The 230,686-nt window shown below is 63.3% G+C and carries 202 protein-coding genes, 2 tRNA genes and 2 pseudogenes (2 of these 206 only partly in view); 101 read left to right on the top strand and 105 right to left on the bottom strand.

Annotated elements, in window-relative coordinates; translation table 11 throughout:
- The 5 genes from IVB28_RS21770 to IVB28_RS21750 all read left to right on the top strand — a co-directional run.
- Window positions 1-485, top strand: partial view of a response regulator transcription factor gene (locus IVB28_RS21770; RefSeq protein ID WP_027535781.1) — the 3' portion only. 217 nt of this gene lie to the left of the window's left edge; the window shows 485 of its 702 coding nt (coding positions 218-702); its start codon lies beyond the left edge, outside the window; its stop codon occupies window positions 483-485.
- A 196-nt stretch (window positions 486-681) separates the two neighbouring features.
- The gene (locus tag IVB28_RS21765; RefSeq protein ID WP_247528927.1) at window positions 682-2,478 is read left to right on the top strand and encodes a sensor histidine kinase; all 1,797 of its coding nucleotides are present in this window, start codon (window positions 682-684) and stop codon (window positions 2,476-2,478) included.
- 26 nt (window positions 2,479-2,504) lie between these two features.
- Window positions 2,505-3,029: an HPr kinase/phosphatase C-terminal domain-containing protein gene (locus IVB28_RS21760; RefSeq protein WP_247529124.1), complete on the top strand. Its 525-nt coding sequence runs from the start codon at window positions 2,505-2,507 to the stop codon at window positions 3,027-3,029.
- A 133-nt stretch (window positions 3,030-3,162) separates the two neighbouring features.
- Complete coding sequence (locus IVB28_RS21755; RefSeq protein ID WP_007597752.1) at window positions 3,163-3,564, top strand: PTS sugar transporter subunit IIA; 402 nt, start codon at window positions 3,163-3,165, stop codon at window positions 3,562-3,564.
- Window positions 3,561-3,878 (top strand): HPr family phosphocarrier protein, encoded by a 318-nt coding sequence (locus IVB28_RS21750; RefSeq protein ID WP_025032552.1) that lies wholly within the window; start codon window positions 3,561-3,563, stop codon window positions 3,876-3,878. The genes IVB28_RS21755 and IVB28_RS21750 overlap by 4 nt, the downstream gene beginning before the upstream one ends.
- Before the next feature lie 144 nt (window positions 3,879-4,022).
- Here the strand turns inward: IVB28_RS21750 and IVB28_RS21745 are convergent, their stop codons facing one another.
- Window positions 4,023-5,648, bottom strand: coding sequence for a glycosyltransferase family 39 protein (locus IVB28_RS21745; RefSeq protein WP_247528925.1), 1,626 nt, complete (start codon window positions 5,646-5,648; stop codon window positions 4,023-4,025).
- Between the two features lie 114 nt (window positions 5,649-5,762).
- Here IVB28_RS21745 and lepA point away from each other — a divergent pair, with 114 nt between their 5' ends.
- The 11 genes from lepA (at window position 5,763) to modC (ending at window position 17,312) form a co-directional block, all read left to right on the top strand.
- The gene (gene lepA, locus IVB28_RS21740; protein ID WP_247528923.1) at window positions 5,763-7,574 is read left to right on the top strand and encodes a translation elongation factor 4; all 1,812 of its coding nucleotides are present in this window, start codon (window positions 5,763-5,765) and stop codon (window positions 7,572-7,574) included.
- 391 nt (window positions 7,575-7,965) lie between these two features.
- Window positions 7,966-8,208, top strand: a complete 243-nt coding sequence (locus tag IVB28_RS21735; RefSeq protein ID WP_247528921.1) for a hypothetical protein — start codon at window positions 7,966-7,968, stop codon at window positions 8,206-8,208.
- A gap of 7 nt (window positions 8,209-8,215) precedes the next feature.
- The gene (locus IVB28_RS21730) at window positions 8,216-8,686 is read left to right on the top strand and encodes a hypothetical protein (protein ID WP_247528920.1); all 471 of its coding nucleotides are present in this window, start codon (window positions 8,216-8,218) and stop codon (window positions 8,684-8,686) included.
- Between the two features lie 250 nt (window positions 8,687-8,936).
- Window positions 8,937-10,157, top strand: a complete 1,221-nt coding sequence (locus IVB28_RS21725) for an MFS transporter (protein WP_247528919.1) — start codon at window positions 8,937-8,939, stop codon at window positions 10,155-10,157.
- Window positions 10,158-10,195: 38 nt separating this feature from the next.
- Entirely contained in the window at window positions 10,196-10,651 is a 456-nt protein-coding gene (locus IVB28_RS21720) for a GNAT family N-acetyltransferase (protein ID WP_247528917.1), read from the top strand.
- Window positions 10,652-10,727: 76 nt separating this feature from the next.
- Complete coding sequence (locus IVB28_RS21715) at window positions 10,728-11,888, top strand: acyl-CoA dehydrogenase family protein (protein WP_247528915.1); 1,161 nt, start codon at window positions 10,728-10,730, stop codon at window positions 11,886-11,888.
- 92 nt (window positions 11,889-11,980) lie between these two features.
- Entirely contained in the window at window positions 11,981-13,675 is a 1,695-nt protein-coding gene (gene ggt, locus IVB28_RS21710; RefSeq protein ID WP_247529122.1) for a gamma-glutamyltransferase, read from the top strand.
- A gap of 276 nt (window positions 13,676-13,951) precedes the next feature.
- On the top strand, window positions 13,952-14,893 hold the full coding sequence (gene mepA / locus IVB28_RS21705) for a penicillin-insensitive murein endopeptidase (protein ID WP_247528913.1): 942 nt from the start codon (window positions 13,952-13,954) through the stop codon (window positions 14,891-14,893).
- Between the two features lie 259 nt (window positions 14,894-15,152).
- Window positions 15,153-15,938, top strand: a complete 786-nt coding sequence (gene modA / locus IVB28_RS21700) for a molybdate ABC transporter substrate-binding protein (protein ID WP_247528911.1) — start codon at window positions 15,153-15,155, stop codon at window positions 15,936-15,938.
- Window positions 15,939-15,951: 13 nt separating this feature from the next.
- Entirely contained in the window at window positions 15,952-16,647 is a 696-nt protein-coding gene (gene modB / locus IVB28_RS21695; RefSeq protein WP_247528909.1) for a molybdate ABC transporter permease subunit, read from the top strand.
- Window positions 16,648-16,649: 2 nt separating this feature from the next.
- A complete protein-coding gene (modC, locus tag IVB28_RS21690; protein ID WP_247528907.1) occupies window positions 16,650-17,312 on the top strand; it encodes a molybdenum ABC transporter ATP-binding protein in 663 nt (220 codons plus the stop codon).
- Window positions 17,313-17,339: 27 nt separating this feature from the next.
- On the opposite strand, the gene IVB28_RS21685 is transcribed toward modC, so the two are convergent.
- Window positions 17,340-19,133 carry a potassium/proton antiporter gene (locus IVB28_RS21685; RefSeq protein WP_247528905.1) on the bottom strand — a complete coding sequence of 598 codons (1,794 nt, stop codon included), beginning with the start codon at window positions 19,131-19,133 and terminating at the stop codon, window positions 17,340-17,342.
- Window positions 19,134-19,340: 207 nt separating this feature from the next.
- On the opposite strand from IVB28_RS21685, the gene IVB28_RS21680 reads away from it, so the two are divergent.
- The 3 genes from IVB28_RS21680 (at window position 19,341) to radC (ending at window position 22,464) form a co-directional block, all read left to right on the top strand.
- Window positions 19,341-20,657: a mechanosensitive ion channel domain-containing protein gene (locus IVB28_RS21680; protein WP_247528903.1), complete on the top strand. Its 1,317-nt coding sequence runs from the start codon at window positions 19,341-19,343 to the stop codon at window positions 20,655-20,657.
- Window positions 20,658-20,844: 187 nt separating this feature from the next.
- Window positions 20,845-21,663 carry a type I methionyl aminopeptidase gene (gene map, locus IVB28_RS21675; protein WP_247528901.1) on the top strand — a complete coding sequence of 273 codons (819 nt, stop codon included), beginning with the start codon at window positions 20,845-20,847 and terminating at the stop codon, window positions 21,661-21,663.
- An 87-nt stretch (window positions 21,664-21,750) separates the two neighbouring features.
- Window positions 21,751-22,464 carry a DNA repair protein RadC gene (gene radC / locus IVB28_RS21670; RefSeq protein ID WP_247528900.1) on the top strand — a complete coding sequence of 238 codons (714 nt, stop codon included), beginning with the start codon at window positions 21,751-21,753 and terminating at the stop codon, window positions 22,462-22,464.
- Between the two features lie 4 nt (window positions 22,465-22,468).
- On the opposite strand, the gene IVB28_RS21665 is transcribed toward radC, so the two are convergent.
- The 7 genes from IVB28_RS21665 to IVB28_RS21635 form a co-directional block, all read right to left on the bottom strand.
- Window positions 22,469-23,173, bottom strand: coding sequence for a tetratricopeptide repeat protein (locus IVB28_RS21665; RefSeq protein WP_247528898.1), 705 nt, complete (start codon window positions 23,171-23,173; stop codon window positions 22,469-22,471).
- A gap of 229 nt (window positions 23,174-23,402) precedes the next feature.
- Window positions 23,403-23,777, bottom strand: a complete 375-nt coding sequence (locus IVB28_RS21660; RefSeq protein WP_247528897.1) for a hypothetical protein — start codon at window positions 23,775-23,777, stop codon at window positions 23,403-23,405.
- Window positions 23,778-23,875: 98 nt separating this feature from the next.
- Window positions 23,876-24,598: an AprI/Inh family metalloprotease inhibitor gene (locus IVB28_RS21655; protein WP_247528896.1), complete on the bottom strand. Its 723-nt coding sequence runs from the start codon at window positions 24,596-24,598 to the stop codon at window positions 23,876-23,878.
- The gene (locus tag IVB28_RS21650; RefSeq protein WP_247528895.1) at window positions 24,598-25,587 is read right to left on the bottom strand and encodes a 2-hydroxyacid dehydrogenase; all 990 of its coding nucleotides are present in this window, start codon (window positions 25,585-25,587) and stop codon (window positions 24,598-24,600) included. Before IVB28_RS21650 ends, IVB28_RS21655 begins: the two co-directional genes overlap by 1 nt.
- Window positions 25,587-26,405 (bottom strand): ABC transporter permease, encoded by an 819-nt coding sequence (locus IVB28_RS21645; RefSeq protein ID WP_247528894.1) that lies wholly within the window; start codon window positions 26,403-26,405, stop codon window positions 25,587-25,589. Before IVB28_RS21645 ends, IVB28_RS21650 begins: the two co-directional genes overlap by 1 nt.
- The gene (locus IVB28_RS21640) at window positions 26,402-27,217 is read right to left on the bottom strand and encodes an ABC transporter ATP-binding protein (protein WP_247528893.1); all 816 of its coding nucleotides are present in this window, start codon (window positions 27,215-27,217) and stop codon (window positions 26,402-26,404) included. The genes IVB28_RS21645 and IVB28_RS21640 overlap by 4 nt, the downstream gene beginning before the upstream one ends.
- Before the next feature lie 209 nt (window positions 27,218-27,426).
- A complete protein-coding gene (locus IVB28_RS21635) occupies window positions 27,427-28,449 on the bottom strand; it encodes an ABC transporter substrate-binding protein (RefSeq protein WP_247528892.1) in 1,023 nt (340 codons plus the stop codon).
- 152 nt (window positions 28,450-28,601) lie between these two features.
- Between IVB28_RS21635 and IVB28_RS21630 the strand changes: the two genes are divergently transcribed.
- The 3 genes from IVB28_RS21630 (at window position 28,602) to IVB28_RS21620 (ending at window position 32,177) form a co-directional block, all read left to right on the top strand.
- Entirely contained in the window at window positions 28,602-29,408 is an 807-nt protein-coding gene (locus IVB28_RS21630; protein WP_247528891.1) for a creatininase family protein, read from the top strand.
- A gap of 140 nt (window positions 29,409-29,548) precedes the next feature.
- Complete coding sequence (locus tag IVB28_RS21625; protein ID WP_247528889.1) at window positions 29,549-29,812, top strand: hypothetical protein; 264 nt, start codon at window positions 29,549-29,551, stop codon at window positions 29,810-29,812.
- A 397-nt stretch (window positions 29,813-30,209) separates the two neighbouring features.
- Window positions 30,210-32,177 (top strand): carbohydrate porin, encoded by a 1,968-nt coding sequence (locus tag IVB28_RS21620; protein WP_247528887.1) that lies wholly within the window; start codon window positions 30,210-30,212, stop codon window positions 32,175-32,177.
- A gap of 7 nt (window positions 32,178-32,184) precedes the next feature.
- Here the strand turns inward: IVB28_RS21620 and IVB28_RS21615 are convergent, their stop codons facing one another.
- Both IVB28_RS21615 and IVB28_RS21610 read right to left on the bottom strand, forming a co-directional pair.
- Window positions 32,185-32,916, bottom strand: coding sequence for a sulfite exporter TauE/SafE family protein (locus IVB28_RS21615; protein ID WP_247528886.1), 732 nt, complete (start codon window positions 32,914-32,916; stop codon window positions 32,185-32,187).
- A gap of 116 nt (window positions 32,917-33,032) precedes the next feature.
- Window positions 33,033-33,461: pseudogene (locus tag IVB28_RS21610) on the bottom strand (methyl-accepting chemotaxis protein); the annotation flags it as partial.
- Window positions 33,462-33,732: 271 nt separating this feature from the next.
- Between IVB28_RS21610 and IVB28_RS21605 the strand changes: the two are divergent.
- The gene (locus IVB28_RS21605; protein ID WP_247528885.1) at window positions 33,733-35,028 is read left to right on the top strand and encodes a hemolysin family protein; all 1,296 of its coding nucleotides are present in this window, start codon (window positions 33,733-33,735) and stop codon (window positions 35,026-35,028) included.
- Between the two features lie 82 nt (window positions 35,029-35,110).
- Here the strand turns inward: IVB28_RS21605 and IVB28_RS21600 are convergent, their stop codons facing one another.
- The 3 genes from IVB28_RS21600 to IVB28_RS21590 form a co-directional block, all read right to left on the bottom strand.
- Complete coding sequence (locus tag IVB28_RS21600) at window positions 35,111-35,353, bottom strand: PilZ domain-containing protein (protein WP_247528884.1); 243 nt, start codon at window positions 35,351-35,353, stop codon at window positions 35,111-35,113.
- A 96-nt stretch (window positions 35,354-35,449) separates the two neighbouring features.
- A complete protein-coding gene (locus tag IVB28_RS21595) occupies window positions 35,450-37,153 on the bottom strand; it encodes an FMN-binding glutamate synthase family protein (protein WP_247528883.1) in 1,704 nt (567 codons plus the stop codon).
- Between the two features lie 426 nt (window positions 37,154-37,579).
- Window positions 37,580-38,353, bottom strand: a complete 774-nt coding sequence (locus IVB28_RS21590; protein WP_247528882.1) for a ferredoxin--NADP reductase — start codon at window positions 38,351-38,353, stop codon at window positions 37,580-37,582.
- A 368-nt stretch (window positions 38,354-38,721) separates the two neighbouring features.
- Between IVB28_RS21590 and IVB28_RS21585 the strand changes: the two genes are divergently transcribed.
- Window positions 38,722-39,522 (top strand): RimK-like protein, encoded by an 801-nt coding sequence (locus IVB28_RS21585; RefSeq protein WP_247528881.1) that lies wholly within the window; start codon window positions 38,722-38,724, stop codon window positions 39,520-39,522.
- Window positions 39,523-39,601: 79 nt separating this feature from the next.
- Here IVB28_RS21585 and IVB28_RS21580 read toward each other — a convergent pair whose 3' ends face one another.
- Entirely contained in the window at window positions 39,602-40,555 is a 954-nt protein-coding gene (locus IVB28_RS21580) for an amino acid ABC transporter substrate-binding protein (protein ID WP_247528880.1), read from the bottom strand.
- Between the two features lie 9 nt (window positions 40,556-40,564).
- Entirely contained in the window at window positions 40,565-41,863 is a 1,299-nt protein-coding gene (locus tag IVB28_RS21575; RefSeq protein ID WP_247528879.1) for a dicarboxylate/amino acid:cation symporter, read from the bottom strand.
- A 211-nt stretch (window positions 41,864-42,074) separates the two neighbouring features.
- Between IVB28_RS21575 and IVB28_RS21570 the strand changes: the two genes are divergently transcribed.
- The 5 genes from IVB28_RS21570 (at window position 42,075) to IVB28_RS21550 (ending at window position 47,339) form a co-directional block, all read left to right on the top strand.
- On the top strand, window positions 42,075-43,076 hold the full coding sequence (locus tag IVB28_RS21570) for an NADP-dependent oxidoreductase (protein ID WP_247528877.1): 1,002 nt from the start codon (window positions 42,075-42,077) through the stop codon (window positions 43,074-43,076).
- Window positions 43,077-43,232: 156 nt separating this feature from the next.
- Entirely contained in the window at window positions 43,233-44,063 is an 831-nt protein-coding gene (locus IVB28_RS21565) for a cysteine rich repeat-containing protein (RefSeq protein WP_247528876.1), read from the top strand.
- Between the two features lie 118 nt (window positions 44,064-44,181).
- Window positions 44,182-44,397: a hypothetical protein gene (locus IVB28_RS21560; protein ID WP_247528875.1), complete on the top strand. Its 216-nt coding sequence runs from the start codon at window positions 44,182-44,184 to the stop codon at window positions 44,395-44,397.
- A gap of 192 nt (window positions 44,398-44,589) precedes the next feature.
- Window positions 44,590-45,729 carry an FAD-dependent monooxygenase gene (locus tag IVB28_RS21555; RefSeq protein ID WP_247528874.1) on the top strand — a complete coding sequence of 380 codons (1,140 nt, stop codon included), beginning with the start codon at window positions 44,590-44,592 and terminating at the stop codon, window positions 45,727-45,729.
- The gene (locus tag IVB28_RS21550; RefSeq protein WP_247528873.1) at window positions 45,726-47,339 is read left to right on the top strand and encodes a benzoate-CoA ligase family protein; all 1,614 of its coding nucleotides are present in this window, start codon (window positions 45,726-45,728) and stop codon (window positions 47,337-47,339) included. Before IVB28_RS21555 ends, IVB28_RS21550 begins: the two co-directional genes overlap by 4 nt.
- 200 nt (window positions 47,340-47,539) lie before the next feature.
- Here IVB28_RS21550 and IVB28_RS21545 read toward each other — a convergent pair whose 3' ends face one another.
- Window positions 47,540-48,019, bottom strand: coding sequence for a MarR family transcriptional regulator (locus IVB28_RS21545; RefSeq protein ID WP_247528872.1), 480 nt, complete (start codon window positions 48,017-48,019; stop codon window positions 47,540-47,542).
- Window positions 48,009-48,641 (bottom strand): maleylacetoacetate isomerase, encoded by a 633-nt coding sequence (maiA, locus tag IVB28_RS21540; RefSeq protein ID WP_247529121.1) that lies wholly within the window; start codon window positions 48,639-48,641, stop codon window positions 48,009-48,011. The genes IVB28_RS21545 and maiA overlap by 11 nt, the downstream gene beginning before the upstream one ends.
- 178 nt (window positions 48,642-48,819) lie before the next feature.
- On the opposite strand from maiA, the gene gtdA reads away from it, so the two are divergent.
- Window positions 48,820-49,860 (top strand): gentisate 1,2-dioxygenase, encoded by a 1,041-nt coding sequence (gtdA, locus tag IVB28_RS21535; protein WP_247528871.1) that lies wholly within the window; start codon window positions 48,820-48,822, stop codon window positions 49,858-49,860.
- Between the two features lie 112 nt (window positions 49,861-49,972).
- Here gtdA and IVB28_RS21530 read toward each other — a convergent pair whose 3' ends face one another.
- The 4 genes from IVB28_RS21530 to IVB28_RS21515 all read right to left on the bottom strand — a co-directional run bounded on the left by IVB28_RS21530 (window position 49,973) and on the right by IVB28_RS21515 (window position 54,121).
- Window positions 49,973-50,797 (bottom strand): ABC transporter permease, encoded by an 825-nt coding sequence (locus IVB28_RS21530; RefSeq protein ID WP_247528870.1) that lies wholly within the window; start codon window positions 50,795-50,797, stop codon window positions 49,973-49,975.
- A complete protein-coding gene (locus tag IVB28_RS21525; RefSeq protein ID WP_247528869.1) occupies window positions 50,790-51,563 on the bottom strand; it encodes an ABC transporter ATP-binding protein in 774 nt (257 codons plus the stop codon). Before IVB28_RS21525 ends, IVB28_RS21530 begins: the two co-directional genes overlap by 8 nt.
- A gap of 146 nt (window positions 51,564-51,709) precedes the next feature.
- Entirely contained in the window at window positions 51,710-52,714 is a 1,005-nt protein-coding gene (locus IVB28_RS21520) for an ABC transporter substrate-binding protein (RefSeq protein ID WP_247528868.1), read from the bottom strand.
- A gap of 42 nt (window positions 52,715-52,756) precedes the next feature.
- A complete protein-coding gene (locus IVB28_RS21515; protein ID WP_247528867.1) occupies window positions 52,757-54,121 on the bottom strand; it encodes an FAD-dependent oxidoreductase in 1,365 nt (454 codons plus the stop codon).
- A 122-nt stretch (window positions 54,122-54,243) separates the two neighbouring features.
- Here IVB28_RS21515 and IVB28_RS21510 point away from each other — a divergent pair, with 122 nt between their 5' ends.
- Window positions 54,244-54,498, top strand: a complete 255-nt coding sequence (locus IVB28_RS21510) for a hypothetical protein (RefSeq protein ID WP_247528865.1) — start codon at window positions 54,244-54,246, stop codon at window positions 54,496-54,498.
- Between the two features lie 35 nt (window positions 54,499-54,533).
- The gene (locus IVB28_RS21505) at window positions 54,534-54,794 is read left to right on the top strand and encodes a hypothetical protein (protein WP_247528864.1); all 261 of its coding nucleotides are present in this window, start codon (window positions 54,534-54,536) and stop codon (window positions 54,792-54,794) included.
- Window positions 54,795-54,800: 6 nt separating this feature from the next.
- On the opposite strand, the gene IVB28_RS21500 is transcribed toward IVB28_RS21505, so the two are convergent.
- Window positions 54,801-55,598, bottom strand: coding sequence for an enoyl-CoA hydratase-related protein (locus IVB28_RS21500; RefSeq protein ID WP_247528862.1), 798 nt, complete (start codon window positions 55,596-55,598; stop codon window positions 54,801-54,803).
- 152 nt (window positions 55,599-55,750) lie between these two features.
- Between IVB28_RS21500 and IVB28_RS21495 the strand changes: the two genes are divergently transcribed.
- Entirely contained in the window at window positions 55,751-56,725 is a 975-nt protein-coding gene (locus IVB28_RS21495) for a ketopantoate reductase family protein (protein WP_346730758.1), read from the top strand.
- On the opposite strand, the gene IVB28_RS21490 is transcribed toward IVB28_RS21495, so the two are convergent.
- A complete protein-coding gene (locus IVB28_RS21490) occupies window positions 56,713-57,405 on the bottom strand; it encodes an alpha/beta family hydrolase (RefSeq protein WP_247528858.1) in 693 nt (230 codons plus the stop codon). The two genes, IVB28_RS21495 and IVB28_RS21490, sit on opposite strands and share 13 nt — an antisense overlap.
- Before the next feature lie 126 nt (window positions 57,406-57,531).
- Here IVB28_RS21490 and IVB28_RS21485 point away from each other — a divergent pair, with 126 nt between their 5' ends.
- The gene (locus tag IVB28_RS21485) at window positions 57,532-58,677 is read left to right on the top strand and encodes an acyl-CoA dehydrogenase family protein (protein ID WP_247528857.1); all 1,146 of its coding nucleotides are present in this window, start codon (window positions 57,532-57,534) and stop codon (window positions 58,675-58,677) included.
- A 12-nt stretch (window positions 58,678-58,689) separates the two neighbouring features.
- On the opposite strand, the gene IVB28_RS21480 is transcribed toward IVB28_RS21485, so the two are convergent.
- From IVB28_RS21480 to IVB28_RS21450, 7 genes are all read right to left on the bottom strand, one after another.
- Window positions 58,690-59,829: an amidohydrolase/deacetylase family metallohydrolase gene (locus IVB28_RS21480; protein WP_247528856.1), complete on the bottom strand. Its 1,140-nt coding sequence runs from the start codon at window positions 59,827-59,829 to the stop codon at window positions 58,690-58,692.
- Between the two features lie 121 nt (window positions 59,830-59,950).
- Window positions 59,951-60,027 (bottom strand) — tRNA-Arg (locus IVB28_RS21475).
- A 95-nt stretch (window positions 60,028-60,122) separates the two neighbouring features.
- Entirely contained in the window at window positions 60,123-61,079 is a 957-nt protein-coding gene (locus IVB28_RS21470; protein ID WP_247528855.1) for a tripartite tricarboxylate transporter substrate-binding protein, read from the bottom strand.
- A 47-nt stretch (window positions 61,080-61,126) separates the two neighbouring features.
- The gene (locus tag IVB28_RS21465; RefSeq protein ID WP_247528854.1) at window positions 61,127-61,498 is read right to left on the bottom strand and encodes a cupin domain-containing protein; all 372 of its coding nucleotides are present in this window, start codon (window positions 61,496-61,498) and stop codon (window positions 61,127-61,129) included.
- Window positions 61,499-61,518: 20 nt separating this feature from the next.
- Window positions 61,519-62,385 carry a hypothetical protein gene (locus IVB28_RS21460; RefSeq protein WP_247528853.1) on the bottom strand — a complete coding sequence of 289 codons (867 nt, stop codon included), beginning with the start codon at window positions 62,383-62,385 and terminating at the stop codon, window positions 61,519-61,521.
- 136 nt (window positions 62,386-62,521) lie between these two features.
- Window positions 62,522-63,160, bottom strand: a complete 639-nt coding sequence (locus tag IVB28_RS21455; RefSeq protein WP_247528852.1) for an RraA family protein — start codon at window positions 63,158-63,160, stop codon at window positions 62,522-62,524.
- Between the two features lie 21 nt (window positions 63,161-63,181).
- On the bottom strand, window positions 63,182-64,699 hold the full coding sequence (locus tag IVB28_RS21450) for an AMP-binding protein (protein ID WP_247528851.1): 1,518 nt from the start codon (window positions 64,697-64,699) through the stop codon (window positions 63,182-63,184).
- Between the two features lie 230 nt (window positions 64,700-64,929).
- Here IVB28_RS21450 and IVB28_RS21445 point away from each other — a divergent pair, with 230 nt between their 5' ends.
- Entirely contained in the window at window positions 64,930-65,553 is a 624-nt protein-coding gene (locus IVB28_RS21445) for a hypothetical protein (RefSeq protein ID WP_247528850.1), read from the top strand.
- Window positions 65,554-65,666: 113 nt separating this feature from the next.
- Here IVB28_RS21445 and IVB28_RS21440 read toward each other — a convergent pair whose 3' ends face one another.
- Window positions 65,667-65,882, bottom strand: coding sequence for a hypothetical protein (locus IVB28_RS21440; protein ID WP_247528848.1), 216 nt, complete (start codon window positions 65,880-65,882; stop codon window positions 65,667-65,669).
- Between the two features lie 25 nt (window positions 65,883-65,907).
- Entirely contained in the window at window positions 65,908-66,909 is a 1,002-nt protein-coding gene (locus tag IVB28_RS21435; protein WP_247528847.1) for a 2-dehydropantoate 2-reductase, read from the bottom strand.
- 162 nt (window positions 66,910-67,071) lie between these two features.
- On the opposite strand from IVB28_RS21435, the gene IVB28_RS21430 reads away from it, so the two are divergent.
- Entirely contained in the window at window positions 67,072-67,644 is a 573-nt protein-coding gene (locus IVB28_RS21430; RefSeq protein WP_247528846.1) for a YidB family protein, read from the top strand.
- 42 nt (window positions 67,645-67,686) lie between these two features.
- A complete protein-coding gene (locus IVB28_RS21425) occupies window positions 67,687-67,959 on the top strand; it encodes a GlsB/YeaQ/YmgE family stress response membrane protein (RefSeq protein WP_174221543.1) in 273 nt (90 codons plus the stop codon).
- Between the two features lie 145 nt (window positions 67,960-68,104).
- Here IVB28_RS21425 and IVB28_RS21420 read toward each other — a convergent pair whose 3' ends face one another.
- The gene (locus IVB28_RS21420; RefSeq protein ID WP_247528845.1) at window positions 68,105-68,890 is read right to left on the bottom strand and encodes an SDR family oxidoreductase; all 786 of its coding nucleotides are present in this window, start codon (window positions 68,888-68,890) and stop codon (window positions 68,105-68,107) included.
- Window positions 68,891-69,139: 249 nt separating this feature from the next.
- Between IVB28_RS21420 and IVB28_RS21415 the strand changes: the two genes are divergently transcribed.
- The 3 genes from IVB28_RS21415 (at window position 69,140) to IVB28_RS21405 (ending at window position 72,382) form a co-directional block, all read left to right on the top strand.
- Window positions 69,140-70,204: an acyl-CoA dehydrogenase family protein gene (locus IVB28_RS21415; RefSeq protein WP_247528844.1), complete on the top strand. Its 1,065-nt coding sequence runs from the start codon at window positions 69,140-69,142 to the stop codon at window positions 70,202-70,204.
- A gap of 16 nt (window positions 70,205-70,220) precedes the next feature.
- On the top strand, window positions 70,221-71,381 hold the full coding sequence (locus tag IVB28_RS21410) for an acyl-CoA dehydrogenase family protein (RefSeq protein WP_063198062.1): 1,161 nt from the start codon (window positions 70,221-70,223) through the stop codon (window positions 71,379-71,381).
- 188 nt (window positions 71,382-71,569) lie between these two features.
- Entirely contained in the window at window positions 71,570-72,382 is an 813-nt protein-coding gene (locus IVB28_RS21405) for an enoyl-CoA hydratase/isomerase family protein (RefSeq protein WP_247528843.1), read from the top strand.
- A gap of 193 nt (window positions 72,383-72,575) precedes the next feature.
- Here IVB28_RS21405 and IVB28_RS21400 read toward each other — a convergent pair whose 3' ends face one another.
- From IVB28_RS21400 to IVB28_RS21385, 4 genes are all read right to left on the bottom strand, one after another.
- The gene (locus tag IVB28_RS21400; RefSeq protein WP_247529120.1) at window positions 72,576-74,690 is read right to left on the bottom strand and encodes an acetate--CoA ligase family protein; all 2,115 of its coding nucleotides are present in this window, start codon (window positions 74,688-74,690) and stop codon (window positions 72,576-72,578) included.
- A 154-nt stretch (window positions 74,691-74,844) separates the two neighbouring features.
- On the bottom strand, window positions 74,845-75,591 hold the full coding sequence (locus IVB28_RS21395) for a hypothetical protein (RefSeq protein ID WP_247529119.1): 747 nt from the start codon (window positions 75,589-75,591) through the stop codon (window positions 74,845-74,847).
- A gap of 2 nt (window positions 75,592-75,593) precedes the next feature.
- Entirely contained in the window at window positions 75,594-76,385 is a 792-nt protein-coding gene (locus IVB28_RS21390; RefSeq protein WP_247528842.1) for an enoyl-CoA hydratase, read from the bottom strand.
- A 142-nt stretch (window positions 76,386-76,527) separates the two neighbouring features.
- Window positions 76,528-77,733, bottom strand: a complete 1,206-nt coding sequence (locus IVB28_RS21385; protein WP_247528841.1) for an ABC transporter substrate-binding protein — start codon at window positions 77,731-77,733, stop codon at window positions 76,528-76,530.
- Between the two features lie 357 nt (window positions 77,734-78,090).
- On the opposite strand from IVB28_RS21385, the gene IVB28_RS21380 reads away from it, so the two are divergent.
- Together IVB28_RS21380 and IVB28_RS21375 are read left to right on the top strand one after the other, a co-directional pair.
- A complete protein-coding gene (locus tag IVB28_RS21380) occupies window positions 78,091-78,858 on the top strand; it encodes a thermonuclease family protein (RefSeq protein WP_247528840.1) in 768 nt (255 codons plus the stop codon).
- 134 nt (window positions 78,859-78,992) lie between these two features.
- The gene (locus tag IVB28_RS21375; RefSeq protein WP_247529118.1) at window positions 78,993-80,384 is read left to right on the top strand and encodes a M48 family metalloprotease; all 1,392 of its coding nucleotides are present in this window, start codon (window positions 78,993-78,995) and stop codon (window positions 80,382-80,384) included.
- A gap of 133 nt (window positions 80,385-80,517) precedes the next feature.
- Here the strand turns inward: IVB28_RS21375 and IVB28_RS21370 are convergent, their stop codons facing one another.
- Complete coding sequence (locus IVB28_RS21370) at window positions 80,518-81,846, bottom strand: MFS transporter (protein ID WP_247528838.1); 1,329 nt, start codon at window positions 81,844-81,846, stop codon at window positions 80,518-80,520.
- A 177-nt stretch (window positions 81,847-82,023) separates the two neighbouring features.
- Here IVB28_RS21370 and cyoA point away from each other — a divergent pair, with 177 nt between their 5' ends.
- Genes cyoA through IVB28_RS21335 form a run of 7 tightly spaced genes read left to right on the top strand, consistent with a single transcriptional unit; the run spans window position 82,024 to window position 88,957 of the window.
- Window positions 82,024-83,184: a ubiquinol oxidase subunit II gene (gene cyoA / locus IVB28_RS21365; protein ID WP_247528836.1), complete on the top strand. Its 1,161-nt coding sequence runs from the start codon at window positions 82,024-82,026 to the stop codon at window positions 83,182-83,184.
- A 25-nt stretch (window positions 83,185-83,209) separates the two neighbouring features.
- Window positions 83,210-85,207, top strand: coding sequence for a cytochrome o ubiquinol oxidase subunit I (gene cyoB, locus IVB28_RS21360; protein ID WP_247528835.1), 1,998 nt, complete (start codon window positions 83,210-83,212; stop codon window positions 85,205-85,207).
- Window positions 85,208-85,837, top strand: a complete 630-nt coding sequence (gene cyoC, locus IVB28_RS21355; RefSeq protein ID WP_247528834.1) for a cytochrome o ubiquinol oxidase subunit III — start codon at window positions 85,208-85,210, stop codon at window positions 85,835-85,837.
- Window positions 85,834-86,214, top strand: a complete 381-nt coding sequence (cyoD, locus tag IVB28_RS21350) for a cytochrome o ubiquinol oxidase subunit IV (protein ID WP_247528833.1) — start codon at window positions 85,834-85,836, stop codon at window positions 86,212-86,214. The genes cyoC and cyoD overlap by 4 nt, the downstream gene beginning before the upstream one ends.
- A complete protein-coding gene (locus IVB28_RS21345; protein WP_247528832.1) occupies window positions 86,211-87,059 on the top strand; it encodes an SURF1 family protein in 849 nt (282 codons plus the stop codon). The genes cyoD and IVB28_RS21345 overlap by 4 nt, the downstream gene beginning before the upstream one ends.
- Window positions 87,031-88,434, top strand: coding sequence for an ATP-binding protein (locus tag IVB28_RS21340; protein ID WP_247528831.1), 1,404 nt, complete (start codon window positions 87,031-87,033; stop codon window positions 88,432-88,434). Before IVB28_RS21345 ends, IVB28_RS21340 begins: the two co-directional genes overlap by 29 nt.
- Window positions 88,424-88,957, top strand: coding sequence for a response regulator transcription factor (locus IVB28_RS21335; protein ID WP_247528830.1), 534 nt, complete (start codon window positions 88,424-88,426; stop codon window positions 88,955-88,957). Before IVB28_RS21340 ends, IVB28_RS21335 begins: the two co-directional genes overlap by 11 nt.
- Window positions 88,958-88,998: 41 nt before the next feature.
- On the opposite strand, the gene IVB28_RS21330 is transcribed toward IVB28_RS21335, so the two are convergent.
- Window positions 88,999-89,703 (bottom strand): glutathione S-transferase family protein, encoded by a 705-nt coding sequence (locus IVB28_RS21330; RefSeq protein WP_247529116.1) that lies wholly within the window; start codon window positions 89,701-89,703, stop codon window positions 88,999-89,001.
- Between the two features lie 108 nt (window positions 89,704-89,811).
- On the opposite strand from IVB28_RS21330, the gene IVB28_RS21325 reads away from it, so the two are divergent.
- Window positions 89,812-90,177 (top strand): helix-turn-helix domain-containing protein, encoded by a 366-nt coding sequence (locus tag IVB28_RS21325; RefSeq protein ID WP_247528829.1) that lies wholly within the window; start codon window positions 89,812-89,814, stop codon window positions 90,175-90,177.
- 92 nt (window positions 90,178-90,269) lie between these two features.
- Here the strand turns inward: IVB28_RS21325 and IVB28_RS21320 are convergent, their stop codons facing one another.
- The 5 genes and pseudogenes from IVB28_RS21320 to IVB28_RS21300 all read right to left on the bottom strand — a co-directional run bounded on the left by IVB28_RS21320 (window position 90,270) and on the right by IVB28_RS21300 (window position 97,237).
- Complete coding sequence (locus tag IVB28_RS21320) at window positions 90,270-91,151, bottom strand: CarD family transcriptional regulator (protein ID WP_247528828.1); 882 nt, start codon at window positions 91,149-91,151, stop codon at window positions 90,270-90,272.
- A 343-nt stretch (window positions 91,152-91,494) separates the two neighbouring features.
- Window positions 91,495-91,833 (bottom strand): ferredoxin FdxA, encoded by a 339-nt coding sequence (fdxA, locus tag IVB28_RS21315; RefSeq protein WP_247528827.1) that lies wholly within the window; start codon window positions 91,831-91,833, stop codon window positions 91,495-91,497.
- Window positions 91,834-91,965: 132 nt separating this feature from the next.
- Window positions 91,966-92,229, bottom strand: a pseudogene (locus IVB28_RS21310) (RNA-binding S4 domain-containing protein); the annotation flags it as partial.
- A gap of 12 nt (window positions 92,230-92,241) precedes the next feature.
- On the bottom strand, window positions 92,242-95,667 hold the full coding sequence (locus tag IVB28_RS21305) for a helicase-related protein (protein WP_247528823.1): 3,426 nt from the start codon (window positions 95,665-95,667) through the stop codon (window positions 92,242-92,244).
- A 760-nt stretch (window positions 95,668-96,427) separates the two neighbouring features.
- Window positions 96,428-97,237: a DUF3108 domain-containing protein gene (locus tag IVB28_RS21300; RefSeq protein ID WP_247529115.1), complete on the bottom strand. Its 810-nt coding sequence runs from the start codon at window positions 97,235-97,237 to the stop codon at window positions 96,428-96,430.
- A 540-nt stretch (window positions 97,238-97,777) separates the two neighbouring features.
- Here IVB28_RS21300 and rpmB point away from each other — a divergent pair.
- Complete coding sequence (gene rpmB, locus IVB28_RS21295; protein ID WP_247528821.1) at window positions 97,778-98,089, top strand: 50S ribosomal protein L28; 312 nt, start codon at window positions 97,778-97,780, stop codon at window positions 98,087-98,089.
- Between the two features lie 117 nt (window positions 98,090-98,206).
- On the opposite strand, the gene IVB28_RS21290 is transcribed toward rpmB, so the two are convergent.
- Window positions 98,207-99,904, bottom strand: a complete 1,698-nt coding sequence (locus tag IVB28_RS21290) for an AAA family ATPase (protein ID WP_247528819.1) — start codon at window positions 99,902-99,904, stop codon at window positions 98,207-98,209.
- Between the two features lie 33 nt (window positions 99,905-99,937).
- A complete protein-coding gene (locus tag IVB28_RS21285; protein WP_247528817.1) occupies window positions 99,938-101,068 on the bottom strand; it encodes a dsDNA nuclease domain-containing protein in 1,131 nt (376 codons plus the stop codon).
- A gap of 215 nt (window positions 101,069-101,283) precedes the next feature.
- Here IVB28_RS21285 and IVB28_RS21280 point away from each other — a divergent pair, with 215 nt between their 5' ends.
- Window positions 101,284-102,615 carry a DUF2235 domain-containing protein gene (locus IVB28_RS21280; RefSeq protein WP_247528815.1) on the top strand — a complete coding sequence of 444 codons (1,332 nt, stop codon included), beginning with the start codon at window positions 101,284-101,286 and terminating at the stop codon, window positions 102,613-102,615.
- Window positions 102,616-102,970: 355 nt separating this feature from the next.
- The gene (locus tag IVB28_RS21275) at window positions 102,971-103,216 is read left to right on the top strand and encodes a PilZ domain-containing protein (RefSeq protein WP_247528814.1); all 246 of its coding nucleotides are present in this window, start codon (window positions 102,971-102,973) and stop codon (window positions 103,214-103,216) included.
- Window positions 103,217-103,392: 176 nt separating this feature from the next.
- On the opposite strand, the gene IVB28_RS21270 is transcribed toward IVB28_RS21275, so the two are convergent.
- From IVB28_RS21270 to cobS, 5 genes are all read right to left on the bottom strand, one after another.
- Window positions 103,393-103,800 carry a hypothetical protein gene (locus tag IVB28_RS21270; protein ID WP_247528813.1) on the bottom strand — a complete coding sequence of 136 codons (408 nt, stop codon included), beginning with the start codon at window positions 103,798-103,800 and terminating at the stop codon, window positions 103,393-103,395.
- Between the two features lie 305 nt (window positions 103,801-104,105).
- Window positions 104,106-105,218 (bottom strand): NADH:flavin oxidoreductase/NADH oxidase, encoded by a 1,113-nt coding sequence (locus tag IVB28_RS21265; protein ID WP_247528812.1) that lies wholly within the window; start codon window positions 105,216-105,218, stop codon window positions 104,106-104,108.
- Between the two features lie 240 nt (window positions 105,219-105,458).
- The gene (locus tag IVB28_RS21260; protein ID WP_247528811.1) at window positions 105,459-106,553 is read right to left on the bottom strand and encodes an esterase-like activity of phytase family protein; all 1,095 of its coding nucleotides are present in this window, start codon (window positions 106,551-106,553) and stop codon (window positions 105,459-105,461) included.
- The gene (cobT, locus tag IVB28_RS21255) at window positions 106,550-108,451 is read right to left on the bottom strand and encodes a cobaltochelatase subunit CobT (RefSeq protein WP_247528810.1); all 1,902 of its coding nucleotides are present in this window, start codon (window positions 108,449-108,451) and stop codon (window positions 106,550-106,552) included. Before cobT ends, IVB28_RS21260 begins: the two co-directional genes overlap by 4 nt.
- A 51-nt stretch (window positions 108,452-108,502) precedes the next feature.
- On the bottom strand, window positions 108,503-109,501 hold the full coding sequence (gene cobS, locus IVB28_RS21250; protein ID WP_247528809.1) for a cobaltochelatase subunit CobS: 999 nt from the start codon (window positions 109,499-109,501) through the stop codon (window positions 108,503-108,505).
- A gap of 293 nt (window positions 109,502-109,794) precedes the next feature.
- Between cobS and IVB28_RS21245 the strand changes: the two genes are divergently transcribed.
- The gene (locus tag IVB28_RS21245) at window positions 109,795-110,451 is read left to right on the top strand and encodes a DedA family protein (RefSeq protein ID WP_247528808.1); all 657 of its coding nucleotides are present in this window, start codon (window positions 109,795-109,797) and stop codon (window positions 110,449-110,451) included.
- Between the two features lie 68 nt (window positions 110,452-110,519).
- Here the strand turns inward: IVB28_RS21245 and IVB28_RS21240 are convergent, their stop codons facing one another.
- Window positions 110,520-111,254: an SDR family oxidoreductase gene (locus IVB28_RS21240; RefSeq protein WP_247528807.1), complete on the bottom strand. Its 735-nt coding sequence runs from the start codon at window positions 111,252-111,254 to the stop codon at window positions 110,520-110,522.
- Window positions 111,255-111,361: 107 nt separating this feature from the next.
- Here IVB28_RS21240 and IVB28_RS21235 point away from each other — a divergent pair, with 107 nt between their 5' ends.
- A complete protein-coding gene (locus IVB28_RS21235) occupies window positions 111,362-112,333 on the top strand; it encodes a LysR family transcriptional regulator (protein WP_247529114.1) in 972 nt (323 codons plus the stop codon).
- Window positions 112,334-112,473: 140 nt separating this feature from the next.
- On the opposite strand, the gene IVB28_RS21230 is transcribed toward IVB28_RS21235, so the two are convergent.
- Window positions 112,474-113,700, bottom strand: coding sequence for a citrate synthase family protein (locus IVB28_RS21230; RefSeq protein ID WP_247528806.1), 1,227 nt, complete (start codon window positions 113,698-113,700; stop codon window positions 112,474-112,476).
- 77 nt (window positions 113,701-113,777) lie between these two features.
- Between IVB28_RS21230 and IVB28_RS21225 the strand changes: the two genes are divergently transcribed.
- Both IVB28_RS21225 and IVB28_RS21220 read left to right on the top strand, forming a co-directional pair.
- A complete protein-coding gene (locus tag IVB28_RS21225) occupies window positions 113,778-114,881 on the top strand; it encodes a citrate synthase/methylcitrate synthase (RefSeq protein WP_247528804.1) in 1,104 nt (367 codons plus the stop codon).
- A gap of 161 nt (window positions 114,882-115,042) precedes the next feature.
- A complete protein-coding gene (locus IVB28_RS21220) occupies window positions 115,043-116,080 on the top strand; it encodes a sensor histidine kinase (protein WP_247528802.1) in 1,038 nt (345 codons plus the stop codon).
- Window positions 116,081-116,082: 2 nt separating this feature from the next.
- Here the strand turns inward: IVB28_RS21220 and IVB28_RS21215 are convergent, their stop codons facing one another.
- Entirely contained in the window at window positions 116,083-116,718 is a 636-nt protein-coding gene (locus IVB28_RS21215; RefSeq protein WP_247528800.1) for a DnaJ domain-containing protein, read from the bottom strand.
- A 160-nt stretch (window positions 116,719-116,878) separates the two neighbouring features.
- Between IVB28_RS21215 and IVB28_RS21210 the strand changes: the two genes are divergently transcribed.
- Window positions 116,879-117,148: a BolA family protein gene (locus IVB28_RS21210; RefSeq protein WP_247528799.1), complete on the top strand. Its 270-nt coding sequence runs from the start codon at window positions 116,879-116,881 to the stop codon at window positions 117,146-117,148.
- A 101-nt stretch (window positions 117,149-117,249) separates the two neighbouring features.
- On the opposite strand, the gene IVB28_RS21205 is transcribed toward IVB28_RS21210, so the two are convergent.
- The 3 genes from IVB28_RS21205 to IVB28_RS21195 form a co-directional block, all read right to left on the bottom strand.
- Window positions 117,250-118,602 (bottom strand): hemolysin family protein, encoded by a 1,353-nt coding sequence (locus IVB28_RS21205; protein ID WP_247528798.1) that lies wholly within the window; start codon window positions 118,600-118,602, stop codon window positions 117,250-117,252.
- Window positions 118,603-118,666: 64 nt separating this feature from the next.
- Window positions 118,667-119,809, bottom strand: a complete 1,143-nt coding sequence (gene aroB, locus IVB28_RS21200) for a 3-dehydroquinate synthase (RefSeq protein WP_247528797.1) — start codon at window positions 119,807-119,809, stop codon at window positions 118,667-118,669.
- Complete coding sequence (locus tag IVB28_RS21195) at window positions 119,806-120,429, bottom strand: shikimate kinase (RefSeq protein WP_247528796.1); 624 nt, start codon at window positions 120,427-120,429, stop codon at window positions 119,806-119,808. The genes aroB and IVB28_RS21195 overlap by 4 nt, the downstream gene beginning before the upstream one ends.
- Window positions 120,430-120,613: 184 nt before the next feature.
- On the opposite strand from IVB28_RS21195, the gene IVB28_RS21190 reads away from it, so the two are divergent.
- The gene (locus tag IVB28_RS21190) at window positions 120,614-120,760 is read left to right on the top strand and encodes a hypothetical protein (protein WP_063198124.1); all 147 of its coding nucleotides are present in this window, start codon (window positions 120,614-120,616) and stop codon (window positions 120,758-120,760) included.
- A 17-nt stretch (window positions 120,761-120,777) separates the two neighbouring features.
- Here the strand turns inward: IVB28_RS21190 and IVB28_RS21185 are convergent, their stop codons facing one another.
- Window positions 120,778-121,374 carry a TetR/AcrR family transcriptional regulator gene (locus tag IVB28_RS21185; RefSeq protein WP_247528795.1) on the bottom strand — a complete coding sequence of 199 codons (597 nt, stop codon included), beginning with the start codon at window positions 121,372-121,374 and terminating at the stop codon, window positions 120,778-120,780.
- 95 nt (window positions 121,375-121,469) lie between these two features.
- On the opposite strand from IVB28_RS21185, the gene IVB28_RS21180 reads away from it, so the two are divergent.
- From IVB28_RS21180 to IVB28_RS21160, 5 genes are all read left to right on the top strand, one after another.
- Window positions 121,470-122,510: an aldehyde reductase gene (locus IVB28_RS21180; RefSeq protein WP_247528794.1), complete on the top strand. Its 1,041-nt coding sequence runs from the start codon at window positions 121,470-121,472 to the stop codon at window positions 122,508-122,510.
- 47 nt (window positions 122,511-122,557) lie between these two features.
- Window positions 122,558-122,965, top strand: coding sequence for a nuclear transport factor 2 family protein (locus tag IVB28_RS21175; RefSeq protein ID WP_247528793.1), 408 nt, complete (start codon window positions 122,558-122,560; stop codon window positions 122,963-122,965).
- An 84-nt stretch (window positions 122,966-123,049) separates the two neighbouring features.
- Window positions 123,050-124,018: a site-specific tyrosine recombinase XerD gene (xerD, locus tag IVB28_RS21170; RefSeq protein WP_247528792.1), complete on the top strand. Its 969-nt coding sequence runs from the start codon at window positions 123,050-123,052 to the stop codon at window positions 124,016-124,018.
- A gap of 312 nt (window positions 124,019-124,330) precedes the next feature.
- Window positions 124,331-125,293 carry an acetyl-CoA carboxylase carboxyltransferase subunit alpha gene (locus tag IVB28_RS21165; RefSeq protein ID WP_247528790.1) on the top strand — a complete coding sequence of 321 codons (963 nt, stop codon included), beginning with the start codon at window positions 124,331-124,333 and terminating at the stop codon, window positions 125,291-125,293.
- 526 nt (window positions 125,294-125,819) lie between these two features.
- Window positions 125,820-127,328: a murein L,D-transpeptidase family protein gene (locus IVB28_RS21160; protein ID WP_247528789.1), complete on the top strand. Its 1,509-nt coding sequence runs from the start codon at window positions 125,820-125,822 to the stop codon at window positions 127,326-127,328.
- Between the two features lie 398 nt (window positions 127,329-127,726).
- On the opposite strand, the gene IVB28_RS21155 is transcribed toward IVB28_RS21160, so the two are convergent.
- Window positions 127,727-128,131: a DUF6006 family protein gene (locus IVB28_RS21155; protein WP_247528787.1), complete on the bottom strand. Its 405-nt coding sequence runs from the start codon at window positions 128,129-128,131 to the stop codon at window positions 127,727-127,729.
- A gap of 359 nt (window positions 128,132-128,490) precedes the next feature.
- Window positions 128,491-131,331: a preprotein translocase subunit SecA gene (secA, locus tag IVB28_RS21150; protein ID WP_247528786.1), complete on the bottom strand. Its 2,841-nt coding sequence runs from the start codon at window positions 131,329-131,331 to the stop codon at window positions 128,491-128,493.
- A 353-nt stretch (window positions 131,332-131,684) separates the two neighbouring features.
- Here secA and IVB28_RS21145 point away from each other — a divergent pair, with 353 nt between their 5' ends.
- Entirely contained in the window at window positions 131,685-132,611 is a 927-nt protein-coding gene (locus IVB28_RS21145; protein ID WP_247528784.1) for a peptidylprolyl isomerase, read from the top strand.
- 119 nt (window positions 132,612-132,730) lie between these two features.
- Window positions 132,731-133,972, top strand: a complete 1,242-nt coding sequence (gene argJ, locus IVB28_RS21140) for a bifunctional glutamate N-acetyltransferase/amino-acid acetyltransferase ArgJ (protein ID WP_247528781.1) — start codon at window positions 132,731-132,733, stop codon at window positions 133,970-133,972.
- A gap of 135 nt (window positions 133,973-134,107) precedes the next feature.
- Here the strand turns inward: argJ and IVB28_RS21135 are convergent, their stop codons facing one another.
- The gene (locus IVB28_RS21135; RefSeq protein WP_247528779.1) at window positions 134,108-135,460 is read right to left on the bottom strand and encodes a TadE/TadG family type IV pilus assembly protein; all 1,353 of its coding nucleotides are present in this window, start codon (window positions 135,458-135,460) and stop codon (window positions 134,108-134,110) included.
- 143 nt (window positions 135,461-135,603) lie between these two features.
- On the opposite strand from IVB28_RS21135, the gene IVB28_RS21130 reads away from it, so the two are divergent.
- On the top strand, window positions 135,604-136,014 hold the full coding sequence (locus tag IVB28_RS21130) for a (deoxy)nucleoside triphosphate pyrophosphohydrolase (RefSeq protein WP_247528777.1): 411 nt from the start codon (window positions 135,604-135,606) through the stop codon (window positions 136,012-136,014).
- Between the two features lie 88 nt (window positions 136,015-136,102).
- Here the strand turns inward: IVB28_RS21130 and IVB28_RS21125 are convergent, their stop codons facing one another.
- Window positions 136,103-136,951: a methyltransferase domain-containing protein gene (locus tag IVB28_RS21125; RefSeq protein ID WP_247528774.1), complete on the bottom strand. Its 849-nt coding sequence runs from the start codon at window positions 136,949-136,951 to the stop codon at window positions 136,103-136,105.
- 143 nt (window positions 136,952-137,094) lie between these two features.
- On the opposite strand from IVB28_RS21125, the gene IVB28_RS21120 reads away from it, so the two are divergent.
- From IVB28_RS21120 to IVB28_RS21105, 4 genes are read left to right on the top strand one after another with little or no spacing between them, the layout of a single operon-like run.
- Window positions 137,095-137,892, top strand: coding sequence for a ComF family protein (locus IVB28_RS21120; RefSeq protein ID WP_247528773.1), 798 nt, complete (start codon window positions 137,095-137,097; stop codon window positions 137,890-137,892).
- Between the two features lie 47 nt (window positions 137,893-137,939).
- On the top strand, window positions 137,940-138,215 hold the full coding sequence (gene grxC, locus IVB28_RS21115; RefSeq protein WP_247529113.1) for a glutaredoxin 3: 276 nt from the start codon (window positions 137,940-137,942) through the stop codon (window positions 138,213-138,215).
- Window positions 138,212-139,102: a carbon-nitrogen hydrolase family protein gene (locus IVB28_RS21110; protein ID WP_247528771.1), complete on the top strand. Its 891-nt coding sequence runs from the start codon at window positions 138,212-138,214 to the stop codon at window positions 139,100-139,102. Before grxC ends, IVB28_RS21110 begins: the two co-directional genes overlap by 4 nt.
- The gene (locus IVB28_RS21105) at window positions 139,099-139,581 is read left to right on the top strand and encodes a DUF1178 family protein (RefSeq protein WP_247528770.1); all 483 of its coding nucleotides are present in this window, start codon (window positions 139,099-139,101) and stop codon (window positions 139,579-139,581) included. Before IVB28_RS21110 ends, IVB28_RS21105 begins: the two co-directional genes overlap by 4 nt.
- Window positions 139,582-139,702: 121 nt before the next feature.
- Here IVB28_RS21105 and IVB28_RS21100 read toward each other — a convergent pair whose 3' ends face one another.
- The 3 genes from IVB28_RS21100 to IVB28_RS21090 form a co-directional block, all read right to left on the bottom strand.
- A complete protein-coding gene (locus IVB28_RS21100; RefSeq protein WP_247528769.1) occupies window positions 139,703-140,602 on the bottom strand; it encodes an EamA family transporter in 900 nt (299 codons plus the stop codon).
- A 161-nt stretch (window positions 140,603-140,763) separates the two neighbouring features.
- Window positions 140,764-141,531: a bifunctional 2-polyprenyl-6-hydroxyphenol methylase/3-demethylubiquinol 3-O-methyltransferase UbiG gene (gene ubiG, locus IVB28_RS21095; RefSeq protein WP_247528768.1), complete on the bottom strand. Its 768-nt coding sequence runs from the start codon at window positions 141,529-141,531 to the stop codon at window positions 140,764-140,766.
- 15 nt (window positions 141,532-141,546) lie between these two features.
- Window positions 141,547-142,014 (bottom strand): PH domain-containing protein, encoded by a 468-nt coding sequence (locus IVB28_RS21090; protein WP_247528766.1) that lies wholly within the window; start codon window positions 142,012-142,014, stop codon window positions 141,547-141,549.
- Between the two features lie 149 nt (window positions 142,015-142,163).
- On the opposite strand from IVB28_RS21090, the gene IVB28_RS21085 reads away from it, so the two are divergent.
- The 5 genes from IVB28_RS21085 to IVB28_RS21065 all read left to right on the top strand — a co-directional run bounded on the left by IVB28_RS21085 (window position 142,164) and on the right by IVB28_RS21065 (window position 149,512).
- Window positions 142,164-143,420 carry an aspartate kinase gene (locus tag IVB28_RS21085; RefSeq protein WP_247528764.1) on the top strand — a complete coding sequence of 419 codons (1,257 nt, stop codon included), beginning with the start codon at window positions 142,164-142,166 and terminating at the stop codon, window positions 143,418-143,420.
- 373 nt (window positions 143,421-143,793) lie between these two features.
- Window positions 143,794-146,061: a phosphoenolpyruvate--protein phosphotransferase gene (gene ptsP / locus IVB28_RS21080; protein WP_247528761.1), complete on the top strand. Its 2,268-nt coding sequence runs from the start codon at window positions 143,794-143,796 to the stop codon at window positions 146,059-146,061.
- Between the two features lie 57 nt (window positions 146,062-146,118).
- Entirely contained in the window at window positions 146,119-147,204 is a 1,086-nt protein-coding gene (prfA, locus tag IVB28_RS21075; RefSeq protein ID WP_247528759.1) for a peptide chain release factor 1, read from the top strand.
- Between the two features lie 157 nt (window positions 147,205-147,361).
- Window positions 147,362-148,258 (top strand): peptide chain release factor N(5)-glutamine methyltransferase, encoded by an 897-nt coding sequence (gene prmC / locus IVB28_RS21070; protein WP_247528758.1) that lies wholly within the window; start codon window positions 147,362-147,364, stop codon window positions 148,256-148,258.
- 459 nt (window positions 148,259-148,717) lie between these two features.
- Window positions 148,718-149,512 (top strand): DUF4167 domain-containing protein, encoded by a 795-nt coding sequence (locus IVB28_RS21065; protein WP_247528757.1) that lies wholly within the window; start codon window positions 148,718-148,720, stop codon window positions 149,510-149,512.
- A gap of 55 nt (window positions 149,513-149,567) precedes the next feature.
- On the opposite strand, the gene IVB28_RS21060 is transcribed toward IVB28_RS21065, so the two are convergent.
- Entirely contained in the window at window positions 149,568-150,314 is a 747-nt protein-coding gene (locus IVB28_RS21060; protein ID WP_247528756.1) for a methyltransferase domain-containing protein, read from the bottom strand.
- Window positions 150,315-150,423: 109 nt separating this feature from the next.
- On the opposite strand from IVB28_RS21060, the gene gloB reads away from it, so the two are divergent.
- Window positions 150,424-151,191: a hydroxyacylglutathione hydrolase gene (gene gloB / locus IVB28_RS21055; RefSeq protein ID WP_247528755.1), complete on the top strand. Its 768-nt coding sequence runs from the start codon at window positions 150,424-150,426 to the stop codon at window positions 151,189-151,191.
- A gap of 22 nt (window positions 151,192-151,213) precedes the next feature.
- Window positions 151,214-151,636: a cupin domain-containing protein gene (locus IVB28_RS21050; protein WP_247528754.1), complete on the top strand. Its 423-nt coding sequence runs from the start codon at window positions 151,214-151,216 to the stop codon at window positions 151,634-151,636.
- Window positions 151,637-151,642: 6 nt separating this feature from the next.
- On the opposite strand, the gene IVB28_RS21045 is transcribed toward IVB28_RS21050, so the two are convergent.
- From IVB28_RS21045 to IVB28_RS21035, 3 genes are all read right to left on the bottom strand, one after another.
- The gene (locus IVB28_RS21045; RefSeq protein WP_247528752.1) at window positions 151,643-152,512 is read right to left on the bottom strand and encodes an EamA family transporter; all 870 of its coding nucleotides are present in this window, start codon (window positions 152,510-152,512) and stop codon (window positions 151,643-151,645) included.
- A gap of 116 nt (window positions 152,513-152,628) precedes the next feature.
- Window positions 152,629-153,354 carry an acetoacetyl-CoA reductase gene (gene phbB / locus IVB28_RS21040; RefSeq protein ID WP_247528751.1) on the bottom strand — a complete coding sequence of 242 codons (726 nt, stop codon included), beginning with the start codon at window positions 153,352-153,354 and terminating at the stop codon, window positions 152,629-152,631.
- A 251-nt stretch (window positions 153,355-153,605) separates the two neighbouring features.
- The gene (locus IVB28_RS21035; RefSeq protein WP_247528750.1) at window positions 153,606-154,784 is read right to left on the bottom strand and encodes an acetyl-CoA C-acetyltransferase; all 1,179 of its coding nucleotides are present in this window, start codon (window positions 154,782-154,784) and stop codon (window positions 153,606-153,608) included.
- Window positions 154,785-155,100: 316 nt separating this feature from the next.
- Between IVB28_RS21035 and phaR the strand changes: the two genes are divergently transcribed.
- Entirely contained in the window at window positions 155,101-155,691 is a 591-nt protein-coding gene (phaR, locus tag IVB28_RS21030) for a polyhydroxyalkanoate synthesis repressor PhaR (protein WP_247528748.1), read from the top strand.
- A gap of 217 nt (window positions 155,692-155,908) precedes the next feature.
- Here phaR and IVB28_RS21025 read toward each other — a convergent pair whose 3' ends face one another.
- Window positions 155,909-156,796, bottom strand: coding sequence for a branched-chain amino acid aminotransferase (locus IVB28_RS21025; RefSeq protein ID WP_247528746.1), 888 nt, complete (start codon window positions 156,794-156,796; stop codon window positions 155,909-155,911).
- A 119-nt stretch (window positions 156,797-156,915) separates the two neighbouring features.
- Between IVB28_RS21025 and IVB28_RS21020 the strand changes: the two genes are divergently transcribed.
- Window positions 156,916-157,851 (top strand): alpha/beta hydrolase, encoded by a 936-nt coding sequence (locus tag IVB28_RS21020; RefSeq protein ID WP_247528745.1) that lies wholly within the window; start codon window positions 156,916-156,918, stop codon window positions 157,849-157,851.
- 6 nt (window positions 157,852-157,857) lie between these two features.
- On the opposite strand, the gene IVB28_RS21015 is transcribed toward IVB28_RS21020, so the two are convergent.
- Window positions 157,858-158,109 (bottom strand): hypothetical protein, encoded by a 252-nt coding sequence (locus IVB28_RS21015; RefSeq protein WP_247528744.1) that lies wholly within the window; start codon window positions 158,107-158,109, stop codon window positions 157,858-157,860.
- A gap of 377 nt (window positions 158,110-158,486) precedes the next feature.
- On the opposite strand from IVB28_RS21015, the gene IVB28_RS21010 reads away from it, so the two are divergent.
- Window positions 158,487-160,070 (top strand): sensor domain-containing diguanylate cyclase, encoded by a 1,584-nt coding sequence (locus tag IVB28_RS21010; protein ID WP_247528742.1) that lies wholly within the window; start codon window positions 158,487-158,489, stop codon window positions 160,068-160,070.
- Between the two features lie 16 nt (window positions 160,071-160,086).
- Here the strand turns inward: IVB28_RS21010 and IVB28_RS21005 are convergent, their stop codons facing one another.
- Both IVB28_RS21005 and IVB28_RS21000 read right to left on the bottom strand, forming a co-directional pair.
- Window positions 160,087-160,647 carry a carboxymuconolactone decarboxylase family protein gene (locus IVB28_RS21005; RefSeq protein WP_247528741.1) on the bottom strand — a complete coding sequence of 187 codons (561 nt, stop codon included), beginning with the start codon at window positions 160,645-160,647 and terminating at the stop codon, window positions 160,087-160,089.
- Window positions 160,648-160,728: 81 nt separating this feature from the next.
- The gene (locus IVB28_RS21000; protein ID WP_247528740.1) at window positions 160,729-161,193 is read right to left on the bottom strand and encodes an Lrp/AsnC ligand binding domain-containing protein; all 465 of its coding nucleotides are present in this window, start codon (window positions 161,191-161,193) and stop codon (window positions 160,729-160,731) included.
- Between the two features lie 160 nt (window positions 161,194-161,353).
- Here IVB28_RS21000 and IVB28_RS20995 point away from each other — a divergent pair, with 160 nt between their 5' ends.
- The gene (locus IVB28_RS20995; protein WP_247529112.1) at window positions 161,354-162,367 is read left to right on the top strand and encodes a 1-aminocyclopropane-1-carboxylate deaminase; all 1,014 of its coding nucleotides are present in this window, start codon (window positions 161,354-161,356) and stop codon (window positions 162,365-162,367) included.
- A gap of 11 nt (window positions 162,368-162,378) precedes the next feature.
- Here the strand turns inward: IVB28_RS20995 and recQ are convergent, their stop codons facing one another.
- The 6 genes from recQ to IVB28_RS20965 form a co-directional block, all read right to left on the bottom strand.
- Entirely contained in the window at window positions 162,379-164,244 is a 1,866-nt protein-coding gene (gene recQ, locus IVB28_RS20990) for a DNA helicase RecQ (protein ID WP_247528739.1), read from the bottom strand.
- Window positions 164,245-164,480: 236 nt separating this feature from the next.
- Window positions 164,481-165,224: a polysaccharide deacetylase family protein gene (locus tag IVB28_RS20985; RefSeq protein WP_346730752.1), complete on the bottom strand. Its 744-nt coding sequence runs from the start codon at window positions 165,222-165,224 to the stop codon at window positions 164,481-164,483.
- Window positions 165,225-165,288: 64 nt separating this feature from the next.
- Window positions 165,289-166,329: a homoserine O-succinyltransferase gene (locus IVB28_RS20980; protein ID WP_247528737.1), complete on the bottom strand. Its 1,041-nt coding sequence runs from the start codon at window positions 166,327-166,329 to the stop codon at window positions 165,289-165,291.
- 12 nt (window positions 166,330-166,341) lie between these two features.
- Entirely contained in the window at window positions 166,342-167,643 is a 1,302-nt protein-coding gene (locus IVB28_RS20975) for an O-acetylhomoserine aminocarboxypropyltransferase/cysteine synthase family protein (RefSeq protein ID WP_247528736.1), read from the bottom strand.
- 249 nt (window positions 167,644-167,892) lie between these two features.
- Window positions 167,893-169,461: an amidase family protein gene (locus tag IVB28_RS20970; RefSeq protein ID WP_247528735.1), complete on the bottom strand. Its 1,569-nt coding sequence runs from the start codon at window positions 169,459-169,461 to the stop codon at window positions 167,893-167,895.
- A gap of 120 nt (window positions 169,462-169,581) precedes the next feature.
- On the bottom strand, window positions 169,582-169,758 hold the full coding sequence (locus tag IVB28_RS20965; protein WP_247528733.1) for a hypothetical protein: 177 nt from the start codon (window positions 169,756-169,758) through the stop codon (window positions 169,582-169,584).
- A 290-nt stretch (window positions 169,759-170,048) separates the two neighbouring features.
- Between IVB28_RS20965 and IVB28_RS20960 the strand changes: the two genes are divergently transcribed.
- The 4 genes from IVB28_RS20960 (at window position 170,049) to IVB28_RS20945 (ending at window position 172,982) form a co-directional block, all read left to right on the top strand.
- Window positions 170,049-170,726 (top strand): nitroreductase, encoded by a 678-nt coding sequence (locus IVB28_RS20960; protein WP_247528731.1) that lies wholly within the window; start codon window positions 170,049-170,051, stop codon window positions 170,724-170,726.
- A gap of 33 nt (window positions 170,727-170,759) precedes the next feature.
- Window positions 170,760-171,875 carry a murein L,D-transpeptidase family protein gene (locus tag IVB28_RS20955; RefSeq protein WP_247528730.1) on the top strand — a complete coding sequence of 372 codons (1,116 nt, stop codon included), beginning with the start codon at window positions 170,760-170,762 and terminating at the stop codon, window positions 171,873-171,875.
- A gap of 470 nt (window positions 171,876-172,345) precedes the next feature.
- Window positions 172,346-172,546 (top strand): hypothetical protein, encoded by a 201-nt coding sequence (locus IVB28_RS20950; protein WP_247528728.1) that lies wholly within the window; start codon window positions 172,346-172,348, stop codon window positions 172,544-172,546.
- A 16-nt stretch (window positions 172,547-172,562) separates the two neighbouring features.
- A complete protein-coding gene (locus tag IVB28_RS20945; RefSeq protein WP_247528726.1) occupies window positions 172,563-172,982 on the top strand; it encodes a hypothetical protein in 420 nt (139 codons plus the stop codon).
- Window positions 172,983-173,085: 103 nt separating this feature from the next.
- Here IVB28_RS20945 and IVB28_RS20940 read toward each other — a convergent pair whose 3' ends face one another.
- The 3 genes from IVB28_RS20940 to ligD are packed head-to-tail and all read right to left on the bottom strand — an operon-like array spanning window position 173,086 to window position 176,161.
- Complete coding sequence (locus IVB28_RS20940; protein ID WP_247528724.1) at window positions 173,086-173,835, bottom strand: PIN domain-containing protein; 750 nt, start codon at window positions 173,833-173,835, stop codon at window positions 173,086-173,088.
- 5 nt (window positions 173,836-173,840) lie between these two features.
- The gene (locus IVB28_RS20935) at window positions 173,841-174,338 is read right to left on the bottom strand and encodes a hypothetical protein (RefSeq protein ID WP_247528722.1); all 498 of its coding nucleotides are present in this window, start codon (window positions 174,336-174,338) and stop codon (window positions 173,841-173,843) included.
- A 5-nt stretch (window positions 174,339-174,343) separates the two neighbouring features.
- On the bottom strand, window positions 174,344-176,161 hold the full coding sequence (gene ligD, locus IVB28_RS20930) for a DNA ligase D (protein ID WP_247528720.1): 1,818 nt from the start codon (window positions 176,159-176,161) through the stop codon (window positions 174,344-174,346).
- Window positions 176,162-176,816: 655 nt separating this feature from the next.
- On the opposite strand from ligD, the gene IVB28_RS20925 reads away from it, so the two are divergent.
- Entirely contained in the window at window positions 176,817-177,110 is a 294-nt protein-coding gene (locus tag IVB28_RS20925; RefSeq protein ID WP_247528718.1) for a hypothetical protein, read from the top strand.
- Between the two features lie 126 nt (window positions 177,111-177,236).
- Here IVB28_RS20925 and IVB28_RS20920 read toward each other — a convergent pair whose 3' ends face one another.
- The 3 genes from IVB28_RS20920 to IVB28_RS20910 are packed head-to-tail and all read right to left on the bottom strand — an operon-like array spanning window position 177,237 to window position 178,835.
- Window positions 177,237-177,962 carry an SOS response-associated peptidase family protein gene (locus IVB28_RS20920; RefSeq protein WP_247528716.1) on the bottom strand — a complete coding sequence of 242 codons (726 nt, stop codon included), beginning with the start codon at window positions 177,960-177,962 and terminating at the stop codon, window positions 177,237-177,239.
- A 2-nt stretch (window positions 177,963-177,964) separates the two neighbouring features.
- Window positions 177,965-178,414, bottom strand: a complete 450-nt coding sequence (locus IVB28_RS20915) for a hypothetical protein (protein ID WP_247528715.1) — start codon at window positions 178,412-178,414, stop codon at window positions 177,965-177,967.
- 10 nt (window positions 178,415-178,424) lie between these two features.
- Window positions 178,425-178,835, bottom strand: coding sequence for a hypothetical protein (locus IVB28_RS20910; protein ID WP_247528714.1), 411 nt, complete (start codon window positions 178,833-178,835; stop codon window positions 178,425-178,427).
- A gap of 149 nt (window positions 178,836-178,984) precedes the next feature.
- On the opposite strand from IVB28_RS20910, the gene IVB28_RS20905 reads away from it, so the two are divergent.
- Window positions 178,985-179,911, top strand: coding sequence for a Ku protein (locus tag IVB28_RS20905; RefSeq protein ID WP_247528713.1), 927 nt, complete (start codon window positions 178,985-178,987; stop codon window positions 179,909-179,911).
- A gap of 412 nt (window positions 179,912-180,323) precedes the next feature.
- Here the strand turns inward: IVB28_RS20905 and IVB28_RS20900 are convergent, their stop codons facing one another.
- The 4 genes from IVB28_RS20900 to IVB28_RS20885 form a co-directional block, all read right to left on the bottom strand.
- Window positions 180,324-180,596, bottom strand: coding sequence for a hypothetical protein (locus IVB28_RS20900; protein ID WP_247528712.1), 273 nt, complete (start codon window positions 180,594-180,596; stop codon window positions 180,324-180,326).
- 740 nt (window positions 180,597-181,336) lie between these two features.
- Window positions 181,337-190,744, bottom strand: coding sequence for a calcium-binding protein (locus IVB28_RS20895; protein WP_247528711.1), 9,408 nt, complete (start codon window positions 190,742-190,744; stop codon window positions 181,337-181,339).
- Window positions 190,745-191,750: 1,006 nt separating this feature from the next.
- Window positions 191,751-193,190 (bottom strand): HlyD family type I secretion periplasmic adaptor subunit, encoded by a 1,440-nt coding sequence (locus IVB28_RS20890; protein WP_247528710.1) that lies wholly within the window; start codon window positions 193,188-193,190, stop codon window positions 191,751-191,753.
- Window positions 193,177-195,303: a type I secretion system permease/ATPase gene (locus tag IVB28_RS20885; RefSeq protein WP_247528709.1), complete on the bottom strand. Its 2,127-nt coding sequence runs from the start codon at window positions 195,301-195,303 to the stop codon at window positions 193,177-193,179. The genes IVB28_RS20890 and IVB28_RS20885 overlap by 14 nt, the downstream gene beginning before the upstream one ends.
- An 811-nt stretch (window positions 195,304-196,114) precedes the next feature.
- On the opposite strand from IVB28_RS20885, the gene IVB28_RS20880 reads away from it, so the two are divergent.
- The 5 genes from IVB28_RS20880 (at window position 196,115) to IVB28_RS20860 (ending at window position 201,401) form a co-directional block, all read left to right on the top strand.
- Window positions 196,115-196,840: a thermonuclease family protein gene (locus IVB28_RS20880; protein ID WP_247528708.1), complete on the top strand. Its 726-nt coding sequence runs from the start codon at window positions 196,115-196,117 to the stop codon at window positions 196,838-196,840.
- 12 nt (window positions 196,841-196,852) lie between these two features.
- Entirely contained in the window at window positions 196,853-198,307 is a 1,455-nt protein-coding gene (locus tag IVB28_RS20875; RefSeq protein WP_247528707.1) for a hypothetical protein, read from the top strand.
- 187 nt (window positions 198,308-198,494) lie between these two features.
- Window positions 198,495-199,136 carry a hypothetical protein gene (locus IVB28_RS20870; RefSeq protein WP_247528706.1) on the top strand — a complete coding sequence of 214 codons (642 nt, stop codon included), beginning with the start codon at window positions 198,495-198,497 and terminating at the stop codon, window positions 199,134-199,136.
- A gap of 3 nt (window positions 199,137-199,139) precedes the next feature.
- Window positions 199,140-200,159 carry a hypothetical protein gene (locus IVB28_RS20865; protein WP_247528705.1) on the top strand — a complete coding sequence of 340 codons (1,020 nt, stop codon included), beginning with the start codon at window positions 199,140-199,142 and terminating at the stop codon, window positions 200,157-200,159.
- A 9-nt stretch (window positions 200,160-200,168) separates the two neighbouring features.
- Window positions 200,169-201,401 carry a hypothetical protein gene (locus IVB28_RS20860; protein WP_247528703.1) on the top strand — a complete coding sequence of 411 codons (1,233 nt, stop codon included), beginning with the start codon at window positions 200,169-200,171 and terminating at the stop codon, window positions 201,399-201,401.
- 1,155 nt (window positions 201,402-202,556) lie between these two features.
- Here IVB28_RS20860 and IVB28_RS20855 read toward each other — a convergent pair.
- The 4 genes from IVB28_RS20855 to IVB28_RS29515 all read right to left on the bottom strand — a co-directional run bounded on the left by IVB28_RS20855 (window position 202,557) and on the right by IVB28_RS29515 (window position 206,818).
- Window positions 202,557-203,864 carry a site-specific DNA-methyltransferase gene (locus IVB28_RS20855; protein ID WP_247528702.1) on the bottom strand — a complete coding sequence of 436 codons (1,308 nt, stop codon included), beginning with the start codon at window positions 203,862-203,864 and terminating at the stop codon, window positions 202,557-202,559.
- Window positions 203,865-204,694: 830 nt separating this feature from the next.
- On the bottom strand, window positions 204,695-205,312 hold the full coding sequence (locus tag IVB28_RS20850; RefSeq protein WP_247528700.1) for a Panacea domain-containing protein: 618 nt from the start codon (window positions 205,310-205,312) through the stop codon (window positions 204,695-204,697).
- A 198-nt stretch (window positions 205,313-205,510) separates the two neighbouring features.
- The gene (locus tag IVB28_RS20845) at window positions 205,511-205,888 is read right to left on the bottom strand and encodes a hypothetical protein (protein WP_247528698.1); all 378 of its coding nucleotides are present in this window, start codon (window positions 205,886-205,888) and stop codon (window positions 205,511-205,513) included.
- Window positions 205,889-206,605: 717 nt separating this feature from the next.
- Window positions 206,606-206,818: a helix-turn-helix domain-containing protein gene (locus IVB28_RS29515; RefSeq protein ID WP_346730751.1), complete on the bottom strand. Its 213-nt coding sequence runs from the start codon at window positions 206,816-206,818 to the stop codon at window positions 206,606-206,608.
- Between the two features lie 221 nt (window positions 206,819-207,039).
- Here IVB28_RS29515 and IVB28_RS20840 point away from each other — a divergent pair, with 221 nt between their 5' ends.
- The 3 genes from IVB28_RS20840 to IVB28_RS20830 all read left to right on the top strand — a co-directional run bounded on the left by IVB28_RS20840 (window position 207,040) and on the right by IVB28_RS20830 (window position 209,815).
- Window positions 207,040-207,762 carry a hypothetical protein gene (locus tag IVB28_RS20840; protein WP_247528696.1) on the top strand — a complete coding sequence of 241 codons (723 nt, stop codon included), beginning with the start codon at window positions 207,040-207,042 and terminating at the stop codon, window positions 207,760-207,762.
- 299 nt (window positions 207,763-208,061) lie between these two features.
- Entirely contained in the window at window positions 208,062-208,508 is a 447-nt protein-coding gene (locus IVB28_RS20835) for a DUF2924 domain-containing protein (RefSeq protein WP_247528693.1), read from the top strand.
- Entirely contained in the window at window positions 208,505-209,815 is a 1,311-nt protein-coding gene (locus IVB28_RS20830) for a recombinase family protein (RefSeq protein ID WP_247528691.1), read from the top strand. The genes IVB28_RS20835 and IVB28_RS20830 overlap by 4 nt, the downstream gene beginning before the upstream one ends.
- A gap of 1,063 nt (window positions 209,816-210,878) precedes the next feature.
- Here the strand turns inward: IVB28_RS20830 and IVB28_RS20825 are convergent.
- The 5 genes from IVB28_RS20825 to IVB28_RS20805 form a co-directional block, all read right to left on the bottom strand.
- Entirely contained in the window at window positions 210,879-211,364 is a 486-nt protein-coding gene (locus IVB28_RS20825) for a hypothetical protein (protein WP_247528689.1), read from the bottom strand.
- 37 nt (window positions 211,365-211,401) lie between these two features.
- A complete protein-coding gene (locus IVB28_RS20820) occupies window positions 211,402-212,535 on the bottom strand; it encodes a hypothetical protein (protein WP_247528687.1) in 1,134 nt (377 codons plus the stop codon).
- A 229-nt stretch (window positions 212,536-212,764) separates the two neighbouring features.
- Window positions 212,765-213,796 carry a hypothetical protein gene (locus IVB28_RS20815; RefSeq protein WP_247528686.1) on the bottom strand — a complete coding sequence of 344 codons (1,032 nt, stop codon included), beginning with the start codon at window positions 213,794-213,796 and terminating at the stop codon, window positions 212,765-212,767.
- Window positions 213,797-213,825: 29 nt separating this feature from the next.
- Window positions 213,826-214,806, bottom strand: a complete 981-nt coding sequence (locus tag IVB28_RS20810) for a lysozyme inhibitor LprI family protein (protein WP_247529111.1) — start codon at window positions 214,804-214,806, stop codon at window positions 213,826-213,828.
- A 445-nt stretch (window positions 214,807-215,251) separates the two neighbouring features.
- Window positions 215,252-215,341, bottom strand: a tRNA-Ser gene (locus IVB28_RS20805).
- Between the two features lie 194 nt (window positions 215,342-215,535).
- On the opposite strand from IVB28_RS20805, the gene IVB28_RS20800 reads away from it, so the two are divergent.
- On the top strand, window positions 215,536-215,877 hold the full coding sequence (locus tag IVB28_RS20800; RefSeq protein ID WP_247528685.1) for a hypothetical protein: 342 nt from the start codon (window positions 215,536-215,538) through the stop codon (window positions 215,875-215,877).
- Window positions 215,878-216,005: 128 nt separating this feature from the next.
- Here IVB28_RS20800 and IVB28_RS20795 read toward each other — a convergent pair whose 3' ends face one another.
- The 5 genes from IVB28_RS20795 to IVB28_RS20775 form a co-directional block, all read right to left on the bottom strand.
- Complete coding sequence (locus IVB28_RS20795) at window positions 216,006-217,469, bottom strand: trehalose-6-phosphate synthase (RefSeq protein ID WP_247528684.1); 1,464 nt, start codon at window positions 217,467-217,469, stop codon at window positions 216,006-216,008.
- A 244-nt stretch (window positions 217,470-217,713) separates the two neighbouring features.
- The gene (otsB, locus tag IVB28_RS20790) at window positions 217,714-218,529 is read right to left on the bottom strand and encodes a trehalose-phosphatase (protein ID WP_247528683.1); all 816 of its coding nucleotides are present in this window, start codon (window positions 218,527-218,529) and stop codon (window positions 217,714-217,716) included.
- 3 nt (window positions 218,530-218,532) lie between these two features.
- Window positions 218,533-220,011: an MFS transporter gene (locus tag IVB28_RS20785; protein WP_247528682.1), complete on the bottom strand. Its 1,479-nt coding sequence runs from the start codon at window positions 220,009-220,011 to the stop codon at window positions 218,533-218,535.
- A 290-nt stretch (window positions 220,012-220,301) separates the two neighbouring features.
- Window positions 220,302-222,335 (bottom strand): HAMP domain-containing methyl-accepting chemotaxis protein, encoded by a 2,034-nt coding sequence (locus IVB28_RS20780; RefSeq protein ID WP_247528681.1) that lies wholly within the window; start codon window positions 222,333-222,335, stop codon window positions 220,302-220,304.
- A 362-nt stretch (window positions 222,336-222,697) separates the two neighbouring features.
- Window positions 222,698-224,737 carry a HAMP domain-containing methyl-accepting chemotaxis protein gene (locus IVB28_RS20775; RefSeq protein ID WP_247528680.1) on the bottom strand — a complete coding sequence of 680 codons (2,040 nt, stop codon included), beginning with the start codon at window positions 224,735-224,737 and terminating at the stop codon, window positions 222,698-222,700.
- A gap of 392 nt (window positions 224,738-225,129) precedes the next feature.
- Between IVB28_RS20775 and IVB28_RS20770 the strand changes: the two genes are divergently transcribed.
- The 4 genes from IVB28_RS20770 (at window position 225,130) to IVB28_RS20755 (ending at window position 230,169) form a co-directional block, all read left to right on the top strand.
- Window positions 225,130-225,615, top strand: a complete 486-nt coding sequence (locus tag IVB28_RS20770; protein ID WP_247528679.1) for a (2Fe-2S)-binding protein — start codon at window positions 225,130-225,132, stop codon at window positions 225,613-225,615.
- Between the two features lie 85 nt (window positions 225,616-225,700).
- Window positions 225,701-228,043, top strand: a complete 2,343-nt coding sequence (locus IVB28_RS20765; RefSeq protein WP_247528678.1) for a xanthine dehydrogenase family protein molybdopterin-binding subunit — start codon at window positions 225,701-225,703, stop codon at window positions 228,041-228,043.
- A 13-nt stretch (window positions 228,044-228,056) separates the two neighbouring features.
- Window positions 228,057-228,857, top strand: a complete 801-nt coding sequence (locus tag IVB28_RS20760) for a xanthine dehydrogenase family protein subunit M (protein WP_247528677.1) — start codon at window positions 228,057-228,059, stop codon at window positions 228,855-228,857.
- Between the two features lie 199 nt (window positions 228,858-229,056).
- Window positions 229,057-230,169, top strand: a complete 1,113-nt coding sequence (locus tag IVB28_RS20755; RefSeq protein ID WP_247528676.1) for a CaiB/BaiF CoA-transferase family protein — start codon at window positions 229,057-229,059, stop codon at window positions 230,167-230,169.
- A 148-nt stretch (window positions 230,170-230,317) separates the two neighbouring features.
- Here IVB28_RS20755 and hppD read toward each other — a convergent pair whose 3' ends face one another.
- A protein-coding gene (hppD, locus tag IVB28_RS20750) for a 4-hydroxyphenylpyruvate dioxygenase (RefSeq protein ID WP_247528675.1) crosses the window boundary here: on the bottom strand, window positions 230,318-230,686 show its end. It continues 747 nt past the right edge of the window; 369 of the gene's 1,116 nt are visible here — the last part of the coding sequence; its start codon lies off the right edge, out of view — the gene reads right to left on this strand; its stop codon occupies window positions 230,318-230,320.

Genomic DNA, 230,686 nt, shown 5'->3' with positions numbered 1-230,686 from the left:
TGCCGGTGATCTTCCTGACCTCCAAGGACGAAGAGATCGACGAGCTGTTCGGCCTCAAGATGGGCGCCGACGATTTCATCCGCAAACCGTTCTCGCAGCGCCTGCTGGTCGAACGCGTCAAGGCGGTGCTGCGCCGCTCGGCGCCGAAGGACCCGACCGTCGCGCCGAAGGAGAACGACGCCAAGGCGCTCGACCGCGGCCTTTTGCGCATGGATCCGGAACGGCATACCTGCACCTGGAAGAACGAGCCGGTGACGTTGACCGTCACCGAATTCCTGATCCTGCAGGCGCTCGCGACCCGGCCTGGCGTGGTGAAGAGCCGCAACGCGCTGATGGACGCCGCCTATGACGACCAGGTCTATGTCGACGACCGCACCATCGACAGTCACATCAAGCGGCTGCGCAAGAAGTTCAAGGTCGTCGACAACGACTTCGAGATGATCGAGACGCTCTACGGCGTCGGCTACCGCTTCAAGGAAGCCTGAGGCTCACGCAGCATCACCGGTTCTGATTCCATCGGGACCGGGATCGCTCCAAGGCGCGATGAAGATGGGAATCGTCATCGCGCTTTGGTTTATTTCTTGAGATGATCCGTTCGGAAAACCGCTGCACACTTTTTGCGGATCATGCTCTAGAATGCGGGGACCTTCGCAACGAGCCGTCCTAACGCGGGCGTAAGCATTGCTGGACCGAACGCAGCCTGATCCTAACCAGAGCGCCGCGGACGCCACGTCCGACGGCGTTCCGGAGCAATTTGCCGACGACAAGCCGCACGGCTTTCGGCCGCTGAACTGGTTGAAACGCGCCGGACAGTTCTTCTTCGCGCTGTCCTTCTCCAGCCTGACCCGCCGCATCGTCTCGCTCAACCTCGCCGGCCTCGTCGCGCTGGTCGCGAGCATCCTGTATCTGTCGCAGTTCCGCGCCGGCTTGATCGACGCGCGGGCGCAGAGCCTGCTGGTACAGGCCGAGATCATCGCCGGCGCGATCGCGGCCTCCGCCACGGTGCAGACCAACGCCATCACCATCGACCCCGACCGGCTGCTCGACCTCAAGCCGGGCGAGACCTATGGCGGCCCGGACGAATATTCGCCGCTGGACTTCCCGATCAATCCGGAGCGCGTGGCGCCGGTGCTGCGCACGCTGATCTCGCCGACCAAGACGCGCGCCCGCATCTATGATCCGAATGGCAGCCTGCTCGTCGACAGCCGCAACCTCGAAAACGTGCTGCGCTACAATTTGCCGCCGCCGGCCGAGAAACCCGGCATCGTCGAGCGCGGCATGGTCTCGGTGCGCACCTGGCTCAATCGCGGCGACCTGCCGCTCTACCGCGAGCTCGGCCCCGAGAACGGCAACGGCTATGCGGAGGTCGCCGATGCGCTCCAGGGCCAGAAGCGCTCGATGGTGCGGGTCAATGCGCGCGGCGAGGTGATCGTCTCGGTCGCGGTCCCCGTGCTGCGCTCGCGCGCCATTCGCGGCGCCTTGATGCTCTCGACGCAAGGCGACGACATCGATCAGATGGTCACCGCCGAGCGCCTCGCCATCCTGAAGGTCGGCGGCGTCGCGGCCGCGGTCATGATCATGCTGTCGCTGCTGCTCGCGAGCACGATCGCCGGGCCCGTGCGGCGGCTCGCCGACAGCGCCGAGCGCGTCCGCCGCCGCATCAAGGCCCGCATCGAGATCCCCGATTTCACCCGCCGCCGCGACGAGATCGGCCACCTCTCGGGCGCGCTGCGCGACATGACCAGCGCGCTCTACAGCCGCATCGAGGCGATCGAGATGTTCGCCGCGGACGTCGCACATGAACTGAAGAACCCGCTGACCTCGTTGCGCTCGGCTGTCGAGACGCTGCCGCTGGCGCGCAACGAGACCAGCCGCGCGCGCCTGCTCGAGGTGATCGAGCACGACGTCAAGCGGCTCGACCGCCTCATCTCGGACATCTCCGACGCCAGCCGCCTCGATGCCGAGTTGCAGCGCCAGGACGCGCTCCCGGTCGACCTGCGCCGCCTGCTGACGACGCTGGTGTCCGTCGCCAATGAAACCAAGCTCGGCCACGACGTCGCGGTCGAGACGCGCTTCGAAGGCCGCGGCGCGTCCGATACGCTCGCCGTGACCGGCCACGATTCACGGCTCGGGCAAGTGGTCTCCAACCTGCTCTCCAACGCCCAATCGTTCTCCGAACGCGGCAGCAAGGTGCGCCTTACCTGCCGGCGCGTGCGCGGAGAGATCGAGATCGTGGTCGACGACGACGGCCCCGGCATTCGCGACGACGCGCTGGAGCGCATCTTCGAGCGCTTCTACACCGATCGTCCGCATCAGGGCTTTGGCCAGAATTCCGGTCTCGGCCTGTCGATCTCCAAGCAGATCATCGACGCGCATGGCGGACGCATCTGGGCCGAGAACCGCGCAGGCCCGCCGGATGACGAGGGCGTTCCGACGGTGGCAGGCGCGCGGTTCGTCGTCAGGCTGCCGGCACTATGAACCAAGGCAGATCGAACGACGGCAGCTTGAACCAAGGCGGACCCAGCGTTCACGCCTCCGCGGTCAAGGTCGGACAGCTGGCGGTGCTGATCCGCGGGCCCTCAGGCTCGGGCAAGTCGCGCCTCGCCTTTGATTTGATCATGGCAGGCCGCAGTGGGGTGGTGGAAAGGGCCGTTCTGGTCGGGGATGACCGTGTCCATCTGGCGACAGTCGGCGATGAAATTGAGGTCCGGCCCGCGCCTCGCCTGGCTGGCCTGATCGAGGTCCCCGGCTTGGGGATCCGCCGCTGCGACTTCGTGGAGCACGCGACCGTCGGTCTCGTGGTCGATCTGGAGGCCGCCGACGCGGAGCGCATGCCTGCGGCGGAATCGCTCGAAACCAGCATCTTAGGTGTCTTAATACCGCGAATCCCGGTGGGCTGCGGCTATTCACCCCTCCCCTTGGTTGTCGCTTCCTTGACCACTACCAAGAGTTCATCTTCGGTTAACCCTTCAGGCGATTGTTTGAAGGGAAATGGTAACCATATGAACCCCACTATCGCGACCGAATAGACCGGCGCAGCTCCCCTTATCCATCCGTCTAGATTCAGGGAGATACGCAACATCCCCTCTTGCGCAGGGGCTCTGGATGGTCAAAGTGGCGCGTTCGTGCGGTGCACCAAAAGCGCCCGCGAGGAGTTTTCCGATGATTGGTCTAGTACTTGTGACCCACGGGCGCCTTGCCGACGAATTCAAGGCAGCGCTTGAACATGTCATGGGGCCACAAAAGCAAATCGAAGCGATCACGATCGGTGCCGAAGACGATTCCGATCTCTGTCGAAGCGACATTATCGAGGCGGTTAACCGCGTCGATTCCGGCGACGGCGTTGCGATCCTCACCGACATGTTCGGCGGCACACCGTCGAACCTTGCAATATCCTGCATGAGCCGGCCCAAGGTCGAGGTGCTCGCGGGCATCAACCTTCCCATGCTGGTGAAACTCGCCAAGGTGCGCGAAGAGCGTCCGCTGCCCGACGCGATCGCAATGGCCCAGGAAGCCGGCCGCAAATACGTCACCATCGCCAGCCGCGTGCTCGCCGGCAAATGAGCGAGGAGGCGCCACAAGCCGGGACAGGCGTGCCCGCAGGCGCGATCTCCAAGGATCTCCTGATCATCAACAAGCGGGGCCTGCACGCGCGCGCCTCGGCGAAATTCGTCCAGGCGGTCGAACGCTTCGACGCTCAGGTGTGGGTGACGCGCGGCGGCGAGACCGTCGGCGGCACCTCGATCATGGGCCTGATGATGCTCGCCGCCGGGCCGGGCACGACGATCACGGTGGCCGCCGCCGGCACCGACGCCGAAGCCGCGCTCGCGGCGATCACCGAGCTCGTTGAAAGCAAGTTCAACGAGGAAGGGGTTTAGGCGGCGTTCACTACGCGCGCAGTGCCCTAGGGTGGGCAAAGGCGCTCTTGCGCCGTACCCACCAATTTCCAACAATCATGAGACGTGGTGGGCACGCTTCGCTTTGCCCACCTTGTATTAGGGCGACGCACTACGGCACCTCGCTCACTTCCCCGGCGGCGCGATGTAGACGTTCCAGCTCATCGCCGGGCCGGCCTTGCCGTGGGTGAAGCGGCGCGTCGTCAGCACCATGCGCTCGGCGTTCGGCGCGACTTCCGAGACCCACTTCTCGAACGCGGGCAGCCGGCCGTCGGTCGGATCGGACACGCCGATGAAGCCGTATCTCTTGACGTCGTCGAGCGAGGTCAGCCCGGAAGCCCAGGCTTCGTTCGGCGTGTACGCGGCCGGATGATCGGGGCTGTAGAACACCATCGGCTGGATCGACTCCATGGTGCCGGCGACCACGGCCCAGCGCGAGGCAAAGCGCGCGTGCCAGGCCTCCGTCAATTCGCGCGCCAGATCCGAGCGCGCGCCATAGGTCGCGGTGTTGCCGGCATTGGCCGCCATCTCGCGCGCGGCAATCCAAGGCGAAGCGGCGAGTGTCGCGGCGCTGAGCACGAACCAGATCGCGACGATGTTGAACAGGCTGGCGCTCTGCACACGCAATGCGGGGATCGCGACCAGCGCCAAGGGCGTCAGGAAAAACAGCGAGATGCCCCAATCGGTCTTCATGTAGATGCTGAAGACGAGCGCGCCGAGCGGCGGGCCGAACGCGACGATGATCTGGATCGCCCACACGTTCAGCGCCTGAGAAAAATTGACGCCTGAATTGGCGCCGCGGGCCCAGGCGCGCGTGACGATGCAGAGCGGCGCGCGCAGCAGCAGTGTGATCCACGGCGGCACCAGCGCCATCGCGAGCCCGGCCAGCGCCACGGGCAATGCCAGCAGCCCGAGATTATGCAGCACATAGCCGGCGACGAGCTGATGCACCTGGCTCGCGTCCTGCAGGCTGTAGGTGTCGCCGGCATAGGTCAGCGGCACGAAATGCGCTTCCGCCAGCCAGACGATGTGCGGGATCATCGCCACCATCATGGTCACGATCGCCACCCATGGCGCCGGCGAGAGCAGGAAGCGCAACCGCTCCGGATGGATCAGCGCCGCAAGGCCGATGGCGCCGATCATGGTCAGCACCCAATATTTGGTCATCAGCGCCAGAGCGCCGGCAAGTCCGAGCAAGACCCCGGATTGCCAGCTCCGCTTCTCGAACGCGTTGAGATAAGCGAGCACGAGCAGCGGCAAGGTGACGAGCTGCAACAAGTCCGGGTTGTACTTGAAACCCTTGAAATTGAAGATCGGGTACAGCGCGACCATCACCACGACCAGAAACGCGCGCCGCGCATCCACCACGCGCAGCGCGACCAGCCAGCAGATCACCATGCCGGCGGCGACGGTCGCCATCGCCAGCGCATAGGTGGCCCAGTCCGCGGCCGGGAATACTGTGAACCAGAGGCCGGCGACCCAGCCCGACAGCGGCGGATGCTTGCCATAGCCCCAGAGGAATTTCTGGCCCCAGCCATAGGCTTCTGCGACATCCATGTGAACGTCCTGCGCAGCCTTCAGATTGATCAGGATGAAGGTCCAGAGCACCGCATGCAGGATGGCGAGCTGGATCACCAGCCACAATCTCGCCTCAGGGCGGACCGCGCAGGCAACCAGCCAGGCCCGGAAGCGGGCAAAGCTCAGGCGGGTCTTCGTGCGCGTTCGGGCGGAGGGGATCGCGGTGGTCGACATGGGCGCTTGCGTAGCGCGTTTCGCCCCGCCGTGGAATCAGCTTGGCGTGAACAAAGGCCCTGAAAATACAGCAATAAGGTTGCCGCACGGGGGTGTGAGTGGTATCCCGCGCCCATGACGACCGTCCCCATTTCGAACATCCGCAATTTCTCCATCGTCGCCCATATCGACCATGGCAAATCGACGCTGGCCGACCGCCTGATCCAGATGACGGGCGGTCTCACCGACCGCGAAATGGCGGGCAAGGAGCAGGTGCTCGATTCCATGGACATCGAGCGCGAGCGCGGCATCACCATCAAGGCGCAGACGGTGCGGCTCGCCTATCGCGCCAAGGACGGCAAGGACTACGTCTTCAACCTGATGGACACGCCCGGCCATGTCGACTTCGCCTACGAAGTCTCGCGGTCGCTGGCGGCCTGCGAAGGTTCCCTGTTGGTGGTCGACGCCAGCCAGGGCGTCGAAGCGCAGACGCTCGCCAACGTCTACCACGCGCTTGACGCGGGTCATGAGATCGTTCCGGTCCTGAACAAAGTCGACCTTCCCGCCGCCGAACCGGAGAAGGTGAAGCAGCAGATCGAGGACGTCATCGGCATCGACGCATCCGACGCCGTGATGATCTCAGCCAAGACCGGTCTCGGCGTGCCCGATGTGCTGGAGGCTATCGTCACTCGCCTGCCGCCGCCGAACGGCGATCGCCAAGCCACATTGAAAGCGCTGCTGGTCGACAGCTGGTACGACGTCTATCTCGGCGTCGTCGTGCTGATCCGCGTCGTCGACGGCGTCATGAAGAAGAATAGCCGCATCCGCATGATGGGCACGGGCGCGGCCTATGACGTCGAACGCGTCGGCTTCTTCACGCCGAAGATGACACAGGTCGACGAGCTCGGCCCCGGCGAGATCGGCTTCATCACCGCCGCGATCAAGGAAGTCGCCGACACCCGCGTGGGCGACACCATCACCGATGACAGGAAGCCGGTGACCGAGATGCTGCCGGGCTTCAAACCGGCCATTCCCGTGGTGTTCTGCGGCTTGTTCCCCGCCGACGCCGATGATTTCGAGACCTTGCGCGCGGCGATGGGCAAGCTGCGCCTGAACGATGCCAGCTTCTCCTACGAGATGGAGACGTCGGCCGCACTCGGCTTCGGCTTCCGCTGCGGCTTCCTCGGGCTGTTGCATCTGGAGATCATCCAGGAACGTCTGTCGCGCGAATTCGATCTCAACCTGATCGCGACCGCGCCGAGCGTGATCTACAAGATGAGCCTCACCGACGGGCAGGAAATCTCCATTCACAATCCCGTCGACATGCCCGACGTGGTCAAGATCGCCGAGATCCAGGAGCCCTGGATCGAAGCGACGATCCTCACGCCCGACGAATATCTCGGCAGCGTGCTGAAGCTGTGCCAGGACCGCCGCGGCTCGCAGAAGGAGCTGACCTATGTCGGCGCCCGCGCCATGGTGAAATACGATTTGCCGCTGAACGAAGTGGTGTTCGACTTCTACGACCGCTTGAAGTCAGTCTCAAAGGGCTACGCCTCGTTCGATTACCATCTGACCGACTACAAGCCGGCCGACCTCGTCAAGATGCAGATCCTCGTCAACAACGAGCCGGTCGACGCGCTCTCGATGCTGGTCCACCGCACCCGCGCGGAAGGCCGCGGCCGCGCCATGGTCGAGAAGATGAAGGAGCTGATCCCACCGCACATGTTCCAGATCCCGATCCAGGCGGCGATCGGGGGCAAGGTGATCGCGCGCGAGACGGTGCGCGCGCTGCGCAAGGACGTCACCGCAAAGTGCTATGGCGGCGACATCACGCGCAAACGCAAGCTTCTGGAGAAGCAGAAGGAAGGCAAGAAGAAGATGCGGCAGTTCGGCAAGGTCGACATCCCGCAGGAAGCGTTTATTGCCGCGCTGAAGGTGGATAGCTGAGGCGGGGTTTAGGGCCGCCTGACGAATACCTCAGCCGCCGTCATGCCCGGGCTGGTCTTGGGCATCTACGTTCTTGGTCCGGCAAAGTCGTGGACGGCCGGGTCAAGCCCGCGCCGTGACGACAAAAGCGTATCCTGTTTTCGAACAGGGTCGGTTTGAGCCTTTCGAGCCGGGCAGCCAAATCCCGAAAACAACCCCATGCACAGTAGCCGACGGCTTGTTTGCATTCACGTTTTTCCGATTTTGCGAATCTCCTTTGACCCGCCGGGCAAAACAGCGGCATGAGCCATCATCGCCGCGTGTCCAGCCGGTCGGCGTTACCTTCCAAATTGCGGCAAGGCGGTTTATATAAACCGGTAAGTTCAGGCCTGTTGCCCCCGGGAAACCTGCCATGGCCGATATCACGGTACATCTCGACGATGAGCTTTACGACAAGGCTTCTCGCGTTGCACGACTGGACAATGTAAGCGTGAAGGAACTCGTCGAGGACGTCATGCGGCGCCATCTCGATTACGTCGAGGTGGTGCAGGATTTTTCAAAGATGCCGCCACTCTCGCTCGACAAATACGAGCTTCATCGCGATGCCGATGAAAGCGATGAGGACTACGCATTCAGGCGATCACTTTTCCGGTGAGACCTAAATGGCTCCGCCTTTCCGACGCGGCGACATGGTCTGGAGTTACTTCCCTTTCGTTGAGATGCCCGACGTACCCGCGCGCACGCGACATGCGGCGATTATCATCGGTGCTTTTTCCGCAATCGAAGCTTCCAGGGTGATGGGACACCAGTCGCCAGCGTATGGGGCTGCTGTCGCGGTATACACCTCGTCTCAAGTCCGGAAGTTTGGCGGCAATCTGCCGATCGGAATTATCCAGGTGCCGCTGGACAGGGCGCGCCAGAACAAGAACAGCTCCGCGTTCTTCATCGACACGCGGGTCCGGGCATATCTTCCGATCCACAAAGACTATTTTCCCGATCTGGACGCGCCTGATCATGGCCTGATCACGTCCATAGATCCGGGATTGTTCAGGCGTGTCATGGAAGAGTTTGCACGCGTAAACGAGCGGGCACGAGAGCAAATCGTAACTGTGGGACCGCTTCGGCCGCGCTGACCAGGATCGTCATTCCGGGGCTCGCGAGCCGAGAACCCGGGAATTGATCAAGCAGCGACCAAGGCGGTGAGACGGATTCTCAGATGCACAATTGCGCATCATAGCCCGCGCCAAGTGACGCGCCCCGGAATGACAAGCTCCCGTACCGCTCACGAAAACGCGCTTGACCGCCAACCTTGCCCTCTCCCGCCGGATAGGCCACCATTCCCCGGCGCACCATCAACAAAACCAAAAGCGCCGAGGAAACGCCATGAGTAAGCCGTCACGCTTCGACTATGGCTGGGTCGTTGTCGCCGCGGGTGCGCTGATGACCTGCGTCGGGTTCGGCACGATGCTGTCGCTGGCGGTGTTCCTGCAGCCTATCTCGGAAGCGATGGGCTGGTCGCGCGCGGGCGTGTCGGCGGCGGCGACGCTGGATTTCCTTTGCATGGGCGTGGCCGCGTTCCTGTGGGGCACGCTGTCGGACCGGTTCGGCACCCGAATCGTGGTGCTCGCAGGAAGCCTGCTGCTGGGGCTCGGCCTCGTCGCCGCGAGCCAGGCGACCAGCCTGTGGCAATTTCAGCTCTTCTTCGGCGTGTTGATCGGCATTGCCGCCGGCAGCTTCTATGCACCGATGATGGCGCTCGCGAGCGCCTGGATCGAGACAAACCGCAGTCTTGCAGTGGCGCTGGTCTCGGCCGGCATGGGCGTGTCGCCGGTGACGATCGCGCCGGCCGCGAGCTGGCTGATCACGACCTATGACTGGCGCACCGCGATGCTGGTGATCGGCTGTGCTGCCTGGGCTCTGCTGATCCCCGCCTGCTTCCTGGTGCGTCCGGCGCCGGCAGCTGCAGGCGATGCGAATGCAGACGCCGCACCGAACGTGGAGCTGACCGCGGCGCAGGCGCTGCGCACGCCGCAATTCATCGCGCTCGCGGCAGCGCATTTTGCCTGCTGCGCCGCGCATTCCGGCCCGATCTTCCACATGGTGTCCTATGCGATGGTGTGCGGCATCGCCCCGCTCACGGCGGTGACGGTCTACGGCGTCGCCGGCGTCTCCGGCCTCGGCGGGCGCCTGCTGCTGGGCACGCTGGCCGATCGCATTGGTGCAAAGCCGGTGCTGGTCGGCGGCCTGTTCGTGCAGGCGATGTGCATCGCAACTTATCTCGCGGTGGCCCAGCTCGGCGAATTCTACGCGCTCTCGGTCGCGTTCGGTCTTGCCTATGGCGGGGTGATGCCGCTCTATGCGGTGCTGGTCCGCGAATTCTTCGGCGCGCGCATCATGGGCACCGTGTTCGGCGCGGTCTCGGCCTTTGCCAGCCTCGGCATGGCGCTCGGACCATGGGCCGGCGGGCTCGTGTTCGACACTTTCCAGCAATACACATGGCTGCACGCCGGCTCCTTCGCGATCGGGCTCGCCGCCGTCGCGGTGGCGCTGAGCTTTCCGACCAGGCGCAGGCAAACGCTCGACCTTGGTCGCGCCGCGGCCTGACGCGCGCAAGGGGCGACTTCCGAGCGCATGGAGCGACCATGGACTGCACGATCCGGCCGGCGCGCGAGGATGACGCCGCTGACATCAGCGCCGTCACCCTGCGTGCGCTGCGCGAAACGAACGCGAAGGATTATACCGAGGAGATCATCGAACGGGTCGAGCGCAGCTTCAGCCCGGACGCCGTGCTGCAACTGATCGGCAAACGCATCGTTTTCGTCGCCACCATTGGCAACCGCATCGTCGGGACGGCGAGTCTTGACGGAAGCGTAGTCCGGACGGTTTTCGTAGCGCCCGACGTTCAGGCGCGCGGCATCGGCAAGCTGCTGATGGCCGAGATCGAACGCACGGCGCGTGGGCGTAACGTCGCTTCACTGACCGTGCCCTCGTCGGTCACCGCGGAGGCTTTCTACACCCGGCTCGGATTCGTTGCGGTGCGCGACAGTTACCATGGTGACGAGCGCACGATCATCATGGAGCGATTGCTCGCTGAATAGTGATCTTGATCCTCTCCGCCAAATAGACGACCATCCCATCCTCACCGCTCACGGCAGAAGGGGCGAGGAAACGCGCATGACCGCAACTGGCGAATTTGGTCTGGTCGAACGTGCCCGCGCCATTGCGCCGTTGATCGCGCGCGAAGCCAACGAAACCGAGCGGACGCGGCGGCTGACGCCTGGCGTGGTCGCCGCGCTGATCGAGAACGGGCTCTATCGCGCGCTGCTGCCGCAGAGCCTTGGCGGCGGAGAGGCCCCGCCGGAAACCTTCATGCAGATGCTGGAGGAGATCGCGAAAGCGGATGCCTCCACGGCCTGGTGTCTCGGCCAATGCAGCGTCTGCGCGATGATTGCGGCCTCGCTCGACCGCGATACCGCCCAGGAGATCTTCAACACGCCGCCCGGCATTCTTGCCTGGGGCGCGATCGCGCATGAGGCGCGCAGTGTCGAGGGCGGCTATCGCGTCACCGCGCGCTGGGATTTTGCCTCGGGCTCGCGGCAGGCGAGCTGGCTGGGGGCGCATGTTCGAATTGTCGGTAGCGACGGCGCGCCGCGCAAGAATGCCGACGGGTCGCCGGAGGTGCGCACCATTTTGTTTCCGGCGACGAGTGCCGTGCTGCACGACGTCTGGCAGGCGATCGGGCTTGCCGGCACCGGTACGGACTCATATGAGGTGAGCAACCTGTTCATCCCCGAGCGCTTCACCGCGTTTCGTGACGTGCCGTCCGCCCTGCGCGAGAAGGGTCCGCTCTACAGGATCGGCACCGGCTCGACCTTCGGCCTCGGCTTCGCCGCTGTCTCTCTCGGCGTCGCGCGTGCCACGCTGGATGCGGCGATCGCGCTTTCGCGCGCAAAACACCAGTCGCTTGCCGCAAGCGCCATGCGCGACAACCAGGCAGTCCACGGCCTGATCGGCCGCACCGAGGGTGATCTGCGCGCCGCGCGCGCCTATCTCTATGCCACGGCGCATGCGATGTGGCGCGACCTTACCACGACCGGCGAATTCAGCGCGGCGCATCGCAGCGCGGTCCGCCTGGCTGCGACCTGGACCATCCACCAATCGGCAAAAGTGGTCGACACTGCCTATCACATGGCGGGTGCGACCGCGGTGTTCCGCAGCAATCCATTCGAGCGGAGGTTCCGCGACATGCACGCCATCGCCCAGCAGATCCAGGCGCGCGACACGCATTACGAGGATGTGGGCAAGGCAATCCTTGCGAGTGGCCCATCCGTCTGAGACAACAATGTGTGCCGGCCTCACCGGCCCAGCCCCGAGGAGTGTTTGCCGTGCCGAAAATACCAACAAACCTGCAGTCGATCATCGCCGCGATGGTATCGGTCAGCCTCGTCACATTCAGCCCCGCGCGCGCGGCATCGGTCGCGCCGGTCGCCGCTGAAAGCGGCATGGTGGTGTCCGCGCAGCATCTGGCGACCCAAGTGGGCGTGGATGTGCTCAAGCGTGGCGGAAATGCGGTCGATGCCGCAGTAGCTGTGGGCTATGCTCTGGCGGTGGTCTACCCGGCAGCCGGCAATCTCGGCGGCGGCGGCTTCATGACAATCCAGCTCGCCGACGGCCGCAAGACCTTTCTCGATTTCCGCGAGACGGCGCCCAAAGGTGCGACCGCGAACATGTATCTCGACAAGGACGGCAACGTCATCAAGGGGCTCTCGACCAAGGGGCACCTCGCGGTGGGCGTGCCAGGATCCGTCTCGGGTATGGAATATGCGCGCGAAAAATATGGCACCATGAAGCGCGCCGACCTGCTCGCTCCCGCGGTCCAGCTCGCCGAGCAGGGGTTTACGCTCGACCAGGGCGACATCGAGCTGTTGCGCACTGCCACTGCGGATTTTCAGGACGACCCGGCATCGGGCGCCATCTTCCTCAACAACGGTCAGCCGTTCCAGGTGGGTGAGAAGCTGGTGCAGCCGGAACTCGCCAAGACATTGCGCGAGATCAGCAGCAAAGGCACCGACGGCTTCTACAAGGGCTGGGTCGGCTCTGCCATCGTGGCGTCGAGCCAGGCGGGCAAGGGCCTGCTGACACAGGACGATCTCGACAGCTACAAAACGCGTGAGCTCGCCCCTGTCGAATGCGACTATCGCGGATACCACGTGATTTCCGCGCCGCCGCCGAGCTCGGGCGGCGTCGTTATCTGCGAGATCCTGAACATCCTGGAAGGCTATCCGCTCAAAGAGCTAGGCTATCACTCCGCGCAGGCCGTGCACGTGCAGATCGAAGCCATGCGCCACGCTTACGTTGACCGCAACAGCTACCTCGGCGATCCCGATTTCGTGAAAAACCCGCTCGATCGCCTGCTCGATAAGAAATACGCGAGCAATATCCGAGCCGTGATCGATCCGAACAAGGCCGGTGTCTCCAAGGACATCAAGCCGGGCGTCGCGCCGCACGAGGGCAGCAACACAACGCATTATTCCATCGCGGACAAGGACGGGAACGCGGTTTCGGTGACATACACGCTGAACGACTGGTTCGGCGCCAAGGTGACGGCGGCCAAGACTGGCGTGCTGCTCAACGACGAAATGGACGACTTCACCGCCAAGATCGGGGTGCCGAACCTTTATGGCCTGGTGCAGGGCGAGGCGAACGCCATCGCTCCCGGCAAGCGTCCACTCTCCTCGATGAGCCCGACCATCGTGACCAGGGACGGCAAGACTGTCATGGTGGTGGGCACGCCTGGCGGCAGCCGCATCATCACGGCCGTGCTGCAAACCATGATCAACGCGATCGACTACGACATGAACGCGCAGGAAGCGGTCGACATGCCGCGAATCCACCAGCAATGGCTTCCGGACCTGACCAATGTCGAAACCTATGCCCTGTCACCAGACACGCGCAAGATCCTGGAAGGCATGGGCCACAAGTTCGGTCCGCCGCAACCGGCGAATCATCTCGCGCTGATCATCGTTGGCGCGCCATCACTGAACGGCAAGCAGATCGGCATCAACCGCTACTATGGTGCGAACGATCCACGCCGCAATTCGGGATTAGCGGCAGGGTATTGATCCGCGATGTTCTCCATTCTCCGAACGCGAGCCGATATCCCGTCCTAGGCCACCAGCGCACGAATTTTGGTCATTGCAGGATACGGCTATCGCGCCGTTAAAATCCGGGCGGTCCTCGCGACAGGACTATGACTTGCGAACGGCCTCAATGGTCGTGGTTTTCATGCCGGGCGCAGCTTGACGCCGAGGCCACGGCCGTCAAGACGCCGTGAGATTGCGTCTGGACGAAAGCCTCGTTCTTAACCCCGAGGCTGCGTTGGGTTATAAGAGCTGCGCATGAGTCCCCGCCACATCCCTCTCCTGCTTGTCATGACGCTCCTGACCGCCGGCGGCGCGCTGGCCCAGGACAAGGGCAGCGTCACGCCGAAGCCGCTGCCGCCGCTGGCCAATCCCAACGATCCTGATATCGCCGCCAAGGAGCTGTTCGCGCGCAAGCTGCTGCCGTCGAAGGGATCGGCCCATGTGATCGGCTCCTACACCAAGGGCTGCATCGGCGGCGCGGATCAGATGCCGGTCAACGGCGACCATTGGCAGGTGATGCGGCTGTCGCGCAATCGCAGCTATGGCCACCCCGAGATGATCGCGCTGATCAAGCGGCTCGCGGCCAGGGCGCACAAGGACGCGGGATGGCCAGGCATCCTGGTCGGCGACATCGCTCAGCCGCGCGGCGGCCCGGCGCTGTCGGGCCATGCCAGCCACCAGATCGGCCTCGATGCCGACATCTGGCTGACGCCGATGCCGGACCGCCGCCTCTCGCGCGAGGAGCGCGAAGACATGTCGGCGGTGATGATGGTCCGCCCCGACCGGCTCGACATCGATCCAAAAGTGTTCACACCCGGGCATGTGCTGGTGCTGCGCGATGCGGCGCGGGAGCCGGCGGTGCAGCGCATCTTCGTCAATGCCGCGATCAAGAAGGCGCTGTGCCGCGAGGCCAAGGGCGACCGCGCCTGGCTGTCGAAGATCCGCCCCTGGTGGGGCCACGACTACCACTTCCACATCCGCATGCATTGCCCGGCTGGCGCCGGGGAATGCGAGGGCCAGCCGTCGCAATCCGAGGACGAAGGCTGCAAGCCCGCCGACCTCGCCTACTGGTTCTCGGACGCGGTGCTGCACCCCAAGCCGCCGCCGGAGCCGCCAAAGCCAAAGCCGCCGATGACGCTGGCGCAGATGCCAGCGGCCTGCAAGGCGGTGCTGCATGCGGCGGATGCGAAGCCGTAGTGGGCTGCCACAGACACGGCTGTCGTCCCGGACAAGCGCGCCGATCCGGGACGACAGCCGTGATTAGCGCTCTTGCCCGGGCGACCGCCCAGGTTTGACCTCGCGGCCCGGCCTGCTATCTTCGCCGGCAGCGATATCCCTGCCGGCCGTAAGCCGCAGCCGGGCCCGTGGAACAGCGCTTCCGCCCGTCGCGACCTGACCCACCAACGCCGATCTGCGCGTGCTTCCTGTACGCGCGAGCTCGCGGGGAGCGCTCCTCATGATTCGTATTGCCGGACTTGTCACCGCCTTCGTCGTCCTCGCAAGCGTGAGCCCTTCGCCTGCGGGTGCCGAAGACAAGACCATCACCGTGTTTGCCGCCGCGTCGATGAAGAACGCGCTCGACGAGGTCGACGCGGCCTACACCGCCAGGACGGGCGTCAAGTTCTCGGTCAGCTATGCCGCAAGCTCGCTTCTGGCGAGGCAAATCGAGCAGGGCGCACCAGCCGACGTGTTCGTGTCGGCCGACACCGACTGGATGGACTACGCGATCTCCAAGCAGACCATCAACGCGCCTTCCAGAATCAATCTGCTCGGCAACAGCATCGTGCTGATCGCGCCGAAGGATTCCAAGATCGACAACGTCACCATCGCCAAAGGCTTCGACCTCGCAAAGCTCGCCGGCGACGGCAGGATCGCGACCGGCGACGTCAGGTCGGTGCCGGCAGGCAAATATGCCAAGGCGGCACTCGAAAAGCTCGGGGTCTGGCAGGCCACTGAAGCGAAATTCGCCATGGCCGAGAGCGTGCGCGCGGCTTTGGCGCTGGTGGCGCGCGGCGAAGCCAATCTCGGCATCGTCTATGCCACCGACGCCAAGGTCGAGCCCGGCGTCAAGATCGTCGGCACTTTCCCGGCGGATTCGCATCCCCCGATCGTCTATCCCGTCGCCGCGACCACGACCGCGAGAGGCGAGGCCAACGACTATCTCGCCTTCCTGCGCTCCTCGGCCGCCAAGTCCATTCTGGAAAAATACGGCTTCAGGTTCCTGATCAGCCCCACGACGTGATATCTCCGCGCCGATGTCCGAGATTTCTCCCGCCGAATGGACCGCGATCCTGCTCTCGCTCAGGGTTGCGATCATCGCAACGCTAGTGGCGACGCCATTCGGCATCGCGCTGGCGTGGCTGCTGGCGCGGCGCGATTTCTGGGGCAAGCCGCTGCTCGATGCGCTCGTGCATCTGCCGCTGGTGCTGCCGCCTGTCGTCACCGGCTATCTGCTGTTGTTGACGTTCGGCCGGCGCGGCCTCGTCGGCGGCTTCCTCGCCGACCATCTCGGCATCGTGTTCTCGTTCCGCTGGACCGGCGCGGCGCTGGCCTGCGGGGTGATGTCGTTTCCGCTCTTGGTGCGGCCGATGCGGCTGTCGATCGAGGCGATCGACCGGCGGCTCGAGCAGGCCGCCGAGACGCTCGGCGCCGCGCCCTGGAAGGTGTTCTTCACGGTGACGCTGCCGCTGGCGCTGCCCGGCGTGCTCGCCGGCATGGTGCTCGGCTTTGCCAAGGCGATCGGCGAGTTCGGCGCCACCATCACCTTCGTCTCCAACATTCCCGGCGAGACCCAGACGATCTCGTCGGCGATCTACTCGCTGATCCAGACGCCGGACGGCGACGCCGCCGCGGGCCGGCTGGTGATCGTCTCGATCGTGCTGGCGCTGGGCGCGCTGATCGCGGCCGAATGGTTCGCCCGCCGCGCCACCGCGCGATTGCACGGGAACTGATCATGCTGCGGGTCGACATCGAAAAGCAGCTCGGCGAGTTCTCGCTGTCCGCGACCTTCACCAGCGAAGGCCGCGTCATCGGCCTGTTCGGCGCCTCCGGCGCCGGCAAGACGTCGCTGGTCAACATGATCGCAGGGCTGCTGCGGCCCGACCGCGGCAGCATCGTGATCGACGGCGAAACCGTCGACGACACCGCGGCCGGCCTCCATGTCCCGGCCTGGCGCCGCCGCATCGGTTATGTGTTTCAGGACGCGCGGTTGTTCCCGCATCTCGACGTCGCGCAGAATCTCGACTACGGCCGGCGCATGAACGGCCTCGCGCCCGATCCTGCCCAGCACAAGCGCGTCATCGACCTGCTCGATATCGGCGCCCTGCAGGGCCGCCGCCCCGGAAAGCTCTCCGGCGGCGAGCGGCAGCGCGTCGCGCTCGGCCGTGCGCTGCTGTCGAAACCGCGCCTGTTGCTGCTCGACGAGCCGCTCGGGGCGCTTGATGAAGGCCGCAAGCTCGAGATCCTGCCCTATCTGGTGCGGCTGCGCGACGAGGCCAATGTGCCGATGGTTTATGTCAGCCACGACGCCGCCGAGCTGCGCCAGCTGGCGACGCAGATCGTGATGCTGAAGCAGGGCCGCGTGACGAGCTTTGGCGGAGTGAAGGTGCTGGCGTGAGCGAGACGTAGCCCGGACAAGCCCAGATCAAACCCCCGCCACAGAGGCCCACACATCCGCGACCTTCTTCCGCAGCACCTGCGCGCGGGTCAGCGGGGCCGGGGTTTCGTCCTCTTCGGGCAGGCGGAGACCGACGACGCTGACACGGCCGCCGGAGATGCTGCGCGCAACCAGCACGATCTCGTCCAGCGGCAGCTCGGCGCCTTCCTTCGGCGCGCGGTCGAGATGGACGTCGAAATAATCGGCAAGCGTGAGCTTGCTCTCATCTTCGCCGACCTTCATGCCGTAGATCTCGGCGAGCTCGGCAAGCGTGTGCTCGGCGGAGACCATGAAGTCACCCAGCAGATGCGGATCCGGCGCCAAGCTCGGCTGCATGTCGACGAAGAAGCGGTCGAGCGACTCGGCCTTTTCCGGCGGCGCCAGCAGATAGATGTAGTCGCCGGGCGCGATCGGGTCGGCTTCCGCGGGCGTCAGGATGTTCTCGTTGCGGATCACCAGCGTCGGCTTGGACCAGGACGGAATCAGGCCGCGGCGGAAATACAGGCTCTTGGGCCGCACCGGATAACCAACCAATTGCTGCTCGAGCTGGCCGGGCAGATCCAGTTCGACGCGCCGCGGGCCGCGCTCGGCGCGCGGCAGCGCCACGTGCAGCTTGCGCGCGGCCGGCGCCAGGGTCCAGCCCTGCAGCAGCAGCGAGATGATGACGACGACGAAGGCGACGTCGAAATAGAGATAGGCCTGGGACAAGCCGACCAGCATGGGGATCGAGGCCAGGAAGATTGCGACGGCGCCGCGCAAGCCTGTCCAGGCGATGAAGATCTTCTCGCGCCAGTTGAAGCGGAATGGCGCCAGGCACACGAAGACCGCGATCGGCCGTGCGACCAGCATCAGCACGAAGGCGACCTCGACCGCCGGCAGCACGCTGGTGCCGAGCCGGCTCGGCGAGACCAGCAGGCCGAGCAGCACGAACATCACGATTTGCGCCAGCCAGGTCGCGGCATCGAGGAAGGCCACGACCGAGTTATGCGCGCGCGTCGGCCGGTTGCCGATGATGATGCCGGCGAGATAGACCGCGAGGAAGCCGGAGGCGTGCATCATCTGCGAGCCACCGAAGATCACCAGCGCGGCTGTGGTCACGAAGGGCGCATGCAAGCCCTGCGGCAGCGCCACCTTGTTGAGCGCGATGACGACGAGGCGTCCGCCGATGACGCCGACGATGGCGCCCAGCACGGCCTCCTGGATGAACTCCATCAGGACATGCGCGGCCGTGCCCGTTCCCAGCGAGATGTATTCGACCAGCATCAGGGTCAGAAAGATCGCGAAGGGATCGTTGGTGCCGGATTCCACCTCCAGCGTCGCGCCGACGCGCGGGCGCAGGCGCAGGCCCTGGGTGTGCACCAGCAGGAACACGGCGGCCGCATCGGTCGAGGCCACCACGGCGCCGACCAGCAGCGACTCCGTCCAGTTGAGATCGAGCGCATATTTGGCGAACGGCGCCGTGATCAGCGCGGTCAGGAGCACGCCGACGGTCGCCAGCACCACGGAAGGCGCCAGCACGGTACGGATGCTGGCAAAGCGCGTCCTGAGGCCGCCGTCGAACAGGATCAGGGCCAGCGCCACCGAGCCGACCAGATAGGTGGTGCGGACGTCGTCGAATTGGAGCTGGCCGGGACCGGAATCGCCGGCGAGCATGCCGACCGCAAGGAAGACCAGCAGCAAGGGCGCGCCGAAGCGCAGCGCAAGCAGGCTCGACAGGATGCCGGCCATCACGAGGACGGCGCCGAGCAATATGGCGAGGCTGACGGAGTCGAGAGAGGCCATCCACCTTCCGGGTCAAAACAGCTGGAATGGCATCCTTATCGTCGGGGGACTCGCGCGCCAACCCATTTTAGGTCCTCGCGGCAATCTGCCCGTATTTTACGGCCTTAACGTCCATCACATGCCGGTGTATCGATGGTCCGGCCGCGCCCTTTGTGGGATTCTGCGGCTCCCTTCGAATCAATTCCTCCCCGCTTGCCGACGAGACCGATGGACATGGACCTCAAGGACTTCATGGAGTTCGTGCAGACCACCGCGCGCAGCGTCGGGGCGGAAATCTCCTCGCCCTGGTTCTACCTGCAATTCGGCCTCATTCTGGCCGCGGCCGGCATCGCCTATGCCGCGGAGACTGCCGTCCGCGGCCGGATCGACATGACCTCGCTGGCGATGCGCTGGCCGCTGCCGCTCCGGCACTTCGCCCGGGTGATGGTCTCCAGCACCTCGACGGCGGTGTTCACCTTGCTCGTGATCATCTCCCGCGTGGTGATGTACCACGCGACTTGGCCGAGCCGCTCCTATCTCCTGATGGTCGCCGCCAAGCTCGGGCTGGCCTGGCTCGCGATCCGGCTCGTGACCTCGGTGCTGCGCAATGCCTTCATCGTCAAGCTGGTGTCGATCACGGCATGGTTTCTCGCAGCGCTCTCGATTCTCGGCCAGCTCGATACGACGGTCGACCTGCTCGATTCCTACGCGATCTTGCTCGGCGGCCTCCGGCTGACCCCACTGCTGGCGCTCAAGGCGGGTGCGCTCCTCCTCATCGCGCTCTGGGCCACCAACATCGCGAGCAATTTCGCCGAGAGCCGGATCAACGCGACCAGCGACCTGACGCCGTCGGTGCAGGTGCTGCTGGTCAAGATCATCCGCATCGGACTGCTTGCGGTCGCGATCGTGATCGCGCTCGGCGCGGTCGGCATCGATCTTTCGGCGCTCGCAGTGTTCTCCGGCGCGGTCGGCGTCGGCATCGGTATCGGCCTGCAGAAGATCGTCGCCAATTTCATCTCGGGCATCATCCTGCTCGCCGACAAGTCGGTGAAGCCCGGCGACCTCGTCACCATCGGCGACAATACGGGCCGCATCAGCGCGATGAAGACGCGTTATATCTCCGTCGCCGCCGGCGACGGCCGCGAGTTCCTGGTGCCGAACGAGGATCTGGTGACGCAAAAGGTCGTCAACTGGACCTATACCGACAAGAACACGCTGGTGAAGATCGCCTTTGGCACCAATTACGACGCCGATCCGCGCCTGGTCTGCACGCTCGCCGCAGACACCGCCGCCGCCCATCCGCGCGCGCAGAAGGGCAAGCCGCCGACCTGCATCCTGACCGAGTTCGCGGAAGCCGGGATGAAATTCTCGCTGACCTTCTGGATCGCCGATCCCGACGGCATGGACAAGGTCAGGAGCGACGTGATGCTGGGACTGTGGGACGCCTTTAAGCACGAGGGTATCCGGGTTCCCTACCCCGTCCGCGAAATCCGCATCCGCGGCGGCGCGCTGCCGGTGGAAACCACCGTAGAAGTCCCGAATTAAGCCCGCTTTCGGGCGCAAGAGGCCGGTAAGATTCTTGTTTTAACGCGTTTTCTTCACGCCAACCGGCAGCCACTTTGCTCGAAAACGCCCTGCCTTAGCTTGCATGAAGGCCTGCAATCATTAAATTGGGGCCGGAAATCAAGCCTTTCCGCCGACATCGAGATCACTCCGAAAAGACCTGACACGCATGAGCTACGTCGAAGCTACCGATACCTCGCTGCGCAAGACCGGACAGATCAAGTTGCATGGGCCGGCCGCCTTTGCCGGCATGCGCAAGGCGGGCGCGCTGGTGGCGAAGTGCCTCGACGAGCTCACCGACATCGTCGGGCCGGGCGTGCCGACCTCGCGCATCGACGAATTCGTCCGCGACTTCGCCTTCAGCAACAACGCCTATCCGGCGACGCTGATGTATCGCGGCTATCGCTATTCAACCTGCACCTCGCTCAACCACGTGGTCTGCCACGGCATGCCCGGCGACCGTCCGCTGAAGGAGGGCGACATCGTCAATATCGACGTCACCTTCATCCTCGACGGCTGGTACGGCGATTCCAGCCGGATGTATGCGGTCGGCCCGATCGCCCGCAAGGCCGAGCGGCTGATCGAGGTGACCTATGAAGCGATGATGCGCGGCATCGCGGCGGTGAAGCCCGGCGCCACCACCGGCGACATCGGCCACGCCATCCAGAGTTTCGTCGAGCCGCAGGCCATGAGCGTGGTGCGCGATTTCTGCGGCCATGGCCTCGGGCGCATGTTCCACGACGAGCCGAACATCATCCATATCGGCAGGCCCGGCGAAGGCGTGCAGCTCAAGCCCGGCATGTTCTTCACCATCGAGCCGATGATCAATCTCGGCAAGCCGCACGTGAAGATCCTCTCCGACGGCTGGACCGCGGTGACCCGCGACCGATCGCTGTCGGCGCAGTTCGAGCACTCCGTCGGCGTCACCGCCACCGGCGTCGAGATCTTCACGCTGTCGGAGCGGCACGGCGAGAAGCAGATCGGCTGACGGTTCGGCCTGCCCGCCCACAGCAAGCCATTTGCGACCGCAATTGACGGTTGCAAAAACGCCGGTCCGCGGCAATGCTGGCGGCCGATGCCCGCCAAGACCGACCACGACAAGAGCAAGCCCGACGACGCGCCGCACTATCTCGGCCATCGCGAGCGGCTGCGCGAGCGCTTCTACAATGCCGGCGCGGACGCGCTGAGCGATTACGAACTGCTGGAGATGGCGCTGTTTCCGGCGCTGCCGCGGCGCGACACCAAGCCGCTCGCGAAGGCGCTGATCAAAACGTTCGGCTCATTCGCCGAGGTCGTGCATGCCCCGGTGGCGCGGCTGCGCGAGGTCGAGGGCATCGGCGAATCCGCGATCAACCAACTCAAGCTGATTGCCGCCGCGGCGCATCGCGTCGCCAAAGGCGAGGTCAACAGCCGCAATGCGCTGTCGTCCTGGAACGAGGTGATCGACTATTGCCGCACCAGCATGGCGTTCGCCGACAAGGAGCAGTTTCGCTTGCTGTTCCTCGACAAGCGCAACCAGCTCATCGCCGACGAGGTGCAGCAGACCGGCACCGTGGACCACACCCCGGTCTATCCGCGCGAGGTGATCAAGCGCGCGCTGGAGTTATCGGCGACCGCGCTGATCCTGGTGCACAACCACCCCTCAGGCGATCCCTCGCCCTCGCAGGCCGACATCCAGATGACGAAAGCGATCATCGACATCGCCAAGCCGCTCGGCATCGCCGTGCACGACCACATCATCGTCGGCAGAAGCGGCCACGCCAGCCTGCGCGGGATGCGCTTGATTTAGGCAATCAGAACGCCTGGTTCTTGGCGAGTTTCAAGTGCTCTTCCGCGGCTCTGATACCGTTCAATGCCTTGAGCGTTAAGGCGGTCGGTTGCGGCTTCCACTCGGAAACCATATTTTCCGCCTTCTCGAGTTCTGGCTTGGACAACATGGAAGCCATCTCGTTCACGTTCTTTGCGGGCGCCAGTTGCGAGAGTTTGAAGTACGCATATGACAAGGGCAAATCCCTCGGCGTTCCCTTTCCTGCAGAATACGCACGCGACAGGCTGAAGAGAGCGGCAGGAAGTCCCTGGTCGCCCGCCCTCTTCCACCATTTCAGCGCTTCTTCTGAATTCCCTCGTCGGTCATACATGAGAGCGACATCGTGCTGGGCACGCGCGTAACCGGCTTCGGCGGAAACAAGCTTGTATTTCAATGCTTGATCTGAATCGGTTGCGACGACGCCTGCGCCTTGCCCATCGTAATAGCAGCCGAGCTTGTAGGCGCCCAGCGGATCGTTGGAGGCAGTCGATTTCTGAAACCACTCGAACGCTTGGCTGCGATCTTGCTGTGTGCCGATGCCGTTATTGTACATCATGCCGACATGGTACTGCGCCTCCGCATCTCCTTGGTTCGCCAATGCCACCATCGCATTGAAGGTGCCCGCTTCACTCGCATGGGCGGGCATCGCCAGGAACAGAAGGCAGGAAAAAGCCAGGGCAGCGAGTTTCATATCAGAGCCCGATTGAGTTTAATCATTCTGTCTTGGTCACTCAGAACGCAGGGAAAGTTCGAAACCTGGTGGAAATTTTCGAAACCAGCGAAATTTCGGCCCGCTGCCGTGGCATCGCTGGCACATCACCGCAGGCGGAAACGATCATGCCAGCCGGGTCGCCGGGAGCCGTCCGCGGGCGCAGATCTAAGCCGTCCAGCCCCGGCCGCATGGGCGGGCGAATCCCATCTCACGGATCGACCCAGCGCAGCACGGCCTCGGCCGTATCGGCGGGCGTGGTATTGAAGCAGATCGCGGCTTCCGGGGCGAGACGGTGGACGAGGTTGAGCACCTTCTCGAACAGCAGGAGGCGCTCCTTCGGCTCGCGCAGGCCGGCACCGATCACGATGCAGTCGAAGCTTTCGTCGCGAAAGGCGGCCGTCACGGCGGCCTCGGCCGTCGCATCGAGATCGATCAGGCAGCTCGTGACCTCAAAGCCGAGACCGCGCAGGCGCAGCAGCTGGGCCTCGATGTAGCTTCGGGCATGTTCGGGCGTGACCTGCGGGAAGGCGCTATGGCCCGCATTGCCTGGCTCGATGCCGATCGCGAGGACGCGCTTGGCCATGCCGGATCTCCAGGATCACCCTGTTCTGTCAACGGAAAACCCCGCCTGCGGGTTCCGCATTCGCGTGCCGTCGCTCGGCGCGGTTACCGGCTTGACGCTTACTGACGCAGCATGATCAGGGGATCGGCGGCGTCGGGGACGCGCCGCCACTGCGCATTGTCGTCGGCCTCGAACTGCCAGGCGTCGCCTGATTTCGACATCAGGATGATCTGGCCGCGCTCGAGCCGCCATTGCGCCGGGTTGAACTGCGCGATGGCCGCGTCGCATTTCGGCTTGAGGAAGACCTGGAAATTATCGGGCCCCGCCTCGGTGTTGGTCAGCGTCAGCCCGCAGATCGGCTGGCCGTTGCCGCGCACGATCGACCAGTCGCCGATCATCTGGTCCATCGACTTGGCCATCGAGCGGGCGGCGGCGAGATCCTGCAGGATGTAGACGCCCTCGCCCTGGCGCAGGCCTTCGAAGATGCCGGCCTCGACCTCGGTGAAGTCGATCACGGCTTCACCGGTGGCGTCCTGCAAGCGGACAATGTCGAGACCCCTGACGTTCCAGGAGACGATATCCTTGGTGAAGGGCAGCGCGGTCTTGCAGGCCGGCTCCAGCTCCAGCTTGAAGCCCTGGCCCGCGGCGTCGCCCTTGAGCGTGACGACGCAGGTCTTGCTGCGCTCGGTGGTCGAGAGCTCCCATTGCCCGGGCATCGATTTCTTCAGGCTCGTCGCATCCTGCGCATGCGCGACGCCGATCGCGGCCAAGCAGGCCGCGACGGTGCCGATCGCGGCCAAAGCGGCCGCGACGGCGGATGCAACGACCCGAAGAGCTCTCATCAGCGCCCCTTGAATGGCGTTTCGGCAACCGGCGTCAACGGCGCCTTGCCGGCGAACCAGGACTTGAGGTTGTCGACCACGAGCTGGTCCATCGCGTTGCGCGTCACCACCGAGGCCGAGCCGATATGCGGCAGCAGCACGACGTTCTGCATGGTCTTGAGCTCGTCCGGCACGTTCGGCTCGGCCGCGAACACGTCGAGGCCGGCGGCGAGGATCGTGCCTGATTTCAGCGCCTGCACCAGCGCCGGCTCATCGACCACCGAGCCGCGCGCCACGTTGATCAGCACACCGCGCGGACCGAGCGCCTTCAGCACCTCGGCATTGATCATCTTGTTGGTCGAGGCGCCGCCGGGCACGATCACCATCAGCGTATCCACCGCCTTCGCCATCTCGATCAGATCAGGGTAGTGCTTGTAGGAGACGTCCTTGGACGGGTTGCGCGAGTGATAGACCACCGGCACCAGCGAGGCATCGAGCCGGCGCGCGATGGCCTGGCCGATCCGGCCCATGCCGACGATGCCGACCTTGCGGTCGCGCAGCGAGCCGACGCTGAGCGGATAGTTCTGCGTCTGCCACAGCCCCGAGCGAACGTAACGGTCGGCCTTGACGAACTCGCGCAAGGTCGAGATCAGAAGGCCCATCGCGACGTCGGCGACTTCCTCGGTCAGCACGTCGGGCGTGTTGGTGACGATGATGTTGTGCTCGGCGGCATATTTGGCGTCGACGTGGTCGTAGCCGACGCCGAAGCTCGCCACCATCTCGATCTTGGGCAGCTGCGACAGCGACTCCCTGTCCGCACGGACGGTGTGATAGGTCACCGCGACGCCGCGGATTTTTTCGCGGATCGCCGGCGTGAGCCGCTCGAGGTCGCCGCGCGTCTCGGCCTTATGCACGGCGAAATGGTCGGAAAACCCGTTCTCGAGGATCGGCCGCACCGGCCCATAGATCAGAAGGTCGATCTTTTCGGACGAAATCGAACCGGTGGACATCAGTTTTCCTTTCCAAGCGCGCTCTCATGCCAGCGCCGTAAAACGAGGTGCGAAACTAGCGCCAGCACCCCATAGATGACAATCCCGGCCAGCGACAACAGCAGCAGCGCGGCGAACATGCGGGGTATGTTCAATCGATAGCCCGACTCGGCGATCCGGTAGGCAAGCCCGGAGCCGGCGCCCGCTGTTCCCGCCGCGATCTCGGCCACGACCGCGCCGATCAGCGACAGGCCGCCGGCGATGCGCAAGCCCCCGAGAATGTAGGGCAACGCCGCCGGCAGCTTGAGGAAACGCAGCGCTTGCCGTGGCGAGGCGCCATAGAGCTGGAACAGGCCGGCGAGGTTGCGATCGACCGAATTGAGGCCGAGCGTGGTGTTGGACAGCACCGGGAAGAAGGCGACGATGAAGGCACAGACCACGACCGCGGTCTGCTGTTCCAGGTAGATCAGAAGCAGCGGCGCGATCGCGATCACCGGCGTCACCTGCAGCACGATCGCATAGGGGAACAGCGAGTATTCGACCCATTTCGACTGGTTGAACAACAGCGCCAGCGCGATGCCGCCGATGCTGGCCGCGACGAAACCTTCGAGCGTGGTCAACAGCGTCGCCGCGAGCGATTCTGACAGCACCGCCCAGTCCTTGATCAGCGTCTGGATGATGATCGAGGGCGCCGGCAGCACATAGGGCGGGACGTCCTTGATGCGGACCACCAGTTCCCACGCGAGGAGGCCCGCAGCAAACACAATGACGGGCAACACGAAGCGCAGCGCCCCTTGTGCGCCGGACGGTCTCGCGGTGATGATCGCTTGCCCGGTCATAGCGTCGACTGCTCCGCGTAGGACGGCGCCAGCGCCGCCGACACTTTCCGGCAATAATCGGAATAGGCCGTCGAGGTGCGAAACGCCTCGCCGCGCGGCTCGACCGTCTCGATGCGGATATCGGCCTGGATGCGGCCAGGCCGCGCCGTCATCACCACCACGCGCTGCGACAGGTAGACGGATTCGAACACCGAATGGGTAACGAAGATCACGGTCTTGCCAAGGCTGCGCCACAGCGCGAGCAGGTCGTTGTTGAGACGGAAGCGCGTGATCTCGTCGAGCGCGGCGAACGGCTCGTCCATCAGCAGGATATCGGGTTCGGTGACGAGCGCGCGCGCCAGCGACACCCGCATCTTCATGCCGCCGGAAAGCTCGCGCGGAAACGCATCGGCGAAATCGGCGAGCCCGACGCTGGCCAGCGCCGCGTCGGCACGTGCGTACGCCTCTGCCTTCGGAACGCGCCCAAGCCGCAACGGCAGCCGCACGTTCTCGCGCACGCTGGTCCAGGGCATCAGGGTCGGCTCCTGAAATACGAAGCCGATGCCATGACCCGGCTGCGGGACGGCCTCGCGGCGCGCCACCCGCACGCTGCCCGATGAAGGTGCGCTGAGCTCTGCGATGATGCGCAGCACCGTCGACTTGCCGCAACCGGAGGGGCCCAGCAGCGAGATGAACTCGCCCTTGCGCACAGCCAGGTCGAACGGACCGAGCGCCATGACGCCATTGTCATAGGTCTTCGTCACGCCGCGCAGGCTGACGGCCAAAGCCGTCAGGCTGGCCTCGACGGCGGGCGAGGTTTTGCTCTCTGTCATCGCGCGCCAGCAGTGGTCAGACTCGGTCGAGCGGCGTCCCCGACCTCTCCCCAATGGGGAGAGGTCGCGCCGAAGGCGCGGGTGAGGGGGAGCAGGTCCCACGAGAGAGCGTAACCCCTCACCCGCATCGCATCTGTCGATGCGATGCGACCTCTCCCTTCGGGAGAGGTGGGCCCCAGCCGCGCCGCCGTGCCGGATCTTCGCATCAGCTACGGCTTGCTCGGGCGCAGCTCGGCGCCGACGCCCTTGTTGACGAAGCGCAGCGTGTAGGATTTGCGGAAGTCGAGATCCGACTTCACGACGCCGGCCTTGACCATCTTGTTGAAGAAGGAGGCGTAGCGCTCGTCGCTCATCGCCCCGATGCCGTTCTTCAAGCTGTCGCCGGAATCGACGATGCCGTGCTCCTTCATCTTGGCGACGGAATAGGCGAGCAGATCGTCGGTCATCTCCGGATTGAGCTTCTTGATCATGGCATTGCCGGCGGAATTGTCGCGATAGATGTAATTGTACCAGCCGACCATGGAGGCATCGACGAAACGCTGGACGAGATCCGGCTTCTTCTCGATGACGTCGCGGCGCGTCTCGATCAGGGTCGAATAGGTGTTGAAACCGTAATCGGCGAGCAGCAGCACGTTCGGCTTGAAGCCGGCGGCCTTCTCCACCGCGAAGGGCTCGGAGGTGACGTAGCCCTGCATGGCGCTCTTGGGATTGGCGATGAAAGGCTGCGGATTGAAATTATAGGGGCGGACGTTCTTCTCGTTGAAGCCATATTCGGACTTCAGCCACTGGAAATAGCTGCCCATGCCCTCCTTGGAGACGAACAGCGTCAGCGGCTTCAAGTCCTCGATCTTGCCGACCTTGGCATCCGGCTGCGTCAGCATCACCTGCGGATCCTTCTGGAAGATCGCGGCGATGGTCACGACGGGGACGTTGTTGGCGACCGCATCGAACGACATCAGCGTGTTCGCGGCCATGAAGAAATCGATCTTGCCGGCGATCAGCAGCATCCGGTTGTTCTCATTGGGCCCGCCGGGGACGATGGTGACGTCGAGGCCGTATTTTTTGTAGGTGCCGTCGGCGACGGCCTGGAAGAAGCCGCCATGCTCGGCCTCGGCGACCCAGTTGGTGCCGAAGGTGACCTTGTCCAGCGTCTCGGCGCGCGCCGGGACGCTGCAGACGAAAGCGGCCATCAGGCCCGCCGTAAGCGCTCGCCGCAGATGAAAGGGGGACATAATAGCACTCCGTCGATCGCTTCCGGCCAATCGCGTCTGGCTCATGTGAACACAACGCGATAAAATAGCATGACATCAGGGGACGCGAGCCGGCCGGACCCGCATCCCCTGATTACCCAAATTACGTGACAAATTCGGGCAAAGAAACCTTGATGACGCCGTCCCGCGACTGGACCGAGATCCGCTGGGCTGATGCGCCCCCCGCGGAGATGTCGCGCTGGATCGCGGTGCTGCCGCTGGCGGCGACCGAGCAGCACGGCCCGCATTTGCCTGTGACAACCGACGTGCTGATCGCGGACGCCTATCTGGCGCGGGTGCGCGAGCTGTTGCCGGAGAACGTTCCAGCGACGTTCCTGCCCGTCGAGCCGATCGGGATTTCCACCGAGCATATCGATTATCCCAACACGCAGACGCTGCCGACCGACGTCGCGCTGAAGCGATGGACCGGGATCGGCGAGGACATCGCGCGGCGCGGCCTGAAGAAGCTCGTCATCATCACCAGCCATGGCGGCAACAGCGCGGCAATGATGTTGATTGCGCAGGATTTGCGCGCGCATCAAAAAATGCTCGTGGTGACGACGTCCTGGTCGCGGCTGTCGGGCGCCGACAAATTGTTCCCGGCCGACGAAGTGCGACACGGTATTCATGGCGGCGCCATCGAGACCTCGATCATGTTGGCGCGCTATCCCGATCAGGTGCGCAAGCATGAAATCGCGGATTTTCCCGCGAGCAGCATCGCGATGGACAAGCAGTATCGCTGGCTGTCGACGCAGCGGCCTGCAGCATTCGCCTGGCAGGCGCAGGATCTGAACGCCAGCGGCGCAGTCGGCAACGCGACGCTGGCCGTCGCAGAGAAGGGCGAGCAACTCATCGATCAAGGTGCCCGTGCTTTTTGCGAGCTTCTGAGCGAGGTCGATAACTTCGACGTGAACAGGCTCGCCAAAGGGCCTCTCGGCTAGCCGACATCCATTTGGAATTGTTCGAGAAACTGCGTCAGCGCGGGAGCGGATTTGCCGCATTCGAACCGGACGGGAGGAGCCTCCGTCAAACTGGGTACGCGGGCCACAACGGACCGCCTCAACCCCGGATGGAGTTTCACATGTCGATCAAGACCAAGATTGCCGCCATCGCTCTCGCCGCCCTCGCCGTCACCGGCAGCATCGTGTCCACCACGTCTTCGGCCGAAGCCAAGCAGCCCGGTTGGGTCTGGGGTGTCGGCGCCGGCATCGCCACCGCCGCCGTCGTCGGCTCCGCGATCGCCGCCAGCAACGACCCTTATTACAACGGCTATCACCGCTGCGGCTGGGCCGCCCAGTACAACGCCTTCGGCCAGTACGTCGGCCGCGTTCGTACTTGCTTCTGATTTGTAGCTGAGGCCGATCTCACGTGGATCCTGCGTCCGACACGGGCGCCTCATCCACCCCGTGTCGTGCCCCGACCCCGCCCGGCTGTCCCCCCGGGCGGGGTCATTCATTTTGGCCCTGTAAATTTGTTGCAGCCGCGTCACACAGCGCTGCGAACCATCCTCTGCGGCAATCCGCATCAGTTGCTATTGCGAATTAATCGCAATAAGGTTCGCAACAGGTTCAGGAACCTGGGACCACGTCGCACCGAGCCGAGATCATCTTACCCGGTCGCGGCGGCACCCAAGACGTGATGACAGGGTCGCCGCGAATCGGCAGGGATAGCGCGGCGAACGGGGACACATTCGTGTTTTGGGGGCGTGCGATTTGACGTTGAGAGGTCACAGACACCGGTGCTTGCGAACGGCCGCGGCGATTGCCACGGGCGTGCTGGCTCTTCCTGTCACAGGCAGCGCGGCAGACCTGCCGCTGAAGGCCCCCGCGCTGCGAGCGGTCTATGACTGGACCGGCCTCTATATCGGCGCGCATGCCGGCTATGGCCGCGGCTCGTCGCACTTCGCGCTGAACGACGGCACCGTCATGAGCGACAGTGGCATCTTCAGCGGCATGATCGGCGGCGTCCAGGCCGGCTACAATTACCGGCTCAACTCCGGCTGGCTGGTCGGTGTCGAAGGCGATTTCTCGTTTCCCAATTACATCACCTCCAACTCGATCGTGTCCTTCCTGGCGACGCCTGCCAACACCTTCACGCAGCAATGGGACTACACAGCGAGCGTGCGCGGCCGCGTCGGCTACACTAGCGGTCCGTGGCTGGTCTACGCCACCGGCGGCTTTGCCTGGATGGGCGAGCGCTATTTCAACACGCCAGCCTCCGGCGCCGAAATCCCGAAGATCCTGAACACGCGGCCCGGCTGGGTCGCGGGCGCCGGCATCGAATACGGCTTCGCGCCGCATTGGAGCGCACGGCTCGAATATCTCTACAGCCGCTTCGACGGCGCCAATGTCGCCTTCTCCACGGGCGCCCAATACACCTCCTCGTCGCTCGACTTCCAGCAGGTCAGGCTCGGCCTCAACCGCAAGGTGGATTGGCCGGGCATGCCGAGCTACGACCCGAAGAGCTCTTTGATCGACACGGAATCGGATCGCTGGGAGATCCACGGCCAGAGCACCTATCTGCCGCAGGGCTACCCGTCGTTCCCCGCGCTCTATACCGGCCCGAACTCGCTCTCGCCGTCGCGGCAAGCCAAGGCGACCTGGAGCAACAGCCTGTTCCTGAACGCGCGGCTGTGGGACGGCGGCGAGGTCTATTACAATCCCGAACTGCTGCAAGGATTCGGATTGAACGACACTGTCGGCGCTGCCGGCTTCCCGAACGGCGAAGCGCAGAAGTCGAACTTCCCCTATCCGCATTACAACACCTCGCGCCTGTTCGTGCGCCAGACGTTTGGATTTGGCGGCGAGCAGGAAGAGCTCGCGAGCGGGCAGCTGCAGCTGGGACAGAAGGTCGACGTGTCCCGCCTCACCGTGCAGGCCGGCAAGTTCGCGGTGGTCGACGTGTTCGACGGCAATGCCTACGCCAAGGACACCCGCAAGGATTTCATGAACTGGTCGCTGTGGGCGCCGGGTGCTTTCGACTATTCCGCCGACAAAGTCGGCCTCACCTACGGTGTCACCGCCGAATTCAACCAGAAGCAATGGGCGCTGCGCGGCGGCTATTTCCTGATGGTCGCGGAGCCCAATTCGAATCATTTCGACACCAGGGTCGGGGAGCGCGGCCAGTACGTGCTGGAGCTCGAGACGCGCTTCTCGTTGTTCGGCCAACCCGGCAAGCTCAGGACCATGGGCTGGCTCGACAGCGCCAACATGGGCAGCTTCCGTGAGACGCTGAACAATCCCGCGCTCAATCTCGACATCGCGCAGACCCGGCGCGGCCGCATCAAGGTCGGCTATGTCGTCAATCTCGAACAGGCGATCACCGAGGATGTCGGACTGTTCGGACGCTGGAGCTGGAACGACGGCAAGAACGAGACACTCGCCTTCACCGACATCAACCGCAGCCTGTCGGGCGGCCTCTCGGTCAAGGGCACGAAATGGGGCCGGCCCGACGACGTGGTCGGCGTCGGCGGCGCGATCAACGCGATTTCGGACTACCGCGACTTCCTTGCTGCCGGCGGCCTCGGCGTGCTGGTCGGCGACGGTGCGCTCAACTACCGCAAGGAGCGCATCCTCGAAACCTATTACGCCTATGCGCTGAACAAGAATCTCACGATCACCGCCGACTACCAGCTGATCGTCAACCCCGCCTACAACGCCGACCGCGGTCCGGTGTCGGTGTTCTCAGGACGGCTGCACGGCGAGTTCTGATTGCAGGTCAGAACAGCAGCGCGAGGCCGGAGACGAACAGCAGAGCAAGGACGATCCGGCGGAACGCGGTCTCGTCGATCCGGCCGAACAGTTTCAGCCCCAGCCACGTCCCGGCAAACAGGAACGGCAGACCAAGCGCGAAGAGCTTTGCAGTTTCGAGCGTGAGCGCTCCCTTGGCACCCAGCAAGAGCGCCGCCATGGCGAACACCACGACTGCGACCGGCTGGAAGGTCGCACGTTGGACGTCCTTTGGCAGGCCGCGCAGATTGCACCAGATGGTGATGACGATGCCGGCAAGGCCGGTCAGCCCGCCGAGCAGGCCGTTGAGGAAACCTACAGTCCCGTCAACGGCGGGCAACGCGGCGGTCGTCACCTTGAGCGGCGGCCGGAACCAGGCATAGAGGCTGTAGCCGATCAGGACCATTCCAACCGCGATGCGGACGCTCTTCGGGTGCGCCCATGTCAGAAGCGATACGCCAACCGGCACCCCAAGAACGGCGCCGACGATGAACGGCCGCAGCCGGCGCCAGTCGAGCGCCGTGCGCAACTTCCAGACTGAATAGCCTTGCACCAGAAGGCCAAAGCCGATGATCAAGCTGGCGCTCTGAAGCGGCGTCAGCACATAGAGCCACAGCGATGCCGCGACCAGGCCGAAGGCAAAGCCGGAGAGACCGGCGACGAATGCGCCGGCGAAGGTGGCCACCAGAAAAAGGGCAAGTTCGATTGTGATCCCGTCCATTGCTCGCTCCATGCGACAGCGAGCAGCGCTTGCGTGGGATCACCACTTCACGGGGAGGCTGCGACACCCCCGAGCTGAAAGCCTAGGTGAAGTGGTCTCCGTCCACAATGACCTTGTTACGCCGTGCGGATCGCGTCGAGAAGTTTTCCGACCTCGCCCTTGAGACGGCTGCTCTCGCCGGACAGTGATTTGGCGGACGCGAGCACGTTGGAAGATGCCGATCCGGTCTGGGTTGCACCGCGCTGCACGTCGACGATGCTGGCGGAGACCTGCTGGGTGCCGCGCGGCGCCTGCTGCACGTTGCGGGAAATCTCGCGCGTCGCCGCGCCCTGCTCCTCGACCGCCGCCGCGATGGCGGACGCAATCTCCGACATGCGGGAGATGGTGTCGCCGATCGCCTTGATGACGCCGACGGACTCTTCCGTCGCGGTCTGGATTCCCGAGATATGCTGGCTGGTCTCGCCGGTGGCCTTGGCGGCCTGTTCGGCGAGCGCCTTGACCTCGGAAGCCACCACCGCAAAGCCGCGCCCGGCCTCGCCGGCGCGCATCGACAGCGCGAAAAGCTTCCCGATCCGCATCTTGGGTCCCCGAATACATTTCTAAAATGTCGAAAACCTAGCCACCGCTCACTAAGGGCCGTTAAACAAGGAATCCCGCAATTCCACTGGCGCTCGCGCGAGCTTGCCGGAATGGCCCTTCGGCCACGTGGTTCCCGCGGCCGTCAAGTGCAGTAAAATTGACGGCATTACCTCGCCAAATACCTATATCAAGGCACGTGCCGTCCATCCGGACACACTCACTTACCTCGGAAGGTCAATGCTCTCGGTCGAACTCGCCATCGTCGTCGTCCTGATCGTCATCAACGGCCTGCTCTCCATGTCCGAGCTGGCCGTGGTTTCGTCCCGCCCGGCCCGCCTGTCGCTGCTCGCTGCCAAGGGCATCCGCGGCGCCGAGCGGGCGCTGATTCTGGCGGCCGATCCCGGCAAATTCCTCTCGACAGTGCAGATCGGCATCACGCTGGTCGGGGTGCTCTCCGGCGCATTCTCGGGCGCGACGCTCGGACAACGGCTGACGCAGTGGCTGCTTGAGTTCGGCCTGTCCCCTGGCATTGCCGACATCGTCGGCGTCGGCATGGTCGTCACGCTCATCACCTACGCCACCCTGATCGTCGGCGAGTTGGTACCGAAACAGGTGGCGCTGCGCGACCCCGAAAGCATCGCGGTGAGGGTTGCGCCGGCCATGCACGTGCTTGCGAGGGTCTCGCTGCCGCTGGTCTTCCTGCTCGACCTCTCCGGCAGGCTGATCCTCACTTTGCTCGGCCGCGGCGGCAAGTCGGGGGAGAAGGTCTCGGAGGACGAGATCCATCACCTCGTCAGCGAGGCCGAGAGCGCCGGCGTGCTCGAGCCTGGCGAAAAGGAGATGATCGCCGGCGTGATGCGGCTCGGCGACCGGCCGGTTGGCGCGGTCATGACGCCGCGCACGGAGGTCGACGAGATCGACCTGAACGACGATCTGGCCGCCATCCAGCAGATCATCGCCAAGAGCCCGCACTCGCGCTTTCCGGTCTCCGATGGCGACCGGGACAAGCCGATCGGCGTGCTCCAGGCCAAGGACCTGCTGGTCGCCTATATGAACGAGCGCACGCCGGACCTGCGCGCGCTCGTGCGCGAGGCGCCCGGCATCCCGGCGTCGGCAGACGCGCGCGACGTGCTGACGATCCTGAAAACTGCTCCGGTTCACATCGGCTTCGTCTATGACGAATACGGTGGCTTCGAAGGCATGGTGACGTCCGCCGACATCCTCGAATCGATCGTCGGCGCCTTCCATTCGGAAGCGGGACCGCCGGAGCCGGCCTATGTCAGGCGCGCAGACGATTCGTTCCTGATCTCCGGCTGGATGCCGGTCGATGAATTCGGCGAGTTGCTCGGCGTCGAATTGCCGCCGCACCGCTACAACACGGTGGCGGGCCTCGTGCTGCAACAATTCAGCGCGCTGCCTGACACCGGCGATGCCTTCGACTTCGGCGGCTGGCATATCGAGGTGATCGATCTCGATGGACGACGCATCGACAAAATATTGGCGAGCCGGTTGAGCGAGGTCGAGACGGGGTGAGCGGCGGCGCAAACCCTGAGCTGTCGTGCCGTACAAGCGCAGCTCGATATAACGGCTGAATATGCAGTAAGGGCCACAGCCCTCACCCGAACTTCACCCCGATCCGCTTCTCCTTGCGCCAGACCACAGTACAGGACCGATGCGTTCCGTCGGCCTGGAGGAACAGGGTGAAATGATCGGGGATGCCGACCGGGCTGGTGACGTCGAGCGCGGCGCCGGTGTCGGACAGGTTGCGGACGGTGCAGTCGATCGCGCCGCCGCCGAACTCGATCGTTCCGGCCTTCAGCACGCGATGCCTTGCCTTGTCGCGTCGTTCGTCGTCCATGGGTACAATCTACACCCAAAGTTGAATGAAGCGTTGAACGCCCGCCGCGGAGAATTTACCCGCCGGGGCCAGCCGCCCTGCCGGCCGGGGCGACGGTCACAGCGCCGGGTGGAACGTGTCGGCCTGGGCCATCCGCCAGGCGTCGCGGAAGCGCGGGTCTTCGGTGCCTTCAAGCAGCTCGCCCGGGCGCAGGAGCGGATAGAGCTGCGCGAAGGATTGCACCTGGGTCGTCGACGTCCGTTGGCTGAAATGGATCGGGCGCAGCTGCTGCGGATGCTCGAGGCCGGCGGCGGCGATCAGCTCGGTCAGCGAATGCAGCGTCGCGTGGTGATAATTGTGCACGCGGTCGATCTTCAGCGGCACGTAGAGCGCACGTGCACGCGTCGGGTCCTGCGTCGCCACCCCTGTCGGACAGCGGTCGGTGTGGCAGCTCAGCGACTGGATGCAGCCGAGCGAGAACATGAAGCCGCGCGCCGAGTTGCAATAGTCAGCGCCGATCGCCATCGCCCGCGCCATGTCGAAGGCGGTTGCGATCTTGCCGGAGGCGCCGATCTTGATGCGGTCGCGCGCATTGATGCCGATCAGCGCGTTGTGGACGAAATTGACGCCCTCGCGCATCGGCATGCCCAGATGGTCCATGAACTCCAGCGGCGCCGCGCCGGTGCCGCCTTCATTGCCGTCGACGACAATGAAATCAGGATAGATGCCGGTCTGAAGCATCGCCTTGCAGATCGCCAGGAATTCCCAGGGATGGCCGATGCACAGTTTGAAGCCGGCCGGCTTGCCGCCGGAGAGGCGGCGCATCTCGGCGATGAACTGCATCATGCCGACCGGCGTCGAGAAGGCGCGGTGCGAGGCTGGCGAGATGCAGTCCTCACCCATCGCGACGCCGCGAATCTTGGAGATCTCCTCCGAGACTTTTGCGGCCGGCAACACGCCGCCATGGCCGGGCTTGGCGCCCTGGCTGACCTTGAGCTCGACCATCTTGATCTGGTCGTCGCCGGCAACGCGCGCGAACGCTTCGGGATCGAAGCTGCCGTCGAGATGACGGCAGCCGAAATAGCCGGAGCCGATTTCCCAGATGATGTCGCCGCCCATCTCGCGGTGATAGGGGCTGACGCCGCCCTCGCCGGTGTCGTGCGCGAAGCCGCCCTTCTTTGCGCCGGCATTGAGTGCCCGCACGGCGTTGGGGCTGAGCGCGCCAAAGCTCATCGCGGAGATGTTGAACACCGAGGCCGAATACGGCTTCTTGCAGTCGGGGCCGCCGATGCCGATGCGGAACTTCTCCTCCGCATGCTTCTTCGGCGAGACCGAGTGATGCATCCACTCGTAGCCCTGGCGGTAGACGTCCTCCTGGGTGCCGAACGGACGCTTGTCGAGCTCCATCTTGGCGCGCTGATAGACCACGGCGCGGATGTCGCGCGAGAACGGCATGCCATCCTTCTCGCTCTCGAAAAAATATTGCCGCATCTCGGGGCGTATCTCTTCGAGCAGGAAGCGGATATGCGCCGAAATCGGATAGTTGCGCAGCACCGCGTGGCTCTTCTGCATGAGATCGCGGGCGCCGAGCAGCGTCAGTGCGCCGAAAATCAGGATCGGGACCAGCAGGATGTCGAAGATCTTGCGGTCGACGATGCCGATGCCGATCAGGAGCGCGGTGACGACCGCGCAGATCGTCAGCACGATGAAGCGCGGCGAGAATGGCAGCAGCAGGGTTTCCATGATTCCCTCCTCGGCCAGCGGCAGCCGTTTGGGGGACGGGTGTTGGGAGGATTCCTGCGTCTTGGTGTCGTCGGCCACGATTCCGATCCTCTCGCCAGCATGAGGCGGTACGATACGCCCTCGCCTGTCATACGGATATGACGCAGCCCTTGTTTCAGGCTAGCGAATTTGGCCGAGACAAATCAATCAGTCCGATGGGCGGGGTGCGGTGCAGCAAAGGGGCGGGGGGCGGGAGGATGAGCCGATCCTGAGCGAACACCGCGATCGGTCGGCAGCGAGGTGCCCACGTGCTTCCAAGGCAGTCGTCCCGGGCAAGCCTCAGCGCAGACCCGGGATCCATAACAACAGGATTTGGGGACTGGCGAAGCTGTCACTCCGAAACGTCGCATAACCACGGCCTGTGGTTAGGGCGACGAGCGCAAGCGCTCGCGCTGGGGTCCCGGATCGGCGCGCGCTTTTACGCTTGTCCGGGACGACAGCTGAATTGACCGCTGCGAGCGGCGCTTACCGCTCGACGAAGGCCTTCTCGATCACGAAATGGCCGGGCTTGTTGCCGCTTCCCTCGATGAAGTCGCGGCCTTCGAACATCACCTTCAGCTCTTCCAGCATCGCCGGGCTGCCGCACATCATGATGCGGTCGGTGGCGATGTCGAGCGGCGACTGCCCGATGTCGTTGAAGATCTGCGCGGAGTTGATGAGGTCGGTGATGCGGCCGCGATTCCTGAACGGCTCGCGGGTCACGGTCGGGTAGTAAATCAGCTTGTCGGCGAGCAGCTCGCCGAACAGCTCATCCTCGCGCAAGGAAGCCACGAGCTTCTCGCCGTAGGCGAGCTCGGAGACCTGGCGGCAGCCGTGCACCAGCACGATGGATTCGAACTGGTCATAGACCTCCGGGTCCTTGATCAGGCTCGCGAACGGCGCAAGGCCCGTCCCGGTCGACAGCAGCATCAGCCGCTTGCCGGGAAGGAGATTGTCGGTGATCAACGTGCCGGTCGCCTTGCGGCCGACCAGGATGGTGTCGCCTTCCTTGATCTTCTGCAGGCGCGAGGTCAGCGGGCCGTCCTGCACCTTGATCGAGAAGAACTCGAGTTCTTCCTCGTGGTTGGCGCTCGCCATGCTGTAGGCGCGCAGCAGCGGACGGCCGTCGATCTCGAGGCCGATCATGGCGAACTGGCCGTTCTGAAAGCGGAAGCCGGTATCGCGCGTGGCCCGGAAGCTGAACAGCGTGTCGGTCCAGTGCTGAACGGAAAGAACCTTCTCTCGGTAAAACGCGCTCATGATTTTCGCTATTCCGAATAATTGAGGTTTTTCGGGCAACAGCATTGCCCGGCCCTGAAATCGGGGCGGACACCATTGCCATGGCGGAGGATTTCGCGTGTGTGATCTACGCCATCGGGACCAATAATCAACCTCGTTTCGGATGCAATTGATGCCGGTCAAATCGGCATTTGCGGCGCAATTGGCCGCATCATTAATGAATCTGCTGTCTGGCATGCAGCGAGGGCAATTTCTTTTCCCTGCGAGGCGCAATTGCAGCACTTAATTCCATCGCGCTCGCGAGAATTTCATGAAGAATAGCTCTGATTTTCCGCGCGATTGGAGCTATTGCCCGCGTTTTGCGGCTTTCGGCGACAGGAACAACAGAGATGGCAAGCGGCGAGCGGCTCTTCGTTCAGGCGATCAGGCGCTATTGCGCGGGCCACGGCGTCGCCGTCGATGTCCGCGCCGGCGGCTGGCTGATCGCGATGCGCCGGGGCCGAACGCGCCATTTCGCTTTCGGCTACGACATCGGCCTCAACGGCGCCATCGCGCACCGCCTCGCTAATGACAAATCGGCGACCGCCGAAGTGCTGGCGCTGGACGGCGTGCCGTGCGTTCCCCACCACCGCTTCCTCAACCCGAAGCTCGGCAAGAACGTTGTTGGCCCCAGCTGGCGCGACGCGATGCTCGAGCTGCTTGCCGACCATCCGCAAGGCGTGGTGGTGAAGCCGAATGAAGGGACATCGGGACGCTCGGTGTTCAAGGTGACGACCGAGGCGGAACTCGACCACGCGGTCAGCGACGTTTTCGCGATGAGCGCCGGACTCGTGATCTCGCCCTATCTGGCGATCGAGGACGAGGTCCGTGTCGTGCTGCTCGATGATCTGCCGCTCGTGGTCTACATCAAGCAGCGCGGCAAAGATTGGCGGCACAATCTCGACGCCGGCGCAAAGCCGGTGTTGCTAGCCGATGGCGAGGTTCGCGCGGCTTGCGTGAAGCTCGCGGCCGATGCCGCAAACGCCATCGGCATCGTCTTCGCGTCAATTGATTTGGTGCGCGTCGGTGGCAAGTGGCGCGTGCTGGAAATCAATTCCGGCGTGATGATGGAGGCGCTTGGCAAGCTGCATCCGGAACTGGTGCAGGCGACGTATGACGCGGCGCTGGATCGGGTGTTCGGGGAAGGATAGCAGCTACGGGACTGCTTCCACCCTCCCCCTCCAGGGGCCCTCCAGGGGCCCTCCAGGGGAGGGTAACAAAGACCCCCACTCAATTACTCGCCCCAGCGGAATCGTCCATCGCCTTGAACGCCTCTTCCAGCTGCGGCGAGATCGGCACGTTCAGACGTTCGCCGGTGGGGAGCCTCGCGGTGAACCATTTGTTGTAGAGCGGGACGAGGTCGCGATTGGAGCCGAGCTTGCGGAAGGCACGTTCGACCAATGCGGACAATTGCGGCTCGCCTTTCCTGAACATGATGCCGTAGGGATCGTAGGACAGGTAATCGCCGGTGACGCGAAACTTGTCCTGCGCCTTGTGGCGCGCGATCAGGCCGGAGAGCAGGATGTCGTCGGTGGCGAACGCGTCGGCCTTGCCCTCGGCGAGCATCTGGTACGACTGCTCGTGATCGCTCGCGGTGACGATGTTGAGGCCGAGCGAGAACTTCTTGTCGGCCGCATGCATCGCCTGCTCGTTGGTGGTGCCCTTGGTCACCACCACGGTCCTGCCCTTGAGATCGGTGACCGCAGCGACGTTCGACGCCTTCGGCACCATCAGCTTGGTGCCGGCGACGAACATCAGGGGCGAGAAGGCGACGCGCTTGCCGCGCTCGGCATTGGCCGTGGTCGAGCCGCATTCCAGGTCAAACTTGTTCTGGAGCACGGCATCGATCCGGTCGTCCGAGGTGACCTTGACGTAGTCGATCCTGAGGTTGGGATCGTCGACCTCGACGCCGATCTCCTCGACGATGGCCTCGCAGAGCTCAAGGCTGTAGCCGATCGGGCGGCCCGACTGGTCGAGGAAGGAGAACGGCGGCGAGCTCTCACGGTAACCGAGCCGCACGGCGTGCGCCGCCTTGATGGCCGACAGCGTCGGGCTCAGCCCTTCGCCGGTCTGGGCGAGGGCCGAGCTCGCGAACAACGAGGTCGCCAACAAAGAGGTGGCGAGCAACGAGGCCGCCAGCCACAGGCGGCTTGAGGTCAGAGACCTCGCCAATATCTGGCCCATGGTTCACTCCTACCCATGGCCGGCCATCGCGGGCACTTCGCCCGGCACCATGCCGTCAGGCACGACGTCGCTGGGGCCGAGCGCGTGCTCGGGCCCAAGCTCGCCCTCCCATTTGGCCACGACCGAGGTCGCCAGCGTGTTACCGATCACGTTGGTGGCGCTGCGGCCCATGTCGAGGAAGGTGTCGATGCCCATGATCATCAACAGGCCCGCCTCGGGGATGTTGAACTGCGCCAAGGTCGAGGCGATCACGACGAGGGAGGCTCGCGGCACGCCGGCGACGCCCTTCGAGGTGATCATCAGCGTTGCCAGCATCGCGAGCTGGGTGCCGAGCGGCATGTCTATGTGATAGCTCTGCGCGATGAAGACGGCCGCGAAGGTGCAGTACATCATCGTGCCGTCGAGATTGAAGGAATAGCCGAGCGGCAGCACGAAGCTCGAGATCCGCGACGAGGCGCCGAAGCGGTTGAGCGCCTCCAGGGTCTTCGGATAGGCCGCCTCCGAGCTCGCGGTCGAGAACGCGATCATCAGCGGTTCGCGGACCAGCTTTAGCAGATGGCTGTACCGTGGCCCGATCACGACGAAGCCGACGATGACCAGGATCGTCCACAGGATCGCCAGCGAGAGATAGAAGCCGCCCATGAAGACGACGAGCTTCCAAAGCACCAGCAGGCCGTTCTTGGCGACCGTCGCGGTGATGGCGGCCCACACCGCGAGCGGCGCGAACAGCATCACATAGCTCGTCACCTTCAGCATGATGTGGCCGATGTCGTCGATCAGCGCCAGGATCGGCTTGGAGCGCTCGGGCATTGCGCCCATTGCCACGGAGAAGAACACGGCGAAGATCACGATCTGGAGGATCTCGTTCTGCGCCATCGCATCCGCGATCGAAGTCGGGATCAGATGGGTCAGGAATTTCTCGATCGAGAAGGCCGAGACCGGCAGACCGGTCGATTGCCCCGCCTGGGGCAGCGTGCCCGGGAAGTTCGCGCCGGGCTGCAGCAGATTCACCATCACGAGGCCGAGCAGCAGCGAGATGAAGGAGGCGCTGACGAACCAGCCCATGGTCTTGGCGAAGATGCGGCCGAGCTTGGAGCCCGAGCCCATATGGGCGATGCCACCGACCAAGGTCGCGAACACCAGCGGCGCGATGATCATCTTGATCAGGCGCAGGAACATCATGGCGATCAGGTTGATGGAGGACGCCCAGTCCGCGCGCGTGTCGGGCAGGAAATTGTAGATCGCCGACCCCATGATGATGCCGAGCACCATCGCCGCCAGAATGTATTGCGTGAACCTGTTCGACATCGCTTACCCCCAAGGACACCGGCGCTTCATGATGTCGCAGATATCGCAACGACGCAACACGCTTTGCGTGTGGTCGCGTTTTCAGGATGTTCCCATTGTGAAATGGAACGCGGCGATCTAGCCTTCATGCAGTGCACAACGAATGCAGCTTGCACGTTTTATTTGCGGCGACTGCATCAACAATCGTCAAACAATCCAAGAGGGAAACGCCATGAGCGGCAACATCAATCGCCAGATTCTTCTGGTGGAGAAACCCAGCGGCAAGCTCGGCCCCGAGCATTTCAAGATGGTGGACGGTGCAGTGCCGGAGCCGAAAGACGGCGAGGCGCTGCTGCGCGTGCGATACATTTCACTCGATGCCGCCAATCGCGCCTGGATGCACGGCGCCACCTACCGCTCCGCCGTCGAGGCCAACAGCGTGATGGCCGGGGGCGCCATTGCCGAGGTCATCAGCTCCAGCGACGAGGGGCTTGCGCCCGGCGACATCGTGTTCGGCGACACCGGTTGGCAGGAATTTGCCGCGGTGGCCGCAAAGCACCTCACCAAGATGCCGAAGCTCGAGCCGATGACGCATTTGCTCAGCGTGTTCGGCATCGCCGGTCTCACCGCCTATTTCGGTCTGCTGGAGATCGGCAAGCCGAAAGAAGGCGAGACGGTCGTGGTCTCTGCGGCCGCGGGCTCGGTCGGCTCGATCGTCGGGCAGATCGCCAAGATCAAAGGATGCCGCGTGATCGGCATTGCCGGCGGCGCGGACAAATGCAACTGGCTGACCTCCGAGCTCGGCTTCGATGCCGCCGTGGACTACAAGGACGGCGCGGTGTTCAAGGCGCTCCGCGCTGCTGCGCCCAAGGGCATCGACGTCTATTTCGACAATGTCGGCGGCGACATTCTCGAAGCCTGCCTGCCGCAGATGAACAATTACGGCCGCATCGCCTGCTGCGGCGCGATCTCGCAATATGACGGCGCGCCCGCAGCACATGGACCGCGCGGCGTGCCGGGACTGATCGTGGTGAAGCGGCTCGTCGTGCAGGGCTTCATCGTGATGGATTACATGAAGGAAAGCCCGCGCGCGCTCGCCGACCTCCAGACCTGGGTGAAATCCGGCAAGCTGAAGGTGCAGGAAGACGTCATCGACGGATTGGAGAACACGCCAAAGGCACTGATTGGATTGCTCGCGGGCGAGAACCGCGGCAAGCGCATGGTCAAGCTCTGACGACGTCGGCACATCGTATCGGCGCAGACATAATCTAGTTGCGGTAGCAGTCGAAGCGGCCAATGATATCGCTCGCGAGGCATCACTCGCGACGACTGCGATTGCGCGACTTTGATTGATCGCCAAAAATTACGGATAGGGTAGGAATTCATCCAGATGTTCAACACCGTGAAACAGGTCTCAACGCGCACGGCATTGCTTGCGGCGGCGCTGTTCGCAACTGCAGCAGGCGCATTCGCGCAAGCGCCGAGCGAGGCGCAGAAGGGCGCGATCCGGTCCGCATGCCGATCGGACTTCATGGCGCACTGCGCGAGCGTCACGCCGGGCGGCGTCGAAGCGTATCAATGCCTGAAGAAGAACATGTCGAGCCTTTCGGGAGGATGCCAAACTGCGGTGCGCGCCGTCGAGCCCGCTGCGGCTCCGAAGACCGAAGCTGCTCCCGCCGCGCCGAAGACTGAAGCTGCGCCGAAGGAGGCCCCTCCCAAGGCGGAGGCGGCCCCTGCTACGTCGAATGCCGAGAGCGCCCCCGCTGCAAAGCCGGCCGCTCCCGCCAAGCAACCCAGCAGCGCGCAGGTTTCCGCCGTCAAAAGCGCATGCCGGGCCGACTATCCCAAGGTGTGCGCCAGCGTGCCGCCGGGCGGCGCCCCCGCGCTCGAATGCCTGGAGAAAAACAAGGCCAAGGTCTCGCCCGCCTGCGAGAAGGCTGTGAGCGCCGCAACCGGCGGAGGCGTTGCAGCGACGGCAGCGCCCGCGGGTGCGGCACCCATGGCGGCAGCGCCGACGGCCACACCGGCCGTGATCGTTTTGCGCCCCTTGCTGCCACGCGAAGAGCTGTTCATCGTGAGGTCGGCCTGCGGCGCCGACATCCGTTCGCTCTGCGCCGGCGTCGCGCCCGGCGGCGGCCGTATCATTCAGTGCATCTCCAACAGGGCAGCCTCGCTATCGCCCGCCTGCAAGGACGTGCTCGCCCCGTTCGCGGCGCGATGAGATCGCGCGCGTTGGCGCGTCGATGATCGGCGGCGTGCGCAAATGAATTCGCGCACGCCTGAAACGACAAATGTTTTGCTGATATCCGATTTCAATCACGACAAGCCGGGAGGACAACATGCGTTCATTGCTGCTCGCTGCTTCTGCACTCCTCGCCTTCGGAGCGACCATGACGTTCGAGGCCACCGATGCCAACGCGGTGGTGTGTGCCCGCGGGGTCCATCGCGCCGGTTGCGTCGGCCCGAACGCGGCCGTCGTTGTCCGCAAGCCGGCTCCGGTGGTCCGCTGTACCCGGGTGCTGGTCAACGGGGTGTACGTGAAGCGCTGCGTCTGAACGCGGCGGATAGCCAAGTCGGCGCGGTTTGGCTATGATTTGGACCTGACGGTTTGGGCGTGCGTAGAACGTGTGTCCGAATATGGGCTTCGGCGCGCCCGCGCTTGGCTGATAATTCCGCTGGCGCAGGACGTCGGAGCACATTAGGCTACCCCTAGATAGTAAGTATACTGTCAATTAGGGAGGCAGACGTTGCGGATCGCCGTGATTGGCGGGGGGCCCGGTGGGCTCTACTTCGCCTATCTCTGGAAGAAGCGTCACCCCGAGGATCAAGTCGACCTGTTCGAACAGAACCCGGCCGACGCGACCTGGGGCTTTGGCGTCGTGTTCTCCGACCAGGCTCTGGAATTCCTGCGCGCCGACGACCCCGAAACCGTCGACGCGATCGCGCCGCATATGGAGAGCTGGGAGAACATCACGCTGAACCTCGGCGGCGACAGCGTCGCCATCGACGGCGTTGGCTTCTCCTCGATCGGGCGGCTCGAGCTCCTGAGGTTTCTGCAGCAGCGCGCGCTCGGCGTCGGTGTCACGCCGCGCTTCGATACGCCGATCCACGCCATCGACCAGCTCAATGGGCACGATCTGATCGTCGCCGCCGACGGACTGAATTCGCTGGTGCGCCGCGCCTATGAGGGCGATTTCGGCACCTCGCAGTCCTACTCCTCCAACAAGTTCGTCTGGTACGGCACCTCGAAGCGATTCGATACGCTGTCGCAGACCTTCGTGAAGACCGACCGCGGCGCCTTCAACGCCCATCACTACCGCTACTCGCCGGCCATGAGCACCTTCCTGGTCGAATGCGACCACGCAACCTGGCAGGCCTACGGATTCGCCTACAAGGACGTCGAACAGTCCAAGGGCGTCTGCGAAGAGGTGTTCGCGGATACGCTTGGCGGCCATTGCCTGGTCTCCAATAAATCGGTCTGGCGCAACTTTCCCTGGGTCTGGAACGAGCGTTGGTCGTTCAAGAACATGGTGCTGCTCGGCGATGCCCTGCACTCCGCGCACTTCTCCATCGGTTCGGGCACGCGGCTTGCGATCGAGGACGCCATTGCATTGGTCAAGGCGCTGGAATCGGATGCGCATCTTGCCACCGCTCTCCATCGCTACCAGGCCGCGCGAAAACCGGTGGTGCAGAAGCTCGTCAATGCCGCCCGCACGTCGGCGTTCTGGTACGAGCACTTTGCCCAGCACATGCAGCTCGACCTGATGGACTTCGCCTACAGCTACATCACGCGCTCCGGCCGTATCGACGATTCCCGGCTGCGCACGATGTCGCCGGCCTTCATGGCCCGTTACGAGGCGGCCAAGAACGGCGGAGACGAGGCATGAGCAACGAAATTCGCGACCAGGTGCCCATGGGCAGCGAGGGGGCACGCGAGATCGGCTTTGCCGTTCCTGACATCTACAACGCCAGCCGCGTGCTGTTCGACAATCTCGCCAAAGGCCATGGCGACAAGCTTGCGCTCTTGGGCCCGGCAGGTACGCGGACCTATGCCGAGCTCTGCGCGGAGGCTTGCCGCTGGGGCAACGGCTTTGTATCGCTGGGCCTCAAGCGCGGCGACCGCGTGCTGTTGTTCCTCGACGACACCCCGGCCTACCCGGCCGCGTTCTTCGGCGCGGTGCGCGCCGGCTTCGTGCCGCTCCTGATCAATACGCTGACGCCGCCGGATCTCCTGCAATTCTATCTCGCCGATTCCGGCGCGGCGGTCGCGGTGGCGGATGCCGAGTTCGCGGCGCGCTTCAATGCGGAGGCTTGCAAGGAGACGGGCCTGCGCACGCTGATCGTCGTCAACGGAGCGGCGGGCGATCATGCCGCGCCTGCGGCGATCTCCGCCGCAGGGTGGCTCGCGCAATTCCCGGCCGAGCTGGCGGGAGCGGACACCCATCGCAACGAGATGGCGTTCTGGATGTATTCCTCCGGCTCCACCGGTCGGCCCAAGGGCATCGTGCATCTCCAGCACGACATGGCCTATAGCGAGGCGGCCTTTGCGCAGAACGTATTGAAGCTGACGCCTGACGACATCTGCTTTTCGGTGCCCAAGATTTTCTTCGCCTATGGCTTTGGCAACTCCGTCACCTTCCCGTTCTCAGCCGGTGCGGCAACGCTGCTGCTGCCGGGCCAGCCGAAACCCGCATCGATCTTTGCGGCAATCGAGCAGCACAGGCCCACGGTGTTCTTCGGCCTGCCGACGCTCTACACCTCGCTGACCAAGGCCGAGGGCGCGCAACTGACGGATTTCTCGTCGCTGCGCATGTCGCTCTCCGCGGCCGAGGTGCTCTCGGCCGAAGTCTTCAACGGCTGGAAGACGCTCACCGGCCTCGAGATCGTCGAAGGCCTCGGCTCGACCGAGGTGCTGCACATCTATCTGTCCAACCGGCCCGAGCAGAAGAAGCTCGGCGCCGCCGGCCTGCGCGTGCCCGGCTACGAACTCGCGCTTCGCGACAAGGACGGCCGCGACGTCGGCGACAACGAGGAAGGCATTTTGTGGGTCCGGGGCGATTCCAATACGCCGCTGTACTGGAACCGGCCGGACAAATCCGCCGAGACGATCCGCGCGGAGGGGTGGATCTACACCGGCGATCGTTTCATCCGCGATGCCGACGGCTTCCACTTCTTCCGCGGCCGCGCCGATGATCTCATCAAGATCTCGGGACAGTGGGTCTACCCGCTCGAGGTCGAGCTCTGCCTCGCCGACCATCCCGATATCCGCGAATGCGCGGTATTCGCCGCCGAGCTGCCCGATCGCCGCATGACGCTGAAGGCGGTGGTGGTGATGAACAGCCGCACGGTTAACCAGGGTGACGCGAGGCGGCGGCTGCAGGACTATGTAAAGGGCAAGCTGCTGCCCTACAAATATCCGCGCGAAGTGATCTTCATCGACGAGTTGCCGAAGACGGGCACGGGGAAGATCGACCGGCAGGCGCTACTCAGGATGTGAGGAACAGGTGCGGGTCCACGCGCGGCCGTCGTAGGGTGGGCAAAGGCGCGCAGCGCCGTGCCCACCAACTTTCAAGATCACGGGAAGTCGTGGGCACGGCGCAAGGGCGCCATTGCCAACCTACGAATACGAGCGTGAGGCGCCAACGTCGCCCCACACGCCCGCCCTCACCCCGCCTTCCCCAGATGCTCCAGCGCATCCTAGGCACGCAGCGGCACGCGTGACGCTTCGTTGTTGAGGTCGACGAGCTGCACCAGCAACCCTATCAGCGTCTTGCGCTCCGTGGGCTTCAGCGGCTCCAGCATCCGGGCCTGGGCGCGTTCGACCGCCGGGATGATCTCGCGCAAGATCGCGGCGCCGGATTTCGTCAGGTAGAGCAGCTTGATGCGCTTGTCCTCGGGCGCCGGTTTGCGGTCGATATAGTTCTTGGCCTGCAACCGCTCGATCACGCTGCCGAGCGTGGAGCGGTCGAACGCGATCACCGCGGACAGCCGCGTGGCGTCAATGCCGGGATGGGTGTGGATCGCGATCAGCGCCGCATATTGCACCGGCGTCAGGTCGAACGCCTTGCACTCCTCCATGAAGATCGAGACCGCGATCTGCTGCATGCGCCGGAACAGATAGCCGGGCGCGGCATAGACCGCGTCGATCGTGATCGGAGCGGCAGGCTTACTCGGCATCGGGCTGCTTCTCCGGTGCGGCATCTGCGAAAGCTGCAAGCGCCTTGGCGGCGGCCTCGGCCTTGAGCAGGCGCGGATAGGCCGCGACATCGACACCGAAGCGACGCGCATTGGCGAGTTGCGGCAGGAGACAGAGATCGGCCAGCGTCGGCGCATCGCCGAAGCAGAACGGGCCCGCTTCGTCCCGGATCAGCGTCTCGCAGGCCGACAGTCCCTCCCGATTGACCCATCCCGCCCAGTCCTGGACCTTCTCTTCGGGCAGGCCGAGCTCGCGCAGCCGCGCCAGCACCTTCAGGTTCTGCACGGGATGGGTGTCGCAGGCGATCGCCAGCGCAAACGCCCGCACCTTGGCGCGCCGCAGCGGATCTTTCGGCAGCAGTGGCGGATTGGGGTGCGTCTCGTCGAGCCATTCGATGATCGCCACCGATTGGGTCAGCACTGTACCCGCATCGTTCTCCAATGCGGGCACCAAGCCTTGCGGATTGATGGCGAGATAGGCCGGCGCGCATTGCTCGCCCTTGCGAAGATGATGCGGCAGATGCTCGGCGCCGAGGCCCTTAAGATTCAGCGCGATGCGCACGCGATACGCGGCGCTGGAGCGGAAATAGCCGTGCAGCTTCATCGAGACCTCCTTGTTTTGCGTCATTCCGGGGCTCGCAAGCGAGAGCCCGGATCTCGAGACTCCGGGTTCGGCTCTTCAAGCCGCCCCGGAATGACTGCCTTGTAACGCGTTCGATCGCGTTGACGCTACCTAGATCGTGAGTATACTGTCAATCAACAAAACGATCGGGAGCCGCAACATGGAAGCCGTGACCAAGACGCCGGAACGCGAGGCGTTCTACAAGAAGATAGACGGCGAAAACCTCACCGCGCTGTGGACGGTGATGAGCGATCTGATCACGCCGGAGCCGAAGAGCGCCTGCCGGCCTCACCTATGGAAATTCGAAGTCATCCGCGACTACATGATAGAGGCCGGCAAGCTCATCACCGCCAAGGAAGCCGAACGGCGCGTGCTGGTGCTGGAGAATCCCGGCCTGCGCGGCCAATCCAAGATCACGACCTCGCTCTATGCCGGCGTGCAGATGGTGGTGCCCGGCGACGTCGCGCCGGCGCATCGCCACAGCCAGTCGGCGCTGCGCTTCGTGCTCGAAGGCAAGGGCGCGCACACCGCGGTGGACGGCGAGCGCACCGCGATGGAGCCGGGCGACTTCATCATCACGCCGTCGATGACCTGGCACGATCATTCCAACGAGACCAGCGAGCCGATGTTCTGGCTCGATGGCCTCGACATCCCGTTGGTGCAGTTCTTCGACTGCTCGTTTGCGGAGGGCTCGAAGGAAGACCAGCAGAAGATCACAAGGCCTGCCGGCGACAGCTTTGCGCGCTACGGCCACAATCTCTTGCCCGTCGACGTGAAGCGTTCGTCGAAAACCTCGCCGATCTTCAGCTACCCCTATGCCTACACCCGCGAAGCGCTGGAGAAGGCGAGGACGAGCCAGGAATGGGACGCCTGCCACGGGCTGAAGCTGAAGTTCAGCAATCCCGAGACCGGCGATTTCGCGATGCCGACGATCGGCACCTTCATCCAGCTGCTGCCGAAGGGATTCAAGACCGCGCGCTATCGGTCGACCGACGCGACGGTGTTCTGCCCGATCGAAGGCCGTGGCCGCAGCCGCATCGGCGATGCCGTTTTCGAATGGGGCCCGCGCGACCTGTTCGTGGTGCCGAGCTGGCAGTGGGTGACGCACGAGGCGGAGGACGACGCCGTGCTGTTCAGCTTCTCGGATCGGCCGGTGCAGCAGAAGCTGGATTTGTTCCGGGAGGACCGCGGGAACGCGTGAAGGTCTCGGAAGGTGGGCAAAGGCGCCGTTGCGCCGTGCCCACGTCTTCGCGACTCATGGAGAGATGGTGGGCACGCTTCGCTTTGCCCACCCTAGGCAGCGGTGAATTTGGCTACCGCCAGTGCAGCAGCCTTGTCTCCAGCCAGCCGATCACCTTCCCGACCGCAAGCCCGAACACCGACAGGATCACCACGCCCGCCAGCAGCTGATCGGTCTGCATCAGATTGCCGGCCTGGAGCACGAAGGCGCCGATGCCGTATTGGGCGCCGATCATCTCGGCGCTGACGACGAGTAACAGCGCGACGGAGGCGGTGATGCGGAAGCCGGCGAGGATCGCGGGCAGTGCGCCCGGCCAGATCACCTTGCGTACGATGGTCGCAAACGGCACGTTGAAGCTCTGCGCCATGCGGATCAGATTGCGCGGCACCGCGTCGACGCCGCTATAGACCGAGATCGCGGTCGAGAAAAAGACCCCGAGCGCAATGGTTGCGATCTTCGGCTCTTCGCCGATGCCAAGCCAGAGGATCAGAAGCGGCAGCAGCGCGATCTTGGGGATCGGGAACAGCGCGGAGATGAAGGTGATGCCGACGCTGCGCGCAAGCCGCGACAGGCCGATGGCGAAGCCGACCGCGATACCGGCCGCAGTCCCCAGCAGCCAGCCGACGCCGATGCGCAGCAGCGACGCCGACAGGTGCTGCCAGAGCGCACCCGAGATCGCAAGCTGGTAGATCGCGCGCCCGATTGCAAAGGGGGTTGGCAGGAACAGCGCATTGACGAGGCCGGCGCTGCCGGCCGCCTGCCAGATCGCGATGACCAGGACGAGCGCGATCCAGCCGCCGAACCGGCTCGATGCAGGCACGAAGCCGGCGCCGCGAAAGCGGACGGGGCGGCTCGCTTCGGTCTTTGCTGTCGCTTCCGCTGCGGCACGATCAAGCATGCTGGACCTCGCGCTCGGCATCGATGGCCTCGTTGCGGATCAGCGACCAGATCTGGTTCTGCAGCGCCAGCAGCTTCTCGCGCGCTTCAGCTTCGCCGCGCGCAGCGCGCGTCATCGGCACGGTCACGACCTCGCGAATGCGGCCCGGCCGCCGCGACAGCACCACGATGCGATCGGCGAGCCGCGCCGCCTCTTCGAGATTATGCGTGACATAGACCGCGCCCATGCCGCCATCGGCGAGCAGGCGGACGAAATCCTCCATCAGCAATTCGCGGGTCTGCGAATCAAGCGCCGACAACGGCTCATCCATCAGCAGGATAGCGGGCCTCACCGCGAGTGCGCGCGAAATGCCGACGCGCTGGCGCATACCGCCGGAGAGCTGCTTTGGATAGGTTCTGCGGAAATCAGTCAGCCCCGTGCGGCGCAAGGCGTCGTCGACCAGCGCCCGGCGTTGCGCGGCCGAAAGCTGGGCGTGCAGCAGCGCGAATTCGACGTTCTCCTCGACCGTAGCCCAGGGCAGCAAGGCAAAGTCCTGGAACACGAAAGTCAGCGGATTGAGACTGTCCGCCGGCGGCGAGCCCCGCAACTCAGGCGCGCCGGAGGTCGGCTGCAGCAGGCCGCCAAGGATCGACAGCAGCGTGCTCTTCCCGCAGCCCGAAGGCCCGACGACCGCCACCACCTCGCCGGCGCCGACGGTGAAGGAGACGTCGTCGAGCACGGCAAGATCGCCGAAGCAATGGCTGATGTGGCTGGCGATCAGGTCCATTCTGTCTCGTCCTGTTCTCCGTCGTTCCGGGATGATCCGAAGGATCAGACCGCAGGTGTGCACTTGCGCACCGGCAAACCTCGAGATCCTCAGGTGCGCAACTGCGCACCGTAGTTCTCGCTTCGCGAGCCCCGGATGACGAAGGGTCAATCCGCTTTCACGTAATCCTTCGCGATGATCGCCTCGGCATCAAAGCCTTTGTCGGCAAAGCCCTGCTCCTGGAGCCATTTGATCTGGTTGTCGACGTTCTTCACGTCCAGCTTGCCGTCTGGATCGATATAGGCGCAGTTGCCGACCACCTGCTCGACCGGCAAATTGGTGTATTTCGCGATGATCTCCAGCAGCGGCTTGGTCTTGTCGTTGATCGGCGCAATGCCGTCCTTCATCGCGGCGAGGATGACGTCGTGATATTCGCGATCCGCCTTGGCCAATGCGCCCAGCAGCTTCGTCACCAGCGCCTTGTTGGTCAGCGTCTTCGGCGAGGCGAACACCGCGCCCAATTGCCAGGGCGTCTCGTCGCCGACCCACCCCAGGAATTTCGCACCGCCTTCATCCATCAGCTTTCGCGCCGTGGAGATGGGAAGCAGCGCCGCATCGACGGTCTCGCCCTTCAGCGCAGCCGCCGCATTCGACAGCGATTGCAGCGGCACGATCTTCACCTCCGCGAGCTTGAAGCCGTATTTGTCGGCGAGCAGGCCGAGCGAATAGTGGAAGCTCGAGCCGACCTGCGTCATCGCCACACGCTTGCCGGCGAGATCCTTTGGCGTCTTCAGCCCGGCCGCGTAGGCGTTGTTGCTGGCGAAATATCCGATCAGGGGATAACCGGCCTTCTCTCGGCTCATACCGCCGATCACCTTCAGCGTGCCCTTGCCGGCGAGATTGTAGAGACCGGCGGTGAAGGCGGTGATGCCGAAATCGATGTCGCCCGAGGTGGTGGCGACCGCGATCGGCTGCGCCGCGTCGAAGAATTTCAGCTCGACATCCAGGCCAGCCTCGCGGAAATAGCCCTTGTCCTGCGCGATGAAAACAGGCGCGGAGGAGGACAGGCGCAGCACGCCGATCCTGGCCTTCAGCGCGTCCTCGGCCCTGGCCGTGCTCATCGCCATGATCGCCAAAAGGCCCACTAGCGCGAGCCGCGCAATCCCGATCATCCCGTTTCCTCCAGTGCTTCTCTTGGTCGTTCTTGCAGGCCGCTACAGGCCCTCGGGGACGGGCTGGTCCCGCCCGATGAAGGCGCCCTGTTGTTTCAACGTTTCCTGCAGGTTTTCAACCAGGATGTCACGCGGGATCCCATTTCCGGAGAGCGCCAGCGCGGCGGCGGAACCGGCGGCCTCCCCCATCACGAAACAGGCACCGGAAACCCGTGCCGCCGACTGGCCCTCATGGGTCATCGAGGCGCAGCGGCCGGCGACCAGGAGATTGTCGACGCCTTCGGGCACCAGCATCCGGTAGGGCAGCTCGTTATAGCCGCGCGATTCCGGGATCGGCGGGAAGGTGAAGACGACGTCGCCGGGCACATGGGCCTCGATCGGCCAGCCATTGACACCGATGGAGTCCTCGAAAGAGGCGCAGCCGAGCACGTCCTCGCCGCTGAGTTGGTAGCCACCCTTGATGCGGCGGGTCTCGCGAATGCCGAGCTGCGGCGGCAAATCGACGATATAGGACTTCTCGAAGCCAGGCACGGTACGCAGGAATTCGAACGCGGCGAGCGCCTGCTTGCGGCCCTCGATTTCGCCGCGGGTGAGATCGTCCGGCTCGACGCCGTTGATGGCATGGCCGTCCTCGCGCGCCACTTGCGTAAAGTTCACCCGCCATTCGATGCCGGATTTTTGCGGCCGCACGATCGCGCTTTTGCGCGGGAATGTGTGGGTGCCGGCGACAATCGCCTTCTCCATCAATTGCGGAATGGTGCGCCAGGCATCGCCCGCCTTCTCGGGATCGATGCCGTTGAGGCGAAGCATCATCGAGGGATAGAGCGGATGGCCGTGCTCGTCGCCGATCTCGAACGGCGCACCGGCCCAGACGGCGAGGTCACCGTCGCCGGAACAGTCGATGAAAATCTCCGATCGCACCGCCTGCCGGCCGGCCTTGGTCTCGACCATCAGCGCGTCGATGCGGCTGTCATGACCCATCACGACACCGGCGCCGAGCGCGTGGAACAGGATGTGCACCTTGTGGCTGGTAAGAAGCTGATCAGCCGCAATCTTGTAGGCCGCGGTGTCATAGGCCTGGGCGAAGACCTTGCCGAGGATCAGATGCGGTGTGTTGAGGCCGCCCAGCCGATCGATCCGCGCGAGCAATTCCGAGGCCATGCCCTGCACCAGCCGACGATGCTCGCCGTAGACATTGCCATGCAGGCCGCAAAAATTGGTGACGCCGGCAGCTGTCCCCATGCCGCCGAGAAAGCCGTAGCGTTCGATCAGCAGGGTCTTCCGCCCGGCGCGCGCGGCTGAGGACGCCGCGACAATGCCCGCCGGACCGCCGCCGAGCACGACGACTTCGTATTCGCCATAGAGCGGCACCCGTCGCGCCGGTTCTTCGATCATTGTAGCCCGCATGGCGCGTCCGCTCCCGAAATCCTTTGAACAACACCACGAATTAGCCGGCAGGCGCCATCGTCGCAAGATCGCGGTTGCTCACCGCCGGTGAACCTGAGACAAAAGCGGCCATGGATCCGATTATGGTCAGATACTGTTTCGTCTTGCTTGCCCTTGCGATCTCCGCCGTCCCGGCCGCAGCCGTGGAGCAGAACTGCCGCTTCATCCAGGCCAAACCTGATCGCGAAGCCTGCTACAAACGGCAGGAGGACGAGCTCGCGGCGAAGCGCAAACCAGTAGCACCCGCCCATGAGGCTCGGACGCTCGAAACGCTGCGCCAGACGCGGCAGGACGACGACGTCTATCACAGCATCAACAATATCTGCCGCGGCTGCTGATCGATACCGGATCTCCCCTCATTGAGGAACTTCGAATGAAGTTAGTGAAGGCATTGGAAGCGATTGAGATCGCTTCGGGGTCAACAGGGCAGCCACAACAGCGGCGGGTCACGATACTGCAGCGCGACGACGGCTATTTCACGTTTGCGGAAGAATACTTCTACCGATCGGAACACGAAGGCGAAGTCATTGCCGAAGGCTGGCAGCGACTTCCCCCAGAAGGTATTTTTGAGAGTGCGGAGATGGCAGAGGCTGAGGGTCGGGCCGCCGCCCTGAAGAGGCATGAGCCAAGGTAAGAAGCATCAGCCACCGCCCCATCTCCCCGCCCGCTTCTCGGCGAACGAGGCAAGTCCCTCCGCGGCCTCCGCGCTCTGGCGCTTGAGCGAATGCAGCTGCACCAGCCGCGTGTAGGCGGCATCGTCCACCGCCATGCCGCCGAACGAGCTCTCCAGCGCGAGCTTCTTGGTTTCAGCCATCGCCTCCGGTCCGTTGGCGAGCAACTGCTCGACCACCTTGGCTCCGGCGGCTTCGAGTTCGGCGAGGGGCACCACCTCGTGGACGAGACCGATGCGGCGGGCGTCCTCTGCACCAAAACGTTCGCCGGTCAGCGCATAACGGCGGACCTGTCGCACGCCGATGGCGTCGCAAAGTTGCGGGATGATGATCGCCGCCGTCAGTCCCCAGCGCACCTCGGTGATGGAGAACAGGGCGTTGTCGGCGGCAATCACGACGTCGCAGGCCGCGATCACACCGGTGCCGCCACCGAAACAGCCGCCCTGCACCAGCGCAACCGTCGGGATCGGCAAGGTGTTGAGCCGCTGCACGGCCTCGAAGGTCGCGCGGGATGCGGCTTCGTTCGCCTCAGCCGATTGCGGCCGTACGCCGTTGATCCATTTCAGGTCGGCGCCGGCCTGAAAGTGCTTGCCGTTGCCCCTGAGCACGACGACGCGAAGGTTCGGCTTTTTGCCGAGCTCGTCCATGGCTGCGAGCACGCCTGCGATCAACGCGCCGTCATAGGCGTTGTTGACCTCGGGCCGGTTCAACGTGACGGTCGCAACCCCACGCTCATCAAGGGTCCACAGGACGGGGCTGGCAGTCATCGGCGATCCTCCGGTCAGTCGCTTTGCAAGCACTATGGCCGAGGCAACGTGTCCCGATCCATATCTTTCCAGCGTGGGGCGGTCGCGCCCATCGCATGGCGGCTTGTGTCATGCTGCCGCCGGACGGCACCAAGGGACAGGACGGAATCATCATGCGCATCTGCATTTTCGGCGCGGGCGCCGTCGGCAGCCACATCGCGGTTCGGCTGGCGCGCGCCGGTCACGAGGTCAGCTGCGTGATGCGGGGCGCGCATCTCGAGGCCGCGCGCGCAGGCGGCCTCAAGCTGCGCGTCGGCGATTCCGAGGTCAGCGCCAAGGTAAACGCGTCAGGCGACGCGGCCCAGCTCGGCCCACAGGACGTGGTGATCTCGACACTGAAGGCGACCGCGCTGCCGGGGCTGGTTTCCAGCGTCAAGCCACTGCTCCAGGACGACACGGCGATCATATTCGCGCAGAACGGCATTCCCTGGTGGTACGGGATCGGCCTGCCGCCGCGGCACCCGACCCCGCCGGACATTTCCTTTCTCGACCCCGGGGGGCGCTTGCGCGCCTGCATCCCTAAGGAGCGGATCATCGGCGGCGTCGTCTTCTCCTCCAACGAGGTAACCGCGCCCGGTGTGGTGCACAATCTCACCCCGGACCGTAACCGCCTCCTGATTGGCGAATGCGACGACCGCAATTGCGAGCGGATCACCAAGCTGCGCGGCGTCTTCAACGACGCCCGGCTGGAATCGCCGCCGGTCGCCGAGATCCGCGAGGCGATTTGGTCAAAGCTGCTGACCAACATGTCGCTCTCGGTGCTGTGCCTGCTCACCGGCCAGACCGCACGCGGCGTGCGCGACGACCCTGCCTTCACCGAGGTCATTCCGCGCATGCTGAATGAGGCCAACGACATCGCCCAGCACTTCATTCCAGAGGTCAAGCGCGTGACGCGCAGCGGCCCCGCCCCCAACCACAAGCCGTCGCTGCTGCAGGATTACGAGCTTGGCCGCGCCATGGAGATCGACGTGCTGGTCAGGGCGCCCGCCGCTTTCGCGCGCACGGCCGGCCTGTCGACCCCGACGCTCGACCTGATCGCCGCGCTGGCGATCCAGAAGGCGCGCGACAAGGGGCTTTATGCGGCCTGACCTTTAGGGAAGGCGATGATCCAGGCCGCGAGCGTGTCCAGCACGTTCGTCAGCGCCTCTTCATTCGTCCGGCCGGACTTCTTCAGCACCGCGAAGGAGTGATCGCCACCTTCGACCTCATGCAAGGTCGCCTTCGATCCGAGCGCTGCGATCACAGGCCTGAGATAGCCGAGGTCAGCAAGTCCATCGCGCGTTCCCTGCAGGAACAGCATGGGGATTGCGATGTCGGCCAGGTGTGCGGCACGCTCGGACGATGGCTTCTTGTCGGCATGCAAGGGAAAGCCGAGGAAGGCGAGGCCTTTGACGCCAGGCAACGGCGCCTTGGACTGCGCCTGCGAGGTCATGCGGCCGCCGAACGATTTTCCGCCCGCGATGAGCGTCACGCCGGGGCAGAGCCGCGCCGCCTCCGCGACCGCCGCGCGGATCGCGGCGTGCGCAACGGCCGGCTGGTCGGGACGCCCTTTCTTCTCTTCCATGTAAGGGAAATTGAAGCGAAACGTCGCAACGCCGCGATCAGCGAGGCCGGATGCAACCTTGTCCATGAACGCATGCCGCATGCCGGCGCCGGCGCCGTGCGCCAGGACGTAGCAGGCGCGTGCATCAACCGGCTGCGCCAGGATCGCAGAGACCGCGCCGATTTGCTCGATGTCGAGCTTGAGCTCTGTTGTTTTGCCAGCCACAATCAACCATCCCGACAGAAGCTGTTGCGGCCGCCTTGGTAGCGTCCCCGGCGCAGCCTGAAAACACAATAATTGCCGCAGCCGGCTGGCCTATCAAGCCGGAACGCCGCACCCACCGAGGTGACCATGCCCTACCGCTCCTCCTGGATGACCGAAGAGCTCGATGTCTTCCGCGACCAGTTCCGGAAGTATCTTGCCAAGGATCTGGCGCCGCATGCCGAAAAATGGCGCGAGCAGAAGATGGTCGACCGCTTCGCCTGGCGCGGCCTCGGCGAGATGGGCGCGCTGCTGGCGAGCGTGCCGGAGGAATATGGGGGCCTTGGTGCTACCTTCGCCTACGACGCCGCCGTGCTGGACGATCTCGAAAGCACGGTGCCCGAGCTGACGACCGGCGTCTCCGTGCACAGCGCCATCGTCGCCCACTACATCCTCAATTACGGCTCGGAGGAGCAGAAGAAGCGCTGGCTGCCGAAGATGGCTTCAGGCGAGATGGTCGGCGCCATCGCCATGACCGAACCCGGCACCGGCTCGGATCTGCAAGCCGTGAAGACCACGGCGAAGAAGCAGGGCAATTCCTACGTCATCAACGGCCAGAAGACGTTCATCACCAACGGCCAGGCCGCCGATCTCGTCATCGTGGTCGCGCGCACCGGCGATGCCGGCGCCAAGGGCATCTCGCTGCTCGTGGTCGAGACGTCAGGCGCGGACGGCTACAAGCGCGGGCGCAACCTCGACAAGATCGGCCTGCACGCCTCCGACACCTCGGAGCTGTTCTTCGACAACGTGACCGTGCCGCCCGAAAACCTGCTCGGCAAGGAGGAAGGCCAGGGCTTTGTCCAGCTGATGCAGCAACTGCCGCAGGAGCGCCTCGCGCTCGCGGTTGGTGCCGTCGCCGCGATGGAGCGCGCGATCAAGCTCACCACCGACTACACCAAGGAGCGGAAGGCGTTCGGCAAGCCGCTGATGGACTTCCAGAACACCGCCTTCAAGCTCGCCGAGCGCAAGACCGAGGCGATGATCGCGCGCGTCTTCGTGGACTGGTGCATCGAGCAGCTGGTCGCCGGGGATCTCGACACCGTCACGGCGTCGATGGCGAAGTACTGGTGCTCGGAGAAGCAGGTCGAGACCGCCGACGAATGCCTGCAGCTGTTCGGCGGCTACGGCTACATGCAGGAGTACCCGATCTCCCGCATCTTCATCGATTCCCGCATCCAAAAGATCTATGGCGGCACCAACGAGATCATGAAGCTGTTGATCGCACGATCGCTGTGAGCGGCTTGCCGCTCAATTCGGATGCCACCAGCGGCCGCCGATGACGACGCCCTCGGAGACGATCTTGCGGTCGCCGATCAAGTGCTCGCCGACCACGTCCTCATAGTCGAACTGGCCTTGCCTGACAGTAACAAGCGTGGCGTCGCCGACGCTGCCGGGCTTCAGAGTGCCGAGTTCGGGACGGCGCAGCGCCATCGCCGCGTTCTCCGTCGAGGCTGCGATCACATCGGACAGCTCCATGCCCATGCACAGGAATTTCGACATGGTCGTCACCTGGTCGAAGGCGGGGCCGTCGATGCAGAGCTGGTGGATGTCAGAGGAGATCGTGTCGGGATAGAAGCCGTTGGCGAGCATCGCGCGCGCGGTCTTGAATGCGAACGAGCCCTTGCCGTGGCCGATGTCGAACAGCACGCCGCGCTCGCGCGCATCCAGCACCGCCTTCTTCACCGTGCCCTGCGCCGTCGCCGGCGTGTTGGGGAACGGGCGAAACGCGTGGGTCAGCACGTCGCCGGGCCGCAGGCGCGCCAGCACCTCCTCATAGCTCGGCGGCGGATGGTCGATATGCGCCATCAAGGGCATGCCGACCTCGTCGGCAACCTCTAGCGTGATGTCGAGCGGCACCGTTCCCGACGTGCCCGACGAATGCAATCCGACGCGCACCTTGATGCCGACGATGAGGTCGCGGTTGGCATCGGCCACCTTGGCCGCCTCGATCGGATTCATCAATCGCAGCTCCTCGCTCTCGCCGACCATGATCCGGTGCGAGAAGCCGAAGATGCCGGCGTGCGAGACGTGCAGATAAGCGAGGATGCGGACCTGACTCGGCTCGATCACATGCTTGCGGAAGCCTGCGAAATTGCCGGGCCCCGCGCTGCCGGTGTCGACCGCCGTGGTGACGCCGGACAGACGGCAGAACTCCTCGGCGTCAATGCCGAGCGAAGTGCCGCCCCAATAGACATGGGTGTGCAGATCGATCAGTCCCGGCGTGACGATGTATTTCGAAACATCGCGCACATCCGTCCCGGGATCGGCCTTGAGCCCGGCGCCGATGGCGGCGACTTTGCCGCCGGCGAAGGCAACATCGGTCACGGCATCGAGCTTCTGCGAGGGGTCGATCACACGACCCCCACGGAGGATCAAGTCGAAAGGCATTGTGGTCTCCGGATGTGGCAGAGAGGCGGCTGAGCGCAGTCAGCTAAGGAAGGAAGCGCCTGCTTCTAGCAAATTTTGCGCCGGAGAGCTTGTCGCGCAATGGCGACGGCTGATGTCAGGCTGGCGATCCCGGGAAGACTCGAACTTCCGACCTACGGTTTAGGAAACCGTCGCTCTATCCGGCTGAGCTACGGGACCGCGGAACCCGCTCGGGCGGGTTGCCTTGAGGCGTTCATATCAAAGCGGCGGGGGGACCGGAAGCCCTCCGCTCTGCTGATTGCAGGGTTTGGCGGCTACGCCCTGATATTATTATCCTTCACCACCTTGCCCCAAGTGGCGACCTGCTTGTCGAAGAAGGTCTTGAAGGCGGCGCCGTCCTGGAGCAGCAGCGTCATGTGCTGCGTCTCCTTCAGCTGGGTGGCGGTCGCAGGTTCGCTCAATATGTCCTTGGATGCTGCCGCGAAGGCGGCGACGATGTCGGGCGGCGTGCCTGCGGGGGCGAAGATGCCCCACCAGGCCAGCGTCTCGAAATCGGGAAAGCCCGCCTCGATCGCGGTCTGGGTATCAGGCAGGGCCGGCAGCCGCTCGCGGCCGAGCTGCAGGATCGGACGCAGCATGTTAGTGCCGAGCTGGGCGGCGACCAGCGCGGCCGATCCCGCGATGAGATCGACATGGCCGCCGAGCACGTCGTTCATCGCCGGGCCGCCGCCGCGATAGGGCACGTGCATGATCTCGACCCCGGCCTTGCTGCCGAGCACGGTCATGGCGAGATGGCCGAGCGTGCCGATGCCGACCGAGGCATATTTCACTGCGCCCGGCGTCGCCTTGCAGGCCGCCACCACGTCGGCGAAGCTCTTGTAGGGACGGCCCGCACCTGCCGCGATCACATATGGCGCGGTGCCGACCAGCAACACCGGCATCAGCTCGCGCTCGACATCGACGGGCGGCTTGTCGAGGATGGAGGGGATCACCGCGTGGGAATCGAAGGTGACCAGGAACGTCGAGCCATCAGGCGGGCTCTTGGCGACCTGCGCCGCACCGAGCGCGCCGGCGGCGCCCGACTTGTTCTCGACGATGACGATGCGGTTGAGCTTGGTTTGCAGATGGCTCTGGAGCAGCCGCGCCATCGCATCGGTCGATCCGCCCGGCGGAAACGGCACCACCAGCGTGATTTTTGAAGCCTGCGCCAACGCCGGCGTCATCGCGAGAATAGCCGGCGCTGCGAGCAGCGTCCGTCGTGTGATCGTCATGGTATCCCTCCCCTGTTTTCTCGCGCCCGGCTTTTGCTCTTGGCGCTTTAGGTCGTTCCGAAACCGGATCCCGCTTTTCTGTATTCTGGCCGCGGCGGACTGAAAATGTCCAGCACCCGGGCCCCATCGGGGCCAGCGCGCATGGTGTGCGGCACGTTGCCCGGGGTGCGCCAGAAATCGCCCTTCTTCACGGCGATTTCCTCATCGCCCTGGACGCGGATGGCGGAGCCGTCGAGCAGCACGCCCCATTGCTCCTCGGGATGATGATGCAGCGTGCCTTGCGCATGCGGCGCCAGCGTCACCACCGACAGCATCGCCTGCTCGCCGGAAAAGATGCGCGTGGTAACGCCGGCCGCGAGCTCGCGGAACAGTCCGTCGCTGGGATCGTCGATGTTGTGAAATTCGTCCTTCTGGCTCACGCTATTCTCCCTCCTACGTTTTACTTTGCTGCAGATTGACGCACGGTCGCCAGGAGCCGCTCCTTGAACTCGCCCCTCAAGGTCACAAACAAGCTCGACCATGTGCGGCTCTTGAACTCGCAGCCGCCAAGCGGACAATACTTTTTGTCATGATGGTCTCCGAAGACCACGCCAAGCATCACCATTCGTTGGCCCCACCGGCGAAACACGGCACTGCCTGACGCTCCGAATTCGAACTCGCAGTTCGTTTCAAATGTCTGCCAGTCCCTCACGTCACGGATCTGGCACTCCTGCATCGTCTTGTTGAACGGACCGTCCTCGTCCGTCTTTCCGGTGGCCTCGATATCATAACCGACAACCGCCAGAATACGCTCCAGCTCCACCAGGGTTTCCGCCTGCTCAGAGAATTCATAGGGCGTCACGTCGGCGGGAAGTGCGAGTCTTGCGACTGCCCAATCGCCGCGGCCCTGCCTCGGCGCAGTATCGTCGCATGACCCCATCCATAGGGCCGACGACAAGGGGATGGCCCGCCTCTCCGCACCCAAATAGTACTCAAATATACATTTATCGGGTGATGTATGCGTTTTGCAAACGTCTCGAAACGCATGAGCCACGGTCGTGATCACGTCGCGCGCTCCGGTGACCTGGGCACTGCTGGCCCCGCCAGGGCATCGCAACACCCCACTCGCCGCAAAGCGCCTTCGCACCTCATCGGGGGAGAAACCGTTGGTTTTTGCGTACGCCTCTTCGGTCATTCGCCGCTCCGTGTGGGCCAAAGCGACCTTGACCACCGGACGAGGCTGGAGCCCCCACGAACCAATCTCGAAATTTCCAGAGAGCAACACAACGAGAAAGCCTGGCAGGACGATCGCGTAATTCCTCGCCACTTGAAATCCCCAGCATCAAAAAGGCATGAGACAGTTTGGCCGAAACAAGGACTGTGAAATCACGCTCGAAAATGGCAATGGCCGACGTCGGCTTGCAACCAACAGAGCCATCGCCTTGACTTAAGTCGCGCTCGGATCAGGACTTTCCATACGAGCCCTGGTAGCGGCCCTCGCGGATCGCCTTCAACGTCTCCTCCTCGCGCCCAACCTGGGCGCGGACGGCCTCGAGCAGCGCGGCGGCACCGGCGGCAGAAAACGACACCACGCCGTCCTCGTCGCCGACCACGATGTCGCCGGGCGCGATCACGCTGCCGCCGATCGTAACAGGCACGTTGATCTCGCCGGGACCGTTCTTGTAGGGGCCGCGATGGATCACCGCGCGGGCATAGCAGGGAAAGTCGTCGGCCGCGAACGCCGCGACATCGCGGATCGCGCCGTCGATGACGTAACCTTCCGCTTTGCGCCATTGCGCGATGTTCTTCATGATCTCGCCGACCAGCGCGCGCGTCTCGTCGCCGCCGCCATCGACTACGATCACGTCGCCGGGACCGACAAGGTCGAGCGCGCGGTGGATAGCGAGATTGTCGCCCGGGCGGGTGCGCACGGTAAACGCCGTGCCGACCAGCTTGCCGCCGCGATGATAGGGTTTCAGGCCCACCGCGCCCGGCAGCCGGGCGAGATTGTCCGAAATGACCGAGGTCGGCGCATTCCGAAAACCTTCGATGATCTCGGCCGGCGGCTTCGGCACGCTGTTCGCTGCGATGGTGATCGTCATGTCGGTCCTTCCCGGTTGGTCTTACTCGGCGTGCGCCCGCGCCTTCGCCGGCCAAATCCGGTAGGCGCGCCCTTCCTTCAACCACGCTGCGCGCTCGTCGCGCAACAGCGTACGGCGGACCTTGCCGGAATCATCGCGCGGCGGGGCGCTGACGATCTCGAAGCTCTCAGGATGCTTGTAGCGGCTGAGCCGGTCCTTCAGGAAGTCCGCCATGCCGTCGGCGATAACCTGGCCGTCGGCATCGCCTTCCACCTCGATGATGGCGTGCACGCGCTGGCCCAATTCCGGATCTGGCAATCCCACCACGACGCAGGACCGCACGCCCGGGCATTCGGAGACCGCGGCCTCGACCTCGGCCGGATAGATGTTGGCGCCGCCGCGCAGCACCATGTCGGCGAGGCGGTCGCCGAGATAGAGATAGCCGTCCGCATCCAGCCGACCGATGTCGCCGAGCGACTCCCAGCCATCGCTGCGGCGCTTCGGCTCGGCGCCGAGATAGTGATAGGTGGCGTCCTTGCCGTCATTGTTGAGAAAATAGATCTCGCCGGTCTCGCCCGGCGCGACCTCGTTGCCGTCCTCGCCGATGATGCGCAGGCGCGCCATGTCGCCGATCTTGCCGACCGAGCCCTTGTGCGTCAGCCATTCCGTGCCTGATATCATGCAGGCGCCCTGGCGCTCGGTGCCGCCATAGAGCTCCCAGATCCGCTCGGGCCCAAGCCAGGCGATCCAGTTCTCCTTCAGCCAGGGCGGCATCGGAGCCGCCATGTGGAAGACGGTCTGCAGGCTCGACAGATCGTAGGCATTGCGCACGCTCTCCGGCAGCGCCCAGATCCGGTGCATCATGGTCGGCACGAAATTGACCCATTGCACGCGCTCGCGCTGGATCTGCCGCAATGTTTCCTCGGCGTCGAACTTGACGAGACCGGTGAGCTGGCCGCCCGTGAACAGCGCGTAGTGCGACACGATGAACGGCGCATTGTGATAGAGCGGACCGGGATTGAGCAGCGAAACGCCGACGGGAATGTTGAGCGGCGGGGCAGCGACAGTGTCGGTCACTGCCGGATGGTGATCGAGGATCACTTTCGGGCGGCCGGTCGAGCCGCCTGAGGTCATGGCTTTCCAGTAGCGCGCAACCGGCGGGGTGAGTGGCTCGTCCGAAAATCCCTCCGGCACGAAATCAGCCGGAAGACGGTTCGGCGCGTTCCAATCGGCCTCGCCGCCGACCACCAGCGCCGGCTTGAGAATGTCGAGCACGGCGGCGGCTTCGCCGCGCGGCAGCCGCCATGACAGCGAGGTCGGCGTCGCGCCACACTTCCACACCGCAAAGGAGGTCTCGAAGAATGCGTTGCCGTTGGGCAACCCGATCGCAACGAAATCACCGGGCTTGACGCCTTTGGCCGCGAACGCTCGCGCGCGCCGGTTGGCACCGCGCTCGAGCTCGTCCCATGTCAGCGTATCCTGCCCATGGCGAATGGCGATCGTGCCTTGCGGTTTGCGCTCAGCGTACCAGCGTGGCACGTCGGACAGGGGCAGCAACATCAGACGTTTCCATTTCGCTTTCTTGGCGTCGCCTCGGATGAGGCGCTCGCGAGGCGAAGTGTAGCAGCCGGCCAGCGCGACGCTGTGACTCCCGCGCCACGTCAAGCACAAAATGTCAGCATCGTAGCCATGAATTTCCCCGGTTCCATGGGTGACAAGCCGGCGATAAAGGGGCAAAAATCTGGCTCGACTCAATTCGGGTTGAGTTTCGTAGGGAATGCTCTCGTAGAATGTGGTCCGTAATTGCATTGCGTCGTGCGGCGCCGTTTCTCGTTGCAGCAGCAGGATGTCTTCTGCTGACGTTGCCGCATGCCCAGGCGCAATGGTGGAAACGCGCGCCGGTCGATTTCGAGGAATGCGCCGACGCCGCAGAGAAGGCCGCGACCAAGGCCGAGAAGACATCCGCGCTTGCCACCTGCAACGCCAAGTTTGCCGGCCGCCGCAAGCCAGGCGGCGGTTATTCCTATTACGACTTCCTGCAGGATCGCACCTTCGACATCGCTGGACCCAATCCGACGCCGGAGGAGCAGAAGAAAATCGACGAAGCCTATACCGCCTATCTCGCCAAAGAGCGCCGCAACAACGAAGCCGCCCAAGTATTCGCGCGCCAACAGCGCGAGCAGCAGGAGCAAGAGGCGCGGCAACTGCAGCAGGTCGCGTTGCGAACCGAGGTCGCGCGCGTGCCGGTGCCGGTCGAGCGGCCGAAGCTGCAGCAGACCGTAGGCCAGCGGCCGAAGGGCACATCGTGCACCAAGGGCTCGTTCTCCTGCGAATGGCCGCGGCTCTCGGAAAGCTTGAACGATCTGAAAAAGCTGTTCAACCCGGCGCCGAGCAAGCCGGCGAAGAAGACCTGAGTTGTCTCGCACTGACTCTAGGCTGGGCAAAGGCGCGCGCTTGGCGCGCCGCCCACCACTGCGTCAAGACAAGGTAGGATGGTGGGCACGCTTCGCCTTGCCCACCTACAAACTCAGTTCGCGTGCTTCTTCTTGCTGCGCTTCGGTTTGACCACCGGCGCCGTCACTGGCGCGGTTATTGCCGGCGAACTGCCCAACTGCGACCGGCTCTCCTGCAATCGCCTGTCATAGCCGGGCGAGTTCACGACCGTCGGCGGCCTCGCAGTGGCTGGCGTCGAGGCGCAGCAGAGCGCGGCCAGCGCGAGCCCGATCACAAAACCACGGTTCATCGCGCTCCTCCATCGTGCTCAACCACTACCCCCGGATCTGCTGAGGCGTCAGACGCGGCGGTCCGTTGCCGGCCGCCTCGGCTTGCTTGATCAGCGCAACAATGCGGCGCATCAGCGGCACGTCGATATGGTTCTGCTCGGCGAGCGCGATGACTGCGCCCTGGAGATAGTCGATCTCGGTCCTGCGGCCGTGTTTCAGGTCCTGCCACATCGAGGAGCGCGCCTCGGGATCGATCTTCATGGTTCGTCCCAGGATCGCGTTGAAGATCATGTCCGGCAGCCGTAGCAAGGCCGGCGTCCAGTTCATCGGGATCGGCGTCGCCGAGACCGGTGCGATGCCCGCGGCCCTCAACGCGGCGAGCCCCTCGGCCATCTGGTCCGCGAACAGCCGGCGCCAGTCGCGATTGCCGAGTTGCGCCGCGAGGGGCATGTCGGACAGTGCGCTCAGGGCGTTGTTCAGATTGATGATCAGCTTGCCCCATTGCACGGCCGTGATGTCACCGCTTGCGCGCATGGCAAGGCCGGGCACCGAGAGCGCCGCGGCCGTGTTCTCGGCATCCTCGCCGATATGGATGTCGCCGGAGGTCGAGCGATGGAAGCGCCCCTCGCCCATCGCGATCACGTTGAACGGCACCATGCCGGCAAGCACGCGGCGGCCGCCGAGCCGCTCGCGCAGCACCGCGACATTGCCGATGCCGTTCTGAAGCGAGACGATGACGGCATCCTCGGGCGCATGCTGCGCGATCTGATCCGCGATAGCGGCGGTGTCGGCGCTCTTGACGGTGACCAGCACGATGCCGGCGCTGTGGAAGATCGAAGGATCCTCCGACAGCGCCAGCTCGCCCGCACCGAGCTTCTTCTCGGAGCCGTCGAAACCGGTCAGCCGCAGGCCGAACCGCTCGATCTCGGTCTTCATCCGCGGCCGCACCAGCAGCGCGACGCGGCGGTCCGCGGCCGCCAGCATGCCGCCGACGAAGCAGCCGATGGCACCCGCGCCGGCCAGCACGATCGGTAGATCCGTCATCACCTCGCCTTGCTCTCTGAACGACCCGCCCTCGATAGCAGAGGCGAGGCCGGCAACCAATCGCGGCGCGTCCGCCTTGTAACCGTCATGGGAGCCCCATATGTTTTCGCCCCGGGGGCGGTCATCGGCGAACGGTTGCCGGACGAGACGCCAAAGGAGAGCACCATGGGTCTACTCGACGTCCTCAACGGCATGCAGAACGGCCCCCGCGGCCCCTCTGCGCCGAGCTCCGAAAAATCCTCCGGCGGCATGTCGCCGATGACCATGGCGCTGCTCGGCCTGCTCGCCTGGAAGGCGTTCAAGCACATGACTACAAATCAGTCCGGCACGGCACCGCAACCGTCGCCAACGCCCGCCCCTCCGCCGGTGAACGCGGACAGCGGCGGTCTTGGCGGTCTCGGAGGCCTGCTCAAAGGCGGGCTCGGCGGCTTGCTCGCCGGCGGCGCGGCCGGAACGGTGCTCAGCGGCGGCCTCGGCGATCTCCTCAACCAGCTTCAGCAGGGCGGCCACGGCGAGACCGCGAATTCCTGGGTCGGCAAGGGTGAGAACAAGCCGATCGCGCCGGGCGATCTCGCCAGCGCACTCGGCGCCGATCAGATCGAGAGCCTGTCAGCTCAGAGCGGCCTTTCGCGTGATGAATTGCTCAACGGGCTCAGCCAGTATTTGCCGCAGGCGATCGACCATTTGACGCCGGACGGACGGCTGCCGACCGAGAACGAGATCTCAGGCAGACTTTAATCGAATTTCGATCGACGCGTTTTCGGGAAGGGGAGCACACTCATGAGCATGGGCGGCCTGTTGTGGATCATCGTCGTCGGCTTCGTCGCCGGCCTCATCGCACGCTGGCTGGCGCCGGGACCGAACAACCCGAGCGGCTTCATCCTCACCACCATCCTCGGCATCGCCGGCGCGTTTCTGGCGACCTTCGTCGGCCAGGCGATTGGTCACTACAGTCCCGACCAGGGTGCAGGCTTCATCACGGCCACGATTGGCGCAGTGGTGGTGCTGTTCATCTGGCACCGGCTGGTGGCGAGCGGCGTGATCAAGGGGTGACGGCGTAGGCGTCCGAGGAAGGCGCACTGCCTCCCAATTGTCATGCCCGGGCTTGTCCCGGGCATCCAAGTTCTTCTATCCGCGAGGTAACACGTGGATGGCCGGGTCAGGCCCGGCCATGACGTGGAGAGAGTGTGCCGCGCGATCACGTAATCAAATGCATCCCCGCATCCATGCGCACGACTTCGCCGGTCATGTTGCTGGAGGCCGGCAGCGCCAGGAAGCAGACGAGCTGCGCGATGTCCTCGGCTGATGAGGCGACCTTCAGCGGCACCTTCGCCACAACGCTGTCGCGCACCTGTTTGGCGCCGGCTTCGCCGCGGCCCTTGGTAAACCAGGGCGTGTCGATATAGCCGGGGCAGACGGTGTTGACGCGGATCAGCGGCGCCAGCGCACGCGACAGCGACAACGTCATGGTGTTGAGCGCGCCCTTGCTCGCGGCGTAGGCGATCGACGAGCCGACGCCGCTGATGCCGGCGACCGAGGACACGTTGACCACCGCCGAGGGCCGCCCAGAAGCCTTCGCGCCGGCTTCGAGCAGGCTGCGCGCCGCGCGCACCATCTGGAACGGACCGATGGTGTTGACGCCATAGACCCGCTGGAAATCTTCCGCCGACAGCCCATCGAGATCGGCATGAGCCACATGTTTTGTGGTGCCGGCATTGTTGACGAGGATATCGAGCCGCCCCCAGCCGCTGGCTGCCGCGACGATCTTGCGGCAATCATCGTCCTTGGAAACGTCGCCCTGCGCGACCAGCACCTCCGCAGCGCCGGCCTTGCGGCAGACTTCCGCAGTGGCCTCGGCCTCGGTCTTACTCGACGAATAGTTGATGACGAGCCGCGCCCCGCTGCGCGCGAGAATTTCCGCTGTCGCTGCGCCCAGGCCGGAAGCCGACCCCGTCACGATTGCGCACAGATTGTCCTTGGCCATCTTGATTTCCTTCCCCGTGGCTCTGATCTTTCGCGCCTTGTTTAGCGAGTTTGTCGCGCCCTGCAAATCGAGCAAAGTCCGCTAAGCGGAATTTGCCCCTGTCGGCTCTTGCGCCCATGCCGGCGCCGCAGGTTGGCCTGCGATCAACGCTTGTCACGGCCATGGCTTTTTCGGATCATCGGGCGCAAGAAGACCTGCGCGCCCGCTCAGCGAGGCGGGACGCGCCAACGGCAAAACACGGGGAACGCTGTGGCGGAGAGTGACAACATCGTCGTCGAGACCGCGGAGAAGATCTTCGCCGATCTCGCCGATCCGCAAACCATCAACAACGACAAGAAGAATTCCTGGCAGGCGCCGCTGTGGCAGGCGCTGAGCGAAGCCGGCCTGCCCTTGTCCTGGGTGCCCGATGATCTCGGCGGCTCCGGGGCGAGCCTTGCCGACGGCTTTGCGCTGCTCAACGCCGCCGGCCGTTTCGCCGTCTCGGTTCCCCTGGCCGAGACCATGCTGGCGGGCTGGCTGCTGGCGCAAGCGAAGATCGCATCCCCTGAAGGCGAGATGACGGTACTGCCGGCATCGCCGAAGGATCGCATCACCCTCGATGCCGACGGTTCGCTCTCCGGCCGCTCCCGCGGCGTGCCCTTTGCGAAGGCGGCCAAGCATTTTGCGGTGCTCGCACATGGCAAGGATGGCGTCTCGATCGCGCTGCTCGACGCGGCCAAGGCGCGGATCGAGACCGGGCTCAATGTCGGCTACGACCACAGCGACACCGTGACACTCGACAAGGTCCAGCCGGTCACGCTCAAGGCCGCGCCGAAGGGCTTTGACCAGACCACTATGCTGCTGATGGGCGGCGTTGCGCGCAGCCTGCAGATCGCAGGCGCGCTGGAATCGATGCTCGACATCTCAGTGCGCTATTCCAACGAGCGCGTTGCCTTCGAGAAAAAGATCTCGAAATTCCAGGCGGTGCAGCACAATCTGGCGCGCCTCGCCGGTGAATCCGCCGCGGCCCTTGCGGCTGCGACCTCGGCCGCCGACGCCATCGCGAACGCCAAGGCCTTTGACGACGAGGTCTATCTCGAAGCGGCCTCCGCAAAGATCCGCTGCGCGGAAGCCGCGGAAAAGGGCGGCGCAATTGCGCATCAGGTGCACGGCGCGATCGGCTTCACCCTTGAGCACATCCTGCACCGCTATTCGCTGCGGGCGCTGGCCTGGCGCGACGATTTCGGTTCGGAGAGCTACTGGGCCGTCGAGCTCGGCAAGCTGGTCGCCAATCGCGGCGCCGACGAATTGTGGCCGCTCGTGGCGTCGCGCTGATCAGGGAGAGAAACACATGACCGCTGCGCTCCGTTTCGATCCGATCCGCCTGCCCGAAAAGTGCGAGCAATTGCGCAAGGAAGTGCGCGCCTTCCTCGCCGAAGAAATCGCCGCCGGCACTTTCGATCCGCACAAGCCCAACCGCGAAGACACCGACGCGCCGGAATTCTCCCGCCGGGTCGGCGCCAAGGGCTGGCTGGGGATGACCTGGCCGAAGAAATATGGCGGCCAGGAGCGCTCCTTCCTCGAACGCTACGTGGTGACCGAGGAGATGCGCGTCGCCAACGCGCCGACGCGGCGCTTCTTCGTCGCCGACCGCCAGAGCGGGCCGGTGCTGATCAAATACGCGCCGGAGCACATCAAGATGGAGATCCTGCCGCGGATCTGCCGCGGCGAGATCTGTTTTGCGATCGGCATGAGCGAGCCGAACTCCGGCTCGGATCTGTTCGCCGCGAAGACGCGCGCGACCAAGACCGACGGCGGCTATCTCATCAACGGCACCAAGATCTGGACCTCGTCGGCCCACATCGCCGACTACATGATCGCGATCTTCAGGACCTCACAGCCGACCAAGGAAAACCGCCGGCACGGCCTGACCCAGTTTCTGGTCAAGATGAAGCAGCCGGGCATCCAGGTGAACCCGATCGGCCAGATCACCGGCCAGTACGAGTTCAACGAGGTCGTCTTCACCGACTTCTTCGTGCCCGACGATCACGTTCTCGGCGAGGTCGACGGCGCCTGGAAGCAGGCGACAAGCGAGCTCGCCTATGAGCGCTCGGGCCCCGAGCGTTTCCTCGAGACCTATTACGTGCTGACCGAGCTCGTGCGCGCGGTCGGTCCCAACCCGGATACGCGTAGCGCCGAAGGCATCGGGCGCCTCGTCGCGCAGCTCCACACCATGCGCCGCATGTCGGTCTCGGTCGCGGGCATGCTCGAGGCCGGCAAGGAGCCGGTGGTCGAGGCGTCCATTGTCAAGGACATCGGCACAGTCTGGGAGCAGCAGCTTCCGCACCGCGTGCGCGATCTCGCCGCCTTCGTCGAGGAGACCGCGACCAACCGCGAGACGCTGGAGCGGCAACTCGATTTCGCCATCAAGACCGCGCCGAAACTCACCATCCAGGGCGGCACCACCGAGGTGCTGCGCGGCATCATCGCCCGCGGACTTGGTTTGCGGTAAGCTGATGGGATCGGACCTATCTCCTCGCGCTCCGTCCACCTCTCCCATCGGGAGAGGTCGGCGCGTAGCGCCGGGTGAGGGGTTGGGGTCCCCCAAAAGAGCTGATCCCCTCACCCGATTTGCTGGCGCAAATCGACCTCGCCCAATGGGAGAGGTGGTTCTTCGCTACTGAGATACTGGAGACTAAAATGAGCACCTATAAAGATATCGGCGTCGAGAAGGTCGGGCATGTCGGCTCCATCGAGATCCGCCGCCCGCCGCTGAACTTCTTCGACATTTCGCTGATCAACCAGATCGCGGACGCGCTCGACGAATTCGATGGCGACATCGAGATCCGCGCCTCAGTGCTGTCGGCACAGGGCAAGGCCTTCTGCGCCGGCGCCAATTTCCAGGATCCGGCACGGCAGGCGCAAGAGGTGCGTGAGGCCGACAAGAAGGGCGACCCCGCCGACAGCCTCGGAGCGATCAACCATCTCTACATCCAAGCCGTTCGCATCTTCCGCGCCAAGAAGCCGATCGTCGCCGCGGTGCAGGGCGCCGCCATCGGTGGCGGATTGGGCCTCGCAGTCTCCGCCGATTTCCGCGTCACGTGCCCTGAGGCGCGCTTCTCCGCGAATTTCACCAAGCTCGGCTTCCATCCCGGCTTCGGCCTGACGACGACGCTGCCGGAGCTGATTGGCAAGAACAACGCCGAGCTGATGTTCTACACCAGCCGCCGCGTCACGGGCGAGGAGGCTTACAAATGGGGCCTCGCCAACGAGCTGGTGCCGCAGGACCAGGTCAAGGCGGCCGCCATGAAGCTCGCCGGCGAGATCGCCGAATGCTCGCCGCTCGGCCTGCTCTCCACCCGCGCCACGATGCGCAACGGCCTCGCCGACCGCGTCATGGCCGCCACCAATCACGAGCTCGCCGAGCAGACCCGCCTGCGCGCGACGGAAGATTTCAAGGAAGGCGTGAAGGCGACGGAAGAGCGGCGCGCCGCGAATTTCAGGGGAAGGTGACCGCGGCAGCGTTTCGCCGTGTCACTCTGGCCTCGCCACACTCTCCGCTGTCGTCCCCGCGAAAGCGGGGGGACCCATCACCTCAGGGAGGAGTTAGGCGCGCAGATCGTCACCACGAATCTTCGACAAACCGCGCCCTGAAGTTATCGTCCCGGCTTCGCTTTGCGCCCCGGGACGACAGTTGGGTTTGTGGCTATCTCCGTCCCACCACCAGCGCGTCGACAATCGTCAGGCCCTGCCCCTCCGAGTGCACCAGCACCGGATTGAGCTCGATCTCCGTGATCTCGTTCGCGTGCCGCGCGGCGAGCAGTGAGATATCCGCGATCAGCTGCGATAGAGCCATCACGTCCGCCTTTGCCGCTCCACGGAATCCCTTTAGGAGCGGCGCTGCTTTCAAGCCCGCCAGCATCGCGCTGGCCTCCTGCACGCCAACCGGCGCCGGGCGATAGACGACGTCGCGGAACAGTTCTGTGGTGATGCCGCCGAGACCCACCATCACCATGGGACCGAAGGTCTCGTCGGTCATGGTGCCGACGATGATTTCGATACCGCGCTTCGCCATCGGGCCGACCAGCACGCCTTGAATGATCGCGTCGGGCCGGTGCTTGCGCGCATTGTCCAGCAGCGCCTCAAATGCCAGAAACGCTTCGCCCTTGGTGGTGATGTCGACGCGCACGCCGCCGACTTCGCTCTTGTGAGCGATCTCAGGCGACTGGATCTTCATCGCCAGCGGGAAGCCGACGCGAGCGACCGCCTCGTCGAGCTCGCCCTTGTCCCTCACCAGCACCTCATCCGGCAGCGCAATGCCGGCGGTGCGGAGCAACGACTTGCTGTCGGCCTCGGACAGGACCGGCGACTTCAGATGCGGGGAAAGATCGCGCGCCGACAGCCGCGCCGCGTCCGCGGGAAACGGCAGCTTGAAGCTGGCGTAATCGACGAGGTGCCGCATCGCTACGCCGACATGGGCGAGGCCCGTGAGCACCACGGCGCCGGATTTCGCGAGCTCACGGCGCGCGAAGTCGGACGGCACCGTGTAGGAATAGAACACCACCGGCTTGTGCTGCGTTAACAGCACCGGCGTCAATTCCTCTTCCTTGAATGGCTTGCGCACCTCGCTCGACAGCGACAGCACGACAAGGATTCCATCGACCTCGTCCGAGGCGGTGAGCACGTCGACGCTCTTCTGCAGGCCGCCAGAGGTGACGCCCTGCGCGGTCACGTCGATCGGGTTGCGCGCCGTGCCGTAGGACGGCATCAACTGCCTGATCACCGCCTGGATCGGCTCGGAAAGCTCCGGCACCTGCAAGCCTTGCAGAGCCACGGCATCGGCGCCCCAGATGCCGGCACCGCCGGAGACGGTGACGACGGCAACGCGCTCGCCCTTCGGCAGCGGATTGCTGGCAAGCAGCGCCGCAATCGTCAGCGCCTCGTCGAGATCGTTGGAGACAATGAAGCCGTATCTTGCGAACACCGCATCATAGGCCGCCGACCAGCCCGCCATGCTCGCGGTATGCGAGGCCGCCGCGCGCCGGCCTGCCCCGGAGCGGCCGACTTTTGTCACGATGACCGGCTTCTTCACCTCCGCAGCGCGCTCGGCAGCGGCCAGGAATTTGTCGACGTCGCGGATGCCTTCGATGAACAGCAGGATCACGTCGGTCGAGGAATCCTGCACCAGATAATCCAGGAACTCGCCGGCGCCGAGATCGGATTCATTGCCGGCGCTGACGACATAGCTGACGGCGACGCCGAGCGCCCGTGCGCGATGATAATAGGCAAAGCCGATGCCGCCGCTCTGCGCGACGATGCCGATCCGACGCGTCGTCGCGACCAGCGGCACCACACCCGGCTTGACGTCCACCGCGGGACTGAACGTCGCGGCCACGCGCGGCACCTGGCTGAAGAAACCCTCGGCGTTCGGACCCGAAATCCGCATGCCGGTGCGCCTTGCCAGCGCCGCGATCGCATCCTGCATCGCCGCACTGTCGCCGCCCTCCTCGGCAAAGCCGGAGGAGATGATGACGGCGTTCTTGACGCCGGCGGCGGCGCATTGCTCGAGCGCGGGAAGCACCGCGCGGGCCGGAATGATGATGACAGCGAGGTCGATCGGCGCGCCGATGTCAGCGATCGATTTGTAGCAGGCGAGCCCGTCGATGTCGGTGTAGTTCGGGTTCACCGGGTAGATCTTGCCCGGATATTCGTTCTTGCGCAGCATCGACAAGAGCCGGCCCGGGATCTTCTCATGATCGCGCGAGGCCCCGATCAGCGCGATGCTGGCGGGAGCGAAGAAGCTGTCGAGCGGATGCGGCATGACGAGCCCTTGCTCTTTTTCGATCACTCTATCCGTATTGGCCGGGCTTGTCCCGGCCATCCACGCCTCTTCTCACACCGTCACTCCAGCCCTAGAACGTGGATGCCCGGGACAAGCCCGGGCACGACGATGCGGTGAGACATGTGCCGACAACTCAACTGACGCGGAACGTTACCCCGCCCAGCAGGAACTCGTTGCCGGCAACCGCGAGCCCTTTGGCCTTGGCCGCATGCAGCACGCGCGCGACATCGACAACCCGGAATTCCAGCGCGCTCATGATTTCGCTGGCGCCCTTCACGAAGCGGAAGGTCGCATTCGGCAGCTTCAATTCGGCGCCGCTCGGCACAACACCGGTGATCTTGCCCCAATGCTCCGCAAGCCCCACCGGATCCGGGCTCTGCATCTCCACGCCAGCAAGCGCCTGCGTCACGTCCTTGCGGATGTATCGCTGCCAATCCGGCCCCGCCGGCGGATACGGCCCCAAGATGTCGTCGCTGCCTTCGGTATGGTTGAACTCGATGAAGGCAGCGCGGCAGTCGCGGGGGTGAAGCTGGACGCCGTGATAGGGCGCGTGGTCGATGATATTGGCGGTGCGGACACCAAGCGCATTGGCGTTGCGCCCGCGCTCGTCGGGATCGTTGCAGCAGAAGATCGCCATATAGCCGCCGCGGCCGCCGGTCTTCTCGATGAAGCGACCGGCCGTGGTGCCGTCCTTGAAAGGTGCGACCACCTCTAGCAAGATCGTGTCGACCGGGAGCAGTGCATTCTCCAGGCCATATTTCGAGACATTGCCGTCGCGGTAGCACACAGCAAGACCCATGATCTCCGCGATGTCGGAGACGACAGGCGCGAGCTGCGGTGCGATCAGGCAGATCTGTCGCAGCCGCATATAGGGCGTCATCGTCATGCGCCCCTGAAGGTCGGCTTGCGCTTCTCCACGAAGGCCTTTGCGGCCTCCTTGTGGTCTTCGGTGTCGCCGCAGCGGGTGTGATGGATCGCCTCGCCGTCGAAGCAATCTTCCAGCGCCAGATGCTCGGCATTGTTGATGTTGCGCTTGATGAAGCCGAGCGCGATGGAGGGCCCTTGCGCCAGCGACAGCGCGAGCTCGTGGGCGGCGGCATCGATCTCGGCATCGGGAACGACCTTGGTCACCATTCCGATTGCATGTGCTTCCCTGGCGGTGAGCACCGGCGACATCAGATAGAGCTCGCGCGCCCGCGCGCTGCCAAGCAGCTGGGTCAGGAAATAAGTCCCGCCGTAATCGCCGGAGAAGCCGACCTTGGCGAACGCCGTCGTGATCTTGCAGGATTCGCTGGCGATGCGCAGATCGCAGGACAGCGCCATCGACAGGCCGGCGCCGGCGGCGGCACCGTCGAGCTGCGCCACGACGGGTTTGGGCATCTGGTGCAGGATACGCGAGACCTCCATGCCGCGGCGGAGGTTCGCCATCTTCACCTCGAACGGCAGCGGCGCACGGCCCGCCGCCATCGACTTGACGTCGCCGCCGACGCAGAACGATCCGCCGGCGCCCTTGAACAACACAGCCCGCACCTCGGGATCGTCAGCCGCGCGCCGCGCCGCCTCGACCAATCCTGCGACCATCTCGGGGTTGAGCGCGTTCTTTCGCTCCGGCCGGTTCATCGTGATGGTGAGCAGCCCGCCTTCGAGCTCTTGCAGGACCATGTCGTTGCTCATTGGGCGTCTCCTTGTTGTTGTTTGTTGTTGAGTATCTCGTCGTTCCGGGGCTCGCGAAGCGAGAACCGGAACCTCGAGATCCCGAGTGCACCGTTGCGCACCAGAGTTCGCGCTTACCCGCGCCTTGGGATGACGCTTGGCGTCACTTCTTCACCAGCGGGCAGCGCGACTGCTCCAGCGGCTGGAAAGCCTCGCTGCCGGGCACGGTGGCGAGCAGCTTGTAATCGTCCCAGCGGCCCTTGGACTCCGACGGCTTCTTCACCTCGAACAGATACATGTCGTGGATCATGCGGCCGTCCTCGCGGATCTTGCCGTTCTTGGCAAAAAAGTCGTTGATCGGCGTTTCCTTCATCACCTTCATCACGGCAGCCGCATCGGTCGTGCCTGCCGCCTTTACGGCCTTTAGGTAGTGCGTGACCGAGGAATAGACGCCGGCCTGCGCAGAGGTCGGCGGGCGCTTCATGCGCTCCTGGAAGCGCTTCGAGAAAGCGCGGGTGTCGTCGTTCAGGTCCCAGTAGAATGCTTCCGCCAGCAGCAGGCCCTGCGCGGTTTCGAGCCCGATCGAATCGATGTCGGTGACGAAGACGAGCAGTGGCGAAACCTTCTGCCCGCCCTTCATGATGCCGAACTCCGCCCCTTGCTTGATGGCGTTGACGGTGTCGCCGCCGGCATTGGCAAGACCAATCACCTTGGCTTTCGATGCCTGGGCCTGAAGCAGGAACGACGAGAAATCCGACGTGTTGAGCGGATGGCGCACGCTGCCGAGCACTTTGCCGCCGGTCTTGGTCACGACGTTGCTAGTGTCCTTCTCCAGATCCTGGCCGAAGGCGTAATCCGCGGTGAGGAAGTACCAGCTGTCGAGGCCCGACTTCACGGCGGCAAGGCCGGTGACGTTGGCTTGGCCGAACGTGTCGAACACGTAGTGCACGGTATAGGGACCGCAGGCCTCGTTGCTGAGACGGATCGAGCCCGGACCGTTGAAGATGACGATCTTGTTGCGCGCCTTGGCGATCTCACCGGCGGCAAGTGCGGTCGCGGAGGCAGCGACGTCGTAGATCATCTCGACGCCCTGGTTGTCGAGCATGTCGCGGGCGATGTTGGCGGAGAGATCGGCCTTGTTTTGATGGTCGGCCGCGAGCACCTGGATCTTGCGTCCGAGCACCTCGCCGCCAAAATCCTCGACAGCCATCTTGGCTGCGGTCTCGCTGCCGGGGCCGGTGATGTCCGCATAGAGGCTCGACATGTCCAGGATGCCACCGATTTTCAGCGGGGGTTTGTCCTCGGCCTGCACGGCGCTGGCGCTGAGAGCAAACGCGGCGGCAAAAATGCCCGACAAAACATGCTTCATGAAAAACGATCTCCCTTATCGCGCCGTACTCTGATGGCGGCTTGGTTATTGGTGTTGCCGCAATCATGCCGCATGCGCGACAGCGCAGCAAGCGCGAGGTGGGCCGCGAGCGCGCGATTGCCGCGCAGGTTTTCCGCAAAGCGGAATGGCGCGGAGAATGTTTCCACGTCATCGCGAGCGCAGCGACTTGTCTGCCGGATTTCAGCGAAGGCGGAAGCAATCCAGAATCCGTTCCGCGGACGCAGTCTGGAGTGCTTGGTCGCTTCGCTCGTCGCAACGACGGAGTGTGTGGAAGCCTCTTCGCGACCCGCCACGCTTGAGTTATGGTTCACGTGCAACGCAATCTGTCCGGGTCACGTGACGCGCCTGCTTCAGCTCATCGTCTCGTTCTTGACCACCGCTAGCGCCGCCCTCGCGAGCCCATGCCAGTTCGAGTCCCAAGGCGAGGGCCGCGTCGCGGCCATCGTCGATGCGCGCAGTGTGCGCCTCGATGACGGGCGCGAGATCCGTCTCGCCGGAATCGAACCGACGACGGCCACGAAGCAGGCGCTGGCATCGCTGCTCGCCGGCCGCGACGTGACACTCCGCGGCACCGACGACACGCCCGACCGTTACGGCCGCCAGGGCGCGCTGGTCTTCATCCGCGACAGCGATACCTCAGTGCAGGCCATGCTGCTCGCCCAGGGCGAGGCCATGGTTTCCGCCGAGATCGTGGACAAGGACTGCGCGGCCACCCTGATGGCGTCGGAAGCCGCAGCACGGCGCCAAAAAAAGGGCAGCTGGGCTGACCGGTCGGCCATAAAAAACGCGGAAAGTCCGGACGATATTTTGGCCGGGATCGGGCGTTTTATGGTGGTCGAGGGCAAAGTCCTGTCGGTCCGGCAAGCTGGGGCAATGACCTACCTCAACTTCGGACGCAACTGGACACGGGGCTTTACCGCGACTATTTCAAAGCGCACGCTACCGGCGTTTGAAAGCGCTGGAATCACCCTTAAGTCTTTGGAAAGTAAACGTATTCGGGTCCGGGGCTGGGTCGAGGGGAATACGGGGCCGCGGATCGATGTGCGGCTCATAGGGCAGGTCGAGTTGCTGGGCGCAAGCGAGCCGACAGGGGAAAGGCCCTAACGAGGGCCAGGCACGGGTTAAGCGACGTGAATGGGGTGCTAGAACGGCACGTACGCAACGAACGCCGCCGCCTGCGGGCGGCGCCGGCCGCGCTATGCCTCATGCTGGGCACGGCGCTTGCGGGCTGCGGCGATATGGGCCGGTTCCAGACCGCGGCGGTCCCGGCGACGGCCGCGATGCCGAAGCCGAAGCCGGCCGTCGCCCAGACCCCCGCCACCGAGAAGGAGCACGAGCGCATTCTGGCGAGCTATGGCGGCACCTACGACGACCCCAGGCTCGAATCACTCGTCAGCAAGACCGTCGACCGGCTTGTCGCCGCCTCCGATCGTCCCGACCAGGGCTACAAGGTCACCATCCTCAATTCCGGCGCGGTAAACGCCTTCGCGCTGCCGAACGGCCAGCTCTATGTCACGCGCGGACTTCTTGCGCTTGCGAGCGACACGTCGGAATTGTCCTCCGTGCTCAGCCACGAGATGGCGCATGTGCTGTCCAAGCACGCCGCGATGCGCGAGGACCAGGCCCGCCAGGCCGCGATCGTCACCCGCGTCGTCACCGACATGAGCAACGATCCCGATCTCACTGCGCTCGCGCTCGCCAAGACCAAGCTCACCATGGCGAGCTTTTCGCGCAAGCAGGAGTTCGAGGCCGACGGCATCGGCGTCGGCCTTTCCGCCAAGGCGCATTTCGACCCTTACGGTGCGGCACGGTTCCTCTCGGCGATGGAGCGCAATGGCGAGCTGAAGGCCGGCAAGAGCTCGCTCGATCCGCGCGCGCAGGATTTCACCTCGTCGCATCCGGCGACGCCGGAGCGCGTGCAGAACGCGCAGACCATTGCGCGGCAGTATACGGCCCCGGAGGGCGCAGAGCGCGACCGCGAGACCTATCTGGCTGCGATCGACAACCTCGTCTACGGCGAAGACCCCAGTGAAGGTTTCGTGCGCGGCCGCAGATTCCTGCATCCGAAGCTCGGCTTCACCTTCCAGTCGCCGGACAATTTCACGCTCGACAACACCGCCCAGGCCGTGATCGGCGTGCGCGAGGGCGGCGCACAGGCGATGCGTTTTGACGTGGTGCGCGTGCCGGCCGAGCAGTCGCTCGGCGACTACCTCAATTCCGGCTGGATGGAGGGCGTCGAGAAGGCCTCGACGGAGGACCTCACCATCAATGGCTTCCCGGCCGCGTCCGCCACCGCCAAGGGCGACCAGTGGCAGTTCAAGGTCTATGCGCTGCGCTTCGGCAGCGACGTCTATCGCTTCATCTTTGCGACACGGCAGAAATCGACCGAGAGCGAGCGCAACGCGCGCGAGACCGTCAATTCATTCCGCCGCCTGACGCTCGACGAGATCCAGGCCGCCCGCCCGCTGCGCATCAAAGTCATCACCGTGCAACCCGGCGACACCGTGGAATCGCTGTCCCATCGCATGGCCGGCGTCGATCACCCCGCCGAGCGTTTTCGCATACTGAACGGGCTCGATCGCAACGCGCAGGTGAAGGTGCGAGATCGCGTGAAGGTCGTGGCGGATTGACGTGCGCCCGACTGCCGTAGGGTGGCAAAGCGAAGCGTGCGCACCACTTCTCAATCATCGACAGATGGTGGGCACGGCGCTTGCGCGCCTTTGCCTACCCTATGAGACCTGTGATGCGGTGGCGCCGTGAACCCTAACCGCCAGCGTCCATGTCGCCCTTCTCGCGCTGGCCGCTGAGCCAGAGCGCGAGCAGGGTCCAGAACGCGCCGGACAAGAGATACGCGCCCGAAGCGATGACGCCGAGATTTGTGGCGAGCAGCAGCGCGACCAGCGGCGCGAAGCCGGCGCCGAACAGCCAGGCCATGTCCGAAGTCAGTGCCGAGGCGGTGTAGCGGTATGCCTGCTTGAAATTGGAGGCGATCGCACCTGAGGACTGGCCGAAGGACAGGCCGAGCAGGATGAAGCCGATCACCATGTAGATGGTCTCGCCGAACGCGCCGGCGTCGAGCAGCTGCGGGGCAAAGCCGCTATAGATCGCGATCGCAATCGCCGATCCCATTAGCAGCGATTTGCGCCCCACGCGGTCGGCGATGATGCCGGAGATCACGATCGCGGCCACACCGAACACAGCGGCGACGATCTCGATGATCAGGAAGCGCACCGGGCTTTCGCGGGTGAACAGGAACACCCAGGACAGCGGAAAGACCGTGACCATGTGGAAAAGCGCAAAGCTCGCAAGCGGCGCAAACGCTCCTAACATGATGTTCTGGCCTTCGCGCGCGACCGTGTCGGAGATGCGCGCCGGCTGGAGCTCGCGACTCTGGAACAACGAGGCATATTCCTCGGTCGTCACCATGCGCAGACGCGCGAACAGCGCCACGACGTTGATGGCAAAGGCAACGAAGAACGGATAGCGCCAGCCCCAGTCGAAGAAATCGTCGGCCGAGAGGTTACCCGCGAAATAGGCGAACAGCGCGCTCGCCACGATCAGCCCGAGCGGTGCGCCGAGCTGCGGCACCATCGCGTACCAGCCGCGCTTGGAAGGCGGCGCGTTCAGCGCCAGCAGCGAAGCCATGCCGTCCCAGGCGCCGCCCCAGGCCAGACCCTGCGCAATGCGCGCGAGCGCAAGCAACCAGATCGCGGCAACGCCGATGTCGTGATAGCCGGGCAGGAACGCCAGCGCGACGGTGGCGGTGCCGAGCAGGAACAGCGCCGAGATCAGCTTGGCCGTCTTGCCGTAGGCCCGGTCGACCGTCATGAAAATGACGGTGCCGATGGGGCGGGCCATGAAGGCCAGCGCGAAGATCATGAAGGAATAGAGCGTGCCGGTCAGCTCGCTCGCGAACGGGAACACCAGGCGCGGGAACACGATCACCGAGGCGATCGCGAACACGAAGAAGTCGAAGAATTCCGAGGTACGGCCGATGATGACGCCGATGGCGATCTCGCCGGGACTGGCCTGGTCGTGGCCGTGCTCGCCCGTGTGGAGGTCTGCCATTGCGGGGGTCTGTGCCGTCGCCATTCGTGCGCCCTTAGCGTCCTGAAATCCAAAGCCGACCGCCCGGCGGGCGCCAGCATCCAGCCCTCTGTGAGCCAACATTCTGCAGTGCAACATTGGACAAATTGTCCAATGTCCGGATTGCTGCGCCGCAGCTACCCCTTGGTCCGACAAAGGAAACTCATTTTCAAAGGTCGGCCCGTGTCTCGTCTCAAGATCCTGGCGCTACTACCTCTGGCTGCTGCACTCAGCGGCTGCGACTACGTCGTGCTGGCGCCAGCCGGCGATATCGCTGCCCAGCAGCGCGACCTCGTCATCATCTCCACCGTCCTGATGCTCCTGATCGTCGTCCCCGTGATGGCGCTGACGGTGCTGTTCGCCTGGCGCTACCGCCAGTCCAACACCGAGGCCCGCTACGAGCCGGAATGGGATCACTCGACCAAGCTCGAGCTGGTGATCTGGTCGGCGCCGCTTCTGATCATCGTCTGCCTGGGCGCGCTGACCTGGATGGGCACGCATCTGCTCGACCCCTATCGCACGCTCGGCCGCATCCATGCAGATCGCGCCGTGGACCAGTCGAAGGCTCCGCTCGAGGTCGATGTCGTCGCGCTCGACTGGAAGTGGCTCTTTATCTATCCGGATTACGGCATCGCCACCGTCAACGAGCTCGCAGCTCCGGTCGATCGTCCGATCAAATTCCGCATCACGGCTTCCTCGGTGATGAACTCGTTCTACATCCCCGCGCTCGCCGGCCAGATCTACGCGATGCCGGGCATGGAGACCAAGCTCCATGCCGTCGTCAATCACGCCGGCACTTATAAGGGCTTTTCGGCGAACTATAGCGGCGCCGGCTTCTCCGGCATGCACTTCAACTTCCAGGGCCTCGACGACAAGGCCTTTGACGCCTGGATCGCCAGCGCCAAGTCGGCCGGCGGTTCGCTCGGCCGCGCCGAATATCTCCAGCTCGAAAAGCCCAGCCAGAACGAGCCGGTGCGTCGCTGGGGCACCGTCGATGCCGATCTCTACCGCCTGATCCTCAACATGTGCGTCGAGACCGGCAAGATGTGCCAGAGCGAGATGATGGCGATCGACGCCAAGGGCGGCGCCGGCCACCAGGGCCTGAACAACACGCTGCCGCTGGCCTACGACAAATACGCCCGCCGCGGCACCGCATTCGGCCCGGAGCCGAGCTTCGTCGCCGGCACCTGCACGCCGGATGCGCCGCAAGGAAAGACCACCGCCGCCATCACGGCCCCCACCGACACCGCGCCGCTGCTCGGCGCCGGCCTGAAGCGGCCGTCGTTTGCGCCGCTGAAGTCCTCGTCCTTCTTGCTCGGACAACGTCCCAAGTCTGACTCCTGAAGTCAGACTCCTAAAGAGAGTTCGCATGTCTCCTGATCTTCTCAAGCTCATCTTCGGCCGGCTCGGCTTCGAATCGCTACCGCTGCACGAGCCGATCGTCGTCGGCACCTTCGCGGTGGTCGCGCTCGGCGGCGCCGCGCTGCTCGGCGGTCTCACCTATTTCCGCCTCTGGGGCTATCTCTGGCGCGAGTGGTTCACCACCGTCGATCACAAGCGCATCGGCATCATGTACATGATCCTCGGCATCGTGATGCTGCTGCGGGGTTTTGCCGATGCGCTGATGATGCGCGGCCAGCAGATGCTGGCCTTCGGCGGCTCCGAAGGCTATCTCAACGCCCATCATTACGACCAGGTTTTCACCGCCCACGGCGTGATCATGATTTTCTTCGTGGCGATGCCGCTGGTCACGGGCCTGATGAACTATGTCGTGCCGATGCAGATCGGCGCGCGCGACGTCTCGTTCCCGTTCCTGAACAATTTCAGCTTCTGGATGACGGTCGGCGGCGCGGTGCTGGTGATGGCCTCGCTGTTCATCGGCGAATTCGCCCGCACCGGATGGCTGGCTTATCCGCCGCTGTCGAATATCGGGTACAGTCCCGATGTCGGCGTCGATTATTACATCTGGGCGCTGCAGGTCGCAGGCGTCGGCACGACATTATCCGGCATCAACCTGATCTGCACCATCGTCAAGCTGCGCTGCCCCGGCATGACCATGATGAAGATGCCGGTCTTCACCTGGACCTCGCTCTGCACCAACGTCCTGATCGTCGCCTCCTTCCCCGTCCTGACCGTCGTGCTCGCGCTGCTGTCGCTCGACCGCTATGTCGGCACCAATTTCTTCACGAACGATTTCGGCGGCAGCCCGATGATGTACGTGAACCTGATCTGGATCTGGGGCCATCCCGAGGTCTACATCCTCGTTCTCCCCGCCTTCGGCATCTTCTCCGAGGTGACCTCGACCTTCTCCGGCAAGCGGCTGTTCGGCTACACCTCGATGGTCTACGCCACGGTCGTCATCACCATCCTGTCGTACCTGGTCTGGCTGCATCATTTCTTCACGATGGGCTCTGGCGCCAGCGTCAACTCGTTCTTCGGCATCACCACGATGATCATCTCGATCCCGACGGGCGCGAAGATGTTCAACTGGCTGTTCACGATGTATCGCGGACGCATCCGCTACGAGCTGCCGATGATGTGGACGATCGCCTTCATGCTGACCTTCGTGATCGGCGGCATGACCGGCGTGCTGCTGGCGGTGCCGCCAGCCGACTTCGTGCTGCACAACAGCCTGTTCCTGATCGCGCACTTCCACAACGTCATCATCGGCGGCGTGGTGTTCGGCGCCTTTGCCGGCATCACCTACTGGTTCCCGAAAGCGTTCGGCTTCAAGCTCGATCCGTTCTGGGGCAAGCTGTCGTTCTGGTTCTGGGTCACCGGCTTCTATCTCGCCTTCATGCCGCTCTACGTGCTCGGCCTGATGGGAGTCACCCGCCGCCTGCGTGTGTTCGACGATCCGTCTTTGCAGATCTGGTTCGTCATTGCCGCGATCGGAGCCGGTCTCGTGCTCCTGGGCATCATGTGCATGCTGATGCAGTTCGCGGTCAGCTTCCTCAAGCGCGAGCAGCTCAAGGACGTCACGGGCGATCCCTGGGATGCGCGCACGCTGGAATGGGCGACCTCTTCGCCGCCGCCGGACTATAACTTCGCCTTCACCCCCGTCGTTCACGACAATGACGCGTGGTGGGACATGAAGCGCCGGGGCTATCAGCGTCCGCTCACCGGATTCAGGCCGATCCACATGCCCAGCAGCACCGGCACGGGCATCATCCTTGCCGGCCTCGCCACCGCGATGGGATTCGGCCTGATCTGGTACATCTGGTGGCTGGCTGCCGTGAGCTTCATCGCGATGCTCGCTGTCGGGATCGGTCACACCTTCAACTATCACCGCGACTTCGACATTCCGGCTGAAGACGTCATCCGGGCCGAGGACGCGCGCACCAAACTGCTCGCCGGAGCCAAGTAAATGACGATCGCTATCAATCCCTCTCAAACCGGCGGACCGGTCTTCTACGTCGCCGACGAACACCCGCATCCGGAAGGCTGGAGCACCTCGCTCGGCTTCTGGATCTACCTGATGAGCGACTGCCTCATCTTCGCGATCCTGTTCGCCACCTTCGGCGTGCTCGGCGGCAATTACGCCGCCGGCCCGGCGCCGAAGGACCTGTTCGACCTCAACCTGGTCGCGGTGAACACCTCGATGCTGCTGCTGTCGTCGATCACCTACGGCTTCGCCATGCTGACGATGCAGCAGAACAAGGTCGCGCAGACGCAGATCTGGCTGGCGGTCACCGGCCTGTTCGGCCTCGCCTTCATCGGCATCGAGCTCACCGAGTTCGCCCACATGATCCACGAGGGTGCGACGCCCCAGCGTAGCGCCTTCCTCTCCGCGTTCTTCACCCTGGTCGGCACCCATGGCCTGCACGTCTCCTGCGGCCTGATCTGGCTGCTGACGCTGATGGTACAGGTCCAAAAGTTCGGTCTGATCGAAGCCAACCGCCGCCGTCTGATGTGCCTGTCGATGTTCTGGCACTTCCTCGACGTGGTCTGGATCGGCGTCTTCACTTTCGTCTATCTCCTGGGAGTTCTGCGGTGAACACCGATACTCATGCAGCTGGCGTGGATCATCATCACAACGGCGACAGCCACGCTCATGGCTCGTTCTCGACCTATATGCTCGGCTTTGTGCTCTCGGTCGTGCTGACCGCGATCCCGTTCTGGCTGGTGATGAGCGGCGCGCTGCCGAATAAGCAGATCACCGCGCTCGTCATCATGGCCTTTGCGGTCGTGCAGATCGTCGTGCACATGATCTACTTCCTGCACATGAACACGACGTCCGAGAACGGCTGGAGCATGATGGCGCTGATCTTCACCGTCGTCATGGTGGTGATCGCGCTGTCGGGTTCGCTGTGGGTGATGAGCCACCTCAACAGCAACATGATGCCGATGCACCAGATGAGCGGAATGAAGTGAGCGAGATCAGGACCGTGCCGAGCAAGGGAAGAGGGACGCGTGGCCATGCTGCGCGACCCTCGCTGTGGCTCACGGTCCTCTCGCTCACGGTGTTCATGACCCTGATCGCGCTCGGCGTCTGGCAGATTGAACGGCGCGCCTGGAAGCTGGCGCTGATCGACCGTGTCGAGCGACGGGTTCATGCCCCCGCGGTGCCGATCCCCTCGCCCGCTTCGTGGTCCGCGGTCTCCGCCGCAAACGACGAATACAGGCATGTCAGCGTCGCCGGCCGCTTCCTGCATGATCGCGAGACGCTGGTGCAGGCCGTCACCGAGGAGGGCCCGGGCTATTGGGTGCTGACGCCGCTTCTGCGCGACGACGGCACGCAGGTCCTGGTCAACCGCGGCTTCGTACCGGCGGAGCGGCGCGAGGCGTCGACCCGCCAAAGCGGCAATCCGAATGGCCAGGTCGAGCTCAGCGGCCTGCTCCGCATGACGGAGTCCAAGGGCGGGTTCCTGCGAAACAACGTGCCCCAGCACAACCGCTGGTACTCGCGGGACGTCGCCGCGATCGCGGCGGCCCGCGGTCTCCACGATGTCGCGCCGTTCTTCGTGGATGCCGGCGCCGGATCACAAATTGCCGGCGGTCCGATCGGCGGATTGACCGTCATCCGGTTTCCCAATAACCACCTGATCTACGCGCTGACGTGGTTGGCCCTGGCCTTCATGCTGGCCGGTAAACTCTTCGTCACATTCGGCGGCGGGCTGGTCCGGCGCAAGCGCTTCGTCCACGAACCGGTCGGTGGCCCAGATGCCGCCGCGCGCAGGACGGGATCAGATGCTGGAACGATCGTCGAACAGGCCTGACGACGGGAAGCCGCTTTCCCAAACACTTCCTCATGGCGGGCTGGCCGTCACGCTGCAATCGCAGGCGGATGCGCGCGGCGAGTTGCTCGGCGCTGCCCCGACTGACGACGAGACCAATCGCAAGAACATGGCGCTGCTGATCCAGCTGCGCTGGACCGCGGTCGTCGGCCAGATCGTGACCATCGGCGGCGTGCATTTTGGGCTCGGCATCCCCTTGCCTTTGGAGCGGATGGGCGCGGTGATTGGCGCGCTTGTGCTGCTCAACGTCTCGAGCCTCATCTGGGTACGCCATCGCGCCGCGATCACCAACAACGAACTGCTGGTCGCCTTGATGCTGGATGTCGCCGCGCTGACCGCGCAGCTTTACCTCTCTGGCGGCGCCACCAACCCTTTCACCTCGCTGTTCCTGCTTCAGGTGACGCTCGGCGCTGTGCTGCTCGATGCCCGCTCGACGTGGTCGCTGGTCGCACTGACCTGCGCGAGTTTTGTCTGGCTGACGCTGGCTTACCGCCCGCTGGATCTGCCGCCCAACCCGTTGAGCGAGACTTACACGCTCACTGTCGCCGGCATGCTGGTGGGCTTCGTGCTCAATGCCGTGTTGCTGGTCGTGTTCGTCACCCGCATCAATCGAAACCTGCGCGAGCGCGATGCGCACCTGGCGGCGTTCCGCCAGCATGCGGCCGAGCAGGACCACATCGTGCGCATGGGCCTGCTCGCCTCCGGCGCGGCGCACGAACTCGGCACGCCGCTGGCCTCGCTCTCGGTGATCCTCAGCGATTGGCGCCGCATGCCGGATCTTGCCGCCGATCAGGAGCTTGCCGAGGACCTCGCGGAAATGGAAACCTCGCTGCAGCGCTGCAAGTCGATCGTGACGGGCATCCTGGTGTCGGCGGGCGAAGCGCGCGGCGAAGGCTCCTCGCCGACGACGGTGACAGCGTTCGTGACCGCATTGGTCGACGAGTGGCGTGACGCGCGCTCGGCACGGACGCTCTACTTCGTCAATACGTTCGGCACGGACGTTGCGATCGTCTCCGACATTGCGTTGAAGCAGGTCATCTTCAACGTGCTCGACAACGCCTATGAGGTCTCGCGCGAATGGGTCGAGCTTGTGGCCGAGCGCGAGGCCGACAACCTCGTGCTGTCGATCAGCGATCGCGGCCCGGGCTTTGCGCCGGAGATGCTGGCGCAGCTCGGAAAGCCCTATCAGTCGAGCAAGGGCCGCGCCGGCGGCGGGCTCGGCCTGTTCCTGGTGGTGAACGTGGTGCGCAAGTTGGGGGGCACCGTGACCGCCGAGAACCACAGGAAGCGGGGCGCCACCGTGCGCCTGACGCTGCCGCTCGCAACGCTTGCGATCGGAGGCAATTTTGACGCCTGACCGTTCGCTCATCGTCGTCGAGGACGACGCAGGCTTTGCGCGCACCCTGAAACGCTCATTCGAGCGCCGGGGCTATGATGTCGTGCTGGCCGCTTCCATCGAAGAGGTGCGGCAGGCGCTGGACGAGCGCTCCTTCGGCCATGCCGTGGTCGACCTCAAGCTCGGCGGTGCCTCGGGCCTTGCCTGCGTCGAGCTCCTGCACACGCATGATCCGGACATGCTGATCGTCGTGCTCACCGGCTTTGCCAGCATCTCCACCGCCGTCGAGGCGATCAAGCTGGGCGCCTGCCATTATCTGGCAAAGCCCTCGAATACCGACGACATCGAAGCCGCCTTCACCAAGGCCGCGGGAAACACCGAAGTCGCGCTGGATGCGCGGCCGACCTCGATCAAGACGCTGGAATGGGAGCGCATCCACCAGACCCTGATCGAAACGGATTTCAACATTTCGGAGGCGGCGCGCCGCCTCGGCATGCACCGGCGCACCCTGGCAAGGAAGCTCGAGAAGCGGCCGGTGAAGTAGGGAGGAGCGGATCGAGCTCCCTCCTCCTCCCCTCGTGGCGGCTATTTGCCGAACCGCGCGATGACGTCGGCGAGCGCAGCATGGCCTGTGCAGAATCCCGCGCCCGGATTGGCATCCCCGTTCTCCAGAGCAGTGGCGTAGACGACGGCAGAATCAGCTTCGAGGCGCTCTCGCAGCGCCTCCAGCTTCGGCCAGCGGCGCCGCTCCGCCACGGCGTGGAAGTCGAGCCAGCGTGCCACGCCTATGAGCAACGCGTCAGCCAGCGTCGGCCTGTCGCCGAGCAGGAAGCGCGTCCCTTCGATTAATTGTTCGAGCTTGTCGTGGCGCTCGATCACCTTCGCTGTACCAAAATCCCGCAGAGCCGCCTTTGTGGCCGGCTCCATCGCTTTGCCTTCCAGTGCGGCCCAAAGCGGCGAGAAGGCAGCCGTAAAGCCGGTATTCACGAACGCCATGAGCTGATGCATGCGGTCGGCTTGCGGCGACAGCGGATCGAAGCTGATGCGCCGTTCGACGTCCCTGGATTCGAGCCAGCTCGCGATCGCCATCGTTTCCGTCAGCACCGCACCTTGTTCCGTGATGAACGCGGGCGTCTCGTGTCGCGGATTGATTCGGGCGTATGACGGGCTCTGCATCTCGCCCAGCATATCGACACGGCACAGCCGATATGGCCTCCCCAGCCATTCGAGAGCCGCAACGAGTCCCATGGAGCTTCCCATCGGGAAGCCGTAGATTAAGATCGGATCCATGATCCATTCTCCGTGATTTCTGATGATCACGCTGCGCAGCGTTGCGCGGACCCTAGTCGCTCGCCGCACCAAGTAAATTACGAACTTTTTTGTAACCTGGAGTCGCCGATGAAAGATCTCGTCTCGAGATGCCCCATCGAGGAAGTAATGCAGATCCTGAGCGGGCGCTGGCCCACGCTTCTGATCTACTATTTGAAGCAGGGCACCAAACGGTTCAGCGACTTGCGCCGGGACAATCCGACCATCTCGCACAGAATGCTGACGCTCGAGCTGCGCAAGCTGGAGGACGCCGGTATCGTCACCCGCACCGAGTTCGACGGATATCCGCTGCGGGTCGAGTATGACCTGACCTCCGCAGGTCACACGCTCGTGCCGTTGATCGACGCATTGGGCGATTGGTGGTCGACCGTTGCGGCCGCAGCCGGCGAACAAGGCCGCGAGACCGGGATCGGCGCGTCACGTAACGCGATCTGACACGCCGCCGAAGAGGACAGCCATCCGTCCAAACGAAAAGCCCGGCCGAACGGCCGGGCTTTGATCTGTTGCGATCGACGCGACGAAGCTGCTTACGCGGCCTCGTCGGCGACGGCGGTGCCGTCGCCATCGGTTTCGTCGCTATCGCCCTCGGCATCCGTGTCGGCTTCGCCTTCGGCGGCTTCCGCCTTGGCGTTGCGGCGCGGGCTCTTGGCGAGCTGGGCTTCGATTTCCTTGACCGCTTCGGTCTCGGTCGAGTGCTGCACCACCGCGATCTCGCGGGAGAGACGGTCGAGCGCCGCTTCGTAAAGCTGACGTTCGCTGTAGGACTGCTCCGGCTGCGACTCCGAGCGATAGAGGTCGCGCACGACTTCCGCGATCGCGACGATATCGCCCGAATTGATCTTCGCTTCATATTCCTGCGCGCGGCGCGACCACATGGTGCGCTTGACGCGGGCGCGGCCCTTGAGAGTCTCCAGCGCCTTCTTCACCAGCGTCGGATCGGACAGCTTGCGCATGCCGACATTGGCGACCTTGGCGGTCGGCACCCGCAGCGTCATCTTGTCCTTGATGAAGTTGATGACGAACAGCTCGAGCTTGGCACCGGCGATCTCCTGCTCCTCGATGGCCAGGATCTGGCCGACGCCGTGGGCGGGATAGACGACGAATTCGTTGGCTTTGAAGCCCTGGCGCTGGGTCACGACCTTCTTTTCCTCGATCTTCGGAGCAGCAGCGGGCTTGGCGGCCGGCTTGGCAGCGGCGACAGGAGCCTTGGCAGGAGCAGCAGCAACGGGAGCCTTCGGCGCGGCGGGCTTGGCAGCGGGAGCCTTGACCGCAGGAGCCTTGGCAGTCACAGGTTTGGCGGCAGGTTTGGCAGTCACAGGCTTCGCAGTCACAGGCTTCGCAGTCACAGGCTTGGCAGCAGGCTTAGCAGCGGTCGCTTTCGCGGCCGGTTTGGCAGTCTTGTGAGGCATTGCGCTTCTTTTGTTCTTCGAGGACTTTGCAGCCGGCGCCTTCGTCGCGGTCCGACCCTTGGATGCGCTACGGCTGGCCGCGGCGACTTTTTTGGCCTCCTTGTGGGAAGCCCTCGCTGAAGTACTCTTTTTACGCGTTTTCTGTGACACAGCCTGCGCGCGGAAACTGCCACGCCCCTGTTCGACATTTGATTCACGGGAACCCAGAGGGGCCAACGCGGCTGACGGGGTTCGGCTCAATGTGCCCAATATAGCACATTTCCCGCAAAAATCAATGATTTAGGGGTCTTCAGGGCTGGTTTTCGGCCGCAACGCCGCTATTAGGGTTAAGTTTGGGCCCGATTTAGTCGCCGGAGCCGGGGTTCGCAGAAAAATATTTCTCGAACTTGCCTTCCTTGCCGTCGAAATCCTTGGCGTCGGCAGGTGATTCTTTCTTCTGGGTGATGTTCGGCCAGCTCTTGGCGTAGTCGGCGTTGACCTGGAGCCACTTTTCCAGGCCCGGTTCCGTGTCCGGCTTGATGGCGTCGGCAGGGCATTCCGGCTCGCACACGCCGCAATCGATGCACTCGTCGGGGTGGATGACGAGCATGTTGTCACCCTCGTAGAAGCAGTCGACCGGGCAGACCTCGACGCAGTCGGTGTACTTGCACTTGATGCAGTTTTCAGTGACGACGTAAGTCATCCAACGCTCCGAAAAGCTCTTTTAAAAGTCGCGGCTTGCGTAGCGCGGATGGCCGGGCGCCGCAAGGTCGTGAAGGCCCGATCATGACACTTGTGTGCGCTTGATCGACCAAGAAATGAATGCGATGCGCAATTAATTGCGCGCGCCGAGCTCTTCATAGAGCACCCGCGCCGAGGCAGCATCGCCGCGGCGTTCGTTGAAGGCCATCACCTTCAAGACGCGCACCGTGCGGTCGAGCGCGATGGTGAGCACATCGCCAATCTTGACCGCGTGACCCGGCGAGGTCTCGCGGGCGCCGTTGATGCGGACGTGGCCTTTTTCGACGAGCTCAGCGGCCGAGGTGCGCGCCTTCACCACCCGCGCGTGCCACAGCCATTTGTCGAGGCGCTGCCGCTCGGTCGTCGTGGGTCACTCCTTGCGGCCGGCCAGCTGCTCTTTCAGCGCGGCGAGTTTTGCGAAAGGCGAGTTCGGATCGGCTGGACGATCGCGCTCGCGCGGGTTCGCGCTCGAGGCGTAGGGGCGCAGCGACGGACCGCCCTGGCGATCGCGGCCCTTGTCACGGTCGCGGCCACGGTTGTCACGGCCCTTGTCGCGATCTCCGCCGAATTTGCCCTTGTCGCGATCGCGTCCCTTGTTGTCGCGGTCCTTGCCCTCGAAGCGGCGGTTCTTGTCGTCGCGCCCCTCGGGACGCGGCGCGGCTTCGCCGCCACCTTCGCGCGGCTTGCGGAAGTCTCGGCCACCGTCCCTGCGAGGGCCGCCATGACGATGGCGCTCGTTGCGCTTCTCGCCATCGGCGGCTTGCGCGGCCCCGCCTTCGGCGGGCGCGGCACCTGCCTCGGCGCCGGCCTGCGGACGCGGCTGGTGGTGACGCTGGTTGCGATGGCGCTCGTGGCGCGGCTTGCGGTCGTCGTGACGGCCGCCGGGACGCCAGACCTCGATCAGTTCGGGCTCGGCAGGGGCTGCCGCAGCTTCGGGCGCGGCGGCATCGGCCGATGCAGCGGCTTCCGTTGCCGCGGTCTCGGCGGCAGCGGCTTCGAGGTCGGCAGCCTCGGGGGACGCAGCGGTCTCTTCCGCCGGCGGCGCAATGCCGGGAGCGTCTTCGGGTGTGACGGGCGCCTCAGGGGAAGCTTCCAGCGCCGGCTCGGCCTCGGGAGCTTGCCCGTCCTGCTGCTCCATGCCGGGAGCGTCTTCGACGGTGACGGCTTCAGCGGCGGCTTCGGTGGATGCCTCCTCGGGCAGGCCGGCGACGGCCTCCGCTGCGGTCTCGGTCGAGACCTCGGTCGACGTCTCGGCGCTGCCTTCAACGGGCGGCGTCTCTGCCGCGACCGTTTCAGGCACGACCTGCTCGGCCACGACAGGCTTCTGCGGCAGCGGCGGGCGCTTCTCCATGCGATAGCCGAGGGCACGCAGGACCGACGCAAAATCCTCGCCTGCGGAGCCCGTCAGCGAGGTCATCGCCTGCGTCACCACGAAGCTGCGGCCATCGAAGGCGCCGGCCGGCTTTTCGCCGGACGCGTTCGCGCGCCAGGCCAGCGCGGGGCGGATCAGATCTGCAAGGCGCTCCAGAATGTCGACGCGCACGGCGCGCTCGCCAGCCTGCTTGTAGCCGAGCACGCGATAGGCATCGCGCGGCAGCGCCTTGTCGACCGGGAACGAGGTGCGGCCCGAAGATGCCAGATGCTGCGCGCCCGACAGGGAGGAAAGATCGACATTGTCCTGCTTCAGCGCCCACAGCAGCGCGGCCAGCGCACGCGCGGCGGGCTTGAGCAGGCCGGGGAAATAAATGTGATAGGCGCCGAAACGGACGCCGTATTTGCGCAAGACCGCGCGCGAGGGCTGGTCGAGATCCTTCAGCTCGTTGGCGATCTTCGGACGCTCGAGCACGCCGAGCGCCTCGACGAGCTGATAGGCGATGCCGCGGGCGATGCCGGTGACGTCCTCGGCCCTGGACAGCTCGAACATCGGCCCGAGCAGCTTCTCGATATGCGTCTTGAGCCAGAGCTCGAGCCGGGCCTGCACCTTCTCGCGGGGGCCGCCGGTCAGGCGCTCGTCGGAGATGATGCGAATGCGCGGATGCAGCGCGTCCTCTGCGGCAGACAGCCGCGCCACGGCATCGCCGGTCCAGCGGATGATGCCTTCCGAAGTCAGCACGAACTGATCGTCCGGCGCATTGCCGAGCCGTTCGGCGCGCGTGTTGATCTCGCCGGCGAGCACCGCTTGCGCTGCAGCCTGCAAGGCTTTCGCATCGGAGCCGGCTTCCGCCGCATCCGGTGCAAAGGTGAAGCCATCGAGACGGCCGATGACATGGCCTTCGACGATGACTTCGCCGGTCTTGCCGATTTCAGTATTCAAGCTCGTGTTCTCCCGCAGGCGGCGCATCAATACACTGGTCCGGCGATCAACGAAACGCTCAGTCAAGCGTTCATGGAGCGCATCCGATAATTTATTTTCGACCTCCCGCGTCACCCCCTGCCAGCGTTCGGGGTCTTTCAGCCAGTCCGGGCGGTTGGCGACGAAGGTCCAGGTGCGGATCTGCGCGATCCGGGCCGACAGCGTGTCGATGTCGCCGTCGGTGCGGTCGGCCTGGGTGACCTGGGCTTCGAACCAGGCGTCGGGGATGCAGCTCTTGCGCATCAGGAAGCCGTAAAGGGTCGTCACCAGCTCGGCATGGGCGGCTGGCGACAGTTTTCGGTAGTCCGGGACCTGGCAGGCCTCCCACAACCGCTCCACCGCCTCTTTGCCATGTGCGATATCGCGCACCTCGGCGTCGCGGGCGGCATGATCGAGCACGCGCATGTCCTCGGCGATCGGCGCGCGCGTCAGCGCCTCGTGGCCGGGGGCGAGGTTCAGCGCGACCTGGAGCGCGCCGAGCGAGGAGAAATCCAGCTTCGCGTTGCGCCATTGCAGCATCTTCACGGGTTCGAAGGTGTGGTTCTGCAGCGCGTTGACGAGCTCGGGCTCGAACGGCGCGCAGCGGCCCGTGCTGCCGAAGGTGCCGTTGCGTGTGGCGCGGCCGGCGCGCCCCGCAATCTGCGCGAATTCGGACGGCGTCAGGCGGCGGAACTGATAGCCGTCGAACTTGCGGTCGGAGGCAAAGGCGACGTGGTCGACGTCGAGATTGAGGCCCATGCCGACGGCGTCGGTGGCGACGAGATAATCGACGTCGCCGTTCTGGAACATCTCGACCTGCGCGTTGCGGGTACGCGGCGAGAGCGAGCCCAGCACCACGGCGGCGCCGCCATGCTGGCGGCGGATCAGCTCGGCGATGGCGTAAACCTCATCCGCCGAGAACGCGACGATGGCGGTGCGGCGCGGCTGGCGCGTGATCTTGCGGTCGCCGGCGAATTCGAGCTGCGACAGCCGCGGCCGCGTGATCATGGAGACGCCCGGCAACAGGCGTTCGATGATCGGGCGCATGGTGGCCGCGCCCAGCAGCAACGTCTCGTCGCGGCCGCGGCGGTTGAGGATGCGATCGGTGAAGACGTGGCCGCGTTCGAGATCGCTAGCGATCTGGACCTCGTCGACGGCGAGGAAGGAGAGATCGAGGTCGCGCGGCATCGCCTCGACGGTCGAGACCCAATAGCGCGGGTTCTTCGGCTTGATCTTCTCCTCGCCGGTGACGAGCGCAACCGCCTCGCTGCCGACCCGGCCCGCGATCTTGTTGTAGACCTCGCGCGCCAACAGCCGCAGCGGCAGCCCGATCATGCCCGAGGGATGCGCAAGCATCCGCTCGATGGCGAGATGGGTCTTGCCGGTATTGGTCGGCCCGAGCACCGCAGTGACGCCCGCACCGGGTGCGCGCTCGGAGGCGAAGGGGGAGGAAGAAAAAGCCATGTCTGGGGATTAGGTAATGGCGATTTGGGCGAATGTCAGTGCCCTTTTGGGGCGGCGGCGGGACTGGCTGTTGCTCCTCATCGCGGGGAGCGCGTCAGCGCGTCTCAAGGATGAAGGCCCGGCTGGCGCCATCGAGCGAGCCAAGCCCCCTCGCCCTTCGAGACGGCCGCTTGCGCGGCCTCCTCAGGGTGAGGGGCACACCGACGGGTTGGAAGCATCGTCCCCAAACCTCTCGCAACTGTCTCACTTTGCGACGCTTTTCCCGTTGGTCTTAAGCTTCGGAACGGCTCTAGAACGAATCGCGGCCGAATCGCTGACTCCAGATTGAGTCCCGTTCCGTTCACGCCAGATGTCGCGGCAGTCTTGTCGGGCGCAACTAGATGGAGTTTCGGGCCGCCGTACAAGTGACGTTTCGATGGCGGTCAGCGTTAAGTTGGGGACGGCACGGAGTCGAATCAGAATCGGCGTGGAGTCAATGGATTCCCCGGCAGGTGGGGCCCCCTAACTCACTTTCGCGAAAACAACCCCATGCACAGTAGGTATGTGGTTGAAATAGCTGGATTTCCTAGCCGCTCTTTGGAGGCGGTCCGGGACCAGCTGAGGTCGCCCGTGGGCCGGCGCGCAATCGAGGAAAGCGAAACGCACGGGGTGGGGTGATCTCGCCGCACGAGCAGTCTTGGTGTGGAGAGATCACCCCACCCCGCTCGCGCTGCGCGCGATCGACCCTCCCACAGGAGAGGGTAAGCAGACCACCACCGCCCTACTGCGTCTTCGCCACCTTTGGCGGCTGGGCTGTGGTGATGAAGCTGGTGGCTTCCAGCATGGCCGGGCCGAGCGGCGTCGGCACTTTCAGCCAGAACGGGACCAGGATGCGGGTGCCGGCGACCGGGGCGAAGGCGATCTCGATATTGCGCTGGGCGGCGAGGTATTTGATCACGGGGCGGTCGGGGATGTAGCCGGCGACGGGGACGAAATAGAGCGAGCAGACCACGACCGGGCCCTTATAGCCCTTCTCCGCCTTCACGGTCTCCATGCGCTTGAAATCGAGCTTGAGATCGTAGCGCATGCGGCCGTCGAACACGGGGGCCGAGCTGTGACAGGCCTCGGGCGTAACGGGATCGCCGGTGCCGGGCACGCGCAGCAGCGAGGCCGTCATGGGGTCCCAGACGCCGCGGCGATGCGCCTCGGTAACGACGATGCGGTCCGGATCGACCGGCGGCTCCGGCAGGATCGCAAAATCCTTCACATTGCCCTTGTCGAGCGTGATGCGGATCTCTTCGGTCTTCTTCTGGGTGGTGGTGGAGGCCTGGTAGCCGGTCGCAACCAGCGCGCCGCCAACGACGCGGCCTTGGCTAGCGCCGGTGCCGGACCCGCCCGTGAACGATTTCAAAAGCCCGCTGGTGCCGCCCGCGGCGGCCGCCGAATACACGTCGTCCTGGATGTCGATATTCCAGCCGCCCTTGCCCACGGGTATGCCTGACAACGAGGCCTCATATTGCGCCTCGAGCTTGCCCTGCGCCGCCGCCGGCGCCGCGCCCCAGGCCAACGCGAGGCCGCAAAACGCCGTCAGCCAGCCCGCAAGGCGCAGGCGGACTGAGCGCGTTTCTGGCGCAAGAGCGGACGTTGTGGGCACGAAACAATCCAATTGGGGCGCGATGGCTGTTACTTAAGCCAAAAACCGCGGCAAGCAATGTGGCGCTAGCGGGACGAGCCGGGAACTCCACCGGACTCTTCGGCGGCGAATGCGCCCTTTATGTGATGGTAAGGCGCGACAAACACTGCCGTTTTGGTGATCGGTAACCGCGGGTGCTGTAACCTCTCCCGCGTGCGGGAGAGGTCGCGCGAAGCGCGGGTGAGGGCTTTCTCCTCTGGGGGGCACCATCCGTAGTGGCGTCTCGCCCCGAGGAGAGAGCCCTCTCCCCAACCCTCCCCCGCGCTCCGGGGAGGGAGCGCACCACTCGTGCGGCCCCGAATCCCCGCCCAAAACCTTGACGGCCCGCCCCTTCCCCCCTATACGTCCGCCGCTCCCTGCAAGGACAAAAGAATTTGCCCCCGTGGCGCCCAGAATGGCGGCCGCACCCGTTGGGGGTTCAGGATAAGGATTTTTGCCATGTCTCGCCGCTGCGAACTGACGGCCAAGGGCCCCCTCGTCGGCCACAAGGTCAGCCACTCCAACATCAAGACCAAGCGCCGCTTCCTGCCGAACCTCGTCAACGTGACGTTCATCTCGGAAGCCCTGGAGCGCAACGTGCGCCTGCGCGTCTCCACCAACGCGGTCAAGAGCGTCGACCACAATGGCGGCCTCGATGCCTTCCTGCTCAAGGCCAAGGCCGACGTCCTGTCGCCGCGCGCCCTCGATCTGAAGCGCGCCATCCAGAAGAAGGTCGGCCCGACCGCCGCGCCGGCGAAGAAGGCCAGCTAAGAGTTTTACCGTTAGGCCGGGGGCTAGGTTGCGTCGCGTGGCGTAGGCTTAGCCAGTTGAGAGTTTTGCGTTGCGGCCGGATCGGAAGATCCGGCCGTTTTTGTTGGTGCGGCAAAGTCAGGGCCGAGTGGCGATTAGAGCCGAGTACATACGATCCACATAAGGCTGCACCAACATGTTCACATCGCCGAATTCTCTCGGCGTCAAAAAATGGTATGGCTCCTCAAGCCTCACAATCTGATCAAACTTCTCCTGCGTATCCGTCTCGATCGCCAAGATGACTTGAGCAGCCTCCGGCATCTCGTTCGCTACGTATTTGATCATTCGAGGCAGATTTTCTTCGTCTTGTCCAAGCTGCTGGGGTGAATCAATGACCAACGGCATGGAGTACGAACCGTTGGAAGCAAAGCATGCACGCCAGAGGGCCGAATAATACGCCAGCACCGCGCGCGGCCCTCCACTACCAGACACATTTGGCCGGGCAGAAATCCTGATGCGACTAGTATCGATTAGGGGAACTTTCAAATCTAGCATTGCAGCCGAGTAAGAGGTTCTAAATATCGATAGAATTCCTTTTGTCCTGATCGGATCGGTCAACTCAGCCAACTTGCCCGATAAGGTGTCCAGCGCACTGAGCGCAGCATCAATTTGCCCCTTGAGCTTCGCTAGCTCTCCTTCGAAAGTCTGGAATGCTGACTCAGCTCCCATGCTTCGAACTACGTCACTAAACTCCAAGTCGCCTCGACGAGTACTGAGTATTTCTGACACAGTTTGGTAGCGTTGCTCCAACTTCGAAAGTTGGCTCTTTGTCGCCTCATGCGCCGTAGACGCCGCTTTAGCATCGCCTCTAACACGCACAACGAGCTCTCGTAGAACTCGAGCGTCTTCGGCATAGGTTAGCATCTCCAGGAACGACTTCTCATGTTCGACCCCACAAGTCGGACAGACAAGGTGCTCGTGAGGATCAGCCCTGAGAAAGGATGCATCACCCTCATATGTTGCCAGAGCTTCCATCGCGAGCTTAATCTGCAGGGACGCCATATCGATGGCTTCCTGCTCTCTGACCAGCTTATCGCGAAGCCGTTCTTGCTCCGCATTTAGTGCGGTTACCTCAGCTGTCAGGCGAGCGACGTCATGCTCGAATGCAATGGAAACAAGCTTCGGCTCCACGGGCGACAGAGCCTTTTCGAACCGTTCGCGAAAATTGGAAACGAGTTCTTGTTCTCGCTTGAGCTCGTCAAGATGACGCTGCTCAGACGTCTTCTCAGAATTCAGCTCGTACCACTCAGGAGGCTTCACTCCAGTGAAGTACTCCAAAATTGGTTGTATTGGAGCCTTATACTGCTGCATCCCAACAAATGTGTCCCATACTGACAACCAACTACCATCTTGATTTATATAGAAGGGCAGGAAGAGACACCTAGCATCAGCATCAACTCGCTTCCCCTTCTTATCAGAAAGAACGAGATTGAAGCCCGTCGCGGACTTCAAACTTTCTGTCCATTCTGAATGACTCGCGGCTGCCCCAACGAGATGACCTTCAGCACTGAACAGAGCGCGATATCCGTTTTGATGCAAAATGCGAAACCTCTTGCCATCAATACTAAACTCAAGAAGGCAAATTGCGTCCTTGTCCCATCTAGCTAGCGAGCCCTTCGGAGTCGCTCCAAGAGCAATGAAGATAGACTTAATCAGGGTCGACTTCCCGGTGTGGTTCAGTCCCACGATCAGATTGGTCTTCTTGAACTCGATCGATCTCGCGCCCTGTTCTTGCTTGGACAGAAGCCAAATATTTTCGAATCGGAAGCTTCTCATATGACTTTGTCCTAAGGCTCCGGATGAGCTTTCTCAGGCTTCGACCGCCCATTTAATCGCCCTTAATGCAAATTGAGCCTGGAGAAATGCGACAGGCCTTAGAGGAAAGATCGTTCGCAAGTGGTCTTCTCCTTCCCGGAAAAAGGGGAGTAGGGCTACCGGATCGACTTTGCCGCAAAGCCAATCGTCGCACGCACCAGCTATCTCGTCATCTTCGTGCGCATGGGAGCCCAGGACATTCCTTCGATAGATTGAAGCTGCGGACGAACGGATCCGCGTAATCTCGATATGCCCCATACCTTCCGATGAAAGCTGTATAAGCCAAAGATTCAAGTGTTCAAGAAGGTCAGGAATATCTTGAAGATCGGTGAGCGCACCGAGAAAATCAGAGCGCGAATACCCCCGTTGCGCCCTCAACTCCTCAAAGGTGGCGCAGGTATCTGTCTTTGCACCTAGCGGTCCAATCTTGGCCAATAGTGTATCAACCAAAGCCTTGGCTTGACCGGCGTGCGACGGGCTTCGCTTTGCAAGGAATGCATGGGCCACGCCCACGGTATAAGTTGCGCAATCGTCTACCGGAATAGCCACCCTTTCGACGTAGATCTTAGATAGATCTGGACTCGGCTCGCCTTTCGCCTGAAGTGTCGCAAGACCTTCAACTAGCAGCGCAGATAACTGCGGCGTCAGCTTTTCGAGTGGAACTGGCAATGAAGTTGCCGCGTTCGCTCCGCCCATTAACGCAAGATCACAGCCAACGTTCGAAATGAAATGCGCAGTCGCTGATAGCTTCTTGATTGCGTGCAAAGCAACATATATTCGTCCGAGGGGACTACCGGCGATCATCTCCAGAGGCTTTTTCTTCCGTGCTTTCGGCGCATGTAGCTTTGTTAAGCTGGACCATGTCCACTCGTTGCGGTCCTTCTTTTTCACTTGGAATATTTTGACGTTGGTGGGCGCTTGATCAGAATCAAAAAGAGCAATGTCCTGAATTGCCTCAAACAAGAAAAGAAAATCAGATGGCTCGACTGCCTCGAGCTCGAACATGCGTACGAGCGCCCAGTTGCGCTGAAATTCGACGCCCTTCTGATTGTGCGCCCCTCCCGTTTCAGAAAATGATTTGTTGTTAGCTAGCTCTAGAACTTCTCCAAAGGAGTCGACCGACATAATATGACACGTCCAGGTTGATCTAGGAACGATAGCTGTACAAATTCTAAGCAGTCAAGCACGCCCTTCGGCTACACTTTCATAGGCCGCTCGGGATGTGGTGGCGGCATGGCTCCAAATTCTCGCCCAGGCCGTTACGATCGTCGCGAAGACATCAACCGCGCTCCCATTTTCCGCTATACTCGCCCCGGTAGCATCACCCGGAGGCGCATCCCATGGAGCACGCAGCCACCCTCGATCGCAAGCCTGAGCCCAAGAACCTCGTCATCTGCTGTGACGGCACCGGCAACGAGATCTCGGAGAACATCTCCAACGTCCTGAAGCTGTATCGCTGCCTGCGCAAGACCGAGAAGACGCAGCCGCGGCAGATGGTGTTCTACGATCCCGGGGTCGGCACGGTGACGGAGCCGACGACGTGGCACCGGTTGAAAGCCAATATCAATCTGGTGCTGGGGCTCGCCACCGGCTATGGGCTCGATGACAATGTGCTCTCGGCCTATTGCTTCCTGGTTCAGCATTACGCGCCCGGCGACAGGATCTATCTGTTCGGGTTTTCGCGCGGGGCTTACACGGTTCGCGTGCTGGCGGGGCTGATCCACAAGGTGGGCCTGATCAGGCCGGAGCAGGCGAACCTCGCAGGCAGTGGCCTTGTCGCCTACAAGCAATATTCGGGCACCGGGCGCGGCAACGACATCGAGGACCTCAGCGGCGTCGCCTTCGACGAGCAGGGGCCGCTCCCCAAGGACGAATTCGATCTCGCCGCGCAGTTCGCGCGCATCACCTCGACGCGGTGGCCGACCATCCATTTTGTCGGCGTGTGGGACAGCGTGGCGAGCGTGATCGTGCCGCGCGCCGACCGGCTGTTCTGGCCGAGCCTGGAGGATCTCGCCTTCACGCTGCTCAACCCCAGCGTCGAGATATTCCGGCAGGCGATCGCGATCGACGAGCGGCGCTGCATGTTCCGCCTGACGCAATACAGGGAGCCGCAGGAGTTCTGGAGCAACCGCTACGTGCCGGATGAAAAGAAGGTGCCGCAGGACATTCTGCAGGTGTGGTTCGCCGGCGTGCACAGCGATGTCGGCGGCGGCTATCCCGAAGCCGAAAGCGGGGATTCGAAATATCCGCTGATCTGGATGCTGGAGGAGGCGGAGAAGGCCGGGCTGAACTTCAACCCGGCGACCATCAAGCAGCTCGCCTACGGCATCCAGCGCAAGAGCTCGCCGTTCCAATATGTCGCGCCGGCCTACACCGGCAAGACGGGCGTGCTGCACGATTCGATGACGGCGGGCTGGCGGCTGCTGGAATTCATTCCGAAGAGCGCAAAGTACCGGGAGTGGCCGGAGCGGAAGGTGCATTTCGGCTTCTACATCCCCAATTGCGAGCCGCGCCTGATCCCCGACGGCGCGCATGTGCATGAGAGCGTGTTGAAGCGGATGGCCGTGGAGCCGGAGTATCGGCCGGTGAATTTGCCGAAGGAGTATGTGACGGTGCCGATGCCGGTGGGGCCGGGGGTGGAGCTGGCGGCGGAGGAGATCGTGACGGGGTGATGGCGGGGGCATGCTCGTCGTCGCGATGGCGGGAATGAGACACGGGCTCGCGCCACCTCTTCCCTTCTCCCCTTGTGGGAGAAGGTGGCGCGCGAATGCGCGCCGGATGAGGGGTCTCTATCCGCAGGCGTACTCGCGGACACAGACCCCTCACCCGTCTCGCCGCTGATGCGGCGAGCCACCCTCTCCCACAGGGGGAGAGGGAAGCGCCCCACCCCGCTACCGCCGCTCTGTTCTTTCGCCGCTACTTTTCATTAAAATTCTCCGGCGCGCTTTAGCCGGATCGCATCATCTGCTGCCCATCATTGGGACAGATCATCCGCCGCGATCCCTGCGGCATTGGAGGAGAGTGCCAATGTATCCGCGCAAATATGCCCGCGTGAAACCGGCGGGGCTGGTGTCCCGCCAGGCCAAGATCATCACCGACGCGCGCGCGCCGGCCATCATTTGCACGTTGATCGACTATTCGCCCGGCGGGGCCTGCGTCGATCTCGGCGGCCAGGTGAAGATCCCCGATCGCTTCGAGCTGCTGCACGTCAACACCAAGAAGCGCTGCCGCATCGCGTGGAAGCGCGGCACGCGGGTGGGCGTGGTGTTCTGAAGGGAGAAGAGCGAGCTCGTTTCCCTCTCCCCTTGTGGGAGAGGGTGGCTCGCCGCAAAGCGGCGAGACGGGTGAGGGGTTCTCTCCGCGAGTCCAATGTTGACTTGAACTTGCCGAGCGAACCCCTCATCCGGCGCTTCGCGCCACCTTCTCCCACAAGGGGAGAAGGAAGAAGCCTACTTCCGCATCCTGGCTTTCGCGCCGGCGACGATCTGCATGGCGACGCCTGCGATCCAGCCGAACAGGACAAGCCAGGTCCAGCCCATGTGCGGATCGAGCCGGAGCACGATGACGAGGACGGAGACGAAGGCGGTGAGCGTGGCGCAGAGCGTGCCGGCGGAGCTCATCAGTTCGGCGGCGTCGATCTGGCCGTGCGCCTCGTCGAACGGCAGTTGCGGCGTGTCGATGCCGAGATAGAAGCCGACGAAGCCGAGCAGCATCATCAGCAGCAGGAAGCCCTGCGTGGTGAGCTGCGGGATCGCCGATCCGACATACGCGCCGACGAACAGCCCGCACGTCGCGCCCGCCATCGCAAGGCCGACGCGCTCGAAGATGTGAGCCGTTTTGCGAACACGAAAATGCATGGCGGGCCTCCGTGAGGCGTTGAGCGACGGAGGTTAGGCCAGTTTTGCGGGAGGTGGAAGCTGGCGAGAGTTACGGATGCGTGAGAGGGTGAGGCGAAAGCGCACGCCACAAATTCCGCTGTCGTCCCTGCGAACGCAGGGACCCATAACCACAGGAAGCAGTGTGGCCAAGATTCGAAGTTAAGTTGTCAACGCGCACTGCGGATCATCGAGAGATCACGCGGTATAGGTCCCTGCGTTCGCAGGGACGACGGTGGTGATTGCGGCGCGGGCACCGCGCCACATCTGTCGCGCGCGCTTGGTCTCTACCGCGCGCCAAACGTGGTCTTGCCGAACAGCGCCTTTTGCGTCGAGGGCTGCGAGCGCCAATATTGCGGTGGGGCCTCGACCTCGCCGCCGAGCTCGGCGGCGGCGTGCCAGGCCCAGCGCGGGTCGTAGAGCACGCCGCGGGCGAGCGCAACCATGTCGGCCTTGCCGCTTGCGACGATCTCTTCCGCCTGCTTCGGCTCGGTGATCAGGCCGACGGCGATGGTGGCAAGCCCGGTCTCGCGCTTGATGGCGTCGGCGAACTGCACCTGATAGCCGGGGCCGAGCGGGATCTTTTGCAACGGCGAGACGCCGCCGGAAGAGGCATCGATCCAGTCGACGCCGCGCGCCTTCAAGGCCCTTGCGAATTCCAGCGTTTGCGCCAGATCCCAGCCGCCCTCGATCCAGTCGGTCGACGACACCCGCATGCCCACCGGCTTGTCGTCCGGAAAGGCTGCGCGCACGGCATCGAACACTTCAAGCGGAAAGCGCATGCGGTTCTCGAGGCTGCCGCCATATTCGTCGGTGCGCCGGTTGGAGATCGGCGACAGGAATTGATGCAGGAGATAACCGTGCGCGCCGTGGACCTCGATGGCGTCGATGCCGAGCCGCGCGGCGCGCTTCGCAGAGTCGACGAAGGCCTCGCGGATGCGCTTGAGGCCCGCGCTATCCAGCGCCAGCGGGGCGGCCTCGCCCTCCTTGTGCGGCAGCGCCGACGGCGCCACCGTCTGCCAGCCGCCCTGCTCGACCGGAATCAGCTGGCCGCCGTCCCAGGGCCGCGCGCTGGAGGCTTTGCGCCCGGCATGGGCAAGCTGCATCGCGATCGCGGTGGAGGAATGCTTGCGCACCGAGGTGAGGATCTGCTTCAGCGCGGCCTCGCAGGCATCGCTGTAGAGCCCGAGACAGCCCGGCGTGATGCGGCCGATCGCCTCGACATGGGTCGCCTCGATGCAGAACATCGCCGCGCCCGACAGGCTGAGATTGTTGATGTGGGTGAAGTGCCAGTCGGTGGCGACGCCGTCGTCGGCCGAATACTGGCACATCGGCGACACCACGATGCGGTTCGAAAGCGTCAGGCCACGCAGCTTGATCGGGGAAAACAGGACGGACATGCGGGGGAGTTCCGGGCGATGAGAGGGATGAAAGCAATTGCATGAAGTGTAATGGGAGACACGCGGAATGCCAGTTGCGCGGACGGCATGGCCCCCTGCAGCGCCATGCATTGCGGGCGGGGTTTGGCGCCCAAAGCGCGATGCGATTAGGATGAATCGCACGCGCTTCAGGTTGTTGTTCAAGCACGATCTTTCCGGAAACCGCTGCGCACGTTTCCGGATCATGCTTTAGAGGCGTCCTCACTCGGTCAGCGTGAACTGCAGCAACAAGGTCCGCTGCAGCATCGAGAAATTGTCGTCGGAGATCAGCGTCAGCACGGTCTCGCCATCAGGCGTGACGTGGGCGTCGATGCCTTCCATGTTGTCGATCTCCTGGCCGAGATCGGCGACGAACAGCGCGGGGCCGTCGACCAGCGCGCCCGGCGCGATCGACTTCAGGGGGATCGCGCGGATGCGGATGTTGACGCCGGTGAACCAGGAAAACTTGCGCTCGAGGATCAGAAGCTCGCCGGAGGGCAGCAGCACGGCATCGCTGATGTCGTATTTCTCGATGCGGCGCACGCTGAACTGGCCGGGCGTGGGCCCACCGATCAGGAAGGCCGTGAGGTTGCCGTCGGCATCAAGCCCGCGCTCGGAGAAGGCGATCAGGCTGCCCGCGAGCGGCATGTTCTGGTCTTTGCCCTTATCCCCGTCCTTGGGCACGACGACCAGCGCCTCCAGCCCCTTGTTGGAGGGCAGCTTGCGCACGCCCGCCGGCACCGCGATCGCCTCGCCGCGCGCAGCCATGCCGCCTTTGGAAAAATCGTAGCGCAGGATCTGGTTGACGCGCTCGAGCCCGACATAGACGACATTGCCGTCGCGCGCGATCGCTTCCGAATCCCACCACAGGCGTTTTTCCGTGATCGGCCGCCCTTCCGCGCCGAGCAGCGGCGCGGCCGTGACGTCATCGAGCCCGGCCATGTTGCGGCCGGAATAGCGGATGCGGCCGGTGAACCAGCCGCCCTGGTCGGAGACCGCGAGGAAGCGCTCGCCCCTGGCATCCAGCCGGATGCCGGACAATCCGCCAAAGCCGCGATAGGGCGAGGTCAGCACCAGGCCGCTGCGATAGTCCAGCGAGCCAAACCGCGTGCGCGCGCGGTCACGCGGCTCGAAATTGGGAATGGCGCGCGCGTTGACCTCGATGCCGACGGGCTCGGAGACGGCGCGCTCGTTCTGCAGCGCGCGCGGCGGCGGCTCGGCCGTGGCTTGCGCCCTCGCGAGGCGAGAGCTTGCGAGAGTGGAAAATCCCGCCGCCGCATGCTTGAGAAAGCTGCGGCGGGATGAGTGCGTGCTCACGAATGCAATTTGCGTCGCGGGCGACCGGCCGGCTGGGTTGGCGCGGTGTTGGTCTCGCTGAAGAGTTCGGCGAGCTTCTCGGTGATGGCGCCGCCGAGCTCTTCGGCGTCCACGATCGTCACCGCGCGGCGATAATAGCGCGTCACGTCATGGCCGATGCCGATCGCGATCAGCTCGACCGGCGAGCGGGTCTCGATCTCCTCGATGATGTGGCGCAGATGCCGCTCGAGATAGTTGCCGGGATTGACCGACAGCGTGGAATCGTCGACCGGCGCACCGTCCGAGATCATCATCAGGATCTTGCGTTGCTCGGCCCTCGCCAGCAGGCGCTTGTGCGCCCAGTCCAGCGCCTCGCCGTCGATGTTCTCCTTCAGCAGCCCCTCGCGCATCATCAGCCCGAGATTTTTTCGCGCACGGCGCCAGGGCGCGTCGGCCGACTTGTAGATGATGTGGCGGAGATCGTTGAGGCGGCCGGGATTGGCCGGCTTGCCGGCGGCAAGCCACGCCTCGCGCGATTGCCCGCCCTTCCAGGCGCGCGTGGTGAAGCCCAGAATCTCGACCTTGACGCCGCACCGCTCCAGCGTGCGGGCGAGAATGTCGGCGCAGGTGGCGGCGACCGTGATCGGGCGTCCGCGCATCGAGCCGGAATTGTCGAGCAGCAGCGTCACCACGGTGTCGCGGAACGTCGCCTCCTTCTCGTGCATGAAGGACAGCGGGTGATAGGGATCGGTGACGACGCGCGACAGGCGCGCGGGATCGAGGATGCCCTCTTCGAGGTCGAACTCCCAGGCGCGATTCTGCTGCGCCATCAGGCGGCGCTGCAGGCGATTGGCGAGGCGCGCGACGATGCCTTGCAGATGCGCCAGCTGCTTGTCGAGATAGGCGCGCAGGCGCTCCAGCTCGTCATGGTCGCAGAGGTCTTCGGCGGCGATGACCTCGTCGAATTTCGGCGCGAAGGCGTGGTATTCCGGCCCGCGCGGCTCGTTCTTGCCGTGCGAGTTCGGACGCGTCGCCTCGCCCGGCGTCTCGTCGTCGCCGAGCTCGCCGTCGTCGAAGCTGTCGGAGGTCGAGGCCTGCGCGCTTTCCATCGCGCTCTCGCTCATCTCCTCTGATGATGCCTGCGCCTGGTCGGCGCTCATCTCCTGGGCGGCGTCGGAATCGGGCGAGCCTTCGGCGCCGGACTGGTCGTTGTCGCCGTCCTGGTTCTCGTCGTTGTCGTCATCGTCTTCGCTGTCGGCGCTGCGCTCGTCGCCGATCTCGAGGGCGGTCAACAGATCATGTACGGCATCGCCGAACCGGGTCTGGTCCTCGACCACGGTGTCGAGCCGGTCGAGCCGCTTGCCGATCTTGTCTTCGAGAATGGGACGCCAGAGATCGACCATTTTCTTCGCGGCGGTCGGCGGCGCCATGCCAGTGAGGCGCTCGCGCACCAGCATCGCCAGCGCGTCCGCGAGCGGAGCGTCGGCGCGGTCGGTGATCTCGTCGAACTTGCCGCGATGGAAATGGTCGTCGAGCATCGCGGTGAGGTTTTTCGCAACGCCCGCCATGCGGCGCGCGCCGATCGCCTCGACCCGGGCCTGCTCCACCGCCTCGAACACGCCGCGCGCCTGCGGATTGCCCGGCATCAGCTTGCGATGCAGCTTGGCATCGTGACAGGCGATCTTGAGCGCGATGGAATCGGCATGGCCGCGCACGATCGCGGCGTCACGCTTGGTCATCTTGCGCGCGGGTTCAGGCAGCCGCGCCTTGCCCGGCGCAAGGCCGGGCCGCTCGGCAGCGAAGGAGACCTCGAGCTCCGGCGTCTTGGCGATCGCCTTGAGGCAGGAGGCGACCGAGCGCTTGAACGGCTCGGTCGGCGCTTCCTTGGTATTGCGGAATTTGGAGTTGGAGGTGGTCATGTCACCTTGATCCGTCGTCCCGGCGAAGCGGGACGACACACCGGGAGAAATTCAGCTGAGCGCCACGTTGACTGCCGATTCCGGCAGCTCCGCGTTGAAGCAGCGCTGGTAGAACTCGGCCACCAGCGGACGCTCGAGCTCGTCGCATTTGTTGAGGAAGGTGACCCGGAATGCAAATCCGATATCGCCGAAGATGTCTGCGTTCTCGGCCCAGGTGATCACCGTGCGCGGGCTCATCACCGTCGACAGATCGCCGTTGGCGAAGGCGTTGCGGGTGAGATCGGCAAGGCGCACCATCTTGTTGACGATGTCGCGACCCTCAGTGGTGCGATAGTGCTTGGCCTTGGCCAGCACGATCTCCACTTCCTCGTCATGGCTGAGATAGTTCAGCGTGGTGACGATCGACCAGCGGTCCATCTGACCCTGGTTGATCTGCTGGGTGCCGTGATAGAGGCCCGAAGTGTCGCCGAGGCCGACGGTGTTGGCGGTCGAGAACATGCGAAACGCCGGATGCGGCTTGATCACCTTGTTCTGGTCGAGCAGCGTCAGGCGTCCCGAGACTTCCAGCACGCGCTGGATCACGAACATCACGTCGGGGCGGCCGGCGTCGTATTCGTCGAACACCAGCGCGACGTTGTGCTGCAGCGCCCAGGGCAGGATGCCGTCGCGGAATTCGGTGACCTGCTTGCCGTCGCGGACCACGATGGAATCCTTGCCGACGAGATCGATACGGCTGATATGGCTGTCGAGGTTGACGCGCACGCAGGGCCAGTTCAGGCGCGCCGCGACCTGCTCGATATGCGTGGATTTGCCGGTACCGTGATAGCCGGTCACCATCACGCGGCGGTTGCGGGCAAAGCCGGCGAGAATGGCAAGCGTGGTGGCGCGGTCGAAGCGGTAGTCGGAATCGACTTCGGGCACGTGAGGATCGACTTCGGAATAGGCGGGCACCTCGAGATCGCTGTCGATCCCGAACACCTGCCGCACCGACACCTTCATGTCGGGCAGACCGGAAACTTCCTCAACTTTGGACATGGCGGCGGTCGTCATCAATCCTCCGAGGTCCCGGGCGGTCCCGAAACCAGTTATTTGCACGTTGGCTGCGGCTGGGTGCTGAAAATCAACCTATCAGAGACAAGTGGCCGGCAGAAGCCCGCCCAACAATCAAAGTTCCCTCGTCTTTTCATTTAGATAGGTGAGGAACGCAGTTTTTGGAGGGCTGCCTTGCGAATCACGCCCGAATTTCGGGCGGGGACGGCGCTTGCCCACGCAAATGGCCCTTTCACCGCCCGTCCTTAACTAGGTAGGGTCCTCCCCAGGTCCAACGCGATACGAAAGACGACGTGACATCCTTCCTCGATCCCCTCATCTCGTTCGTCTCGGCCCATCCGTGGCTGGCCTATCTGACCCTGTTCCTGGCGGCGCTGCTCGAAGCCGTGCCGGTGGTGGGCTCGGTGATCCCCGGCTCCACCATCATCCTGGCGTTGAGCGCTCTGGTTCCGGGCGGCGAGCTGGCGCTGCCATGGGTGCTGCTTGCCGCTGGCCTTGGCGCCGTGCTCGGGGACGGCACGGCCTATTGGATCGGGTACCGGCAGCAGCGCGAGATCCTCACCACCTGGCCTCTGACCAACTATCCGCGCGTGGTCGAGCAGAGCGAAAGCTTCTTCCACCGCTTCGGCACCTGGGCCGTGTTCTTCGCCCGCTTCGTACCCCCGATCCGCGCCTTCGTGCCTGTCACCGCCGGCGCGCTGGGGATGCCGCCGGCAAAGTTCTACGCAGTGAACATCCCGGCGATCCTGGTCTGGGCGCCGGCCCATGTGCTGCCCGGCGTGCTGGCCGTGTCGGCGCTGCACGAATATGCCGGGCTGCATCATCACGTGCATGTCGGCAAGCACATCTGGATGCTGACGGTGGTTGGTTTCGCGATCGCCTTGGGACTGGCGATCTGGACCGTTCGCCGTCGTCACGGTAGCGGCGTTGCCGCGAAGCCGCGGGCTTGAAGGCACCCCGGCTAGACCTCCGCTGGGCGTCAATGTGAAGCCGCCACTCACGGCGCGATCGAAGGACGTCAGACGAGACGCGCACCGCCGTCAACATGAAGTGTCTCGCCGTTCATGAATCCGTTGCTCATTAGGAAAACCACGGCATTTCCGGCTTCCTGTGCGGTGCCAAGGCGGTGCAGCGGAAGCTTTTCTTCCAGGGACGTCACGTAAGCGTCACGGCCTTCGCCAAGCGTACGTGCCAGGAGCGGCGTGTCGATCGTACCGGGCGACAAGGTATTCACGCGGCGTGGAGCTAACTCAAGGACAAGGCCGCGGGCGAAGGCCTCCATCGCAGCGGAGGCCGCAGCGAGCACGGAAGTGCCATATGCGTTGGGTCGATCGGCCAAGGCTCCGGAAATGAATGTGACGGACCCGTCGAGAGCGAGTCGGTCCCCAAGGCTTCGCAAAACATGCACGGCCGCCCAGATTCGCTCATCGAAGGCGCGGCGCAGGTAGGCGACATCTGCTTCCAACACTTTCCCTGCGACGAAGCTGCCCGCAAGCAGAACAAGATCGTCGACTTGCGGGATGTCGGCAAGCGCTGAGGCAATGGTCTCAGGTTTGGTCACATCCGCAGCCCGCCAGCCGGCGAATCCATTCTCGGCGGCAACTCGTTCGGCTCCTGCTGGGTCGAAACCAACAACGATAACCTTGGCGCCCGCGGCTGTGGCCTGTTGGGCGGCAGCCAGGCCGATGCCGGATGTGCCGCCAAAGATAACGACGTTGCGATCCTTGAGACTTTTGGAAGCAGAGTCGGTCACGGGAGTCGGTCCTTTCAAGAGCGGGCGCGCAACGCGCCAGTGGATTGAGGCTAGGCCAATGGCCTCTACTTGAAAATCAGGCCAAAATTCGCTTCTATTATTCCATGGTGGCACAAATCGGCCTCGATCGACTTACCGGCCTGATCGCGTTTGCCCGTTCCGGATCGCTTGGCAGCTATTCAGCCGCGGCTCGTGCACTTGGTGTTTCGCCGTCTGCGATAAGCAAGAGCGTACAACGGCTGGAGCAGCATCTCGGCCTGACCCTGTTCAGCCGTACGACGCGCTCGCTCACGCTGACCCCGGAAGGGCGGGACCTGCACGAGCGGGCGCTGCGGCTTTTGCGCGAGGCTGACGCGATCGAACAAGCGGCGATGGCCGCCCGTTCCGAACCTGCAGGCGCTCTGAAGATCGTCGCGCCGCTACCCATAGGCGTGAATATTCTCGCGCCCGCCCTACCACGCTTTCGGGAGCGCTATCCAAAGCTCGCGATCGACTTGCGGATCGGCGACCAGTTCGTTGATCTCATCGAAGAGGGCATCGATGTCGCGATCCGCGTCGGCGATCTCGCGGACTCCCGACTGATCTCGCGTCAGCTCGTGCCACACCGCATCTGCGCTTTCGCCTCCCCAGACTATCTGGCCCGGCGCGGCGTGCCTTGCCATCCAGACGAACTGGTCAACCATGACTGTGTGAACTTCCGCTTCCAGAGTTCGGGCCAGACATTTCGCTGGCCCTTCCTGATCGGCGGCCGTTTGACCGAGATCATTCCCGACGCGGCTATCATCACAGATGTCAGTGACGCTGTTGCCAATGTCATTGCCTCAGGTGGCGGCATCGGTGTTACCCCCACTTACGTCGCGGCTGCTTATGTAAGACGGGGAGAACTGATCCCCGTACTTCAGGATTTCGCCGTTCCAAGAACCACCATCACCGCGTTATGGCCGGAAAGCCGTCGAAGCAGTCCGAACGTGAAGGCTTTCGTCACGTTCCTGAGCGAGGTTTTCCCCCCGAATCCGCCGTGGGACGATGTATTTGCCAAGGCTCATAGGTCGGGTGTCCAAGGCCGGCCGAAGCCTTGAGCTTCGCGATTGCGTGAGCTCATGTATGGCGTGTGTGTCTTGGGCACGAGGCGGCCGTACCAGAGGCCACCGCGGGCATCCGCTTGAAAGGAACAACAAAACACGACAAGCGGTGTGGGGGGATCTATCGATACACTCTCTCAGTCGTTCGAGGGCGTAGCCGCCGTCCTCCGTCCCGGCGCCGGCCCAACATACCTCGCCCGCGGCCTGATCAGCTTGCCGAACTGCAATTGCTCGCTCGCATGCGCGATCCAGCCGACGCTGCGGGCCATTGCGAACAGAGCAAGTTCGCTGCCGGCTGGCAGGCGCAGCGCGTGCACGAGCACGGCGAGCGCATAGTCGATGTTGACGAACTCGCCGGTCGCTTCCGCGATCCGCTCCGGCACCTCGCGGGTGAATTTGCGCGGCGCGCCGGCGCGCGAGAGCGCATTGAGCAGCGATTGCGCGCGGGGATCGCCGCGCTTGTAGACGCCATGGCCGAAGCCGGCAAAACGTTCGCCGAGCGCGACGCGCTCGCGCACCATCGGGGCGACATCGCGATCGACCAGCGTCTTGACGAGCTGCGAGGCCAGCACGCCGGCACCGCCATGCTGCGGCCCTTTCAACGCGGCGAGACCGGCGATCACGGCGTCATAGAGGTTAAGGCCGGTCGAGGCCGCGCAGCGCGCGGTGAAGGTCGAGGCGTTCAGCTCGTGATCTGCGAGCAGAACCAGCGCGCGGCGGATCAGATCAGGCGCGTGCTTGTTGTCCGCCGCCCAGCCCTTCGCGATCTCCTCGTGCAGCGGCGCGGCCGAGGGCTCGGCATTGAGCATGGTCGCCACCAGCAGGCGAACGATGCGCGCGCCGACCATGGCGCGGCCATCGGGCGCGCGGGTGAAGGCGCGGGGATCGGCGCTCGTGGCCAGCGCCAGCACGGCGATGGCGCGGTCGATCGGCGCCGCCCGACGTGCGGCTTGCCCGATCGCGCGCATCTCCTCGGAGATTTCAGGTTGATTGTCCAGATCGAACGGATCGACCCCGGAGACGTCCCACAGCAATGTCGCGGCGTGCTCCAGCGTGCCGTTCTCGGAGAGGTCGACGCAGTTGACGCCGCGATAGATCGCGCCCTCCTCGGTGATGGTCGAGATCTCCGTGTCCATGACAGGCAGATCGGCATCGAAGCTGCGCAAGCCCCGCGGCTCCGGGGACGGCACGCGGCGCTCCTTGAGCGCGCGGACGTCCTCGGCGCGATAGCGGTTTTTCCGCGAGTCCGGCGTCGGCTCGGAGCGGATCAGGCCCCGGCTGACATAGGCGTAGAGGGTGGCCGGCGAGATCGCTAGCTCGGCCGCGGCCTCTTGGGCCGACAGATAAAGCGCGGAATCTTTCATATTGATTGATGTAATCAAGATTGATCAATGTGTCGAGTGGCCTGACCTTGTGTCCTCCGTGAACAGGAGATTGGGCCATGAATATCCACCTCACCAAAAGCCAGATCGGGCTGGACGGCATTGCCGCGGCCGAGACCGTGTTGAGCCATGTCGACGGCGAGCGCGGCGAGCTGATCATTGCCGGGGAGCATGTCGGCCGGCTGGCGAGCCAGTCGAGCTTCGAGGGCGCCACCGCCCGACTCTGGAACGGCGCCGGCAAGGCCGGCTTGAGCGAAGCCAACGTGCGGGCAAGCCTGGGGGCGGCGCGCGAGCGCGCCTTCGCGCGCCTGCCGGACCTGCTGCCGGCGACGCGCGGCATGAGCATCGTCGACGGGTTTCGCGCGGCGGTCGCAGGGCTTCGCGCGGAGAACGGGCTGGAGCATGAGGCGACGATCGTGGGCGCGTTTCCGGTGATCGCAGGCGCGCTGGTCCGGCGCGCCAAGGGGCTGGAGCCGGTCGCGCCCGATCCGAATGCAAGCCATGCCGCCGACACGTTGCGGATGTTGCGTGGCGCCTCCCCGGAGCCGCGCGAGGTCGCGGCGCTCGATGCCTATTTCGTCACGGTCTGCGATCACGGCATGAATGCCTCGACCTTCACCACGCGCGTGGTGGCCTCGACGCAAGCCGATCTGTTTGCCGCCGTCACCGCCGGCTATTGCGCACTGACCGGCCCCCTGCATGGCGGTGCGCCGGAGCCGGTGCTGGAGATGTTGGACGCGATCGGCTCGCGCGAGCGGATCAAGCCATGGGTGGACGCGGCGCTGGCGCGCGGCGAGCGGCTGATGGGCTTTGGCCATCGCGTCTATCGCGTGCGCGATCCGCGCGCAGACGTGCTCAAGGCCGCAATCGAGCGGCTGTCGGCCGACGGTGCCGACCTGCCCTTTGCCGGCGAGGTCGAAGCCTATATCCGCAGCGCGCTGCGTAAGAAGAATCCGGAACGGCCGCTGGAGACGAATGTCGAGTTCTTCACGGCGATCCTGCTCGACGCGCTGGCGATCCCGCGCCAGGCGTTCACGCCGGTCTTCGCGATGGCACGCGCCGCGGGATGGACCGCGCATGCACGCGAGCAGCAGCGCACGGGGCGGCTGATCCGGCCGAGTTCGTCCTATGTCGGGGCGATGCCGCAGGCGTCATGCGACTAACGGATTAAGAGAAAGACGACAGCGGAGCTCCACTCCGCTGTCGTGCGGGCGAAGCCCTGATCTACCGACAGGTGGTGGAAGCTCTGCACGTGTCCGACCAGCATCGTGGAACATATGTGCGGCCGGCGAATTAGCTGAACTGGCCCCGCCCGAGGAACGCAATGCTGGACTTGCTTGGACCATCTGACGAGGCCAGGATCGGGGAGATCGCCAGGCAAGCAACGAGCAGGAGCGTTGCCGAGGCGGATTCCGAGAGGCGATTCCAGGACTTGCTCCAGGCGCTTCCGGCCGCGATCTACACCACCGACGCAGAGGGCCGCATCACCTTCTTCAATCAAGCCTGCATCGATTTTGCCGGACGCACGCCGAAGGTCGGCGAGATGTGGTGCGTGACATGGAAGCTCTATCTGCCCGACGGCACGCCGCTCCCCCACGACGAGTGCCCCATGGCCATCGCGCTGAAGCAGAACCGCCCGATACGCGATGTCGAGGCGGTGGCCGAACGGCCGGACGGCACCCGGATCTGCTTCATGCCGTATCCGACGCCGCTGCGCGACGAACGCGGTGGACTGGTTGGCGCGGTGAACATGCTGGTCGACATCACCGCCCGCAAGCAGGCCGAGCAGCGGATGATGCTCCTCGCCTATGAGGTCGATCATCGTTCCAACAATCTGCTCGCGGTGACCCAGGCGATACTGCGGCTGACGAAGGCCGAGACCGGCGCAGAATTCCAGGCCGCGTTTCAAGGCCGGCTCAGCGCCCTCGCCAATGTGCAGAGGCTGTTCTCGGAGTCGCGCTGGACCGGTGCGAGTCTGAAGACGATCGTCGAAGAGGAACTCCGGCCGTACGCAGGCGGAGACGGCGAACGCATCCGCATCGTGGGTGAGGATATCCGTCTGCCGGCCACGCTTGCCCAATCAATCGCGGTCGCCGTGCATGAGCTGGCGACCAACGCTGCCAAATACGGGGCGCTGTCAACCCGGTCGGGCAGGCTGAACATCCACTGGGAGACCACTGAGGCCGAGCCTCTCGTGCTGCGATGGTCGGAGCACGGCGGTCCTCGGGTCAACGAGCCGCCGACACGCACGGGCTTCGGGGTCGGCGCCGTCGACGGCATCATCCGGACCCTGCGGGGACGAGTTAGCCGGCAGTGGAGGCCGGAAGGACTGGTCTGCGAACTGTCCTTCCCGGAGGCGTAGCCTTACGCCTCGCGTACCACCGTCTTCAGATAATTGTACGCCTTGATGATCTCGATCAGGCGATCCTCGGTGGAGCGATCGCCGCCGTTGGCGTCGGGGTGGTGCTGCTTCACCAGCGCCTTGTACTTGGACTTGACGTCCGCGAGCGTGGAGTCGGGGCCGAGGCCCATCACCTGGAGCGCCTTGCGCTCGGCGTTCATGATCTTGCGCGTCTCGGCCTTGGGCGCGGCCTGCGGCCCGGCACGCCAGCCGGTGCGGCCGTTGAGCTCCTGGAACATGCTGAACGGATCGAATGCGCTGTCGATCTCGGCCTCCGCGCCCTTCTTAACGCCGCCATTGGCGCCCATCTTCCAGGTCGGACGATGGCCGGTCAGCGCGTCCTTCTGATAGCGCGCGACAGCGTCGGCATTCATGCCGGAGAAGAAATTGTAGTTCTGGTTGTACTCGCGCACGTGGTTCAGGCAGAAGTGCCAGTACTCACGCTGATTGTCGCGACCCTTGGGCGCACGATGGGCGCCTTTGTTCTGGCACCCGGTCCACTCGCAGTTGACCACGGCGTCGCGCGGCTTCACTTCCGGTTGCTTGCCTTTCGGCTTGACCCGGATGGAGTCGAAGAACTTTGATGAATCGATCGGCATGGCTGACTTTGACTACGCAATGCGAAAACCTTCAAGTCTTGACATTGCAATTAGCTGCAAACACGTAGCCGAAGCTTCGCTTCGGCGTTTTTAGGAAACGGCCGCCACAGGCGACCTACGCAATTGACAGAGCGGCAACGCGCACCTTGATGGCACACACATGGCTATGAGAGACACTATCAGCAACAAGTTGCAGGAAGCTTTCACGCCCGAAAGCCTGCAAGTCGTCGACGAGTCACATCTGCATGAGGGCCACGCCGGCCATCGGCCGAGCGGTGAGACGCACTTCCGTGTGTATATCGTGTCTGCCGCCTTCAAAGGGAAGAGCCGGGTCGACTGCCATCGCATGATAAATGCGGCGCTGGCCGCGGAACTTGCCGGCAGCGTGCACGCACTGGCGATCCAGGCGCAGGCGCCGGGGGAAAATTGACTCAGTCATTCCGGGGCGGCTCGAAGAGCCAAATCCGGAATCTCGAGATTCGGAGGTTCGATGCTTCGCATCGCCCCGGAATGACGGTGAGGACAGCGAGCTTAAAACGACGTCCCGGCCCGCCTCGGCTTGGCGTCTTCCAGCTCCGCATCGCGCGGCACCGGTGAAATACGGAGCGCGGTGATGCGGTTGCGTTCGCGGCGGAGAACGCGAAAACGGAAGCCGTGGAACGTAAAACTCTGGCCGCGGTCGGGGATCGAGCGCGCCTCGTGGATGACGAGGCCGGCGACCGTCGTTGCCTCCTCATCGGGCAGATGCCAATCCATGGCGCGGTTGAGGTCGCGGATCGGCACCGAGCCGTCGACCACGACCGAACCGTCCGGCTGGCGACGCACGCCGGCGACGACGTCGTCATGCTCGTCGGAGATATCGCCGACGATCTCCTCCAGAATGTCTTCCAGCGTCACGAGGCCTTCAACTTCACCATACTCGTCGACAACAAGCGCGAAATGGGTCTTGCGGCGCCGGAACGCCTTCAGCTGCTGGGATATCGGCCGCATTTCCGGCACGAACCAGGGCGGCAGCATGATGGTGGTGACGTCGATGCGCGAGGTATCGCCGTCCGACGCGCGGATGGCCCGCAACAGATCCTTGGCGTGCAGAATGCCGATGATGTTCTCCGACTTGTCGCGCCACAGCGGAATGCGGGTGTATTCGGTAGCCAGCACCTCCCGCACCAGCTCCTCGGGCGGCAGATCGGCATTGATCATCACCATAGAGGTACGGTGAACCATCACGTCAGACACCGTCAGTTCGCCAAGGCGGAAGACATTGTGAATATACTCGGCCTCACCGCTCTCGATCTTGCCATGCACGGCCGATTCCTCGACCAGGCCTTCGATCTCGGAATCCGTCAGGATTTCGTGCTGCGAAAACTCCTGGACCCCGATCATACGCAGGATCGCGCTCGAAGCCGCGTTCAGAGACCAGCTCAGCGGATAGAACACGAGGTAGGAGACGTGCAGCGGATACGCGATCCATTGCGACACCGGCATCGGCTCCCGAATTGCAAGCGTCTTCGGCACCTGTTCGCCGATGATGATGTGCAGCGAGGAGAAAATCAAAAAGCCGGCCACGAACGAGGTGAAGTGCAGCGTGGCCTCTGACAATCCGAGCGGACGGAGGACCGGGCTCAGCAGCGCGGAAACGGTCGGCTCTCCGATCCAGCCGAGACCCAGAGATGCCATGGTGATGCCGAGTTGGCAGCAGGCGAGATAGGATTCGATGTTTCCCATCATGGTCTGCAGCAGGCGCGCGCCGAAGCGGTTCTGCTCGACCATGGCCTTGACGCGAAAGCCGCGGCTCTTCACCAGCGCAAATTCCGCCGCCACGTAAAACGCGTTGGCGGCGAGCAAGAGCGCCGCAAGCAGCAGATTGACCGAGATTGAGCTCATGTTTGCCTCGCGGCCGCCTTGACGTTGCGCACCTCTTTGGCGGCCGAACCGAACGGTCCCACCATCACTGCGATAGTTTCGACTGCAGGAAATCGCGCACCGGGGCCGGCTCGACATCCTTGGCGATCACCGCGCGCCCGACGGCTTCCAGCAAAATGAAGGTGAGCTTGCCGCGCTTGACCTTCTTGTCCTGCGCCATCAGCGCCATTAGCGCGTCGGCATCGGCAAGCCCTTCCTGCGCAAAGCCCGCGATGTCCTGCAAGCGTGTCGGCAGGCCGGCTTCGATCAGATGCCGCTCAATGCGCGCGGCACCGGCCTCGCCGATCAGGCCGAGCTTTGCCGAGAACTGCGCCGCGAGCGTCATGCCGATCGCGACGCCCTCGCCATGGAACAGGCGGTCGGAGAACCCGGTCGCCGCTTCCAGCGCGTGACCGAAGGTGTGGCCTAGATTGAGCAGCGCGCGCTCGCCGGTCTCGCGCTCGTCGCGCGAGACGACGCCGGCCTTGGCGCGGCAGGAGGTCGCGATCGCGTGCTCGCGCGCGGCGCCGCCCTTGAAGATGTCGGCATGGTTCTTTTCAAGCCAGGTGAAGAAGGCCTCGTCGCCGAGCACGCCGTATTTGGCGACCTCGGCATAGCCGGCGCGGAACTGGCGCGGCGATAGCGTGTCGAGCACGGCGGTGTCGGCGATGACCAGCACCGGCTGGTGAAAGGCCCCTAGCAGGTTCTTGCCCTGTGGCGAGTTGATGCCGGTCTTGCCGCCGACGGATGAATCGACCTGCGCCAGCAGCGAGGTCGGCACCTGCACGAAATCGACGCCGCGGCGCAGGATTGCGGCGGCAAACCCGGCGAGATCGCCGACCACGCCGCCGCCGAGCGCGATGACGAGATCGTTGCGCTCGATCTTCGCGGCGATCAGGGCTTCGCTGACCTTTTCCAGGCCGGCATAGGTCTTGGAGATCTCGCCTTCCTCGACGACGATGCGCGAGGTCGGGATGCCGCTCGCCGCGAGCGAGGCCTCGGCCGGCTCGAGCCAGTGCTTGGCCACCGTGCGATCGGTCACAACAGCGGTGCGCACGCCCGGACGCAAGGCCGCGACACGTTCGCCGAGCGAGGCCAGCACACCGCGGCCGATGACGATGTCATAGGCGCGATTCTCCAGCGCGACCTCGACATTGACGGGGTCGGAATGTTTCAACGGCGCAGTCATCGTATGGCACTCGCAACGTCGGCAGGTGGCTGAGCGGCCTGGTCGCCGCAAAGACGGGCGCGCAGCGCCTCGATGCATTCCTCGACGATTCTGTCGTGCGGCACCTCGCGCGAGGCGATGGTGATCTCAGCATGGCTGTAGACCGGCTCGCGCTCGGTGAGGAGGCGGGTCACCGTCCCTTCCGGATCGGCGGTCTGGAGCAGCGGACGATCGGCACGGCGGCGCACGCGGCGCATGATGACGTCATGGTCCGCCCTGAGCCAGATCGACACTGCCTTTGCCGCGATCCGCGCGCGCGTTTCCTCGCGCATGAAGGCACCGCCGCCGGTCGCCAGCACCACCGGCCCGCCGTCGAGCAGCCGCGCGATCACCCGCGCCTCGCCGTCACGGAAATACAATTCGCCGTGGCGCTCGAAGATCTCCGGGATGCTCATCTGGGCCGACGTCTCGATCTCGGTGTCGGCATCGACGAAGGGCAGCTTGAGCCTGAGAGCCATGCGACGGCCGATGGTGGATTTGCCCACCCCCATCATACCGACGAGCACGATCGAGCGCGCGCCCAGCGCCGACAGGATGTCGGCGTCGGACGAAGCTGGTATCGGCAACGCGGCGTCGGACATTGTCACGCTCGAATGGATCTCGCTCGATCTGTCGGCAAAGGCGGCACGCTTTGGCCACCTATACGACCCCAACGGGGCCCTCGCCAGAGGACTCTTGCCACGAAACGGCGAACATGTTGGATGATTTCATTGATTAATTTGCCCGCCGGCCCCCTATACAAGACCCCTCTAGAGACCCCAGACGATGCCCAGCCTGTTCCGCTTCCTGACGGCCGTCGCCGTGATCGCCGGCATCGTCTATGGCGTGGTCTTCGCGCTGGCGAACTTCGTCAATCCGAAGCCGCGGGAAATGACAGTGACGATCCCGCCGGATAAGTTTCTCAAGAAATAGGCCGCAGTTGCGAGCCGTCAGCCGACCCGCCTGTTCGGCGTCAAGGCCTGACGCATCAGGCGCAAGAACAGCTGCGTATGCTCGAGAAGATTCTGGCCAGCGGCCTGCGCCTCCTTGAGGCCTTCCATCGCCGCCACGATGATGCCGGCGATGTCAGTCGGCGATGCGCTTAGATCGTCCAAGCTGATCTCATGGCTTGCTTGCGCATCGGCCAGCGCGCGAGCCAGCATAGCCACCAGCTGGGCACGCGCGGCCAGGGTGATGTCCTTGGCCAGCGTCATATTGGCGTCGAATAGTTCCGCCGCGTCCGCACTGCCTGCGAACGGCGCGATCAAATCGCGCTGAAACGCCGCAATCGCCAGTGCGATCCGGCTGAAAACGTCGCCGTCGCGGGCGAGCGCAGCTTCTACGCTGCGCATCGTCCTGGCATGCGCGCGCTCCGACCCCGCTCGAAACAATTCTTCCTTGCTGCCGAAGCTCAAATAGAGCGCCGCGCGCGAGATGCCGGCGGCGCGTGCGATGTCGGCCATCGACGTCTTGCGGAAACCGTGGCGGACGAACACCGGCAGCGCGGCATCGAGAATAACCCCAGCCTTGTCACCGCTATCTTTCATTCAGACATCTTGACAGTCCGGGTCCAAATCGTCAAAAGACAGTTAGACATCAAACGTCTAATTGTCTAATCAACTCGACCAGAGGCTTGAAATCAATGGATCCTCAACTCCCTCAACCGGCTGCCACGGTCCTCGTAACCGGGATTGGCGGATTTCTCGGCGGCCATGTCGCCCGTCAATTGCTGGCGAAAGGCTATCGCGTGCGGGGGACCGTCCGCAGCCAGGACGCTTGCGAGGGGATCCGGAGCCGGCTTTGCGCGAGTGTGCCCGCCGCGACCGAGCGGCTCAGTTTTGCGCGGGCGGACCTTGGCGCCGACGACGGGTGGGAGGAGGCGCTGAGGGGCTGTCGCTACGTCATTCACACGGCTTCGCCATTTCCGGCGGGATTGCCTGACGACGCAGACGACCTGATCCGGACCGCGCGAGACGGTGCGCTGCGGGTACTACGTGCGGCCGACGACGTTGGTGCGGCGCGGGTCGTGCTGACATCCTCGATTGCAGCCACCAATCACGGCAGCGGCCGGCCTCCCTTCACCGAGAAAGATTGGACTGATCCGGCCAACGCGCGGGCGACGCCCTATTACAAATCGAAAACGCTGGCCGAGCAGGCCGCGTGGAGCTTTGCGCGGAATAGCGGCCTCGATCTGTGCGTGATCAATCCCGGCATGATCTTCGGCCCGCTGCTCGGTCCGCATTACGGCACGTCGGTCGGGCTGATCCAGCAGATGATGAGCGGCAAGTTGAAGCGTGTCCCGCGCTTCGGCTTTGCGGTCGTCGACGTGCGCGACGTCGCCGACGCCCATATCCGCGCGATGACCTGTCCTGAAGCCGCCGGCGAACGCTTCATCGTCGGCGGAGGCTTTTTCTGGCTGCGGGACCTGGCCGCGGTGCTGACGAAGGCGTTCCCGGAATATGCGGCGCGTTTGCCGCGCGGCGACGTGCCGAACTGGATGGTGAGAGCGCTGGCCCCATTCAGCGGTCGCTCGCGGATGATCGTGCACGAGCTCGACCGCGACCTCAGCGTCAGCGCCGCCAAGGCGCGCCGCGTGCTGAACTGGAGTCCACGGCCCGACGAGGACTGCATCCGTTCCAGCGCCCAGAGCCTGATCGACCATCGCTTGATCGCCACGCCGTAGCACGGCTGGCCCCCTCGCCCACTCTTGCAGATCCGGAGAACCACACAATGACGACGCATGCGACTGACATGGACTCGCCGCAAGCCGAGCACATCCGCAACACCGAACAGGCGCGGCTGCGTGCGCTGGTCGATGGGGACATGGACGCTGCTGGACCGCTCCACGCACCGGAGTTTCAATTGATCACGCCGATCGGCATGCCGCTGTCCAAAGACGAATATCTTGGCGGCATCCGGAGCGGGCAGATCAAGTATCTGATGTGGGAACCCGGCGCGATCGCCGTCCGACAGCAGGGTGATCACGCCGTGATCCGATATCGCGCCAGGCTGGAGATCGTTTTCGCTGGCAATCGCGTTGCCCCAGCGGATTATTGGCACACCGACACTTACGAGCGCCGCGACGGGCGCTGGATGGTGGTCTGGTCGCAGGCGACGGCGATCAGTGCCAGGCAGTAGGAACGTCGACGAGGCGTCGGGTGCGTACCGACAGCGCGACATTGCTGGTGAGTTTCTCAAGATATAGGCGCTAGGCTCCAGGGCATGCCCACCTCGCCCTCCGACACCAAGCTCACCGGCCTTTTCCTCGACATGCTCGCGGCGGAACAGGGCGCCGGGCCCAATACGCTCGATGCCTATCGCCGCGACCTCACCGATTTCTCGGAATTCCTGGGCCGCGTCGGCCACAGCTTTGCGGATGCCGAAACGCAGACCTTGCGCGACTATCTCGCCGATCTCGACACCCGCGGCTTCAAATCCACCAGTGTCGCCCGCCGGCTATCGGCGATGCGGCATCTCTATCGCTTTCTTCTCAACGAACGCATCCGCAGCGAAGACCCCGCCGCGATCCTGTCCGGCCCCAAGCGCGGCCGCGGCCTGCCAAAGGTGCTGTCGATCGCCGATGTCGACCGCATGCTCCGCCGCGCCAAGGAATTAAGCGAGGCGGGGGATGCCTCGCCTGCAAAGCGGCTACGGAGCTTGCGGCTCTATTGCCTGCTCGAGGTGCTCTACGCCACCGGCCTGCGCGTCTCCGAGCTGGTGGCGCTGCCGCGCTCGGCGGCCAAGCGCGACGCCCGCATGATCGTCGTGCGCGGCAAGGGCAACAAGGAGCGCCTGGTGCCGCTCAACGAGGCCTCGCGGCAGGCGATGGCGGATTATCTCGCGGCGACGGAGGCTGCCAAGACCGACAACAAGAGCGATAAGAAGAACGGCCTCGTCGCCTCGAAATGGCTGTTCCCCTCGTTCGGGGAGAGCGGACATCTGACGCGGCAGCATTTTGCCCGCGACCTCAAAGAGCTCGCGGTCGCCTCGGGCCTGCAGGCCCGGCTGGTATCCCCGCACGTGCTGCGCCATGCCTTCGCCAGCCACCTCCTGCACAATGGTGCGGACCTACGCATCGTGCAGACCCTGCTCGGCCACACCGATATTTCCACGACCCAGATCTACACCCATGTGGTCGAGGAACGGCTGAAGAGCCTGGTGCGCGACCTGCATCCGCTGGCGGAGAAGTAGGGCTCGTGCCCCGGACGCATCGCAGCGTGAAACGATGTGCTGCAGAGCCGGGGCCCATGCCGCTCGCTGGGTCCCGGCTCTGCGCAGCAGCGCTATAGAAGCGCTGCAGCGCGTCCGGGACACCAGAGCCAGCCGAGATCGCCCGAAACCGCCTTGACTTCGGCCACATCTCCGCAGAAAGAGCCGGGGCCTTTCGCATGATTTGGCGGGCCCGCTCGCAGTACACAAGCCAACCCATTGAAGAAGCTAAGCTTCTCTCCGCAGATTGAAATCCGCTTCGCCGCCTCGCCCCGTCCTCCCTATATTGAGTTGATGCAAGACCAGATGCGCAGCTATCTCGACTTCGAAAAGCCCGTCGCCGAGCTCGATTCCAAGCTCGATGAGCTCAGGGTCATGGCGGCCTCCGGCACCGACATCGCCGAGGAGGTCTCGCGCATCGAGGACAAGGCGGCGCAGGCGCTGGCCGACCTCTATCAGAACCTGACGCCGTGGCAGAAGACGCTGGTCGCGCGGCATCCGCAGCGGCCGCATTTCAACGACTTCATCAAGGGCCTGATCACCGAATTCACCCCGCTCGCCGGCGACCGCAAGTTCGGCGAGGACGAGGCGCTGGTCGCCGGCTTCGGCCGCTTCCGCGGCGAGGCGATCTGCGTGATGGGCCAGGAAAAGGGCGATTCCACCGAGAGCCGCATCCGGCATAATTTCGGCATGGCGCGGCCCGAAGGCTATCGCAAATGCGTGCGGCTGATGGAGATGGCCGAGCGGTTCGGCCTCCCCGTGCTGTCGCTCGCCGATTCCGCCGGCGCCTATCCCGGCATCGGCGCCGAGGAGCGGGGCCAGGCCGAGGCGATCGCGCGCTCGACCGACGCGTGCCTGGCGCTGACCGTGCCGAATGTCGCGATCATCACCGGCGAGGGCATGTCGGGCGGCGCCATCGCCATCACCACCGCCAACAAGGTGTTGATGCTGGAGCACGCGATCTACAGCGTGATCTCGCCCGAGGCCGCGTCCTCGATCCTCTGGCGCGACGGCACCAAGGCGCAGGAAGCCGCCAACAACATGAAGATCACGGCCCAGGACATGCTCCGCTTCGGCGTGATCGACAGCATTTTGAAGGAGCCGGTCGGGGGCGCCCACCGCGACCCCGCCGCCATGATCGCCACCACGGGCGATGCCATCGCCAAGGCCTTTGACGAGATGCGCGGCCTCGACGGCGACGCCGTCCGCAAGCAGCGCCGGCAGAAATTCCTCGATATCGGCCGGAAACTGGGCTGATTCGGCCGGGTTTGCGTGTCCCGGACGCAGTGCGGCGTGAAACGCTGCGGCGCACAGCCGGGACGCGGAAGGCTCCACAGTTCGCCTTCAGCATGGGCCCCGGCTCTGCAGCGCACCGCTGAAGGAGCGCTGCGCCGCGTCCGGGGCACGAGAGACTGCCCCCCGGTAACCCCGCGTTAACCCTTTTTTTGCCCAAATCAGCGATCTCAGTCGGGGTTGGGCCCAAAAGCCCAAGTAAAGCCCAAAGTCGCGTCCATTTAGTCTTCGTTGACCATGCCGATGGGCCAACGGGCTCGTGATCCCCGCTCGGGTTGCGACCAGATGACCCAGAGGTTAGAATTTTAATTAATGGCTTCAGGGCACAAGCGCTGGAGCATGAGCTGAAAAGCCCGTCACGATGGGTCCGGTTGTCCGGTCGGATCATGCTCCAAACGAATTGGGGTTCGCGCTCTCTGCCCGGCACGGTGTGGGGTCCATCTTGATTTCTCGTTCGCTTGCTCGCGCGCTTTTGACTTCGGTTGCGCTGATGACGGCTGGCGTTCTGCTGGCCGGCTGCGACACCGACCAGGTCTCGCTCGCGACCAACGCCAAGGCCAACCAGCCGGTGCCGCCGAAGCTTCTCGCCGCGATGGCCGAGAAGGACATGGATCTGCAATCGCCGATCCTGGTCCGCCTCTTCAAGCAGGAGGCCGAGCTCGAGGTCTGGAAGCAGACCCGCAGCGGCCAGTTTGCGCTGCTCAAGACCTATCCGATCTGCCGCTGGTCGGGCGACCTCGGCCCCAAGGTGCGCGAAGGCGACCGTCAGGCGCCGGAAGGTTTCTACTCGATCAACCCGAGTCAGATGAATCCGCAATCGGCCTATTACCTCTCCTTCAACACCGGCTATCCGAACGCGTTCGACAAGGCGCTTGGACGCACCGGCTCGCAGCTGATGGTGCATGGCGACTGCTCCTCGCGCGGCTGTTACGCGATGACGGACGAGCAGATCGCGGAGATCTATTCGCTCGGGCGCGAATCCTTCTTCGGCGGCCAGAAGGCGTTCCAGCTGCAGGCCTATCCGTTCAAGATGACACCGGTGAACATGGCCAAGCACCGGAACAATCCGAACATGCCGTTCTGGAAGATGATCAAGGAAGGCTATGATCATTTCGAGGTGACGCGGCAGGAGCCGAAGGTCGATTTCTGCGAGAAGAAGTACGTCTTCGACGCGACGAAGCCGCCCGACGCGAAGCGCGATCCGGTGTTCGACGCCTCGGCAAAGTGCCCGGCCTATGTGATCCCCGAGGACATCGTCGCCGCCGTGCGGGGCAAGCAAGCCAAGGACGAGGCGGACTACGCCAGGCTCATCGCCAAGGGCACGCCGGTGGCGCGCATGAACACCGGCATCGACGGCGGCATGCACAAGATCTTCGCCGCGAAGATTCCGGAAGGCTCGACTGGCCTGTCCGAGGGTGCCGAGGGCAACACGCTGCAGATGCTGGCAATGGCGAAGGCGCCGGGCACGATCCCCAGCCACGTCAATCCGCCCAAGCCGAATCTCGACAGCGCGGCGTCCGCGCCCGCGCCGCAGGAAGAGCCGGTGGTCGCCGTCAGCGCGCCCGCGGCCAACACCCGCGTCGCCACGGCTCAGCCTGCCGAGAAACCCCAAGGCGGGTTCTTCTCGAATCTCGGCCGCAAGATGGGCATGGGCTCATCCGACACCACGGCCGCCACCCCGCCGCCGCAAGCCACGGCGTCCGTGGCGCCGGCCACCACGACACCGACGCCGACCACCGCAGCGTCGCGGCTCAAGGCCGCCGTAACCCGGTTCGTGCCGGGGCATGACAAGTCCAAGGATTCGGCGAAGGAAGCTCCGAAGGCTGCCGTGGCCGCCAAGCCTGCCGAGCCGGCAAAGCCCGACACGCGCCTTGCCCAGACGCGCGCGGCGCTGAAGCCGTCAGTGAGCGATGGTGCGGGTGAAGCGACGCAGATCATGGGCGCCGCGCCCGTGGTGCAGTCGAACTCGTTCGACAGCCGGTTTGGGGCGATGAAGTAGACGCGGCGTTAGCCAAGCCGATTGCCCGTACGCTATTCGCTTAGTCCATCATCGTCCGTTGCCACCACATACGTTCGCTTCAGCGGCAACAGCATTCTATACCTTGGCTCAAACTCTTCGTAATGATCGAAGATCAGCTTGATCAACTCGTCCCCGGACATGAGCCGAATATTTTGGTTGGCGCGCTGCAACTCAAGAGCCGGGGCTGAATAGCTCCCCAGGGTTACTAAAGAGACCGTTCTCGTTATCTTGTATGTGCCCGTACAGTTGCGCGACTTGCGGCTGGCCGATCGTGTTCAGGGTTTTTCTTGCATTGGACTTTGATTGGCGCGCCTCGACCTTCTGCTGCGCCTTCCCTCGAGTCCGGGCGGACAATGAGCAGGCGCCGCATGATTGCATCATCGCCAGCACGAGAGGCGATAGCGTTGGCCGTTCCATGTCGTCCAGCCCGCGGCCTTGTTGCTGACCGGTTTGGCCAAATACCATTTATTGCCGTCGGCATGGTTGAAGTAGACGCCGCCCTGCGCTCCGCTGCGCGGATCGGTCAACTTCACCCATCGCGAGCCATTGTCCGAGAAGCTGCCTGCCCAGCGTGCTCCCGAACTGGTGGTGCAAGTGTCGCCGTCGCAGCTTGTCTGACTGTCATCAACGGCGGCCCATTTCATTCGGGCCGGCCGGCCGTCTATGTTGCACGACCATGTTCCGCCCCACCATCCGCCCACTTGGCTCGCAGGGGCAGGACCGCAAGCGTAGAAACTCAGGGCAAGAACACAAAAGGTGGTTGGCAGCGCGCGTCTGGACATTGTCTGGCTCCCAATTTTCGGCCCCCGTGCGATTCAATCAAAACATGGATTGATCTCAGTAGAGGTGATCCAGATCACAATGAGCAGTAGCAAAAGTTTGAATGATCTACCCGCAGGCGTTCTCCGAGACGCGATGCCGCGCTTTGACCATCGGCTTTCCGGGCTGCAGCTGCGCAGCCGGAGCAGGCTTCTCACGGGGCTGATGAACGGGTGAGGCAGCCATCCTCAATGGCGTGCGTCTACCATTCGGGATGCACCTGAAGATCAGCAGGCACCACATGGATCGGACGCATTTCAACCCCTCGCGAACGCGCAGGCCGATACGGCACCGCGAGTTCGCCAGGTATTGAGATCATCGATCAGGCATACCGCCCGTGGCAGTGCTTGTACTTCTTGCCAGAGCCGCACGGACAGTCCTCGTTGCGGCCGACCTTGCCCCAGCTGGCGGGGTTCTTGGGATCGCGCAGCGCGGCGTCGGAGGCCTGAGCGCCGAGCGTGACGCTGGCGAGCGCCATCTCGTCCTCGCCGGTGTTCGGGTCGAACTTATGCGCCTCCATCGGCGGCAGGACCGGGGCTTCCTGCTCCGGCGGGACGATCTCGACGCGCATCAGCTGCGCCGTGACGGCCTCGCGCAGATGAGCGCTCATCTCCTGGAAGAGATTGAAAGCCTCGGTCTTGTACTCCTGCAACGGATCGCGCTGGCCGTAACCGCGCAGGCCGATGACCTGGCGCAGATGGTCGAGCATGATCAGATGCTCGCGCCAGAGATGGTCGAGGGTCTGGAGCAAAATGGTCTTCTCGACGTAACGCATCACGTCGGGGCCCCATTGCGCCACCTTGGCGGCCATGTGCTCGTCGGCCCTGGTCTCGATGCGGCTCAGCAACTCCTCGTCGGCGATGCCTTCTTCCTTGGCCCAGTCGTCGACCGGCAGGTCGAGATCGAGCACGCGCTTCAGCTCTTCCTTAAGGCCCGCGACGTCCCACTGCTCGGCATAGGCATGCTCGGGCACGTGCTTGGCGACGAGGTCGTCGATGAAGGCATGGCGCATGTCGGTGACGGTCTCGGCGACGCTCTCGTCCTTCATCAGTTCGACGCGCTGGTCGAAGATCACCTTGCGCTGGTCGTTCTGGACGTTGTCGAACTTGAGCAGGTTCTTGCGGATGTCGAAGTTGCGCGCCTCGACCTTCTGCTGCGCCTTCTCCAGGGCCTTGTTGATCCAGGGATGGATGATGGCCTCGCCCTCTTGCAGGCCGAGACGCTGCAGCATGCTGTCGAGGCGATCCGAGCCGAAGATGCGCATCAGATCGTCTTCCAGCGACAGGAAGAACTTCGAGCGGCCAGGGTCGCCCTGACGGCCGGAACGGCCGCGCAGCTGGTTGTCGATGCGGCGGGATTCGTGCCGCTCGGAGCCCATGATGTAGAGGCCGCCGGGCTTCGTCACGGTCTTGGCGGGCTTGTTGCCCTTCGCCGGCTCGATCTCGACGATCTCTTCGGCCTTCAGCACGATCTCGCGGAAGCGCTCGACGTCGGCCTTGATCTGCTCGATCTTCCTGGCCTTCTCGGCCTCGTCTTCGATGCCCGCGGTCTCCTTCGGGATGCGCATCTCAAGCGAGCCGCCGAGCTTGATGTCGGTACCGCGGCCGGCCATGTTGGTCGCGATCGTGATCGCGCCGGGCACGCCGGCTTCCGCGACGATATAGGCTTCCTGCTCGTGGAAGCGCGCATTCAGCACCGCGAACAGTTTGGCCGGTTTGCCGGCGCGGGCGGCCGCGTAAAGCTTGTCGAGCGCGTTCTCCTTGCCGAAATCGATCTGCTTGTAGCCGTTCTGCTTCAGAAACTCGGCCAACACTTCCGACTTCTCGATCGACGCGGTGCCGACCAGCACCGGCTGCAGCCGCGAATTGGCGCGCTCGATCTCGGCGAGAATGGCCGAGTATTTTTCCTTGTGGGTGCGATAAACCTCGTCGTCCTCGTCGAGGCGGCCGATCGGCACGTTGGTCGGGATTTCCACGACCTCGAGCTTGTAGATGTCGAAGAGCTCGTCGGCTTCGGTCAACGCCGTACCGGTCATGCCGGCGAGCTTTTCGTACATCCGGAAATAGTTCTGGAAGGTGATCGAGGCCAGGGTCTGGTTCTCCGGCTGAACCTGCACATGCTCCTTGGCTTCCAGCGCCTGATGCAGACCTTCGGAATAGCGGCGGCCCTGCATCATGCGTCCGGTGAACTCGTCGATGATGATGACCTCGTCGTCGCGAACGATGTAGTCCTTGTCGCGCGTGAAAAGCGTGTGGGCGCGCAGCGCCTGGTTGATGTGGTGCACGACGGAGACGTTCTCGACGTCGTAGAGCGACTCGCCCTTGAGCTGGCCGGCATCGCGCAGCAGGGTCTCGATTTTTTCCATGCCGGCTTCGGTCAGCGTCACCGTGCGCTGCTTCTCGTCGACATCGTAGTCGGTCTTGTCGAGCTTGGGCAGGAAGCCGTCGATGGTGTTGTAGAAGTCGGAGCGGTCGTCGAGCGGACCGGAGATGATCAGCGGCGTGCGCGCCTCGTCGATCAGGATGGAGTCGACCTCGTCGACGATGGCGAAGAAGTGCGGCCGCTGGACCATGTCCTCGAGCCGGTACTTCATGTTGTCGCGCAGATAGTCGAAGCCGTATTCGTTGTTGGTGCCGTAGGTGATGTCGCAGGCATAGGCGGCCTTGCGCTCGGCATCATCGAGACCGTGCACGATCACGCCGGTGGTCATGCCGAGGAAGCCGTAGATCTGGCCCATCCAGCTGGAGTCGCGGCGGGCGAGGTAGTCGTTGACGGTGACGACGTGGACGCCCTTGCCGGCGAGCGCGTTGAGATAGACCGCGAGGGTCGCGACCAGCGTCTTGCCTTCGCCGGTCTTCATCTCGGCGATGTCGCCCTCATGCAGCACCATGCCGCCGATCAGCTGGACGTCGAAATGGCGCTGCCCGAGCGTGCGCTTGGCGGCCTCGCGCACGGTCGCGAAGGCGGGGACAAGCAGGTCGTCGAGCGTCTTGCCCTCGGCGAGCTGCTTCTTGAAATCGTCGGTGCGGGCCTTGAGCGCCTCGTCGGAGAGTTTGGAAACCTCTCCCTCCAGCGCGTTGATCGCGTTGACGCGGGACTGATATCCCTTCACCCGCCGGTCGTTGGCGGAGCCGAAAAACTTGCGGGCGAGCGCGCCGATCATGCCTAGTTCCTGTGTTCGCGATTCAACCGCGTTGGGCCTAAGAAGTTGTCACCCGCCTGCCCATCAACTCACCGTGACGCCTCGCGGCGTCAGAGCCCGGACTGCGGGGGTCATCCGCCATATGGGTGGGAATTGGGCAAGTCTGGGTTCAACGGCCAAAAACGCAGCAAAATAAACGCCATCGCCATGGTCGCGACCGGGCAGAGATATGGCCCGGTCAGGGCCTTGTCAACGGCGGGCGCATCGCGGCTAATTCATCATTTTGACAGACTTTTCGCGTTGCCAAGGCCCCCTGAATTGGGCGAGTGTCCGCCCCGCTCGAGCAGCCCCCTGCTTCAACATAAGGATTTTCCATGACCACCTCGTTCCCGGTAACCACCGGCCAGCGTTTTCGCCGTGCGTCCGCCCTGGCTGGCAGCCTCGCTCTGGCGCTGTCCCTGGCGTTCGCGGGCCCGCTCCGGGCCGCCGACGATCCGGTGCTGGCGAAGGTCAATGGCGCGGAAATCAAGAAGAGTGACGTCGCCATGGCCGAGGAGGAACTCGGGGCGAGCCTCGCCCAGATGGATCCGGCGACCAAGGACGAGAACGTCCTGTCGTTCCTGATCGACATGAAAATCGTCAGCAAGGCTGCCGAGGACAAGAAGGTCGCCGACAACGAGGAGTTCAAGAAGCGCCTGGCGTTCGCCCGCAACCGGCTTCTGATGGACAGCCTGCTCGCGGGCGAGGGCAAGGCGGCCACCACCCCCGACGCCATGAAGAAGGTCTATGAGGAGGCCTCAAAGCAGATCACCGGCGAGCAGGAGGTGCACGCCCGCCACATCCTGGTCGAGACCGAGGACGAGGCCAAGGCGGTGAAGGCCGAGCTCGACAAGGGCGCCGATTTCGCCGAGCTGGCCAAGAAGAAGTCCAAGGATCCGGGCTCGGCCGACGGCGGCGACCTCGGCTTCTTCACCAAGGAGCAGATGGTGCCGGAATTCTCGACCGTCGCCTTCGCGCTGGAGCCCGGCAAGATCTCGGACCCCGTGAAGTCGCAATTCGGCTGGCACATCATCAAGGTTGAGGAAAAGCGCAGCCGCAAGGCGCCGGACTTCGAGCAGGTCAAGACCCAGATCGAGAGCTACGTCACCCGCAAGGCGCAGGCCGAGTATGTGGCCAAGCTGCGCGCGGAGGCCAAGGTCGAGCGGCTGGACCAGCCGGCGGCGGACGCGTCGAAGGATGCGAAGCCGGCCGACGCAGCCAAGCCGTCCGACAGCAAGATGGCTCCGCCTGCCAAGAAGTAAGACCACGAAGAAGCAAGAATTCGCTGTCACTTCGCTGACGCCAAGAGTATCTAACCTATCGTGATGCCCGGCCCCCGTGCCGGGCATCTGCATATCCAGACCCCACCAAGGCTCCCGCGATGTCCTCCTCCGTCTCTCCGCTCGCCCCGAAGAACGTTCCCGACATGCCCGTGATCGCGGGCGTCCGTCTTGCGACGGCCGAGGCCGGCATCCGCTACAAGAACCGCACCGACGTCCTGCTCGCCGTGATGGACAAGGGCACCGCGGTCGCCGGCGTCTTCACCAAATCGAAGTGCCCCTCCGCCCCCGTGGAATGGTGCCGCGCCAAGCTGAAGGGCGGCAAGGCACGCGCCCTCGTCGTCAATTCCGGCAACGCCAATGCCTTCACCGGCAAGACCGGCCGCGCCTCCAGCGCGCTGACCGCCAAGATCGCGGCCAAGGCCGTCGGATGCAGCGAGGGCGAGATCTTCCTGGCCTCGACCGGTGTGATCGGCGAGCCGCTGGACGCGACCAAGTTCGACGGCGTACTGGGCCGGCTGGCTGAAGCTGCCGAACCCGGCGACTATCTCGCCGCGGCCAAGGCGATCATGACCACCGACACGTTCCCGAAGGTTGCGACTGCGACCGTCAAGCTCGGCAAGGCCAAGGTCACCATCAACGGCATGGCCAAGGGCGCCGGCATGATCGCCCCCGACATGGCGACGATGCTGTCCTTCATCTTCACGGACGCGCCGATTGCGCCCGCCGCACTGCAGGCGCTGCTCAAGGCCGGCGTCGAGGACACCTTCAACGCCGTGACGATCGATGGCGACACCTCGACTTCGGACACATTGCTGGCCTTCGCCACCGGCGCTGCCGCCGAGCAAGGGGCACCCAAGATCAGCCGCGCGAGCGATCCGCGCCTGAAGGCCTTCGTCAGGGCGTTCAACCAGGTGCTCGCCAACCTCGCCGAGCAGGTGGCGCGCGACGGCGAGGGCGCGCGCAAGCTGGTCGAGATCACGGTCGAGGGCGCCAAGACCAAGGCCTCGGCACGCAAGATCGCGATGTCGATCGCGAACTCGCCGCTGGTCAAGACCGCGATCGCCGGCGAGGACGCCAATTGGGGCCGCGTGGTGATGGCAGTCGGCAAGGCCGGCGAGCCGGCCGACCGCGACAAGCTCTCGATCTCCTTCAACGGCATCCGCGTCGCCAGGAGCGGCGCGCGCGATCCCGACTATGACGAGGCTCAGGTGTCGGAAGCGATGAAGGCGCCGGAGATCGCGATCAAGGTCTCGCTCGGCCTCGGCAAGGGCCGCGACCGCGTCATGACCTGCGACCTCACCAAGGAATATGTCGCGATCAACGGGGACTACAGGTCGTAATCTCCACGGCTGTCATTCCGGGGCTCGCGAAGCGAGGGCCCGGAATCCGGAAGTTATGCCGCTTGAGATTCCCTGGTGCGCGACCGCGCAGCATGGTTCGATGCAAGCGCATCGCCCCGGAATAATGCCTCTGGCCTACCCCGAGATCCGCGCGTCCGCGACCGCTTTCTTGAACAGCGCATTCATCGCGTCCGAGATGCCGTCGGTCGGGCTCACCTCGAAATACAGGCCCGGCGAAGCGCAGCTCTGCATGTTCTGTGCGATCTCGCTATTCGGCGACGGGCCATAGGGGCCGGCATTGAACGGATCGATCCATTTCTTGTACCAGCCGTTGGTGGGCAGCGCGAGATAGGTCGTGTACAGCACGGCGACCTTGACGCCGCGGTCCTTCATTGTCTTGCAGAGCACAGGGTTGAGCGGGGATTGGCACCGCGAGGAGCCAGAAAGCGGCTTCAAACAGCCCTTATTGCTTTCGTCGGCGACACCGTCGGAAACGAAGAAGAGATACTTCAGGGGAGCGTTGGATTGACCGCTTCCGGGATTGGGTATCTCGTTGTTGATGGCCGGAAAGATGTCAGTGAACTGCGTGTCCTGATCCTTGGTATAGCTGTCGTTGTTGCCGTAGACGCCCATCAGGTCGATGTTGCCAGCCGCCGTCTTCGCGCTCGACAAATTCGAGGACAACGGGAACAGCGCACGCAAGCCGATTGTCTTCGACGCCGCGCCGAAATCGTAGATCGCCATGCGGAACTGGTTCGAATAGGTCTGGCTCGCGGCAGCAGTGTCCATCAGCGATTGCGTCGCGCTACGCAGCACATCGATCCGCGTGGTCACGCCAATGCTCTTGGCCAGATTGTAGTAGTTGTCGGGGTCGTTGTAGTCGTGACAGGCGAAGGCGCACTGGTCGTTGGGTTTGAAGCTGCTGCCGGTGGTCGCATTGACCAGCTTGGTGACGTCGGCCGGCGTCGCCGCCACGCCCATCGACGGCGAATTGTCCAGCAGCAGGTAGAAGTCGACATAGAGCGGCATGGTGGCCGTCGCCATCGACGTGCCGCTCGCCGTCAGGGCGGTCTTGCCGATCACGCCGAGGAACATGGTCTTGATGCTGCCGCTGAACGAAACGGCCGAGATGATTGTCGAACCCTTCTTGACCACGGTCGGCGTGAGGCTGTCGAGCGTATAGCCGCTCAGGTTGGCGACGTTGGCATTGAAGATGTTACTTGCGTCGGTGACACCGGCCGGGATTGCACCGTCCGACGTCATCGCGCCCGCAGCCGCAAAGGCCGGCGAAGCCTTGGCGATCGCACCGACACTGGCGGCGTCGGCCGCAGCCTGAAGCTTGGACCGCATCTGCGTCGCGCGGGAATAATCGACCGCGCAGCCGACCACCGTGATCAGGGGGACGCAGGCGAGTGCGAAAATCACCGCGATATTGCCGCGCCGATCGCGAACGAACCGGCGGATGGTGGTGCGAAGCACAGCGCGCATGGATCGAGCCCGGAATGGTTTAAATATGTTCCCACTCTAGGAACCGTTGATTAAATATGACTTATGGGGAGCCGGTAAGAATCCGAGCCGTCACAGGTTAACGAACAGTTACCGATGATCTACAGCGAGCGAAACTTTCACGCATGGCCGATCTCAAGCTAACACTGGTGGTGGCCTGCGCGCTGGTCGATGCCGACAAGCGCGTCCTGATCGCGCAGCGCCCCGAGGGCAAGACGCTCGCCGGCCTCTGGGAATTTCCCGGCGGCAAGTGTGAACCTGGCGAGCGGCCTGAACAGAGCCTGATCCGCGAGCTCCACGAGGAGCTCGGCATCACCGTCGCCGAGCCGTGCCTCGCGCCGCTGACCTTCGCCAGCCACGGCTATGAGAGCTTCCACCTGCTGATGCCGCTCTATATCTGCCGGCGCTGGGAAGGACAGGTGGCGCCGCGTGAAGGCCAGGCTCTAGCCTGGGTCCGCGCCAACAGACTGCGCGATTATCCGATGCCGCCCGCGGACATTCCGCTGATCCCGCATTTGATCGATTTGTTGATGTGAGGCCGTGCCCATGTAGCAGCAAGGCTGGGTCCCGGCTCTGCGCAGCAGCGCAAGAGCGCTGCAGCGCGTCCGGGACACCCATCAGTCTTCAGTCTTTCCCGGCCTTCTTCACCGCCTCGGCCAGGCTCGCTTTGGCCGATCCCGGCTTCAGCGGCTGCTGCTGGCTCGCATGCGGCGCCCAGCCGGAGAGCCAGATGATGTCGAAGGTGGCGCGGATGCGGCCGTCGGCATCGGCAAAGCGCTCGGTGTAGATCTCGGCCATCCGGAGCAGCGTCGCGCGCCGCGACGGCGTGCGCCGCCGCTCGATCAACACATTGGCGGCGCCCATGCGGCGGACATCCTGCATCAGCGCGAACGCGTTGGCGTAACGCACCACGACACGATCGACATCGGTCACGGGCAGCGCGAAGCCGGCCCGCTGCAACAGCGCGCCGATGTCCCGCAGATCCGCAAACGGCGCCACCCGCGGCGACACCCCGCCCTCGCATTCGGCCTCTGCCGCGGCAAAGGCCTGGCGCAACTCGGTGAGGCTGTCGCCGCCGATCATCGCGGCCAGCAGCAGCCCATCGGGCCTCAAGGCGCGGCGCACCTGCGCGAGCACGCCCGGCAGGTCGTTGACGAATTGCAACGCCAGCGCCGAGACGACGAGGTCGAGACTTTCCGGCGCAAAGGGCAATTTCTCAGCACCCGTCGCATCGAGCGCGATCTGCTCGATGGCGGGCAGGCGCCTGCGCAACACCGCGAGACCTTCGCCGGGCGTCCAAAGATCGGCCGCCGCATGAAACTCGCGCATCACCGCCGCCAGCCGATCGGACATGTCCTCGGCGACCCGATCGAGCAGAAACGTAGCCTCGCCCTGTGCCCGCGCGCGGCGCTGCCGTGCGTGCAGCAAGGCTCGATCGAACAATGCGGGCGGGGATTGCTGGGTCTGAGCCATGCCGCTGGTTACGCCGATCGTGCTGGTTATTGCAATCTCCCCTCTCCTGTCCCGGACGCGCGGCAGCGCTCTTGGCGCTGGAGCGCGTCCGGGACACGTGAGTGCCGCTTGAGTGCCGTCGAGCCGGGCGCTAGCTTTCCCCTATGAAAGCCGACGCCGCCCTCACCCGTTCCATCGCCACATCTTTCCGTGCCGCGTGGACGGCCGGGGGTCACATCATGTCGCGCGCGGCACGGCTCGCGCTCGACATTGCGCTGCCGACGCAGTGCGTGTCCTGCCGCGAGCCGGTCGATGGCCAGGGCGTTTGCGCTTCGTGTTGGGCGCGGCTGTCGTTCATCGAGCGGCCCTACTGCCCGCGGCTCGGCATTCCCTTCGTCTATGATCCCGGCCCGGACATGCTGTCGATGGAGGCCATCGCGAGCCCGCCGGCCTACCAGCGGGCCCGCGCCGCCGTGCGCTATGACGACGTCGCGCGCACACTGGTGCATGCGCTGAAATACCAGGACCGCACCGATCTGGCGCCCGCCATGGGCCGCTGGATGGCCCGCGCGGGCGGCGAGTTGCTGGCCGGTGCCGACATGCTGGTGCCTGTTCCCCTACATTGGCGGCGGGCGTGGCGGCGCCGCTACAACCAGTCCGGGGCGCTGGCGCAGACCATCGAGCGCCAGAGCGGGGTCAAGACGAGGGCTGAGGTGCTGCGCCGGGTGCGCGCCACCGAGCAGCAGATCGGCCTGTCGCGAGCCCAGCGCGCCACCAATGTGCAGGGCGCGTTCCAGGTATCCCCGGACCGTCAGGCTGAAGTCCAGGGCCGCCGCATTGTCCTGATCGACGACGTCCTGACCTCCGGCGCGACGCTGGATGCCTGCGCGCGGACCCTGCTGCGCGCCAAGGCGGCCCAGGTCGACGTGCTGGTGTTCGCCCGGGTTGTGGAGGTCAGGTAAGGTCCCATATAATTCAATGAATTCATGACATGAGAGCGCCAGACGAGATGACCGCTGCTGTCGAGATCTACACCAGGCCGGGCTGCGGCTATTGTTCCGCCGCCAAGTCGCTGCTGACCCGCAAGAAGGCGGCTTTCACGGAATTCGACGTCGCCAAGAACCCTTCCTGGCGCGCCGAGATGTACGACCGCGCCGGCGAGGGCTCGACTTTCCCGCAGATCTGGATCGGCGGAACTCATGTCGGCGGCTGCGACGACCTCTACGCACTCGACCGCGAAGGCAAGCTCGACGGCATGCTCGAAAGCGTGAAGGCAGTGTCATGAGCCGGGATCAAGCTCAAGACAGGACCTTCACCGCCGCGATGGTGCAGATGCGCACCGGGTTGATGCCCGAGCCCAGTCTCGCCCAGGCCACCAGGCTGATCCGGCAGGCTGCGGCAAATGGCGCCGACTACGTGCAGACGCCCGAAGTCAGCAACATGATGCAGCTGAACCGCAAGGCGCTGTTCGAGCACCTCCAGAGCCAGGAGGACGACACCTCGCTGAAGGCCTACCGCGCGCTCGCGGCAGAGCTGAAGATCCATCTCCATGTCGGCTCGCTGGCGCTGCGCTTTTCGTCCGAGAAGGCCGTCAACCGCTCCTTCCTGATCGGGCCCGAGGGGGATGTGCTCGCGAGCTACGACAAGATCCACATGTTCGACATCGAGCTGCCGGACGGCGAGAGCTATCGCGAATCCGCCAATTACCAGCCGGGCGAAACCGCCGTGATCTCCGACCTGCCCTGGGGCCGCGTGGGCTTGACGATCTGCTACGACGTGCGCTTTCCCGCGCTTTACCGTGCCCTCGCCGAGAGCGGCGCGTATTTCATCACCGTGCCCTCGGCCTTCACCCGCAAGACCGGCGAAGCGCATTGGCACGTGCTGCTGCGCGCGCGCGCGATCGAGACCGGCTGCTTCATCTTCGCCGCGGCGCAGGCAGGCACCCACGAGAACAAGCGCGAGACCTATGGTCATTCGCTGATCATCGATCCCTGGGGCGAGATCCTCGCCGAGGGCGACGTGGAACCCGGCATCATCATGGCCAAGATCGATCCGGCCAAGGTCGAGACCGCGCGCCGCGCCATCCCTTCGCTCCAGCACGGCCGCCGCTTCGGCGTGTCCGACCCCAAGGCGGGGCCGGATCATCTGCACCTCGTGCGGGGATCGGCATGATCCGCTACGCGCTTCGCTGCGACCGGGACCACGATTTCGAAAGCTGGTTCCAGAGCTCGTCGGCCTATGATTCACAGGTAAAGCGCAAGCTCGTGGCCTGCCCGATCTGCGGCTCGGCCAAGGTCGACAAAGCGATCATGGCGCCGCGCATCGTCGGCAAGAAGGGCCGCGGGCGGGCGAGCCCGCCGCCAGAGCCCGCGACCGCAACCACGCCCGAAGCCGCACCATCAGGTCCAACCTCGCTGCTGATGGCGCAGGAGAAAGAGCTGCGCACCAAGCTGAAGGAGCTGCGCGATCACATCGTGAAGAACGCCGACAATGTCGGCCAGCGCTTCGCCAATGAAGCCCGCGCGATGCATTACGGCGACAAGGAGCATCGTCCGATCTACGGCGAGGCCTCGCCGGAAGAAGCGAAGTCGCTGATCGACGAAGGCATCGAGGTTTCGCCGCTGCCGACGCTGCCGGAAGACCGGAATTAGGCTTTCGCCTCCTTCGTCATGGCCGGCTTGACCCGGCCATCCACGCCTTTCTTTCTCGTGGACACAAAGAACGTGGATGCCCCGGACGAGCCCGGGCATGACGGCGGCTGGATGAGTTGGCTTACACCCCCACCAATAGCGCCACTCCGACCACGATCAGCACGATGCCGAGAATCTCGCGCGGCGCGATCGGCTGCTTGAACGAGTAATACGCCACGCCTTGCGCGAACAGCACCTCGATCAGGGCGAGCGTGCGGACATTGGCGGCGGCGGTCAGCGCGAAGGCCAGGAACCAGAATTGAGAGGCGAAAGCGCCCATGAAGCCCGCGAGCATCGACGGCTTCCACAGGCCCAGGATTCCGCGCAACACGTCTGGCGCGCGCCAGAGCAGATAGATCGTCAGGATCAGCGTCTGCACGAACAGGCCGAGCACCAGTGTGAATGATGCCGCAGTCACGAACGAGACATCAGGCACGTTGATGATGGCGCCACGAAAACCGACCGCGGAGAGCGCGAAGGCCGCAGCAGCAACGAGGCCGGTGATGGTCGGCCTCAATTCCGCGAAACTCTTCTCGCCGCCGGGCCGCAGCGCGGTGATGACGACACCGACGGTCGCGATCACGATCGCCAGCACCTTCAGCCAGGTCAGGTGATCGCTGAGGAAGACGAAGCCGAAGATCGCGGTCTGGATCGCCTCGGTCTTGAGATACGCCGTCGTCACCACGAACGAGCGGTCGTTCATCGCAAGCAGCATCAGGCCCGTGGCGACGATCTGGCTGAGCGCCCCGAGCAGCAGCCACGGCCAGAACGCGGTCGGCGGCATGCCGAGATGATCGCCGGTCGCGATCAGCACCACCCCCAAGAACAGCACCGAGAACGGGAAGCCGAACAGGAAGCGGATATTGGTCGCACCCCAGGTCCCCAGCGGCTTCGTCAACGACCGCTGCATCGCATTGCGGGCAACCTGCCCGAGCGCGGCAATGACGGTGAAGGGGATCCAGAGGCTGGCGACGGTAAGCATGAGGGACGTGAATGATGCTTTAACAGGAAAAGATGCGACCAGCGTGCAAGCTGAGACCTGCGCGGTCAACCAGCACGGAAGTCATGGGAGCGATGTCCGTGCAACTGCTGTCGCAGGGACGACAGCGCTTGTGGAGAAGCAGCCCGCATCCCACTCCCCCCTCACACCATCCCTTCGGCCACCACCATGTAGTTCACGTCCATGTCCGACGAGAGCGTCCATTTGTCGGCGAAGGGTGAGTAGACCACGCCGGTCTGCTCGGTGATGACGAGGCGGTTGTCGAGCAGATATTTCGTCAGCTCGTCGGGGGTGACGAACTTGTTCCACTCGTGGGTGCCGCGCGGCAGCCAGCGCAGGACGTATTCGGCGCCGACGATGGCGAGCGCAAAGCTCTTCCAGTTGCGGTTCAGCGTCGAGACCACCATGAGGCCGTTCGGCTTCAGCATCGAGGCGCAGCGCTTCAGGAAGACGCCGACATCGACGACGTGCTCGACCACTTCCATCGCCAGCACGATGTCGAAGCGCTCGCGCGGGTCGATCTCCTCCACCGTGGTGCAGCGGTAGTCGATCGCAAGATGGCCTTTGTCGGCATGCAGCTTCGCCGCGGCGATGTTGCTGACCGACGGATCGACGCCGATGACCTGGGCCCCGAGGCGCGACAGCGGCTCGCACAGCAGGCCGGCGCCGCAGCCGATGTCGAGCACGCGCAGGCCGCCGAGGCAGTTGAGACTGCGCACATTGCGTTCGAACTTGCGGCAGGCCGCGTCGCGGATGTAGCCGAGCCGCAACGGGTTGATCCGGTGCAGCGGCGCCATCTTGCCGTTGGGATCCCACCACTCGGCCGAGAGCTTTGAGAATTTCGCGATCTCGGCGGCGTCGACGGTCGAACCCGGCTGGGCAGTGGCGGAAGTATTTTGCTGCATGCTCATGGTTTACGCGCGGTCCTACCGCGTGGTGATCGAACTACGGAAGGCGAGCGGCGAGGCGATGGTCTTGATCGTCTCGATCCCCTCGCCAACGCCGCGAATCGTCACGTCGCCGTAGTTGAGAATACGCCCAAGGATGGTCTGATCGACATCCACGCTCTCGACCTTGTCCAGCGCCATCTCGAAGGTGCGGCGCTTGATGAACCCGGTCTTGTGCACGACCCTGAGATTGGTGACGTCGGTCTCGGTCGTGAAGCGGTGGAACCAACCCTTCATGGTCCAATAGAGGGCGGCGAGGGCCACCAGCGCCGCGGCGACGAGACACAGCAGCACGAGCCCTTCGACCGTGGTCTGCCGCGAGACCACGAACAGGCCCAGGGCCACGATCCAGGCCAGAATCGCCGGAAAATAGAAGATCCAGTGCGCATTGGTCGAATACAGCACCCGCTCGCCGGGCTGCAGGATCTCGTCGATGTAACGCGCCATGACCTCGGTTAACCCATTGCCGCACCCGGCCCCGCAGGAACCCGCTTGCCCCCGGCCCCGCCGCTATGTATACGCGCGGTCGGTGTCCGCAGGCACCTGTCCGGTGCGGGTCACCATACTGATCCCTTTGAAGGAATGCACGCGTCGTCATGAGCCGCCTCGTGATGAAATTCGGCGGCACATCGGTCGCCAACATCGAACGTATCCGCAACGTCGCACGCCATGTGAAGCGCGAGGTCGACGCCGGCCATGAAGTGGCCGTGGTCGTCTCGGCGATGTCCGGTAAAACCAACGAGCTGGTGGCCTGGTGCACCGAGGCCTCGCCGATGCACGACGCGCGCGAATACGACGCCGTCGTCGCTTCCGGCGAGCAGGTGACCTCCGGCCTGCTGGCCATCGCGCTCCAGGGCATGGGCATCCAGGCCCGCTCCTGGCAGGGCTGGCAGATCCCGATCAAGACCAGCGACGCCCATGCCTCGGCCCGGATCGAGGACATCGACGGCAGCGAGATCATCAAGCGCTTTCAGGAGCGCAAGGAGGTCGCGGTCATCGCCGGTTTCCAGGGCATCAACGCCGAGACCAACCGCATCACCACGCTAGGCCGCGGCGGCTCCGACACCTCGGCCGTGGCGATTGCCGCAGCCGTCAAGGCCGACCGCTGCGATATCTATACCGACGTAGACGGCGTCTACACCACTGACCCGCGAATCGTGCCGAAGGCCAAGAGACTCGACAAGATCGCGTTCGAAGACATGCTGGAACTGGCATCCCAGGGCGCAAAGGTGCTCCAGGTCCGCTCGGTGGAACTCGGGATGGTCCACAACATGCCGATCTTCGTCCGCTCGAGCTTCGACAAGCCCGAGGATATCGATCCGCATGCCAACCAGCCGCCCGGCACGCTGATCTGCAGCGAGGAGGAGATCATGGAAAGCCACGTCGTCACCGGTATCGCCTTCTCCAAGGACGAGGCCCAGATCTCGGTGCGTCAGATCGAGGACAAGCCGGGCATTGCGGCTTCGATCTTCGGCCCGCTGGCGGACGCCAACATCAACGTCGACATGATCGTGCAGAACGTCTCCGAGGACGGCAAGACCACCGACCTCACCTTCACGGTGCCGGCGGCGGACTATACCCGGGCCAAGGACACGATTACCGCCGCCAAGGGCAAGATCGGCTATATCAGGCTCGATACCGCCACCGACGTCGCCAAGATCTCGGTGATCGGCAGCGGCATGCGCAGCCATGCCGGCGTCGCGGCCCAGGCGTTCTCGGCCCTCGCGGGGCGGAATATCAACATACGGGCCATCACAACCTCCGAGATCAAATTCTCGGTGTTGATCGACACGGCCTATACCGAGCTTGCGGTGCGCACGCTGCACACGCTCTACGGCCTCGATCAGGCCTGAAGCGCGACCGTCGTCGCGCTTCAGGTTGTTGTTTGAGCATGGTCTTTTCGGAAAACCGCTTCGCACTTTTCCGGGCCATGCCTGGACTAATTTTCTGTTAGCGCTCGCAGCAAACGCGAAGGTGTACACACCTTCGCGCTTGGCAGGCGTTTTGCTTGGCAAAACAAGCCTCAATTCGCTATACGGCGAACAGGGTGGGCTGCCGGAGACTGTGTCCCAGTTCAGGCGGCGCCGATTCGGTGCAAGCGAGAAATCTCAAGTGATTTTGGGCTTGCGCCGGCGCCGGACGAACAAATTGGTTGTTTTTCTTGAATTTCGGGCCAGCCGCCGGCCGATACCGCCGGGCCGGGCAGACGGAGGAGATTGACGGGACATGCGGAGCGCGTCGGGAGGTCCCCGCGTCTTGTTGAGACGGCTCCGCGAAACAATGGCGGAGCAGGTCTCGGCCCAGGAGCGGCTGGACAAGATCGTGGTGCTGATCGCCGCCAACATGGTGGCCGAGGTGTGCTCGGTCTATGTGCTGCGCATCGACAACACGCTGGAACTCTACGCCACCGAGGGTCTCAACCGCGAGGCGGTGCACCACACCGTGCTGAGCGCCCACGAAGGTCTTGTCGGCCTGGTCGCCAGTGAGGCCACGCCGCTCAACCTAAGCGATGCGCAGAGCCACCCGGCCTTCTCGTTCCGTCCCGAGACCGGCGAAGAAATCTACCACTCCTTCCTCGGCGTGCCGATCCTGCGGGCCGGCAACACGCTCGGCGTGCTGGTGGTGCAGAACCGCGCCAAGCGCAACTATGTCGAGGAGGAGCTCGAGGCGCTGCAGACCACCGCGATGGTGCTGGCGGAGCTGATCGCCTCCGGCGAACTCTCCGCGCTGGCCCAGCCGGGCCAGGAGCCGGCCGCACGCCATTCCGCGCAGAAGGTCGGCGCCATCCTGTCCGAGGGCATCGCGCTCGGCCACGTCGTGCTGCACGAGCCGCGCGTCGTCATCAAGGACTACATCGCCGAGGACCTGCCCAAGGAGATCAAGCGGCTCGACACCGCGCTCGCCAAGCTGCGCGCCGATCTCGACCGCATGCTGGAGCGCGGCGACGTCGCCGAAGGCGGCGAGCACCGCGAGGTGCTGGAAGCCTACCGCATGTTCGCCAACGACCAAGGCTGGTCGCACAAGCTGCACGAGGCCGTCGCCACCGGCCTCACGGCGGAGGCCGCGGTCGAGCGTGTGCAATCCGACACCCGCGCGCGCATGCTCCGGTCGACCGACCCATATCTGCGCGACCGGCTGCACGATCTGGAGGATCTCGGCTACCGCCTGATGCGGCAGCTGGTCGGCCAGGACCATGCGCCCTCGCGCGAGCAACTTCCCGACAACGCGATCGTCATCGCGCGCGCGATGGGCCCGGCGGCGCTGCTCGACTACGACCGCAAGCGCCTGCGCGGCATCGTGCTGGAGGAAGGCACCGCCAACTCCCACGTCTCGATCGTGGCGCGCGCGCTCGGCATTCCCGCGGTCGGCGAAGTCCCGAACGCGCCCGGCATCGCCGATCCCGGCGACGCCATCATCGTCGACGGCACCTCCGGGTCGATCTATGTGCGCCCCTCTCAGGAAGTCGAGGCCGCCTTTGCCGAGCGCGTGCGCTTCCGCGCCCGCCGCCAGGCGCAATATCTGGCGCTACGCGACCGGCCCTGCGTCACCAGGGACGGCCAGAAGGTCGAGCTGATGATCAACGCGGGTCTTGCCATCGACCTGCCGCATATCGAGGACACGGGCAGCGCCGGCATCGGCCTGTTCCGCACCGAATTGCAATTCATGGTCGGCCAGAGCCTGCCACGCACCAGCGACCAGCTTGCGCTGTATCGCACCGTCCTCGATGCCGCTGGCACCAAGCCCGTTACCTTCCGCACCCTCGACATCGGCGGCGACAAGGCGCTGCCTTATATGGAAGCCGTGATCGAGGAAAATCCCGCGCTCGGCTGGCGCGCGATCCGGCTCGGGCTGGATCGCCCCGGCCTGTTGCGCGGCCAGATCCGCGCGCTGCTACGCGCCGGCGGCGGCCGTGCGCTGCGCATCATGTTCCCGATGATCTCGGAGGTCGCCGAATTCGATTCGGCGAAGGCGCTGGTCGAGCGCGAGCTCACTTACTTGCGTCAGCACGGTCACACGCTGCCTGAAAGAATCGACATCGGTACCATGGTCGAGGTGCCGGCCCTGCTCTATCAGCTTGACGAGCTTCTGAGGAAAGTCGACTTCATCTCGGTCGGCTCTAACGACCTGTTCCAGTTCCTGTTCGCGGTCGACCGCGGCAACGCGAAAGTCTCGGAGCGCTTCGACACCATGTCGGCGCCGATCCTGCGCGCCCTGCGCGAGATCGCGCAGAAATCGCAAGCGGCGAAGAAGTCGCTTTCGCTCTGCGGCGAGATGGCATCCAAGCCAATCGGCGCACTGGCGCTGATTGGGCTGGGCTATCGCTCGCTGTCGCTGTCGGCGACCGCACTCGGACCGGTCAAGGCGATGGTGATCGACCTCGATGCAAAGAAGGCCGAAGCCATGCTCGGTCCGCTCCTGGACGCGCCGGCGGGTAGCGTCTCGATCCGGCAGAAACTGACGGAATTTGCCGAGGCCGAAGGCCTGGCGTTGTAGCGGGCCTGTCGCCCCGTTTCGCTCCCTCGCCTCCTTCCGCCATTTGAGACTGAACCGATGTCGTCACTCCCCGAAGCCAAACTGGACGTCCTGCTCGCCCATCATGCCTCGCTCGAGGCCGAATCGCTGGGGCAGCTCGCCTCCGAACGCTACGTGCAGATCACGCGCGAGCTCGCCGAGATCACGCCGCTGATCGAAGCGGTGAAGGCCTATCGTTCCGCCGTCAAGGAACTCGCCGACACCGAGGCGCTGATCGCCGATCCCGCGACCGATGCCGAGATGCGCGGCATGGCGGAAGCCGAACGCGACGAGCTCGCACCGAAAATCGAGGAGCTGGTCCAGAAGATCCGCGTTGCGCTGCTGCCCAAGGACGCCATGGACGATCGCAACGTGGTGCTGGAAATCCGCGCCGGCACCGGCGGCGACGAGGCCTCGCTGTTTGCTGGAGACCTGTTCCGGATGTACGAGCGCTTCGCTGCCTTGCAGGGCTGGAAGGTCGAGGTGATCTCGGCCAGCGAAGGCACCGTCGGCGGTTACAAGGAAATCATCGCGGAGGTGCAGGGCCGCGGCGCGTTCTCCAAGCTGAAGTTCGAATCCGGCGTGCATCGCGTGCAGCGCGTGCCCGACACCGAGACGCAGGGGCGCATTCATACTTCGGCAGCGACGGTCGCTGTGCTGCCTGAGGTCGAGGACGTCGACGTCGACATCAAGAACGACGACCTCCGCATCGAGACCATGCGCGCGCAAGGAGCGGGCGGCCAGCACGTCAACAAGACCGAATCGGCGATCCGCATCACCCACATCCCGACCGGCATCGTGGTGATGATGCAGGACAGCCGCTCGCAGCACAAGAACCGCGCCTCCGCCATGAACATCCTGCGCTCGCGCATCTACGACGCCGAGCAGCAGCGCCTCGATGCCGCGCGCTCGGCCGAGCGCAAAGAGAAAGTCGGCTCCGGCGACCGCTCTGAGCGCATCCGCACCTATAATTTTCCGCAAGGGCGCGTCACCGACCACCGCATCAATCTGACGCTCTACAAGTTGCCGCAGGTGATCGCCGGCGAGGCGCTCGGCGAATTGGTCGACGCACTGACCACCGAGCACCAGGCCGCGCAGCTCGCTGCACAGGGCGTAGCGGCCTGAATCCGGCCTTCGGTGTGTCTCGCCGCGCAGGATATTGCGAAGACGTTCTGATCGTCATAGGCAGTCAGGGATCCCCTCCCTCGCTGCGAGGCGCGATCAAACGCGCTCCTTTCCGTTGACGCAAGCAAGCCTGCCGATCTATCCAATGCCAGGCAGGATGGTTCTATTGACGACAGGCTCCGATCCCGGAAGCAGCATAGAGAGCGCGCGTCGCGCGCTCACCGCGCGGCTGCAATCGGCCGGCGTCGAGGAGCCCGCCCTCGATGCGCGCCTGCTCGTTGGCGCTGCTCTGGAGCTTGATCTGACCGGGCTGATGACGCAGGCGGCACGACAGCTCACGCCTGAGGAGACCGCGCGCCTCGAACGGTATGCGCAGCGCCGGCTGGCGCATGAGCCGGTCGCCCGCATTCTCGGCGCGCGGGAATTCTGGGGCATGCCGTTCCTGCTGTCCGAGGCGACGCTGGTGCCGCGGCCGGACACCGAGACCGTTGTCGAGTTGGCACTTGAGATCTTTCGCGGGCTCACGATATCGGGGCAACGTCCGCAAATCGCGGATATCGGCGTCGGTTCGGGCGCCATCCTGCTTGCGCTGCTGCACGAAATTCCCGATGCGTTTGGCATCGGCACGGATGTCAGCCTGACGGCCCTCAACACGGCACGCGACAATGCGGCCGCCCTGGGCCTCGCCGATCGCGCCGGCTTCATTGCCTGCTCCTATGCGTCGGCGCTCCGCGGCCCGTTCGACCTCATCGTGTCGAACCCGCCCTATATCCCCTCGGCCGAAATTCCGACATTGAGCATCGAGGTCCGCGAGCACGATCCGCACCTGGCGCTCGACGGCGGCAATGACGGCTATGACGCCTACCGCGCCCTGATTCCGCAGGCGAGCGAGCGTCTCGCCCCTGGCGGAGCGCTGATCGTCGAGGCCGGCCAGGGCCAGGCGAGAAATATTGAAACCCTTATGGCGGCCGCGGGTTTATTGGTGGACAGGCCACCCAAGGCCGACCTGGCGGGCGTTCCGCGGGCCGTCTCGGCCCGAAAAATGCCCCCATAAAAGCCGGATTGGCTTGCAAAAAGCTCTTGGAATATCCCTTGGGAACGACTACGTTTCGGTCAACACATCGGTGCCGGCCCCGTAGACCTACGGGCGAAAGCCGGGCTCTCGGGCGAGAGCTTTACTGATAAAGGTTCCAAGCCGCAGGTCCTGAAGCGCGATAGCCAGTGAAGCTGCGCTGCTCTCCGACCGCAAGTGAACGAAAGCCTGATATTGCGCTCGAAGACTTACGCAACACCGCTGGGCTTGTTTCGGCAAGCAAAATGAATGGGTTCGCTGGCGATCAGTGCTGGCGGGTGGGGAACGCGTCCTTGTTGAACGCGACGGTCGACGAACATCGGCAGGGCTGGATGCACTCTTGCGCGCGGTTGCGCGCGAGACCTGTGAGCCGCTGTCGCCGGGGCACTCCTGGCAATCTGTAACGCGTGCAACGTTTAGGGCTGGAATTAAAGGCAGGACATGAGAAACGGTCAGAACAAGCAGCGGATGCGCAACCGCAACAATAATAACAACAACAACAACAACAATAACCGGCGCAGCCAGAACCCGATGACCCGGGTCTACGAGTCCAACGGACCTGACATCAAGATCCGCGGCACCGCCTCGCACGTCGCTGAAAAATATCTCCAGCTCGCGCGCGACGCGCGCACCTCCGGTGATCCCGTTGCGGCCGAGAACTACTACCAGCATGCCGAGCATTATTTCCGCCTGATCGCGGCGGCCCAGGAGCAGTTCCGCCAGAACCAGCAGCCGCGCGGCGACGAGCCCGTCAGCAGCCAAAGCGACGACGGCGATGACGACGGCGAGAATTTCTCGAATTTCGGCCAGGAGCCGGGCTTCGTTCCGCAGCCGCCGCAGCAGGCTTTCGTGCGCGACCGCGACGGCCAGCGCGAGCATCACCAGCGTGACCAGCAACGCGACAACCAGCAACCCTATCAGCGCGACAACCAGCAGCCGCGCGAGCACCGCGAGCGCGATCATCGTCCGCAGCCGCAATATCAGCCGCAGCCGCTACCCGCGAACCAGCCGCAGCCCGTCGTCGCCGATGCCGGCAACGTCGATCGCCTGCCGTCCTTCATCACCGGCGCGCAGCCGCAAGTGAATGTCGGCGCGAATGGCGGCCAGGCCGGTTTTGAGGGCGGTGCCGGCGGTGGTGAACGCTTTCCGCGCCGGCGGCGCCGGCCGCATGGTCCGCGCCCCGAGCGCGAGGCAGCTCCAGCGGCATCGAGCGACGATCTCGCGCCCGGCGAGTGAGCTTGTTCTGGTCTTCGATCTGAAATCGTCCCGGCCCCGCCGGGACGATTTTTTTTCAGCTGCGCGTCACCGTCGTCGAGGACGGCACCAGCACCGGCTTCGCGAGCGAGGGAATAAGCCGCGCTCGTTCGCGCTTGGCGGGGATCGCGCGGTAGACCTGCTTGGTGGCCTCCACGATGTGCACGCCGGCAAAGGGCAGCGACAGCGCCGCGCCGGCGCGCTCCCACATCTGCGCCGATTTCAGCACCCAGCCGCCGGCATAGGGCGGCATGAACAGCGCTTCGCCCCAGGCGGTCGGCGTGAACCAGGTCTGGCGCAACAGATCGGTGATCTGCGAGCGCGAATAGGGCCGACCGTGGCCGAACGGCGTGCTGTCGGTGCGAGTCCACACCCCGCGTCGGTTCGGAATCACCGCGATCACGCGCCCGGACGGCGACAGCACGCGCCACACCTCGCGCAGCAGTGCGGCCGGATCGTCCGACATCTCGAGCGCGTGGACCAGCAGGATGCGGTCGACCGCGGCGTCTGGAAGCGGGAGCGAGAATTCGTCGACCAGCGAGGCCAGCGCCGGCCGTCCCGTCGGCCATTTCAGGACGCCCTGGGCCGCCGGCATGAAGGCGATACAGCGCTCGGCATCTTCCCGGAACAACCCCAGATAGGGCGTGGGATAGCCAAGGCCGAGCACGCGCTGGCCGTCGGCGCGCGGCCAGCGCTCCCTGAGGCCGCGATTGATCATTTGCCGCGCCACGATCCCCAGGCGGCGGGAATAGAACTCGCGGAGGTCGACGACATCAATGGTCATGACGCCAATCTAACATGCGCAAGGCCGCCGCCGCGCGCGGAATATTGCATTGCCTGCGCAACGTTAACGCCATATTTGTCTGACGGAGCTGAGCGCGATCGGAGATGACATGGCCGCCGAGATTCGTACTTTCACCTGTTTGAACGATAATTTCGGCTATCTGATCCACGATGTGGAAACCAAGGCGACGGCATCCGTCGACGCGCCTGAGGCCGGTCCGATTGTGAAGGCGCTGGAGCACGAGGGCTGGCAGCTCACCGACATCCTGATCACCCATCATCACGGCGATCATGTCGGGGGGGTCGCCGAACTCAAGCGCAAATACAATTGCCGCGTCGTCGCGCCGCACGACAAGACCAATGAGATTGCGAACGTCGATCTGCGCGTCGCCAATGCCGACGTAGTCAAGATCGGCAATCTGCTGGCGCGCGTGATCGAGACGCCCGGCCACACGCTCGACCACATCTCCTACGTGTTCGACACCGAGAAGGCGGTGTTCGCCGCCGACACGCTGTTCTCGATCGGCTGCGGACGCGTGTTCGAGGGCACCTACCCCATGATGTGGGATTCGCTTCTGAAGCTGCGTGCCCTGCCCGACGACTTCAAGCTCTATTGCGGCCACGAATACACGGCCTCCAACGTCAAGTTCGCGCTCACCGTCGATCCCGACAATGCGGCGCTCCAGGCCCGCGCGGCGGAGGTGGCCAAGCTCCGGGCTGAGAACAAACCGACCATTCCGACACTGCTTGGCGAGGAGAAGCGGGCAAACGTGTTCCTGCGCGCCGATGAACCGTCCGTCGCGGCCAGGCTGCACATGAAGGGGGCGGATGCCGCCGCGGTGTTCGGCGAGCTGCGCGAGCGCAAGAACAAGTCCTGAAGACCAGTCCTGACGGAGACCGATGCCCGCCGCAGCCGAGATCATCGCGCGCCTGGAACTGCGGCCGCATCCGGAGGGCGGCCATTATCGCGAGACGTTTCGCGATCAGGCCACCGACGCCAACGGGCGTTCGTGCTCGACCCTGATCTACTTCCTGCTCGCATGTGGCGAGCGCTCGCACTGGCATCGGGTCGATGCGGTCGAGACCTGGCACTACTATGCCGGCAGTCCGCTGACGCTTCGTATCGCGCATGAAGGCTGCACGCAGCACGTCGTGCGCCTGGGCATTGATCTTGCGAATGGCGACCGGCCGCAGGCGATCGTTCCGGCGCAAGCCTGGCAATCCGCCGAGACGACGGGCGAATGGACGCTGGTCGGCTGCACCGTGGCGCCTGCATTCGAGTTCGCAGGCTTCGAGCTCGCACCGAAGGGCTGGGAGCCGTAGCTCCCCTCACCTCTTCCGCAGCACCAAGTCCTTCGCCGCGATCAGGCCACCGCCGGCGATCAGGATTGCAGCAATCGCGATGTTGGCGCTGGCTTTTGCAAAACCGGCTGCGATCAGGAATCCGGTCGAGAGCAGCGGCGTCGCGTAGGAGGCAGCGCCGAGCACGCGGATGTCGCCACGCTTCATGCCGATGTCCCAGGCGTAGAAGGCGGCACCGACGGGGCCGATGCCGAGCGCGATCACGGAGAGCCATTGCAAGCTCGTCTCCGGCCACACCGTGGTTTCCAGCAAGCCATGCATCAGCCCGGCAAGCAATGCGGTGGCCAGACAGAATCCCGCGACCGCATCGGTCGGCACGGCCTTGAGCCGGCGCGACAGCACCGAATAGGTCGCCCAGACGAACGCAGCGATGAAGGCCGCGACCAGTCCCGGCGCCTGGCCCGGCGCGAAGCCGGAGGCGTTGCCGGCAAACAGCAGCACGGTGCCGACGAGGCCGAGCACCGCGCCGACGATGTGATGCAGCGCGAGCCGCTCGCCCGGCAACAATGACGAGAACAGCACGATCAGGAGCGGCCACAGATAATTCAGGAGCCCGGCTTCAGCCGGCGGCGCAAAGCGCAACGCGAGAAAGTACAGCGCGTGATAGCCGAATAGGCCGCCGACGCCGACGGCCCAGACGACGAGCGGCTGGCGCAGGCTTTTCGCCGCCTCGCCGCGGCCGATCCAGGTGATCAGACCGACGAGGCCGCCGATCGCGAAGGTCATCGCGGCGAGCTGGAACGCCGGGATCTTTCCGGTCGCGACCGTCATCACGGACAGCAGCGACCACATCAGGATCGCGGTCAATCCGATCAGCGTGGCTGTGCGCGAGGTCATCAATCAAAGGCCCGAGGACGATGATGCCCGGCACGAGGCCGGGCATTGTCGTCTTCACTATCGCCTTGTCGCGCTAGACGCTACAGGCTTTTGGCTTCAGGGGGCCCGGCGCTAGCTCAGGCCTGATATTGACCGCCATTGATGGTCATGGTGGAGCCCGTGATGAAGCCGGCCTCATCGGCCGCGAGGAACACGACCGCGCGCGCAATCTCCTCGGGTTCACCAAGTCGGTTGACCGGGATCTGCGGGATCACGTTCTTCTCCAGAACATCCTTCGGCACCGCCTGCACCATTTCGGTGTTGATATAGCCGGGGCAGATCGCATTCACGGTAATGCCGCCCTTGGCATTCTCAAGCGCCAGCGCCTTGGTGAAGCCGATGTCGCCGGCCTTCGCCGCGGAATAGTTGACCTGACCGAACTGCCCCTTCTGGCCGTTGATCGACGAGATCGAGATGATGCGGCCGAATTTGCGCGAACGCATGCCCTCGATGACCTGGCGCGTCATGTTGAACAGCGAACCGAGATTGGTGTTGATGACGGCGTTCCACTGATCGAGCGTCATCTTGTGGAAGGCGGTGTCGCGGGTGATGCCGGCATTGTTGACGAGCACCTCGACCGGACCGAGATCGGCCTCGACCTTCTTCACGCCCTCGGTACAAGCTTCGAAACTGCTGACGTCCCATTTGTAGACCGCAATGCCGGTCTCGGCCTTGAATTTCTCCGCCGCCGCGTCGTTACCGGCATAGCTCGCCGCAACCTTGTAGCCTGCGGCCTTCAATGCCTTGCTGATCGCAGCACCGATGCCCCGCGTACCACCCGTGACCAATGCAACACGTGCCATGTCGTATTCCTTCCCTTGGACTCTTCGAACGTTTCTGACGTGATCGCTTTTTAACTGCGGATTATGCGGGACGTTTGACGGACATCAAGAACAAAACGCCCGGCGTTGAGCCGGGCGTTTGTATTTAGTCGAGGCTTGCGCGGTTGCGAAGAATATTTGATTTGCAACCGCTGCCTTTTTAGTCGCGTGCAACGCACTAACCGGTGTGCAGCGCACGCGCGAATGATACGTCCGTTACGTGTAAGCTGTCTTCAGTCGCGCGCGATGCACATGGCGATGCCCATGCCACCGCCGATGCACAGCGTGGCAAGACCCTTCTTCGAATCACGCTTCTGCATTTCGTGCAGCAGCGTCACCAGCACGCGAGCACCGGACGCGCCGACCGGATGGCCGATCGCAATCGCGCCGCCGTTGACGTTGACCTTGGAGGTGTCCCAGCCGAGGTCCTTGTTGACCGCGCAGGCCTGCGCCGCGAAGGCTTCGTTGGCCTCGATCAAGTCGAGATCGCCGACGTTCCAGCCGGCCTTCTTCAGCGCGGCGCGCGAGGCCGGGATCGGGCCCGAGCCCATGATCTTCGGATCGACGCCGGCCTGCGCCCAGGAGACGATTCGCGCGAGCGGCTTCTTGCCTTCCTTGGCCGCCTGCTTGGCCGTCATCAGCACCACGGCGGCCGCGCCGTCATTGATGCCGGATGCAGAGCCAGCGGTGACCGTGCCGTCCTTTTCGAAGGCGGGCTTGAGCTTTGCCATGCCGTCGAGCGTTGCGCCGTGACGCGGATATTCATCGGCGCTGACGACCACGTCGCCCTTGCGGGACTTGATGGTGACCGGGACGATCTCGTCGTTGAACTTGCCGGCCTTCTGCGCTGCCTCGGCCTTCTGCTGCGAGGCGACCGCGAACTCGTCCTGCTGAGCACGGGTAATCTGCCACTGCCGTGCGACGTTCTCGGCGGTGTTGCCCATGTGGTAGCCGTTGAAGGCATCCCACAGGCCGTCCTTGATCATGGTGTCGACGAACTCGACCTGGCCCATCTTGACGCCGCCACGCAGATATTGCGCGTGCGGGGCCATGCTCATGGATTCCTGGCCGCCGGCGACCACGATCTCGGAATCGCCGTTGAGCAGCGCCTGATAGCCGAGCGCGATCGTGCGCAGGCCCGAGCCGCACAGCTGGTTGACGCCCCAGGCCGGGCTCTCCACCGGAATGCCGGCGGCAATCGAGGCCTGACGGGCCGGGTTCTGACCCTGGGCGGCAGTCAGGATCTGACCCATGATGACTTCCGAGACCCGGCCGGGCTCGATGCCACCGCGCTCCAGCGCCGCCTTGATGGCGATGGCGCCGAGATCGTGGGCGGGAAGGGTCGCGAACGCTCCGTTGAAGCTTCCGACCGGGGTGCGGGCGGCGCTGACGATGACGACATCGTCTGACATGGGCATCTCCTGAGGCTTGAGGTTTCTTGAAAAGGGGCAGGCGGGGCTAAGGAAAACGGCTCGCCAGTCTCGTCGGCCATCCTGTTAACGTCGTTGAGGCATGTCAATCGGCAGACGACCGAATTCATGCCGCAGCGCATTCAAAATAGCGTTCTTGGCGCTTTCGCAAGCAAGATTTTGCTGCGCAATTAACCGTGCCGCACAAAACGGTAGCGTGACCCCTTTGAAAATGCTTATTTTGTTGCGTTGCGTACGCTTCCCGCCCTGCGGCATAGCCCGCCGGGTTCCCGTTCTCCGCGCTTGCAAGTGAGAGCCCATGGCGAAATCAGACCAACCCACCACCATCAAGAAATACGCGAACCGCCGGCTCTATAATACCGGGACGAGCACTTATGTGACGCTGGAAGACCTCGCCTCCATGGTCAAGGACGGTGAAGATTTCCTGGTTTACGACGCCAAGACCGGCGACGATATCACCCGCTCCGTGCTCGCCCAGATCATCTTCGAGCAGGAGAACAAGGCCGGCCAGAACCTGCTGCCGACGACCTTCCTGCGCCAGCTCATCCGCTTCTACGGCGACAGCATGCAGATGGTGGTGCCGAAATATCTGGAGCAGGCTATCGCGTCGCTCACGCAGGAGCAGGAAAAGTTTCGCAAGCAGATCGCCACCTCGCTCTCCGGAACCCCGTTTGCGCCGCTGGAGGAACAGGTCCGCCGCAACATGGAGCTGTTCCAGCAGACTTTTTCCATGTTCAAGCCCTTCGTCCCGCCCCGCGCGGGAACAACCGCTGAGCCCGAGCTCGATGCGAATGCAGAGGCGCCGAAGGACAGCAACATCGACGATCTGCGCCAGCAGATGAAGGAAATGCAGGAACGCCTGGAGCGGATGTCGAAGAAGGACGAGTAGGTCTTTTCTTCGATCCGGCGCGTTCGCATTCGCGGGCGTGTTTGGCAGCTTTGCCCGACTGCCTCCTCGAACTCGTCATTGCCTGTGCGAGCGAAGCGAATCGATCCAGAGAGTCTCCGCGGAGGTAGTCTGGATTTGCTTCGTCGATCAGCACAAAATTGCTGCGCAATTTGTCGCGAGTTCCTCGCAATGACGGAGCTCGCGGAAAAAGTGCGGATCAAGCCGCCAGCTTCACTGCATGCGCAAAGTCCCAATAGAGTTTTCGCGCTTTGGCGTAGAACGGGCCAGGCTTCAGCTCGCGCTCGTCGATGCGGATCACCGGGGCGACCTTGGCGAAATTGCCGGTGGAGAAGATCTCGTCGGCGACCAGGAAGTCGGCATAGCGCAACGTCTTCTCGATCACGGTGACGCCGTCGCCGCGAAGCAAGTTGATGACGCGCTGGCGCGTGATGCCGTTGAGGAACGTGCCGTTGGGCACCGGAGTATAGACCACGCCATCCCTGGCCATGAACACGTTTGAATTGCCAAACTCCGCCACGTTGCCGAGCATGTCGAGCATCAGCGCGTTCTGGAAGCCGCGGGAAGCGGCTTCCGCGAGCGCGCGCGAATTGTTCGGATAGAGGCAGGCCGCCTTCGCCTCCACCGGGGCGCATTCGACGGTGGGCCTGCGGAACGGTGACAGGGTGATGGCGTTGCCGACGGGCTTCGGCATCGGCGCCTCGTAGATGCACAGGCACCAATTGGTGGTCTCGGGGTCGAACAGCACGCCGCCACCCGCGCCGTTCTGCGCCCAGTACATCGGACGGACGTAGAGCTCGGCATTGGCCGCAAAGCGTGCGATGCCTTCCGTTGCGAGCGTGAGCCAGGTGCAGGTATCGACCACCGGCTTCAGGCCAAAATTGATCGCGGATTGATTGGCGCGCGCGACGTGACGGTCGAGATCGGGCGCGACGCCCTCGAATGCGCGAGCGCCGTCGAACACCACGGAGCCGAGCCAGGCCGCATGCGTGCGCGGACCCATGATCGGCACATTGCCGTCGTGCCATTTGCCGTCGAAGAAAGTCCAGCTCGGCGAGTACTCGATCGGCTTCCTGATTTCGGCCATGACCGGGCTCCCCTTTGCGTGATGCCGCATTATAGCGTCACTATTGGACGCAATTTCTAAATGATTCCCTGCCGGGCAGTGGTGGGTTACCCTTTCCTGCCACGGGGAAAGGAAGCAGCATGCCGCTCGATCCGCTCGCAAAGCGCTTGTTGACCATGATGGCTGCGGCTGCGCCGCAGGCGAGAGGCCGGCCGAGCGTGGAGGCGCGGCGGCAATCGCTGGCCAAGCTGATGCAGTTCGCGCGCACTGATGCGCCGGATGTGACGACGCGCGACGGTGTGCTGCCCGGCCGCGCCAGCGAACTGCCCTATCGGCTCTACACGCCTGCAAATGCCGACGAGCTTGCGCCTGGCTTTGTGTTCTTTCATGGCGGCGGCCTTGTCGCCGGCAGCATTGCCACGCATGATCGCATCGCGGCGGCGCTGGCGCATGCCACCGGTTGCCGCCTTGTCTCGGTCGACTACCGGCTCGCGCCGGAGCACAGATTTCCTGCCGCCGTGGACGATGCGATCGCCGCCACGGAATGGGTTGCGCGCGAGGCCGCATCGCTCGGCATCGACGCGGACCGTCTGGTGGTCGGCGGCGATTCCGCCGGTGCGACGCTCGCTGCGATCGTGTGCCAGGAAGCGGCGCAAACCGCAGGCCTTACCATCGCCGCGCAATGCCTGATCTGCCCGGTGCTGGATTTCGAGGAAACCTCGCCCTCACGCGAGGCCTTTGCCGAAGGCCATCTGATCGATCGCGCCACCATCGAGGCCGATCTGTCCGACTATCTGCCTGACGGCATCGAGACCGCCGAACCCCGCATTTCCCCCTTGCGCGCAACACGCCTCGCAGGCCTGCCGACCGCGATCATCCACACGGCCGAGTACGACCCGATGCGCGACGAAGGCAATGCCTATGCCCGCAAGCTGCTCACTGCTGGCGTCGCCGTCGAGCACGTCTGCCACGAGGGCATGGTTCACAATTTCCACGTCATGGGCGCGATCCTGCCGCAGGCGCAGCTCGTGCTGTCGCAGATCGGCGAGCAGGTGCGGCGAGCGGTGGAGACGTAGTGCGGATCACACGCGCGCGTCGAGCACGGCTCTGGCTGCCGTAACATAATCGGGCCAATGCGCGTCCGCATAACGCTCCGCCTGCCGGCCGCAACTGATGTCGGGCGCATGCGCGGCCGCGATCATACGGGCAAAGCGCTCTTCGGCGACGGTCGCGTCATCGACCGCGGGCGCCGGCGCCGGCGCAGCGCCCGCGGCGGTTGGTGCGACGGCGAGCCCGGCCAGGCCAGTAAGCAGGATGCGGCGTGACATGTTCATAGCGTCGTTTCCCCATGGTCCGCCTGAAACTCTGGCGGCGAGTCAGTGCGTTCACTGCAAGGGTACCTGCGCGCGTTCCCGCCGTCCATCGGCTGCGGGTGCCGGTCGGCGAGACGCTCGATGCCCAACCGGCCCCGGTCGTGGTGGATTTCCGGTAAACCAGGTCGCCACAATCGACAGGGGAACGCGGCAGGGCGCCGGAGCAGGGCCCTGACGAAAGGCTTTTTCGCTTCGGCGCGCCCCGTTGCGCGTCAACCGATTGTTAGCCTTCATGCGGAAATACCGATCGCGTTACATCGCCACAAGGGACCTTGAGCGAGACTGGACCGGCTGTTTGGCTCGTGTTCGCCCCGTCGTTCTCGCTTTGGAGGCTGCAAATGTCCCGCTTCGTTCCGGAACGGACGTTCCTTGCTGCAAAGATCTTTTTCAATTTCGGCCAGTCGTCGATCGACTGCGTCGTGCGCCGCCTGTCCGAGGAGGCCGCGACGCTCGAGATGGAAAGCGGCCTCGGCGTGCCCGAGCGTTTCCAGCTCAGGCTGGCGGGGCGCGAGATCCTGGCCTGTCGCGTGATCTGGCGGTCGGACCGTCAGGTCGGGGTCGCGCTCGGAGCGGAAGATCAGGTCGAACCCAGAACCGAGAACGAGCAGGGGCGGAGCGCCGATGCGCTGATGCGCGGGCAGATGCTCGCGCTTCGCGCCGCGCTTGATTTCGTTCCATTGGGCATTGTGCTGCTGGATGCTTCCCTCCGCGCAAAGTTGATCAACCGCGCCTTCCGGCAGATGTGGCTATTGCCGGATGACGTCGCCAACAGCAATCCGTCGTTCGTGACCCTGATGCATCACGGCCGCGACACACTTGCTTACGAGATTCCGCCGGCTGAACTCGAGGCCTATGTCGCCGAGCGGGTCCGTCACGTCCAGGCGGGTGACGCCGCGCCGCTCGATCTGCGCCGCACCAGCGGCGACGTCGTCCGGATGCAGTGCACGCCGCTGCCCGACGGCGGGCGAATGTTGACCTATACGCCCGTCACCGACATCGTGCGCTATTCCGACGAGCTGAAATTGCTGCGCGACGCGCTCGAGAATGTCGAGGACGGCGTGCTGCTGCTCGATCGCGATCTCAATGCCAGCTTCTTGAATCGACGGATGCGCCGGTTCTGGGAGGTGAGCGAGCAGGAGGCGGCGAGCCGGCCAACTTACGCATCGCTCGTCAGCCGGGTCCATCGCGCGAGTGCGCCGGATCTTCCGGCAAATGAGCTGGCAAAATTTCCCGCCAGGCGAATCGCAGAGGTCAAGGCCGGCGACCATGTGCGCGATCTGCAGACGCCGGACAAAAGGCGCATCAGGGCCCACTGCACCACGATGTCGAACGGCGGCCGCATGCTGACCTATGTCGACATCACCGACCTGATGCAAAAAGCCGCGATGCTGGAGACGCTCGCCACCACCGATCCGCTCACCGGCCTTTACAACCGCCGCCACTTCCTCGACAGCCTCGAGGCTGAATGGAGCCGGTTTCAGCGCTACTACCGCTCCGTCTCGGTGCTGATGCTCGACATCGACCACTTCAAGCTGGTCAACGATCGCTACGGCCATGCCGTGGGCGACGCCGCGATCAGGGCGGTTGCGGCCGCGTGCCTTGACGGCAAGCGCAAATCGGACATCGTCGGCCGCCTCGGCGGCGAGGAGTTCGCCGTTCTCCTGCCCGAGACCAGCCGGTCGCGGGCGAGGACTGTCGCCGAGCGGATCCGCAAGCGCGTGATGAGCGCGCAGATCGCCGCCGGCGAGATACAGTTCGGCGTCACCGTAAGCATCGGCATCGCGGAGGCCACGGTCAGCATGTCCGGTATCGACGCGCTGATGGGCGCGGCCGATCATGCGCTTTACCGGGCCAAGGCCGAAGGCCGCAATCGCTGCATCGCGTTTGCGCCTCCGCTGCCGGCAAGCAAGGCGGCGGAGTGATCGGAGCAAGCAGCTCTCAGTCCGGCACCGGAACGTCGAACGTGTTCAGCGTGACCGAGACCATGCAGTAGACGCCGACCAGATAGGACAGCTCGGCCGCGCCGTGCTCGCCGAACTCCTTCACCGCGGCGCGCCAGGTCAATTCCGGCAGCACGCCGCCACTGACCAGCGCCGACGCGACGTCATAGGCGACAGCTTCCTGCTTGGTGAGATCGACCGGCCGCTGTCCGGCGACGATCGTGGCGAGCTTCTCGTCGGACAGACCACGCTGCTCGGCGACCAGCACATGGGCATAGAGCTCGTACCCGGAACGGAAATGCGAGCCGGTGACGAGGATGGCGACCTCGCGCACCGGCGCGGGCAGCAGCGGGTTCGACGCGATCGCCTTGACCAGCTCCCACACCGGCTTGCCGAAGCGCGGCTCGCGGAGCCAGGGATTCCACGGCCCGAGCAGCGCGCCGTCATCGCGCATGTTCACGAAGCCCTTGAAATGGTCCTTGATGCCCGCTCGCATGTTGTCATAGAGCGGCTTCTGCTCGTCGCTCAGGTCCTTGGGATCGAGAATGGGAAGGCGCACGGTGCAGATCTCCTCGTTGAGAGATAGCAGGCTCGCCTGCTCGCCCCTGCAAGGCAAGTGAAGTTGCCGTGACGGTCCTACTCAAAACTCCAGCGGCGCGTTGTCGACGACTTCCTTCATGACGAAGAAGGTGCGGGTCTGGCGCACGCCGGGCAGCGCGATGAGCTGCTCGCCGTGGATACGATTAAAATCCTCCATGTCGCCGACGCGGATCTTGAGAAAGTAGTCGAAGTCGCCGGCAACGAGGTGGCAGTCGAGCACGAATTTCAGCCTGGCGATCGCTTGCTCGAAAATGGCAAAGCTCTCCGGCGTCGAGCGGTCGAGTACGACACCGACCATCACCAGCGTGCCCTTCGCCACCTTTTTCGGCGCGACCATGGCGCGCACAGCGGCGATGAAACCGTCCTCGAACAGGCGCTGGGTGCGGCGATGGCAGGTGGCGGGACTGATTGCGACGGTTTCGGCCAATTCGGCATTGCTGAGCCGACCGTTATTTTGAAGCAGTCTCAATATCTTAAGGTCGATGCGATCAAGTCTTGAAGACATGGAAGATACTTCCGTCCTTTTGCCCTTCAGCGGACGAAATCATACAAACGCTGGCGCAATGCGCAAGATTTGGCGCAATATGCCCGCAGCATTCGAGAGCACCTTCCTCGAGCGGAATGGTATCTGCGATCAGGCCCACACCCATCCGGATGACCTGACCATGCTGGAAAAATTCGCGCGCTACCCGCTGACCTTCGGCCCGACGCCTATCGAGAAGCTGGAGCGGCTGTCAAAACATCTCGGCGGCAATGTCGAAGTCTATGCCAAGCGTGAGGACTGCAATTCGGGCCTTGCCTATGGCGGCAACAAGCTGCGCAAGCTCGAATACATCATTCCCGACGCGATTGCCTCCAACGCCGACACGCTGGTCTCGATCGGCGGCGTGCAGTCGAACCACACCCGCATGATCGCCGCCGTCGCAGCCAAGATCGGCATGAAGTGCCGCCTGGTGCAGGAAGCCTGGGTGCCGCACGAGGACGCCGTCTATGACCGCGTCGGCAACATCATGCTCTCGCGCATCATGGGCGCCGACGTGCGTCTGGTCGACGACGGCTTCGACATCGGCATCCGCAAGAGCTGGGAGCAGGCAATCGAGGACGTGAAGGCCGCGGGCGGCAAGCCTTACGCCATTCCCGCCGGCGCCTCCGTGCACAAATATGGCGGTCTCGGTTATGTCGGCTTCGCCGAGGAGGTGCGCAAGCAGGAGAACGAGCTCGGCTTCAAGTTCGACTACATCATCGTCTGCACCGTCACCGGCTCCACCCATGCCGGCATGCTGGTCGGCTTCGCCGCCGACGGCCGCGCCCGCAAGGTGATCGGCATCGATGCCTCTTTCACGCCTGATCAGACCAAGGCGCAGGTGCTCTCGATCGCGCAGAACACGGCCAAGCTCGTCGAGCTTGGCAAGGACATCGTCGCCGACGACGTCGTGCTGATCGAGGACTACGCCTATCCCGCCTATGGCGTGCCGTCGGAAGAGACCAAGGAGGCCATCCGCCTCACCGCGCGTCTGGAAGCCATGATCACCGACCCCGTCTACGAGGGCAAGTCGATGCAGGGCCTGATCGATCTCACACAGAAGGGCTATTTCGAGAAGGGCGCGAAGATCCTTTACGCCCATCTCGGCGGCGCGCCGGCGCTGAACGGCTATGGGTATGCGTTCCGGAACGGCTAAGATCCGTGGCCCTACCGCGTCCTGACAATCTGCAGCAGCTCGTCGCCGTAATGCTCGAGCTTCTTGTCGCCGATACCGGGCACATTGCGCAGCTCGTCCAGCGTGGTCGGCCAGGCCCGGACGATGCCGTCGATGGTGGCATCGTGCAGCACGACATAAGCGGGCACGCCGCGTTCACGGGCGATGTCTGAACGCCAGGACCGCAGCCGCGCGCGCAGCTCTGGATCGACATCGCCTTGCGGCGCGCCTGCCGCAGGCGCGAGATCGCCGCGGCGGGATTTGCCGCGACTGGCGCGGATGCGCGTGCCGGGCGCTTCCTCGCGCAGCCACACCTCAGTCTCCCCGCGCAGCACGCCGCGCGCGGTCTCGGTCAGCTTCAGCGCGCCAAACGCCTCGCTGTCGCTCTGCAAATGTCCCATCGCCACCAATTGCCGGAGCACGGTGCGCCACTGCTTTTCGTTGAGCTCGCGTCCGATGCCGAACACGGACAGTTTGTCGTGGCCGAACTGCGTCACCTTGTCGGTCACGCGTCCGACCAGCACGTCGATCAGGTGCATCGCGCCAAACCGCTGTCCGGTGCGATAGGCGCAGGACAACAGCTTCTGCGCCAGCACCTTGCCGTCGCGCATTTTCGGCGGCGTCAGGCAGTTGTCGCAATTGCCGCAGGTCTCGCCCATCACGATCTCGCCGAAATAGGCGAGCAGCCGCCGGCGCCGGCAGTACGCCGTTTCGGCAAGACCGACCAGCGCATCGAGCTTGCCGATCGAGACCCGCTTGAACTCGTCGGAGGCGCTGGACTCGTCGATCATGCGACGCTGCTGCACGATGTCGGAGAGTCCATAAGCCATCCAGGCCGCCGAAGGCTTGCCGTCACGGCCGGCACGGCCCGTCTCCTGGTAATAGGCCTCGATGCTCTTGGGCAAGTCGAGATGGGCGACGAAGCGCACGTCGGGCTTGTCGATGCCCATGCCGAATGCGACGGTCGCGACGATGACGATGCCGTCCTCGTTGAGAAAGCGGTCCTGGTTGCGCGAACGCACGCTGCCGTCGAGCCCGGCGTGGTAGGGCAGCGCTGCAATGCCGGCGTCTTGAAGCGCGGCTGCGACCTCCTCGACACGATTGCGGGACAGGCAATAGACCACGCCGGCATCGCCCGGATGCCGCTCCCGGATGAACTCCTTCAGCTGCGATACGGCACTGCGCTTGTCGACGATCTCGTAACGGATGTTGGGCCGGTCGAAGCTCGAGACGAATTGCGGCGCGCCCGTGAGCTGAAGCCGCTCCACGATCTCCCTGCGCGTCAAGTCGTCGGCGGTCGCGGTCAGGGCGATGCGCGGCACGTCGGGAAAGCGCTCGGCGATGATGGAGAGGCCGACATATTCGGGGCGGAAGTCATGACCCCATTGCGAGACGCAATGCGCTTCGTCGATCGCGAACAGCGCCACCTTCGCCCGCGCCAGCAGCGACAGGCAACGCGGCGTAACCAGGCGTTCCGGTGCGACATAGAGCAGATCGAGATCGCCCGCGAGCAGGCGGCGCTCGATATCGGACGCCTCCTGCGGCGTCAGCGACGAGTTCAGCGCGGCAGCATTGACGCCGGCCTCGATCAGCCCGGCGACCTGGTCGCGCATCAGCGCGATCAACGGCGACACCACGATGCCGCAGCCTTCGCGCAGTAGCGCGGGAAGTTGATAGCAGAGCGACTTGCCGCCGCCGGTCGGCATCAGCACCAGGCAATTGCCGCCGCCCGTGACATGCCTGACGATCTCACCCTGCGCGCCACGAAAGCCTGGTAAGCCGAATACGGAATGCAACACCGACAGCGCATCGCGGCCATTGGCCGGCGCAGGCAGCGGGGCGGTGGAAGGAACGGACATGGGCGGAACAGGATCGGCCGTGAGATTCGTCACAAGGCCAGTCGCATGCTGGCGTCGGCGTGGCAAGACCGTTTACAGAACGAACCGCTACTCTTCCCCTCTCCCCTTGCGGGAGAGACGGGTGATGGTCTCAATCCGCGATGAAACTCTCGCAGAACTATAAGGATAGAACCCCTCATCCGGCGCTTCGCGCCGCTTTCTCCCGCAAGGGAAGAAGAGAAGAAGAGAAGAAGACCCTACGCCCCGATACGTCGCAGCGCCTCTGCGACCGTCACGATCGGCATATTGCGCTTTCCGGCCGCTTCCAGCGCGTGACGCATCAGGTCCGGGGTGCAGCCATACGGGCTCGGCGCGTCCGCAACGTCGTGGCCATAGAAGATGAGCCATCCGCCGCTCGCGACCGCCTCGTCGAAATAACGATCGACGCCCGCCTTGTCGATCTCGCGATCGACCAAAGGCGAAGCACGCAGGAACTGGAGATCGATGACGTCGCTGTTGACGCCGGGGAGAATGCCGCGCGCCGAACGAAAGGCCTTGGCGAGTTGCGGCTTGCGCCAGACCGAGGCAATCCCATAGGGATGGGCGAAGTTCTCCAGCGTGATCGAAGAATCGATGCCAAGAAAATAAGCGCGGTTCAGCTCGATCTCGCGCGCCATCGCGGCTTCATCGAGATTGGCCGAGCTCCGATGCGAGAAGGTGTGGCAGGCGATCTCGTGACCGGTGCGGTGGAGCCGGACGATCGCGTCATCCGACAGGCCATGCCAGTGGTCCGACGGCTGACCGATCAGGCTCCCTGCAAGATAGAACGTGCCCCGGCCGCCATGCCTTTCCAGAAGCTCGGCGCCCTCGCCTGCAGCGCTGTCCGGGGCATCGTCGAAGGTGAAGCTCACGATAGGCGCATGGGCAGGCAGCCGGTGCGGCGCGGCGCGGAAATGCCGGGCCAGCCGATTGCTCACGCGTCCCTGGAGTACCGACCACACGACTGCGTTTCCCGTGATTTAGGTATTTCTGTACTGAACCATTCGCGCGCCGGTTGAGGCAAGCCTAACGCTCGGGTAATCCTAATGCGGAACCAACATCCTTCCGCTGACGCGCAGAGGCCGACGCGTCGGCTTTTAGACAGAGATATTGCAACCAGTTGCGGAAAAGCACCGCCGCCGCGCTGCCGGCGCCGATATCGGCGCGCAAATTCAATCCCGGCAGTTCGTTGGTGAGCGCCGGATGGCGCTGGTGCGCCGCCTTCTTCTCGAAGCGGGCCAATTTCTCTTCCGTCGCTGCGTCAAAATAGCTCACGGGCAGGCGCGGATAATTCTCGCGCTCTCGCGCGAGGTAGCGGCCGATGTCGCGCAGATATTCGCGCTGCAGCGACAGCGCGTCATATTCCGGGTGCCCCTGGAAGAACACGAAGCGGCTGGCATATTGGCGAGCGAAAACATCGACTCCCGCCTGGGCCGAGCGTGTCAGCACCTGATAACCGGCCTGCACCAGGTCGCTCTCCGCGATCTCGTTCAGGCGCGAATGCGAGACCTTCAGCGGCGCCGACGCGGCACGCGTCAGGAAATCGCTCGTCACGATGTCGCAGTCGAAAATGCCGTGGCATTTGGCCGGCAGCCGCAGCCGTTCGATGCCGTCGAGGTGCAGCACCGCAGCATGCGCGGCAAGGCACGACCAGATCGTCGAGCGCGTGTTGGCCTTGGCCCAGTCGATGAGCTCGGTTAGGTCGCGCCAGTACGGCTCCTGGTCGAGCCCGGGCGCGACGGGCTCTGCGCCTGTGACGATCAGCCCGTCGAATTTCTGATGCTTGAGATCGGAAAGGTCCGAATATTCGCTCTCGACATGCCATTTCGCTTCCGGCGAACGCTTTACGCTCGGTAGCGAGAAGCAGTGGAAGCGGATGCGGCATTCGCCTGCTGCGGCCTGGAGCAGCTTCATGAACTGCCGCTCGGTCGCCTTCAGCGCCGGATCCGGCATGTTGTTGACGAGCCCGATCGTGAGTTCGGCGCGGTGATGTCGCGCGAGATCGCGCTCGGTCGGCACCAGCGCCGGACTCGAGATGACTTGATCCCTGTCGATCAAGATCGTCATTGGCGCCGCCGTCTACTCCGCGGCCTCGAGGCGCGCGGACGAGCAGGCCTTGTCCAGCGCCTGGTCGATGTCCTCGATGATATCCGAGACATGCTCGATGCCGATCGAGAGCCGGATGGTCTCCGGCAGCACGCCGGCAAGGCGCTGCTGCTCCGCCGACATCTGTCGGTGGGTGGTCGAGGCCGGATGGCAGGCCAGCGACTTGGCATCGCCGATATTGACGAGGCGCGTGATCAGCTTCAGCGCATCATAAAAGGACTTGCCGGCTTCCATTCCGCCCTTGATGCCGAAGGTGAACAGCGAGGAGGCGTTGCCATCGAGATATTTCTGTACCAGCGGATAATAGGGACTGTCGGGAAAGCCGGTGTAATTGACCCAGGCAACGCGCGAATCCTTGCGCAGGAATTCGGCGACCTTGCGGGCGTTCTCGAGATGGCGCTCCATGCGCAGCGCCACGGTCTCAATGCCCTGGAGCAGCAGGAAGGCGTTGAACGGGGACAGCACCGAGCCCATGGTACGTTGATAGACGCTGCGTGCGCGCTCGATATAGGCGGTCCTGCCGAAGCGCTCGGCGTAGACGAGGCCGTGATAAGAGGCGTCGGGCTCGTTGTAGGCCGGGAAGCGGTCGGCGTATTTGGCCCAGGGAAAGTTCCCGGAATCGACGATGGCGCCGCCGAGCGTGGTGCCGTGACCGCCCAGGAACTTGGTCAGCGAGTGCACGGCGATGTCGGCGCCGTAGTCGAACGGCTTGAGCAAAATCGGAGTTGCGACAGTGTTGTCGACGATCAGCGGCACGCCATGCGCATGGGCGATCCTGGCCAGCGCCTCGATGTCGCAGACATTGCCGGCGGGATTGCCGATGGTCTCGGCGAACACGGCGCGGGTGTTCTCGTCGATCAGCTTCTCGATCGCCTCGGGCTTGTCGCTCTCGGCAAAGCGGCCGGTGATGCCCTGCCTCGGCAGGATATGCGAGAGCAGCGTGTGCGTGGTGCCGTAGAGCTGCGGCATGGAAACGATGTTACCGCCGTGATCGGCGACGTTGACGAAGGCAAAATGCAGGGCCGCCTGGCCGGTCGCGACCGCGAGCGCGCCGACGCCGCCTTCTAGTTCGGCGATACGCTTCTCCAGCACTGCGCTGGTCGGATTGGCGATGCGGCTGTAGCGATAGCCTTCGGCCTCGAGATTGAAGAGCGCCGCACCGTGATCGGCGCTGTCGAAGGCGTAAGCCGCAGTCTGGTAAATCGGCACGGCAACCGCGTGCGTGGTCGCCTCGGGCTCGTAGCCGGCGTGAATAGCGATCGTCTCGTTGCGCATCGTGCCACCTCCGCGTGGGGCGAGCCGCACTTATTGACCTGTATGAGGCATGTGCGTTGTCCGCCGTCCTCGTGTTAGAGGTGGGTGGTAAAGCGGACAATAATTCGCATAGAGATCGAGGAAGTAACCCTAATGCTTGTCGGCGAATTGGCCGGAATTCGGGTTAAAGCGGATTAACGAATGCACGGGAGCCACCCTCTCCCGCAAGGGGCAAGGGTGCCGCCGTCAACGCTGCGATCGCTCGCGGACTTAGCTCATCTGTTCCCAGAGCCTGTGAGCGAGCACGCCGGCGCGCTTCTCGATCGCGGCCGCCGCATCGAGCGCGAGATCCTCGCGATAGCGCCCGGCAATGAGCTGCACGCCGATCGGCTTGCCGTCGTGGAGCGCCACCGGCACCACTGCGCCGGGCAGGCCCAGCACGTTGATTGCGGAGATGAAACGGATCTCGCCCCAGAAGATCTCGCGCACGCGCTCGGGGCTAACGGTGTCCTCGCGCGGGCCCGGCGTCGGCTTCACCGTGGTCGGCGCCAGCACGATCGGATAGTCCTCGAAGAACAATTGCCAGGCGCGGATATGGCCGTTGCGCGCGGCCGTTGCCTGCATCCATGATTTGAGATCGAGCACGTTCGCCTTGGCCTTCATGCCGCCCCAGGCCTTGTGGAAGTCTTCCGAGGTCACCTTCAGCATGGCGGCTTCCTGCATCACCACGGTCTCGTTGGTGATGATGTCGCACCAGGTCTGCCATACGCCGTTGATGTCGGGCACCTCGACCTCGCTGACGCGGTAACCGGACCGCTCGAGGTGGTCGGCGGCCTGGCGCAGCGCCGCTGCGACGGACGGATCGACGTCCATATCGTCGGGAATCTTGGCCAGGGCCACCTTGATCGGGCCCTTCGGCCTCTCGCCGACCAGCGGCGCCGGCACCCACCAGGGATCGCGCGGATCGCGCTGGCTCATCACCTCGAGCGCAAGACGGACGTCGGCGACGTGGCGGGCGAGCGGCCCCTGCGCCGACATCAGATGCGCCAGCATCGGCCGCTCGGACGTTGCGCTTCCATTGAAAGCGGGGATGCGCCCCTGCGTCGGCTTGATGGTGGCCACACCGTTGCAATGGGCGGGCCAGCGCAGCGAGCCGCCGATGTCGTTGCCATGGGCGATGGTGCCGATGCCGGCGGCAACCGCCGAACCCGCGCCGCCCGAGGAGCCGCCGCAGGTGATGTTCGAATCCCAGGGGTTAAGCGTCAGCCCGTGCAGGGGATTGTCGGTGAAGCCGCGAAATGAAAATTCCGGCGTGTTGGTCAGCCCGATGACGATCGCGCCGGCCTTCTTCAGGTTGCGGACAACAGGCGCATCCGACGGCGCGACCAGGTCCTTGTTGGCGGGAACGCCGTTGAAATTCGACCGGCCCTGGTAATCGACATTTTCCTTGATGGTGACAGGCACGCCGTGCAGGAGACCGAGCGCACCGCCCTTGGCACGCTGCTTGTCGGCGGCATGCGCCGCTTTCAGCGCCTCCTCGCCGAGGTCGACGACGATGGCGTTCAGCTTCGGATTGACGGCGCGCATCCGTTCAAGATGCGCCTCGACCGTCTCGACTGCGGAGATTGCGCCGGAGCGGATCGCGGCCGCGGTCTCCACTGCCGACCATTGCCAGGCCGGTCCCCGGGGGCGGCGCGATGCGGCCGGCTTGAGCTGCGCGGCCTTCTTGGCTTTCTTTGCGACGACGGCCTTGCGGACTGCGCTGGTCTTGCTGGAGGGCTTTGCCGGTTTCTTCGAAGCGGTCTTCTTGTTGGTCTTTTTGGTCGTCTTCTTCGCCACGTCGCACCTCCTGAAATTGCGCCCGCGGAGGTTACGGATGGCGAAAGGACGTGTACAGGTGCGTTTTCTGCATGGCGCAAGGGCACGACGCGGCGAATTGTCCGCGATCGCGCCGCTATACTATTCCGCGGGACACGCCCCGATGGCTGTCTGCGCGCGGTCGAGCCGAAGGCTCCACAGCGCGAGCACGAGACCGATCGTCGTAATGCCGGCCGCAATCAGCGTCAGCGCAGACAGACCGAGCCCGCGATCGATGGCGACGCCGCCGGCGCGTTCATCGATTTTCTCGCCGAGCACGTGCGGGTGAGCGATCCCGCGCTGAAGCGGACGGCGGAGGAAAGGTGGAGATTGGTGGGATGAGACAGATGGCGGAGGGCTCAGAAGAAGTTCGACGCCGGGCGGCTTGCCAAGCCGAAGCAAACGGCAACGACTCCATTTTCAATCCGCAGACTTCGGCGCGACAGCCTTGCGCAAACTTCGTTTGCGAAGGCTGGCGGAGAGAGTGTCAGTCAATCCGGATTGAAAGATCAAGAATTTTCCGCGAAAGTCCCAACGGCTTCAATACTTGCTATGGGAACTCCACACAGATGCAGTTTGACGACGTCATCCTCGGCCGCCGGAGCATCCGCGGCTACAAACCCGATCCGGTACCCAAGGAGCTGATTGCGGAAATCATTGGTTTGGCGATGCGCGCTCCGTCGTCGATGAACACCCAGCCCTGGAATTTCTATGTCATCACCGGCCAACCGCTGGATCGGATCCGAGCCGGTAACACCGAACGGATGGCGGCGGGCATCCCTCAGTCGCGCGAGTTCCGCACGGGCCAGGCCTTTGCAGGCAAGCACCGCGACAGGCAGGTCGGCGTCGCAAAGCAATTATTCTCTGCAATGGGAATCGAGCGCGATAACTTGGAGAAGCGCCAGGATTGGGTGCTGCGCGGCTTCCGCCAGTTCGACGCGCCCGTCTGCGTGATCATCACCTATGACCGCGTGCTTGATGGTAGCGACGATACGCCCTTCGACTGCGGTGCCGTGGCGACAGCCCTCGTCAATGCCGCGTGGTCCCGCGGGCTCGGCGCAGTGATCAACAGCCAGGGCATCATGCAATCTCCCGTGGTGCGCGAGCACGCGGGCATAGCTGAGGATCAGGTCATCATGAAAAGCATCGCGCTGGGCTGGCCGGATGAAACTTTTCCGGCGAATGCGGTGGTGTCGGAGCGAAAGTCCGTCAATGAAGCGACGATGTTCGTCGGGTTCGACAATTAGCGGCGCGCGGTCGGAAGGGCTGGAGGCACAGCAATGATCCGCGCGATGGTCCGACGTGCCCTTGCGCTAGCCGCGGCTTTTGCCACTGCCTTGACGCCGGTCATTTGTCTTGGCGAAAGCAGCAAGCCGTTGCCGGCCAAGGCGACAAGGGAACTGCCCGCTGAGCTGCTCTCGTTGCTCGAACAGAAGAGGATGCCGAAATATTCACCTATCGTCGTGCGTCTTTTCAAGGAGGAGGCCGAACTCGAGGTTTGGAAGCAGGACGCGAGCGGCCGTTTCCAGATTCTCAAGACCTATCTGATCTGTCGATGGTCGGGCGATCTCGGGCCGAAGTTGCACGAGGGCGATCGACAGGCTCCCGAAGGGTTCTATACAATTACACCTGAGTTGATGAATCCCAACTCCAACTTCCATCTTGCGATCAACCTCGGCTACCCCAACGCGTTCGACAAGGCGAACAAGCGCAACGGCAGCTTCCTGATGATCCACGGCGACTGCTGGTCGAGCGGTTGCTATGCCATGACCGACGAGCAAATAAGCGAAATCTACTCGCTGGCGCGGGACTCATTCCTCGGCGGCCGGCCCTCGTTCCAGGTCCAGGCCTATCCGTTCCGCCTGACGCCGGCAAATCTGGCGCGGCATCGAAATAGTCCCAACCTGGCCTTCTGGAAGATGCTCAAGATCGGCAACGATCATTTCGAGACGGCGCGACTCGAACCGAGGGTGGATGTGTGCAATGGCCGCTACGTATTCAATGCGCAACCTCCCCCGAATTCGCCGTCCCCTCTTGTGTTCAGCCCTGCCGAAAAATGTCCCCCCTTCATCGTCAATCCCGGAATCGCGCAGCGGGCGCTGGAGAAGAGCCGCGCCGAGGAACTCGAATACGCACGCTTGCTTGAAGACAATGTGCCGGCTGCCCCGATATACAGCGGACTGGACGGCGGAATGAACAAGGCGTTCGTCACACAGTTTCCGGGCAGAGTGACGCTTGCGAAAGTCATGCCGTATGCCTCCTACCTGCCGCACTTGCCACCGATCCCCTGGATCGACAATGGTGGCTCGTTGACGAGGAGATGGTTTGGCAGCTCGTTGGACAAGCCGCCGGAGTGTGATCCGACTCGTGTCGGCTTCCCGTCAGGTCGGTGCTGAGCGCTGGTGCGGCGTCCGCGATGGGTCCAGAAGCAGACAATTGCTGGCATCGGCATTCCGTCCCAGCACTGCGGGGGATCGGAGCGGAGGGCTTGGAAAAGTTTCGTCGTCAGCTTGCCGAGCGATGCAAACGGCAACGAGACCGCCTTCGCCCTGCGGCCTTCGGCGCGCCAGCCTTGCGCAACTACGTTCGCGAAGGATGGCGGAGGGAGAGGACCTGGGGTCGAACCTTCTCCATCCCTTCAGCGATATGTGTCGTACCGGTGCGGATGGCCTGGGGCAATCGATGGGCTGGTTGCAAAGCCTGCCGGGCACGTCCGCTGTATCGGGACGTTGGCTTGGAGTCTGGCACGGCCCCCCGCGCACAGCTTCGGCAACTTTGAGCGCATCTTCTGCAAAGGTTAACATACCTGAATCCCCAGAGCAGCCGAACCCGACTAGGATCGGGTTTTCCCGGTTGGGGGCAACTCATGTTCGACACGGAAACCACCGCGCTTTTGCGCGCGGTCTTCGATGAAGTCTGCGAAGGCGTTTCGCACCGCGAGATTGGAGCGCGGACTCACGTCGCTTCGAAAATCCTGGAGGCCGCCATCAGAGGCGAGGTTTCGGTCGATGGCCTCAGGCAAGTCGGCCGCGACGCCCTATCCCACGCACCCACGATGTGGCGCTGATGGATCAGGAGGGGGCGTGAACTTCCAGGTGGCGGTCCTCAAGATCCTGGTGAGCTATCCGGATGGCTTCGCCGTCATGGACGACCTCAAACGCGACATGGCTATCCTTGCGACCAGCGGGCGCGATTGGGCGGACCGGACCAAGCGCCTCGCCGCGCGGGTGCCCGATCTGGACATCTTTTCACAGGGGCTGGTCGAACGAATCAGCGGCGGATGGCAGGTCACGGCCAAGGGACGGGCAGTGCTCGAGTTCATGGAGACCCGCCCCGCTGCGCCCGAACGGATCCAGACGCCTTTGCTCGCGGAGACCACGACTGCGATCGCCGCGGCGACGCAGGTTCCACTGCGACAGCCCCCTGGTCGAGCCAAGCGGCGGCGCGATCGCCGTGAACGTCGGCGCGAGGCGCGCGAACGAGCGAGAGCGAACGCGTCCTGATGAAAGAAAGAAGCCGGGCCGACGCATGATGTTGTCGTCAATCGTGCGGAACTAACCTGCTGTCAAGCAGAGCAGTCCGTGGCCGCCCGGCGCTAGGGCCGAATTAGCCGACCCTCACGCCTTGTACTGCCAGGCTCGCGTCCAAGTGCACCTGATCGACACATCGCTGCACCGGACCCGGGTAGTCTTGCTGGATCCAGGGCTCATCGGCAAAGCGAACGTCCTCGATCTTCGACAGCCGAAGGCATATCCACTTGGCCTGGACCGGACGCTTCGTGCGCGAACTCGCGTCCACGAGGAGGACGAATGCGCGCTCCTCGCCGGTTGCGTGGCCCAGGATGTACGGGCAGACCGTCTGGCACTTGCCGTCGCGGCTTACGTGAACGGGCCGGCGTTCAAGGAGCGCTTGTCTGAGCGTCATGAAGACTTCGCTGTGACCATCGCTAAGGATCTGGAAGGGCCGCTTGTGTCCGCGGCGGGGTCGATACGCTGCGAAGTCCGGGTTGAAGGTCGCTGCTCGCGTGATCCCCATGCGCTCCATCAGGGCAAAACTCGTCCGGTCGACGAAGGAAAAGCTCTCGTCAGGGAAGCGCGCCCCTATCTCCGAAGCCGCATCCAGATCGGCGCGGACGACGGGTTCGATCCGAACTCCGCTGTCGCACAGCCGCTCCCAGAAGACTTCCGCCACACTGCGGCCAAATCGGGCTTTTAGAAGCTGGCACGTCTCCACCAGCACCAAGTCCGTCGTGAGGTATTGGTCGATGCTCTGAAGGATCGACTTGGCGCGCTCATTCTGGGCATCCCGCTTGGCGGCAGCGGCGAACCAGACGGAGGTGTCAACGAACGCACTCATGCGCGTCACTCCTGAACCGGGTACTGCCAAATGTCGCGCTTTGGCTCGTTGTCCTCAAGCCATTTTTGCGCGCGCTCGTTCGAGGCGAAGAGCTTGATCCAATCGGGCTCTCCGATCGCTCTGGACGCCGGATCGGACAAGTAGAGCCACACCGAATCCTCGACTGGTCCGCCTTCCACTTCGTATTCCCAAGCAACGCCTTCAGGGTCGTTGTCCTGGAGCCAGGCGTCGGCGGCACGCCCAGATGCAAATACCTTGACCCATTCGGGATCGCCCATCGTGCGCCACTCGCCGTTCTCGTAGTCATCAAGGTAGAGCCATACGGTCCTGCCCTCGCGGCGAGCCGTGTCATGGCTGCGAACCGCCTCGTTCACCCTTTGCCGGTTCGAGCGATCGGGTTCGGGCAGCGACGACACCGCACCATGCAGTTCGGCGGGAATGCTGCGCCGGTCGCCGGGAGGCTTATAGCGCCATTCCACCCACTGATCGAATGCATCCGACATATCGCTCACCTCCTCGGTTTGACGCGGAACGGACTATCGATGGTGAAGGCGTCCGGTGCGATCCCGCTCTCGATGCGCTTCCAGGTCACGGGCGCTGCGATCGGAAATCCTTCCCGCGCTCGTGGGGAATAGGTGCCGATGGCGGTGGTGCCGCGGCCGTTGCGGAGATAATCGAGGAAGATACGATCGCGACGCTTTGCCTGCGCAGACAGGAGGTAGCGGTCTGGGTGGCGCGCTGCGAGGGCGGAGACCAATTGATGCGCGACCCGATGCGCCTTGTCGTGCAGCACCGGCTGATCCAGTGGCGCCATCAGATGAATTCCTTTGCCGCCGGTAAGCTTGGGCCAGGTCTCCAAACCTTCTCGCTTCATCAGCGTGCGCAGATCGAGCGCGGTCTCCGCGACGACGTCCCAATCGACGCCCTCTCCGGGATCGAGATCGATCACGATGCGGTCGGCATGTTCGAAGTCCTCGACGGTCGCATTCCACGGGTGCAGCTCGACGACGCCGATCTCGACGAGCCCAAGGAAACCATCCAGGCTGTCGACCCACAGGCGCGTTCCCTGACCGCCCTCGCGCTTCTGAATACGGAGCTGATGCACAGCGGCCGGAATCTCCTTCGGCAGCGGCCCCTTGTGATAGAAGGTCGTGCCGTGCACGTGACGCACGAGCTTCAGCGGACGATGCCCGAGGTGCGGCAGCGCCTTCTTCCAGACCCGGGTCCAATACTGGGCCAGTTCTTCTTTGGAGGGGGCAACGGCTTCGGGCAGAAGCTGCAGGATGTTCTCTCGGGGGACGCCCAGCTTCGGCCGGGCGGCTGCGGAAGGCACCAGCCGCGGCGCCTTGACCTTGCGCACCGCAAGATCATCCCGAAAGCCCTTGAACACAGCTTCGCGCAGCAGGCCATCATCGGTCAACGCGCCGTATTGGACCTCGATTGCAAGGGTCGGCTCGACCCAGGTCGCCTTCGGCTTTTTGACCGCCACATCGAGCGGAGAAGTCTTGCGGATCGAGGGATCCAGCCGCTCGCGCAATTCGCGCGCGGTCTTCTCGGTGTAGCCGGTGCGCACCTTGCCGGCGTAGAGCAGCTTGCCGTTCTGACGCCGGCCGACGTAGAGCGAGGCGACCTTGCGCGGGCGCGCCCCAAGCTTCTCCACGAAGGCGACGATTGGAAAGGTCTCGCTCTTCTTGCACTTGAGCTTGATCCAGCTCTCCTGCCGACCCGAGCGGTACGGTTCCCCCAGCCGTTTGGCGATCAGACCTTCGAGGCCTAGCTTGCACCCCTTGTCGAAGATCACGTTGCCGTCGGCCGCAAGCGCCTCGACGTAAATGAAGGTCTCTGGCGCGTCCTTCAGAAGCCGCTGAAGCAGGCGCTTGCGATCCTCATACGCGACGGCACGCAAGTCATAGCCGTCCAGGTACAGGAGATCGAAGGCGTGGTAGCGCACACGCTCGCTGCGCTTGGGGCCGAGCTCCCGCCTGAGCTGCTGGAAGTCCGGCAGGCCGCCACTGCCGTACACCACGGCCTCACCGTCGATGATCGCACTGTTTGCCTTGAGCTTGTCGGCGCTCGCGGCGATCGAAGAGAATTGTTCGGTCCACTCGAAGCCGGTCCGCGAATAGACCTTGGCCTCCTCATCTCGCAGGTGCAACTGGGCGCGGTAGCCGTCCGCCTTGATCTCGTAGACCCAGTCTTCGCCGCGCGGCGGCTTCTCGCGCAAAGTGGGATCACACGGCTCGATGAAACCAGGAATAGCAGCTTTGACGGCGCCATGGGCACGCGATACTCCCGAACGAGACTGACGCAACGCCACGGCACACATGCCGATTCAACGCGGGCCTGCTGATTCGTTCCGCCCAGAGCGGAACGAGGCGACCCGGAAAGGAGCCAGCCTCTGGCGGGCCCCCGGGAGGCGATCCTTGCCCAGGGCGTGTCGCCCAGCTTCAGATTATCTGCAGCGCGTACTTTCCGAGATGCTCGCACGAACGCCAACGTTGCGTAAGCAGAAACGAAGTGCCGAATCGCTCGGCCTGCAGCCTCGCTCGCGGAGGTGCTGACGACCAGCGGCGGCAACCCCGGCAGCGTGCCCGCTGGAACGTCCCCAATTTCGCGCGGTTGCCAAGAGAGGTGCCACGATGCTCGAAACAGACACCCTGCTTGTAAAATGCCCGAAGTGCGGCGCATGGCCGATGGCCGCAAACCCGCCGAAAAGCATGCCACGCGAGGCCGAGGTGGAGTTCAGGTGCTCCCGCTGCGCTCACCAGGAAGTTGGGCGTTTGGAACGCGCGAGCGCGCGACAACGCGCCGAGCATCGTGGGTAGCGCGTCCTGGGTTTGCTGAACCACGGTGTCAGCAAGCGAACAAGTGCGTTACCATTATTCGTCTCTCAAGAGGAACGTGTACGTTGGGCGAACGTTCGCCGTCATGAAGAGCGGGACCTTCCGCTTTCCGGCCTAATCCCAAAGGAGGAAGACCTCATGAGGTGGATTGTGAGCTTGGCCACTCTCGCGCTAGCCGCGACAGCTCCGGCGGCGCTGGCACAGACAAAGCCTGACGTATCAGCGGCTCCAAGCGCCCAGAATTCCGGCGCCGGGATTGCGGGACAGCCCGGCAACAAGAATGGGCCTGCCGCCAAGCCCGGGGATACCGTGGGCGCAAGTTCCAGCATGAACCAACAGAACCCCACCGTACAGCAGCAGGACACGTCCAATATCAAGGGCCTGCCTGGCAACAAGAGTGGTCCGCCAGCCAGGCAGCCGGATCACAAGTGATCGCCTAGCGGCGCTGATGGAGAACGAAGGCGGCACTCTGGGTGGGAAACCTCACGCTCGCAACGCGTCGCCCCCGCAGAGATTAGTTCTTACTCTGCACGCCGCTTCCGCTCGCGCTGCGCCCCGTCAGGTTGCCGAGTCGCCGGGGTCTTCCTTGACGCCGCGAGCGACAATCCGGAGCGAGCCATCTGGCAAGGGCCGTTGTAGCTTCAACGCCTCTTGCGGCGGTGCGGTCATCCAGAGTTCGACCTCTTCAGGCGTCCTCAAGATCACCGGCATCGCCTTTGGATGGATGGCGCGCACCTCGGCATTCGGCTCCGTCGTGAGGAAGGCGTACAGATCGTTGGTGGTCTCGCCTTCCTTGACCTTCCTGACCGACGTCCAGTTGGTCCAGATGCCGGCAAAGCAGGCGAGGGGCCGCGTCTTGTCGGATGCAAACCAAACGTCGCCGCCTTCTGCTTTGTTGAACTCGCTGAACGAGTTGAACGGCACGACGCAACGGTTCTCGACGCCGAGCCACCGGATCCAGTGTTTGCTCTTTACGTTGCGGATGTTGGTCGTGCCGCCGTCCGGCTCCATTCGGAGTAGTTCCTTGAAGTCGACTGGCTTGCCCTGTGCCGCAAGCTTCTCGGCGCGCTTCCCGGCGGCATCCATCAATGCCTTGGAGGAGGACGGCATGCCCCAGCGCGCGGTCGCGAGCTCGCGGCCCTCTGAGCCCGTGCGGACGATTGGGGCCTTGTAGTCCGGGAAAACGCCCGCCATTGGCGCCAGGTTACCGACGTAGCGATTGACCACCCGGAATAGTTCGCTAATGGCGGCCTGGTTGGTCGTGATCGAGTAGAGATTGCACATTTTCAAGAATCGGTCCGAGGATGGCGTGGGTGCGCGGTGAGTTGTAGCAGAGTCGCCGCCGGCCTCCTGCCCGCTGTCGCGCATTTGCGGCAGCGCAAGCGACTGGCAAGATCGTGGACGAACGTAGTCGGCACGTGCTTCATCGCGGCCAGGTCGACGTCGCTCGGCGTCTTGCATAGGGCGCAGCGGATTTCCAGCCACCGCAAGCTGGCGTTGATGGCCTGATCGATCGTCGGCGAGGGATCGATTGGCTCTCCCTCCGACCACATGCGCTCGTTCCAGCTTTCGCAGAGCAGCTTGTCGGCCTGCTGCAGCATGGTTTCGGCCTTGGCCCGCATCTCGGCCGATTGCGCAGCAAGGATGTTCGCCATCGCACGCGCCTTGCCGAGCTCCTTGTTCAGAGCCTTGCGGTCGCCTCCGGACAGGGGCGTGGGATGGTACTTCGGCGCCATCGACTCGCGCCTACGACATGTCAAACGTCGGCCAACAGCCGTCTTCCTCATGGCGTCCGGTTCGACTCCTGCAGGTGTTGTCCAGCAGCCGCCGACCGACATCCCTCCAGATCGCCTCAGGACCGTAGAGCCGGGCAGCGTCCGCCTTGTGAATCTCGACCATCCTGCCGCAGCGCCGGCAACCCACCCTCAGAAGGTGCTGGGGAATCTGCCTTAGCTGCAGCAGACGTCCGGAGACGCTATGGTCGGGTCTGCCCCCTCCGGCACGAGGGTCCTGCAGGACCGCCTGCCAGTATTCAGGTGGCAGATCTTCGTTCGGAGGCAATCCCCGCATGGGAGGGGTCCTTCTGGGGACGGTAGCGGCCATCTTTTGCATCTGCTTGGGTGTCGGCATGCGCCAGCTCGCGGGTCGGTCGGCCATGGCCGATTAGAACATAACAAGAACAATAGAGTCGAGTCCGTCCAAGGCCGAATAGTCGGGGAAAATGATCCGGGCGTCGCCTCCGTGTCGGAACCGCCCCGCCCCGTTCGTCTTGAATCAAGTCCCCGTACTTGGAGCGTTGCGTACTCATGGCCCCACGCGCGAACTGGAAAGGCTTTCTGCGTCTATCCCTGGTGACCTGCCCGGTGGCGCTCTACCCGGCGACGTCGGAAAGCGAGAAGATCTCGTTCAATCAGCTCAACCGGCAGACCGGCCATCGCATCAAGTACCTCAAGGTGGATGCCGACACCGGTGACGAGGTGCCGAACGAGGACATCGTCAAGGGCTATGAGCTTGAGAAGGGCCAGTACATCGAAGTCTCGAAGGAGGAGCTCGAGGAGATTGCGTTGGAGTCGACGCGGACCATCGAGATCGATGAGTTCGTCGATCGCACTGACATTGACCCGCGCTACCTCATTCGTCCCTACTACATCCGTCCGGACGGCAAGGTAGGACACGACGCTTTCGCGGTAATCCGCGAGACCATCCGCGAGCTGGACAAGGTCGCGATCGGGCGGGTGGTCCTGACGAACCGCGAGCACATCATCGCGCTGGAGCCGATGGATAAGGGTCTCGTCGGCACGCTGCTGCGCTACCCTTATGAGGTGCGCGGCGAGCAGGAGTATTTTGACGAGATCCAAGACGTGAAGGTCACGAAGGACATGCTGGATCTGGCTAGGCACATCGTGAACCAGAAGGCCGGTAACTTCGAGCCGGAGAAGTTCGAGGACCATTACGAGACCGCGCTGATCGAGCTCATCAACCAGAAGCGCGCCGGAAAGCCGATCACCCCCAAGGAAAAGCCGGCAGCGACCAACGTCGTCAACCTGATGGAAGCGCTCCGGCGGAGCGTGGGTCAGGAACTCGCGCCGGCGAAAGCCGGCAAGGCCGCCAAGCAGCCGCGGAAGGCGGCGGCCGGACAAAAGGAGATGCTGATGCCGATTGCCGGCAAGAAGCCGGCCAAGGAAGCGGTGGCAAAGAAGCCTGCGGCAAAGGCGCAACGGAAGTCGGCCTGACGACCGAGTAGGACGGCCGCATGGATATGAAAGAAACCTCAGCAATGACGGAAGCGTCGGCCTAATGGATCAGCAGGGCGACATCGAGCGATCGTCCGGTGCAAGACCGAGCGCCGACGCGAGGACGGCTCGCCGGTCAAGCCAGTCATCTCCGTTGGATTCTGCAATAGGCTGCGCAGACAGTTGCGCGACGTGATCGTGAAGGCACCGTTGCGGTCGATTGCATTGACCTTTCTCATCGGAGTTTGGGTCGCGCTTCGAGGCTGAGCGGGCCCGCGCGGCAGGGAAGACGCAAGAACCTCAAGCCATTCACGCGTCCCTGGGTACGCTACTGGTCACAGCACCGCATTCGTGAGTTGGCCTGCCAGGCGCTGCAAAAGCAGCCAGCCAGTGGCTCGGGCTTTCCGATGAATCAGGCTGATTCCGAAGGCGGGCACTCGGGGCAAGTGTCGCCGATCGAGTCGAGGACGTCACGGACTACGCCGGCCGCTTCCTCCCGGGAAACCCCGGCAGGCAGATCTCGACGTGCGAGATCCAAGGCGCGCTCGCGCGCATGCGGATCCGCGCGCTCCTTCGCCCAGCCGTGCTCCTCGCACTCCTGGATGGCGCCGGCCTCCTGCAGCACGTTGATCGCCCAGCCGCGGAGGGTTCGGACTCCCTTTGATCTTCCCCTCGTCGCCAGCATTGAAATAGCTCCTGCCGTGGCGAATCGTTGGGCCGCCGGCTCGTTCCTCGCGGTTAGCACGGGGCAGGGATTCCGAAATGCAGAGCTTCGGTTTGGTCGTTGCCCACCAGCGCTCTTTTTACGATATACCGAAATTTTTCTTGCTGCGTCGGGCAAAACAGTGGTTCATAGGCCGCTGGCGCTAATCGATAGGACCAGCGATGGCGACGAAATCGAAGCTTCTAACGATCTATCTAAGATCGCCAAGCTCAACGGCGACTTCAGGAGAAACTACGGAACCTTGCTCGGGGCGTTCCTGTACCTGAGATCGATCAGTGCTGCACGAGGGCGCTCTTGGTTATGGGGCGGCCTTTTTTCACTCGCCTGTTCGGGTGCTAGGATGGCTAAGCAAGCACGGCGTGTCGTTGCTCTGGTGATGCCCAAGTGGAAGTAAGCTCGCTGTTTAGCGGAGGTCGCATGACCAACGCCCTGATCATTCGTCCTGGGTCTGATCTGGTATCGCCCCCAAGCGTCGGAGGGGCCGCGCAATATGTCCGGATGTCTACGGACCACCAGCGTTATTCCACGCATCCCACGGCGACAGGCCTTGACCTCCGCTGCGTGGTTCGGACACCGAGCGGAGCTTGGCAAACGATCCAGCTCAGCTCGCGTCTTAGCCTGTCTTTGCTGAAGCGCGCCCAGGCACGATTGCAACCAGCAGCTTGATGGCAATCGTCATTTGAGTAAGCATCAGTCCTTCGTCATGAATGCCATGACGTCGCGATCATTGCATGCGCTTGCTCGTTGTTCGTTGGGGCAAGTTTTGAGGAATCCGCGCCAGCGTTGCTAGCAGTGTAGCTGGCCAGAGCCTGGACGAGCTGACTGAGCTGAGCGTCGATCGGACTTGACGCCTCCGCTTGTGCTTGATCGGTACCAGCATAGGCTAGTCCCACGTCGGCCGCGGCCCCGGTCGTCCCGTCGGCACGTAAATAAGTTGTCTTGCCGTTGATGACAGATCCATCGGAATAGTAGATCGCAGGACCGATTGGATTAAGGTCAACGGATGTTATGCCAAGCTGCGAAAGCGCCTCGACCTCACCGGCCTGCGAAATACCATCGCCATTGATGTCCTGCCAGATTCGGAACTCGCTCCATAATTTGTCGTCCGAATCCAATTTCTCATTGTGGTCCGTGTCGAACACATCACGCAGCGCCTGCATGTCCGACGTCGAGCCGGGATCCCAGTCCGTGAATCTAATCTCTTTGGACTGATCAATGATTCCATCAGGCCCCAGTTGCCCGTTCGCGCTGAGGTCTATCGCCAGAAAGCCCTCACCGGCATTTATCCACGCGGTGTGAACTTGATGGCCGTCACCAGCAAAATCAAACGTCGCTTTCGATTGATCTCGTGTCGTTAGCCCCAAACCGGCGCCGGTAAGGTCGAGAATGACAGGACCTGCGACTGGCAAACCAATCACACCATTTCCGTTGAGGTCCTGCTGAAACACTCTCTCAAGCGACTGCAAACCGGCATCGCTCCCGGGCACCTCAGGTGTAAGGGTACCCGTGAAATTCCCGTTGGCGTCTGTGCTCCAAACCGAATAGTAGCCGGTTGAGGAGTTTTTCCACGCCACGTTATAGCCACCGCCCGAAACTCGCTCAACGGCATACGGAGACCAGGCTCCGTAATTGCCTGCGACCACTGCCGAGCCTCCGCTCTTCAATGTAGGCCCAGTGCCAGTGCTGACACTATTGAGGTAAAAATTGCCTCCATACTGGATCAAGCGGGTCGATCCAAACGAGTCAAGCGTAACACTGTTCGTCAGACCGATCGTGCCGTCCCCATTCAGATCCTGATGGAAAGTCTGCTCCAATGTCTGAAGTGACATGTCGGTCCCAGCCACTTCGGAGGCGGAGCCGACGGTAGATATAAAGCTGCCCGAGCTATCAGTGCTCCAGATCGAGAACCGTCCGTTGGAAGAATTCTTCCAAACGACGTCATAGCCTCCGCCCGGCACCTTCTCGGCAGCATACGGTGACCAAGTGCCGTAGTTACCGGCCCCCACCGGGTTGCCAGAACTGGTGAGAAGGGGACCAATTCCAGTCCCGATAGTCTCCAAATAGAAATTTGCTCCAATCTGGACCAAACTTGTTGACCCGGACAGATCAAGTGGAACGCCGATGACGCCGTCGCCGTTCAGATCCTGGTGGAAAGTGGCTTCGAGTGCTTTCAAGGACGGATCGTTCCCCATGACTTCCGGCGCAGCGGCAAGGGTCGTCACAAAGTTGCCGCTGCTATCCGTGCTCCAAATCGAGAACATTCCCGTCGACGAGTTCTTCCAGGCGACGTCATAGCCACCGCCCGACACCTGCTCGGTGGCAATGACCTTGTAGGCTCCGTAGTTGGCAGCGATCACCGCAGAGCCCTGATATTTCAGAGTTTGGCCCGTGCCGGTGCTGGCGCTCAGCATGAAGTAGTAGCCGCTATCTAGGGCGGTGATGGTCGCGCCGTTCAATTCGATCGAAAGCAGGCCGATCGCACCATCGCCGTTCAGGTCTTGATGAAACATCGGCTCTAGTGCCTTCAGAGACATTTCTGTCCCGCTCACTTCCGGCGCCGCTGCAACAGTCTTTACGAAATTGCCGTTGCTATCCGTATTCCAAATGGAAAACAGACCGGTCGAGGTGTTCTTCCAGGCAACATTATAACCGCCATCTGACAATTGCTCGGCGGCAATGACCTTGTACGCTCCGTAGTTGGCGGCGATGACCGCAGAACCTTGGTACTTCAAAACCGGTCCGCTACCAGTGCTGATGCTGTTCAGGTAATAATTACCGCCCGACAGGAGCAGGCTGGTCGATCCATAGTATTCAATCGGGGGCACTCCGATGATGCCATCGCCATTGAGATCTTGATGGAATGTCGGTTCGAGCGCCTGAAGTGACGGGTCCGTTCCCGCAACCTGCGGGGCGGCCGCGAGCGTTGTCAGGTATGCACCATTACTGTCCGTGCTCCAGACCGAGAATTGGCCGCTTGAATGCTTCCAGACGACATCGTACCCGCCGCCTGCGACTTGCTCAGCTGCAATGACGGTCCACGCTCCCCAATCCGCGGCAAGAACGGGTGAGCCTTGGTACTTCAGGACCGGTCCAGTGCCCGTGTTCAATCCGATCAGGTAGTAATTGTTTGCCGACAGAACCAGGCTGGTTGATCCCAGCGTTTCGATCGTGGTGGGAACACCGATCGTTCCGTCGCCGTTGACGTCTTGGTGGAGCACCGGCTCGAACGCTTCAAGGGAGGCATCGTTGCCAAACACTTCAGGGGCAGCCGCCAGAGTGGTCAGGAAGTTGCCGTCGCTATCCGTATTCCAAACGGAATAATGTGGAGCAGTCGTCGCACTCTTCCAGACGACGATGTAACCACCACCCGAAGTCTGCTCCCCAGCAACGACCGACCAATTGCCCCAGTTGGCCGCCGCCACCGGCGAGCCCTGATACTTCAGGATAGGTCCGGTGCCGGTGGTCTTACTATTGAGATAATAGTTATTATTTGACAGCATCAGGATAGTTGATCCGGCCGCTTCGATCGGCGGTACGCCGATCGCCCCGTCGCCGTTCAAATCCTGATGGAAACTGGGCTCCAGCGATATCAGTTCTGCACTGTTCCCATGCACGACTCCGCCGGTGCCGTTGCCGTTAACATTACCGCTAAAGTCGGTGTTCCAGACCGTGTACTCGTCGGTGCCGGGCAGGCGGATGGCAAGCTCGTAACCGAAAGACGTTTGCTCCACGCCTAGGAGCGTGCGGCCTTCCAGCATGTCAGACGTGAACGGCACCCCGCCGTATTTCAACATTGGTCCGATGCCGTTGGAGTAGAAATAGTAGTTTGTCCCGATCTGCATCAGGCTCGTCGAACCGGCTGTATCGATTGTCGCAAAGCCCGCCGCCAAACCAGCACGGGGCGAGAAATCAAGCGTCGTGCCGTCGGCGAAGACAAACTTTTCGATGCGGTCGAGGGGATCGAGCCAATTCTGCAGAGTAATGCGGTCGGTCATTTGGGCGAGGGACAAACCCGCATTGGCTGGGTCTTTGATACCAACGATCAGATCGTTGCCCGACAGCTGGAGAACAACGTCGGAAGGCTTGATCCCAAACGCGAAAGCCAGCGTATCGACGCCGCCGTTGTAATGGCCGGCGTCCGTCCCTGTTAGGACAACGTCGTCGAAGATGATATCGAGACCGTCGCCCCGGCCGAAGGCGTAAGTGTCATCGCCTAGCCATCCCCTGAGACTATCACTTCCCTTGCCACCATGTAGAACGTCGTTACCGCGGCCGCCGAAAAGGTCGTCATTGCCAGCGCCGCCGTACATGATGTCGGCCCCGTCGGTCCCCACCAGGTTATCGTTGCCTCCCGTCCCATACAGGATTTGCGATGTCGTGACGATGTAGCCATTGGCGCTCGTCGTCGTGACCAGCCCCTTCTCGGGCGAGCCATCCGGGTTCAAATCAAGCAAAGTCGAAACTGTACTGCCGTCGACCCGGGTGACGGTCGTATTGGTGCTATTAAACCAGCCGGCATTCGTGCTGTCCGTCTGGACGGTGGTCACCAGGCCGTCGGCACTCACGGTCGTGACGATACGCTTGGTCGTCTGCCCGCTGGCATTGACGTAAGCGGCATAGGTGACGGAGCTGCCGTCGATATTCCTTTTTGTCGTCGCGCCGAAATTATATGTACCAGCACCGGTCGTGTCTTCCTGGACTGTCGTCGTATTGCCGTCCGCGCTGACCGTCGTGATCGTCTGGTCGGTGACCGTGCCGGTCGATGTCAGGTGTTTTGCGACCGTCGTCGAGCTTCCGTCGATCGCTATCGACGTCACCTCGATGTAGTCGTAATAGCCTCTGCCCAGCAGATCCTTCTGCACCGTCTTGGTCAGGCCATCGGCGCTCGCGGTCAGAACGCTCTTCTGGCGAAGCGAGCCGTCGGCATTCACCTCGGTAATGGTCTCAACCGAACTTCCATCGATGTTGTTGACGGTCAAATCGGTTCGCGTGCGATCAATGGTCCCGTTGCCATCAAAATCCCACCGGGTCGTCTTGGTCAGGCCGTCCGCACTGGTCGTCACGACGGTCTTGTCCACAACTGTTCCAAGCGACCCGAGATCCGTGACGGTGTCGATTTCGCTGCCGTCCACGGCCGTCACGTTGACTTCCGTCTGATCGACGGTCCCGTTGCCATCGACGTCGCGTGTGGTCGTCACCGTCCGGCCATCAGCGCTGGTAACCTTGACGACTTTGTCCTTGACTGAACCGTCGCCGTTGTAATCGGTGACCGTCCGAACCCTGCTGCCGTCGACATACTTTGCGGTGACCGTGGACCGGCTCTTGTCGGTCAGACCATCCCCGTTGAGATCGGAGACGACGGTGGTGCTCCGGCCGTCCGCGCTGGTGGTGATCGTAGATTTGGATCCCAATACACCGCCGACCTTGTAAGCTGAAATGGTTTCGGTGTGGCTGCCATCGGCGTTCAGCACCGTGACGTCGGTGAGCGTCTGGTCAAAAACGGGATTTTGCGCTGAATCCAGCGTTCCCGTCGTATCCCACTGAACCGTCTTCGACAGGCCGTTGGCGCTGGTGGTGGCTACCTTGATCGAGAGCGGGCCAGGTGCCATCGCGAGAAAGTTCTTCACAGTCTCGGTGCGGCTGCCGTCCGCATTGATGACCGTAATGTCGGTTTGCGTGGCGACCGGCTGGTCCGATATTAGCGGATTAACCTTTAGATCCCATTCGGTGTTGCGGCTTAGCCCATCGGCCGAGGTCGTCATAATGGTTCGGTCCTTGACCGTGCCATCGACATTGAAGTCAGTGACGGTCTCGGTTCGGCTGCCATCAGCGTTGAGGACCGTGACATCGGTCTTGGTCTGGTTGAACGTGCCGGCGCCGGTGGTGTCGCGCTGGACCGTGGTCGACAAACCATTTGCACTGGTTGTTACCACCACCTTGTCCTTGAGCGTACCATTGGCGTTGAAATCGGTCATCGTTGTCACGACGCTTCCCGCCGTGTTCGTGGCGCTGGCCAGCGTCTGATCGACGACCCCATCACCGTTGGTGTCCCGGGACATCGAGACCGTCTTGCGATCGGCACTTGCTGTGGCAATCGTTTTGCGGATCAGCGCCCCGCTCGCGTTGGTGACCGTCACCGTCTCGGTGGTGCTGCCGTTTGCATTGAGGACAGAAACGTCGGTCTCGGTGAAGTCGAACGCGCCGGCCCCTAGCGTATCCTTCTGCGTCGTCTTCGACAGGCCATTGGCGCTAGTCGTCACGACGGTCTTATCCACCAAAGCGCCCGTGCCGGTGGTATCGGTTATGGTCTCCGTCCAGCTTCCATCCGCATTCAAAACCGCCACGTCGGTCCGCGTCTGGGTAAATGTCCCCGCTCCCGTGGCGTCGCGCTGAATCGTCGTCGACAGGCCGTTCGCGCTGGTCGTCGTCACGGCGCGGTCCCGGATGGACCCGTTGGCGTTGAAGTCGGTGACGGTCCTCACCCGGTTGCCGTTCGCGGCCACCGTATCGGTCTCAGTCTGATCGACGGCGCCATCACCGTTGACATCCCGCGAGATCGACACCGTGTTGCCGTCCGCGCTGGTGGTCGAGACCATCTTGTCCCGCAGCGAGCCGTCGGCATTGAGATCGGAGATCGTCTCGGTCCGGCTGCCATCGGCATTCAGGACCGTAAGGTTCGTCGTCACCAATTCGAACGTGCCGTTGCCGTCAGCATCGACCTGCGTCGTGCGCGACAGCCCAGTGGCGCTCGTGGTCACGGCGATGCGGTCTTTGATCGCGCCGTTGCCGGCAATATGCGTGACCGTCTCCGTCCGGCTGCCGTCGACATTGAGCACCGTGAGGTCGGCGCCGCTGCCATCGACAACGCCATCGCCGTTAGTGTCCACTTGAACCGACGTGTTAAGCCCGTTCGCGCTGACCGTCGTCACCGCCCGGCCCTTCAGTGACCCGTCTGCTTTGAATTCGCTCAGCGTCCTGGTCCGACTGCCGTCGGCATTGAGAACCGTGACATCGGTGCCGCTCGAGTCCACAACGCCATCACCATTGACGTCCGACTGCTCTGAGGTGCTCAGCCCACTCGCGCTGACAATCGTCACCGTGCGCTCCTTGAGGGAGCCGTCGGAGTTAGTTTCGGTCCGCGTCGTCGTCGTGCTGCCGTCAGCGTTCACCCGCTTGGTCTCGACTTGATCGAAATGACCGTCACCTTGCCAGTCGGTCTGGACCGTCGTCGTGCGCCGGTCGCCGCTGATCGCCGTCACCGTCTTCGCCCTTAGCGAACCGTCGGCGTTGATATCCGAGACCGTCTCGATCTTGCTACCATCGGCGTTGAGCACGGTGACGTCGGTCTCAGTCAGATTGAAACTGCCAGCTCCGATTGTGTCCTTCTGCGTCGTCGTGGAAAGGCCGTTGGCACTGGTCGTGACGACCTTCTTGTCCCGCAGCGAGCCGTTGGCATTGCTGTCGGTCGTGGTGACCGTGGAGCTGCCATCGGCATTTCCGCCCGTCACGGTGCTTCGGAGAGAATCGAACGTGCCGTCGCCGTTGATGTCGGCCTGAGCGCTTATCGACAAACCGCTGGCACTCGTGGTCGTCACGGACTTAGCCTTGACCGATCCGTCGGCGTTCTTCCAGATCAACGTCGATGTCGTGCTGCTGTTCGCATTCACGACATCTGTCTCGGTCTGCTCAAATATTCCGTCGCCGTTCCGGTCGATGGCGATGTTGCGCGTTTTGCCATCCGCGCTCACCGTGCTAATCGACTGACTGAGCAGCGCTGTAGTTGCGCTGCGGGTCGTGACGGTCTCGGTGCGGCTGCCGTCGGCCCCGACAACGGTGACGTCGACGACGGTTGTCTCAAACACGCCATCGCCATTCAGGTCAAGCTGGTTCGTCTCCGAGAGATTGTCCGCGCTGAGCGCCGTGACCATTTTCCTGCGCAGAGATCCATCGGCGTTGAACTCGGATTGGGTGGTACTGGAGCTCCCATCTGGATTAACTGTAATTGCCTTCGTCGTGGTCAGATCGACAACACCATCGCCGTTGAGATCCGCTGCTTCGTTTTGCGAACGCCCATCGCCGCTGGTCCACGTGACCACACTTGCGACCTTGCTGGCGGCGACCGTGCCGCTGCCGGCATAATTGGTAACCATCTCGGTCTTGCTGCCATCGGCCGCATAGGAGATCGAGTCGGTCTGGGTTGCATTGAGACCGGGATCGCCGGTCAGCCATAGCTGAACCGTCTTGGATGCGCCGTTTGCCGATGTGGTCACCACGGCCTTGTCCTTGGTGGAGCCGTCTGGATTGAGGTCCGTGACGGTGACAGACGAATTGCCGCTGGCGTCGCGGGCGTCTACCTCGGTCTGATCGAACGTCCCCGCGCCGAGCGAATCGCGCCCGATTGTGACGGTTCTCAAATCCGCGCTCGTCGTGGTGACGGTTCGGTTGATAACCCGCGTTCCGGCGCCGTTGAAATTGGTGATGGTTTCGGTCGTGCTGCCGTCCGCATTCAGGGCCGACTGATCGCTCTGCAGCTGATCGATGACGCCATCGCCATTATTGTCCTTGGACAACGTGACCGTCTTTCCATCTGCGCTGGTCGTACTGATGGACTCGCTCGCAAGCCGTCCCGAAGCGCGATAGGCCTTGACGTCGATCGACGTTGATCCATCGGCATTGTGAAGCGTCGATTGCTGCACGACAAAGCCGTTGGCGTCGTAGGACAGCCGCACGTCCGCGGCGGCGCCGGTCGTGCCGTCGGACTTCGTGAACGTGGCTTGTCCGTAGATGACGGAACCGTCCGGAAGAACGGTTTTCTGGTTGTTGGAGACGAGATCAATGGAGACGATCCCGAGCTCGCTCAGGGTCTTGAGGGAAGTGGTGCCGTCTGCATTCGTGACCAAGACCTTGAAGTCGTTCCAGTGCAGGTCGCCAGCGTTTAGCTTGCCGTCGTGATTGGTGTCGAAGACATGGGCCAGGGCTTCCATGTCGGTCTTGGCTGTCGGATCCCATAGCGTGAAGTTGTACGCTTCGGGAGAATTGACGTCGCCATTGCCCTTGAGGTCGAGCACCAGGACGCCATTACCGGCCCCGGCCCAGGCCGTCCGGTGCTGATAGCCGTCACCAGCCACATTGATGAATTTGTTGGATGACCCAAGCTGCGTGATGTGGATACCGTGCCCGGTCAGATCGAGAACGATAGGCGCATCACCGGCGCTGCCACCGCCATCTCCACCACCGCCCTCCCCCGCACCGCCGGCCCCGCCATCCCCCGCGCTGCCGCCATCGCCATTGCCGCTGCCGTCACCATTACCACTGCCGTCACCGTTACCACTGCCGTCACCGTTACCACTGCCGTCACCGTTACCACTGCCGTCACCGTTGCCACTGCCGTCACCGTTGCCAGTGCCGTCCCCGTTACCACTGCCGTCCCCGTTACCACTGCCGTCCCCGTTACCACTGCCGTCCCCGTTCCCATCGCCATTTCCGTTGCTGTTGCCGTTGCCGTCCCCATTGCCGTCGCCGTTACCGGGTCCGTCCCCTCCGTTCCCGTCACCATCTCCGTCACCTTCCCCGTCGCTGTCGCCGTCGCCATCCCCGTCACCAGCCGCCGCGGAGGGAGCCGTCGCTGTGCCATCGTCTGTGCCCGTCGGCCCGGGGTTCGCGTCATCATCGGCTTCATTCTCCGCTACAGCCGCGACCGCCACCGCCGTATTAGGGTCGGTCATTGCCGGATCGGCGATGTCGTTGATTTGGTTGACAGCAGGAGGACTAACGGGAGGGGCGACGGGTCCAATTGGATTCCCCATTTGGTCCACTGCATAGCCGGATGGATTTGCAGCGACATTGGCTGCCGTCACGCCCATCGCGCCTACAGCGAACCCGGCATAACCTCCTACAACACCCCCAGCAACGCCCGCAGCGGCGTTACCGGCGGCGCCTCCTTTCCCGCCAACGGCTGCCGACGCCATCGCTGAACCGACAGCGTTCCCGAAGCCAACAGCGGCATTGACCCCCGCATTACCCGTGGATGGAGGACTCCCGATCCCAATCGCATTCGCCACTTGTCCGATAGCCGCGGCAATTCCCGCATCGGTAACGCTGCTTCCCATGACTCCCCCCAAAATCCTTCAGCTGAAGATACTATCCGACTTCATTCACGACGAACGTCGGCTCTTTGCAGCAGACCGGTATTCACCCCACGTACAATCCAGAGGCAGATTCAGGCGTTTAAGCCTCGACTTACTGAACATGAAAGAAAAGGCGACGGTCATGATGACGGCCGCGATAGTTCTCCATGACACGGTGCCTTCGAGTATTGGCATAGCGATCGCAACACCGATCGCGGATTGTACGGCTGAAACGGCAACGAACGACAGACCGTCCAGATACTTCGCCATCATCGGTCCCCTGAACAAGCACCGAATTTGGACCAATAGGCGGTATCCAAATTCTTGCTCTACCTCTTCGGAATTGGCAGTGCAGCGACCGCTTGGCCCTAACTTTAGCCGTCGGACATACACCTTGCACACGACGACCTACTCGCTCGTGGACGAAGTGAACATGCGGCTTCCCTGTTGCGCGCCGGGTTTGGATACGAGACCCAATGTTCCCAACCTTCTGGCCTTGAGCTACCTTCCGTCCCGCCAGCAAGGAGGAAGCGGTCATTTGGGGGGAAAACAATTTTAGATTGTACTGACCCATATACGACCACACCCTTCGGCCATAGACCGAACGTCTCCCGATGCACCACGTCGACCGCGTCGATTACGGGGCGCGCCGTTTTGTTCGATTCTGGGCTTGAAGTCTGACAACCGGCGAGTGGCCTCACCAGTAAACGCCATCCACCTGAGCGATTCCCGAAAGCTACCGCCCTACCCCCTGAGGTTGCATCGTAGACAATCGTTCGGCGACGACGCAAGTGGAAAATGGAGAATGATCGCGAGAATCGTTGAGATGCTATGTGGATGCGAATGATCGGTTGCGCAACGCAGATTATGCCGTTCGAAGAACAACGAACCGCGCTGGCGAGCGATGCTACTGTCGTCATCTCGGGTTTGGTCGTCGCACCCGATCGCGAACAACACATGCAGGATCTTGGATGACGCCGCGAGCCGCTCACCTCTCCCGCAGACTCTCCTGCTTGTAGCGCAGCAGCGGCGACATCACGTATTCGATGATGCGCCGCCGCCCCGTCTTGATCTCCACCGTCACCGCCATTCCGGGCGCAAGGTTGACCATCTTGTCCTCGACCTGCATCTGCGTGCCTTCGAGCGACACGCGCGCCGCGTAGAGCAATTCCTGGCCCGCGGGCTCGCTCGATTCCCCGAGTGCGCCGCTCTGCTTCGCCACGCCGGACCCGCTCGGCGGCTTGTCCTTAATGATCGCGTCGCGCGACACGCTGATGACCTTGCCATGCAACAGGCCGTAGCGCGTGAAATTGAACGTATCGATCTTGATCTCGGCGTCCTGGCCGTGCTCGACGAAGCCGATGTCGCGGTTGGAGATCATCGCCTCGACCTCGATGCTGGAGCCGCGCGGCACGATCATCATCAGCTGCTGCGCCGGCGAGACCACGCCGCCGACGGTGTGGATCGCGAGCTGCTGCACCGTGCCGTTGATCGGTGCCCGTAACAATTGCTCGTCGGTCTTCCGTTGCGTCTTGATGGCATCCTGGTGTAATTCGTCGGCCTTCTTCTGAGCTTCGGAGAGGTCGCTCAGGACCTGACGCTCGAAGCCGGATCTGGTCTGAACGAGTTGCTGCTCCAACGCGCGGCGCGCGGCCTCGATCTCGATCAGCTTGCGCTCCTGCACGATGCGCTCGTTCTGCTGGTCGGTCAGGCGGGTCTGGGCGTCGATCCAGGCAATGCGGTTGCCGTACTGAATTTCCATCGCCTTCTTACGAATGGTCAGGGTCTCTTCCAGCAGCGGCAGCGTCGCATCGATCTTGGCGATCGCGGCCGTCACCGACTGCGCCTCGGCACGCTTCTGGTCGATCTGCTGGACCACCGAGGCAAGCTTGGCCTGCTGCTCTGCGGCGTGCGCCAGCATGGCGGAGCGCGCCCGCGCGATTTCGACCGCGGAAGCGCCGGCGGGTTCCTCGATGTCGAGAGGTGCCGCGAGGTCGGCAAAGCTGCGGCGCAGCGCCGACAGGCGCGCGACGTCGAGCAGGCTCGCGATCAGGTCCTGCCCCACCCGCTTACGCTCGGCCTGCGTCACCGTGCGGTCGAGCTCAATCAGCACCTGGCCGGCAGTGACCCTGTCGCCGTCATGAACGTGGATCGCGGAGACGATGCCGGTCTCCAGCGGCTGGATCGTCTTGGTGCGGCCGGTCGGCACCACCTTGCCGGTGGCGGTGGCGATGATGTCGACATGGCCGAAGGTCGCCCAGCCGATCGCCAGCGCAAAGAACAGGATGATGGTGAGGGCGACCGCCCGTCCAACCGGCGAGGCCGGCGTTTCCAGGATCTCGAGGGCCGCGGGCAGGAACTCGCGCGCGTCGCGCTGGCGGTGCAAGAAGGCGCGGCTCTTGCGCTCGATCACATCAGCCGACGACATGGAGCCCCGCCTGGATCTGGTGCAGCATGGCGTAGCGCCCGGCGTTCTTGATCAGCTCGTCATGGCTGCCGTCCTCGATCAGACGGCCGGCCTCGATGGTGATGATGCGATCGGCGTGGCGCACTGCCGAAAGGCGATGCGCAATGATGAAGACGGTCCGGTCGGCGCAGATCTTGCGCATGTTGCGCTGGATTATGTTCTCGCTCTCATAGTCGAGCGCGCTGGTGGCCTCGTCGAAAATCAGCACCCGCGGGTTGGTGACCAGCGCCCGCGCGATCGCGATGCGCTGGCGCTGGCCGCCCGACAGGCTGGCGCCGCGTTCGCCGACCACGGTGTTGTAGCCGTCCGGCAGCGCCAGGATGAACTCATGCGCGCCGGCGAGCTCGGCCGCAGCGATCACCCGCTCCATTGCCATGCCGGGATCGGCGAGCGCGATGTTCTCGCGGATGGTGCGGTTGAACAGCACGTTCTCCTGCAACACCGTGCCGATCTGGCGCCGCAGCCAGGCGACGTCCGCCACGGTGAGGTCGATGCCGTCGATCAGGATGCGGCCGGCCTCGGGCACGTAGAGCCGCTGGATAAGTTTTGTGAGCGTCGACTTGCCGGAGCCGGAGGGCCCGACGATGCCGATCACCTGCCCGGGCAGGACCTTCAGCGAGATATCCTGAAGCGCCAGCGACGTATCCGGCCGGTAGCGAAAGTTGACGTGGTCGAAGGTCACCTCGCCTTTGATCGGCGGCAGCGTTGCGCGCGAGGGGTCGAACATCGGCTCGGGCGCGGCGTTGAGGATATCGCCAAGCCGGGCGATCGAGACCCGCGCCTGGTGGAAATCCTGCCAGAGCTGGGCCAGTCGCAGCACGGGCTGCGCCACCCGCCCGGCCAGCATGTTGAAGGCGATGAGCTCGCCGACCGAGAAGTTGCCCTCGATAACGAGGCGCGCACCGAAATATAATGTCAGCGCGGTGACGAGCTTGCTGATGAACTGCACCGACTGGCTCGCCCAGTTCCCGAGCGAAAGCACGTCGAAGCTGGCGCTGACATAGCCTGCGAGCTGCTCCTCCCAGCGCCGCTGCATCTGCGGCTCGATCGCCATTGCCTTCAGTGTTTGGATCGCGCTGACGCTCTCGACCAGGAAGGCCTGGTTCTCCGCGCCGCGATCGAACTTCTTGTCCAGCCGCTCGCGGAAGATCGGCGTCACGCCGGCCGAGATTGCGATATAGAACGGGAACGAGCCGACTACGATCCAGGTCAGAAACGGCGAGTAATAGAACATCACCGCCAGGAAGACGAAGGTGAAGCCGAGGTCGATCACCAGCGTCAGGGCGGAGCTAGTGAGGAAATTCCTGATGTTCTCGAGCTCGCGGACCCGAGCGACGGAGTCGCCAGCCCGCCGGGCCTCGAAATAGGCGATCGGCAGCGCGATCAGGTGCCGGAACAGCCGCGCGCCGAGCTCGACGTCGATCCGGTTGGTGGTGTGGGAAAAGACATAAGACCGGAGCGCGCCGAGAACGGTCTCGAAGATCGACACGACGATCAGGCCGAACACGAGCACGTCGAGCGTGGTGTAGCCGCGATGCGCCAGCACCTTGTCGGTCACCACCTGGAAGAACAGCGGGGTGACTAGCGCGAATAGCTGCAGAAAGAACGAGGCGACCAGCACCTCGCCGAGCAACCGGCGATATTTGTGCATGGCCTGCAGAAACCAAGTGATATCGAACTTTCGCGCCAAATCGGACAGCGAGGCTCGCCGCGTCATCAGAACGATACGGCCTGTCCACCCCAGTTCGAATTCGGCACGCTTGACTATCTGTGGACGGTTAACTGCAGGGTCATGAATAAGAACATCTTCAGGGCCGACTTTGCCGAGAATGGCGAAAGACCCGTCACGTCGTTCAACGATACCAGGCAACGCTAGCCTAGTTAGACCCGACCAACTCTCGTTTAGCGAGCGAGCCCTCAACTTGAGCTGTCTCGCACATAGCAGTATCTCTGTGACGCCGAAGCTGGCGCCTCCAAACTGGTGCGCAATCTGCGTCGCATCAATTGCGATCTGGTGATAGCGCAGCAGCAGTGAAAGACACTGCAGCCCAGTATCTTGTCGTACAGCTTCCAACGTTGCCCCACCTCAGACGGCGGCCGACAAACTAAGATCCGTCCCGTGCTTGAGTACCCCTCGCTATCGAAGGGCGCCCTCTACGTCGACGAGGCGATCAAACGTCGCCAATCAAATGTGCTGACTGAGCAAATTCGAGAGAGCTGAATGCTTGATCGTGCCGATGCTTCGCAATGCCGCCGCGCATCCAAGCGGCCAAAGGGACGTCATTTACGTTCGCCAGCCCACTTCCCCCAAATTGAGCGCACTACTTGTGCGCACGGCGGCAGAATGTCGCAACTACAGGAGACGCGCAAGATACAACTATAATATTTTTGCAACCGAGCCGTTTGCAAGCAACCGAGATCCCTTGCGGACGGGAGGGATCACTGTGGCCTGGTCGCTTGAACGATGCAAAACAAACAAGTGAGATTACCGGGCAAACCAGTCAACCGGATTTCTGTCGCCGAAAAGTGGCTCATAAGCTCCTTTTTTCGGCTCGACCGTTTTCAAAGGGCTAGATCGGGCTGGCGTTAGTGCAATCCAACAGCCAGCAAAGCACGCGACATTCGGATATTTGTTATGGAAGAAGTCGGCCAACGGCCGACGTTCTATTGGCACATTCGGAACGACTGAAGTTTCAGGATGTCGATGGGCCAGAAGCTGAAGCGTTCGTGCCGATCGGGATAGCAGGTGCCGAGCTTACCACCTGGAGCGATTAAAGCTGCCGATTAACCAAATCAGCAAGGCAAGCGTCCTTGCCTCCCCATTCGCTTAGAAAGTGTAATAGACTGTTAACTATCGAAGACTGTTGCAAAAAGGGGGGAGACCTTTGCGGCGTTGGCTGGCTGTCGGGGCCCTGTTTTTCAGCATACACGCCGCAGGCGCCGGGCAGGTGCGCGGCGTGCCGCAAATCGTTGATGCGGATACTGTCTACATTGGCCAGAGCAAGATCCGGTTCAACGGCGTCGACGCCCCCGAGACCGATCAGGTCTGCCTTGATGCTGCGGGCAAGACGTGGACGTGCGGCATCGAAGCGCGGGAGCAGCTGCGATCCTTCAGCAAGGACCGGGAGTGGTCCTGCGAGCTGGCGGGCACGGACAAATACAGGCGATCGTTGGGTTCATGCGCGGTCGGTGGCGAGAACGTCTCGCGCTGGCTTGTCCAGAACGGTTGGGCTTTGGCGTTTCGCAGATATTCCGCGGAATACGTCCACGACGAAGATGTGGCGCGCGAACGTCAGCGCGGACTTTGGGGCGGAGCATTCATAGCCCCCTGGGATTGGCGTCATCGCCGCAATTCGACGGAAGTCCTCGGCGCACTCTCCATTCTTTCCACAGCGCAGCGGGCTCTGGTCACAAATACGGCAGCAAATCCGGCCCCGCTGGCTGGCAATTGTTTGATAAAAGGTAATTTGAGCAGCACGCCGCAATGCATATATCACGTGCCGGACGGCCTATTTTACGACCGGCTGAGCATGCAGCCGAATTCCTCCCGACGCTGGTTCTGCAGCGAGGCGGAAGCCCAAGCTGCCGGCTGCCGTAAATCGAAGCTTTAGTTGCGAGCCACGATGGACCGTTCCAAGACCCGGCTTTCCCCAATCGCGCGGCTGTGGGCCTTGCTCAACAAGCCGCCGCACGACTATCGTCCGGCCACGACTGTGTTCATTGATCTCAACGTGGACCGAGTCGCAGACGAGCTAAAGCTCACAGATCTTGGCCGAGAACGCGGTTCACAGAACCGGCCGGGTTCCGATGACCAGACGCTGGACGACGTCGAACATCTGATTGTCGAGCGGGTCGAGGCCCACAAGCAAGATTCCCATTCGGTCTACCAAGACCATCTACATACCTACGACGAGCGAATGACCTCCCTCAGCTTCGAGGAGCGCTTCGCGGTGATCCAGCAAACCGCCCCCGAAGCCGTTGGAGATTTCGAAGCGGAAGCGACGATGGGACGCGACGAGTTGTTCGTCCACCGCCGTCGGCTCCATGAATCGGAGTTGGAACGTGAGGCGTTTCGCAAGCGGCACCGCCTGCAGCGACCGGCTCGGCTGGCCACACCGGGAAAGATCATTCTGAAGGTCGGGCTGCTTGCGCTGCTCTTTGTCATCGAGGTCGCAGTGAACGCGGGCTTCTTGGCCAAGGCCAATATGGGCGGGTATATCGGCGCGGCCGTGCAAGCGGCCACGTTTGCCGCGCTGAACATCCTCGCGAGCTTCCTATGGGGCTTGGTCCTCATCAGGCCGATCTTCCACCGCAATTTTTTGCTCAAGCTAATCGGGGCAATCTTCTTTGTCGGTTATCTTGCTTTCGCGGGTGCACTGAACCTCACCCTTGCGCACCTGCGCGAAATGAAGCCCAGCCTGAGCGGCGACATAGGCCAGGATGTTTTGCATCGTCTGCTGACAGCGCCTTTCGATCTGACCGACGTCAATTCATGGGTGTTCATCAGCATCGGCCTGCTTTTCTCGCTTGTCGCGATGGCGGACGGGCTCACGTTCTTCGACCCTTACATTGGCTATGCCGGCCTTGAGCGGCGCTGGAACGACGCCAGCAAGCAATTCACGGATCTTAAAAGCGACCTGATCGAGCGGCTCAGGGACATCCGGCAGGACGCCACCGACGTTATGAACGCAGCGTCCGCCGATCTGTCCAAGCGGCGAGCCGAATACGATTCGATCCTCCAAGGTCGCAGCCGGCTCAATCAGCGGTTCATCCAGCAGCAGAACCAGATTGAGACGGCCGGCCGCACACTGCTCGGTGTATACCGCGAGGCGAACCGCAAGGCACGATCAACCCCACCGCCCGCCTCCTTCGCCAGACCGTTTGTTCTAGAACGCATCGTGTATGCCAATGCCGAACCCGACTCGACCGCCCGCGATCGACTGCGCCAGATGATCGACGAAACCCAAGGCCTGCTGAAGGACCAAATCAAAGCCATCAACGAGGCCTTCGAGCGGGCGATGCGGTCCTACCGCGAGATCGACCAGTTTTTTCCGGAGAAGGACAGCAAGAGTGGCTAAGCCCAGACCCCGCAGGCGGAGCTCGCCTGGCATCGGCTGGGCAGGATTCCTCGGAATTGCTCTTCTCCTGTTTGCGGTCTCCTGTGGCGCAGGACTGATATATTTCGCGTTCTTCACCGAGCGGCCCCCGACCATCGCTGAAGAGACTCTGTGTCCTCTTGGCGGTGCTCGGGGGGTAACGGTTGTATTGATCGACACGTCGGATGACTTGCCTGATGCCACGCGGCGCGAGGTTCTCGGGCTGCTGGAGGAGATGGTCACCACGCTGCCGCCCTACCACAAGCTCGACATTCGAGTGCTCGATGTCGCCGGCCTGCGGAGCCGATCACTGTTCGCCAAATGTAATCCCGGCAACGGGACGGGCCTTAGCGAGTGGACCAACAATATCGAGGCTGCTCGCTTGCGCTGGATCGAGAGTTTCCGTAAGCCAGCGTTAGAAGCCATCAATAGGAGCGTTACGCCGGCCCGGGCCGCCGCGTCGCCGATCATGGGGGCGATCCAGGACATCGCACTCAGCGAGTTTTCCGGCAGTGCCGGCCAAAACATCAAAAAGACGCTCTACGTAATCTCTGACATGATCGAGTCCACCAAAGACTACAGCCAATATCCCCGATCCGGCGACCTATCCTATCAACGCTTTAGGCAATCCCCTGCGTATCGGAAGTACCGGACCGAGCTCAATGATGCGACCATTTTTGTGCGCCTAGTCAGCCGCCAGGTGAACGGCAAGGCCGTTGTGGATGACAGCCAGCTGATGGGCTTCTGGCGAGAATGGATTTCTGACAATCGCGGCTTGATCGGCAGCCTTAAGCGCCTGCAGGGAGCATGACCGATGGCAGCCGACGTTACAAACAGGCGCTTGCCGCCAGGCTTTTTGAGCGGGTTGCTGTTCTTCGCCGTCGTGCTGGCTGGGAGCGGATACATCGTCTTTTCGAAGGCGCACGATTTCGCACCTGTTTCGGTGACGGCGGTGCCCGTCCTGATCATGATCGGGTACGCGCTCCTCCTCGGATTGGCGCGGCTCTTTCGCCTTCGCGACGACCAGTCCGGCGACAATCTGTACTACATGGGCTTTCTATTCACGCTGACTAGCCTCGGCGTGTCACTCTATCAGTTCTCCCCGGAAGGCGGGTCCGAGCAGATCGTCAGAAATTTCGGCATCGCCATAGCCTCGACGATTGCCGGCGTCGCCCTGCGCATCTTCTTCAACCAAATGCGGCGCGATCCGATTGAAGTTGAAGCGACCGCGCGCCTGGAGCTTGCCGAGGCCTCCCGCAAGGTGAAAGTCGAGCTTGAGAGCACGATCCTAGAATTCAGCTCTTTCCGCAGGATGACTCAACAGTCCCTCGGCGATGCGCTCGATGAACTGAAGGAAACCCTTGGCGAGACCCGCAAGGAGCTGGCGGGCGAGATCAAGGATTTCGCGGTCACCGCGCGCCAGCCTTTGGAGGATGCATCGAAGCGTTCCGGCGAAGCCCTCAATATGATGAACAGCCAGGCGACGAGGACGTTCGAGGCCATGTCCAAGCAGCTGGTGGATCAAGGGGACCGGTTGACGAGGAGTACGGGAACTATGATCAAGGCGATCGACACAGTCGTTGGCAGGCTGGTGTCGCTGCAGACGCCGGAGCAGATTATCGAAATCAAGCTCGCGCCAATGATCCAGGGCCTTTCGCGGGCTGTAAATTCGTTCAACAAGAGCGCCGAGACACAGGCGAAGACACTGGACGAGAACCTGCGGCAAACGCAGGCTCTTGCAGCAGCGTTAAACGACTTGATGAGCGAGATCCGCGCGGAAAATGCGCAACGGCATGCCACCGGCCCCTGGGCCGGCCGCGGGCACAACACGTAGGCGGCAAGCATGTCAGTCATGAACGGCCCGATCACCAAGCAAGGCTCCTCGTACCGGCAGGGACTGGTACTCGGCCTAACGATGGCGGAAATCATGCTCCTCCTGGTGTTCTGCTTGCTCATTGCCATGGCGACCTTCATCTTGAAGGAGCAGGAGAAGCGCGTTGCGGCGGACAAGCGCGTCGCGCAGCTGCTTGCCGATAATCACCGCAGTCAAGACCTTGTACAAACGCTGAGCAAAAACCAGGCGCTGGTCGAAAAGCTCAAGTCCGTCGCGGGCAGCAGCGATCCTGAGGCAATAGATCAATACTGGCGGGAATTGGTGGAAGGCCGCGCAACCGCCGATGAGCTCCAAAGGTCCGGCATGAAGCTGAAGGAGCTTGGTGACCGAATTGCACAAATCAAGACGTTGGAAGCCAATGGCATCGACGTCGACAAGGCAGTCAATGACGCAAACGCCATCGCGGCGATCAACCGTGAGCTGGCTAGACCGGGCGACCCACCTCTCTCAACAAAGTCCATCATCGATGCGCTGAAGCGTACCGCCCCGGCCGGAGGCGCCCCCGGCCATTTGTGGCCACCGATCATCAGCCTCAGCGAGGCTGACGGCAATTTCTTCAAGAGCGGGAGCGCCGAGCTTTCCGTACCTTTCCGCGACAGCCTCCTGAGCAAAATCCCGGCGAAGGTGCTGGAGTACATCCAACTGTACGATGTGGATGTCGTCGAGGTGGTTGGTCACACCGACGAGCAGCCTCTCGGCCTGCACCAGTCCAATCTGGACCGGGATCTGCTCCCGGTCCTGAAGGGCAAGACAGAGGTCGGAAAGCTCGTTCCCGCCGACAATGCCGGCTTGGGACTGGCTCGTGCGGTGTCGGTCGTGAGCGTCATCAAGCAGAACACGCAGCTTGCGAAGTACAAGATCATTCCGCTTTCGGGCGCGCAGCTCGTGAATACGGATGAGACGCTCGCGATCGAGGGGATCCCAGCGAATATCCCGGAACGGCGCCGAATTGAGATTCGGTTGCGAAAGTCGAGCGCCCATGAAGCCACCGCGAGCATTGCGCAGCCCACGCCCGCACGCGCGCCTGATGTTACGGCTCGTGCGCCGGTCGCTCCAGTGAAGCCGCGTCCGACCACACCTGCGCCCATATCCCTGTTACCACAGCAGCCGTCCTCACCGCCCAAATCGGCAGCGTCGCCGGTGATCCGGGCAACCCCGGCTACGCCCGCCAGCGCGCATTGAGCAATGACACCTATGAGATGGTTTAGTCGGTTTAATGATTGCACATAGCCCCATGACGCCGCCTTTGCGGCGAGATCTCCCGCTTCTCTGAGGGTCAGCTTGCGCCGCGAGATTCCCTGAGATTAACCAGGGCGGTCCGCTGCCGGAGCGCGTTCGGGCGCCGGCAACGGGCGTGCCCCAGTGCAGCCCGGCGAAGCCCTAGCGGCCCAACGTGATCGAAGATGACCGCTGCGGTTCATTCTACGCGCCGCAAGCGGGAACGAATCGGATAAGGGCCTGTTGCTCTTTTGGGCAGTCATTGAGGAGATACATATGCGTGATGATCTAAATCGCCGCCAAGGCGGCATGAGCACGGGCTTGTGGGCGGGCATCGCTGCCGCGATCGTACTAGCACTGGTGTTCATGTGGGCGCCCTGGGGCAACCATCGCACAGCTGACAATTCCGGCTCTGGAGCGACAGTTGGTTCCACTACCCGCCCGGCAACTCCCGCCTCCCCAACCGGCACCACGCCAGCAGCGCCTGCATCCCGATAAAGCGCGCTAAAGCACGGCCAATCGACACGGCGAAGCGGAGCGGAGCTGTCCGAGCTGGTCGTGCTTTAGCTGCGCGTTTGCGTACAATTGCAAAGCGTCCGGGAACTTAACGTGACGACGGCGGCCAAAATTCAATCGTCGAAAAATTCATCGCGCTCACAGTGCTGCCCAAGCAATCCCTCGAATTTGCTTCGGCCCGGAGTCGCGGGTGCGATGGACACTCGCGATCTGGAAACCGGGGATAAGCCGAACTCCGTTAGATATTTGTGCATCAGCTCCAGCTGCTTGTTGGCGATAGTGAGCCAGGGGTTTTGCTGAACAATTCCTGACGGGAGCTTCAATAGCATCGGCGTCTCATGGAGTTTTCGCTCGGCCTCCACCCATCGACCATAGGCTTGGCAGTATGCGGAAAGCGCCCCTCGATCAAGATCGGTAAGTATCCGAAGGATCACTAACTGTGAAGCAAGCCGCTTCCACTCAGCCTTAGCGGCTGGGCAAAGATGCGAGGGGCAAGTCGGAGCTCTCACTTCGGGAGCTGGCTCCCTTTGATTTATCGATCGCTTCCCCGGGTTTCCGTGGAGAAGCTTGAGATGTGTTGGCGTCGGCTTTCGACCACGCATCTCAGGCTTTGGTCGGCTTGGGATGCATTCGGAAGACCTCGCCAGTCGACTCGTTACGAGCCAACTCTCCCGTGAATGATTGCCACCGCTGAACGGCAACATCAACGTAAGCAGGCGATAGCTCAATCGCGTAGCAGGCTCTGCCTGTCATCTCCCCAGCGATGATAGTCGTGCCGGATCCACTGAACGGCTCATAGACTGCTTGACCCGGGGACGAGTTGTTTTCGATGGGTCGCTTCATGCATTCGACGGGCTTTTGCGTACCGTGTCCCGTTTCAGACTTCTGGTGAGAGATGCTCCAAACGGTGGTTTGCTTGCGGCCGCCGCCCCAGTGACCCGTTTTACCTTTTCTCACTGCGTACCAAGCGGGTTCGTGCTGCCAATGGTAGTCTCCACGGCCGATGACAAGCCGGGCCTTATCCCAGATGATCTGCGAACGAATGGCGAAGCCGGTTGATTGGAGGCTCTCGGCAACGGCGGCTGCGTGCAAAGCCCCGTGCCAAACGTAGGCCACCTCTCCAGGGAAAAGGGTCCAAGCCTCGCGCCAGTCGGCCCGGTCATCGTTCAGGACGGTGCCGGTCGCCCTTGCCGCGACAGTGCTGCCGTCGCTGCGAACTACCTCGTTCCGCCATTCCGGTCGGTAGCTGACGCCATAAGGCGGGTCGGTCACCATCAGGTGAGGCTCAACTTTGCAAAGCAGCTTCTCGACTGTGGCTTTATCCGTGCAATCGCCGCAGATCAGACGATGTCGGCCCAGCAGCCAGACATCGCCAGTTCTCGTGACCGGCTCCTTAGGCGGGTCGGGGACATCATCAGGATCTGTCAGCCCCTGCTTTTGCTTGGTCGCCAGAGCTATCAATTCCGTGTCGGAAAAACCTGAAAGTGACAGGTCGGCGCCAAGCGCCGAGAGTTCGCCCACCTCGAGAGCAAGCATGGTCTCATCCCATCCGGCATTGAGAGCGAGCTTGTTGTCGGCCAACACGTAGGCGCGTTTGGCGGCGTCTGAGAGCCCCGCTAATTCGATAACAGGCACTTCTAGCAGTCCGAGCTTACGGGAGGCCAATAGCCTGCCGTGGCCCGCGATCACCCCGCTATTGCCGTCCACGAGAATGGGATTAGTCCAGCCGAATTCACGGATCGATGCGGCAATCTGCGCAACTTGCGCGTCTGAATGAGTGCGGGCGTTGCGGGCATATGGAATGAGGCTTTCTAGGCTTCGATACTCAACATGCAGGGGTTTGCCAGGGCTTACGCAAACGTGCGCTGTTTTGCGATTACCATCAGAGTTAGTGGACCGTCGTAAGGTCATCCCTGCTCCTTTCAGAACCCAATCACCGCGCAGTCACCGGACATTCACTCCCGCTAAGATGGGCATACCCCCTCGCCAATTTCGCGGCTTTGCGGGTGCATGGCCGGCACCGGTCCGAGACCGAAAGGGCGTAGAAATCTGACCGCCCCCCCCCGCTCGAAAGCGGCAAAGCGAAGTTATTTCACACTAAAGGGTCGCACAATGACACTTGGCTGCGCATGATTGCGCATGAACGCGCTGTTCGGTCGAAATTCTGGCATTGGCGCCGTCTTAGGGACGCTGCCTCTTGCCTTAGGTATTCGGAAATGCTGCGGTTGTGACACTTCTGCGCGATGTCCTGGGCGGCAGCACTGTCAACACGAGCCAGGGTTGAGACGCGTACATGGTCTCGCTTCCTGACGCAGCAAATCAGCCACTGATTTGAATCGGGAGTAGGCGGGCACAACTCGAGCAGTATTGATGATCAGCAGCGTGCTGCGAAGAATCAGAACGCTGGCGCTGTTCCTTCAAAATAGCGCTTTAGACGCAGCGGCGTATGGTCGGACTCCATGAGCCCGGCACAAAGTTTTTCGATAACAGCATCTGTCACTGGTGCGTCCGCGCGGTAAAGCCACGCAGCTTCACCCTTTACGAGAACGCGGCAATGAATGGCGCGACCCATGCGAAAGTTCGCCCAGCTCGGCGCCGTTATTCGCCGATGGTCTCCGGGTTCCAAAACACAAGCTGGATCATGGAAGCGGCCCTCTCGAATGGTCGAAATACTGACGATCAAGTTCGCTTCGAGAGAACAGGGGTCAGTTAGAACGACCCACAAATGCAAGCGATCAGGGTCACCTGGCGGCCCTGATGGCATAAGCAGAGTCGCCTTCTTCAAGGGTTGGAAGGTCATCAATGCTCGCAAACAACTGGTCTACATTGCGCTCGGCTTCCACCTTAGCCGCCAACGCTGAGCTATCCGTCTTACCTAGAAACTTGAAGATTCGCTCGAGGGGAATAGGCTCGGACGACCCCCTTGGATCTTCCCACTCTGGACAATGCTTATGTGTGAAGTCCCGAATCTCGAACTGATTTAGCTTCCCATGTTTAAGCCAAACGAGTTCAAGAATCTTCAACTCAGCAGTACTCAATTCATCAAGATCGTGAAGTTTCAACTCGGAGTTAGCAAGACCAATTTGGTGACCAGAACGATCGGTTATAAACTCAGCCCACTCATCCCTATCATCCGACATGCCGTTAACGTAGTTCAAGGTGATTGAGTTTACGGGACCGTGGTCCATCGAAACGAACTTGTCGTTGAGAATGGGGCTTTCGAAAGTTTCCAAAGCAAGCCGGTCAGCCAAATAGATCAACTTGACCAACTTCAGCACGTTGATCTTGCCGCCAGACGCTTTCGCGAAAAATGCTGCGACTTGTGCTGCTTTGCGCGCGTTGTACCAGACTGGAGCCATTCCAACCCCCTCAGGTGCGAACAAAGAGAAGAGAACGAAGTAGGAACATTGGCTGCACACTATACAGTTAGAATGTTGAAGCGAGACATAGGTTCGGCTTTCCTAGTCAATTCTTGGTTAACTCCGTGATCTTTTTGCAACACGGACCTATTCTGTGTTGACCCCGATAAGCCGGACTCACACGCCGCACTGACCGCGTCACATGGGACCGGTGCCCCGCTTAAGTTGCTCGACAAGTTCTTTCATCCCCTTGGCGATTCTGGCTTCCGCTTCGGGTTCTCGTGGAGGCTCTGGAAGACGCCTTCGATTTGCTCGTTCTCGTTGGTCCAAATCCGCGTAGTACTCCTCGCGCCATGCATCGAGATGCTGCTTGAACTTGGCGAGGTTCGGATAGGGGACAACCGAAGCAAGCCCGGTGGATGGGCTAGCAGCTTTTGCGACGACTGGAGGGGGATAGCTCGATAAGATTTCCACCAGGCCGGCCGCAAACGCCTTCGGATCCATCGCTGGTATCGTGTCGTAGAAGCCCAAAATCCGTTTTGCTGCTGTGGCTGCTGATAAATTCGCCGATATCATCGAGGATCTCCCTTCCCATTTGCCTTTCCTGCTGGTGAGCGGTCGCCGGACGTGCTGCCGGCGGTCCTCGGCAAATTGCCGCTACGTACTCGATTGGATTTTGCTTTTGAGATGCCTGCTCGATCGCCGCTCGCGCTAATGGGACGTTTCCACCCTTAGCCTTGAGGAGCTTGGCGATAAGGCCTCCATTGCTCCTTCCGAGGACCTGCCTCCCGCGCAAGAAATACTCGCGTTCAGGAATAGCAGGATCATTCGCATCGCCAGAAGCTTTAGCTTCTGAACCTATAATGTTTTTAATGCTTTCTTCTTTGCGTTGATCGTGCGTCGCTCCTCGGTTGCCCCCCGCGTCTCCGAGTGCGTCGGCAGGAAGGCTTACCCGCTGATATCGATCGTACTTCCGGATAGTTATGACGGTAACGCCCGCGTCGGTTTGCGTGTCGATCTCTGCGTCATTGTCCGGATCGGTTTTGAGCAGGTGGAGGAATCGCCTTACTCGAGGCTCTTTCCAACGCCAGCTATCCGCCATGAAGCGCGTGGACGCGGCGAGTTGGCCCCTCTGTACTTCAATGACCCTTCCGGAGATGCGGAACCTCATCGGCCGCCAGGCTGCCCTCGAGAGCAGCCATAGCCAAGCTTCCAATCGGCTCAACGGCCCATTGTGCGAGAACTTCGGATGGTCAAACACGCCGCGGTCAACAGCGAAGACGCCTCGCTCACTCACGGCTGCACCGCTTCAGCCCGAACTGGCTGCTGGGTGCTCTCCATCAGACGTTCAGCCTCAAAGGCTTCTACATCCGCCTCGCGGTATGCGACCCGCCCTTTCAGTTTGATGTAACGGGGTCCATCACCCGTCCAACGCCAGCGCTCCAGGGTGCGCGGGCTTATACTCCAACGACGTGCCAGTTCAAGCTGGTTTAAGTGTCTGGTCATGACGGCTCCATTCGCAAACGTGCGAAACACAGCGTCACTTTGAGGAAGATTTGAAGGATTGACTAAATTGGCAAATTAGGCGGCCAGTTTATTTCGGCCAGTTTCTAAAAGGCTGCGAATTTCAGCTACTTAGTTGCGAATACGTCCCCCTCTCGACATTCGACGAATTTTGCTCTGTTCTCATGCGTAAAGCTGAGAACGGCTGAGAAATGAAACGTAGAGTGCCAACCAAATTGAACGGTCGCAGCGGCGACCACGCTGACGATGTGGATGAACACTTTGGTGATGACAGCAATCCCGAGCCGTTCTGGCGACAAGTAAAGCCGAAGGATGGTCTCCCCTTGTGGGAAGCGATGCTGTTCTATGGGAACCAGTTCGATGCAGAAATGGCGTGGAGCCGCAGGCTGGATGGCTTTGATGGCCCACCCTTCTATCCCTTTGATGAAATGTCCCGAGAAGAGCAGCGCGAATACAACGCGGGCTCGATGCAGTTTGAGCGTGCCCGGCGTCAGCTGGAATCTGAAATCCACGGAAAGCTCCTGAGGGGCGAGCTCGTTGCAACGGGCTACGCAGCCGATACCCCTCTAGATTCGCCACCCACAAAGATCCTTCCAGATCGCTGGCGCCTCCTTGAGCCGGATTATCGCGAATCCACCGCAAAAGGGGGCAGGCTCGAAATATCAGGCATTCTTGTGTTCAGCGGCGATCGGGACATACCCAAGACACTAGGCGCGAAGAGACATTCTCTGGCGGAGTTGCGCAGATGGTATTCGAGCTGGATCTCATCCAATCGGGAGAGCGGGAACGCGCCCAGCCGAGATGATGACCTCGAGGCAGCGCGCGAGCGGTTCGGTGAGGGGGTTTCGAGGTCAACGCTGCGATCGTTGCGGAAAGAGCTCGCGCCCGACGAGTGGAAACTCCACGGAAGAAGACGGGAGCGTTGAGCCCTTTGCGCATCGGTGCGAACGGCTTGTTTTGTAGCCGCGCGCGTTCGTTCACAAGTGTTTTGGTCTGTTTTTCTCGCTACTCCGAAGCCATCATTCGGAAATGGCGATTCTCGACGATACAGATCCCGAAGTCGACAAGCGGCTTACCGAAATCGGCGAGATACTTGCCGCTGGCCTCATGCGTCTTCACGCTCGGAAGTCCAGTGGATTATCGAGTCAGACCGGAGAAACTTCACTTCACTACAGTGCCAACCAGAGCGGTCATGCGCCACCTTTCTCTCCCGAGGTGAACGCATATGAATGACCCCGTTTTGGCGCAACTGGCCGCCCTAAAAGGCGGGCCAACGACGGCTCTAAAGGCCAAGTGGCGCACGCTCTTCGATACGGAGCCGCCCCCCTATAACCGCCGCTTCCTCGAAAGCCGGTTGGCTTACCGGATTCAGGAGCTGGCGTTCGGGGGCCTGTCGGCGGAAACCGTGCGCCGGTTGGAGGCATTGGCTGGTGACCTGCCGGCGAAGGGAAGCAGACCTCTCCGGCACAAATCGTCGGATCGGCCCGTCAGCGGCACTCAGTTAATCCGCGAGTGGAAGGGTGTGGAGCATCGGGTGACGGTCCGCGACAGCGACTTCGAGTACCAGGGCCGGCCCTTCAAATCGCTTTCCGCCGTCGCCAGGGCCATAACTGGCACCAGATGGAATGGCCTGGTTTTCTTCGGCTTGAAAACTCAGCGGGCTCCCGCATGACCAAGCCGATCGTTCGCAAGGTGCGGTGTGCGGTTTACACCCGTAAGTCCAGCGAGGAAGGCCTCGACATGGAGTTCAATTCCTTGGACTCCCAGCGGGAGGCCTGCGAGGCCTATGTGACGAGCCACAAGCATGAGGGCTGGCTTTTGGTCCCCGATCGCTATGATGACGGCGGGTTCTCGGGTGGCACTTTGGAGCGTCCTGCGCTCAAACGCCTGCTTGCGGATATCGAGGCCGCCAGGATTGACGTTGTCGTCGTCTACAAGATTGACCGCTTGTCCCGGTCCCTCATGGATTTTGCTAAGCTGGTGGAAGCCTTCGACCGTCGCTCGGTCACGTTCGTCTCAGTTACGCAATCCTTCAACACTACAACATCCATGGGGCGGCTGACGCTCAACGTCCTGCTGTCTTTTGCCCAGTTCGAGCGTGAAGTCACCGGTGAGCGTATCCGCGACAAAATCGCAGCCTCTCGCAAGAAGGGGATATGGATGGGCGGGTGGGCTCCATTCGGTTATGAGGTCAAAAACCGCAAGCTTGTCATCAATGAAGAGGACGCGAAGACAATACGGTGGATTTTCCGCAGGTTCGCGACTCTAGGCTCTGCCACCCTCCTCGCCCGCGAACTCCAGCAGAAGAACGTCCGCAATCGCTACGGGCAAGCGATAGACAAGGGCGTGCTGTACAAGATGCTCAACAACCGAACCTACATCGGCGATGCCGTGCACAAGGGCACTGCCTACCCCGGCGAGCACGACGCCATCATCGAGCGGAACGTTTGGGACGAGGTACATTCAATCCTGCAGGAGAGCCCTCGCAAGCGGGCTGCAAAACACCGGGCTCAGACCCCTGCACTGCTTAAAGGCCTGATTGTCGACGGCGTGGGGGTGGCGATGTCTCCTACCCATACTCGTCGCCGGGGAAAGCTGTACCGCTATTACGTTAGCCAGCAAGCGATGAAGGGCTCCGCCTCACCCCGCAGCATCCTGCGCGTCCCGGCAGGAGAAATCGAAGAGATGGTCGTTGACCAGATCCGCCGCGTGATCGCCTCCCCAGAATTGATCGTGGCAACCTGGAAGCAGATGCGCTCTCAAAGTCCTCGCGTCACAGAGCTTTCGGTGCGCAACGCCCTCCTTAACTTTGACGAGCTCTGGGCGGAATTATTTCCCGCCGAACAGTCTAGGATTTTGCAGCTGCTTGCTGCGAGAGTGGTCGTGACCGCTGCGAGGGTAGACGTGCATCTCAGGGTGGAGGGCTTTGCATCGCTGATCGCCGATCTAAAGGGACTCTCCGCGCAGGACGCAGCATGAACACTAAGAGCAAGGAGACGCTACGACTTAGCCGCGATGGTCGCGAACTTGTCGTAAGCATTCCCGTTGATTTTCGGCAGAGCGGGGGCCGGAAGCAGATCGTTGTGCCGGCTGGCGCAGACGCTTGGACGGCCCCTCGGCCACGAGCAAACAACAGCTTGATAACCGCTCTCGCGAAAGCACACCAATGGCGCCGTATGATCGAGGTAGGCCACTATGCTTCTGCCGCAGAGCTTTCGAAGCGGGAAGCAGCTAACGAGTCCTACGTCTGCCGAGTGCTGCGGCTTACCCTACTTGCTCCCGATCTTGTCCAGTCCATACTGGACGGTCGGCAAAGCAAGACTCTTGAGCTTAAAATGCTGCTAAAGCCCTTCCCCACGGATTGGGCCGCGCAACGAGTACATTTCGGTTCGTGAATTGAACTAAAGAAAAGAGCTGCTCGCGGACGTTCTCGCGGCGGACATGCGGCGCTCCCTAGGGAAGACGAAGAGCGATCAAAGAACCCACTGAAAAACAACTGCAAACCAGCTTGGCTGCCCTGCCATTGCTACCACCGGATGCTACCACATTCAAATGGGCCCGAGTTCAGTTCGTTGAGCATTGAAGGGACACGCCTTTGCTTCGGATGACACAGTGGCGTTACTCGACGCCACGTGGCGGTGTAATCATTATGATGGACACACAGTCTCTTGAGGTCATCGGCGCGTGACATTAGGCGTATATGATCAAATCGGGACAAGCCAGCGTCTCCGGTGGAAGGGCGCTACGGCGCGCTTCTTGCCTGCACGAGCCCAGACAAAAACCGTTTGATGTCGCCCGCCTTGATAATGTGGAACCGGTCTCTCCCACCTGTCACGACGACCCCGACAAAGTAAGCACGGACCTCGCGGCCGACCACCTGAACCACGAAGGCCGACCCACCGCTCATGCCGTCCGGGTCAAAGTCCAACGGCGAATTAGTACGAAGACACATTAGGGCAGGATTGTATGACGCCTGTTCAAGCTCACACAGGACAATACGCTTAAGCCGGCCGATATGATTTTTCTCTTCAAGTTCGTACTTCTAATCCTTGGAAGGGAAGCCAGCGACGACGGCGCAAATAATATCAGTATTTAGCGCGGCGGGCGGCACCTCGCGAAAATCAAAGAACCTCTCCTTCAAGTCGGGATACTCCTGGCAGGGCTTCGTGAACTCGAAGGCGGCCAAGTCGCGATAGTGGGGATTGCTCTCGTCATTGAAGTGCCGCACACCCGAAGAGGTCACGAGTTGCCGCCCGTCGCGGCCGAGAAGTGAGAGGTCCTCCATTCGACAGCCGCGCAACTGATGATTGGTACATAACAGAAAGTAATGAGCCGAAAACCGGACCAGGACCGCTGACCCCACGAGCGATACCTTGTAAGTTTGATGATCATTCCAAACGACAAGGCTGTCTACGTAACGCGATAAGGTTGAGGTTAAAGCTGAAGCCGGGATCAGCAAACCGTTGAAAGATACGCTTGTGCCGACAATGCGGTCGAGGATATTCCACGTGGATTGATCCTTTGACACGGTGGTCCACCTGCTCCTGTCGGGGTAGCCCGCATGGTCATATGCCGCCAACACGCAAGCTGACACGGTGGCGGGTTCGCCTCGATGCCGGCCAACCGAGCGCACTCCGCAGCGAATGGCTTAAGTTATGCTTAGCCCACTCGTGGCCTTTCAATACGTCAAACAGATAGAGAATGTCGGAGATATCTTGAATATGAGATTCGAGCAGTTCAGGAGAAATGGAAACACGCCCTGTGTGAGTCAGCTTGTTCCGTGTTGTCGCGTTCGCCTCAACGCGTTTGAACAGAGGCCGCAATTTGTCCCAGTAGGTCAGCGGCGTCCCCTGCGCGGTATGTAGGTCCGGGATATAGGTCCTGAGCATCTTATGAATGGGGGGTGCCGGAAGTTCGGCGAGCAGCCAAGCAGTTTCAGGGCGGAGGTGCGCCACATAGGCTTTGGTGCCAACTTCTAACGCGGACGTGGCTACTAGAAATGAGCTGCGAGGAGAGTGTTCCGCAATATTCTTCGCCTCTCGCAGAAGTTCATGCGCCAGCGGTTCGTCCGCAGCTTGGTCTAACCAGAGCGTCTCCAGGTCGGCTTGGTCATCATGTTTCCACTCGATTCCGGCAGGGCTTGCGCCTTCGCTGTTTTGCACGCGAAGTCCGACATGCCGGTAAGCGTCTCCTTCAATTCTCCAGTAGAGGGAAGGTGAGCCTTCGAATAGAAAATGGGGCCCGTCGATGTTTTGTTGCCAGCGCAAGAACCGAAGAAAACGTTCAACGGTTTGCAACAGCGACGCCTCGACGGTATCGCAGACGCTCTGTACCTGTGGTGGATACATTTCAAACGGCACACCGAAACCCTTCGCGATGTTCCCATTGGCGTCAATTTGAGTCGCTCCATATTTCACATACGGAAGCGAAATCGGCATGTCCTCATAGGACTCGAACCTGCCAACCAGCAGCGACGAAACGAACCTGACCACGCTTGGCCGAACATAAATGCTGAGATAGGCGCGGCAGACCAAAGGCCGAAATAGATTTTCCTGCGAACCCTCAACGTCGAGTTTGATCTCGACCCGCGAAATAGGGTCCAGAAAATGCAAGCCCCCGGGAAGCGCCGGATTAAACCTTAGTCCCGCAGGCGCACCCATCAGGAGGAAATCCATTTTGACGTCGTCAATATCCGACATGGTAAGGCCGCCTTATAGCTTTCGAGAAATAAGCATGAGCCATGCAAAACGGAATCGGAGGGATTCCTAATCGAGGATATTATAAACCTAGGCGGTCCAAACGGCCTTTACGAGGGACCAGACGCGCTTGGGCAGCGACCAGGCACGGTGGGACGAGAACGGCGAACAGGCACCTTCAGCATAGATGGATCCACTGGAAATTGCGCCCTTTGTAGTGAGCTGCTGTAGTTCAAGAGGGGCTCGCCGGGCCACCAGCCTGGGCAGGCGGAGGAAAAGTGTTCGCTTCAGTAAACCAAGCAAACTGAACGCCTGGCGTCTTGGTGTTTGGGGTAGGCTTGTAAGGACCAGAATCACGCGGTGACGTGATGAGTAACAGCCACTTGAGGTCAGCGCGCACAAACGCATTCAAAGTGTCGCAAATTGCGCTCGCGGGCACATCTCGAAAGACCTGACAACGATTCGCGATACAGTTACCTTCGCCATAAAAGAAGAACAACTTTCGCGCCTTCGTAAAATAGAAGGCAACAAGATTGACACCTATGAAACCAGGGGAGACTTGAGCGACTGCAAAGCTCGCGTTTTCATCTGTTGCTGTAAAGGCGATGGCGTCGGAAAGCTCCAAAACGTAGTCTGCCGGTTTCCCCGCGGGCCAATCGAACAGCATGTCTGAGTACGCTGAGAAGCGAAAACCGTTGTCGAAATTAGTCACAACGGCCACGAACCCTCCAGCAGTGGGGACCGATGGGTCGGCCACAACGTGTCGCATCGCTGAAAACAGGTCGCTAGCCGGCGAATTTGGCATGTCGTCGGGAAACAAGACCGCGTTGATCGCACGGCCTTGTTCGACCTTTGGCCTTTGCTTTAGCTCCCACCCTCGAAACGCATTGTAGGCCACTTGGTCACCAATCCATTGTGTCTTGGAAAGGCCGGTAACCCGCTTTCCATCCACCACCTTGATGAGCTTCGTCGGATTGGCGAATGCGATAAGGTATTCGTTGCCAGTTACTTGGCTTGAACGCTCGAAGAAGGCCACCACGTCAGCGAAACCCCCTCCTGATGGATATCGTTGAATAAAGTCACTGAAAGCGCGGCCAGCTGTTTCCGGGGAGTTCGAGAAAGAGACACATAAGTCTCCGGGCAACAGACAGGACTTGATCACGCCGTTCTGAAACGGAAGCGGCTGATCACCGGGACCAGTCAACAGAGTGTCAGCCGCGATAGATACGCGCCGTCCAACAACTCTACCAACGACAAGCGTCAAGTCGCGCTCCTCCCTTTGGCGGCATAGGCCTATAAGGCGCGGCTAACCTTCTCCTGCTGGTCTAGCTCGCGAAGATAGCTTTCCAAACTTCGCAACCTGTCCATACTGAGGGTCGTTTCGAAACCCATGTATATTGCAGGACGACCACTACCAGCCGGCCCCCACACAACGGTCGTTTGGAAATCTGCCTCTCGATTTCGCCAAGTGCGCCAAGCGTGTTGAGCTCTGCGAAAGTGCGCTAGATACGTGGCATCCGATGCGAGGCGGGTCTCGATAGCCCGCTCCAACTCTTTGATTGCTTTATTGCTGTTTTGTAGGCGGTTACGCTGATTCAGATTGTTTTCGAGCGTTGATCGGGCATTTAGCTCAGGAATGAATTTCGCAAGAGTGGAAAGCACATGCCTCATGTACTCTATTGCACACTGAATAAAGAGCGCCAACTCCCGCTCGGAAACCAGAGCGTCGAGTTGATCATCGTAAGCCAAGTGTCGCGGCGAACCGTGGACCAACTCATTGCGCTTCTCGAAGAGGGTGTTTAGCTGCCGCTCAATCGTTCTTCGCGACGGCGCTCCGACGCGGAACGCATCGCTCATCATGACTGCCCATGACTTCTGAGTACGCGCAAGTATGGACGGCTTCGCCTCTTTTGTGAGGTCGTTCAGTGTGTCTTCGATTTCGTCAAAGGATGAGAAGTTTCGGCTCATCGCAACGATATCGCCAATCGAGAAATGATTGACACGCGCCTGAACGATTAGGCCGTAGTTGATCTTAAGCTCTTTCAATAGCTTGGCGTTCGGATTTATTCTTCCTGCGGAGTAGTCGATTAAATGCTTCACCAGTGATCGAGCGAACCACTCCATGCAAGTCGCAATATTTACCAGTGCAAGTGGCCAAAGCTCGCCCTTGTCACGGTCTTGTATGATGAGCTTCAACTGCCGAAGTCGCATAATACAGATTTGCGGCCCTTCATTCAGGTCGCCGTAAGAAGCTTGCAGCTCGCCAAAATCCATCTTCGGCACGTCAGGTTTTCCCTTACCCAAATGTAAACAAGGCCCGTTTGCGCCTGCACATCAAGGCGCTCCACGATTTCGTCCGAATCGGTCGAGCGCTGATTACGATATTGAGCATCTCGACCTTAGGTGTGCAAAACGGAATCCTGCGATTCCCAATTGTGCCTTGTCTAAGACCTAAATGGTCGGCTGATTTCTTGACGATCTTGGCGGCCGAGCGAGAAACGAACTCTATATTTTACGACGTTTGAAATTCCTGAACTTTCAATGGGTCTTATCGTCCGTTACCTGTTCAGAAAGTACAGAGGTTTGGAGAAGGAAGGGGCATCGGAGAAGGCCCCAGGCGCAAAACTCATGGCTGAGTACGGTTCGCCTGTAATTTGCACCCAAAATCAGCGCGAAAAAGAGCCTAGACTTGCGCGGAGAGGGTGTTCGAAAGAGGAGCTGGCGGAGAGAGTGGGATTCGAACCCACGGTACGGTTTCCCGCACACACGCTTTCCAAGCGTGCGCCTTAAGCCACTCGGCCATCTCTCCGGAGCGCCCTCTCTTGAAGGGGCGCCGATGATTTTGCAAGGGATCGAAGGAAAATCGGGTGAATTTTCCGCAAGCTGTTGTATTTACGCGGTAATATCCGGCATCGCACATGGCCTGAACCGCATGGCGGCTGAACCCGTGGCAGGTTCGGCGCGACGATTCACGTGAGGACGCCGAACACCACCGGGGACGCCATGACCATCCGCAAGACCATCGCCGTGCTGGGCCTGATATCCGCCCTTGTCCAGGCCTTCGCCGCTCCGGCGCGGGCCCAGGTCTGCACCCGGCAGGGCGTCGATGTGAGCTGCAACGACGGGCGGCGCGGGGTGCTGTCCGGCGATGCCATCGTCTGGCCGGACGGCACGCGCTCGAGCGCGACGCCGCATCCAAGCGTGATCATCGGCAACAAGAGCTCGGCGCATGTCGGGCCTGGCGTGTTCGTCGGCCAGGGCAAGGGCATGGTGCCGATGGACGATCCCAACGCACCGAACAAGCGGCAGTGTGCCGTCCTGGATGGCGTGTCGTATTGTTATTGACGTTCGCTATGTGGGGCTGGCCTTCATGCCCGGGCTCGTCCGGGGCAATCCGCGTTCTCGGGCCCATGCAAGGCGTGGACGGCGGGGTCGAGCCCGGCCATCACGAGTGGATAGAACCTACGAAAAGCTCAGATCAACCGCACGCCTGATATCGCCGACTTCAGCCAGCGCAACGCTTGCGGCGGCTGCGCGGCGAGCGGCGCGGCGGCGGCCTTCTCGGTCCGGCACTTTTCCAGCTCCGCGACGAAGTCGGCCGACCATTGCTGGATGGTGTGGCCGCGCAGCTTCTTCATCATCGCATCCCAGCGCATCTTGCGCTCGGTGAGCGGCATTGCCGCCGCGACCGCGATCGCGCGGGCCATGCCGTCGATGTCGTGCGGATTGACGAGCAAGGCGGTCTCGAGCTCGTTGGCCGCGCCTGCGAACTTCGACAGCACCAGCACGCCAGGATCGGCCGGGTTTTGCGCGGCGACATATTCCTTGGCGACGAGGTTCATGCCGTCATGGAGCGGCGTCACCACGCCCACCTGCGCTGTCCGATAGAGACCAGCGAGCACGGCCTGGCTGAAACCCTTGTTCAAATAGCGGATCGGCGTCCAGTCGACCTCGCCATGGCGGCCATTGACGTCGGTGACGAGGCGCGCGACCTCGTTCTGGAGATTGCCGTACGCCTCGATCGCTCCGCGCGAGGGGTTGGCGATCTGAAGCAGCGAGATGCTGCGCGCAAACTGCGGCTGATCGGTCCAGAGCCGGTCGAAAGCGCTGATGCGGTTGACGAGGCCCTTTGAATAGTCGAGGCGATCGACGCCGATCGCGAGCCGCTCGCCGTTGAGGCTGCGCCGCAGCCGCGACACGTCGGGATGCGAAGCTGACTTTGCAGCATAAGCGGCGAATTTGTCAGCGTCGATGCCGATGGGAAAGACTTCGCAGCGGGTGCGGCCGTGCTGCGACACCACGACGCCGTCCTCGACCGTAAGGCCGAGCTCTCCGCCGACATAGCCGAGGAAATTCTGGCAATCCTCATTGGTCTGGAAGCCGAGCAGATCGTAGTCCAGCATCGCCGTGATCAGCTCGCGATGATTGGGCACGCCTTGCATCACCGCAGCGACCGGCCATGGCGTATGCAGGAAGAAGCCGATCGGATCGCCGACGCCGAGATTGCGCAGCTCCGCGCCGAGGGCGAGGAAATGATAATCCTGCACCCAGAACGCGGTGTCTGTTTTTCGGAAGCGCATCAAGGCGCGCGCCATAAAGGCGTTGACCTCGCGATAGCTGACGTAATCTTCGCGCGAGACGCGGATCAGATCGCTGCGCGAATGCAGCGCCGGCCACAGCGCGGAGTTGGCAAAGCCTTCGTAATAGCCGCCGTAATGCGCTGCCGGCAGATCCAGCGTGGCGATTGCGCCCGAACCAAGTGCTTCAATTTCGGCAAACGGTTCCTTCTGATGGCCATCCCGCACGCGGCCCGAGGACCCCACCCAGATTGCGCCTGAATTCTCGACGACCGGAAGCAACGCGGCCGCAAGCCCGCCCGTCATCGGCTCGTTGGGTTTGCCGCGCGAAACTCGATTTGAAACGACGACTAAGTTCACAGGTCGTCCCCTCCTGTTTCATTCCACCCCATTTAACTGCCGTTCATCAATATGGTTCCTGATCATCCTTTCAACCAATTGAAACCAAAATCAGGCGCGCGCGTTGCAACTGGTTTCGCTAGCGGGAACCGGGAATTTTTCGCTGTAAAGACAGCATTTGCGACGGTGTTGCACAGCGCTCCCTGCGGGACGCGCGGGCGCCGGGTCCAGAACTTCATGTCTGTGGCGTGGCGCTGCCTTGTTTTCACCTTGGATCGAGCAGGCGTGCAAGGAATGCACGCACGTCGCTCGGCGCGTCGAAATGGCCATTTACGCCCATGGCACGGCGGCCGACCGAGAAGGCAAGCCCGTTCATGTCGGGCATGATCGCGAATACGGTTTCATCGGTGACGTCGTCGCCGATAAAGATCGGACGCCGTCCCCTAAACGGCTCGTGCTTCATCAGTTCACGCACGCCGGTCGCCTTGGTGAATCCGGAATGCTTGATCTCGCAGACGAACTTGCCGGGCAGCACCTCGATCGGCGCATTGGGCAGGTCGGCGCGGATCACCGACACGGCTTCATAGATCGCTTTCTCCGCATGCGGCGCCAAGCGGTAATGCAGAGCGAGCGAATAGCCCTTGTCCTCGAGCAGAATGCCCGGGCTGAGCTTGGCGATGGCCGCCAGGCGCCGCTTCAGCTCCTTGTCCAGCGGCGGCGCGTGCACGGCGTCGGCTTCATTGTCCACCGACAGCCGCATCTCGGCGCCGTGGCCGGCGACGGCGCGAAACACGTCGGGCGCGAAGATCAGGTCGATGTCGTTGAGCGAGCGGCCGCTGACCAGCGCCAGCGCGCCGGAGGTGCGCTCGGTCAGATGCTTCAGCGTTTCGGACAGCCCCGGCGGCACCCACACTTCGCGCGGCGTCGGCATCAGGTCGAGCAGCGTGCCGTCGATGTCGAGCAGGATCGCAGTCTCGTTGAGATGCGGCACGAGCGCATGCGGCACCGGCACAGCATCGGGCGCGTCGTCGGGTCGTGTGCGCATCTCGTTCGAAGCCATTTCCGCAAGTTCCGATTTCATAGCCTACTCCAAAACAGCAAGCGGCCGCGCAATTTCTTCGAGCGATTTGCGCTCCGCAGAGACGGCATAGCGCCACGCCACGATCGCGGCCGCGATCATCAGGACTGCCCCCAGCAGGTAGCCGGCGAACACGCTGGTGCGCGATCCCGTGTCGATCAGCGCGCCGAACAGCGCCGGCCCGATCACGCCGCCGATGCCGGTGCCGACCGCGTAGAACACCGCGATCGCCAGCGCGCGAACTTCAAGCGGAAAGGTCTCGCTGACGGTGAGATAGGCCGCGCTCGCCGCTGGCGAGGCAAAGAAGAAGATCACCATCCAGGCGACGGTCTGCCCCTGCGCGCTGAGCACGCCGATGGAGAACAGGTAGCCCGAGAACGCCAACAGCAGGCCCGACATGCCATAGGTGAATGTGATCATGACGCGGCGGCCCAGCGTATCGAACAGCCGGCCGAGCAGCAGCGGCCCAAGGAAATTGCCGGCAGCAAAGGGGAGCAGGTACCAGCCGACCTTTTCGGCACTGATGCCGTAGAAATCGGTCAGCACCAGCGCGAAGGTGAAGAAGATGGCATTGTAGAAGAACGCCTGCGCGCTCATCAGAACGAGGCCGACCAGCGCGCGCTGCCGGTACACCGAGAACAGCGTGTGGACGACCTCGCGGATCGGCGTGTGGTCGCGCATCTTCAGCCGGATCTTGGGGAAGCGCGCCTCGCTCGTATCCTGATCATCTCTGATCACGGAACGTTCGATCTCATCGACGATCGCATGCGCCTGATCGGGGCGACCATGGATCATCAGCCAGCGCGGGCTTTCCGGAATCCACATTCGCATCAAGAGAACGACCAGTCCAATGCTCGCGCCGATGAGATAGGCCAGACGCCAGCCGAGATCGGGCGCGATCACGGCGGGATCGAGCAGCACGATGGCCGCAACCGCACCCATTGCGGCGCCGATCCAGAAACTGCCGTTGATGACGAGATCGGTCCAACCGCGATAGCGCGCCGGCACCAGCTCCTGAATCGTCGAGTTGATCGCGGTGTATTCGCCGCCGATGCCGGCACCGGTGAGAAAGCGAAACACCGCGTAGCTCGCCACATTCCATGACAGAGCGGTCGCGGCCGTCGCCGTGAGGTAGAGCGCCAACGTGATGAAGAACAGCTTCTTGCGGCCAATGCGGTCGGTGAGCCAGCCGAAACCGAGCGCGCCGAGCACGGCACCGGCAAGATAGGCAGAGTTGGCAATGCCGAGATCGAGATTGGAGAAATGCAGCGACGTACTCTGCTTCAACGCGCCGGAGAGCGCACCGGCAAGCGTCACCTCGAGCCCGTCAAGGATCCAGGTGATGCCGAGCGCGAGCACGACGCGGGTGTGAAAGCCGCTCCACGGCAGCGCGTCGAGGCGCGAGGGAATGCTGGTCTCGACGATGCGATCGGTCGCCGAGATCGCAGGTCCATAATTCAGCGCTGGGCTTTGCTGCAATTCCATCGCGTTGTTGCGTCTGACCAATGGAAGCGACCCCGGTTCACGTGACGTGTACGGGGTCGATCCGATCATGGGGGTGCGGCATTCTGCTGCCACCTGCGACAACGTTTGCCGTGTGACCGGGTTCCCCAGGGAACAGCTTCCAAGAACATCTGTTTCCGACGGAGCTACAAGGATTCGACGCATGGCTCAGGTCAGAAAGACGACACATTCGCGGAAGCCAGGCGCGCGCAAGAGAGCGGCAGGTGTGCGCGCGGCTTAACCCGAGCGGTGAAGCTGAAGCGATTGTTCTACTACGCCGCCCGGATATTGCCCATGAAGCGATCGAGCTCGGCGCGCAAACGCGTGCTTTCGGATGACAGCGTCTTGGCCGAGTGCAGCACCTCCTCCGAGGCCGAGCCGGTCTCGGCGGCGCCGCGGTTGACCTGGCCGATATCGGTGGCCGCGGTCTGGGTGCCCTGTGCGACGGTGTGGACGCTGCGCGCGATCTCCTGCGTTGCCGCGCCCTGCTGCTCGACCGCGCTCGCGATCGAGGTCGAGATCGACGAGATCTGGCCGATGGTCGTCCCGATCTCCTTGATCGCTGCAACCGATTCCGCCGTGGCCCCTTGCATGCCGGTGATGTGCGAGGAGATCTCGTCGGTGGCCTTCGCGGTCTGGCTCGCCAGCGACTTCACCTCGCTGGCAACCACGGCGAACCCACGGCCGGCTTCACCGGCGCGCGCCGCCTCGATGGTGGCATTGAGCGCCAGCAGATTGGTCTGTTCGGCAATCGCGGTGATCAGCTTGACCACTTCGCCGATCTGCTGGGCGGCATGCGACAGTTTGCCGATGCGCCCGTCAGTCTCCTTGGCCTGAACCACGGCGGCCTCGGCAATGCGGCTGGAGTCGCGGACCTGGCGGCCGATCTCCTCGACCGAAGCGGACAGCTCTTCGGTCGCGGTGGCGACCGACTGCATGTTGGAGGAGGCCTGCTCGGAGACGCCCGCAACCTGGCTCGACAGGCTTTGCGTGGTCTCGGCGGTACGGGTCAGCGTGGAGGCCGCCGATTCCAGCTGCACGGCGGAAGCCGAGACGTTGGAGACGATGGCGCCGACCGCGCTCTCGAAATCATCGGCAAAGCGGATCAGCTCGGCGCGCCGGCTTGCAGCCTGCTCCTGGTTCTGGGCTTCGCTGGCGGCGGCATCGCGCTCGGCCTTTGCAACAGCCTGGACCTTGAACTCCTCGACCGCACCGGCCATCTCGCCGATCTCGTCCTTGCGGCCGAGACCCGGCAGCACCACGTCGAAATTGCCCGAGGCCAGCTCACGCATCGCCTTGCACATCGCGATCATCGGACGCGAAATGCCGTTGCCGAGCATCAAAGCGAGCACGGCGCCGATGGCGAGGCCGCCGAGCGCCAACATCACCATCAGCCTCTCGGTATCCACGATCGTCGCATTGGCGCTGGCTTCGATGCGCTGCTGATCGGCCGTCAGCTCCGACCGCAGCTCGCCCGAGAGCTTGACGATGCCCGCCGCCGTCCTGGCCATGTCGCCGTTCAGCTTGACGATGATCTTCACATTCTCCGACAGCTTGGTGAAGGAGGTGCGGTATTGCTTCAGGAGGCTGCCGATCTCGGTGACGCGGTCCGTGATCTTCTGGTCGTTCGCATAGATCGAGACCAGCAGAGTCTCCAGGAATTTGACTCGCGCGATCACGCCATCGGCGGTCTTCGGCTCCGGCTTGGCGACGAAGGCGCTGACGGAGGTGGAGACCGCCAGATATTGTGATGTGATGTCCTTGGCCGTGGTCTGGACCGAAGCCAGCCCAGCCAGCGCGGCGGTATCGGCAAGGTCGTCGAACTTGAAGCGGATCTTGTTGCCGACACTGTTAAGCTCATCGGCCGCGATCTTGTTGTTCTCGCGCGTCAGGGTGATGATTTCACTGAACACCTTCGTAAAGCGCTGGAACTCGGCCTCGAGCTTGCCGACCTCCTCACGGCGGGCGGCACCGGTCGTTGCGGCCATCGACTTTGCGATCGCGCTCCTCAGATTCTCTTCGGCCGCCTTGGCCGCCGTCTCGTCATCGGCCGCGCCTGTCAGGGTGTACGCCCGCGCCAACCCCTGATAGGCGATCAGCTCGCGATCGACCGTCCGCGCGAGATCGGCTTCCGACACGCTGGTTCGGTAGGAGGCGACGGCGCCCTGGATCCGCTCGAAGCCGAAATAGGCGAAAGCCATACTGACGGCGAGGATGGCTAGCACGGCCACGAAGCCGAGGATGATTTTTGCGCGAAAACGCAACGTTGGCAGCTTCGATTGGCGCGACTTCGACTTGACCGACATTCCCCCACCCCATTCCATTCGCGGAAAACCAGGCGCAGCCCGGAAGCAGCCCGCTTCCTGACTCTCCGGCACGTTACGAGGCAAAGGATAAGCTGGGGTAAATATGTGGCGCCGCAACTGACGGTTAGGTGACGCGGGCAATTGCTAGGGCGGCTTTCCCGCGCAGTTACAATTGAGCGCCGCGCCAACCTCGCTGTTGTCCCGGACAAGCGTAGCTTCCGACAGAGTTGCCGGCTCGCTCCGTAACCGCTTCCTCTGGTTATGGGCCCCCGCGCCCCGTGCGCAATTGCGCACCAGGCGGGAACGACAGCGAAGAGTGGGGCGACGACGGAGCGCCTAACTCGCAGCGAACCCAAGCGCCCCTACGCCGCCCGGATATTGCCCATGAAGCGATCGAGCTCGGCGCGCAAACGCGTGCTTTCGGATGACAGCGTCTTGGCCGAGTGCAGCACCTCCTCCGAGGCCGAGCCGGTCTCGGCGGCGCCGCGGTTGACCTGGCCGATATCGGTAGCCGCGGTCTGGGTGCCCTGTGCCACCGTGTGGACGCTGCGCGCGATCTCCTGCGTTGCCGCGCCCTGCTGCTCGACCGCGCTCGCGATCGAGGTCGAGATCGACGAGATCTGGCCGATGGTCGTCCCGATCTCCTTGATCGCCGCAACCGATTCCGCCGTGGCGCCCTGCATGCCGGTGATGTGCGAGGAGATCTCGTCGGTGGCCTTCGCGGTCTGGCTCGCCAGCGACTTCACCTCGCTGGCAACCACGGCGAACCCACGGCCGGCTTCACCGGCGCGCGCCGCCTCGATGGTGGCATTGAGCGCCAGCAGATTGGTCTGTTCGGCAATCGCGGTGATCAGCTTGACCACTTCGCCGATCTGCTGGGCGGCATGCGACAGTTTGCCGATGCGCCCGTCAGTCTCCTTGGCCTGAACCACGGCGGCCTCGGCAATGCGGCTGGAGTCGCGGACCTGGCGGCCGATCTCCTCGACCGAAGCGGACAGCTCTTCGGTCGCGGTGGCGACCGACTGCATGTTGGAGGAGGCCTGCTCGGAGACGCCCGCAACCTGGCTCGACAGGCTTTGCGTGGTCTCGGCGGTACGGGTCAGCGTGGAGGCCGCCGATTCCAGCTGCACGGCGGAAGCCGAGACGTTGGAGACGATGGCGCCGACCGCGCTCTCGAAATCATCGGCAAAGCGGATCAGCTCGGCGCGCCGGCTTGCAGCCTGCTCCTGGTTCTGGGCTTCGCTGGCGGCGGCATCGCGCTCGGCCTTTGCAACAGCCTGGACCTTGAACTCCTCGACCGCACCGGCCATCTCGCCGATCTCGTCCTTGCGGCCGAGACCCGGCAGCACCACGTCGAAATTGCCCGAGGCAAGCTCACGCATCGCCTTGCACATCGCGATCATCGGACGCGAAATGCCGGTGCCGAGCAGGAAGGCGAGAACCGCACCAAGCAGCGTACCGCCAATGGCGAGTATCAGAACCAGTTGCTCGGTCTGCCCGATGGTCGCTTCCGATTCCGACTCCAGCCGTTGCTGTTCGGCGACGAGGTCCACCTTCATGGCGGTCGCCCCTTGCAGGATCGCACCGGCCGAACCGCTCATCTCGGTGACAAGGTCATCGACCAATTTGGCTTGCGCGATCAGCTTCTCCAGCGCCTCGCGATAGGCAGTGAGAAACGCTTTGGCCTCCTTCAGGCCGGCGACGATCTTGGCGTCCATGGAATAGATCGCGCCGAGCGAGTTCTCGACGAACTTCAGGCGCGCCATCGCACTTGCTCCGACGGCTTGGTCGGAGTTGAGGATGAAATTGCTCGCGGCGGCGCTGACGGTCTGGAATTGGGCGTTGACCTGCTTGGTGCCGAATTCAATCGATTGCGCCTCGGAATCGGAGGCGTTGTTACCGACGTCGTCCAGCTTGTATTTCAGGAGGTTGGCGTTGCGCTGAAGCTGATTCTGGACCAGAAGCGCGCTGTCGCGCTTGGCCTGCAGGATCTTGGCGAAGGTCGCCGAGAAGTTGGAAAATTCCTTGGCGAGCTTGTTGAGGCTCTCCAGCCGCGCCGGCTTCTTGGCGTTCTTGATCGCCTGATCGATGGCGTTCTTCAGGCCGGCCTCGGCGTCCAGCGCCGCCTTGGCGTCCTCTTCTTTGCCGGTCACCACGAAGTAACGGGCGGCCGAACGATAGCCGAGCAGTTCGCGGTCGATATTGCGGGCAAGATCGGCCTCCGAGACGCTGCTTCGGTAGGATCCGACGCCTTCCGAAACGCGCTCGAAGCCGAAATAGGAGAAGGCCATGCTGCCGGCGGAGATCGCCAGCACGACGGCAAAGCCGAGGATGATTTTGGCGCGAAACCGGAGAGTGGGAAATATTGTGCGCTTTGACGGCGACCCGATACGCCCGGACATTCCTACCCCCATCGTATTCCAAACAGCCGCGATCCGAAGGCGCCCCGCCTTCCCGACCGGTTGCGCAAAACTAGGGCAGAAACGTCAAGGGGCGGTAAATTCGTCCTATCTCAACGCGCTTCCGGCTTCTCGGCCAAAGGGCGCCCACGGGGGCGCCGGGCTGGCATCCACGCAAATTGTGCGCGCTTATAATGACAATAAGCGGGAAATCGCCCTCGCCTCCGCCTAACCGGCCGAGCCGCGGATGCCGACTCGCAGTCGCAAAGCCATTGTTTCCACGGCGGGATCAATGACTTTTCCATGACGCGGGCGACCAAAATCCTAGTTGCAAAGTTCCGGGCCGCTGTCTCTAATTAGAAGCAATCAAAAATCAATCCCGGGAGGACTACACCGTGTCTACAGTCAAACTGACAGTGAACGGCAAGGCCGTTGCTGTCGACGTCGAGGACCGCACGCTGCTGGTCCAGCTCCTGCGCGATCACCTCAATCTCACGGGAACCCATGTCGGCTGCGACACCAGCCAGTGCGGCGCCTGTGTCGTGCACATGGACGGCAGGGCGGTGAAATCCTGCACCATGCTGGCGGGCCAGGCCGACGGCGCCAGCATCACCACCATCGAGGGCATCGCCAAGGGCGCCGAACTGCACCCGATGCAGGCCGCTTTCCGCGACAATCATGGCCTTCAATGCGGCTACTGCACGCCGGGGATGATCATGTCGGCGATCGACATCGTGCAGCGCCATGGTGGCCAGCTCGACGAAGCCACCGTCCGCCACGAGCTGGAAGGCAATATCTGCCGCTGCACCGGCTACCACAACATCGTCAAAGCCGTGCTGGATGCAGCCGGACGCATGAAAGTCTCGCAGGCGGCCGAGTAAAGCGGCGCGTCTCGACGAACAAAATCACTGCTGCCGCTCTCGAAGGAAGGCGCAGCCATAAAATTTCCGGTCGGGAGGACCAGTCATGGGTGTTGAAGGCATCGGCGCGCGGGTCGTGCGCAAGGAAGACAAGCGTTTCATTACCGGCAAAGGCCGCTACGTCGACGACATCAAGCTGCTGGGCATGACCCACGCCCATTTCGTCCGCAGTCCGCATGCGCACGCCAAGGTCAAGGGGATCGATTCCTCCGCCGCGCTGAACATGCCGGGCGTAGTCGCCGTGCTCACGGGCCAACAGATCGTCGACGACAAGGTCGGCAACCTCATTTGCGGCTGGGCCATCACGTCCAAGGACGGCAGTCCGATGAAAATGGGCGCATGGCCGGCGATGGCGCCGGAGACGGTGCGCTTCGTCGGGCAGGCCGTCGCCGTCGTGATCGCCGAAAGCAAGAATCTGGCGCGCGATGCGGCGGAAGCCGTCGTCGTCAGTTACGAGGAACTTCCCGCGGTCGCCGACGTCCACGCCGCGATCAAATCAGGCGCGCCGCAGCTTCATCCCGAGGCCCCCGGCAACCAGGTCTATGACTGGGTGATCGGCGATGAGGGCGCCACCGATGCCGCCTTCGCCAAAGCCGCCAATGTTGTGAAGCTCGACGTCACCAACAACCGCCTCGCTCCGAATGCGATGGAGCCGCGCGCGGCGCTCGCCGATTACGACGCGGCGGAAGAGCATTTCACGCTCTATACGACCTCGCAGAACCCGCACGTCGCCCGCCTCGTGCTGTCGGCATTCTACAACATCGCGCCCGAGCACAAGCTGCGCGTGATCGCGCCCGACGTCGGCGGCGGCTTCGGCTCCAAGATCTTCATCTACCCCGAGGAGATGGTGGCGCTGTGGGCCTCCAAGAAGATCGGCCGTCCCGTGAAATGGACCGGCGACCGCACCGAGGCCTTCCTCACCGATGCACATGGCCGCGACCATGTCACCCATGCCGAAATGGCGTTCGACGCCAATAACAAGATCACCGGTCTCAAGGTAAAGACCTACGCCAATTTCGGCGCCTACATGTCGCTGTTCTCGTCCTCGGTGCCGACCTATCTCTATGCGACGCTATTGTCGGGCCAGTACAACATCCCGGCGATCCACGCCGAGGTGATCGGGGTCTACACCAACACCACGCCGGTCGACGCCTATCGCGGCGCCGGCCGCCCCGAGGCGAGCTATTTGATCGAACGGCTGATGGAGACGGCGGCGCGACAGTTGAACGTGGACCCGGCCGCGCTACGCCGGAACAACTTCATCACGGAGTTCCCGCACCAGACGCCCGTGATCATGGCCTATGACGTCGGCGACTTTAACGCCTCACTCGATGCTGCGATGAAGGCGATCGACTATGCCGGCTTTGCCGGGCGCAAGGCCAAGGCGAAAGCCGACGGCAAGCTGCGCGGCATCGGCGTGTCCTGCTACATCGAGGCCTGCGGCATCGCGCCGTCCAAGGCGGTCGGCAGTCTCGGCGCCGGCGTCGGCCTGTGGGAGTCCGCCGAGGTGCGGGTCAACCCGGTCGGCACCATCGAGATCCTCACGGGATCGCACAGCCATGGTCAGGGTCACGAAACGACGTTCTGCCAGCTCGTCGCGGAACGCCTCGGCGTTCCCATCAGCCAGGTCTCGATCGTCCATGGTGACACCGACAAGGTGCAGTTCGGCATGGGCACCTATGGCTCGCGCTCTGCGGCCGTAGGCCTCACCGCGATCCTCAAGGCGATGGAGAAGATGGAATCCAAGGCCAAGAAGATTGCGGCGCATGCGCTGGAAGCTTCCGAGGCCGACATCGTCATCGAGAACGGCGAGTTCAAGGTTACCGGCACCGACAAGGCGATCGCCCTGCCGATGGTCGCGCTCGCAGCCTATACCGCACATAATCTGCCTGACGGGATGGAGCCGGGCCTGAAGGAAAGCGCCTTCTACGACCCGACCAACTTCACCTTCCCGGCGGGCACGTATATCTGCGAGCTCGAGGTCGATGCCGGCACCGGCAAGACTTCCTTCGTCAACTTCGTCGCGGCCGACGATTTCGGCCGGCTGATCAACCCGATGATCGTCGAGGGCCAGGTCCATGGCGGCCTTGTTCAAGGCATCGGGCAGGCGCTGCTCGAGCATGCGATTTACGATGACAACGGCCAGCCGATCACGGCCTCGTTCATGGACTACGCCATGCCGCGCGCCGACGATGTGCCCTCGTTTAATCTCTCCCACACCACGACGCTGTGCCCGGGCAATCCGTTGGGCATCAAGGGCTGCGGTGAGGCCGGCGCGATCGGCGCCTCTGCGGCCGTGATCAACGCGATCACGGATGCGATCGGCAAGAACAATCTGGAAATGCCCGCAACCCCTGACCGGGTGTGGCGCACGATCCACGCGGCTTGAGGGAGCAACCAAGATGTACCAGACAAAATATCATCGCGCCTCCTCGGTGGACGAGGCCGTCAGCCTGTTCGGCAAGAGCAGCGAGGCGAAGTTTCTGGCCGGCGGCCAGACGCTGCTGCCAGTCATGAAGCAGCGGCTTGCCAGTCCATCTGATGTCATCGACCTCGGCAAGATCAAGGAGCTGCAGGGCGTCGAATTGTCGGGCGATACGCTGACCATCAAGGCCGGCACAACCTATTACGATATCATGACGAATGCCGATGTGAAGAAGGCGATTCCCGCAATCGCCCATCTCACCTCGGTGCTCGGCGACCCTGCCGTGCGCTATCGCGGCACGATCGGCGGCTCGATTGCCAACAACGATCCCGCGGCGGACTTCCCCGCCGCGCTGCTCGCGCTCGGCGCAACCGTCAAAACCAACAAGCGGTCGATTGCGGCGGAGGACTTCTTCCAGGGCCTGTTCTCGACGGCGCTCGAAGACGGCGAGATCATCACGGCGGTAGCTTTCCCGGTGCCGGCGAAGGCAGGCTACGAAAAGATGCGGCACCCGGCCTCGCGCTTCGCGCTGACCGGCGTGTTCGTCGCGCAGACCAAATCGGGCGAGGTTCGGGTAGCCGCCACCGGCGCCTCGCAGAGCGGCGTGATGCGGGTGCCCGCGATCGAGGCCGCGCTGAAGGCGAACTGGTCGCCATCGGCGATCGACAGCGTCAGCATTTCGGCGAACGGATTGCTCGCCGACATCCACGGCACGGCGGAGTACCGCGCCAACCTCGTCAAGGTGATGGCACAACGCGCGGTCGCTGCCGCGGGCTGATAGCGCCTCGACGCAAATTTTCCGCGGCGCGCACTTCGGTGCGCGCCGTTTTTATTTTGGCCGTGCGCCGTGAAAACCGCTTGCCTCGCTGGCGTGAAGGCGAGAAAAGTTAATCACCCAGTTAACTCGCCCCACTGAGGAAATGTCCGAGGCGATTGCCGAATAACGGCACCCGCCCGCGGCCCGAGGAAACAACAACGTGCTCGACAAACCAGCCCCCACCTCCTCCGTTCGCGCCTCCGGCCCGCTCGCAGGCTTCCGCATCGTCGAATTCGCCGGCATCGGACCCGGCCCGTTCGCCTGCATGATGCTGGCTGACATGGGCGCCGACGTCGTCACACTCGATCGGGTCGGCGCCAAGAAGAGCATGAAGTCGGTCGCAGGCCGCGGCCGCAAGGTGATTGAGCTCGACCTCAAGGACAAGGCCGCGATTGCGCAAGTGCTCGACCTGCTCGCCAGCGCCGATGCGCTAGTCGAGGGTTTTCGGCCCGGCGTGATGGAGCGGCTCGGCCTTGGGCCTGATGTCGTGCTCGCGCGCAACCCCAGGCTGGTCTATGGCCGCATGACCGGTTGGGGCCAGGAAGGCCCGCTGGCGAACGCGGCCGGTCACGACATCAATTACATCTCCATCACCGGCGCGCTCGCCGCCATCGGCACCAAGGAAGCGCCGGTGCCGCCGCTCAATCTCGTCGGTGATTTCGGCGGCGGCGCGCTCTATCTCGTCGTCGGCGTGCTCGCCGCGCTGCTGGAAGCATCAAGATCCGGCAAAGGCCAGGTCGTCGACGCCGCGATGTGCGACGGCGCGGCTTCGCTGATGTCGTTCTTCTTCGACATGACCACGCTCGGCCGCTGGACCGAAGGGCGCGACCAGAACTTCCTCGACGGCGGCGCGCATTTCTACGGCGTCTATGAATGTGCCTGCGGGCACTTCGTCTCGATCGGCTCGATCGAGCCGCAGTTCTACGCGCTGCTGCGCGAGCATGCGGGCCTGCTGGATGCCGATTTCGATGCGCAGATGAATCCCAAGGCCTGGCCGGCGCTGAAGGAGAAGCTCAAGGCCGTGTTCAAGAGCAAGACGCGCGAGGACTGGTGCAAGATCATGGAAGGCACCGACATCTGCTTCGCACCGGTACTGACCATGTCGGAAGCCACGCAACACCCGCACATGGTCGCGCGCAACGTCTTCGTCGAACGCCACGGCGTGAAACAGCCCGCCCCCGCGCCGAGATTCTCACGCACGCCGTCGGCGGTTCGCGAGCCGGAAGGTGCGGAGATCGGGGCAGTGATGGAGGCGTGGAAGGCGACGAAATAGTCGCACGCGCTAAACCATAGGGTGGCCAAAGGCGCGTTGCGCCGTGCCCACCATCGATCCGCGATTGCAAATGAACAGGGCGGGCACGCTTCGCTTTGCCCACCCTCCAACACCTGCATTGACGCGACAGTGTGCCTGAAAGCAGCGCCTACGCCGCATCCACCTTCAGCACCCCGCGGCGGATCTGATCCTCCTCGATCGATTCGAACAGGGCCTTGAAATTGCCCTCGCCGAATCCGTCGTCGCCCTTGCGCTGGATGAACTCGAAGAAGATCGGCCCGATGGCGTTGGCTGAGAATATCTGGAGCAGCACCTTGGTCTGGCCGCCCTCGACCACGCCTTCGCCGTCGATCAGGATGCCGTTTCTCTGGAGACGCGCGAGATCCTCGCCATGCTCAGGCAGGCGCGTATCCACCTTCTCGAAATAGGTCTCGGGCGGCGGCGGCATGAACGGCAGGCCGGCGTCACGCAGATCTTCGATGGTGCGGTAGATATCGCGGCAGCCGCAGGCGATGTG

The sequence above is a fragment of the Bradyrhizobium sp. 199 genome, assembly GCF_023073355.1.
Taxonomy (GTDB): Bacteria; Pseudomonadota; Alphaproteobacteria; order Rhizobiales; family Xanthobacteraceae; genus Bradyrhizobium.
The sequence above is the reverse complement of the archived record's forward strand: the minus strand, read 5'-3'. Positions and strand labels throughout refer to the sequence as shown.

Bases quoted from the DNA above. Each gene is read 5' to 3' on its own strand.
- IVB28_RS21755 (WP_007597752.1), top strand. From the start codon at position 3,163: ATGATTGGTCTAGTACTTGTGACCCACGGGCGCCTTGCCGACGAATTC.
- IVB28_RS21750 (WP_025032552.1), top strand. From the start codon at position 3,561: ATGAGCGAGGAGGCGCCACAAGCCGGGACAGGCGTGCCCGCAGGCGCG.
- IVB28_RS21745 (WP_247528925.1), bottom strand. From the start codon at position 5,648: ATGTCGACCACCGCGATCCCCTCCGCCCGAACGCGCACGAAGACCCGC.
- lepA (WP_247528923.1), top strand. From the start codon at position 5,763: ATGACGACCGTCCCCATTTCGAACATCCGCAATTTCTCCATCGTCGCC.
- IVB28_RS21735 (WP_247528921.1), top strand. From the start codon at position 7,966: ATGGCCGATATCACGGTACATCTCGACGATGAGCTTTACGACAAGGCT.
- IVB28_RS21730 (WP_247528920.1), top strand. From the start codon at position 8,216: ATGGCTCCGCCTTTCCGACGCGGCGACATGGTCTGGAGTTACTTCCCT.
- IVB28_RS21725 (WP_247528919.1), top strand. From the start codon at position 8,937: ATGAGTAAGCCGTCACGCTTCGACTATGGCTGGGTCGTTGTCGCCGCG.
- IVB28_RS21720 (WP_247528917.1), top strand. From the start codon at position 10,196: ATGGACTGCACGATCCGGCCGGCGCGCGAGGATGACGCCGCTGACATC.
- IVB28_RS21715 (WP_247528915.1), top strand. From the start codon at position 10,728: ATGACCGCAACTGGCGAATTTGGTCTGGTCGAACGTGCCCGCGCCATT.
- ggt (WP_247529122.1), top strand. From the start codon at position 11,981: ATGGTATCGGTCAGCCTCGTCACATTCAGCCCCGCGCGCGCGGCATCG.
- mepA (WP_247528913.1), top strand. From the start codon at position 13,952: ATGAGTCCCCGCCACATCCCTCTCCTGCTTGTCATGACGCTCCTGACC.
- modA (WP_247528911.1), top strand. From the start codon at position 15,153: ATGATTCGTATTGCCGGACTTGTCACCGCCTTCGTCGTCCTCGCAAGC.
- modB (WP_247528909.1), top strand. From the start codon at position 15,952: ATGTCCGAGATTTCTCCCGCCGAATGGACCGCGATCCTGCTCTCGCTC.
- modC (WP_247528907.1), top strand. From the start codon at position 16,650: ATGCTGCGGGTCGACATCGAAAAGCAGCTCGGCGAGTTCTCGCTGTCC.
- IVB28_RS21685 (WP_247528905.1), bottom strand. From the start codon at position 19,133: ATGGCCTCTCTCGACTCCGTCAGCCTCGCCATATTGCTCGGCGCCGTC.
- IVB28_RS21680 (WP_247528903.1), top strand. From the start codon at position 19,341: ATGGACATGGACCTCAAGGACTTCATGGAGTTCGTGCAGACCACCGCG.
- map (WP_247528901.1), top strand. From the start codon at position 20,845: ATGAGCTACGTCGAAGCTACCGATACCTCGCTGCGCAAGACCGGACAG.
- radC (WP_247528900.1), top strand. From the start codon at position 21,751: ATGCCCGCCAAGACCGACCACGACAAGAGCAAGCCCGACGACGCGCCG.
- IVB28_RS21665 (WP_247528898.1), bottom strand. From the start codon at position 23,173: ATGAAACTCGCTGCCCTGGCTTTTTCCTGCCTTCTGTTCCTGGCGATG.
- IVB28_RS21660 (WP_247528897.1), bottom strand. From the start codon at position 23,777: ATGGCCAAGCGCGTCCTCGCGATCGGCATCGAGCCAGGCAATGCGGGC.
- IVB28_RS21655 (WP_247528896.1), bottom strand. From the start codon at position 24,598: ATGAGAGCTCTTCGGGTCGTTGCATCCGCCGTCGCGGCCGCTTTGGCC.
- IVB28_RS21650 (WP_247528895.1), bottom strand. From the start codon at position 25,587: ATGTCCACCGGTTCGATTTCGTCCGAAAAGATCGACCTTCTGATCTAT.
- IVB28_RS21645 (WP_247528894.1), bottom strand. From the start codon at position 26,405: ATGACCGGGCAAGCGATCATCACCGCGAGACCGTCCGGCGCACAAGGG.
- IVB28_RS21640 (WP_247528893.1), bottom strand. From the start codon at position 27,217: ATGACAGAGAGCAAAACCTCGCCCGCCGTCGAGGCCAGCCTGACGGCT.
- IVB28_RS21635 (WP_247528892.1), bottom strand. From the start codon at position 28,449: ATGTCCCCCTTTCATCTGCGGCGAGCGCTTACGGCGGGCCTGATGGCC.
- IVB28_RS21630 (WP_247528891.1), top strand. From the start codon at position 28,602: ATGACGCCGTCCCGCGACTGGACCGAGATCCGCTGGGCTGATGCGCCC.
- IVB28_RS21625 (WP_247528889.1), top strand. From the start codon at position 29,549: ATGTCGATCAAGACCAAGATTGCCGCCATCGCTCTCGCCGCCCTCGCC.
- IVB28_RS21615 (WP_247528886.1), bottom strand. From the start codon at position 32,916: ATGGACGGGATCACAATCGAACTTGCCCTTTTTCTGGTGGCCACCTTC.
- IVB28_RS21605 (WP_247528885.1), top strand. From the start codon at position 33,733: ATGCTCTCGGTCGAACTCGCCATCGTCGTCGTCCTGATCGTCATCAAC.
- IVB28_RS21600 (WP_247528884.1), bottom strand. From the start codon at position 35,353: ATGGACGACGAACGACGCGACAAGGCAAGGCATCGCGTGCTGAAGGCC.
- IVB28_RS21590 (WP_247528882.1), bottom strand. From the start codon at position 38,353: ATGAGCGCGTTTTACCGAGAGAAGGTTCTTTCCGTTCAGCACTGGACC.
- IVB28_RS21585 (WP_247528881.1), top strand. From the start codon at position 38,722: ATGGCAAGCGGCGAGCGGCTCTTCGTTCAGGCGATCAGGCGCTATTGC.
- IVB28_RS21580 (WP_247528880.1), bottom strand. From the start codon at position 40,555: ATGGGCCAGATATTGGCGAGGTCTCTGACCTCAAGCCGCCTGTGGCTG.
- IVB28_RS21575 (WP_247528879.1), bottom strand. From the start codon at position 41,863: ATGTCGAACAGGTTCACGCAATACATTCTGGCGGCGATGGTGCTCGGC.
- IVB28_RS21570 (WP_247528877.1), top strand. From the start codon at position 42,075: ATGAGCGGCAACATCAATCGCCAGATTCTTCTGGTGGAGAAACCCAGC.
- IVB28_RS21565 (WP_247528876.1), top strand. From the start codon at position 43,233: ATGTTCAACACCGTGAAACAGGTCTCAACGCGCACGGCATTGCTTGCG.
- IVB28_RS21560 (WP_247528875.1), top strand. From the start codon at position 44,182: ATGCGTTCATTGCTGCTCGCTGCTTCTGCACTCCTCGCCTTCGGAGCG.
- IVB28_RS21550 (WP_247528873.1), top strand. From the start codon at position 45,726: ATGAGCAACGAAATTCGCGACCAGGTGCCCATGGGCAGCGAGGGGGCA.
- IVB28_RS21545 (WP_247528872.1), bottom strand. From the start codon at position 48,019: ATGCCGAGTAAGCCTGCCGCTCCGATCACGATCGACGCGGTCTATGCC.
- maiA (WP_247529121.1), bottom strand. From the start codon at position 48,641: ATGAAGCTGCACGGCTATTTCCGCTCCAGCGCCGCGTATCGCGTGCGC.
- gtdA (WP_247528871.1), top strand. From the start codon at position 48,820: ATGGAAGCCGTGACCAAGACGCCGGAACGCGAGGCGTTCTACAAGAAG.
- IVB28_RS21530 (WP_247528870.1), bottom strand. From the start codon at position 50,797: ATGCTTGATCGTGCCGCAGCGGAAGCGACAGCAAAGACCGAAGCGAGC.
- IVB28_RS21525 (WP_247528869.1), bottom strand. From the start codon at position 51,563: ATGGACCTGATCGCCAGCCACATCAGCCATTGCTTCGGCGATCTTGCC.
- IVB28_RS21520 (WP_247528868.1), bottom strand. From the start codon at position 52,714: ATGATCGGGATTGCGCGGCTCGCGCTAGTGGGCCTTTTGGCGATCATG.
- IVB28_RS21515 (WP_247528867.1), bottom strand. From the start codon at position 54,121: ATGCGGGCTACAATGATCGAAGAACCGGCGCGACGGGTGCCGCTCTAT.
- IVB28_RS21510 (WP_247528865.1), top strand. From the start codon at position 54,244: ATGGTCAGATACTGTTTCGTCTTGCTTGCCCTTGCGATCTCCGCCGTC.
- IVB28_RS21505 (WP_247528864.1), top strand. From the start codon at position 54,534: ATGAAGTTAGTGAAGGCATTGGAAGCGATTGAGATCGCTTCGGGGTCA.
- IVB28_RS21500 (WP_247528862.1), bottom strand. From the start codon at position 55,598: ATGACTGCCAGCCCCGTCCTGTGGACCCTTGATGAGCGTGGGGTTGCG.
- IVB28_RS21495 (WP_346730758.1), top strand. From the start codon at position 55,751: ATGCGCATCTGCATTTTCGGCGCGGGCGCCGTCGGCAGCCACATCGCG.
- IVB28_RS21485 (WP_247528857.1), top strand. From the start codon at position 57,532: ATGCCCTACCGCTCCTCCTGGATGACCGAAGAGCTCGATGTCTTCCGC.
- IVB28_RS21480 (WP_247528856.1), bottom strand. From the start codon at position 59,829: ATGCCTTTCGACTTGATCCTCCGTGGGGGTCGTGTGATCGACCCCTCG.
- IVB28_RS21470 (WP_247528855.1), bottom strand. From the start codon at position 61,079: ATGACGATCACACGACGGACGCTGCTCGCAGCGCCGGCTATTCTCGCG.
- IVB28_RS21455 (WP_247528852.1), bottom strand. From the start codon at position 63,160: ATGACGATCACCATCGCAGCGAACAGCGTGCCGAAGCCGCCGGCCGAG.
- IVB28_RS21450 (WP_247528851.1), bottom strand. From the start codon at position 64,699: ATGTTGCTGCCCCTGTCCGACGTGCCACGCTGGTACGCTGAGCGCAAA.
- IVB28_RS21445 (WP_247528850.1), top strand. From the start codon at position 64,930: ATGTGGTCCGTAATTGCATTGCGTCGTGCGGCGCCGTTTCTCGTTGCA.
- IVB28_RS21440 (WP_247528848.1), bottom strand. From the start codon at position 65,882: ATGAACCGTGGTTTTGTGATCGGGCTCGCGCTGGCCGCGCTCTGCTGC.
- IVB28_RS21430 (WP_247528846.1), top strand. From the start codon at position 67,072: ATGGGTCTACTCGACGTCCTCAACGGCATGCAGAACGGCCCCCGCGGC.
- IVB28_RS21425 (WP_174221543.1), top strand. From the start codon at position 67,687: ATGAGCATGGGCGGCCTGTTGTGGATCATCGTCGTCGGCTTCGTCGCC.
- IVB28_RS21420 (WP_247528845.1), bottom strand. From the start codon at position 68,890: ATGGCCAAGGACAATCTGTGCGCAATCGTGACGGGGTCGGCTTCCGGC.
- IVB28_RS21410 (WP_063198062.1), top strand. From the start codon at position 70,221: ATGACCGCTGCGCTCCGTTTCGATCCGATCCGCCTGCCCGAAAAGTGC.
- IVB28_RS21405 (WP_247528843.1), top strand. From the start codon at position 71,570: ATGAGCACCTATAAAGATATCGGCGTCGAGAAGGTCGGGCATGTCGGC.
- IVB28_RS21400 (WP_247529120.1), bottom strand. From the start codon at position 74,690: ATGCCGCATCCGCTCGACAGCTTCTTCGCTCCCGCCAGCATCGCGCTG.
- IVB28_RS21395 (WP_247529119.1), bottom strand. From the start codon at position 75,591: ATGACGCCCTATATGCGGCTGCGACAGATCTGCCTGATCGCACCGCAG.
- IVB28_RS21390 (WP_247528842.1), bottom strand. From the start codon at position 76,385: ATGAGCAACGACATGGTCCTGCAAGAGCTCGAAGGCGGGCTGCTCACC.
- IVB28_RS21385 (WP_247528841.1), bottom strand. From the start codon at position 77,733: ATGAAGCATGTTTTGTCGGGCATTTTTGCCGCCGCGTTTGCTCTCAGC.
- IVB28_RS21375 (WP_247529118.1), top strand. From the start codon at position 78,993: ATGGGCCGGTTCCAGACCGCGGCGGTCCCGGCGACGGCCGCGATGCCG.
- IVB28_RS21370 (WP_247528838.1), bottom strand. From the start codon at position 81,846: ATGGCGACGGCACAGACCCCCGCAATGGCAGACCTCCACACGGGCGAG.
- cyoB (WP_247528835.1), top strand. From the start codon at position 83,210: ATGTCTCCTGATCTTCTCAAGCTCATCTTCGGCCGGCTCGGCTTCGAA.
- cyoC (WP_247528834.1), top strand. From the start codon at position 85,208: ATGACGATCGCTATCAATCCCTCTCAAACCGGCGGACCGGTCTTCTAC.
- IVB28_RS21340 (WP_247528831.1), top strand. From the start codon at position 87,031: ATGCTGGAACGATCGTCGAACAGGCCTGACGACGGGAAGCCGCTTTCC.
- IVB28_RS21330 (WP_247529116.1), bottom strand. From the start codon at position 89,703: ATGGATCCGATCTTAATCTACGGCTTCCCGATGGGAAGCTCCATGGGA.
- IVB28_RS21325 (WP_247528829.1), top strand. From the start codon at position 89,812: ATGAAAGATCTCGTCTCGAGATGCCCCATCGAGGAAGTAATGCAGATC.
- IVB28_RS21320 (WP_247528828.1), bottom strand. From the start codon at position 91,151: ATGCCTCACAAGACTGCCAAACCGGCCGCGAAAGCGACCGCTGCTAAG.
- fdxA (WP_247528827.1), bottom strand. From the start codon at position 91,833: ATGACTTACGTCGTCACTGAAAACTGCATCAAGTGCAAGTACACCGAC.
- IVB28_RS21305 (WP_247528823.1), bottom strand. From the start codon at position 95,667: ATGGCTTTTTCTTCCTCCCCCTTCGCCTCCGAGCGCGCACCCGGTGCG.
- rpmB (WP_247528821.1), top strand. From the start codon at position 97,778: ATGTCTCGCCGCTGCGAACTGACGGCCAAGGGCCCCCTCGTCGGCCAC.
- IVB28_RS21290 (WP_247528819.1), bottom strand. From the start codon at position 99,904: ATGAGAAGCTTCCGATTCGAAAATATTTGGCTTCTGTCCAAGCAAGAA.
- IVB28_RS21285 (WP_247528817.1), bottom strand. From the start codon at position 101,068: ATGTCGGTCGACTCCTTTGGAGAAGTTCTAGAGCTAGCTAACAACAAA.
- IVB28_RS21280 (WP_247528815.1), top strand. From the start codon at position 101,284: ATGGAGCACGCAGCCACCCTCGATCGCAAGCCTGAGCCCAAGAACCTC.
- IVB28_RS21275 (WP_247528814.1), top strand. From the start codon at position 102,971: ATGTATCCGCGCAAATATGCCCGCGTGAAACCGGCGGGGCTGGTGTCC.
- IVB28_RS21270 (WP_247528813.1), bottom strand. From the start codon at position 103,800: ATGCATTTTCGTGTTCGCAAAACGGCTCACATCTTCGAGCGCGTCGGC.
- IVB28_RS21265 (WP_247528812.1), bottom strand. From the start codon at position 105,218: ATGTCCGTCCTGTTTTCCCCGATCAAGCTGCGTGGCCTGACGCTTTCG.
- cobT (WP_247528810.1), bottom strand. From the start codon at position 108,451: ATGACCACCTCCAACTCCAAATTCCGCAATACCAAGGAAGCGCCGACC.
- cobS (WP_247528809.1), bottom strand. From the start codon at position 109,501: ATGACGACCGCCGCCATGTCCAAAGTTGAGGAAGTTTCCGGTCTGCCC.
- IVB28_RS21230 (WP_247528806.1), bottom strand. From the start codon at position 113,700: ATGAAAGATTCCGCGCTTTATCTGTCGGCCCAAGAGGCCGCGGCCGAG.
- IVB28_RS21225 (WP_247528804.1), top strand. From the start codon at position 113,778: ATGAATATCCACCTCACCAAAAGCCAGATCGGGCTGGACGGCATTGCC.
- IVB28_RS21220 (WP_247528802.1), top strand. From the start codon at position 115,043: ATGCTGGACTTGCTTGGACCATCTGACGAGGCCAGGATCGGGGAGATC.
- IVB28_RS21215 (WP_247528800.1), bottom strand. From the start codon at position 116,718: ATGCCGATCGATTCATCAAAGTTCTTCGACTCCATCCGGGTCAAGCCG.
- IVB28_RS21210 (WP_247528799.1), top strand. From the start codon at position 116,879: ATGGCTATGAGAGACACTATCAGCAACAAGTTGCAGGAAGCTTTCACG.
- IVB28_RS21205 (WP_247528798.1), bottom strand. From the start codon at position 118,602: ATGAGCTCAATCTCGGTCAATCTGCTGCTTGCGGCGCTCTTGCTCGCC.
- aroB (WP_247528797.1), bottom strand. From the start codon at position 119,809: ATGACTGCGCCGTTGAAACATTCCGACCCCGTCAATGTCGAGGTCGCG.
- IVB28_RS21195 (WP_247528796.1), bottom strand. From the start codon at position 120,429: ATGTCCGACGCCGCGTTGCCGATACCAGCTTCGTCCGACGCCGACATC.
- IVB28_RS21190 (WP_063198124.1), top strand. From the start codon at position 120,614: ATGCCCAGCCTGTTCCGCTTCCTGACGGCCGTCGCCGTGATCGCCGGC.
- IVB28_RS21185 (WP_247528795.1), bottom strand. From the start codon at position 121,374: ATGAAAGATAGCGGTGACAAGGCTGGGGTTATTCTCGATGCCGCGCTG.
- IVB28_RS21180 (WP_247528794.1), top strand. From the start codon at position 121,470: ATGGATCCTCAACTCCCTCAACCGGCTGCCACGGTCCTCGTAACCGGG.
- IVB28_RS21175 (WP_247528793.1), top strand. From the start codon at position 122,558: ATGACGACGCATGCGACTGACATGGACTCGCCGCAAGCCGAGCACATC.
- xerD (WP_247528792.1), top strand. From the start codon at position 123,050: ATGCCCACCTCGCCCTCCGACACCAAGCTCACCGGCCTTTTCCTCGAC.
- IVB28_RS21165 (WP_247528790.1), top strand. From the start codon at position 124,331: ATGCAAGACCAGATGCGCAGCTATCTCGACTTCGAAAAGCCCGTCGCC.
- IVB28_RS21160 (WP_247528789.1), top strand. From the start codon at position 125,820: ATGACGGCTGGCGTTCTGCTGGCCGGCTGCGACACCGACCAGGTCTCG.
- IVB28_RS21155 (WP_247528787.1), bottom strand. From the start codon at position 128,131: ATGTCCAGACGCGCGCTGCCAACCACCTTTTGTGTTCTTGCCCTGAGT.
- secA (WP_247528786.1), bottom strand. From the start codon at position 131,331: ATGATCGGCGCGCTCGCCCGCAAGTTTTTCGGCTCCGCCAACGACCGG.
- IVB28_RS21145 (WP_247528784.1), top strand. From the start codon at position 131,685: ATGACCACCTCGTTCCCGGTAACCACCGGCCAGCGTTTTCGCCGTGCG.
- argJ (WP_247528781.1), top strand. From the start codon at position 132,731: ATGTCCTCCTCCGTCTCTCCGCTCGCCCCGAAGAACGTTCCCGACATG.
- IVB28_RS21135 (WP_247528779.1), bottom strand. From the start codon at position 135,460: ATGCGCGCTGTGCTTCGCACCACCATCCGCCGGTTCGTTCGCGATCGG.
- IVB28_RS21130 (WP_247528777.1), top strand. From the start codon at position 135,604: ATGGCCGATCTCAAGCTAACACTGGTGGTGGCCTGCGCGCTGGTCGAT.
- IVB28_RS21125 (WP_247528774.1), bottom strand. From the start codon at position 136,951: ATGGCTCAGACCCAGCAATCCCCGCCCGCATTGTTCGATCGAGCCTTG.
- IVB28_RS21120 (WP_247528773.1), top strand. From the start codon at position 137,095: ATGAAAGCCGACGCCGCCCTCACCCGTTCCATCGCCACATCTTTCCGT.
- grxC (WP_247529113.1), top strand. From the start codon at position 137,940: ATGACCGCTGCTGTCGAGATCTACACCAGGCCGGGCTGCGGCTATTGT.
- IVB28_RS21110 (WP_247528771.1), top strand. From the start codon at position 138,212: ATGAGCCGGGATCAAGCTCAAGACAGGACCTTCACCGCCGCGATGGTG.
- IVB28_RS21105 (WP_247528770.1), top strand. From the start codon at position 139,099: ATGATCCGCTACGCGCTTCGCTGCGACCGGGACCACGATTTCGAAAGC.
- IVB28_RS21100 (WP_247528769.1), bottom strand. From the start codon at position 140,602: ATGCTTACCGTCGCCAGCCTCTGGATCCCCTTCACCGTCATTGCCGCG.
- ubiG (WP_247528768.1), bottom strand. From the start codon at position 141,531: ATGAGCATGCAGCAAAATACTTCCGCCACTGCCCAGCCGGGTTCGACC.
- IVB28_RS21090 (WP_247528766.1), bottom strand. From the start codon at position 142,014: ATGGCGCGTTACATCGACGAGATCCTGCAGCCCGGCGAGCGGGTGCTG.
- IVB28_RS21085 (WP_247528764.1), top strand. From the start codon at position 142,164: ATGAGCCGCCTCGTGATGAAATTCGGCGGCACATCGGTCGCCAACATC.
- ptsP (WP_247528761.1), top strand. From the start codon at position 143,794: ATGCGGAGCGCGTCGGGAGGTCCCCGCGTCTTGTTGAGACGGCTCCGC.
- prfA (WP_247528759.1), top strand. From the start codon at position 146,119: ATGTCGTCACTCCCCGAAGCCAAACTGGACGTCCTGCTCGCCCATCAT.
- prmC (WP_247528758.1), top strand. From the start codon at position 147,362: ATGGTTCTATTGACGACAGGCTCCGATCCCGGAAGCAGCATAGAGAGC.
- IVB28_RS21065 (WP_247528757.1), top strand. From the start codon at position 148,718: ATGAGAAACGGTCAGAACAAGCAGCGGATGCGCAACCGCAACAATAAT.
- IVB28_RS21060 (WP_247528756.1), bottom strand. From the start codon at position 150,314: ATGACCATTGATGTCGTCGACCTCCGCGAGTTCTATTCCCGCCGCCTG.
- gloB (WP_247528755.1), top strand. From the start codon at position 150,424: ATGGCCGCCGAGATTCGTACTTTCACCTGTTTGAACGATAATTTCGGC.
- IVB28_RS21050 (WP_247528754.1), top strand. From the start codon at position 151,214: ATGCCCGCCGCAGCCGAGATCATCGCGCGCCTGGAACTGCGGCCGCAT.
- IVB28_RS21045 (WP_247528752.1), bottom strand. From the start codon at position 152,512: ATGACCTCGCGCACAGCCACGCTGATCGGATTGACCGCGATCCTGATG.
- phbB (WP_247528751.1), bottom strand. From the start codon at position 153,354: ATGGCACGTGTTGCATTGGTCACGGGTGGTACGCGGGGCATCGGTGCT.
- IVB28_RS21035 (WP_247528750.1), bottom strand. From the start codon at position 154,784: ATGTCAGACGATGTCGTCATCGTCAGCGCCGCCCGCACCCCGGTCGGA.
- phaR (WP_247528748.1), top strand. From the start codon at position 155,101: ATGGCGAAATCAGACCAACCCACCACCATCAAGAAATACGCGAACCGC.
- IVB28_RS21025 (WP_247528746.1), bottom strand. From the start codon at position 156,796: ATGGCCGAAATCAGGAAGCCGATCGAGTACTCGCCGAGCTGGACTTTC.
- IVB28_RS21020 (WP_247528745.1), top strand. From the start codon at position 156,916: ATGCCGCTCGATCCGCTCGCAAAGCGCTTGTTGACCATGATGGCTGCG.
- IVB28_RS21015 (WP_247528744.1), bottom strand. From the start codon at position 158,109: ATGAACATGTCACGCCGCATCCTGCTTACTGGCCTGGCCGGGCTCGCC.
- IVB28_RS21010 (WP_247528742.1), top strand. From the start codon at position 158,487: ATGTCCCGCTTCGTTCCGGAACGGACGTTCCTTGCTGCAAAGATCTTT.
- IVB28_RS21000 (WP_247528740.1), bottom strand. From the start codon at position 161,193: ATGTCTTCAAGACTTGATCGCATCGACCTTAAGATATTGAGACTGCTT.
- IVB28_RS20995 (WP_247529112.1), top strand. From the start codon at position 161,354: ATGCTGGAAAAATTCGCGCGCTACCCGCTGACCTTCGGCCCGACGCCT.
- recQ (WP_247528739.1), bottom strand. From the start codon at position 164,244: ATGTCCGTTCCTTCCACCGCCCCGCTGCCTGCGCCGGCCAATGGCCGC.
- IVB28_RS20980 (WP_247528737.1), bottom strand. From the start codon at position 166,329: ATGACGATCTTGATCGACAGGGATCAAGTCATCTCGAGTCCGGCGCTG.
- IVB28_RS20975 (WP_247528736.1), bottom strand. From the start codon at position 167,643: ATGCGCAACGAGACGATCGCTATTCACGCCGGCTACGAGCCCGAGGCG.
- IVB28_RS20960 (WP_247528731.1), top strand. From the start codon at position 170,049: ATGCAGTTTGACGACGTCATCCTCGGCCGCCGGAGCATCCGCGGCTAC.
- IVB28_RS20955 (WP_247528730.1), top strand. From the start codon at position 170,760: ATGATCCGCGCGATGGTCCGACGTGCCCTTGCGCTAGCCGCGGCTTTT.
- IVB28_RS20950 (WP_247528728.1), top strand. From the start codon at position 172,346: ATGTTCGACACGGAAACCACCGCGCTTTTGCGCGCGGTCTTCGATGAA.
- IVB28_RS20940 (WP_247528724.1), bottom strand. From the start codon at position 173,835: ATGAGTGCGTTCGTTGACACCTCCGTCTGGTTCGCCGCTGCCGCCAAG.
- IVB28_RS20935 (WP_247528722.1), bottom strand. From the start codon at position 174,338: ATGTCGGATGCATTCGATCAGTGGGTGGAATGGCGCTATAAGCCTCCC.
- ligD (WP_247528720.1), bottom strand. From the start codon at position 176,161: ATGTGTGCCGTGGCGTTGCGTCAGTCTCGTTCGGGAGTATCGCGTGCC.
- IVB28_RS20925 (WP_247528718.1), top strand. From the start codon at position 176,817: ATGAGGTGGATTGTGAGCTTGGCCACTCTCGCGCTAGCCGCGACAGCT.
- IVB28_RS20920 (WP_247528716.1), bottom strand. From the start codon at position 177,962: ATGTGCAATCTCTACTCGATCACGACCAACCAGGCCGCCATTAGCGAA.
- IVB28_RS20915 (WP_247528715.1), bottom strand. From the start codon at position 178,414: ATGGCGCCGAAGTACCATCCCACGCCCCTGTCCGGAGGCGACCGCAAG.
- IVB28_RS20910 (WP_247528714.1), bottom strand. From the start codon at position 178,835: ATGGCCGACCGACCCGCGAGCTGGCGCATGCCGACACCCAAGCAGATG.
- IVB28_RS20905 (WP_247528713.1), top strand. From the start codon at position 178,985: ATGGCCCCACGCGCGAACTGGAAAGGCTTTCTGCGTCTATCCCTGGTG.
- IVB28_RS20900 (WP_247528712.1), bottom strand. From the start codon at position 180,596: ATGCTGGCGACGAGGGGAAGATCAAAGGGAGTCCGAACCCTCCGCGGC.
- IVB28_RS20895 (WP_247528711.1), bottom strand. From the start codon at position 190,744: ATGGGAAGCAGCGTTACCGATGCGGGAATTGCCGCGGCTATCGGACAA.
- IVB28_RS20890 (WP_247528710.1), bottom strand. From the start codon at position 193,190: ATGTCGTCGGCTGATGTGATCGAGCGCAAGAGCCGCGCCTTCTTGCAC.
- IVB28_RS20875 (WP_247528707.1), top strand. From the start codon at position 196,853: ATGGACCGTTCCAAGACCCGGCTTTCCCCAATCGCGCGGCTGTGGGCC.
- IVB28_RS20865 (WP_247528705.1), top strand. From the start codon at position 199,140: ATGGCAGCCGACGTTACAAACAGGCGCTTGCCGCCAGGCTTTTTGAGC.
- IVB28_RS20860 (WP_247528703.1), top strand. From the start codon at position 200,169: ATGTCAGTCATGAACGGCCCGATCACCAAGCAAGGCTCCTCGTACCGG.
- IVB28_RS20855 (WP_247528702.1), bottom strand. From the start codon at position 203,864: ATGACCTTACGACGGTCCACTAACTCTGATGGTAATCGCAAAACAGCG.
- IVB28_RS20850 (WP_247528700.1), bottom strand. From the start codon at position 205,312: ATGGCTCCAGTCTGGTACAACGCGCGCAAAGCAGCACAAGTCGCAGCA.
- IVB28_RS20845 (WP_247528698.1), bottom strand. From the start codon at position 205,888: ATGATATCGGCGAATTTATCAGCAGCCACAGCAGCAAAACGGATTTTG.
- IVB28_RS29515 (WP_346730751.1), bottom strand. From the start codon at position 206,818: ATGACCAGACACTTAAACCAGCTTGAACTGGCACGTCGTTGGAGTATA.
- IVB28_RS20835 (WP_247528693.1), top strand. From the start codon at position 208,062: ATGAATGACCCCGTTTTGGCGCAACTGGCCGCCCTAAAAGGCGGGCCA.
- IVB28_RS20830 (WP_247528691.1), top strand. From the start codon at position 208,505: ATGACCAAGCCGATCGTTCGCAAGGTGCGGTGTGCGGTTTACACCCGT.
- IVB28_RS20820 (WP_247528687.1), bottom strand. From the start codon at position 212,535: ATGTCGGATATTGACGACGTCAAAATGGATTTCCTCCTGATGGGTGCG.
- IVB28_RS20810 (WP_247529111.1), bottom strand. From the start codon at position 214,806: ATGGATTTTGGCGAGCTGCAAGCTTCTTACGGCGACCTGAATGAAGGG.
- IVB28_RS20800 (WP_247528685.1), top strand. From the start codon at position 215,536: ATGACCATCCGCAAGACCATCGCCGTGCTGGGCCTGATATCCGCCCTT.
- otsB (WP_247528683.1), bottom strand. From the start codon at position 218,529: ATGAAATCGGAACTTGCGGAAATGGCTTCGAACGAGATGCGCACACGA.
- IVB28_RS20785 (WP_247528682.1), bottom strand. From the start codon at position 220,011: ATGGAATTGCAGCAAAGCCCAGCGCTGAATTATGGACCTGCGATCTCG.
- IVB28_RS20780 (WP_247528681.1), bottom strand. From the start codon at position 222,335: ATGTCGGTCAAGTCGAAGTCGCGCCAATCGAAGCTGCCAACGTTGCGT.
- IVB28_RS20775 (WP_247528680.1), bottom strand. From the start codon at position 224,737: ATGTCCGGGCGTATCGGGTCGCCGTCAAAGCGCACAATATTTCCCACT.
- IVB28_RS20765 (WP_247528678.1), top strand. From the start codon at position 225,701: ATGGGTGTTGAAGGCATCGGCGCGCGGGTCGTGCGCAAGGAAGACAAG.
- IVB28_RS20760 (WP_247528677.1), top strand. From the start codon at position 228,057: ATGTACCAGACAAAATATCATCGCGCCTCCTCGGTGGACGAGGCCGTC.